The sequence below is a fragment of the Mycobacterium sp. pV006 genome, from assembly GCF_041287115.1.
GTDB lineage: Bacteria > Actinomycetota > Actinomycetes > Mycobacteriales > Mycobacteriaceae > Mycobacterium.
This window is the reverse complement of record NZ_JBGGKT010000003.1, coordinates 57,672-287,155: the sequence shown is the minus strand read 5'-3', so window position 1 is coordinate 287,155 and position 229,484 is coordinate 57,672. Positions and strand designations below refer to the sequence as shown.

The 229,484-nt window shown below is 68.8% G+C and carries 217 protein-coding genes, 1 tRNA gene and 4 pseudogenes (2 of these 222 cut by a window edge); 157 read left to right on the top strand and 65 right to left on the bottom strand.

The features are described 5' to 3' along the window. From ACAG25_RS07380 to ACAG25_RS07325, 12 genes are all read right to left on the bottom strand, one after another. Window positions 1–314: the 5' portion of a hypothetical protein gene (locus tag ACAG25_RS07380; protein WP_370487680.1), read on the bottom strand. 34 nt of this gene lie to the left of the window's left edge; the window shows 314 of its 348 coding nt (coding positions 1–314); it begins with the start codon at window positions 312–314; its stop codon lies off the left edge, out of view. Between the two features lie 430 nt (window positions 315–744). After that, window positions 745–1,122: an HNH endonuclease signature motif containing protein gene (locus tag ACAG25_RS07375; protein ID WP_370487679.1), complete on the bottom strand. Its 378-nt coding sequence runs from the start codon at window positions 1,120–1,122 to the stop codon at window positions 745–747. A 76-nt stretch (window positions 1,123–1,198) separates the two neighbouring features. Further along, entirely contained in the window at window positions 1,199–2,116 is a 918-nt protein-coding gene (locus tag ACAG25_RS07370; protein ID WP_370487678.1) for a phage major capsid protein, read from the bottom strand. Window positions 2,117–2,195: 79 nt separating this feature from the next. Next, window positions 2,196–2,756, bottom strand: a complete 561-nt coding sequence (locus ACAG25_RS07365) for a hypothetical protein (protein ID WP_370487676.1) — start codon at window positions 2,754–2,756, stop codon at window positions 2,196–2,198. After that, complete coding sequence (locus ACAG25_RS07360) at window positions 2,753–3,070, bottom strand: hypothetical protein (protein ID WP_370487675.1); 318 nt, start codon at window positions 3,068–3,070, stop codon at window positions 2,753–2,755. Before ACAG25_RS07360 ends, ACAG25_RS07365 begins: the two co-directional genes overlap by 4 nt. Further along, window positions 3,070–3,375, bottom strand: a complete 306-nt coding sequence (locus ACAG25_RS07355) for a WhiB family transcriptional regulator (RefSeq protein ID WP_370487674.1) — start codon at window positions 3,373–3,375, stop codon at window positions 3,070–3,072. The genes ACAG25_RS07360 and ACAG25_RS07355 overlap by 1 nt, the downstream gene beginning before the upstream one ends. Beyond that, window positions 3,375–3,839: a hypothetical protein gene (locus ACAG25_RS07350; RefSeq protein ID WP_370487673.1), complete on the bottom strand. Its 465-nt coding sequence runs from the start codon at window positions 3,837–3,839 to the stop codon at window positions 3,375–3,377. The genes ACAG25_RS07355 and ACAG25_RS07350 overlap by 1 nt, the downstream gene beginning before the upstream one ends. 166 nt (window positions 3,840–4,005) lie before the next feature. Further along, window positions 4,006–5,385, bottom strand: coding sequence for an AAA family ATPase (locus tag ACAG25_RS07345; protein ID WP_370487672.1), 1,380 nt, complete (start codon window positions 5,383–5,385; stop codon window positions 4,006–4,008). Continuing rightward, entirely contained in the window at window positions 5,382–5,684 is a 303-nt protein-coding gene (locus ACAG25_RS07340; RefSeq protein WP_370487671.1) for a hypothetical protein, read from the bottom strand. The genes ACAG25_RS07345 and ACAG25_RS07340 overlap by 4 nt, the downstream gene beginning before the upstream one ends. Before the next feature lie 69 nt (window positions 5,685–5,753). Continuing rightward, window positions 5,754–6,137 (bottom strand): hypothetical protein, encoded by a 384-nt coding sequence (locus ACAG25_RS07335; RefSeq protein WP_370487670.1) that lies wholly within the window; start codon window positions 6,135–6,137, stop codon window positions 5,754–5,756. A gap of 155 nt (window positions 6,138–6,292) precedes the next feature. Next, entirely contained in the window at window positions 6,293–6,490 is a 198-nt protein-coding gene (locus tag ACAG25_RS07330) for a hypothetical protein (protein WP_370487669.1), read from the bottom strand. A gap of 426 nt (window positions 6,491–6,916) precedes the next feature. Continuing rightward, window positions 6,917–8,344: a recombinase family protein gene (locus ACAG25_RS07325; protein ID WP_370487667.1), complete on the bottom strand. Its 1,428-nt coding sequence runs from the start codon at window positions 8,342–8,344 to the stop codon at window positions 6,917–6,919. A 35-nt stretch (window positions 8,345–8,379) separates the two neighbouring features. On the opposite strand from ACAG25_RS07325, the pseudogene ACAG25_RS07320 reads away from it, so the two are divergent. Further along, a pseudogene (locus tag ACAG25_RS07320) lies at window positions 8,380–8,634 on the top strand (replication-associated recombination protein A); the annotation flags it as partial. Between the two features lie 54 nt (window positions 8,635–8,688). Here the strand turns inward: ACAG25_RS07320 and ACAG25_RS07315 are convergent. Next, on the bottom strand, window positions 8,689–8,997 hold the full coding sequence (locus ACAG25_RS07315) for a GlsB/YeaQ/YmgE family stress response membrane protein (RefSeq protein WP_370487666.1): 309 nt from the start codon (window positions 8,995–8,997) through the stop codon (window positions 8,689–8,691). Window positions 8,998–9,088: 91 nt separating this feature from the next. Here ACAG25_RS07315 and ACAG25_RS07310 point away from each other — a divergent pair, with 91 nt between their 5' ends. From ACAG25_RS07310 to aroB, 11 genes and pseudogenes are all read left to right on the top strand, one after another. After that, window positions 9,089–9,490, top strand: coding sequence for a secondary thiamine-phosphate synthase enzyme YjbQ (locus ACAG25_RS07310; RefSeq protein ID WP_370487664.1), 402 nt, complete (start codon window positions 9,089–9,091; stop codon window positions 9,488–9,490). Between the two features lie 91 nt (window positions 9,491–9,581). Further along, entirely contained in the window at window positions 9,582–12,272 is a 2,691-nt protein-coding gene (alaS, locus tag ACAG25_RS07305) for an alanine--tRNA ligase (RefSeq protein WP_370487663.1), read from the top strand. A gap of 31 nt (window positions 12,273–12,303) precedes the next feature. Then, window positions 12,304–12,804, top strand: coding sequence for a Holliday junction resolvase RuvX (gene ruvX / locus ACAG25_RS07300; RefSeq protein WP_370487775.1), 501 nt, complete (start codon window positions 12,304–12,306; stop codon window positions 12,802–12,804). Continuing rightward, window positions 12,797–14,044 carry an endolytic transglycosylase MltG gene (gene mltG, locus ACAG25_RS07295; RefSeq protein ID WP_370487662.1) on the top strand — a complete coding sequence of 416 codons (1,248 nt, stop codon included), beginning with the start codon at window positions 12,797–12,799 and terminating at the stop codon, window positions 14,042–14,044. Before ruvX ends, mltG begins: the two co-directional genes overlap by 8 nt. After that, a complete protein-coding gene (locus ACAG25_RS07290) occupies window positions 14,041–14,841 on the top strand; it encodes a shikimate dehydrogenase (RefSeq protein ID WP_370487660.1) in 801 nt (266 codons plus the stop codon). The genes mltG and ACAG25_RS07290 overlap by 4 nt, the downstream gene beginning before the upstream one ends. Window positions 14,842–14,884: 43 nt before the next feature. Beyond that, window positions 14,885–15,325, top strand: coding sequence for a prepilin peptidase (locus tag ACAG25_RS07285; protein WP_370487658.1), 441 nt, complete (start codon window positions 14,885–14,887; stop codon window positions 15,323–15,325). Window positions 15,326–15,328: 3 nt separating this feature from the next. Continuing rightward, window positions 15,329–15,817, top strand: a complete 489-nt coding sequence (locus ACAG25_RS07280) for a DUF3237 domain-containing protein (RefSeq protein ID WP_370487657.1) — start codon at window positions 15,329–15,331, stop codon at window positions 15,815–15,817. A gap of 13 nt (window positions 15,818–15,830) precedes the next feature. After that, window positions 15,831–16,430: a TetR/AcrR family transcriptional regulator gene (locus ACAG25_RS07275; protein WP_370487656.1), complete on the top strand. Its 600-nt coding sequence runs from the start codon at window positions 15,831–15,833 to the stop codon at window positions 16,428–16,430. Between the two features lie 24 nt (window positions 16,431–16,454). Continuing rightward, window positions 16,455–17,669 carry a chorismate synthase gene (gene aroC, locus ACAG25_RS07270; RefSeq protein WP_370487654.1) on the top strand — a complete coding sequence of 405 codons (1,215 nt, stop codon included), beginning with the start codon at window positions 16,455–16,457 and terminating at the stop codon, window positions 17,667–17,669. Continuing rightward, window positions 17,669–18,175 (top strand): annotated as a pseudogene (locus ACAG25_RS07265) (shikimate kinase); the annotation flags it as partial. The gene aroC and the pseudogene ACAG25_RS07265, both read left to right, overlap by 1 nt. Before the next feature lie 146 nt (window positions 18,176–18,321). Next, window positions 18,322–19,401: a 3-dehydroquinate synthase gene (aroB, locus tag ACAG25_RS07260; RefSeq protein ID WP_370487653.1), complete on the top strand. Its 1,080-nt coding sequence runs from the start codon at window positions 18,322–18,324 to the stop codon at window positions 19,399–19,401. Here the strand turns inward: aroB and ACAG25_RS07255 are convergent. After that, window positions 19,398–19,919 (bottom strand): B-4DMT family transporter, encoded by a 522-nt coding sequence (locus tag ACAG25_RS07255; RefSeq protein WP_370487652.1) that lies wholly within the window; start codon window positions 19,917–19,919, stop codon window positions 19,398–19,400. The genes aroB and ACAG25_RS07255 overlap by 4 nt on opposite strands. A gap of 33 nt (window positions 19,920–19,952) precedes the next feature. Between ACAG25_RS07255 and ACAG25_RS07250 the strand changes: the two genes are divergently transcribed. The 3 genes from ACAG25_RS07250 to nusB are packed head-to-tail and all read left to right on the top strand — an operon-like array spanning window position 19,953 to window position 22,092. Beyond that, window positions 19,953–21,038 carry an aminopeptidase P family protein gene (locus tag ACAG25_RS07250; protein WP_370487650.1) on the top strand — a complete coding sequence of 362 codons (1,086 nt, stop codon included), beginning with the start codon at window positions 19,953–19,955 and terminating at the stop codon, window positions 21,036–21,038. 21 nt (window positions 21,039–21,059) lie between these two features. Continuing rightward, window positions 21,060–21,623, top strand: a complete 564-nt coding sequence (gene efp / locus ACAG25_RS07245; protein ID WP_370487648.1) for an elongation factor P — start codon at window positions 21,060–21,062, stop codon at window positions 21,621–21,623. Beyond that, on the top strand, window positions 21,616–22,092 hold the full coding sequence (gene nusB, locus ACAG25_RS07240; protein ID WP_370487647.1) for a transcription antitermination factor NusB: 477 nt from the start codon (window positions 21,616–21,618) through the stop codon (window positions 22,090–22,092). Before efp ends, nusB begins: the two co-directional genes overlap by 8 nt. Window position 22,093: 1 nt before the next feature. Here nusB and ACAG25_RS07235 read toward each other — a convergent pair whose 3' ends face one another. Both ACAG25_RS07235 and ACAG25_RS07230 read right to left on the bottom strand, forming a co-directional pair. Then, the gene (locus tag ACAG25_RS07235) at window positions 22,094–23,377 is read right to left on the bottom strand and encodes a DUF222 domain-containing protein (RefSeq protein WP_370487645.1); all 1,284 of its coding nucleotides are present in this window, start codon (window positions 23,375–23,377) and stop codon (window positions 22,094–22,096) included. A gap of 36 nt (window positions 23,378–23,413) precedes the next feature. After that, window positions 23,414–24,619, bottom strand: coding sequence for a serine hydrolase domain-containing protein (locus ACAG25_RS07230; RefSeq protein WP_370487644.1), 1,206 nt, complete (start codon window positions 24,617–24,619; stop codon window positions 23,414–23,416). Window positions 24,620–24,737: 118 nt separating this feature from the next. On the opposite strand from ACAG25_RS07230, the gene pyrR reads away from it, so the two are divergent. The 12 genes from pyrR to metK all read left to right on the top strand — a co-directional run bounded on the left by pyrR (window position 24,738) and on the right by metK (window position 37,645). Further along, window positions 24,738–25,319, top strand: a complete 582-nt coding sequence (pyrR, locus tag ACAG25_RS07225) for a bifunctional pyr operon transcriptional regulator/uracil phosphoribosyltransferase PyrR (protein ID WP_370487642.1) — start codon at window positions 24,738–24,740, stop codon at window positions 25,317–25,319. Further along, window positions 25,316–26,272, top strand: coding sequence for an aspartate carbamoyltransferase catalytic subunit (locus tag ACAG25_RS07220; RefSeq protein WP_370487641.1), 957 nt, complete (start codon window positions 25,316–25,318; stop codon window positions 26,270–26,272). The genes pyrR and ACAG25_RS07220 overlap by 4 nt, the downstream gene beginning before the upstream one ends. Beyond that, a complete protein-coding gene (locus ACAG25_RS07215; protein WP_370487640.1) occupies window positions 26,269–27,558 on the top strand; it encodes a dihydroorotase in 1,290 nt (429 codons plus the stop codon). Before ACAG25_RS07220 ends, ACAG25_RS07215 begins: the two co-directional genes overlap by 4 nt. Further along, window positions 27,555–28,058, top strand: a complete 504-nt coding sequence (locus ACAG25_RS07210; protein ID WP_370487639.1) for a transporter — start codon at window positions 27,555–27,557, stop codon at window positions 28,056–28,058. The genes ACAG25_RS07215 and ACAG25_RS07210 overlap by 4 nt, the downstream gene beginning before the upstream one ends. A gap of 2 nt (window positions 28,059–28,060) precedes the next feature. After that, the gene (gene carA, locus ACAG25_RS07205) at window positions 28,061–29,188 is read left to right on the top strand and encodes a glutamine-hydrolyzing carbamoyl-phosphate synthase small subunit (protein ID WP_370487774.1); all 1,128 of its coding nucleotides are present in this window, start codon (window positions 28,061–28,063) and stop codon (window positions 29,186–29,188) included. Further along, window positions 29,188–32,529, top strand: coding sequence for a carbamoyl-phosphate synthase large subunit (gene carB / locus ACAG25_RS07200; protein WP_370487638.1), 3,342 nt, complete (start codon window positions 29,188–29,190; stop codon window positions 32,527–32,529). Before carA ends, carB begins: the two co-directional genes overlap by 1 nt. A 3-nt stretch (window positions 32,530–32,532) precedes the next feature. Continuing rightward, on the top strand, window positions 32,533–33,354 hold the full coding sequence (gene pyrF / locus ACAG25_RS07195; RefSeq protein WP_370487636.1) for an orotidine-5'-phosphate decarboxylase: 822 nt from the start codon (window positions 32,533–32,535) through the stop codon (window positions 33,352–33,354). A 379-nt stretch (window positions 33,355–33,733) separates the two neighbouring features. Beyond that, window positions 33,734–34,048, top strand: coding sequence for an integration host factor, actinobacterial type (mihF, locus tag ACAG25_RS07190; protein WP_014815655.1), 315 nt, complete (start codon window positions 33,734–33,736; stop codon window positions 34,046–34,048). Window positions 34,049–34,055: 7 nt separating this feature from the next. Beyond that, window positions 34,056–34,673, top strand: coding sequence for a guanylate kinase (gene gmk / locus ACAG25_RS07185; RefSeq protein ID WP_370487634.1), 618 nt, complete (start codon window positions 34,056–34,058; stop codon window positions 34,671–34,673). Window positions 34,674–34,700: 27 nt separating this feature from the next. Next, window positions 34,701–35,018, top strand: a complete 318-nt coding sequence (gene rpoZ / locus ACAG25_RS07180) for a DNA-directed RNA polymerase subunit omega (protein ID WP_370487773.1) — start codon at window positions 34,701–34,703, stop codon at window positions 35,016–35,018. 44 nt (window positions 35,019–35,062) lie between these two features. Continuing rightward, entirely contained in the window at window positions 35,063–36,313 is a 1,251-nt protein-coding gene (gene coaBC / locus ACAG25_RS07175) for a bifunctional phosphopantothenoylcysteine decarboxylase/phosphopantothenate--cysteine ligase CoaBC (protein WP_370487633.1), read from the top strand. A 123-nt stretch (window positions 36,314–36,436) separates the two neighbouring features. Next, a complete protein-coding gene (metK, locus tag ACAG25_RS07170) occupies window positions 36,437–37,645 on the top strand; it encodes a methionine adenosyltransferase (protein WP_370487632.1) in 1,209 nt (402 codons plus the stop codon). Window positions 37,646–37,649: 4 nt separating this feature from the next. Here metK and ACAG25_RS07165 read toward each other — a convergent pair whose 3' ends face one another. Both ACAG25_RS07165 and ACAG25_RS07160 read right to left on the bottom strand, forming a co-directional pair. Continuing rightward, window positions 37,650–39,140, bottom strand: a complete 1,491-nt coding sequence (locus tag ACAG25_RS07165) for a flavin-containing monooxygenase (RefSeq protein WP_370487631.1) — start codon at window positions 39,138–39,140, stop codon at window positions 37,650–37,652. A gap of 12 nt (window positions 39,141–39,152) precedes the next feature. Next, window positions 39,153–40,070, bottom strand: a complete 918-nt coding sequence (locus ACAG25_RS07160; RefSeq protein ID WP_370487630.1) for an alpha/beta hydrolase — start codon at window positions 40,068–40,070, stop codon at window positions 39,153–39,155. A gap of 79 nt (window positions 40,071–40,149) precedes the next feature. On the opposite strand from ACAG25_RS07160, the gene ACAG25_RS07155 reads away from it, so the two are divergent. After that, window positions 40,150–40,980 carry a sugar phosphate isomerase/epimerase family protein gene (locus tag ACAG25_RS07155; protein WP_370487629.1) on the top strand — a complete coding sequence of 277 codons (831 nt, stop codon included), beginning with the start codon at window positions 40,150–40,152 and terminating at the stop codon, window positions 40,978–40,980. Window positions 40,981–40,989: 9 nt separating this feature from the next. Here ACAG25_RS07155 and ACAG25_RS07150 read toward each other — a convergent pair whose 3' ends face one another. Then, window positions 40,990–44,853: an AMP-binding protein gene (locus ACAG25_RS07150; protein WP_370487628.1), complete on the bottom strand. Its 3,864-nt coding sequence runs from the start codon at window positions 44,851–44,853 to the stop codon at window positions 40,990–40,992. A gap of 309 nt (window positions 44,854–45,162) precedes the next feature. On the opposite strand from ACAG25_RS07150, the gene ACAG25_RS07145 reads away from it, so the two are divergent. The 6 genes from ACAG25_RS07145 to ACAG25_RS07120 are packed head-to-tail and all read left to right on the top strand — an operon-like array spanning window position 45,163 to window position 51,828. Further along, window positions 45,163–45,948: a glycosyltransferase family 2 protein gene (locus tag ACAG25_RS07145; protein ID WP_370487772.1), complete on the top strand. Its 786-nt coding sequence runs from the start codon at window positions 45,163–45,165 to the stop codon at window positions 45,946–45,948. 4 nt (window positions 45,949–45,952) lie between these two features. Further along, on the top strand, window positions 45,953–46,915 hold the full coding sequence (locus ACAG25_RS07140; RefSeq protein WP_370487627.1) for a glycosyltransferase: 963 nt from the start codon (window positions 45,953–45,955) through the stop codon (window positions 46,913–46,915). Further along, the gene (locus tag ACAG25_RS07135) at window positions 46,912–47,553 is read left to right on the top strand and encodes a hypothetical protein (protein ID WP_370487626.1); all 642 of its coding nucleotides are present in this window, start codon (window positions 46,912–46,914) and stop codon (window positions 47,551–47,553) included. The genes ACAG25_RS07140 and ACAG25_RS07135 overlap by 4 nt, the downstream gene beginning before the upstream one ends. Further along, window positions 47,550–48,374: a glycoside hydrolase family 16 protein gene (locus ACAG25_RS07130; protein WP_370487625.1), complete on the top strand. Its 825-nt coding sequence runs from the start codon at window positions 47,550–47,552 to the stop codon at window positions 48,372–48,374. The genes ACAG25_RS07135 and ACAG25_RS07130 overlap by 4 nt, the downstream gene beginning before the upstream one ends. Before the next feature lie 23 nt (window positions 48,375–48,397). Continuing rightward, window positions 48,398–49,633 carry a glycosyltransferase family 2 protein gene (locus ACAG25_RS07125; protein ID WP_370487771.1) on the top strand — a complete coding sequence of 412 codons (1,236 nt, stop codon included), beginning with the start codon at window positions 48,398–48,400 and terminating at the stop codon, window positions 49,631–49,633. Beyond that, window positions 49,582–51,828 carry a hypothetical protein gene (locus ACAG25_RS07120; protein WP_370487624.1) on the top strand — a complete coding sequence of 749 codons (2,247 nt, stop codon included), beginning with the start codon at window positions 49,582–49,584 and terminating at the stop codon, window positions 51,826–51,828. Before ACAG25_RS07125 ends, ACAG25_RS07120 begins: the two co-directional genes overlap by 52 nt. Before the next feature lie 3 nt (window positions 51,829–51,831). Here ACAG25_RS07120 and ACAG25_RS07115 read toward each other — a convergent pair whose 3' ends face one another. Then, window positions 51,832–53,085: a hypothetical protein gene (locus ACAG25_RS07115; protein WP_370487623.1), complete on the bottom strand. Its 1,254-nt coding sequence runs from the start codon at window positions 53,083–53,085 to the stop codon at window positions 51,832–51,834. A 63-nt stretch (window positions 53,086–53,148) separates the two neighbouring features. Between ACAG25_RS07115 and ACAG25_RS07110 the strand changes: the two genes are divergently transcribed. The 9 genes from ACAG25_RS07110 to ACAG25_RS07070 all read left to right on the top strand — a co-directional run bounded on the left by ACAG25_RS07110 (window position 53,149) and on the right by ACAG25_RS07070 (window position 62,545). Continuing rightward, the gene (locus tag ACAG25_RS07110) at window positions 53,149–53,883 is read left to right on the top strand and encodes a lysoplasmalogenase (protein WP_370487622.1); all 735 of its coding nucleotides are present in this window, start codon (window positions 53,149–53,151) and stop codon (window positions 53,881–53,883) included. After that, window positions 53,880–55,880, top strand: coding sequence for a primosomal protein N' (locus ACAG25_RS07105; RefSeq protein WP_370487621.1), 2,001 nt, complete (start codon window positions 53,880–53,882; stop codon window positions 55,878–55,880). Before ACAG25_RS07110 ends, ACAG25_RS07105 begins: the two co-directional genes overlap by 4 nt. Window positions 55,881–55,885: 5 nt before the next feature. Beyond that, window positions 55,886–57,703, top strand: coding sequence for a DUF2207 domain-containing protein (locus tag ACAG25_RS07100; RefSeq protein ID WP_370487620.1), 1,818 nt, complete (start codon window positions 55,886–55,888; stop codon window positions 57,701–57,703). Further along, window positions 57,697–58,254 carry a LemA family protein gene (locus tag ACAG25_RS07095; RefSeq protein WP_370487618.1) on the top strand — a complete coding sequence of 186 codons (558 nt, stop codon included), beginning with the start codon at window positions 57,697–57,699 and terminating at the stop codon, window positions 58,252–58,254. The genes ACAG25_RS07100 and ACAG25_RS07095 overlap by 7 nt, the downstream gene beginning before the upstream one ends. Before the next feature lie 4 nt (window positions 58,255–58,258). Further along, complete coding sequence (gene fmt / locus ACAG25_RS07090; RefSeq protein ID WP_370487617.1) at window positions 58,259–59,194, top strand: methionyl-tRNA formyltransferase; 936 nt, start codon at window positions 58,259–58,261, stop codon at window positions 59,192–59,194. Then, window positions 59,191–60,576 (top strand): RsmB/NOP family class I SAM-dependent RNA methyltransferase, encoded by a 1,386-nt coding sequence (locus tag ACAG25_RS07085; RefSeq protein WP_370487770.1) that lies wholly within the window; start codon window positions 59,191–59,193, stop codon window positions 60,574–60,576. Before fmt ends, ACAG25_RS07085 begins: the two co-directional genes overlap by 4 nt. 10 nt (window positions 60,577–60,586) lie before the next feature. Then, on the top strand, window positions 60,587–61,282 hold the full coding sequence (gene rpe, locus ACAG25_RS07080) for a ribulose-phosphate 3-epimerase (RefSeq protein ID WP_370487616.1): 696 nt from the start codon (window positions 60,587–60,589) through the stop codon (window positions 61,280–61,282). After that, window positions 61,279–62,295: a bifunctional diaminohydroxyphosphoribosylaminopyrimidine deaminase/5-amino-6-(5-phosphoribosylamino)uracil reductase RibD gene (ribD, locus tag ACAG25_RS07075; protein WP_370487615.1), complete on the top strand. Its 1,017-nt coding sequence runs from the start codon at window positions 61,279–61,281 to the stop codon at window positions 62,293–62,295. The genes rpe and ribD overlap by 4 nt, the downstream gene beginning before the upstream one ends. Before the next feature lie 88 nt (window positions 62,296–62,383). Next, window positions 62,384–62,545, top strand: a complete 162-nt coding sequence (locus tag ACAG25_RS07070; RefSeq protein ID WP_370487614.1) for a hypothetical protein — start codon at window positions 62,384–62,386, stop codon at window positions 62,543–62,545. Here the strand turns inward: ACAG25_RS07070 and ACAG25_RS07065 are convergent. Both ACAG25_RS07065 and ACAG25_RS07060 read right to left on the bottom strand, forming a co-directional pair. Beyond that, window positions 62,512–64,080 (bottom strand): MFS transporter, encoded by a 1,569-nt coding sequence (locus tag ACAG25_RS07065; protein ID WP_370487613.1) that lies wholly within the window; start codon window positions 64,078–64,080, stop codon window positions 62,512–62,514. The genes ACAG25_RS07070 and ACAG25_RS07065 overlap by 34 nt on opposite strands. Beyond that, window positions 64,080–64,784 (bottom strand): LppX_LprAFG lipoprotein, encoded by a 705-nt coding sequence (locus tag ACAG25_RS07060; protein WP_370487611.1) that lies wholly within the window; start codon window positions 64,782–64,784, stop codon window positions 64,080–64,082. Before ACAG25_RS07060 ends, ACAG25_RS07065 begins: the two co-directional genes overlap by 1 nt. Before the next feature lie 69 nt (window positions 64,785–64,853). On the opposite strand from ACAG25_RS07060, the gene ACAG25_RS07055 reads away from it, so the two are divergent. The 14 genes from ACAG25_RS07055 (at window position 64,854) to secG (ending at window position 77,814) form a co-directional block, all read left to right on the top strand. Then, on the top strand, window positions 64,854–65,465 hold the full coding sequence (locus ACAG25_RS07055) for a riboflavin synthase (RefSeq protein WP_370487610.1): 612 nt from the start codon (window positions 64,854–64,856) through the stop codon (window positions 65,463–65,465). A gap of 170 nt (window positions 65,466–65,635) precedes the next feature. Continuing rightward, window positions 65,636–66,370, top strand: a complete 735-nt coding sequence (locus ACAG25_RS07050) for an FkbM family methyltransferase (protein WP_370487609.1) — start codon at window positions 65,636–65,638, stop codon at window positions 66,368–66,370. 106 nt (window positions 66,371–66,476) lie between these two features. Next, entirely contained in the window at window positions 66,477–67,748 is a 1,272-nt protein-coding gene (locus tag ACAG25_RS07045; RefSeq protein WP_370487608.1) for a bifunctional 3,4-dihydroxy-2-butanone-4-phosphate synthase/GTP cyclohydrolase II, read from the top strand. Beyond that, window positions 67,745–68,227, top strand: coding sequence for a 6,7-dimethyl-8-ribityllumazine synthase (ribH, locus tag ACAG25_RS07040; protein ID WP_370487606.1), 483 nt, complete (start codon window positions 67,745–67,747; stop codon window positions 68,225–68,227). The genes ACAG25_RS07045 and ribH overlap by 4 nt, the downstream gene beginning before the upstream one ends. After that, window positions 68,224–68,682: a PH domain-containing protein gene (locus ACAG25_RS07035; RefSeq protein ID WP_370487605.1), complete on the top strand. Its 459-nt coding sequence runs from the start codon at window positions 68,224–68,226 to the stop codon at window positions 68,680–68,682. Before ribH ends, ACAG25_RS07035 begins: the two co-directional genes overlap by 4 nt. 23 nt (window positions 68,683–68,705) lie before the next feature. Then, the gene (gene uvrC, locus ACAG25_RS07030) at window positions 68,706–70,697 is read left to right on the top strand and encodes an excinuclease ABC subunit UvrC (RefSeq protein ID WP_370487604.1); all 1,992 of its coding nucleotides are present in this window, start codon (window positions 68,706–68,708) and stop codon (window positions 70,695–70,697) included. Further along, on the top strand, window positions 70,694–71,635 hold the full coding sequence (gene rapZ / locus ACAG25_RS07025) for an RNase adapter RapZ (protein ID WP_370487603.1): 942 nt from the start codon (window positions 70,694–70,696) through the stop codon (window positions 71,633–71,635). The genes uvrC and rapZ overlap by 4 nt, the downstream gene beginning before the upstream one ends. Beyond that, window positions 71,632–72,660, top strand: a complete 1,029-nt coding sequence (gene yvcK / locus ACAG25_RS07020) for a uridine diphosphate-N-acetylglucosamine-binding protein YvcK (RefSeq protein WP_370487602.1) — start codon at window positions 71,632–71,634, stop codon at window positions 72,658–72,660. The genes rapZ and yvcK overlap by 4 nt, the downstream gene beginning before the upstream one ends. Continuing rightward, window positions 72,657–73,634 carry a DNA-binding protein WhiA gene (gene whiA, locus ACAG25_RS07015; RefSeq protein WP_370487769.1) on the top strand — a complete coding sequence of 326 codons (978 nt, stop codon included), beginning with the start codon at window positions 72,657–72,659 and terminating at the stop codon, window positions 73,632–73,634. The genes yvcK and whiA overlap by 4 nt, the downstream gene beginning before the upstream one ends. A 36-nt stretch (window positions 73,635–73,670) precedes the next feature. Then, on the top strand, window positions 73,671–74,384 hold the full coding sequence (locus ACAG25_RS07010; protein ID WP_370487601.1) for an ABC transporter substrate-binding protein: 714 nt from the start codon (window positions 73,671–73,673) through the stop codon (window positions 74,382–74,384). A gap of 121 nt (window positions 74,385–74,505) precedes the next feature. Further along, window positions 74,506–75,528, top strand: coding sequence for a type I glyceraldehyde-3-phosphate dehydrogenase (gene gap / locus ACAG25_RS07005; RefSeq protein WP_370487600.1), 1,023 nt, complete (start codon window positions 74,506–74,508; stop codon window positions 75,526–75,528). Between the two features lie 6 nt (window positions 75,529–75,534). Continuing rightward, a complete protein-coding gene (gene pgk / locus ACAG25_RS07000; RefSeq protein ID WP_370487599.1) occupies window positions 75,535–76,749 on the top strand; it encodes a phosphoglycerate kinase in 1,215 nt (404 codons plus the stop codon). A 14-nt stretch (window positions 76,750–76,763) separates the two neighbouring features. Next, window positions 76,764–77,549, top strand: coding sequence for a triose-phosphate isomerase (gene tpiA, locus ACAG25_RS06995; RefSeq protein ID WP_370487598.1), 786 nt, complete (start codon window positions 76,764–76,766; stop codon window positions 77,547–77,549). Between the two features lie 31 nt (window positions 77,550–77,580). Next, on the top strand, window positions 77,581–77,814 hold the full coding sequence (gene secG / locus ACAG25_RS06990) for a preprotein translocase subunit SecG (RefSeq protein ID WP_370487597.1): 234 nt from the start codon (window positions 77,581–77,583) through the stop codon (window positions 77,812–77,814). Between the two features lie 14 nt (window positions 77,815–77,828). Here the strand turns inward: secG and ACAG25_RS06985 are convergent, their stop codons facing one another. Beyond that, entirely contained in the window at window positions 77,829–78,197 is a 369-nt protein-coding gene (locus ACAG25_RS06985) for a hypothetical protein (RefSeq protein ID WP_370487596.1), read from the bottom strand. Window positions 78,198–78,308: 111 nt separating this feature from the next. Here ACAG25_RS06985 and ppc point away from each other — a divergent pair, with 111 nt between their 5' ends. Beyond that, window positions 78,309–81,104: a phosphoenolpyruvate carboxylase gene (ppc, locus tag ACAG25_RS06980; RefSeq protein ID WP_370487595.1), complete on the top strand. Its 2,796-nt coding sequence runs from the start codon at window positions 78,309–78,311 to the stop codon at window positions 81,102–81,104. A 6-nt stretch (window positions 81,105–81,110) separates the two neighbouring features. Here ppc and ACAG25_RS06975 read toward each other — a convergent pair whose 3' ends face one another. Beyond that, entirely contained in the window at window positions 81,111–81,482 is a 372-nt protein-coding gene (locus tag ACAG25_RS06975) for an ATPase (RefSeq protein WP_370487594.1), read from the bottom strand. Between the two features lie 55 nt (window positions 81,483–81,537). On the opposite strand from ACAG25_RS06975, the gene ACAG25_RS06970 reads away from it, so the two are divergent. Genes ACAG25_RS06970 through ACAG25_RS06960 form a run of 3 tightly spaced genes read left to right on the top strand, consistent with a single transcriptional unit; the run spans window position 81,538 to window position 84,333 of the window. Beyond that, the gene (locus tag ACAG25_RS06970) at window positions 81,538–82,284 is read left to right on the top strand and encodes a (Fe-S)-binding protein (RefSeq protein WP_370487593.1); all 747 of its coding nucleotides are present in this window, start codon (window positions 81,538–81,540) and stop codon (window positions 82,282–82,284) included. After that, the gene (locus ACAG25_RS06965) at window positions 82,281–83,720 is read left to right on the top strand and encodes a LutB/LldF family L-lactate oxidation iron-sulfur protein (RefSeq protein ID WP_370487592.1); all 1,440 of its coding nucleotides are present in this window, start codon (window positions 82,281–82,283) and stop codon (window positions 83,718–83,720) included. Before ACAG25_RS06970 ends, ACAG25_RS06965 begins: the two co-directional genes overlap by 4 nt. After that, the gene (locus ACAG25_RS06960) at window positions 83,713–84,333 is read left to right on the top strand and encodes a lactate utilization protein C (protein ID WP_370487591.1); all 621 of its coding nucleotides are present in this window, start codon (window positions 83,713–83,715) and stop codon (window positions 84,331–84,333) included. Before ACAG25_RS06965 ends, ACAG25_RS06960 begins: the two co-directional genes overlap by 8 nt. Here ACAG25_RS06960 and pgl read toward each other — a convergent pair. Genes pgl through tkt form a run of 5 tightly spaced genes read right to left on the bottom strand, consistent with a single transcriptional unit; the run spans window position 84,330 to window position 90,735 of the window. Continuing rightward, the gene (gene pgl / locus ACAG25_RS06955; RefSeq protein ID WP_370487590.1) at window positions 84,330–85,067 is read right to left on the bottom strand and encodes a 6-phosphogluconolactonase; all 738 of its coding nucleotides are present in this window, start codon (window positions 85,065–85,067) and stop codon (window positions 84,330–84,332) included. The two genes, ACAG25_RS06960 and pgl, sit on opposite strands and share 4 nt — an antisense overlap. After that, on the bottom strand, window positions 85,064–85,975 hold the full coding sequence (opcA, locus tag ACAG25_RS06950; RefSeq protein WP_370487588.1) for a glucose-6-phosphate dehydrogenase assembly protein OpcA: 912 nt from the start codon (window positions 85,973–85,975) through the stop codon (window positions 85,064–85,066). The genes pgl and opcA overlap by 4 nt, the downstream gene beginning before the upstream one ends. After that, on the bottom strand, window positions 85,972–87,501 hold the full coding sequence (gene zwf / locus ACAG25_RS06945; RefSeq protein ID WP_370487587.1) for a glucose-6-phosphate dehydrogenase: 1,530 nt from the start codon (window positions 87,499–87,501) through the stop codon (window positions 85,972–85,974). Before zwf ends, opcA begins: the two co-directional genes overlap by 4 nt. Window positions 87,502–87,509: 8 nt before the next feature. Beyond that, the gene (tal, locus tag ACAG25_RS06940; protein WP_370487586.1) at window positions 87,510–88,628 is read right to left on the bottom strand and encodes a transaldolase; all 1,119 of its coding nucleotides are present in this window, start codon (window positions 88,626–88,628) and stop codon (window positions 87,510–87,512) included. A 16-nt stretch (window positions 88,629–88,644) separates the two neighbouring features. Then, complete coding sequence (gene tkt / locus ACAG25_RS06935) at window positions 88,645–90,735, bottom strand: transketolase (protein ID WP_370487585.1); 2,091 nt, start codon at window positions 90,733–90,735, stop codon at window positions 88,645–88,647. 253 nt (window positions 90,736–90,988) lie between these two features. Between tkt and ACAG25_RS06930 the strand changes: the two genes are divergently transcribed. Beyond that, a complete protein-coding gene (locus ACAG25_RS06930; protein WP_370487768.1) occupies window positions 90,989–91,882 on the top strand; it encodes a heme o synthase in 894 nt (297 codons plus the stop codon). 3 nt (window positions 91,883–91,885) lie between these two features. Further along, window positions 91,886–92,830: pseudogene (locus ACAG25_RS06925) on the top strand (DUF1214 domain-containing protein). Here ACAG25_RS06925 and ACAG25_RS06920 read toward each other — a convergent pair. Beyond that, a complete protein-coding gene (locus tag ACAG25_RS06920) occupies window positions 92,827–93,801 on the bottom strand; it encodes a quinone oxidoreductase (RefSeq protein WP_370487584.1) in 975 nt (324 codons plus the stop codon). The pseudogene ACAG25_RS06925 and the gene ACAG25_RS06920 sit on opposite strands and share 4 nt — an antisense overlap. 46 nt (window positions 93,802–93,847) lie before the next feature. On the opposite strand from ACAG25_RS06920, the gene ACAG25_RS06915 reads away from it, so the two are divergent. Then, window positions 93,848–94,786 (top strand): RimK family alpha-L-glutamate ligase, encoded by a 939-nt coding sequence (locus ACAG25_RS06915; RefSeq protein ID WP_370487583.1) that lies wholly within the window; start codon window positions 93,848–93,850, stop codon window positions 94,784–94,786. Here ACAG25_RS06915 and ACAG25_RS06910 read toward each other — a convergent pair. The 4 genes from ACAG25_RS06910 to mptB all read right to left on the bottom strand — a co-directional run bounded on the left by ACAG25_RS06910 (window position 94,736) and on the right by mptB (window position 99,133). After that, window positions 94,736–95,656: a heme A synthase gene (locus ACAG25_RS06910; protein WP_370487767.1), complete on the bottom strand. Its 921-nt coding sequence runs from the start codon at window positions 95,654–95,656 to the stop codon at window positions 94,736–94,738. The genes ACAG25_RS06915 and ACAG25_RS06910 overlap by 51 nt on opposite strands. Window positions 95,657–95,748: 92 nt before the next feature. Then, window positions 95,749–96,525 (bottom strand): ABC transporter permease, encoded by a 777-nt coding sequence (locus ACAG25_RS06905; RefSeq protein WP_370487581.1) that lies wholly within the window; start codon window positions 96,523–96,525, stop codon window positions 95,749–95,751. Further along, window positions 96,522–97,424, bottom strand: a complete 903-nt coding sequence (locus tag ACAG25_RS06900) for an ABC transporter ATP-binding protein (protein WP_370487765.1) — start codon at window positions 97,422–97,424, stop codon at window positions 96,522–96,524. Before ACAG25_RS06900 ends, ACAG25_RS06905 begins: the two co-directional genes overlap by 4 nt. A 23-nt stretch (window positions 97,425–97,447) precedes the next feature. Next, window positions 97,448–99,133 carry a polyprenol phosphomannose-dependent alpha 1,6 mannosyltransferase MptB gene (mptB, locus tag ACAG25_RS06895; RefSeq protein ID WP_370487580.1) on the bottom strand — a complete coding sequence of 562 codons (1,686 nt, stop codon included), beginning with the start codon at window positions 99,131–99,133 and terminating at the stop codon, window positions 97,448–97,450. Window positions 99,134–99,155: 22 nt separating this feature from the next. Here mptB and ACAG25_RS06890 point away from each other — a divergent pair, with 22 nt between their 5' ends. The 12 genes from ACAG25_RS06890 to ACAG25_RS06835 all read left to right on the top strand — a co-directional run bounded on the left by ACAG25_RS06890 (window position 99,156) and on the right by ACAG25_RS06835 (window position 110,880). After that, window positions 99,156–99,974 carry a helix-turn-helix transcriptional regulator gene (locus ACAG25_RS06890; protein WP_370487764.1) on the top strand — a complete coding sequence of 273 codons (819 nt, stop codon included), beginning with the start codon at window positions 99,156–99,158 and terminating at the stop codon, window positions 99,972–99,974. Between the two features lie 79 nt (window positions 99,975–100,053). After that, a complete protein-coding gene (sufB, locus tag ACAG25_RS06885; protein WP_370487579.1) occupies window positions 100,054–101,505 on the top strand; it encodes a Fe-S cluster assembly protein SufB in 1,452 nt (483 codons plus the stop codon). Next, a complete protein-coding gene (sufD, locus tag ACAG25_RS06880; RefSeq protein ID WP_370487578.1) occupies window positions 101,505–102,698 on the top strand; it encodes a Fe-S cluster assembly protein SufD in 1,194 nt (397 codons plus the stop codon). The genes sufB and sufD overlap by 1 nt, the downstream gene beginning before the upstream one ends. A gap of 1 nt (window position 102,699) precedes the next feature. Beyond that, a complete protein-coding gene (gene sufC / locus ACAG25_RS06875) occupies window positions 102,700–103,470 on the top strand; it encodes a Fe-S cluster assembly ATPase SufC (RefSeq protein ID WP_370487577.1) in 771 nt (256 codons plus the stop codon). A gap of 2 nt (window positions 103,471–103,472) precedes the next feature. Further along, the gene (locus tag ACAG25_RS06870; protein WP_370487576.1) at window positions 103,473–104,732 is read left to right on the top strand and encodes a cysteine desulfurase; all 1,260 of its coding nucleotides are present in this window, start codon (window positions 103,473–103,475) and stop codon (window positions 104,730–104,732) included. Next, window positions 104,729–105,202, top strand: coding sequence for a Fe-S cluster assembly sulfur transfer protein SufU (sufU, locus tag ACAG25_RS06865; RefSeq protein WP_370487763.1), 474 nt, complete (start codon window positions 104,729–104,731; stop codon window positions 105,200–105,202). Before ACAG25_RS06870 ends, sufU begins: the two co-directional genes overlap by 4 nt. Continuing rightward, window positions 105,195–105,542 (top strand): metal-sulfur cluster assembly factor, encoded by a 348-nt coding sequence (locus ACAG25_RS06860; RefSeq protein ID WP_370487575.1) that lies wholly within the window; start codon window positions 105,195–105,197, stop codon window positions 105,540–105,542. The genes sufU and ACAG25_RS06860 overlap by 8 nt, the downstream gene beginning before the upstream one ends. A 507-nt stretch (window positions 105,543–106,049) precedes the next feature. Beyond that, window positions 106,050–107,618, top strand: a complete 1,569-nt coding sequence (locus ACAG25_RS06855) for a family 16 glycosylhydrolase (protein ID WP_370487574.1) — start codon at window positions 106,050–106,052, stop codon at window positions 107,616–107,618. A 70-nt stretch (window positions 107,619–107,688) separates the two neighbouring features. Further along, window positions 107,689–108,051: a thioredoxin gene (gene trxA / locus ACAG25_RS06850; RefSeq protein WP_370487573.1), complete on the top strand. Its 363-nt coding sequence runs from the start codon at window positions 107,689–107,691 to the stop codon at window positions 108,049–108,051. Continuing rightward, window positions 108,048–108,893 carry an enoyl-CoA hydratase gene (locus tag ACAG25_RS06845; protein ID WP_370487762.1) on the top strand — a complete coding sequence of 282 codons (846 nt, stop codon included), beginning with the start codon at window positions 108,048–108,050 and terminating at the stop codon, window positions 108,891–108,893. The genes trxA and ACAG25_RS06845 overlap by 4 nt, the downstream gene beginning before the upstream one ends. 100 nt (window positions 108,894–108,993) lie before the next feature. After that, window positions 108,994–110,622, top strand: a complete 1,629-nt coding sequence (locus tag ACAG25_RS06840) for an ABC-F family ATP-binding cassette domain-containing protein (protein WP_370487572.1) — start codon at window positions 108,994–108,996, stop codon at window positions 110,620–110,622. Between the two features lie 63 nt (window positions 110,623–110,685). Continuing rightward, entirely contained in the window at window positions 110,686–110,880 is a 195-nt protein-coding gene (locus ACAG25_RS06835) for a helix-turn-helix domain-containing protein (protein WP_370487571.1), read from the top strand. Here the strand turns inward: ACAG25_RS06835 and ACAG25_RS06830 are convergent, their stop codons facing one another. Beyond that, the gene (locus ACAG25_RS06830) at window positions 110,881–111,444 is read right to left on the bottom strand and encodes a TetR/AcrR family transcriptional regulator (protein ID WP_370487570.1); all 564 of its coding nucleotides are present in this window, start codon (window positions 111,442–111,444) and stop codon (window positions 110,881–110,883) included. 11 nt (window positions 111,445–111,455) lie between these two features. Further along, window positions 111,456–114,281, bottom strand: a complete 2,826-nt coding sequence (locus ACAG25_RS06825; protein ID WP_370487569.1) for an aconitate hydratase — start codon at window positions 114,279–114,281, stop codon at window positions 111,456–111,458. 190 nt (window positions 114,282–114,471) lie between these two features. Here ACAG25_RS06825 and ACAG25_RS06820 point away from each other — a divergent pair, with 190 nt between their 5' ends. From ACAG25_RS06820 to ACAG25_RS06780, 9 genes are all read left to right on the top strand, one after another. Beyond that, window positions 114,472–115,008, top strand: coding sequence for a DUF6676 family protein (locus ACAG25_RS06820; protein WP_370487568.1), 537 nt, complete (start codon window positions 114,472–114,474; stop codon window positions 115,006–115,008). A gap of 218 nt (window positions 115,009–115,226) precedes the next feature. Then, on the top strand, window positions 115,227–116,651 hold the full coding sequence (gene ripA, locus ACAG25_RS06815) for an NlpC/P60 family peptidoglycan endopeptidase RipA (RefSeq protein ID WP_370487567.1): 1,425 nt from the start codon (window positions 115,227–115,229) through the stop codon (window positions 116,649–116,651). A 46-nt stretch (window positions 116,652–116,697) separates the two neighbouring features. Further along, complete coding sequence (gene ripB, locus ACAG25_RS06810) at window positions 116,698–117,342, top strand: NlpC/P60 family peptidoglycan endopeptidase RipB (protein WP_370487761.1); 645 nt, start codon at window positions 116,698–116,700, stop codon at window positions 117,340–117,342. Between the two features lie 171 nt (window positions 117,343–117,513). Then, a complete protein-coding gene (locus ACAG25_RS06805; protein WP_370487566.1) occupies window positions 117,514–118,668 on the top strand; it encodes an AAA family ATPase in 1,155 nt (384 codons plus the stop codon). A 65-nt stretch (window positions 118,669–118,733) separates the two neighbouring features. Then, window positions 118,734–119,657, top strand: coding sequence for a DUF58 domain-containing protein (locus ACAG25_RS06800; protein ID WP_370487565.1), 924 nt, complete (start codon window positions 118,734–118,736; stop codon window positions 119,655–119,657). A gap of 21 nt (window positions 119,658–119,678) precedes the next feature. Beyond that, window positions 119,679–120,686 (top strand): VWA domain-containing protein, encoded by a 1,008-nt coding sequence (locus tag ACAG25_RS06795; RefSeq protein ID WP_370487564.1) that lies wholly within the window; start codon window positions 119,679–119,681, stop codon window positions 120,684–120,686. Between the two features lie 43 nt (window positions 120,687–120,729). Next, on the top strand, window positions 120,730–121,497 hold the full coding sequence (gene fabG1, locus ACAG25_RS06790) for a 3-oxoacyl-ACP reductase FabG1 (protein WP_370487563.1): 768 nt from the start codon (window positions 120,730–120,732) through the stop codon (window positions 121,495–121,497). Between the two features lie 24 nt (window positions 121,498–121,521). Then, window positions 121,522–122,328, top strand: a complete 807-nt coding sequence (gene inhA, locus ACAG25_RS06785; RefSeq protein WP_370487562.1) for an NADH-dependent enoyl-ACP reductase InhA — start codon at window positions 121,522–121,524, stop codon at window positions 122,326–122,328. A gap of 9 nt (window positions 122,329–122,337) precedes the next feature. After that, window positions 122,338–123,375, top strand: a complete 1,038-nt coding sequence (locus tag ACAG25_RS06780; protein ID WP_370487561.1) for a ferrochelatase — start codon at window positions 122,338–122,340, stop codon at window positions 123,373–123,375. Between the two features lie 4 nt (window positions 123,376–123,379). Here ACAG25_RS06780 and ACAG25_RS06775 read toward each other — a convergent pair whose 3' ends face one another. Next, entirely contained in the window at window positions 123,380–124,237 is an 858-nt protein-coding gene (locus ACAG25_RS06775; RefSeq protein WP_370487560.1) for a hypothetical protein, read from the bottom strand. 59 nt (window positions 124,238–124,296) lie between these two features. On the opposite strand from ACAG25_RS06775, the gene ACAG25_RS06770 reads away from it, so the two are divergent. The 3 genes from ACAG25_RS06770 to ACAG25_RS06760 are packed head-to-tail and all read left to right on the top strand — an operon-like array spanning window position 124,297 to window position 126,316. Continuing rightward, on the top strand, window positions 124,297–124,731 hold the full coding sequence (locus tag ACAG25_RS06770; RefSeq protein ID WP_370487559.1) for an NfeD family protein: 435 nt from the start codon (window positions 124,297–124,299) through the stop codon (window positions 124,729–124,731). A 15-nt stretch (window positions 124,732–124,746) separates the two neighbouring features. Next, window positions 124,747–125,943, top strand: a complete 1,197-nt coding sequence (locus tag ACAG25_RS06765; protein WP_370487558.1) for an SPFH domain-containing protein — start codon at window positions 124,747–124,749, stop codon at window positions 125,941–125,943. Between the two features lie 4 nt (window positions 125,944–125,947). Next, a complete protein-coding gene (locus ACAG25_RS06760; protein ID WP_370487557.1) occupies window positions 125,948–126,316 on the top strand; it encodes a DoxX family protein in 369 nt (122 codons plus the stop codon). On the opposite strand, the gene ACAG25_RS06755 is transcribed toward ACAG25_RS06760, so the two are convergent. Continuing rightward, window positions 126,313–127,059 (bottom strand): TVP38/TMEM64 family protein, encoded by a 747-nt coding sequence (locus tag ACAG25_RS06755; protein WP_370487556.1) that lies wholly within the window; start codon window positions 127,057–127,059, stop codon window positions 126,313–126,315. The two genes, ACAG25_RS06760 and ACAG25_RS06755, sit on opposite strands and share 4 nt — an antisense overlap. Before the next feature lie 104 nt (window positions 127,060–127,163). Here ACAG25_RS06755 and mutA point away from each other — a divergent pair, with 104 nt between their 5' ends. The 4 genes from mutA (at window position 127,164) to ACAG25_RS06735 (ending at window position 133,651) form a co-directional block, all read left to right on the top strand. Next, window positions 127,164–129,047, top strand: coding sequence for a methylmalonyl-CoA mutase small subunit (mutA, locus tag ACAG25_RS06750; protein ID WP_370487555.1), 1,884 nt, complete (start codon window positions 127,164–127,166; stop codon window positions 129,045–129,047). A 1-nt stretch (window position 129,048) separates the two neighbouring features. Further along, on the top strand, window positions 129,049–131,304 hold the full coding sequence (gene scpA, locus ACAG25_RS06745) for a methylmalonyl-CoA mutase (protein WP_370487554.1): 2,256 nt from the start codon (window positions 129,049–129,051) through the stop codon (window positions 131,302–131,304). Then, window positions 131,305–132,300 carry a methylmalonyl Co-A mutase-associated GTPase MeaB gene (gene meaB, locus ACAG25_RS06740; RefSeq protein WP_370487553.1) on the top strand — a complete coding sequence of 332 codons (996 nt, stop codon included), beginning with the start codon at window positions 131,305–131,307 and terminating at the stop codon, window positions 132,298–132,300. It abuts the gene before it with no gap. 82 nt (window positions 132,301–132,382) lie between these two features. Next, complete coding sequence (locus tag ACAG25_RS06735) at window positions 132,383–133,651, top strand: serine hydrolase domain-containing protein (RefSeq protein WP_370487760.1); 1,269 nt, start codon at window positions 132,383–132,385, stop codon at window positions 133,649–133,651. Window positions 133,652–133,663: 12 nt separating this feature from the next. Here ACAG25_RS06735 and ACAG25_RS06730 read toward each other — a convergent pair whose 3' ends face one another. Together ACAG25_RS06730 and ACAG25_RS06725 are read right to left on the bottom strand one after the other, a co-directional pair. Further along, entirely contained in the window at window positions 133,664–134,398 is a 735-nt protein-coding gene (locus tag ACAG25_RS06730; protein ID WP_370487552.1) for a hypothetical protein, read from the bottom strand. 54 nt (window positions 134,399–134,452) lie between these two features. Further along, window positions 134,453–134,824, bottom strand: a complete 372-nt coding sequence (locus ACAG25_RS06725) for an XRE family transcriptional regulator (protein WP_370487551.1) — start codon at window positions 134,822–134,824, stop codon at window positions 134,453–134,455. Window positions 134,825–134,959: 135 nt separating this feature from the next. On the opposite strand from ACAG25_RS06725, the gene ACAG25_RS06720 reads away from it, so the two are divergent. Next, window positions 134,960–135,562 carry a hypothetical protein gene (locus ACAG25_RS06720; RefSeq protein WP_370487550.1) on the top strand — a complete coding sequence of 201 codons (603 nt, stop codon included), beginning with the start codon at window positions 134,960–134,962 and terminating at the stop codon, window positions 135,560–135,562. Window positions 135,563–135,787: 225 nt separating this feature from the next. Then, window positions 135,788–138,949 carry an isoleucine--tRNA ligase gene (gene ileS / locus ACAG25_RS06715; RefSeq protein ID WP_370487549.1) on the top strand — a complete coding sequence of 1,054 codons (3,162 nt, stop codon included), beginning with the start codon at window positions 135,788–135,790 and terminating at the stop codon, window positions 138,947–138,949. 6 nt (window positions 138,950–138,955) lie between these two features. Here ileS and usfY read toward each other — a convergent pair whose 3' ends face one another. Next, window positions 138,956–139,267 (bottom strand): protein UsfY, encoded by a 312-nt coding sequence (gene usfY, locus ACAG25_RS06710; protein ID WP_370487548.1) that lies wholly within the window; start codon window positions 139,265–139,267, stop codon window positions 138,956–138,958. A gap of 56 nt (window positions 139,268–139,323) precedes the next feature. Then, the gene (locus ACAG25_RS06705; protein ID WP_370487547.1) at window positions 139,324–139,542 is read right to left on the bottom strand and encodes an RNA-binding S4 domain-containing protein; all 219 of its coding nucleotides are present in this window, start codon (window positions 139,540–139,542) and stop codon (window positions 139,324–139,326) included. 32 nt (window positions 139,543–139,574) lie between these two features. On the opposite strand from ACAG25_RS06705, the gene ACAG25_RS06700 reads away from it, so the two are divergent. Continuing rightward, the gene (locus ACAG25_RS06700; RefSeq protein ID WP_370487546.1) at window positions 139,575–140,939 is read left to right on the top strand and encodes a DNA polymerase IV; all 1,365 of its coding nucleotides are present in this window, start codon (window positions 139,575–139,577) and stop codon (window positions 140,937–140,939) included. A gap of 8 nt (window positions 140,940–140,947) precedes the next feature. Here ACAG25_RS06700 and ACAG25_RS06695 read toward each other — a convergent pair whose 3' ends face one another. Continuing rightward, the gene (locus ACAG25_RS06695) at window positions 140,948–141,877 is read right to left on the bottom strand and encodes an asparaginase (protein ID WP_370487545.1); all 930 of its coding nucleotides are present in this window, start codon (window positions 141,875–141,877) and stop codon (window positions 140,948–140,950) included. 42 nt (window positions 141,878–141,919) lie between these two features. Between ACAG25_RS06695 and lspA the strand changes: the two genes are divergently transcribed. The 16 genes from lspA (at window position 141,920) to ACAG25_RS06615 (ending at window position 159,588) form a co-directional block, all read left to right on the top strand. Further along, on the top strand, window positions 141,920–142,498 hold the full coding sequence (gene lspA / locus ACAG25_RS06690) for a signal peptidase II (protein WP_370487544.1): 579 nt from the start codon (window positions 141,920–141,922) through the stop codon (window positions 142,496–142,498). Further along, the gene (locus ACAG25_RS06685) at window positions 142,495–143,424 is read left to right on the top strand and encodes an RluA family pseudouridine synthase (RefSeq protein WP_370487543.1); all 930 of its coding nucleotides are present in this window, start codon (window positions 142,495–142,497) and stop codon (window positions 143,422–143,424) included. Before lspA ends, ACAG25_RS06685 begins: the two co-directional genes overlap by 4 nt. Beyond that, on the top strand, window positions 143,421–144,317 hold the full coding sequence (gene rarD / locus ACAG25_RS06680) for an EamA family transporter RarD (protein WP_370487542.1): 897 nt from the start codon (window positions 143,421–143,423) through the stop codon (window positions 144,315–144,317). The genes ACAG25_RS06685 and rarD overlap by 4 nt, the downstream gene beginning before the upstream one ends. Before the next feature lie 59 nt (window positions 144,318–144,376). Continuing rightward, window positions 144,377–147,952, top strand: a complete 3,576-nt coding sequence (dnaE, locus tag ACAG25_RS06675) for a DNA polymerase III subunit alpha (RefSeq protein ID WP_370487541.1) — start codon at window positions 144,377–144,379, stop codon at window positions 147,950–147,952. Then, entirely contained in the window at window positions 147,949–149,148 is a 1,200-nt protein-coding gene (locus tag ACAG25_RS06670) for an MFS transporter (RefSeq protein ID WP_370487540.1), read from the top strand. Before dnaE ends, ACAG25_RS06670 begins: the two co-directional genes overlap by 4 nt. A 68-nt stretch (window positions 149,149–149,216) precedes the next feature. Further along, window positions 149,217–149,747, top strand: coding sequence for a hypothetical protein (locus ACAG25_RS06665; RefSeq protein ID WP_370487539.1), 531 nt, complete (start codon window positions 149,217–149,219; stop codon window positions 149,745–149,747). Further along, window positions 149,744–150,655 carry an ABC transporter substrate-binding protein gene (locus ACAG25_RS06660; RefSeq protein ID WP_370487538.1) on the top strand — a complete coding sequence of 304 codons (912 nt, stop codon included), beginning with the start codon at window positions 149,744–149,746 and terminating at the stop codon, window positions 150,653–150,655. The genes ACAG25_RS06665 and ACAG25_RS06660 overlap by 4 nt, the downstream gene beginning before the upstream one ends. Next, window positions 150,652–151,719: an ABC transporter substrate-binding protein gene (locus ACAG25_RS06655; protein WP_370487537.1), complete on the top strand. Its 1,068-nt coding sequence runs from the start codon at window positions 150,652–150,654 to the stop codon at window positions 151,717–151,719. Before ACAG25_RS06660 ends, ACAG25_RS06655 begins: the two co-directional genes overlap by 4 nt. Next, window positions 151,716–152,609, top strand: a complete 894-nt coding sequence (locus ACAG25_RS06650; protein WP_370487536.1) for an ABC transporter permease — start codon at window positions 151,716–151,718, stop codon at window positions 152,607–152,609. The genes ACAG25_RS06655 and ACAG25_RS06650 overlap by 4 nt, the downstream gene beginning before the upstream one ends. Next, window positions 152,606–153,424, top strand: coding sequence for an ABC transporter ATP-binding protein (locus ACAG25_RS06645; protein ID WP_370487535.1), 819 nt, complete (start codon window positions 152,606–152,608; stop codon window positions 153,422–153,424). The genes ACAG25_RS06650 and ACAG25_RS06645 overlap by 4 nt, the downstream gene beginning before the upstream one ends. Further along, window positions 153,421–154,308, top strand: a complete 888-nt coding sequence (locus ACAG25_RS06640; RefSeq protein WP_370487534.1) for a carbon-nitrogen hydrolase family protein — start codon at window positions 153,421–153,423, stop codon at window positions 154,306–154,308. Before ACAG25_RS06645 ends, ACAG25_RS06640 begins: the two co-directional genes overlap by 4 nt. Further along, window positions 154,305–155,828, top strand: coding sequence for an amidohydrolase family protein (locus ACAG25_RS06635; RefSeq protein ID WP_370487533.1), 1,524 nt, complete (start codon window positions 154,305–154,307; stop codon window positions 155,826–155,828). Before ACAG25_RS06640 ends, ACAG25_RS06635 begins: the two co-directional genes overlap by 4 nt. Further along, window positions 155,825–157,207: a dihydropyrimidinase gene (hydA, locus tag ACAG25_RS06630; protein ID WP_370487532.1), complete on the top strand. Its 1,383-nt coding sequence runs from the start codon at window positions 155,825–155,827 to the stop codon at window positions 157,205–157,207. Before ACAG25_RS06635 ends, hydA begins: the two co-directional genes overlap by 4 nt. Continuing rightward, window positions 157,204–157,911, top strand: coding sequence for a GntR family transcriptional regulator (locus ACAG25_RS06625; RefSeq protein ID WP_370487531.1), 708 nt, complete (start codon window positions 157,204–157,206; stop codon window positions 157,909–157,911). The genes hydA and ACAG25_RS06625 overlap by 4 nt, the downstream gene beginning before the upstream one ends. Before the next feature lie 29 nt (window positions 157,912–157,940). Beyond that, window positions 157,941–158,351, top strand: a complete 411-nt coding sequence (locus ACAG25_RS06620) for a gamma-glutamylcyclotransferase (RefSeq protein ID WP_370487759.1) — start codon at window positions 157,941–157,943, stop codon at window positions 158,349–158,351. Beyond that, window positions 158,332–159,588 (top strand): Zn-dependent hydrolase, encoded by a 1,257-nt coding sequence (locus ACAG25_RS06615; RefSeq protein WP_370487530.1) that lies wholly within the window; start codon window positions 158,332–158,334, stop codon window positions 159,586–159,588. The genes ACAG25_RS06620 and ACAG25_RS06615 overlap by 20 nt, the downstream gene beginning before the upstream one ends. A gap of 9 nt (window positions 159,589–159,597) precedes the next feature. On the opposite strand, the gene ACAG25_RS06610 is transcribed toward ACAG25_RS06615, so the two are convergent. Beyond that, window positions 159,598–159,825 carry a hypothetical protein gene (locus ACAG25_RS06610; protein ID WP_370487529.1) on the bottom strand — a complete coding sequence of 76 codons (228 nt, stop codon included), beginning with the start codon at window positions 159,823–159,825 and terminating at the stop codon, window positions 159,598–159,600. Between the two features lie 115 nt (window positions 159,826–159,940). On the opposite strand from ACAG25_RS06610, the gene ilvA reads away from it, so the two are divergent. After that, on the top strand, window positions 159,941–161,230 hold the full coding sequence (gene ilvA, locus ACAG25_RS06605; protein WP_370487528.1) for a threonine ammonia-lyase IlvA: 1,290 nt from the start codon (window positions 159,941–159,943) through the stop codon (window positions 161,228–161,230). Between the two features lie 4 nt (window positions 161,231–161,234). On the opposite strand, the gene treZ is transcribed toward ilvA, so the two are convergent. The 4 genes from treZ to ACAG25_RS06585 are packed head-to-tail and all read right to left on the bottom strand — an operon-like array spanning window position 161,235 to window position 169,609. Continuing rightward, the gene (gene treZ / locus ACAG25_RS06600; RefSeq protein WP_370487527.1) at window positions 161,235–162,968 is read right to left on the bottom strand and encodes a malto-oligosyltrehalose trehalohydrolase; all 1,734 of its coding nucleotides are present in this window, start codon (window positions 162,966–162,968) and stop codon (window positions 161,235–161,237) included. After that, on the bottom strand, window positions 162,961–165,261 hold the full coding sequence (treY, locus tag ACAG25_RS06595) for a malto-oligosyltrehalose synthase (protein ID WP_370487526.1): 2,301 nt from the start codon (window positions 165,259–165,261) through the stop codon (window positions 162,961–162,963). Before treY ends, treZ begins: the two co-directional genes overlap by 8 nt. 2 nt (window positions 165,262–165,263) lie before the next feature. Continuing rightward, complete coding sequence (glgX, locus tag ACAG25_RS06590; RefSeq protein ID WP_370487525.1) at window positions 165,264–167,414, bottom strand: glycogen debranching protein GlgX; 2,151 nt, start codon at window positions 167,412–167,414, stop codon at window positions 165,264–165,266. Continuing rightward, window positions 167,414–169,609, bottom strand: coding sequence for an acyltransferase family protein (locus ACAG25_RS06585; RefSeq protein WP_370487524.1), 2,196 nt, complete (start codon window positions 169,607–169,609; stop codon window positions 167,414–167,416). Before ACAG25_RS06585 ends, glgX begins: the two co-directional genes overlap by 1 nt. A gap of 23 nt (window positions 169,610–169,632) precedes the next feature. Here ACAG25_RS06585 and ACAG25_RS06580 point away from each other — a divergent pair, with 23 nt between their 5' ends. Genes ACAG25_RS06580 through ACAG25_RS06565 form a run of 4 tightly spaced genes read left to right on the top strand, consistent with a single transcriptional unit; the run spans window position 169,633 to window position 173,332 of the window. After that, a complete protein-coding gene (locus ACAG25_RS06580) occupies window positions 169,633–170,934 on the top strand; it encodes an adenosylmethionine--8-amino-7-oxononanoate transaminase (RefSeq protein WP_370487523.1) in 1,302 nt (433 codons plus the stop codon). Window positions 170,935–170,988: 54 nt separating this feature from the next. Continuing rightward, window positions 170,989–172,131 (top strand): 8-amino-7-oxononanoate synthase, encoded by a 1,143-nt coding sequence (locus ACAG25_RS06575; protein WP_370487522.1) that lies wholly within the window; start codon window positions 170,989–170,991, stop codon window positions 172,129–172,131. Next, window positions 172,128–172,808 (top strand): dethiobiotin synthase, encoded by a 681-nt coding sequence (bioD, locus tag ACAG25_RS06570; RefSeq protein ID WP_370487521.1) that lies wholly within the window; start codon window positions 172,128–172,130, stop codon window positions 172,806–172,808. Before ACAG25_RS06575 ends, bioD begins: the two co-directional genes overlap by 4 nt. Continuing rightward, window positions 172,808–173,332, top strand: a complete 525-nt coding sequence (locus tag ACAG25_RS06565; RefSeq protein ID WP_370487520.1) for a 2'-5' RNA ligase family protein — start codon at window positions 172,808–172,810, stop codon at window positions 173,330–173,332. Before bioD ends, ACAG25_RS06565 begins: the two co-directional genes overlap by 1 nt. A gap of 3 nt (window positions 173,333–173,335) precedes the next feature. On the opposite strand, the gene ACAG25_RS06560 is transcribed toward ACAG25_RS06565, so the two are convergent. After that, the gene (locus ACAG25_RS06560; RefSeq protein ID WP_370487519.1) at window positions 173,336–173,908 is read right to left on the bottom strand and encodes a TetR/AcrR family transcriptional regulator C-terminal domain-containing protein; all 573 of its coding nucleotides are present in this window, start codon (window positions 173,906–173,908) and stop codon (window positions 173,336–173,338) included. A gap of 146 nt (window positions 173,909–174,054) precedes the next feature. On the opposite strand from ACAG25_RS06560, the gene bioB reads away from it, so the two are divergent. Genes bioB through ACAG25_RS06545 form a run of 3 tightly spaced genes read left to right on the top strand, consistent with a single transcriptional unit; the run spans window position 174,055 to window position 175,909 of the window. Further along, window positions 174,055–175,050 (top strand): biotin synthase BioB, encoded by a 996-nt coding sequence (gene bioB / locus ACAG25_RS06555; protein WP_370487518.1) that lies wholly within the window; start codon window positions 174,055–174,057, stop codon window positions 175,048–175,050. Then, entirely contained in the window at window positions 175,050–175,277 is a 228-nt protein-coding gene (locus ACAG25_RS06550; protein WP_370487517.1) for a hypothetical protein, read from the top strand. The genes bioB and ACAG25_RS06550 overlap by 1 nt, the downstream gene beginning before the upstream one ends. Continuing rightward, window positions 175,274–175,909 carry a DUF2567 domain-containing protein gene (locus tag ACAG25_RS06545; RefSeq protein ID WP_370487516.1) on the top strand — a complete coding sequence of 212 codons (636 nt, stop codon included), beginning with the start codon at window positions 175,274–175,276 and terminating at the stop codon, window positions 175,907–175,909. Before ACAG25_RS06550 ends, ACAG25_RS06545 begins: the two co-directional genes overlap by 4 nt. On the opposite strand, the gene ACAG25_RS06540 is transcribed toward ACAG25_RS06545, so the two are convergent. Together ACAG25_RS06540 and ACAG25_RS06535 are read right to left on the bottom strand one after the other, a co-directional pair. Beyond that, window positions 175,860–177,212 carry a lipase family protein gene (locus tag ACAG25_RS06540; protein WP_370487515.1) on the bottom strand — a complete coding sequence of 451 codons (1,353 nt, stop codon included), beginning with the start codon at window positions 177,210–177,212 and terminating at the stop codon, window positions 175,860–175,862. The genes ACAG25_RS06545 and ACAG25_RS06540 overlap by 50 nt on opposite strands. A gap of 43 nt (window positions 177,213–177,255) precedes the next feature. Then, a complete protein-coding gene (locus ACAG25_RS06535; RefSeq protein ID WP_370487514.1) occupies window positions 177,256–177,960 on the bottom strand; it encodes an NUDIX domain-containing protein in 705 nt (234 codons plus the stop codon). A gap of 47 nt (window positions 177,961–178,007) precedes the next feature. Here ACAG25_RS06535 and nadA point away from each other — a divergent pair, with 47 nt between their 5' ends. The 4 genes from nadA to ACAG25_RS06515 are packed head-to-tail and all read left to right on the top strand — an operon-like array spanning window position 178,008 to window position 181,896. Further along, on the top strand, window positions 178,008–179,039 hold the full coding sequence (gene nadA / locus ACAG25_RS06530) for a quinolinate synthase NadA (protein WP_370487513.1): 1,032 nt from the start codon (window positions 178,008–178,010) through the stop codon (window positions 179,037–179,039). Next, a complete protein-coding gene (locus ACAG25_RS06525) occupies window positions 179,036–180,589 on the top strand; it encodes an L-aspartate oxidase (protein WP_370487512.1) in 1,554 nt (517 codons plus the stop codon). Before nadA ends, ACAG25_RS06525 begins: the two co-directional genes overlap by 4 nt. Then, window positions 180,589–181,446 (top strand): carboxylating nicotinate-nucleotide diphosphorylase, encoded by an 858-nt coding sequence (nadC, locus tag ACAG25_RS06520; RefSeq protein ID WP_370487510.1) that lies wholly within the window; start codon window positions 180,589–180,591, stop codon window positions 181,444–181,446. Before ACAG25_RS06525 ends, nadC begins: the two co-directional genes overlap by 1 nt. A 3-nt stretch (window positions 181,447–181,449) precedes the next feature. Next, window positions 181,450–181,896 (top strand): hypothetical protein, encoded by a 447-nt coding sequence (locus tag ACAG25_RS06515; protein WP_370487509.1) that lies wholly within the window; start codon window positions 181,450–181,452, stop codon window positions 181,894–181,896. Window positions 181,897–181,899: 3 nt separating this feature from the next. Here the strand turns inward: ACAG25_RS06515 and ACAG25_RS06510 are convergent, their stop codons facing one another. After that, the gene (locus ACAG25_RS06510) at window positions 181,900–182,319 is read right to left on the bottom strand and encodes a nitroreductase family deazaflavin-dependent oxidoreductase (RefSeq protein WP_370487508.1); all 420 of its coding nucleotides are present in this window, start codon (window positions 182,317–182,319) and stop codon (window positions 181,900–181,902) included. A 36-nt stretch (window positions 182,320–182,355) separates the two neighbouring features. Here ACAG25_RS06510 and hisD point away from each other — a divergent pair, with 36 nt between their 5' ends. The 8 genes from hisD to hisI are packed head-to-tail and all read left to right on the top strand — an operon-like array spanning window position 182,356 to window position 188,758. Further along, on the top strand, window positions 182,356–183,699 hold the full coding sequence (gene hisD / locus ACAG25_RS06505; protein ID WP_370487507.1) for a histidinol dehydrogenase: 1,344 nt from the start codon (window positions 182,356–182,358) through the stop codon (window positions 183,697–183,699). Beyond that, on the top strand, window positions 183,696–184,793 hold the full coding sequence (locus ACAG25_RS06500; protein ID WP_370487506.1) for a histidinol-phosphate transaminase: 1,098 nt from the start codon (window positions 183,696–183,698) through the stop codon (window positions 184,791–184,793). Before hisD ends, ACAG25_RS06500 begins: the two co-directional genes overlap by 4 nt. 26 nt (window positions 184,794–184,819) lie before the next feature. Beyond that, window positions 184,820–185,428 carry an imidazoleglycerol-phosphate dehydratase HisB gene (gene hisB, locus ACAG25_RS06495; protein WP_370487758.1) on the top strand — a complete coding sequence of 203 codons (609 nt, stop codon included), beginning with the start codon at window positions 184,820–184,822 and terminating at the stop codon, window positions 185,426–185,428. Further along, window positions 185,425–186,045 carry an imidazole glycerol phosphate synthase subunit HisH gene (gene hisH / locus ACAG25_RS06490; RefSeq protein ID WP_370487505.1) on the top strand — a complete coding sequence of 207 codons (621 nt, stop codon included), beginning with the start codon at window positions 185,425–185,427 and terminating at the stop codon, window positions 186,043–186,045. Before hisB ends, hisH begins: the two co-directional genes overlap by 4 nt. Window positions 186,046–186,077: 32 nt before the next feature. Then, on the top strand, window positions 186,078–186,806 hold the full coding sequence (gene priA, locus ACAG25_RS06485) for a bifunctional 1-(5-phosphoribosyl)-5-((5-phosphoribosylamino)methylideneamino)imidazole-4-carboxamide isomerase/phosphoribosylanthranilate isomerase PriA (RefSeq protein ID WP_370487757.1): 729 nt from the start codon (window positions 186,078–186,080) through the stop codon (window positions 186,804–186,806). A gap of 10 nt (window positions 186,807–186,816) precedes the next feature. Beyond that, window positions 186,817–187,632: an inositol monophosphatase gene (locus tag ACAG25_RS06480; RefSeq protein ID WP_370487504.1), complete on the top strand. Its 816-nt coding sequence runs from the start codon at window positions 186,817–186,819 to the stop codon at window positions 187,630–187,632. Further along, window positions 187,629–188,414, top strand: coding sequence for an imidazole glycerol phosphate synthase subunit HisF (gene hisF, locus ACAG25_RS06475; RefSeq protein ID WP_370487503.1), 786 nt, complete (start codon window positions 187,629–187,631; stop codon window positions 188,412–188,414). The genes ACAG25_RS06480 and hisF overlap by 4 nt, the downstream gene beginning before the upstream one ends. Further along, the gene (gene hisI, locus ACAG25_RS06470; protein ID WP_370487502.1) at window positions 188,411–188,758 is read left to right on the top strand and encodes a phosphoribosyl-AMP cyclohydrolase; all 348 of its coding nucleotides are present in this window, start codon (window positions 188,411–188,413) and stop codon (window positions 188,756–188,758) included. The genes hisF and hisI overlap by 4 nt, the downstream gene beginning before the upstream one ends. 7 nt (window positions 188,759–188,765) lie before the next feature. On the opposite strand, the gene ACAG25_RS06465 is transcribed toward hisI, so the two are convergent. Further along, window positions 188,766–189,230 (bottom strand): peroxiredoxin, encoded by a 465-nt coding sequence (locus ACAG25_RS06465; protein WP_370487501.1) that lies wholly within the window; start codon window positions 189,228–189,230, stop codon window positions 188,766–188,768. 32 nt (window positions 189,231–189,262) lie between these two features. Between ACAG25_RS06465 and ACAG25_RS06460 the strand changes: the two genes are divergently transcribed. From ACAG25_RS06460 to ACAG25_RS06410, 11 genes and pseudogenes are all read left to right on the top strand, one after another. Further along, on the top strand, window positions 189,263–190,789 hold the full coding sequence (locus tag ACAG25_RS06460) for an anthranilate synthase component I (RefSeq protein WP_370487500.1): 1,527 nt from the start codon (window positions 189,263–189,265) through the stop codon (window positions 190,787–190,789). After that, window positions 190,786–191,382, top strand: coding sequence for a TIGR02234 family membrane protein (locus ACAG25_RS06455; RefSeq protein WP_370487499.1), 597 nt, complete (start codon window positions 190,786–190,788; stop codon window positions 191,380–191,382). The genes ACAG25_RS06460 and ACAG25_RS06455 overlap by 4 nt, the downstream gene beginning before the upstream one ends. 65 nt (window positions 191,383–191,447) lie before the next feature. Continuing rightward, the gene (trpC, locus tag ACAG25_RS06450) at window positions 191,448–192,266 is read left to right on the top strand and encodes an indole-3-glycerol phosphate synthase TrpC (protein WP_370487498.1); all 819 of its coding nucleotides are present in this window, start codon (window positions 191,448–191,450) and stop codon (window positions 192,264–192,266) included. Further along, the gene (gene trpB, locus ACAG25_RS06445; protein ID WP_370487497.1) at window positions 192,267–193,529 is read left to right on the top strand and encodes a tryptophan synthase subunit beta; all 1,263 of its coding nucleotides are present in this window, start codon (window positions 192,267–192,269) and stop codon (window positions 193,527–193,529) included. Beyond that, window positions 193,526–194,314: a tryptophan synthase subunit alpha gene (trpA, locus tag ACAG25_RS06440; RefSeq protein ID WP_370487496.1), complete on the top strand. Its 789-nt coding sequence runs from the start codon at window positions 193,526–193,528 to the stop codon at window positions 194,312–194,314. The genes trpB and trpA overlap by 4 nt, the downstream gene beginning before the upstream one ends. Next, window positions 194,311–196,773 carry a prolipoprotein diacylglyceryl transferase gene (gene lgt / locus ACAG25_RS06435; protein WP_370487495.1) on the top strand — a complete coding sequence of 821 codons (2,463 nt, stop codon included), beginning with the start codon at window positions 194,311–194,313 and terminating at the stop codon, window positions 196,771–196,773. Before trpA ends, lgt begins: the two co-directional genes overlap by 4 nt. A 74-nt stretch (window positions 196,774–196,847) precedes the next feature. Next, on the top strand, window positions 196,848–197,210 hold the full coding sequence (locus tag ACAG25_RS06430; protein WP_370487494.1) for an NINE protein: 363 nt from the start codon (window positions 196,848–196,850) through the stop codon (window positions 197,208–197,210). Beyond that, window positions 197,200–197,613 carry a DUF2752 domain-containing protein gene (locus tag ACAG25_RS06425; RefSeq protein ID WP_370487756.1) on the top strand — a complete coding sequence of 138 codons (414 nt, stop codon included), beginning with the start codon at window positions 197,200–197,202 and terminating at the stop codon, window positions 197,611–197,613. The genes ACAG25_RS06430 and ACAG25_RS06425 overlap by 11 nt, the downstream gene beginning before the upstream one ends. A 66-nt stretch (window positions 197,614–197,679) precedes the next feature. Continuing rightward, window positions 197,680–197,986 (top strand): annotated as a pseudogene (locus ACAG25_RS06420) (hypothetical protein); the annotation flags it as partial. 129 nt (window positions 197,987–198,115) lie between these two features. After that, window positions 198,116–199,534 (top strand): pyruvate kinase, encoded by a 1,419-nt coding sequence (gene pyk, locus ACAG25_RS06415; RefSeq protein ID WP_370487493.1) that lies wholly within the window; start codon window positions 198,116–198,118, stop codon window positions 199,532–199,534. Between the two features lie 23 nt (window positions 199,535–199,557). Continuing rightward, the gene (locus ACAG25_RS06410; protein ID WP_370487492.1) at window positions 199,558–200,445 is read left to right on the top strand and encodes an acyl-CoA thioesterase domain-containing protein; all 888 of its coding nucleotides are present in this window, start codon (window positions 199,558–199,560) and stop codon (window positions 200,443–200,445) included. Here ACAG25_RS06410 and ACAG25_RS06405 read toward each other — a convergent pair. Beyond that, complete coding sequence (locus ACAG25_RS06405) at window positions 200,423–200,914, bottom strand: DUF4190 domain-containing protein (RefSeq protein ID WP_370487491.1); 492 nt, start codon at window positions 200,912–200,914, stop codon at window positions 200,423–200,425. The two genes, ACAG25_RS06410 and ACAG25_RS06405, sit on opposite strands and share 23 nt — an antisense overlap. 10 nt (window positions 200,915–200,924) lie before the next feature. Then, complete coding sequence (locus ACAG25_RS06400) at window positions 200,925–201,518, bottom strand: HdeD family acid-resistance protein (protein WP_370487490.1); 594 nt, start codon at window positions 201,516–201,518, stop codon at window positions 200,925–200,927. A 199-nt stretch (window positions 201,519–201,717) separates the two neighbouring features. On the opposite strand from ACAG25_RS06400, the gene ACAG25_RS06395 reads away from it, so the two are divergent. From ACAG25_RS06395 to ACAG25_RS06365, 7 genes are read left to right on the top strand one after another with little or no spacing between them, the layout of a single operon-like run. Beyond that, complete coding sequence (locus ACAG25_RS06395; protein ID WP_370487489.1) at window positions 201,718–202,632, top strand: ABC transporter substrate-binding protein; 915 nt, start codon at window positions 201,718–201,720, stop codon at window positions 202,630–202,632. Next, window positions 202,629–203,561 carry an amino acid ABC transporter permease gene (locus tag ACAG25_RS06390; RefSeq protein ID WP_370487754.1) on the top strand — a complete coding sequence of 311 codons (933 nt, stop codon included), beginning with the start codon at window positions 202,629–202,631 and terminating at the stop codon, window positions 203,559–203,561. Before ACAG25_RS06395 ends, ACAG25_RS06390 begins: the two co-directional genes overlap by 4 nt. A 23-nt stretch (window positions 203,562–203,584) precedes the next feature. Beyond that, window positions 203,585–204,337 carry an amino acid ABC transporter ATP-binding protein gene (locus ACAG25_RS06385; protein WP_370487753.1) on the top strand — a complete coding sequence of 251 codons (753 nt, stop codon included), beginning with the start codon at window positions 203,585–203,587 and terminating at the stop codon, window positions 204,335–204,337. Then, window positions 204,334–205,467 carry a MacS family sensor histidine kinase gene (gene macS, locus ACAG25_RS06380; RefSeq protein WP_370487488.1) on the top strand — a complete coding sequence of 378 codons (1,134 nt, stop codon included), beginning with the start codon at window positions 204,334–204,336 and terminating at the stop codon, window positions 205,465–205,467. The genes ACAG25_RS06385 and macS overlap by 4 nt, the downstream gene beginning before the upstream one ends. Next, window positions 205,464–206,114 carry a response regulator gene (locus ACAG25_RS06375; RefSeq protein WP_370487487.1) on the top strand — a complete coding sequence of 217 codons (651 nt, stop codon included), beginning with the start codon at window positions 205,464–205,466 and terminating at the stop codon, window positions 206,112–206,114. Before macS ends, ACAG25_RS06375 begins: the two co-directional genes overlap by 4 nt. Before the next feature lie 43 nt (window positions 206,115–206,157). Beyond that, window positions 206,158–207,978, top strand: a complete 1,821-nt coding sequence (locus ACAG25_RS06370; protein WP_370487486.1) for a DUF2339 domain-containing protein — start codon at window positions 206,158–206,160, stop codon at window positions 207,976–207,978. A 32-nt stretch (window positions 207,979–208,010) separates the two neighbouring features. Beyond that, entirely contained in the window at window positions 208,011–208,514 is a 504-nt protein-coding gene (locus ACAG25_RS06365; protein ID WP_370487485.1) for a Dps family protein, read from the top strand. On the opposite strand, the gene ACAG25_RS06360 is transcribed toward ACAG25_RS06365, so the two are convergent. After that, the gene (locus tag ACAG25_RS06360) at window positions 208,489–209,763 is read right to left on the bottom strand and encodes an adenylate/guanylate cyclase domain-containing protein (protein ID WP_370487484.1); all 1,275 of its coding nucleotides are present in this window, start codon (window positions 209,761–209,763) and stop codon (window positions 208,489–208,491) included. The two genes, ACAG25_RS06365 and ACAG25_RS06360, sit on opposite strands and share 26 nt — an antisense overlap. A 323-nt stretch (window positions 209,764–210,086) precedes the next feature. Here ACAG25_RS06360 and ACAG25_RS06355 point away from each other — a divergent pair, with 323 nt between their 5' ends. Both ACAG25_RS06355 and ACAG25_RS06350 read left to right on the top strand, forming a co-directional pair. Next, entirely contained in the window at window positions 210,087–210,827 is a 741-nt protein-coding gene (locus tag ACAG25_RS06355) for a peptidoglycan-binding protein (protein ID WP_370487483.1), read from the top strand. A 44-nt stretch (window positions 210,828–210,871) separates the two neighbouring features. Next, window positions 210,872–213,421, top strand: coding sequence for a hypothetical protein (locus ACAG25_RS06350; protein ID WP_370487482.1), 2,550 nt, complete (start codon window positions 210,872–210,874; stop codon window positions 213,419–213,421). A 41-nt stretch (window positions 213,422–213,462) separates the two neighbouring features. Here the strand turns inward: ACAG25_RS06350 and ACAG25_RS06345 are convergent. After that, a tRNA-Leu gene (locus tag ACAG25_RS06345) sits at window positions 213,463–213,539 on the bottom strand. Between the two features lie 70 nt (window positions 213,540–213,609). On the opposite strand from ACAG25_RS06345, the gene ACAG25_RS06340 reads away from it, so the two are divergent. Together ACAG25_RS06340 and ACAG25_RS06335 are read left to right on the top strand one after the other, a co-directional pair. Next, entirely contained in the window at window positions 213,610–214,239 is a 630-nt protein-coding gene (locus ACAG25_RS06340; protein WP_370487481.1) for an ANTAR domain-containing response regulator, read from the top strand. Window positions 214,240–214,365: 126 nt separating this feature from the next. Next, window positions 214,366–215,700, top strand: coding sequence for an ABC transporter substrate-binding protein (locus tag ACAG25_RS06335; protein WP_370487480.1), 1,335 nt, complete (start codon window positions 214,366–214,368; stop codon window positions 215,698–215,700). Between the two features lie 65 nt (window positions 215,701–215,765). Here ACAG25_RS06335 and ACAG25_RS06330 read toward each other — a convergent pair whose 3' ends face one another. The 7 genes from ACAG25_RS06330 to ACAG25_RS06300 all read right to left on the bottom strand — a co-directional run bounded on the left by ACAG25_RS06330 (window position 215,766) and on the right by ACAG25_RS06300 (window position 221,985). Continuing rightward, entirely contained in the window at window positions 215,766–216,572 is an 807-nt protein-coding gene (locus ACAG25_RS06330; RefSeq protein WP_370487479.1) for an ABC transporter ATP-binding protein, read from the bottom strand. After that, the gene (locus ACAG25_RS06325) at window positions 216,569–217,522 is read right to left on the bottom strand and encodes an ABC transporter ATP-binding protein (RefSeq protein ID WP_370487478.1); all 954 of its coding nucleotides are present in this window, start codon (window positions 217,520–217,522) and stop codon (window positions 216,569–216,571) included. Before ACAG25_RS06325 ends, ACAG25_RS06330 begins: the two co-directional genes overlap by 4 nt. Further along, window positions 217,515–218,504 carry a branched-chain amino acid ABC transporter permease gene (locus ACAG25_RS06320; RefSeq protein WP_370487477.1) on the bottom strand — a complete coding sequence of 330 codons (990 nt, stop codon included), beginning with the start codon at window positions 218,502–218,504 and terminating at the stop codon, window positions 217,515–217,517. Before ACAG25_RS06320 ends, ACAG25_RS06325 begins: the two co-directional genes overlap by 8 nt. A gap of 9 nt (window positions 218,505–218,513) precedes the next feature. Next, window positions 218,514–219,734: a branched-chain amino acid ABC transporter permease gene (locus tag ACAG25_RS06315; RefSeq protein WP_370487752.1), complete on the bottom strand. Its 1,221-nt coding sequence runs from the start codon at window positions 219,732–219,734 to the stop codon at window positions 218,514–218,516. 385 nt (window positions 219,735–220,119) lie between these two features. Further along, window positions 220,120–220,350, bottom strand: coding sequence for a DUF167 domain-containing protein (locus ACAG25_RS06310; RefSeq protein ID WP_370487476.1), 231 nt, complete (start codon window positions 220,348–220,350; stop codon window positions 220,120–220,122). 4 nt (window positions 220,351–220,354) lie between these two features. Further along, the gene (locus ACAG25_RS06305; RefSeq protein WP_370487475.1) at window positions 220,355–221,554 is read right to left on the bottom strand and encodes a lipid-transfer protein; all 1,200 of its coding nucleotides are present in this window, start codon (window positions 221,552–221,554) and stop codon (window positions 220,355–220,357) included. Beyond that, window positions 221,551–221,985, bottom strand: coding sequence for a Zn-ribbon domain-containing OB-fold protein (locus tag ACAG25_RS06300; protein ID WP_370487474.1), 435 nt, complete (start codon window positions 221,983–221,985; stop codon window positions 221,551–221,553). Before ACAG25_RS06300 ends, ACAG25_RS06305 begins: the two co-directional genes overlap by 4 nt. A gap of 96 nt (window positions 221,986–222,081) precedes the next feature. On the opposite strand from ACAG25_RS06300, the gene ACAG25_RS06295 reads away from it, so the two are divergent. The 3 genes from ACAG25_RS06295 to ACAG25_RS06285 all read left to right on the top strand — a co-directional run bounded on the left by ACAG25_RS06295 (window position 222,082) and on the right by ACAG25_RS06285 (window position 226,880). Beyond that, window positions 222,082–223,314: an MFS transporter gene (locus tag ACAG25_RS06295; protein WP_370487473.1), complete on the top strand. Its 1,233-nt coding sequence runs from the start codon at window positions 222,082–222,084 to the stop codon at window positions 223,312–223,314. 84 nt (window positions 223,315–223,398) lie between these two features. After that, the gene (polA, locus tag ACAG25_RS06290) at window positions 223,399–226,071 is read left to right on the top strand and encodes a DNA polymerase I (protein ID WP_370487751.1); all 2,673 of its coding nucleotides are present in this window, start codon (window positions 223,399–223,401) and stop codon (window positions 226,069–226,071) included. Then, a complete protein-coding gene (locus ACAG25_RS06285) occupies window positions 226,068–226,880 on the top strand; it encodes an acyl-CoA thioesterase (RefSeq protein ID WP_370487750.1) in 813 nt (270 codons plus the stop codon). The genes polA and ACAG25_RS06285 overlap by 4 nt, the downstream gene beginning before the upstream one ends. A gap of 7 nt (window positions 226,881–226,887) precedes the next feature. Here the strand turns inward: ACAG25_RS06285 and ACAG25_RS06280 are convergent, their stop codons facing one another. Continuing rightward, complete coding sequence (locus ACAG25_RS06280; RefSeq protein ID WP_370487472.1) at window positions 226,888–228,048, bottom strand: PrsW family intramembrane metalloprotease; 1,161 nt, start codon at window positions 228,046–228,048, stop codon at window positions 226,888–226,890. A gap of 155 nt (window positions 228,049–228,203) precedes the next feature. On the opposite strand from ACAG25_RS06280, the gene rpsA reads away from it, so the two are divergent. Continuing rightward, on the top strand, window positions 228,204–229,484 hold the 5' portion of the coding sequence (rpsA, locus tag ACAG25_RS06275) for a 30S ribosomal protein S1 (protein ID WP_370487471.1). It continues 165 nt past the right edge of the window; 1,281 of the gene's 1,446 nt are visible here — the first part of the coding sequence; it begins with the start codon at window positions 228,204–228,206; the stop codon falls past the right edge of the window.

Genomic DNA, 229,484 nt, shown 5'->3' with positions numbered 1-229,484 from the left:
TGGGCGACCGCTTTAACGTGACGCTGGGACTTGGCCCGCCCATCACCGGGATGGACCTTGGCGACCAGCTCGACCACTGACCGCTGAGTGTGGCGCAGCTCGGTGGCGATCTTCAGCTTGGTGGTCGCGGTTTCCTCGGCGGCGAACATCTCCTTGAGCACCTCGGCGCGGTCGGCCATGTCGCACGCCTGCGCGATGACGTGTAGCTCCTGCTCGGACCACTCCAGCTGGTACCCGCCCTGCTGGGAGGCGTGGGCCAGCGCCTTGTCCAGGTCGATGCGCAACCGGCGACCAGCGGTCAACTTCGGAGTCATACCGGCGATTCTAGGCGTGCAGGTGCGCGAAAACCGTTGCTGGACAATGCGATACCTAACACTGACAAAGGTTGCCACACAACGGTATTCGGACACAGGGCCAGAAACGCCCACCGACCAGCGGAAACACGCACCCCATCGAGACCCCATGCGCGACAACAGATTACGACAGGCCAAAAATAGGGTTTGACCTGCGGTTTTGGTCGTACTACTCGGGTTGCTTCCGACCCCGTAAGCGGTCCGGCCTCGGATGGGGGTAGCGGGGGTTCCCCCCTGGGCAAGTTTCCGCAGGTCAGAGACCTGCTGACACGATCATCGTGTTAGCTGATTGGGTTCTGTCGGCACCATGCTCTGTGGGCGGAATCGCTTGTGCCGCAATAGCTTTCGATCTGTTCTATCGCGTTGCGTAACAACGGTTTTCGGTTGCGAGTCAGGGTAGGACGCCGGGGTGAGGTTCTGGCTGCCGTCGCCAGTTCCAGGCTCGGGCTGCGGAGTCGCGGGCGGAGACGTAGGCGTGACACCGCGAGCAGACCCCTACGAGCTGCGGTTGCCCGTTGATGAACTCGGCGTCGGTTCCACCCTCGGCGTCAGGGGTGACGTGGTGGACCTCGGTGGAGGTCACTGTGCAGATGCCGGGGATGTTCAGCCAGCACGTCGGGTAGCGGTTCAGGACGCGGCGGCGCAGTTTCTCGGGGAGTCGTCGTGCGCCGTTGCGGGGTCGGGTGCGGCGGTCGCCGGTCCAGGCCATCGGGTCTCCCTCGGTGTGGTGGTGCCCGCTGGCCGCGCTATGGCGGGTGGGCCGTGTCACGCGGCCAGCGGCACCCTGTCCCTGGAGGCGGAGTAGCCACCTCAAGGGCGACACCTCCAGGGCCAGGAACTGTGGGCTAGCTGCCTTCCATGCCGACGCGGACGACGGCTGCCTCGTGGGGGAAGGCGAATCCGACGCGCAGCACGGCGCGGATCGCGGTCCTGTAGCTGGAGAAGAACGGAGACGGGTCGGCCACGACCTCGGGGTCGTTTCTCAGCACCACGAACACGCGGTCTCTCGGGATGAGCCAGGCGGTGCCCTGCGCGCAGGCCGGTGCTGAGTGGATGCGCACGCCGAGCGCGGAGCGTCCGGTGACGGCGGTGGCGTCGACTCCGAGCAGCGGCTGGTTGCTGTCGGTGCTGACCTTCGCGGTACTGAGTGCCAACACGTCGACCGGGTTGGCGACGAGGGAGAAGTTGGGCAGCCCGTCGACGGGGTGGATCGTGGGCGCGCCCGCATTCTCGGCCAGCGAAACAGCCTCGGCGATGACATCGAGTGAGCCGTCGAAGTTCAGCGTGGTCTCGGTTACCCCGGTCAGGGACTCCAGCCCGTTGGGTCCGTTGGTCACGGTGTCGCCGAGCCATGCGGCGTCGAGCTTGGTCCGCAGATCGCGGACAAGCCCCTGCCCGACAACATCGAGCGCGGACGGATCGGAGTCGGCGACCAGCTCGTTACTGACCACGGTCAGACCCTTGAGACCGGACGGGGTGACGACGACCTCATCGACATCGGGGTCGGAGACCGGGATCTCCGCGCCCTCGGGCACCCACGCGGTATCGGGGTCGGAGACGACGACCGGGAAGCGCATCGAGTGGCTGTCGGTCTGCACGACCGTGGAGGTAACCATTGCGACCGAGCTGGTGATGAGCGGCTGCACGACAAGAGCCGCGATCTGCTCGGCGCTGAGGATGGCCGCGCCTGTGGAGCTGTTGAGTGCCATCGGAGTTGCCTTACGTGTGAGGGTGTCTCGGGGATGCTCACGGTGAGCGGTCACGCTCTAGCCGTTGGTGCCTCACGAAGGCGAACAGTGCTGCGGGTGGCTGCGACGCGCAGCCGGTCCCACTGTGGCGAGTCTAGCTGCCCTTGATTGCGTCTGCCCACGACGCTTTACCGGCACTGCCTCCACCGTTGGTGGAACCCTGCTGGAGGTTCGGCGCTGGCGTTCTCGGTTGGCGGGCGAACCCGTAGTCGGCGACGACCGCCGCGAGCGTGCTCACGATCTTCTCGGCGTCGGGAATGCCGTTGTCGTCCAGCAGCTTGTCCATGTCGGCGGCGACCAGCTCGGCGACCCTCGGGGCGTATCCGCTGCCAGCCACCACCGAGGACACGATGGCCTGTCGGGTGCGGGTCAGGGTGTCGGCCAGTTCGTCGCGCTGGCGTTCGGCGTCACGCAGCCGCAGCCGGTACCGCTTCTCCCGGTTGGTGCGGCTGCCGTCGTCGGCGTCGTCGTCCTGCTCGGCGTCGTCCCGGTCATCCTCGTGCTGGTCGTCAGTGTCGGCGTGGTGCTGGTCGCCCGGTTCGCTGTCGGGAGAAGGGGCGGCGATGGCGCCGGTAGCGGAAGGTGTTGCCGGCGGCGTGCCTGTCGACGGGTCCGCTTGTCCTGCAACATTGTTCGTATTGTTCTTCACTGTCATTCTGTGAGTCCTTCCAGGGTGGCGGGTATCTGCGGCCACGTGCGGCGTCGCACGCCGTCTGTGAGCCACTGCACGCGGGTGTGCAGGGTGGCGGGCACGGTGTAGCCGAGGTGGGCGAGCAACGCGCGCTCGGTCGGCGTCGCTGGCCGCTCGGTGACCACGTTGCTGCGGAAGTGGCGACTACGGAAGTCCGCTTCCTGTCTGCTGTCCTCGGCGTTCTGCACGGCGGGCGGCAGGCTGTCGAACACGAGAACGCCGCGCGCTGGGCAGGGGCGGTGAGCACCGATACCCGACAGATCAACATTGTCAGTCATTATCCTGCCTCACTTGGGCTTTCGTCATCTCCATCATCCGCGCGCACGGTGGCGTGCAGCTTCCCGGCGACCACGCCGACGAGACCCGGTTGCGTGGCAGCCCACACGCGGCATGCCTCCAACGCTGGGCAGCGGCGGCAGATCGAGATGCACTGCTCCACCCGCACCCGGTTGCCGGTCTCGGCCTCGATGAAGTGGCCGCGCTTGGTGGCGCACAGGGCACCGTGCAGGCGGGGTGTGTCCCGTAGCAGCTCGGCCAGCAGTCCGACCGTGCCAGCCTCGGCGACGGTTGGGCGGGCACCCATCAGCGACACCTGTACTGGTCGCGCAGCCGGTCGAACACGCCGCCCACGTCCACGGCCACAGCCGCTATCGACTGCCCGGTGAGCGAGCACGCCCCGTGCGCGAGGTCGCGCGCCGACACCTGCGAGCCGCTGCACAGCTCGTAGATGGTCGGAAGCTCGTCGCGCTGCATCGCCTCGGCGAGCGCGACGACCTCCAGGGTGGCGGTCACCATGTAGTCGGACGCGCCCGTGTCGGTGGCGATCCGCAGCACCTCGGCGCGCAACTCGTCGGCGGCGACACCCTCGGCCAGGACGGCGGCGAGCAGGGACACCCCGGCGATGACGAGCCAGCCGGGGTTACAGCGGCTCTCGGCGATGACGGCGCAGCACTGCAACGGGTCACCGTGGGCGGCGTGCTGCGCGGCGGTGATGGCGTCGGCCCATGCCTGCGGTGGCGGTGTCGTGGTCCAGGTTGGTGCGGTCATCGGGTCTCCTCGGTGTCCATCGTGCCGACCAAGCGCGATACCTGTTCTCGCTCATCTGCGCACCAAACTTGCTCGGCAACTGCCGTGGAATTGGTTGGCGTGCCCGAGGTTTCACAGCCGGGGAAACAGGGGTGCAGGCTCGGGCAGCCTGGACAGCGGTAGCCGCTCACGGGTGGTCCTCCGCGCCGGTCGTGAACAGTGTCGTATCTGTCGGAAGTGTCGTATTCGCTGGTGAGCGGGTAATTCCGTTCGTCGTGTTTCCGACATTTCCGACAGGTGGTGTCGGATTCGGTTGCCCGTAATCTGCATCCTGATCTGCACTTTCGACAGTTCCGACACTTCCGACAGGTGCATACGTACCCCGGCTCACCTTGCTGATGTACTGGTCGTCGGCGAGCCGCTGGAGCACCTTCCCGGCACTGTTGTTGTCGATGCCGAGGTGCTCGGCGAGGTCGGTCGGGGTGGTGGTGGACCGGGAGTTCACGTACCGCAAGGCGTCCATCGACCGGGTGCCCAACCGTGACTGTTGGTCTCGCTCGGCGCGCGTGGCAACTGTGGCGGCAGCGTCGAAGATGTCCATGCCGTCAAGCGACCAGATACCGTCGTCGGTCTTTACGGCGTACTCGTTCTCGGCGATGTCGCGGCCCGTCACCGCCAGCACACCCTCGGCACTCTTGCGCTTGCGTGACAGCACGAGGACGTAATCAGCCGACCCGGCGATTCCCTGTGTGCCCGAGAGGGTGTCGAGCCAGTCGTCAGCCTTCATCTTGCGGGTGTGGTGGACGACCAGCAGCGCGGCACCCGGCACCGCGTCGATGACGGCTTTCAGTGAGCCGCCGAGCTGATAGTCAGCGATATACGGGTCATCGCTTGCACGCCGCTGCTGGCGGGCCTTCCCGAGGGTGTCGAGGATGACCAGCGGCGAGGTCTCGTCGCCGCTGTGCCGTTCTAGCCACTCGGTGATCGTGGGGATGACGGTGTGCGGCTTCACCTTCGTCAGGATGTGCAGCCGCTCCGGTAGCGGCTGGCCGTGGTTCAGGCGGCGCATACGCGCCTGGAGGCGGCGCGGGCCGTCCTCCAGGGCCAGCAGCAGAACGTGCCGCCCTTGCACGTTGATACCGCCGAGCACGGTGCCGCCCTGGGCGCAGCCCAACGCGATCTCACCGGCAAGCCAACTCTTGCCCGCCTTCGGTGGACCGGCCAGAATCCCGAAACCTTCCACGACGAGGTGCGGCACATGTTCGACCAGGGGGGCGAACGTCATCGCGTCGAGCTGGGCTGCCGACAGCAGCTCGGTGAGCAGCGAGTCGGATTGCTGACCGTTCGCGGTCGTGCGTTCCGATCCGGTACCCGCTGGCCGCTCGTCATCGTCCTGGGCGACAGCATCGGGCGGTTCGACAGGTGGCGGCACCTCGGCGTACGGGTCGCTGCCGTTGGTGCCGCACAGCGTGCCGTGCCCAAGCTCCAGCGCTGCGACCAGAGGACGCGGCGAGTTGTCGTACACCTCGCGCCCGTCGTCCAGGACACCGAGCAGCTTGCGGCTCACGCGGCACGCTCCGAGCAGACTCCGCGCAGACGTTGCGCCAGCACACGATCAGCGCCGCCACGCCGCCACAACCGGCGCTGCACATCGACGGGCACGGCGGGACTCAGCCCGTTGTCGAGTAGATGCAGCGCGGCTGCCGACCAGCCGTCAAGCTGATGATCGGTCACCTGCTGCACGCCGTCGCGGCACTGGCACAGCCAAGGGTCTCGGCACCCGCACGCCAGCGGCTCGCTGCGGTGGGCGGCGTCGCGGCGGCGCTCAAGCTGCGCCGGAACGTCGTCGCCGGGTCGGCTTATCATCGTGGTGTTCCCTTCAGCTCGGAACTTTGGAGCGCCAGCGCCGACCTACCCGGCGCTGGCGTTTCGCTTTCAGTCGGTGGACGCGGCGTCGATGCGCTCGTGCAGCGCGGCCAGCAGCTCGGCGGGACGGTCGGACAGCGACACCACGTAAGCCAGCAGTTCGACGGACTCCAGCAGCATCACCGCGACAGGCACCCCGGCAGAGCGCAGAATCTCGGTCATGCGGTCGGGGTCGCCGCTGGCACGCGCCTCGGTGGAGTCGAGCACCGCGTGAGCGCCTACGGTCTGCTGCGCTCGGAACATAGCTCGGCGTGCCTCCACTAGTTCGGGGTCGTCGGGACTGCGCACACCTCGGGCGAGTCCGGCGACGCGGGCGCGGTGATGGGCAACGTCCTTGGCGATGTTGCGTTCCTGCTTGCGGCGTTCACGCCGATTAGCTGCTGTCGGGGTCATGCCAACGATGCTAAGCAGCGTCGATGACTAGATACGTTGCCCAGTAACCACTTCCATGACAGTGATTGACAATGCCGGTACACGCGGTCGATGGCATGTATTCGCTGTCACCGACCGCGACAGATAATGCCGCTGGTCAACGTCGGTCCACCTGGTCAAAGGTGAGGTTTCAGTGAGAGTTTCGCGCGTCGGGCGTCCCAGATCAGCTCCTGACCCCGGTCCTCGTGGATGTCCAGCTCCTCGATCTCGCGGATGTCCGGCTCCTCGATCTCGTGGATGTAGGCGAACATCTGGACGTAGTCGAACATCGACCAGATGTAGAGCAGGGCGGCGAGCAAGCGGAAGAAGGCCATCTACAGCAGCCGGGAGAAGGTGATCCTGGAACTTGCGGGAGAAGGTGATCCTGGAAGTTCCTCGGCGTGTCGACCAGCGCGGCGTGTCGCTGTCTGTAAGGGAACCGTTGCCGCACAGTCGATTACCGGCAGGAGTTTGTCACTCGATGACTATGGGTGAGCTGGTGAGCTGCGTATACCGGCGCGTGCAGCGTTGCTAGAGTGCGCCCGCTGATTGCCGGGTTGATGTACCGAAACCCGTTGGTGGACAAACGCCTAACAGTTTCGGCGAGGTAGTCGGGCGCGGTGTGTACCTTCGCTGCCGTGACGACGACGAGCGCCGAGCGCAGCGACAGAATCGCTGCCGCCGTGCGCGCTGTCGTGGACCAAGCGCCACCGCTCACGACCGAGACCGTGCAGCGGCTCGGGCAGCTCATGCAGGTGCCGCTAGCGCTTCCAGGTGATGCGGACCCCGTCAGGGCTGAAACCCTTCACGCCGCGTCCTAGCGGCACGATCTCGACATCGGCGAGATAGTCAACGATGGCGCGGCGCTGCCCGAGCGTGAGGGACTGCCACAGCGCCGGGATGTCGACGGCGTCCTCGGGAATGATGTCCAGCGGGCTTCGGCCACCGATGCTCGCTAGCTTCTCGGTGATCGTCTCCGCGCGCGCCTTCAACCGCTTCGAACCCGCCGCAAGCTGAGTGCGGTCAATCTCGCCGTCGCCGTACGACTCGGCCAACTGCTCCAAGCGCTGCCGAATCACGTCCTGCTCCGCGCGCAGCGATGCCGCCTCGGCGGTGTCGTCGCAACGCTTGGCGCTGTCGACCAACCTTGGCCGCGACAGCCGCTCAACCATCACAGCCTCCACGTAGTCGTCCAGCTGGTCGGCCCGACGCGAGACGTGGCCGCTCGTGACCGACGAATCACGGTTCGTGCAGCGGTAGGCGGGCGGTCGTTGCCTCCCACCCGGTCGGCCCACTGACAGCTTGCGTTCACCGCACACGCCGCAGATGTAGACGCCGGAACCGAGATGCTTGGGCGTGGCACCGCCTCCAGGGTTGGTGCGCCGGTTGGGGTCGGCCAGCACGGCGCGGGCGGCCTCCCACGACTCACGGGGAACCAGCGCGGGCCACGCTGCCTCCCCGACGATCTCTCCGAGATGAACCGACAAGCCAGCAATGCGGGGCGACTTCACCAAGTCCCGCAACGACTGCGAGCGCCAGCGCTTCCCCGTCGATGTCGGCACGCCGCGCTCATTCAGGTCACGGACGATGGACCGCAGCGAGATACCAGACCTGACCGCCTCCACCATCTTGACGACCTCTGCAGCCTCCACGGGATCGGGCACCATGCCGTGCTTGTCGTAGCCGTACGGTCGCTGCCCGCCGTGGTACTTACCGTCCTTGGCCTGCTGCACGCGCGCCGCCTTGATCCGCTCGGAACGGTGCTCAGACTCGTAGCGGGCGCCAGCGCCGAGCTGGCGGGCACCGTAGCGACCCGCAGGGGTCGCAAGATCGAAAGCTCCAGCGGTGACGGTGTGGGTAAGAACGCCGCGCCGCTCCGACAAGTCGATGTAGCGCTCCAGCTCCTGCGGCGAGTGGTGTAGCCGGTCGTTGTGCCACGCCAAGATGACGCCGACCGCGCCAGACTCCACGGCGGCAAGCATCGCCTCATAGCCTGGTCGCCGCTTCCCGCTGTAAGCCGAGATGTCGTTGTCCACGAACACGCGCGCCACCGACAGGCCGAGACGGTCGGCCAGTTGGCGGCAGTCACCTTCCTGCCGTTCGACGGCCAGACCTGCGCCCGTTCGGTCCCGGCTCACGCGGCAGTAGATCGCGGCGGGCGGGGGAGTGGCGGCGGGGTCGTTGCTCATGCTCGCAGTATGCCACCGATGGATGCTGTAAACGCAGAGTCGCTAAGGCCGGTCTGGTCCCCGCGCACCTGCGCGACGGCCACTACGCGGGGGCGGCGAAACTCGGCAACGCCGTCGGCTACCGCTACGCCCACGACGAGCCGGGAGGTGTTGCCGCCCAGCAGTACCCGCCCGACGAACTCGTCGGCGTCGACTACTACCGGCCCACCGGTCGCGGCGCCGAACGCGAGATCACCACCCGCGTGGAGAAGCTGCGAGCCATCATCCGCCGCGCCCGCGGAAGAGAGTGATCCCGGCTGGTCGGGGGCCCAGCCGGGATCACGCGAACAACAGGATCTGTCGGGTCAGCGCATCAGTCCCGAACGACGACGGCCTGCCACGCCGGTCCCGCGCCGGCCCATGAGCGCGGCGACCAGGGCCACGCCCGCCGCGGCCACGACGACCTGGACGAGGAGTTCGAGCCAGTCGATCCCGCCGGTGGCGGTGGGGATACCGATGGCGTTGGCCAGCGCGGTACCGACCAGCGCGCCGACGATACCGACCAGAATGGTCAACAGGATTCCGATGGGTTGTCTACCCGGCAGGACGAGGCGGCCGAGGGCGCCGACCACGATGCCGATCAGGATTGCGGTGATGATGCCGGTGACGGTCATGTCTCCTCCAAGCGTTCGGTGGCCGCAGGCATACCCTGGGCGAACACGCAATAAACGCCTGCGTCAATGACACGCTCGTAGGCTCGACACCGTGCACACCGAAGTTCTCGACCTCGACACGTCCCGTCGGCGAATTGTCGACCTCACCGCCGCCGTCCGGGATTTCTGTGCCTCGCGGGGCGACGGACTGTGCAACGTGTTCGTCCCGCACGCCACCGCCGGGGTCGCCGTCATCGAGACCGGGGCCGGATCCGACGACGATCTGGTCGACACCCTGGAACGACTGCTGCCGCGTGACGACCGCTACCGCCATGCGCACGGCTCGCCCGGGCACGGCGCCGACCACGTCCTTCCCGGCCTGGTCTCACCCTCGGTGACGGTCCCGGTCGGGCAGGGAGCGCCCCTTCTGGGCACGTGGCAGAGCATCGTTCTGGTGGACCTGAACCGAGACAATCCCCAACGTCAGGTCCGGCTGAGCTTCGTGTCGGGCTGAGCACGCCGACCGGTACTGTGGTGCGGTCGAGTATTCGCAGGTGGCGCCGAACAGGCGCAGCCGCACCCAGAAACGGTGAGGACAGCAGGACGTGCAGACACACGAGATCAGGAAGCGCTTCCTTGATCACTTCGTGAACGCGGGACATACCGAGGTGCCCAGCGCCTCGGTGATCCTCGACGATCCGAACCTGTTGTTCGTCAACGCCGGCATGGTGCAGTTCGTGCCCTACTTCCTCGGGCAGCGCACCCCGCCGTGGGACCGGGCCACCAGCGTCCAGAAGTGCATCCGCACCCCCGACATCGACGAGGTCGGGATCACCACCCGCCACAACACGTTCTTCCAGATGGCCGGCAACTTCAGCTTCGGCGACTACTTCAAGAAGGGCGCCATCGAGCTGGCCTGGACGCTGCTGACCAACCCGGTGTCCGAGGGCGGTTACGGGTTCGATCCCGAAAGGCTCTGGGCCACCGTTTATCTCGACGATGACGAAGCCATCGAGTTGTGGCAGGAAGTGGCCGGCCTGCCGCTCGAGCGCATCCAGCGCCGCGGGATGGCCGACAACTACTGGTCCATGGGCATCCCCGGACCGTGCGGGCCGTGCTCGGAGATCTACTACGACCGCGGACCCGAATACGGCGTCGAGGGCGGACCGGAAGCCAACGAGGACCGCTACATCGAGATCTGGAATCTCGTGTTCATGCAGAACGAGCGCGGGGAGGGCACCAGCAAGGACGACTTCGAGATCCTCGGCCCGCTGCCGCGCAAGAACATCGACACCGGCATGGGTGTCGAGCGCATCGCGTGTCTGCTCCAGGGCGTCGACAACGTCTACGAGACCGACCTGGTCCGTCCCGTCATCGACCTGGTCGCCGCGATCGCCCCCCGCGGATACGGGCAGGGCAACCACACAGACGACGTGCGCTACCGCATCATCGCCGACCACAGCCGCACTGCGGCGATCATCATCGGCGACGGTGTCAGCCCCGGCAACGAGGGTCGCGGCTACGTGCTGCGTCGGCTGCTGCGCCGCATCATCCGGGCGGCCAAGCTGCTCGGCGTCGAGCAGCCGATCATGGCCGACCTGATGACCACGGTGCGCGACGCGATGGGGCCGTCCTACCCGGAACTCGTGGCCGACTTCGAGCGCATCCAGCGCATCGCGGTGGCCGAGGAGAGCGCGTTCAACCGCACCTTGGCCTCGGGCTCACGGCTGTTCGACGAGGCCGCCCGCGCCACCCGCGCCACCGGCGCGAAGGTGATCTCCGGTGACGACGCGTTCACCCTCCACGACACCTACGGCTTCCCGCTCGAATTGACCCTGGAGATGGCCGCCGAAGCCGGCCTGTCGGTCGACGAAGCCGGTTTCCGCACCCTGATGGCCGAGCAGCGGCAGCGCGCCAAGGCCGACGCCGCCGCGCGCAAGCAGGCCCACACCGACCTGTCCGCCTACCGCGAACTCGTCGACGCCGGCCCCACCGAGTTCACCGGCTTCGACGAATTGTCCAGCGAAGCAAGGATTCTCGGTATTTTCGTGGACGGCAAGAGGGTGCCGGTGGTGTCCCACGACGGCCTGGCCGCCGACCGGGTGGAGCTGATCCTCGACCGCACCCCGTTCTACGCAGAATCGGGCGGACAGATCGCCGACGAGGGAGAAATCACCGGAACCGGCTCCTCGCAGACGGCCAAGGCCGCCGTCGGCGACGTCCAGAAGATCGCCAAGACGCTGTGGGCGCACCGCGTCACCGTGGAGTCCGGCGAATTCGTCGAGGGCGACACCGTGATCGCCGCCGTCGATCCGCGCTGGCGGCACGGCGCGACCCAGGGGCACTCGGGCACCCACATGGTGCACGCGGCCCTGCGTCAGGTCCTCGGACCCAACGCGGTGCAGGCGGGTTCGTTGAACCGGCCCGGGTACCTGCGTTTCGACTTCAACTGGCAGGGCGCGCTGACCGAGGACCAGCGCACGGCCATCGAAGAGGTGACCAACGAAGCCGTCGAGGCCGACTACGAGGTGCACAGCTTCACGACCGAACTCGAGCGCGCCAAGGCGATGGGCGCCATGGCGCTGTTCGGCGAGAACTACCCCGACGAGGTGCGGGTGGTCGAGATCGGCGGCCCGTTCTCTCTCGAGCTGTGCGGCGGCACCCACGTGCGCAGCTCGGCGCAGATCGGCCCGGTGACGATCCTCGGGGAGTCCTCGGTGGGTTCGGGCGTGCGCCGCGTCGAGGCGTACGTCGGGCTGGAATCGTTCCGGCACCTGGCCAAGGAGCGGGCCTTGATGGCCGGGCTGGCGTCGTCGCTGAAGGTGCCCTCCGAGGAGGTGCCCGCCCGGGTGGCCACGCTGGTGGAGAAGTTGCGGGCCGCGGAGAAGGAACTCGACCGGCTGCGGCTGGCCAACGCGCGCGCCGCAGCGGCCAACGCCGCCGCCGGCGCCGAGCAGATCGGCAAGGTCCGCCTGGTGGCGCAGCGGATGGCCGGCGGGATGTCGGCGAACGACCTGCGCTCGCTGGTCGGCGACATCCGCGGCAAGCTGGGCAGCGACCCCGGCGTGGTCGCGCTGCTCTCCGAGGGAGACGACGACACCGTCCCGTTCGTGGTGGCGGTGAACCCGGCGGCGCAAGACCTCGGTCTGCGCGCCAACGAGTTGGTCAAGGTGCTGGGAGCGGCGGTCAACGGCCGCGGCGGGGGCAAGGCAGACCTGGCACAGGGGTCCGGTAAGGGGGCGGCGGGTATCGACGCTGCATTGGCGGCGGTACGCGCGGAGATAGGCCGGAGCTGACCCGGTGGCCGCCACCGACTGGACCCGCCGCATGCCCGACCGGCCCGGCGGCGACGAATCGTCGCCGGACCCCGGACGCGGCCGCCGGCTGGGCGTGGATGTCGGCACCGTCCGCATCGGAGTCGCGGTCAGCGATCCGGACGCCGTGCTGGCCACCCCGGTGACGACCGTGCCGCGCGAACGGCGCTCCGACAAGCATCTGCGACGGTTGGCGGCGTTGGTCGGTGAATACGAGGCGGTCGAGGTCGTGGTCGGGCTGCCCCGCACGCTCGCCGACCGAGCCGGATCGTCGGCCAAGGACGCGATCGAGACGGCGGATGCACTGGCCGAGCGCATTGCGCCGGTGCCGGTGCGGATGGCCGACGAACGGTTCACCACCAGCAGCGCGCAGCGCTCGTTGCGCGAGGCGGGCGTGCGGGCGCGCGGACAGCGATCGGTGATCGACCAGGCCGCGGCGGTGGGAATCTTGCAACACTGGCTGGACCAGCGGCGGACGGCGTTGTCCGCGCACCGAGGGGTCGGGGATGTCTGACGATTGGCACAGTGACCGTGCGGAGCCGCTGGCGGTCGGACCGCCCCGGCATCGGATGACCCGCCGGGAGCGCATCCGCGAACAGCGCTATCGCCGCCGCCGCAAAGTGGCCGCCGTCGTCGCGGTCAGCGGTCTGGTGGTGGTGGTCGTCGTCGCGGTCTTCCTCGGGTCGCAGCTCTGGCACTCGGTGTTCGGCGGTTCCAGCGGCGACTACGCCGGTGACGGCGTCGCCGACGTGGTGATCCAGGTGCACGACGGGGACTCCACGACCGCCATCGGCCAGACCCTGCAGGACAACAACGTCGTCCGCACCACCAAGGCCTTCGTCGAGGCCGCCAACGGCAACGACGCGATCTCGGCCATCCAGCCCGGTTTCTACAAGGTCCGCACCGAGATCCCGGCGGCCGACGCCGTGGCGCGACTGGCCGACCCGGCCAACCGGGTCGGGAAGTTGGTGATCCCCGAAGGTCGCCAGCTCGACGACCTCGAAGACGTCAAGACCGGCGCCGTGACCGACGGCATCTTCACGCTGATCTCCAAGGCCTCGTGCGTGGACCTCGACGGGGACCAGACCTGTGTGTCGGCCGAGGCGCTGCGCGAGGCGGCCGGGTCGGCGACCCCGGCCGCGCTCGGCGTACCGAAATGGGCCAACACCGCGGTCGAGGCGTTCGGCGCCGATCACCGCCGGTTGGAAGGGCTCATCGCGCCAGGCTCCTGGAACATCGACCCGTCGGCGGAACCCCAGGAGCTGCTGTCGACCCTGATCGCGCGCAGTGCCGCCCAGTACGAGAGCAACGGGCTCCTCGAGTCGGCCGCGACGGCGAGGATCTCGCCCTACGAGGTGCTGGTGGTCGCGTCCCTGGTGCAACGGGAAGCCATGGTCGAGGACTTCCCGAAGGTCAGCCGGGTCATCTACAACCGGCTCGCCGAGAACCGCACCCTCGAGTTCGACTCGACCGTGAACTACCCGCTGGATCGCATCGAGGTCGCCACCACCGACGCCGACCGCGCCCAGATGACCCCGTGGAACACCTATGTCCGCCCCGGTCTGCCGGCCACGCCGATCTGCTCGCCGAGCCTCGCGGCGCTCAAGGCCGCCGAATACCCGGAACCGGGCGACTGGCTGTACTTCGTCACCATCGACATGCAGGGCACCACGTTGTTCACGCGCGAGTACGAACAGCACCTGGCCAACATCCAACTGGCCATCGCAAACGGCGTCCTCGACTCTGCACGATGACCACGGCCCCGCGCCGGGCGGGCGTGCTGGGTTCGCCGATCGCGCATTCTCGGTCACCGCAACTGCATCTCGCGGCCTACCGCGCCCTCGGCCTGACCGACTGGACCTATGACCGCATCGAGTGCACCGGTGAGCACCTGCCGGCGGTGGTCTCGGCGTTCGGGCCCGAGTGGGTCGGGGTGTCGGTGACCATGCCCGGCAAGATCGCCGCGTTGCGTTTCGCCGACGAGGCGACCCCCCGCGCCCAGCTGATCGGTTCGGCCAACACGCTGGTGCGGACGAACTCGGGATGGCGCGCGGACAACACCGACGTCGACGGAGTGGTTGGCGCGTTGACCGGCCACCGGCCCAGTCGCACGCTCGTGATCGGTTCGGGCGGAACCGCGCCGGCGGCGGTGGTGGGCCTGATCGATTTGGGGGCGCGGCACGTCACCGTGGCGGCCCGCAACGCCGACAAGGCCGCGCCGCTGCTCGACCTCGCTGCGCGTTGCGGTGCCGAGGCCGAATACCGCCCGCTCGACGGCGGCCTGGCCGTCGACGAAGTCGAGGTGATGGTCAACACCGTGCCCGCGGACGCCGTGGCCCCGTACGCTCCGGTGCTGGCCGGTGTGCCGGTGTTGCTCGACGCGATCTACGACCCGTGGCCCACTCCTCTGGCCGCCGCGGTCGCGGCGGCCGGCGGCCAGGTGATCAGCGGTCTGCAGATGCTGCTGAACCAGGCCTTCACCCAGGTCGAGCAGTTCACCGGCAGACCCGCGCCCAAAGAGGTCATGCGCGCCGCACTCGACGCCGGCTGAATCGGTGTCGGGGAGGCGACCGGCACGGCCTTAGCCTGAATCGGTGGGGGAGGTCGCCGCCGTCGTCGTCGCGGTGTGGTTGATCGCCTTGAGTGCGTTCGACTTTCGTGTTCGTCGGTTGCCGAACTGGCTGACGTTGCCGGGGGCCGCGGCGATCCTGACCGCCGCGGCGATCTGCGGTCACGGGTCTGCCGCTGTTCTCGGCGCCGCCGCCCTGTTCGGTCTCTACGCGGCAGTGCACCTGGTGGTCCCGCGTGCGATGGGGGCGGGGGACGTGAAACTGGCCGCCGGTCTCGGCGCGCTCACCGGAGCGTTCGGTCTCGACGTCTGGCTGCTCGCAGCGCTGGGTGCGCCGGTGTTGACCGTGGCGGTGGGCGGGTGCTCGCTGGTGCGCGGAACCGGTTCGGTGGTGCCGCACGGACCGTCGATGTGCGCGTCCACCGCGGCGGTCATTTACTTACATACCGCAGGTATGTATTTTTGATCCATGACGCACGTCATCGACATCGCGCAGCCACCGGTCGACTCGGTGCCGGTCACCCACCTGTGCGACATCAGCGTCGAGTTGCAGCCGGCGCAGGTGATCAGCACGGCGGCGGGATTGCGGCTGACGTTCGTCATCACCGCCGGCGAGGTGACCGGTCCAGCGCTGCGCGGAGAGTTGCTTCCGGGCGGCGGCGACTGGTTGCAGGTCGGCAGCGACGGCGTCGGTCACGTCGACGTGCGCGCCACGATCCGCACCCACGACGGTGCCCTGATCCATTTCACGAGCGGCGGCGTCATCCGCATCCCGCCCGATGGCTTCCAGCGCCTGCGCGTGGGGCGCCCGCTCCCGTTCACCGAGACCTACGTGCGCACCACCCCGGCGTTCGAGACCGCCGACGACCGCTACCGCGGGCTGGCCCAGGTGGTCGCCGTCGGCTACAACGTGCTGTCGCCCGACCACGTCGACTACCGCGTCTATCAGCTGCTGTGAGTCGGCAACCGCTGTGAGTCGGCGCAGCCAGGCCCAGCGCACCGAGGCGACGGTGGGCGCACTGCTCGACGCGGCGCGGCAATCGTTCGCCGAGCAGGGCTTCGACGCGACCTCCCTGGCGGCTGTCGCCACGCGGGCGAAGGTCACGAAAGGTGCGGTCTACCACCACTTCGACAGCAAGGCCCATCTCTTCGAGGCCGTGTTCGGCCGCGAGATCGACCGCCTCGCTGCGGCCCTGCGCACCGCCTACGGCGGCGAGGACGATCCCTGGGACGCGTTCGGTGCGGCGTGCCGCAGCTTCCTGGAGGCCTGCCTCGACCCGGCGGTGCGGCGCATCGTGCTGGTCGAGGCGTTCAGCGCGATCGGCTGGGAGACGACCCGACGGATGGAACAACCGCTCATGGAGTTGATGTGCGCCGGTATCGCCGCGGCTGTACGGGCGGGCCGGATCGAGCCACGCCCCGCGGAGCCGTTCGCGCACTTCCTCTTCGGCGCGTTGTGCGAGACCGCGCTGACCGTGGCCAAGGCAGATGATCGCGCCGCGGCACACCGCCGTGCGGTGGCCGAGGTCGATCGGGTGCTCGGTGCGGTGACGGTGTGGTCGAAGCAGTGAATCCGACATGCGAAAATGGGACACGTGTTGCGATGGACTACTGCTGGTGAATCCCATGGCCGTGCGCTGGTGGCGGTACTCGAAGGGATGGTCGCCGGTGTCCAGGTGACCTCGGACGACATCGCCGCGCAGCTGGCGCGGCGTCGACTCGGCTACGGTCGCGGCGCACGGATGAAGTTCGAGCAGGATCAGATCACGATGCTGGCCGGTATGCGCCACGGGCTCACCCTCGGCGGACCCATCGCGATCGAGATCGGTAACACCGAGTGGCCCAAGTGGGAGACGGTGATGGCGCCGGACCCCGTCGATCCCGACGCGCTGGCCGACAGCGCCGCCCGCAACGCACCGCTGACCCGCCCACGGCCCGGGCACGCCGACTACGCGGGCATGCTCAAGTACGGATTCGACGACGCGCGGCCGGTGCTGGAGCGCGCCAGCGCCCGCGAAACCGCGGCCCGCGTGGCTGCGGGCACCGTCGCGCGCGCGTTCCTGCAGCAGGCGCTCGGTGTCGAGATCGTCTCCCATGTCATCTCCATCGGCGCGTCGCAGCCCTACGACGGACCCGTGCCGCACGCCGCCGACCTGGCCGCGATCGACGCCAGCCCGGTGCGGGCGTTCGACGAGGCCGCCGAGCAGTCCATGATCGAGCAGATCGAGGCCGCCAAACGCGACGGTGACACCCTCGGCGGGGTCGTGGAAGTGGTGGCCCACCACCTGCCCGTCGGGCTCGGGTCGTTCACCAGCGGCGAGAACCGCCTCGACAGCCAGCTGGCCGCGGCGGTCATGGGCATCCAGGCGATCAAGGGCGTCGAGATCGGCGACGGCTTCGAGACCGCGCGGCGGCGCGGCAGCGTCGCGCACGACGAGATGTTCCCGGGCGCCGACGGCGTCACCCGCTCCACCAACCGCGCCGGCGGCCTGGAGGGCGGGATGACCAACGGCCTGCCGGTGCGCGTGCGAGCGGCGATGAAGCCGATCTCGACGGTGCCGCGCGCGCTGGCCACCGTGGACATGACCACCGGTGAGGAGGCGGTGGCCATCCACCAGCGCTCCGACGTGTGCGCGGTACCCGCGGCCGGTGTCGTGGTCGAGACCATGGTCGCGTTGGTGCTCGCCCGCGCGGCGCTGCAGAAGTTCGGTGGCGACTCGCTGACCGAGACACGGACCAACATCGACGGCTACCTGCGCGCGATCGCGCAGCGGGAGCCGCACGACGGCGCGGCAAGGGCCTCGGGCTGATGGCCCCCAAGGCGGTGTTGATCGGGCTGCCCGGGTCGGGTAAGTCCACGATCGGGCGCCGGCTTGCGAAGGCACTCGACGTGCCGATGCTCGACACTGACGCGGAGATCGAGAAGCGCACCGGTCGCGTCATCGCCGAGATCTTCGCCACCGACGGTGAAGCCGAGTTCCGGCGCATCGAGGAAGAGGTCATCCGCGACGCCCTGGACAACCACGACGGTGTGCTGTCCCTGGGCGGCGGTGCGGTGACCACGGAAGGCGTTCGTGAGGCGCTGACCGGGCACACGGTGATCTACCTCGAGATCAGTGCCGCCGAAGGGGTGCGACGCACCGGGGGATCGACCGTCCGGCCGCTGCTGGCCGGCCCGGACCGCAGCGAAAAGTTCAAAAAGCTGATGGCCCAACGTGTTCCGCTGTACCGCAAGGTCGCCACGATGCGCGTCAACACCAATCACCGCAACCCCGGCGCGGTCGTGCGTTACATCACCGCGCGGCTGGAGAACCCCGAAGGCACCCGATCGCGACGCCGCCGCCCGTCCTGGCGACGGGCGCCGCTGTCGCTGACGGCGTCGCCGTCCACCGAAGCTCCGCCGAGCCCGGCCGCGATGGCGGCCAAGAAGGCCGGCGGCCCCTGCGCGCGAAAGGACACCCCGTGACCGAACCGGTGACAGTGGAGGTGGCGACCGACCCGCCCTACCCGGTGATCATCGGCACCGGCCTGCTCGGCGAGCTCGGGCGGGTTCTGCAGGGCCGGCACAAGGTGGCCATCCTGCACCAACCGGTGCTCGCCCAGACCGCCGAGGCCATCCGGGCGCACCTGGCAGGCGCGGGCAGCGACGCGCACCGCATCGAGATCCCCGATGCCGAGGCCGGCAAGGAACTGCCGGTGGTCGGTTTCATCTGGGAGGTGCTGGGCCGCATCGGCGTCGGGCGCAAGGACGCGATCGTGAGTTTGGGCGGGGGAGCGGCCACCGACGTCGCCGGGTTCGCCGCGGCGACCTGGCTGCGCGGTATCGATATCGTGCACGTCCCCACCACGCTGCTCGGCATGGTCGACGCCGCGGTCGGCGGTAAGACCGGCATCAACACCGACGCGGGCAAGAACCTTGTCGGTGCGTTCCATCAGCCGACGGCGGTGCTGATCGACCTCGCCACCCTGGAGACGTTGCCGCGCAACGAGATCATCGCGGGTATGGCCGAGATCGTGAAGGCCGGTTTCATCGCCGACCCGGTCATCCTCGACATGATCGAGGCCGATCCCGAGGCGGCGCTGGACCCGAAGGGCGATGTGCTGCCCGAGTTGATCCGGCGCGCGGTCGCGGTGAAGGCCGAGGTCGTCGCCGCCGACGAGAAGGAATCCGCGCTGCGCGAGATCCTCAACTACGGGCACACTCTTGCGCACGCCATCGAACGCCGGGAGCGCTACCAGTGGCGGCACGGCGCCGCGGTGTCGGTCGGGCTGGTCTTCGCCGCCGAACTGGGCCGGCTGGCGGGACGGCTCGACGACGAGACCACCGAGCGGCACCGCCGCATCCTGGAGGCGCTGGGACTGCCGGTGACCTACGACGCCGATGCGCTGCCGCAGTTGATGGAATCGATGATGGGCGACAAGAAGACCCGCGCCGGGGTCCTGCGGTTCGTCGTGCTCGACGGGTTGGCCAAACCCGGTCGGCTGGAAGGGCCGGATCCGTCGCTGTTGGCCGCGGCGTATGCCGAAGTGGCGCGCGCCTAACGGTTTTCGACCGGCTGATTCTCGTCGTCGCGGACCGCGGCGAACACATCGGTGTCGGCGCGGTCGTCGTCGCCCTCGCGGCGCCGCGGCTCGTCGGGTCGCTTGCGGTCGACGAGCCAGCGGCCCACCGCCACCCCGATGATGGCGCTGAGGAACACCAGCAGCGCGGTGAACGCCGCGAACGTGGTGATCTCGTTGATCAGGCCCTCGACGTAGAGGTTCTGGTAGAAGAGCCCGATCAGCCACGCCACGAACCCGCTCACCACGCCGGCGAACAGCCCGGCCAGCAGCCACGTCATGGCGTAGTCGTCGCGACGGTCCGGATCGGGGTTGCGATTGGCGTCACCGCGGCCGTCGATGTAGCCCCACACCAGCGCGATCACCGCGAACACGGACACCAGGATGACGCTGATCAGTCCGGCCTTGGTTTCCCACGCGTTGATCATCGCTCCCTGGAGTAACCGGACGATCACCATCAGGGCGGCGAACACCAGTCCGCGCAGCAACCACTTGCTCATGAGGGATCACCTTAGCGAGTAGCGTCGGCCATCGTGACCACTTCCGCGCGTCGTGACCGTCTGCGTCGTCTCCTCGTCGAGTCCGGCCTGGCCGCCGTGCTGGTGTCGGACCTGGTCAACGTCCGATACCTGTCTGGCTTCACCGGTTCGAACGCGGCGTTGCTGGTGTTCGCTGACCGGGAGACCCCGGTGCTGGCCACCGACGGGCGCTACCGCACCCAGGCGGCCGCGCAGGCACCGGACGCCGAGGTCGTCATCGAGCGGGCATGTGCACCGCACCTGGCCGCACGCGCCGCCGCCGACGGTGTCCGCCGGCTCGGGTTCGAGAGCCACGTGGTCACCGTCGACGGATTCAGTCGACTCACCGACGCCGCCGGCGACGGATGCGAACTGGTGCGGGCCGCGGGGCTGGTCGAACAACTCCGCGAGGTCAAGGACGCCGACGAGGTCGCACGGCTGCGACGTGCGTGCGAGGCCGCCGACGCGGCGTTGGGCGAGCTGATCGAAGGTGGCGGTCTGCGCGCCGGGCGCACCGAGAAGCAGGTGCGCAACCAGTTGGAGGCGCTCATGCTCGATCACGGCGCCGACGGCGCGTCGTTCGAGACGATCGTCGCCGCCGGCGCCAACTCCGCGATCCCACATCACCGGCCCACCGACGCGGTGCTCGCCGAGGGCGACTTCGTCAAGATCGACTTCGGTGCGCTGGTCGCCGGGTACCACTCCGACATGACGCGGACGTTCGTGCTCGCGCCGATCGCCGACTGGCAGCGCGAGATCTACGACCTGGTCGCCGAAGCCCAACGGGCCGGCCGGAAGGCTCTGGCGCCCGGGGTCGCACTCAAGGAGGTCGACGCGGCGTCCCGGCAGGTGATCGCCGATGCGGGCTACGCCGACAATTTCGCGCACGGACTGGGTCACGGTGTCGGCCTGCAGATCCACGAAGCGCCGGGGATCAATTCCGCGGCCGCCGGTACACTGCTTGCTGGCTCCGCGGTGACCGTCGAGCCTGGTGTCTACCTTCCCGGCCGTGGTGGTGTCCGCATCGAGGACACGCTGGTGGTCGCCGAAGATGCCCCCGAACTGCTGACCGGGTTTTCGAAAGACCTGGTGATCCTCTAGAAGCTAGGAGTACAACCGACCGTGGCAACGACCGCCGACTTCAAGAATGGGCTCGTCCTCGTGATCGATGGCCAGCTGTGGCAGATCATCGAATTCCAGCACGTCAAGCCCGGCAAAGGCCCGGCCTTCGTGCGCACGAAGCTGAAGAATGTGGTGTCCGGCAAGACCGTCGACAAGACCTACAACGCCGGTGTGAAGGTCGAGACCGCGACCGTGGACCGCCGCGACGCGACCTATCTGTACCGCGACGGCTCCGACTTCGTGTTCATGGATTCCGAGGACTACGAGCAGCATCCCCTGCCGGAGTCGCTGGTCGGCCGTGCCGCCGGGTTCCTGCTCGAGAGCATGCCCGTGCAGATCGCGTTCCACAACGGGACCCCGCTGTACCTCGAACTGCCCGTGACCGTCGAACTCGAGGTCACCCACACCGAGCCGGGCCTGCAGGGCGACCGCTCCAGCGCGGGCACCAAGCCGGCCACCGTGGAGACCGGCGCCGAGATCCAGGTGCCGCTGTTCATCAACACCGGGGACAAGCTCAAGGTGGATTCGCGAGACGGCAGCTACCTGGGAAGGGTCAATGCCTGACCGACGCAGTCACCGGGGACGTCACGCGGCCCGCAAACGGGCTGTCGACCTCCTCTTCGAAGCCGAGGCGCGGGGGATCACCCCGGCGGCCGTCGCCGAGGCGCGGACCGAACTCGCCGACAAGGGCGAGGTGTCGAGCCTCAACCCGTACACGGTGACCGTCGCGCACGGCGTCACCGAGCATTCGGCGCACGTCGACGACCTGATCTCGGCACACCTGCAGGGTTGGACGCTGGATCGGCTACCGGCCGTGGACCGCGCGATTCTGCGCGTCGCGGTGTGGGAGCTGCTGCACGCCGAGGACGTGCCCGAACCCGTCGCCGTCGACGAGGCAGTCGAGCTGGCCAAGGAGCTGTCCACCGACGATTCACCCGGCTTCGTCAACGGCGTCCTGGGGCAGGTGATGCTGGTGACTCCGCAGATCCGGGCGGCCGCCGCCGCGGTACAGGGTGGCCGCGAGGCCGAGTAGCTCAGGCGGCGTCGAAGGTCACGAGATCGACGCTGAGGCGGCCTTCGAGGAGGCTGAGTTTGCGGCGTATCGGTGGCCCGGGTAGCGGTGGGGCGATCGATCGGTACACCGCGCCGGTGGGGGTGTGGAACTCGGCGGTGTGTTCGCCGTCGATGGTTTCGGCGCTGACGTGCCAGCCGGGGGCGTCTTTGGCGTAGTTGCAGGCCTCGCACTCGCCCAAACCGTTGGCCGCACTGGTCGGTCCGCCGTCGCGGTGCGGCGTGGCGTGGTCGTGGTGGCGGATCGGAGCGTTGCAGTACGGGGTACGGCACGTGCGGTCGCGCAGGTCGAGAAACCGCGCCAGTCCTTTCGGGAAGATTCGGGCCTTGGATTCCATCGCGACCAGCTGCCCGGAATCGGGATGGCGATACAGCCGGCGCAGCGTGGTGTTCGTGTCGGCGTCCAGCGCAGCATCTCCGACCAGGGCGCGGCAGAACCCGGCCGGCACCGGCCCGTACCCGTCGAGCCAGCACAGTTCGTCGTCGTCACCGGCCAGCGTGGTGTCGGCCATGACCAGGTTCAACGCCACCGGCACCGGCGTCTCGGCGGGTCGGCCGATGACCCGCTCATAGACGGTCTCGGCCATCACCCGCCCACGCGGGCGCTCGTCGAAGGTCATGTCGGCGGCGCGCTTACAGGCCGCGAAGATGGCCACGCTCTGGGACATCGGCAACCGCACGGTCACCTGGGCCATGGTGTCGGACACCGGCCGCACCCACACCCCCGCATCCTGGACCGCCCGGCGCCCACGCTCGACGACCGCGGCGGCGTCCAGGCGCGCGGTGATCCGCTTGGCCTCGGCGGCCACCCGCGCATCACCCCACCCGATCAGCCGGGACGGATCAGCGCAGAGCTCGACGTCCAGCTCGCGTCGGTGCTCGACGCTCAGACACGCCGACTCCCGCACGATCAACGTCGCCCGCCACTCGCTCAGCACGCCGGACTCCAACGCCGTCAACGTGTGGGGCATCTCGTGCACCAACGCTCGCGCGAACCCCAGATGCCGGCCTCCCTGCACCGGCGCCTCGCGGCGCGCCAGCGCCACTTCCGAGGCCAATCCCTTACCCCGCCGCGCCTTCGGGATCCCGTCGGCTTCCTCACGGGCGGCACGCTTGGCCGCCCACAACGCCGTGGCCCGCGCCTGCGCGGCAGCCGCGCGGGCCTTGAGCGCTTCGCAGCGTTCGACGATCGATCGCAATTCGGCCTCGCCGGCCGCATCGGAGATATCGAACAAAGTTTCGAACATGCCACCGACGGTACTCGGCGGCTCCGACAAGCGCCGTCAGGCCTCCAACGCCTGGTAGGTGGCCCGGACGAACTTCGGTTGCGCGGTCTGCAGCTTCGCCAGCGAGGTGTTCCCGGCGATCGCGGCGGCCGCGTCCACCGACAGATTGGGCATGTTCTGGATCAGATAGATCAGGATCACGTCCGCCGACGGGTCGGCCTGCCACCAGGTGCCATAGGCGCCCGGCCACGAGAAGGTGCCCACACCACCCGGTCCGAACAGCGTGCGGGACTTCGCCGGATCGGTGACCACCGACAAGTTCAACCCGAAGCCGCGCCCGATCCAGAACGGGGCGCCGAGGAAGTCGTGCCTCTTCTGTTCGTCGGTCAGACGGTCACGGCGCATCGCGGCCACCGACTCCTCCGACAACACCCGCACGCCGTCGAGCGTGCCGCCGGCCAGCAGCATCCGCGCGAACTTCAGATAATCGTCGGCTGTCGACCACAGCCCCGCGCCGCCGGTGCAGAACGGCGGGTCGGTGATCGGCGCCGGGCCCATCACGTCGTCACGCAACCCCTCAGTGGGGTCGAGCGCATACATGGTGGCGGCGCGGCCACGCGCGGCCGCGCGGACGTGAAAACCGGTGTCGGACATGCCCAGTGGCTCGAAGATGCGCTCGGCGAGAACCTGACTCAGCGGCTTGCCCTCGATGCGTGACAGTGCAATGCCCAGCACATCGGTGGCGTGGCTGTAGGTCAGGCGCTCCCCGGGTTGGTGGGCCAGCGGCAGCGCCGACAGCTCCGCCAGCCAGCGGTCCTGGTCCTGTCGCGTCGGCAGCTTGCGGTAACCGTCCGCGAGAGGGCCGAGCACCGAGAACATGTAGGCCAGCCCACTGCGGTGGGTCATCAGGTCTTCGACGGTGATCTGCCGCTGCGCGGGCACGGTGCGGTCCAGAGGTCCGCGCGGCTCGGTCAGCACCCGCATGTCGGCCAGCTCGGGCAGCCAGGTGGCCACCCGGTCGGTGAGTGTGAGCTTGCCCTCCTCGATCAGCGACATCGCCGCAGCCACGGTGACGGGTTTGGTCATCGACGCGATGCGGAAGATGGTGTCGCGCGCCATGGGCAGCCCGGCATGCACATCGCGATGACCAAGCTCGTTGACCTGCAGTACTTCTCCGCCCTGCCACACCAGCGTGACGGCTCCCGCGAGCAGTCCGGCGTCGATGGCCTCGCTGATGGAAGCCTTGTTGCGGTCGAGGTTCACCGGGCCGAGGCTACCCGGCAGCTACGGTGTCGCCGGCCGGCGGTGCTAAGCTCGCCGCAGTTTCCGACATCCTTTAACGATCCGTCCCGTGAGGCGGAGAAGGAGGTCCGGCTCACTCGTGGGCGCACCCGACCAGACCGGTCCCGACCGGGAGCTGATGTCTTCGGCAGACGTCAGCCGCACCATCGCCCGTATCGCCCATCAGATCATCGAGAAGACCGCTCTGGACGGTCCCGATGCGCCCCGCGTCGTCCTGCTCGGGATCCCCACCCGCGGCGTCACCCTGGCCGCGCGGCTGGCCCGAAACATCGCCGAGTTCAGCGGAGTCGACGCGGCCCACGGTGCCCTCGACATCACGCTGTACCGCGACGACCTGATGAGCAAGCCGCCCCGCGCGTTGGCGGCCACCTCGATTCCCGACGGCGGCATCGACGGTGCGCTGGTGATCCTCGTCGACGACGTCCTCTACTCCGGCCGCTCGGTCCGCTCCGCACTCGACGCGCTGCGCGACCTCGGTCGCCCCAAGGCCGTCCAGCTCGCCGTGCTGGTCGACCGGGGTCATCGTGAACTGCCCATCCGTGCGGACTACGTCGGCAAGAACGTGCCGACCTCCCGCGCCGAGAACGTCAAGGTCCGTCTCACCGAGAACGACGGCCACGACGGAGTCCACATCGCACCGTACGGGGGGCCGCCCAGGTGAAGCACCTGCTGACCGCGTCCGCACTGAGCCGCGACGACGCCACCGCGATCCTCGACAACGCCGACCACTTCCGGGAGGCGCTGCTGGGCCGCGAGGTGAAGAAGCTGCCGACCCTGCGGGGCCGCACCATCATCACGATGTTCTACGAGAACTCCACTCGCACCCGGGTCTCCTTCGAGGTGGCCGGCAAGTGGATGAGCGCGGACGTGATCAATGTCAGCGCGTCGGGATCGTCGGTGGCCAAAGGGGAGTCGCTGCGTGACACCGCGATGACGTTGCGCGCCGCCGGCGCAGACGCGCTGATCGTGCGACATCCCGCGTCGGGCGCAGCGCAGCAGCTGGCCGAGTGGACCGCATCGGAGGACGGCCCGTCGGCCGGCCCGTCGATCATCAACGCCGGCGACGGCACCCACGAGCACCCCACCCAGGCGCTGCTCGACGCGCTGACCATCCGGCAGCGGCTCGGCAGCATCGACGGCAAGCGTGTGGTGATCGTCGGCGACGTCCTGCACAGCAGGGTCGCCCGGTCCAACGTGGCGCTGTTGCACACCCTCGGCGCCGAGGTGGTCCTGGTGGCTCCGCCCACGCTTCTCCCCGTCGGGGTCACCGAGTGGCCGGTCACGGTGTCCCACGACCTGGACGCCGAATTGCCGCTCGCCGACGCCGTTCTGATGCTGCGGGTGCAGGCCGAACGGATGAACGGCGGCTTCTTCCCATCGGCGCGCGAGTACTCGGTGCGGTACGGGTTGAGCGAACAGCGTCAGGCCCAACTCGCCGACCACACGGTGGTGCTGCACCCCGGGCCCATGCTGCGCGGTATGGAGATCGCCTATTCGGTGGCGGATTCGCCGCAATCGGCGGTGCTGCAACAGGTTTCCAACGGTGTGCACATCCGGATGGCAGTGCTGTTCCATCTGCTCGTCGGATCCGAGCAAGGAGCGATCAGCGTATGACCGTCCTCATCACCAACGTGCGCCGCTACGGCGAAGGCGACCCGGTCGACGTGCTGGTCCGTGACGGGCAGATCGCCGAGATCGGCAACGGGCTGCCGGTGCCCGACGACGCCGATGTCCTCGACGGTGCCGGCCAGGTCCTGCTGCCGGGATTCGTCGACCTGCACACCCATCTGCGCGAGCCGGGCCGCGAGTACGCCGAGGACATCGAAACCGGTTCGGCCGCTGCGGCTCTGGGCGGATACACCGCGGTGTTCGCGATGGCCAACACCGATCCGGTGGCAGACAGCGTCGTGGTCACCGACCACGTGTGGCGCCGCGGCCAGCAGGTCGGTCTGGTCGACGTGCACCCGGTCGGCGCGGTCACCGTGGGCTTGCAGGGCCGCCAGCTCACCGAGATGGGGCTGATGGCCGCCGGCGAGGCCGGCGTGCGGATGTTCTCCGACGACGGCGTCTGTGTCGACGACCCGCTGGTCATGCGCCGCGCACTGGAATACGCCCACGGCCTCGGCGTGCTCATCGCCCAGCACGCAGAGGAACCCCGGCTCACCGTCGGCGCAGTCGCCCACGAGGGCCCCCACGCTGCCCGTCTGGGCCTGGCCGGCTGGCCACGTGCCGCCGAGGAATCGATCGTCGCCCGCGACGCGCTGCTGGCCCGCGATGCCGGCGCCCGCGTGCACATCTGCCACGCCTCGACGGCGGGCACCGTGGAGTTGCTGAAATGGGCCAAGGGTCAAGGGATCTCGATCACCGCCGAGGTGACCCCGCACCATCTGCTGCTCGACGACAGCCGGTTGAGCACCTACGACGGACGTAACCGCGTCAACCCTCCGCTGCGCGAGGCCTCCGACGCCGAGACGCTGCGGCAGGCACTGGCCGACGGGGTCATCGATTGCGTGGCCACCGACCACGCCCCGCACGCCGCCCACGAGAAGATGTGCGAGTTCGCCAACGCGCGTCCCGGCATGCTCGGACTGCAGACCGCGCTGTCGGTGGTGGTGCAGACGATGGTCGAGACCGGTCTGCTCACCTGGCGCGACGTCGCGCGGGTGATGAGCGAGAACCCGGCCCGCATCGTCGGTCTGCCCGACCAGGGACGCCCGCTCGACATCGGTGAGCCCGCCAACCTCACGCTCGTCGACCCGACAGCGCGGTGGACGGTGCAGGGCCCGGCGCTGGCCAGCCGGTCGGACAACACGCCGTACGAGGACATGGAACTCCCGGCGGTGGTGACCGCGACCCTGCTGCGCGGCAGGATCACCGCCCGCGACGGGAAGATCGCGTGAACACCCCGACCCTGGTCGCCACGCTGATCATGGCTGCCGTCGTGGTCGTGGTCATCGGCGTGGTGATCCAGTCGATGATCCGCGGCTGGCGCCGCCGCGCGGAACGTCAGGCCCAGATCCTCGGTGCGCTGCCGCCGCTACCGGACACCGTCGGTCCGGCGCTGGTGGCCCCCACCAAGGGGCTCTATGTCGGCAGCACCCTGGTGCCGAACTGGAACGACCGCATCGTCGTCGGTGATCTGGGATTCCGCGCCAAGGCCGTACTGACGCGCTACCCGGAGGGAATCATGTTGCAGCGCACCGGAGCCGGCCCGATCTGGATCCCCGACGACGCCATCGTCGAGATCCGCGCCGAGAAGAACCTGGTGGGCAAGGCGCTCACCCACGAAGGAATCCTGGCCATCCGCTGGCGGTTGTCGTCGGGCGCCGAGATCGACACCGGATTTCGTGCCGACGACCGCGGCGACTACGCCAACTGGCTGCCAGAGGAGGCCGCATGACCATGGACAAAGCCGTACTGGTGCTCGAGGACGGCCGGGTCTTCACCGGCGCCCCGTTCGGGGAGGTCGGGGAGACGCTCGGCGAAGCGGTGTTCTCCACCGGCATGTCCGGGTACCAGGAGACGCTGACCGATCCGAGCTATCACCGTCAGATCGTGGTGGCGACCGCACCCCAGATCGGAAACACCGGCTGGAACCAGGAGGACAGCGAAAGTCGCGGCGACAAGATCTGGGTCGCCGGCTACGTCGTGCGCGACCCGTCGCCGCGGGCATCGAACTGGCGGGCCACCGGCACCCTCGACGACGAACTGCAGCGGCAGGGCGTGGTCGGCGTGGCCGGCGTCGACACGCGCGCGGTTGTGCGGCACCTGCGCAGCCGCGGCTCGATGAAGGCCGGCATCTTCAGCGGCCCGGCCGCCGACGCGCCGGTCGACGAACTCGTCGCCCGCGTGCGCGCGCAGGAATCGATGCTGGGCGCCGACCTGGCCGGTGAGGTCACCACCGACAAGGAGTACGTCGTCGAAGCCGAAGGGCCGCAACGCTTCACGGTGGTCGCCCTGGACCTGGGCATCAAGACCAACACGCCGCGCAACTTCGCCCGGCGCGGCGTCCGGACGGTGGTGCTGCCGGCCTCGGCGACCTTCGACCAGGTCACCGACCTGCGCCCCGACGGGGTCTTCCTGTCCAACGGTCCCGGAGACCCGGCGACCGCAGACCACGTCGTCGCCGTCACCCGCGAGGTGCTCGGTGCCCGGATCCCGTTGTTCGGCATCTGTTTCGGCAACCAGATCCTGGGCCGCGCGCTGGGCCGTTCGACGTACAAGATGACCTTCGGCCACCGCGGCATCAACATCCCGGTGATCGACCACTCCACCGGGCAGGTGGCCATCACCGCGCAGAACCACGGCTTCGCCCTCGAGGGAGAAGCGGGGGAGCAGTTCGACACCGACTTCGGCCGCGCCGAGGTCAGCCACACCTGCGCCAACGACGGGGTGGTCGAGGGGGTCCGGCTGATCGACGGGCGGGCGTTCTCGGTGCAGTACCACCCCGAGGCCGCGGCCGGTCCCCGCGACGCGGGATACCTGTTCGACCAGTTCATCGATCTCATGTCCGAGGCAGGGGAGAAGTAATGCCGCGCCGCACCGACCTCAACCACATCCTGGTGATCGGCTCGGGTCCGATCCTGATCGGACAGGCCGCCGAGTTCGACTACTCGGGCACCCAGGCCTGCCGCGTGCTGCGCGCCGAGGGGCTGCAGGTCACGCTGATCAACTCGAACCCGGCGACGATCATGACCGACCCCGAGTTCGCCGACCACACCTATGTCGAACCGATCACGCCGGGCTTCGTCGAGAAGGTGATCGCCCAGCAGGCTGAACGCGGTAACAAGATCGACGCGCTGCTGGCCACCCTCGGCGGTCAGACGGCGCTGAACACCGCGGTCGCGCTGTCGGAGAACGGCGTCCTCGACAAGTACGACGTCGAGCTCATCGGTGCCGACTTCGACGCCATCCAGCGCGGCGAGGACCGCCAGAAGTTCAAGGACATCGTCGCGAAGGTCGGTGGCGAATCCGCGCGCAGCCGTGTGTGTTTCACCATGGACGAGGTCCGGGAGACGGTCGCCGACCTCGGGTTGCCGGTGGTCGTGCGGCCCAGCTTCACCATGGGCGGCCTTGGTTCGGGCATGGCGTACTCGGCCGAGGACGTCGAGCGCATGGCCGGCGACGGCCTGGCCGCGTCCCCGTCGGCCAACGTGCTCATCGAGGAGTCGATCTTCGGCTGGAAAGAGTACGAACTCGAGTTGATGCGCGACGGCCACGACAACGTCGTGGTGGTGTGCTCGATCGAGAACTTCGACCCGATGGGCGTGCACACCGGTGACTCGGTGACCGTGGCGCCGGCGATGACGCTGACCGACCGCGAATACCAGCAGATGCGCACACTCGGCATCGAGATCCTGCGCGAGGTCGGCGTGGACACCGGCGGCTGCAACATCCAGTTCGCGGTCAACCCCCGCGACGGCCGCCTGATCGTCATCGAGATGAATCCGCGGGTGTCGCGGTCGAGCGCGCTGGCGTCGAAGGCCACCGGTTTCCCGATCGCCAAGATCGCGGCCAAGCTGGCCATCGGCTACACGCTCGACGAGATCGTCAACGACATCACCAAGGAGACCCCCGCCTGCTTCGAACCCACCCTGGACTACGTCGTGGTCAAGGCGCCGCGGTTCGCGTTCGAGAAGTTCCCCGGCGCCGACGGCACCCTGACCACCACCATGAAGTCGGTCGGCGAGGCGATGTCGTTGGGCCGCAACTTCGTCGAGGCGCTGGGCAAGGTGATGCGCTCGCTGGAGACCGGCCGCGCCGGGTTCTGGACCGGCCCGGATGACGAGGCCGACGTCGAGCACGTGTTGGAACGGCTGGGCACGCCCACCGACGGACGGCTCTACGACATCGAATACGCGCTGCGCCTGGGCGCCGACGTCGAACGGGTCGCGGAAGCCTCCGGTGTCGACCCGTGGTTCGTCGAGCAGATCGCCGGTCTGGTGGAGCTGCGCGCGGAGCTGGTCGACGCGCCGGTGCTCGGAGCGGAGCTGCTGCGCCGGGCCAAGAACAGCGGTCTGTCCGACCGCCAGATCGCCGCGCTGCGCCCGGAACTGGCCGGTGAGGTCGGGGTGCGGGCGCTGCGTCAGCGGCTCGGGATCCACCCGGTGTTCAAGACCGTCGACACCTGCGCCGCGGAGTTCGAGGCCAAGACGCCGTACCACTACAGCAGCTACGAACTCGACCCCGCCGCCGAAAGTGAGGTGGCGCCGCAGTCGGAGCGACCCAAGGTGCTGATCCTCGGATCCGGTCCCAACCGCATCGGTCAGGGCATCGAATTCGACTACAGCTGTGTGCATGCCGCGACGACGCTGTCAGAGGCCGGGTTCGAGACCGTGATGGTCAACTGCAACCCCGAGACGGTGTCGACCGACTACGACACCGCCGACCGGCTGTACTTCGAACCGTTGACGTTCGAGGACGTGCTCGAGGTGTACTACGCCGAACAGGCCTCCGGTGCGGGCGGTCCCGGGGTGGTCGGCGTCATCGTGCAGCTCGGCGGGCAGACGCCGCTGGGATTGGCCGAACGCCTGGAGAAGGCCGGCGTGCCGATCGTCGGCACCCCGCCGGAGGCCATCGACCTGGCCGAGGACCGTGGTCACTTCGGTGAGGTGCTCACCGCCGCCGGTCTCCCGGCCCCCAAGTACGGCATGGCGACCAGCTTCGAGCAGGCGCGCCGCATCGCCGCGGACATCGGCTACCCGGTGCTGGTGCGGCCGTCGTACGTGCTGGGTGGGCGCGGCATGGAGATCGTCTACGACGACGAGACCCTGCACGGTTACATCACCCGCGCGACCCAGCTCTCGCCGGAACATCCCGTCCTGGTCGACCGCTTCCTCGAGGACGCCATCGAGATCGACGTCGACGCGTTGTGCGACGGCACCGAGGTCTACATCGGCGGGGTGATGGAGCACATCGAGGAGGCCGGCATCCACTCCGGTGACTCCGCGTGCGCCCTGCCGCCGGTGACGTTGGGCCGCAGCGACATCGAGGCCGTGCGCCGGGCCACCGAGGCCATCGCGTTCGGCATCGGCGTGGTGGGGCTGCTCAACGTGCAGTACGCGCTCAAGGACGACGTGCTCTACGTCCTGGAGGCCAACCCGCGGGCCAGTCGTACTGTCCCGTTCGTCTCCAAGGCCACCGCGGTGCCGCTGGCCAAGGCGTGCGCCCGGATCATGCTCGGCGCCAGCATCGCGCAGCTGCGTGAGGAGGGTGTGCTGGCCCGGGAGGGCGACGGTGCGACCACCGCGCGCAACGCGCCCGTCGCGGTCAAGGAGGCCGTGCTGCCGTTCCATCGGTTCCGCAAGTCCGACGGCACGCAGATCGATTCGCTGCTGGGACCGGAGATGAAGTCCACCGGCGAGGTGATGGGTATCGCCCACGATTTCGGCAGTGCGTTCGCCAAGAGTCAGACCGCCGCGTACGGCTCGCTGCCCACCCGCGGCACGGCATTCGTCTCGGTGGCCAACCGCGACAAACGATCGCTGGTGTTCCCGGTCAAACGCCTGGCCGACCTCGGGTTCAAGGTGCTGGCCACCGAGGGCACCGCAGAGATGTTGAGGCGCAACGGGATTCCGTGTGAGGAGGTGCGCAAGCACTACGAGAGTCCCAGCGGAGCCGACGACCGGTCCCGCTCGGCCGTGGACGCGATCCGCGCCGGGGAGGTCGACATCGTGATCAACACGCCGTACGGCAACTCGGGTCCCCGAGTCGACGGCTACGAGATCCGGTCGGCGGCGGTGGCGACGAGCATCCCGTGTGTGACGACGGTGCAGGGCGCGTCGGCGGCGGTGCAGGGCATCGAATCGAGTATTCGCGGCGACATCGGCGTGATGTCACTGCAGGATCTGCACAACTCGCTGGGGTCCTGACCGGTGAGCGGCTTCGGGGTACGGCTGTCGGCTGCGATGGCGCAGCGCGGTCCGCTGTGCCTGGGCATCGACCCGCATCCGGAGCTGCTGCACGCCTGGGGCCTCGACGCCGACGCCGACGGTCTGGCCCGGTTCAGCGACATCTGCGTCGCCGCGTTCTCCGGCGCCGCGGTGGTCAAGCCGCAGGTCGCGTTCTTCGAGGCCTACGGCTCGGCCGGGTACGCGGTGCTCGAACGCACCATCGGCGAGTTGGGCGCAGTCGGCGTCCTGGTGCTCGCCGACGCCAAACGCGGTGACATCGGGTCGACGATGGCCGCCTACGCGACGGCCTGGGCCGGTGACTCGCCGTTGGCCGCCGACGCGGTGACGGCGTCGCCCTATCTCGGGTTCGGGTCGCTACGACCGCTGCTCGACATCGCCCGGGACCACGACCGGGGGGTGTTCGTGCTCGCGGCGACGTCGAATCCGGAGGGTGCGTCCATCCAGCTCGCGCAGGCCGGCCCGCGCAGCGTCGCGCAGAGCGTCGTGGACGCGGCCGCCGCCGAGAACGCCGGTCCCGGGCCGGGAGCAGTCGGTGTCGTCGTCGGCGCCACGCTGGCCGATCCGCCGGACGTGAGCGCCCTCAACGGCCCCGTGCTGGTGCCCGGGGTGGGAGCCCAGGGCGGCCGTCCCGACGCGCTCAGAGGGCTCGGAGGGGCGCGGCCGGGCCAGCTGTTGCCCGCGGTGTCGCGCGAGGTGCTGCGCTGCGGACCGGACGTGGGCGATCTGCGGGCCGCCGCGGAACGGATGCGCGACGCGGTCGCCCATCTCAACGACCCCTCATGATCAAAGCCGGTGCGGGGCCCGCGACACGCCCGAACTGCGATGATCAGCGAAATTTTCGTCGGAAAACCCATCGGCGGCCCGCTCCGGCACCGCCGGACGCGCCGGCGAACCCGTGAGGTCGCGCCTGACCGGCCGATACCGCCCCTACGCAGGTCGTTTGGGTGCGCGGCCGTTTTCGGCAACGGCGTAGCGTCACGCGCGCAGGCGTCGGCGCCGAGCGGTGACGCGCCCTACACGCTGGGCTTTTGACGGAAAAACCCGGGGGTGGGGTTCGCTTTCGTCAGGATGCGTGGGTACGGTCGTCCACGCTGGCTGGTTCTGACGAATCCCAACGACCGGCCGAGACAAAACAGATGATGGTGAGAGACGGAGGAACCCCGTGGCCCTTCCCCAGTTGACCGACGAGCAGCGCGCGGCAGCGTTGGAGAAGGCTGCTGCCGCACGTCGAGCCCGAGCCGAGTTGAAGGACCGGCTCAAGCGCGGCGGCACCAATCTCAAGCAGGTGCTCAAAGACGCCGAGACCGACGAGGTCTTGGGCAAGATGAAAGTTTCCGCGCTCCTGGAAGCCCTGCCGAAGGTCGGCAAGGTCAAGGCGCAGGAGATCATGACCGAACTCGAGATCGCCCCGACCCGCCGTCTGCGCGGCCTGGGCGACCGTCAGCGCAAGGCTCTGCTGGAAAAGTTCGACCAGTAACGAGTCGGTGAGTCGAGGCAGTGGGCCGGGCGACGCCGCGCGCGCCGAAGCGCCGGTAGTGGTGTTGTCCGGCCCGTCTGCTGTCGGTAAGTCCACCGTCGTCCGGTGCCTGCGTGAGCGGGTCCCGGACCTGTACTTCAGCGTGTCGGTGACCACCCGGGCACCGCGTCCCGGCGAGGTCGACGGCGTGGACTACTCGTTTGTCACGGCAGCAGAGTTCCAGCAGCTCATCGACACCGGCGCCCTGCTGGAGTGGGCCGACATCCACGGTGGACTGCACCGTTCCGGAACCCCGGCCGCGCCGGTGGCGGCGGCGACCGCCGCGGGCCGTCCGGTGCTCATCGAAGTCGATCTCGCCGGTGCGCGGGCCGTCAAGAAGGCGCTGCCGGAGGCCACCACGGTGTTCCTGGCGCCGCCCAGCTGGGAGGTGCTGGAGAGCCGGCTGACCGGCCGCGGCACCGAGACCCCGGAGGTGATGGCGCGCCGACTGCAGACGGCCCGGGACGAACTCGCCGCTCAGGGCGACTTCGACCAGGTCGTCGTCAACGCTCAATTGGAGTCCGCATGCGCGGAATTGGTATCCTTGCTGGTGGCCCACCCGCAGGTGCCGCGCGATCAGTCCTGATCGCCCTCGTCCTCAAAGCCTCGTCCGATTTCGCCAGGAGAATTTTCAGTGAGCAGCCCGCAAGCCGTCCAGGACCTCGATCCGGTCGCCAGCGCCTACGACACCCCGCTGGGTATCACCAACCCGCCCATCGACGAGCTGCTGGACCGCGCGTCGAGCAAGTACGCGCTGGTCATCTACGCCGCCAAGCGTGCGCGTCAGATCAACGACTACTACAACCAGCTCGGCGACGGCATCCTCGAGTACGTCGGTCCGCTGGTCGAGCCCGGTCTGCAGGAGAAGCCCCTGTCGATCGCGCTGCGTGAGATCCACGCGGACCTGCTCGAGCACACCGAGGGCGAGTAGAGAACGGCCCGGCGGGTGACCCCTCGGGCCGAGAGCGGATGCAGATGACCGAGCGCAAACGGATCATCGTCGGCGTGGCCGGTGGCATCGCCGCATACAAGGCGGCCACCGTGGTCCGCCAACTCACCGAAGCCGGTCACTCGGTCCGGGTGGTACCGACCGAGTCCGCGCTGCGTTTCGTCGGGGCGGCCACCTTCGAGGCGCTCTCCGGCAACCCCGTCCACACGGGCGTCTTCGAAGACGTCCACGAAGTTCCCCACGTGCGCATCGGCCAGAACGCCGATCTGATCGTCGTGGCCCCGGCGACCGCCGACCTGTTGGCGCGGGCGGCCTCCGGACGCGCCGACGACCTGCTCACCGCGACCCTGCTGACGGTGCGATGTCCGGTTCTCTACGCGCCGGCGATGCACACCGAGATGTGGCAGCATCCCGCGACCGTCGAGAACGTCGCGACGCTGCGCCGCCGCGGCGCGGTAGTCATGGAGCCCGCCTCCGGACGGTTGACGGGAGCGGACACCGGCCCGGGGCGGCTGCCGGAGGCCGAGGAGATCAGCACGCTGTCGCAGCTGCTGCTGAGCCGCGGCGACGCGCTGCCCTACGACCTTGCCGGCGTCAAGGTGCTGGTGACCGCCGGCGGCACCCGCGAGCCCATCGACCCGGTTCGCTTCATCGGCAACCGCAGCTCGGGCAAGCAGGGCTATGCCGTGGCGCGCGTGATGGCCCAGCGCGGCGCCGAGGTCACCCTGATCGCCGGTAACACCGCCGGGCTGATCGACCCCGCAGGCGTCGAGGTCATCCGGATAGGATCGGCCGCTCAGCTCGCCGACGCGGTGTCCAAGCACGCGCCGGCGGCCAACGTCCTGGTGATGGCCGCGGCAGTCGCCGACTTCCGTCCGGCGCACCAGGCCACCAGCAAGATCAAGAAGGACGCCACCGGTGCGGGTGACCCCACCATCGAGCTGATCCGCAACGACGACGTGCTCGCCGGTGCGGTCCGCTCCCGCAGCGACGGCCAGCTGCCCAACATGAGAGCCATCGTCGGATTCGCCGCCGAAACCGGCGACGCCAACGGCGACGTGCTGTTCCATGCCCGCGCCAAACTGAAGCGCAAAGGGTGCGACCTCCTGGTGGTCAACGCCGTGGGGGAGAACCGCGCGTTCGAGGTCGATCACAACGACGGATGGTTGTTGTCGGCGGACGGAAATGAGTCCGCCCTGGAGCACGGTTCGAAGACCGTGATCGCCAGCCGTATTGTGGACGCAATCGCGGCCTTCCTGCGCACCGGCGCCGGGTAGGTCCGAGCAAGTCAGCATGCGCGTAAGGGTTGCGCGCTGCGGCGGGACACGCTTGGGTGCAAAAGGCGCCCGCACAGCGGAGTCACCAACTACCTCAGGTGTGCTGAGTGAAAGGGATCGGACGTGAGTGAAGCTCGGTTGTTTACCAGTGAGTCGGTGACCGAGGGGCATCCCGACAAGATCTGCGACGCCATCAGCGACTCGGTACTCGACGCACTGCTCGCCGACGACCCGAAGTCCCGCGTCGCCGTGGAGACACTGGTGACCACCGGCCAGGTGCACGTGGTCGGTGAGGTGACCACCGCGGCCAAGGCCGCGTTCGCCGACATCACCAACACCGTGCGGGAGCGCATCCTCGACATCGGCTACGACCATTCCGACAAGGGCTTCGACGGGGCGACCTGCGGTGTCAACATCGGCATCGGCGCACAGTCCCCGGACATCGCCCAGGGCGTCGACACCGCCCACGAGACCCGCGTCGAGGGCGCGGCCGATCCGCTCGACTCGCAGGGTGCGGGCGACCAGGGCCTGATGTTCGGGTACGCGATCGCCGACACCCCGGAGCTGATGCCGTTGCCGATCGCGCTGGCGCACCGTCTCTCGCGCAAGCTCACCGAGGTCCGGAAGAACGGCACACTGGACTACCTGCGCCCGGACGGCAAGACCCAGGTCACCGTGCAGTACGACGGCACCACCCCGGTCCGTCTGGACACCGTCGTGCTGTCCACCCAGCACGCCGACGGCATCGACCTCGACAGCCAGCTCGCACCGGAGATCAAGCAGCACGTGATCGACACGGTGCTGGCCGAACTCGGGCACGAGACCCTCGACACCTCCAGCCCGCGGATCCTGGTGAACCCGACCGGCAAGTTCGTGCTCGGCGGACCGATGGGCGACGCCGGCCTGACCGGCCGCAAGATCATCGTCGACACCTACGGTGGCTGGGCGCGTCACGGCGGTGGCGCCTTCTCCGGCAAGGACCCGTCCAAGGTCGACCGGTCGGCCGCGTACGCCATGCGCTGGGTCGCCAAGAACGTGGTGGCCGCCGGGCTGGCGGAGCGGGTCGAGGTGCAGGTCGCCTACGCGATCGGCAAGGCGGCTCCGGTGGGCCTGTTCGTCGAGACGTTCGGCTCGGAGACCGTCGACCCGGTCAAGATCGAGAAGGCCATCGGCGAGGTGTTCGACCTGCGTCCCGGCGCGATCGTTCGCGACCTGGACCTGCTGCGCCCGATCTACGCGCCCACCGCGGCGTACGGCCACTTCGGCCGGACCGACATCGAGTTGCCGTGGGAGCAGCTCAACAAGGTCGACGACCTGAAGAACGCCGTCTGACAGTTCACCCCGCGGCGAACTCGTAGTCGTCGATCGGGAAGCGGCGGCTTCGCCAGTACGCCTCGAGCGTGCTGGCGGGCCGCAGCGGAACGTCGCCGTTGGCGTCGAAGTAGTAGCTGTTGGCGTGCCGGCAGCTGTCCTGCCAGAAGATCTGGCGGTGCCGTTTGCGCATCATCTCGGCGAAGAAGCGGTCGTTGGCTTCCTGCCGGACCTCGATGCGGGTGGCGCGACGCTGCTCTGCCGCGCGCAGACACCGCACGATGTGATGGGTCTGCGCCTCGATGAGCGCGAAGTACGACGAGCCGACATATCCGTAGGGACCGAACACGGTGAAGAAGTTCGGGAACCCCGGGATGCTCACGCCCTCGTAGGCCTGCAGCCGGTGCTCGGTCCAGAACTGAGCCAGGGACCGGCCGTCCCGACCGTGGATCGGGAAGGTCATGCTGTCGGTGTCCATCACCTGGAAACCGGTGGCCAGGATCAGCACGTCGAGTTCGTGTCGCGCACCGTCGGCCGTCGCGACACCCGTCTCGGTGATCGCTTCGATCGTGTCGGTGACCAGTTCGACGTTGTCGCGGTTGAACGTCGACAGGTACGTGTTGTGGAAACCCGGGCGTTTGCACCCCACGGCGTAGCGCGGTGTCAGCTTGTCGCGCGTCGCGGGGTCCTTCACCTCTCGGCGCAGGTAGGCCCGGCCTGCGTCGGCCATGCGTTTGGCCATCGGGTTGAGCGTGAAGTACTGCGCCGGCAGCGGGAACGTCAGCTCCACGTACAGCTGGCTGAGCAGCCGCTGGACGGTGCGGCCCAGCGGCAACCGCATCAGCGTGCGGGCGGTGCTGCGCAGTGGCACATCGAATTTCGGGAAGCACCAGATGGGGGTGCGCTGAAACACGGTGAGGCGCTCGACGATCGGTGCGATCTCGGGGATCACCTGCACCGCTGAGGCGCCCGTGCCGATGATCCCGACCCGCTTGCCGCGCAGATCCAGGTCGTGGTCCCAGCGGGCGGTGTGCACGGTGGGCCCGGAGAACGAGTCGACGCCTGCGATGTCGGGCAACTTCGGCACAGTCAGCACGCCGCCGGCATTGATCAGGAACCGTGCGGTGATGCTGTCACGGCGACCGTCGGATTCGGTGGTGATGCGCCAGAGTTGTTGGTTCTCTTCGTAATCGGCGCGCAGGACGGTGGTCGACAAGCGGATCTTGGGGCGCAGGCCGTATTTGTCGACGCAGTGCGCCGCATAGGCGGCCAGCTCTCGTCCCGGAGCGTAGGTGCGCGACCACTCGGTGCTCTGCTCGAACGAGAACTGGTAGGAGAACGACGGGATGTCCACGGCGATACCGGGATAGGTGTTCCAGTACCAGGTTCCGCCGACGTCGTCGCCGGCTTCGAGCACCAGGTAGTCGCCGAGCCCGGATCGATCGAGCGCGATGGCCGCGCCGATACCGGAGAATCCGGCACCGACGATCACGGTGTCATGGTCTGGACTGCTCATCGTCATTCCTCGTCAGCTCAGGGCGTTCCGCAGCGCGGCCAGGCCGCGGGCGGTGGCCTCGGTGGCGGCGGGGACCACCTCGGTGTAGGCCAGGTAGCCGTGCACGAGTGATTCGGCGTGGTCCAGTTGCACCGGCACCCCGGCTTCGGTCAACAGCTCGCTGTAGCGAATACCGTCGTCCCGCAACGGATCGTGGCCGGCCACGGCGATGTAGGCGGGCGCCAGCCCGGTCAGGTTGCCGCGCGCCGGGATCAGGGTCGCCGGGGCCGGCGAGACGGGGTCGTCCCCGAGATACCACCGGGTGAACCCGGTGCAGGCGTCCCGCGTCAGTATCGGTGCGTCGGCGTTCTCGGTGAACGACGGCAACGACGTGTCGAACGTCGTCGACGGATACCACAGCAGCTGCATCCGCAAGGTGACCCCGGCGTCGCGGGCCAACTGGGCCACCACCGCAGCGAGGTTGCCGCCCGCGGAATCGCCTGCCACGGCGAGGCGTTGCGGGTCACCGCCCACGTCCGCGGCGTGCTCGAGCGCCCACCGGGTCGCCGCCCAGCAGTCCTCGACCGCGGCCGGATACGGATGTTCGGGGGCCAGCCGGTAGTCCACCGACACCACCACCGCGGATGCGCCGACGGCGTGCACCCGTGCGGTAGCGTCGTAGGTGTCGAGGTCGCCCACCGACCAGCCGCCCCCGTGGAAGAACATCACCACCGGCAGGACGGACGCGGCCGGCGGCCGGTAGATCCGGATGGGAATCGATCCCGCCGGCGAGTCGACCACCCGATCCTCGGCGGAGACCTCGGGATGCAGTTCCCGGCGCGGAAGCTCGCGGAACCGTTGGCGTGCCGAGTCCGCGCCGCCCTCGGTGGTCAGCTGGAACGGGACGGCCTCGAGCACCTTCTGCAGGACGGGATCCAACTTCGCGGTCATGTCGCCACCGTACGCACGCGGGCGCAGGCGGGTCGAGGTAAACGCCCACAACGGACCGGATTGCCCGACAATTGTGTGCATGCGACGCCGACCGATCACCCTGGCACCGCTGACGCTGCTGGAGCTCGGGCCACCGGAGTTCGTGACGTGCGCTGCCGAAGCCGGTTACGACGGCGTCGGCCTCAGACTGATCCGCGCCACCGAAGAGGAGCCGCTGCGCCCGACGATCGGTCGGACGCCGCTGATCCGCGAGACACGCAGGCGCCTCGACGACACCGGCCTGTTCGTCCTCGACATCGAGGTGCTGCGGTTGCGGCCGGACACCCGGGTCCGAGACGAGTTCGGACCGGTATTGGAGACCGGTGCCTACCTGGGCGCCGAGCAGGTGTTGGTGACGGGCAACGACCCCGACCATGCCCGGCTGGCCGACAATCTCGCCCAACTGGGTTCGTTCGCCGCGGAATTCGGGTTGACACCGAATCTCGAACCGATGCCCTGGACCGATGTCGTCGACCTCGACGCGGGCGCGGCCATCATGTCGCGGTGCGGAGGTGATTCGGTCGGCCTGCTGGTCGACGCGCTGCACTACGACCGGGCGGCGACGACACCGGCCTCGCTGGCTGCGCTGCCGCCGCACTGGTTCCGTTACGTGCAGATCTGTGACGGGTCGATGCCGCGGCCGACGACGCTCGACGAACTGCGCTTCCAGGGCCGCAACGCCCGACTGTTCCCGGGCGAGGGCGGTATCGACCTGGCGGCGATGCTGCAGGCCCTGCCCCGGGTACCGGTGAGCATCGAGGCCCCCGTCCAGTGGCCGGCTCCCGCGGGTGTGCGGGCACGCGCGGCGCTGCGGGCCGCCCGACGCGTCATGGCGTTCGTCGACGACGAGCGGTTCGCGTTGTCCGCCTGAGCTTTGCGCTCAGCACCGGGCGCGAGCGGTTTCCAACAGTTCGACGACCCGGCCCACATGCGGCTCCCGCACGATCGAATCGTGATCGCAACGGACGCGCTCGATCTGCACCTCACCGGTCAGCACCTGCGACCACGCCCGCACGTCGTCGATGTTGAACTCGCTGAGCACCAGCAAGGTGCGACCCGGGTACGGACGGGGCTGGTGCAGGCGGCCGATCCGCACCCCCACCTCGCGCATCGCGTCGACCTTCTGCTCCGCGGTGGTGCCCAGGATCCCTGCTATCGGTAGATACAACCGATTGCGCCACAACGTCATCCGGTCGGCCGGTGCCTGGGCCAAGAGGGTGGAGGCCGCATCGGGAACGGTCGCGCGGGCCGCACGCACCGAGCGCGGCGGCAGGAACGGGTCGAGCATGGTCACCAGCGCCACGTCGTGTCCCCGCTCCCGCAGACGATGAGCCACATCGATCGCGATGAATGCGCCCAGCGAATGTCCGACCAGGGTGTAGGGTCCGGCCGGCTGCAGCGCGAGCAGGTCTTTGACGAAGCGTCGGCCGGCGCGCGCCACGGTCCAGTCGGGGACGGCCCTGTTCTCCAGGCCGTTGGCCTGGAACGCGACGACCGCGGTGTTTCCGGCGAGGTGGTCGGCCAGCGGCACGAACGACAGCGCCGACGCCCCCGCGCCGGCGAAACAGAACACCGTGTCCGAGGTCGTCGCGCCGGGTGCGCGGAGCACGACGGTGGTCGGGGCCGGCCGGCGGGCCGTGGAACGTCCGCTGCGTCGCGACCCGACCAGGTCGGCGAACTGCGCGACCGTCGGCGCAGACGCCAGATCCGACGGCGCCAGCGTGATGCCATGGAGGCCGGCAGCCTCGGTCAGCAGTTGCGCGACGTTGAGGGAATCACCGCCCAGCGCGTAGAAGTTCTCATCGCGCCCGACCTGTTCCAGGCGAAGGATCCGCGCCCAGACCGCCGCGATCTGCTCCTCGAGTCCCGGCAACGGTGCTTCGATCGGCCCCCGCACGGGAACCGGCAACGCGCTGCGGTCGACCTTGCCGCGCTCGTTGCGGGGGAGCGCCTCGAGCATCACGACGTGGGTGGGGACCATCCACGCCGGCAACCGGGTGTGCAACTCGGCGCGGACCACCGCCACCGCGGGGGTCTTGACCCCCGGCGCCGGGGCGACGTAGGCGATCAGCGTCGGGCTGTCGGGGTCGCGGCCGGCGACCACCAGAGCCTCGCGGATTCCGGCGCAGGCCAGCAGGGCGGCTTCGACGTCGGCCGGTTCGACCAGATAACCGCGGATCTTCACCGCGGCGTCCATGCGTCCCAAGACCACCAACACGCCGTCCTCGGTGATGCGGGCGCGGTCGTTGGTGACGAAAGTCGTCGTGCCGTCGGCGTTGTCGACGAACACGGTGGCAGCGGACTCGGGCTTGAGGTAACCGGCGGCCAGGTATCGCGAGGTGACGGTGAGCCGGCCCTGGTCGTCCACGGCGAGCCTCTTGTGGGGCACGGCCACGCCCGCCGGTATCACGCCCGGCGGTATGTCGTCGGCCGGACCGATGTCGTGGTGGGCCATGCCCAGGGTCTCCGACGATCCGGCCCAGTTCGTCAGCACCGCTGTCGGCGCGAGGATACGTGCGGCGCGGAAGACACTGCCGTACACCGGTTCCCCGGTGGTCACGATGCGCTCCACCGATTCCAGCCGGCGGCCGGCCGCGGCCTCGGACAGCGACTGCAGCAGTGACGGTGTGCACATGACGATGTCGGTGCGTTCGAGGCGGTCGAGGATCACCTCGGGGGTGTGCCTGCGCGGTTCGACCGCGATCAACTCGGCACCGGAAAGCAGTGCCCCGATCGCGACATTGAGCCCGGCCGCGAAGCTGACCGGCATGCACAGCGCCACGCGGCGGCCCGCGGTGATCCCGAACCGGTCCCGGTGCAGAATCCAGTCGCTGAGCCAGGTTCCGTGCGTGTGCAGCACGGCTTTCGGCTCCCCGGACGATCCGGAGGTGAACTGGATGCTGGTCACCGTGCGCAGGGTCGGAAGCGGTGGCAGTGCGGCTTTCGCGTCCACGGTCGGGCACTGCGTGGCCGACCACACGGTCGCCCGGTCGAACAGCCCCCCGACCGGAGGTGTCGTATCGCTGCCGACGACGACGGTGTCGACCGGATAACCCTGTTGCTCCAGGGTTTCGACGATCAACGACATGCGGTCCTGCGGCAGTTCGGTGTCCAGCGGCACCAGCGGCGCCCCGGCGGCGAAGGCACCGAAGATGACGGCCGCGGTGTCGGGGGTGAGGTCGCCGATCAGGACCACCGCGAACCCGGGTCGGGGGCGCGCCGCGAATGCCCGCGCCCAGTCTTCGGCGGCGACCCGCAACGCGTGGTAGGTGATCGATCCGGCGTCGGTGTGCAACGCGGGCAGGGCGCGGCGCTGCTCGGCGATCTCGACCCACCGCTGCGTGACCGAGTCGTAGCCGATCGGACTGTCGGTGGGAATCGACTGGGGCGCAGTGGATGTGCGCGGTGAGGTGCTCGGTTCGGGCCGGCCGGTGTCGAGGGACTGCCCCTGCGGTGTCACCGCGACCCTGCGCAACAGCACGATCGCCGGGCCGCAGACGATCAGCGTGGTGATCAGCTCGGCGGCCAGGTAGGTGTAGGCGACCGCGTTGATTCCCCACAGCGGCGTCGTGACGATCACTCCGCCGACCACGATGACCCCGAGGAGAAGCTGCGCAGCGACGGCCAGTCGAAGCCGGCGTTGCAGTCGTGCCAGCGCGGTGTAGATCGTCATCAGAGCCACCGACGGCAACGTCAGTGCCATGATCCGGATCAGCACCGTGCCCTGCTCGGCGTAGTCCGGACCGAGGATCCCGAGGATCAGCGGCGCGGCGAGCTGCAGCGCCGCGCATCCTCCCAGCGCGGCCGCACTGCACAGCAGCACGAAGCGCTTCGTACACGCGCGCAGATCCGCCCCGGGCGCCGACGCGGTCGCGATGAACGGCGCCGCGGTCGCACCGATCAGCACCCCGACGGTGTTGACCACCAGCCAGCACATGGAGAAGTACGCGTTCATCTCGGTGCCCAGCTGCGCGACGACGATCAGCGGCAGCAGCAACGGCACGGTCACCGCGACGGCGTTGATGGCGTAGGAGCCGGCGAAGAATTCGACGAGCTGGCGCCGGCCCGGCAGGCTCGAGGCGCCGTTGTGGCGGGCCGACTCCCGACGGATGACGGCGACGGCGATCACTGCGGTGATCACCGCTGCGGGCACCACCCACGACCACACGATGGCCGCGCCGGTGGCCAGCGGGATCAAGGCGGCCACCGCGATCAGCTTGGCCGTGGACTGCGTGATGTTCTTGACCGCGATCGTGCGGGCCCGGCCCAGTCCGATGAGGACCTGATCCTGCAGCGCATAGATCGCCAGCACGACCACGAACAGCGGGAACACCACCGCTTCGAAGAGACTCGGAAACAGCTGCGCGCGTGGACCTGCCATCACGAACACCACACCGAACAACAGTGCGGCGCACACCACGAACACGGTCCCGCGCCGCACCAGACGCTGGGTCTGGCTGCCGGCCAACGGCAGAAACCGTTCGTAGAGGCTGCCGAGACTGAAGTTCGCCAGAATCGCGATCAGGCTCGCCGACGAGATGATCGCCGACGCCCGGCCGACCTCGGCGGTCGAGTAGCCTCGGGCCGCCACCGTCCAGAACACGAACCCGAGGATTCCGGTGGCTGCGCTGGACGTCATGACGGCGACGATGTCGATACCCAGGCCGCCACCGCCACGTTCACGGCGGGTGCTGGGCACCGCCGGGGTCACGCGCGGGGCACCGGGGACTCCCGTGGTCGGCATGAATCGGTTCCTTGCGAAAAGTGCTGGGGCGTCGAGCCACCAACGAAATGGGCTGGCCGGAGCGGCCGCAGGGTGACGATACTAAAAAGGCCGAAGTTTGCTTAGGCTACCCATACTGTGACGCTCGCCATAGTGGCAAGGGTGGCCGACCATCCGGCGCGTCAATTAACTACGGTTCGATCTTGACCGGTTGAACGCTGTCTCGGCAATCGACCCACCCTCGTGCGCTCCACAGCCGACACGACCAGACATCAACTGCCGCAGGGAGTTTGAGACGTGACAGAGATTGCACCGCGCCCCCAGGTGCATATCAAGGCAAATGTCGGCGACTTTCTGTACGACATCGCCGACGCGCCGACGGAGGCGAACCGGCCCACAGTGTCGGTGGTGCTGCCCGTCCGCAATGAGGCCCGCAACCTGCCCTACGTCGCCGAGCGGATGCCCCCCGTCGACGAGATCATCGTCATCGACGGGGGATCGCAGGACGACACCGCAGAGGTGGCCCGGACGTTGTGGCCGCAGGCCGTCGTCATCGAACAGACCCGCAGCGGCAAGGGAAACGCGCTCGCATGCGGATTCGGCGCGGCCACCGGCGACATCATCGTGATGATCGACGGCGACGGCTCCACCGATCCTGCCGAGATCCCGCTGTTCGTCGCGGCTTTGACCGAGGGTGCCGACCTGGCCAAGGGCAGCAGGTTCTCCGGCGGCGGCGGTAGCGACGACATCACCTACATCCGGCGGGTGGGCAACAAGGGGCTCAACTGGCTGGTCAACCAGATCTTCGGCACCGACTTCAGCGATCTCTGCTACGGCTACAACGCGTTCTGGCGCCGCAACCTCGACTGCCTGGACCTGCCTCCGGTGGACGCCGAGACCCCGCAGTGGGGCGACGGGTTCGAGATCGAGACCGTGATCAACGTCCGTGCCGCCCGTAGCGGCTGGCTGATCCGCGAGGTCGGCAGCTTCGAAGGTCGGCGAATCCACGGGCGCAGCAACCTCAATGCCGTCACCGACGGAATGCGCGTCCTGCGCACGATCCGCCGGGAACGCCGCGAACACCGCGCCGCGCGCGCAGTCGTCGCCACGGGCTGAGGACATGGTCGCTCAACCCGCACCGCCGGCCCGGTCGGCGGACATCGAAGTCTGTGTCAGTGTCGTCATCTGTTGCTACACCATGCGTCGACGGCAGGTTCTGGGCGCCGCCGTGGACGCGGTGCTCGCAGAACTGCACCCCGGCGACGAACTGATCGTCGTCGTCGACGGTGACGACGATCAGCTTGCCGATACCCTGGCCGCCGACTACCACGATCGAATCACACTCAAACACAACGAATTCGATCGTGGCCTCTCAGGTGCACGCAACACCGGTCTGCGGGCCGCCGGCGGCGACGTCGTGGTCTTCGTCGACGACGACGCAGTCCTGCGGCCCGGGGGACTGGACGCCGTGCGCGCCGCATTCGCCGAGCAGACAGTGGTCGCGCTCGGCGGTGCGGTGCACCCCGAGTGGTGCGGGGGTACCAGACCCGAGTGGTTCCCTCCGGAGTTCGGCTGGGTGGTGGGATGCGACTACCGGGGGCTTCCCCCCGCGGGCGCCGCCATCCGCAACCCGATCGGGGCGGCAATGGCGGTGCGCCGCAACGAGCTCGACCAGATCGGCGGATTCTGCGCGGCCCTCGGGCGGGTGGGGACGATCCCGGTCGGCTGCGAGGAGACGATGATGGGCATCGAACTCGTGCGCCGGGATCCGGACGCGCAGATCGTCAGGAACACCCGGTTCGCGGTGTCGCACCAGGTGCCGCGGGACCGGATGACCCTGACCTACTTCGTCCGCCGATGTTTCCACGAAGGCCGCAGCAAGGCGGTGTTGTCGTCGCTGTGCGGTCAGGAATCCGCGCTCGGCAGTGAATGGTCCTACACCACCAGGACATTGCCCACAGGAGTGTGGCAGGCGCGCACGCAACCCCGCCGGATGGCGGCGTTGATGCTGGGATTCGCGGTGACCACCGTCGGCTACCTCGTCGGCCGGGTCGGGATGCGTGGGCAGGAAGGACGACGATGACGAGAGTGCGCGCCTGGCTGGGGGATCCGCGGATCACCGGATGGGTGTCGTTGACGCCGCTGATCTACATCGCGACGGAGTGGATCGTCTCGGCCTCTTGGCGTGGTCACTACGGGTACCGCGACGACCCGGTGGGGCCGCTGGGTGTCGCGTTCTGCGGCCCCCAGGGCAACTGGCCGTGCAGCGACCTCTACCGTGCGATGAACGTGGCGCTGGTGGTGACCGGCCTGGCAATCGCGTTCGTCGCGGCGAGCATGCTGGTCCAACGCGTGATCGACCGGGGGCCGGCGGTGACGCTGGGCCTGGGTGGTGTCGCGCTGACCGCTGCGGGCCTGGTCACCCAGCACTTCAGCTACAGCTGGAACACCACGTTCCTGGCGATCTTCATGACTTTCGGTGCGCTCGGGGCAGTGTTTTTGGCTGCCAGCCCCACAGCGCGCCTGTCCGGCGAGCGGCGGCTGGTCGCGGGGCTGGCCGCAACCGTCGGGATCGTCGGCTACTTCCTCTACATCGGTGGGCACCAGATCTTCGGGCAGGGGGGAGCGCAACGCATGGCGGTCTACGGTGTGCTGGTCGCGGTGATCGCCGTGGGCACCGCCGGTATCAGAACGGCGCCGACCGCCGCGGTGACACGATGAGCGCACCGGGCAGGAACCGTCGATGGCGGGCGGCCGCAGTTGCCGCTCTCCTGGTGGTGTGCGGCTGCGGCCTCCCGCCATCGATCGGTCACGCCGAATCATCGGACCCGAGAACGCTGTTCTTCGACGACTTCGACGGCCCCGCCGGTGCGCCGCCCTCGGCGCAGTGGCGTTACGACGTCGGCAGCGGTGGCTGGGGCAACAACGAGATGCAGACCTACACCGACAGTCCCGCCAACGTGAGCCTCGACGGGAACGGCCATCTTGCCATCACCGCGCGCGGAGAGTCCTACGACCGCATCACCTCGGCGCGCGTGAACACCAAAGGCACCTTCGACTTCACCTTCGGGCGCGCCGAAGCGCGGATCGCGTTACCTGCCGGGCGCGGGCTGCACCCCGCCTTCTGGCTGATCGGCTCCAACGCAGACCAGGTCGGCTGGCCCGAATCCGGCGAGATCGACGTCATCGAAACCCTCAACGAGGCGTGGGACTACCACACCGGGGTGCACGCCCCGCGCGACGGTTTCCCACGCGGACAGGAGATCTCGGCCTCCGGTCCGGCGCCGTTCCCGCTGGCCGGGGTGTTCCACACCTATTGGGTCGAACGCACTCCCGGTCGCATCGTCACCGGCATCGACGACCGGACCCTGTACAGCGTGACGCCGGCCGATCTGGCGGAGGGCGCCCGGTGGGTGTTCGACGCACCGTTCTTCTTGCTGTTGAACCTCGCCGTCGGCGGACAGTGGCCCGGGCCGCCCGACTTCACGACACCCAATCCGTCCACGATGCTCGTGGACTGGGTCCGGGTGGTGGCACCGTGACGTTGCGCGTGATCGACCCCGCGATGCCTGCGCAGGGCCGACCCGTTTGGGCCAAGGCGCGCTGGATCGGTCTGATCGAACTCGACGAGTGGACCCCCGCGCCCGACGGCGACGTGCAGTTCGCCGCACGGCACAGTGACGGCTACCGCACCGCTCGGGTGCTGGTCCGGTCCGGGCTGCGCCCGATCGCGTTCGTGGAGGGTCCCATCGTCGACGGCGTGGCACGCATCGCGGTACCGACCGCCGTCCCCGCGCCCGAACCGGAGCCCGCGGACCTGCCGCCGGTCTCGGTGGTCGTGTGTACCCGGGAACGGCCCGATCAGCTCGCCGACGCCCTGCAATCCCTTCTGGCGCTGAACTATCCGCAGTTCGAGGTGGTGGTGGTCGACAACGCCCCGCGCACCGACGCGACCGCGCGCGTGATCGAACAGGCCGCCGATGACCGGGTGCGGCGCGTGGAGGAACCCGTCCCCGGGTTGTCGACGGCCCGCAACACCGGCCTGCGCGCTGCCCGCCACGATCTGGTCGCCTACACCGACGACGACGTCTATGTCGACCGGCACTGGCTGCGCGCCCTCGCGCGCGGCTTCGCCCGCTCGCCGCGGGTGTCGTGCGTGTCGGGACTGGTGCCCAGCGGTGAATTGCGCACCGCGGCACAGGGTTACTTCGACCAGCGGGTCTCCTGGTCGGGACCGCTGCAGCCGCAGTTGTTCACGCTGGACGACCCGCCCGCAGAAGAGCCGCTGTTCCCGTTCCGGGTGGGCCGGTTCGGCACCGGAGCGAACTTCGCGGTACGGCGCGACCGAGTGCTCGAACTCGGCGGATTCGACGAAGCCCTCGGCGCCGGCACGGCCGCGCAGGGCGGCGAGGACCTCGACCTGTTCTTCCGCGTGCTCACCGGCGGCGACGCGCTGGCCACCGAACCCGCGGCGATCGTCTGGCACCGACACCGCAGCGACAACGACGCGCTGCTGGCCCAGGCGCGAGGCTACGGCCTCGGTCTCGGCGCCTGGCTGACCAAGGTGGGTCTCGACCGGTCCCACCGTCGGCTGCTGGCCACCGTCATCCGGCGCCAGTTCCGCTCCTCGGTGCGGGCCGGGGCCGACTACGGCGCGATCATCACGCCACCGCTGGACTTCCGCGCGGATGTGCCGTCGTCCGTCGGACGCATCGAGGTGCTCGCCGTGTTCGGGGGGCCCCGCGCGCTGTGGCAGGGTCGTCGCCGCAACCGGGACACATCGACCTTGGCGCGATCGTGACGACGGTGCTGGAGTCGGCCCCCGAGACCGCGCCGGCGATCGCTCCGGGCGGCCGGATCAGCGCGCGCGTACCGGTGATCCGGGTGCGGCAGGCCGATCTCGCCGCCGTCGGCGCGCTGGCCGGGGCCGTCGCGCTGACGGATCTTCCGGCGACCGTCCGCGCCGTGGCGCTGACGCTGTTCATCCTGCTCGGACCCGGTGCGGCGGTGGTGACCTGGGTGGCCGTGCCGCGACGGGCGCTGCCCGCGGCGGTACCCACCCTCGGGATGGCGATCGTCACGCTGGTGGCCCTGACCGCGATGTGGTCGTATCGCTGGACGCCTCCGGAAATTCTCTGGACCCAGGTGGTGGCGGTCGGTGCGAGCAGCGCGCTCTGGTACTACCGGACCGGGACCACGCCGCTGGCGGCGACACGAAACTGGCAGTGGCGCCACGTCTTCCGGGACGAACGCACCCCGGTGGTCCGGCGGAGGCTGTCGTTGGTGCTCAGCGCATCGGCCGTCACGCTCTGGGCGGTCGCGGTGCCCGGTCTGCCCGGCGTGGACACCAGCTACTACGGTCTGCTGCTCTCGGGTACCGGTCCGATGCTGGCGGTCTGCATCGTCCTGTGCGCCGCAGCATTGCTCGTCGCGGTCCGCAATCGGCAGTTGCTCCCGGCGGCTGTGGCCGTGGGTGCGGCGATCGTGGTCTCCCGCGTCACGACGTTCGTCGCCACCGAGGTTCCGCTCTACGACTGGACGTACAAGCATCTCGCGGTCGTCGACTACATCCAGGTGAACGGCCGGCTCGCACCGGACGGCACCGACATCTACGCACAGTGGTCGGCGTTCTTCGTCGTCTGGGCCTGGTTCTGCGACGTCACCGGATTCGAGGCGATGTCGGTCGCGCACGTCTTCGCCCCCGTCATCCACGTGGTGCTCGCTCTGGTCGTGTACAGCGCGGCCCGCGTGATCGGCCAGTCCCGGCGCACCGCGGTGACCGCCGCCTTCGTCATCGAGATTGTGAACTGGGTTGGGCAGGACTACTTCTCACCACAGGCGTGGTCACTGTTGCTCGCGTTCGGCACCTTGACGCTGCTGGTCGCGTCACGCCGGCGACCCGCATGCGGCGTGTTGAGCATCGTGGTGTTCGCCGCGATGGTGCCCACCCACCAGCTGACCCCGTTCTGGGTGGTGGCGGTGGCGTGTGTGTTGTGTCTGTTCAAGAGGGCCCGCCCACGCTGGGCCGCCGCCGCGATGGTGGCGATCGTGCTGGGGTACCTGCTGCTCAACCTGGAGGCGGTGCTGCCCTACGGCCTGCTCTCCGGTGGCAGCCCGATCAGCAACGCCGCCAGCAATGTCCTGACCTCCGGTCTGCCGGCGAAGGACTTCACCTCCGCGGTGGTGCGTTCGGTGTCGATCCTGGTGCTGCTCACCGCATGTGCGTGTGCGCTCTGGCGCTGGCGTCGGCGGCGACCCGTGTTCGTGCTCGCCGTGCTGGCGTTCGGTGCGTTCGGTCTGTTGTTCGGGCAGAGCTACGGCGGCGAGGCGATCTTCCGGGTGTACCTCTACTCGTTGCTGGGATGTGCGTTGCTGATCGCGCCGGCGCTGGTGGCCGCCATGGACGGGCGGCCGCGGCTGTCCGGTCGCCGCCGGCGGCTGTGCAACGCCGTCACCGCGACCGTCGGGCTTGTCGCCGCGGCATTGGCCGGGCTGCACGGATACGTGGCGCTGTGGCCGCTGGTGTACGAAACCCGCACCCAGGTCGAGCTGATGGACCGGATCACCGACGGCGCGGATGTGCGCACACGCCTGGTGATGCTGCGGCTGGGCGGGATGCCGACCCGACTGAACGCCAGTTATGCCGAAGTCACACTGCACAACCACTACTTCGACCAGACCATCGGCTACGACCTGTGGGACGGCCGGGACCCACGACTGCCGGAACTGAAGGCCGCGTTCCCCACGGCCTCGGACATCAAGACGCTCGACGACTACGCGCAGTACGACGCGTTCCGCGCCTACGTGCTGTTCAGTCCGCAATCCAATCGGGCGGTGCGCTACTACGGCGACTTCCGGCCCGAGGCGATCGACGTGATCCAGCAGGCGCTCCGGGAATCCGACAACTGGACGGTGTTCTACGAGGACGGCGAGACCCTGGTGTTCCGGACCGCCCATGACTGGGATGTGCCGCCGCAGTTGACCGCAGAGCGGTGAGTGTCAGCGGCGGCCACTCAGCAGTGCCCGCACCCGGTGGGGCACCGTCGCCATCGCCGCACCGATGCGGTCGGGATCGAACAGCGTGTCGTGGAACTCGGCGGTCAGCCACGCGGTCCCCAGCACCGACGACGTCGTGACGGTGACGCCGCAGGGCCCGGCCGGGTCGCTGGCCACCAGGATCCGGGCCGCATCGGGGTCGGTGAACGACCAGTCGCACCGGGGCACCTCACCCACACTCGAGTGCAGGAGATGCATGCGTGGACGCGTCGGTGCCGTCCACTGCGGCCGGACACCGGCGCGCATCGCTGCGCGCGCCTTGACGGTGCCCGCGACCAGGTTGGCCACCGGCCGGGCCATGCGCGCGGCATCCGAGAGTGCGTCGTGCAGTCGACGGGGGTCGGGGCCGGGCCCGATCGGGAAGTCCAGACCGGCCGAGAAGGAGCTCAGCACCCCGCGGCCCGGCGGCAGGTAACGTCGCGCGTCCACCGGCAGCGTCACCAGGGGCTCGACCCCGAAGCCCTCGTCGGCGAACGCGGCGTGCAGCGCGCAGGTGTAGAGCGCAAACAGGCTCACCCCGGGTAGATGCGAATTGCGCTGCTGCCGAAACCCTTCCACGTCGGCGGCGGGAATCCGGAGCACCTTCGTCGCGGTCGAGGGCGAGACGACCACCGGACTCGGCACGCCGGTGCCGGCGGGCGCTCCGGTGTTGCGTCGGTGCTGGCGCCACAGGGGCAGAAGACGTTGGGGTGTGCACACGATCCCGCGAACCGCGGCGGTCAGCAGCGGCGGGGCCGAATGCCGGTAGGGCCGCCACACTGCGTCGTCGGCCGGGTCGAGGACGCCCAGCAGCACCCCGACCAGCAGATCCAGCAGCGGGATCTCGCCGAGGCCGTGACTGAAGTCGACGGCCAGGTAGTCGTCGGCGGCCAGCACCCGCAGCGGGGATTCCGGGAGAGTGCGCAGCCGGGCGACCAGTTCGACCGGATCCGACCGCGGTGCGCGGGACGCGATGTGCACGGCGTCGGCGACCGACTCGGGCTCGTACCGCCAGCGCGTGTCGGTCGTGGAGGGCACCAACCCGACGCGCGTCACGGGACCGACGCGCGCCATCGCGAGCAGCCGCTCGGTGAGCAGTTCGGCAGACGGTACCGCGACCGGCCCGAGCACGACGGCCGAGCGGCGGTAGCTGTGTTGGACGTCGAGGGCAGCCACCCGAACCGTGTCCGGTCGCCGGCCGTGTGGTCTGCGGGCCATCGCCGTCGAACCTATCACCGGCGGTGTCCCCGTGACGTCGGATGCGTTTAGTAGGTTCGGCGCATGACGACCAGCCGTGACGTTCCCGCCGGCGACACCCGCATCCGGTTGCTGTGGTGTGCGGCCGCGGTGGTGGCCGCGTGTTACGGCCTGTTCCTGATCATCGTCACCGCGCGTGTGGGCATCGGCGCCGAGCTGACCGGACAATTCGCCGGGCAACCCGCGCTGAAGGCGTCCGCGGCGGTGTTGCTCGCCGGCGCCGCCGCGCTGCACCCGGTGGTGCGGGAGCGGCGCTGGCTGGTCGCCGCTCTGCTGTTCTCGGCGACCGGCGACTACCTGTTGGCGTTGCACTGGTGGGAGCCGTCCTTCGTGCTCGGCCTGGGCGCCTTCCTGGTGGCGCACCTGTGCTTCCTGGCGGCGCTGGTTCCGCTGGCGGTGCGGTCGCGCGCTCGACTGGTTGCGGCGGCGGCGGTCGTGTGCGCGTGCGTTGCATTGCTCGTGTGGTTCTGGCCGCGCCTGGCCGAGCAGGGGATGACCGTCCCGGTCACCCTGTACATCCTGGTGCTCGGGGCGATGGTGTGCGCGGCGCTGCTCGCCGATCTGCCGACTCCGTGGACCGCCGCCGGCGCAGTGTGTTTCGCGGTGTCCGACGCGATGATCGGCATCAACGTCTTCGTGCTGGGAACGGAGACCCTCGCCGTCCCGATCTGGTGGGTGTATGCGAGCTCGCTGCTGCTCATCACCGCCGGTTTCCTGTTCGGCCGGACCGCCGTCGCCCCGGCCGGACCCGCGGTGTGACGACGACCAGACGGCCCGCCGTCCACGAACCGATCGCACGGGTGCTGCCCATGCTCACGGTGCCGCACCTCGACCGAGAGTTCGACTACCTGGTCACCGACGACCAGTCCGATGACGCGCAGCCCGGAGTGCGGGTCAAGGTGCGGTTCAACGGTCGGCTGGTCGACGGTTTCCTCCTCGAAAGACGTTCCGAGACCGACCATGTCGGAAAACTCGGCTATGTGGAGAAGGTGGTCTCACCGGAGGCCGTGCTGACCCACGACGTGTGGCGGCTCGTCGATGCCGTGGCCGCCCGCTACGCGGGCACCCGGGCCGACGTGTTGCGGCTGGCGATCCCCCCGCGGCACGCGACGGTGGAGAAGCAGCCCCCGCAACGGTTGGAGGCGCACGCGCCGGCGCAGGTGGAGACGACGCAGTGGTCGGCCTACAGCGGCGGGGCCCAGTTCATCGCGGCCCTCGGCGACGCGCGCGCTGCTCGCGCGGTGTGGCAGGCACTGCCCGGCGAGAGCTGGGTCGACCGCCTCGCCGAGGCCGCGGCGGTCACTGTGGGGACCGGACGACGCGTGCTGGCCGTGGTGCCCGACCAGCGTGACGTCGACGCGTTGCACGCCGCGGTGACCGCGCGGGTGGATCCCACCCGCGCGGTCGCGCTGTCGGCCGGACTGGGACCGTCCCAGCGCTACCGCCGCTGGCTGGCCGTGCTGCGCGGCGACGCCCGCGTGGTGATCGGTACGCGCAGCGCGGTTTTCGCGCCGGTGGCCGACCTCGGTCTGGTGCTGCTCTGGGACGACGGTGACGACTCACTGGCTGAACCCCGCGCGCCCTACCCGCACGCCCGAGAGGTCGCCATGTTGCGGGCTCATCAGGCGCGCTGCGCGGTGCTGCTGGGCGGCTATGCGCGCACCGCCGAAGCGCAGGCACTGGTCCGCAGCGGCTGGGCGCACAACTTGACCGCGACCCGGCAGACGGTGCGGTCGCGCGCTCCCCGGGTGGTGGCACTGGAGGACTCTGCCTACGCCCAGGAGCGCGACCCCGCGGCCCGCACCGCCCGGCTGCCCACCGTGGCGCTCGACGCGGCCCGGTCGGCCCTGAAAGCCGGTGCGCCCGTGCTGGTTCAGGTGCCTCGGCGCGGCTATGTCCCGGCGCTGGCGTGCGGGAAGTGCCGGACCGTCGCCCGGTGCCGGCACTGCACCGGTCCGCTGTCGTTGCCCGGCCGCGACGCCGCCGGCGCGGTGTGCCGGTGGTGCGGCCGCGAGGACGTGTCACTGCGCTGCGCGCGCTGCGGCAGCGACGCGGTGCGTGCGGTGGTCGTCGGGGCCCGCCGCACGGCAGAAGAGCTCGGCCGCGCCTTTCCCGGCACACCGGTGGTCACCTCCGGCGGCGAGCACGTCGTCCCCGCCGTGGCGCAGCATCCGTCGCTCGTGGTGGCCACTCCCGGTGTCGAGCCGGTGGCCGAGGGCGGGTACGGCGCGGCGCTGCTGCTGGACTGCTGGGCGCTGCTCGGCCGTCAGGACCTGCGCGCCGCCGAAGACACGCTGCGGCGTTGGATGGCCGCGGTGGCGCTGGTGCGCGCGCGAGTCGACGGCGGCGTCGCGGTGGTCGTCGCCGAGTCGGCGATACCCACGGTGCAGGCACTGATCCGGTGGGATCCGGTGGGCCACGCGGAATCCGAGCTGGACGCGCGCGCAGAGGTCGGCCTGCCGCCGGCGGTGCACATGGCGGCCATCGACGGGTCCGCCGAGGCGGTGCACGCGCTGCTGGACCACACCGAGCTGCCCGACCGGGCCGAGCCGCTGGGGCCCGTCGAACTGCCCTTCACGGCCCGCCGGCCGGCAGGATCGGCGCCGGACGAACCTGTCAGCAGGATGCTGGTGCGGGCCCCCCGCGAGGGCGGTCTGGCGCTGGCGGCGGCACTGCGCCGAGCCGCCGCGGTGTCGAGCGCACGTCACGACACCGAGCCGGTTCGCGTCCAGATCGATCCGCTGCACATAGGCTGATCCGCATGTCGATCGGACGGCTGGTCAAGGCGCTGATCGCAGTGTTGCTCGTCGCCGTCGGCGTGCTGTGGCCGCTGGCCTTCCGCGGCGACCCCGGGAGCGCGACCCCGGTCGCCGACCCCGTCGTGTTCACCGACTACGACGTCGACATCCTCGTCGACGACGTGGGCGACATGACGGCGGTGGAGACCATCACCGGCCAGTTCCCCAGCGACCGGCACGGCATCTTCCGCTACTGGGACGTGACCAACCCGAACTCGCCGCGCATCCGGCAGGCGCCCGAGGTCACCTCGGTGCTGATGGATGGCCGGCCGATCCCGTACCAGATGCTCTCCGAAGGCGGGGGACGGTTCGTGGTCGCCAAGATCGGCGACCCGGACCAGTACTTGAGCCCGGGCGCCCACGTCTTCGAGATCCGGTATTCCCTCAGCGGTGTCCTCGATCCCGCCGAGGTGGGCGCCGACCGCGAATTCGCCGCCGGCACCCGAGGACCGACGGGACCGGACACCTCGGTCTTCTACTGGAACGTCATCGCGCCCGCGTGGAACAACGAGATCCGGCGCGCCGACATCACCGTCACACTGCCGCGCGCGGTCCGGGCCGCGCAGTGCTCGGTCGGTGCCGGCGTCGGCGAACCCTGTGTGGACCTCACGACGCGCGGCAACCGGGTCACCCTCTCGGCGGTCGACCTGCCGCCGCGCACCCCGGTCACCGTGCGCGCGACCGTCGACCTGACGCCCCCGCCGCGGGCCGAACTGCCCTGGGCCCAGCACTGGGACCGCGTCCTGGGGCAGTCGCCGGACGGGCTGTGGCGCACCGCCGGGCTGACGCTGCTCGCGGCGCTGGTGGCGCTGCTGTGGTTTCGCACCGTGCTCGAACGTTCGCCGGGTTTCCCGCTGCAGTACGCGCCGCCGGCAGGTCTGGGCCCGGTGCAGACCGAGTACATCCGCACCGAATCGGTTCCCGCGACCGGTCTCACGGCCACGCTGTTCCACCTCGCCGAACGCGGACTGGTGGAGTTGCGGCAGGTCAACGCGGGCCACTGGAACATCACGGGCATCGCCGAACCCGCACGTTGGCGTGACGTCGACCCGGTCGGCGCCGCCGTCGCGGCGGCTCTCAAAGTCGACCGGCGCGGCAAGGAGTTCCAGGCCAAGAAGACCGCATCGGCAGGCAAGAAGCTGTCCACGGGCAAATCGGACATGGCCTCCGCGGTGCGCACCTGGGCGGTGTCGTCGGGGTACATGATCCCTCGCCGCAGAGAACTCTGGCTGCGCGTCGCCAATGCCGTGGCGTTCGTGCTCATGGTCTGCGCGTTCTTCCGCTGGGGCTTCTCCGCGACGATCTCGGCGCTGCCGTTCGCCGCGTTTTTCCTGTTCTCGGCGCCGTCCTGGAAGGACGGCGTCGGCACCCGCCGCACCGCGAGCGGCCGCGAACTCTGGTCGCGCGCAGGCGGTTTCCACCGGGTGCTGACCACCGACTCGGCGGAGGCCCGGTTCGACTTCGGTGCCCGCAAGGACCTCTACACCGCCTATGTCCCGTTCGCGGTGGCCGCAGGCGCCGCCTCGGTGTGGGCGGCGAAGTACCGGGCCGAAACCGGCACGGCGCCACCCCAACCCGAGTGGTACGGCGCAGGATCGGGGCACGGGGGCGGGGACGACGGCGGTGGCGACGGCCCGGACTTCGACAGTTTCGACTCGGCGTTGTCCGCGTCGATCGGCGCCTACACCGCGTCGCAGACCTCGTCCTCGTCGGGCGGCTCGAGCGGCTCCAGCGGCGGCGGAGGCGGCGGTGGCGGCGGGGGAGGAGGCGGATCGTGGTGACCTTCGTGCTGATCGTCGCGCTGGTGATCGCGGTGTCGGTGCTGACCGTTTTCGTCGCCGGCCACAACAAGATCCGGTCGGCAGACGTCCGGGTCAGCGAAGCGCTGTCGGGCATCGACGTCGAACTGAGCCGGCGCGCCGCGCTGATCCCCGCGCTGGTGCACACCGTGACGAGTTTCGCCGCGCACGAGAAGGCGGTGCTCGATCGCGTGACCGACGCCCACGCCGCCCTGACCGCGGCGACCGGCAGCGGCTCGGTGACACGGCGCAGCACCGCCGAGCGTCAACTCGACGACGCGCTGGGCCCGGTCCTGGCGCTGGCACAGAGCCATCCGCAGTTGAACTCGTCGGCCAACTTCCTGGATCTGCAACGCAACCTCGCCGACACCGAGGACAAGCTGGCGTTCGCGCGCCAGTACTACAACGACGCGGTGGCCGGCCTCAATCGCCTCCTCACCACGATCCCGTGGATGTTCGTCGCGCCGCTGACCGGGGTGGGCGAGAAGGAGTACTACCAGGCACCTCGCCGGCAAGAGGGCCTCCTAGACTGACGCGGTGCGTCTCGTCTTCGCCGGCACGCCGGAACCGGCCCTGCCGTCCCTGCGCCGGCTGATCGACTCTCCCCGCCACGAGGTCCTCGCCGTGCTCACCCGTCCCGATGCTCCGGTCGGGCGCCGCGGCCGGATGACCCCGTCGCCGGTGGCGCAACTGGCAACCGAGTACGGCATCCCGGTCCTGCGACCGCGCCGACCCAACTCGGCGGAGTTCGTGGCCGAGCTGACCGAGATCGGTCCGGACTGCTGCCCGGTCGTCGCGTTCGGGGCACTGTTGCGCGACGAACTGCTGGCGGTACCCCGACACGGTTGGGTGAACCTGCATTTCTCGGTCCTTCCGGCGTGGCGCGGCGCTGCGCCCGTGCAGGCCGCGCTGGCCGCCGGCGACACGGTGACCGGGGCCACGACGTTCCAGATCGAACGCGATCTGGACTCGGGACCGGTGTACGGCGTGGTCACCGAGACCATCCGCCCCACCGACACCGCCGGTGATCTGCTCGACCGGTTGTCGGTCTCCGGCGCCGAACTGCTCGAGGCCACCCTCGACGGGGTCGAGGCCGGCACGCTGACCGCGGTGCCCCAACCCGCCGAGGGAGTCAGCGTCGCCCCCAAGATCAGCGTCGAGGACGCGCGGATCCGGTGGGATCTCCCCGCCCACGTCATCGAACGGCGCATCCGGTCGGTGACCCCCAACCCGGGGGCGTGGACGATGATCGGCGATCTGCGCGTCAAGGTCGGCCCCGTCGCGATGCTGTCCGGGGACACTGCCGACGGCCTTGCGCCCGGCCAGATTTCGGTCGGGAAGAAGTCGGTTCGGGTGGGCACCGGTTCGGTTGCCGTGGAGCTGTCGACCGTGCAACCGCCGGGCAAGAAGGAGATGAAGGCCGCCGACTGGGCGCGCGGTGCCCGGCTCGAGGACATCGGGTGGGCGCAGTGACGGGGCCGGGCCGGCGCCGCCCGCCCAAGCGCAGGCCGCTCGATCCGGCGCGCCGCGCAGCGTTCGACGTGCTGCGCGCGGTCACCGACAACGATGCCTACGCCAACCTCGCTCTGCCCGCCATCCTGCGCGAACGCGGGATCAGCGGCCGGGACGCAGCTTTCGCCACCGAACTGGCGTACGGCGCGTGCCGCAGCCGCGGCCTGCTCGACGCGGTGATCGCCGCGGCGGCCGGTCGGCCGGTGGAGCGCATCGACCCCGTGCTGCTCGATCTGCTGCGCCTGGGCGCCTACCAGCTGCTGCGCACGCGCGTCGAGGATCACGCCGCGGTGTCCACCACCGTGGAGCAGGCCGGCATCGAGTTCGACACGGCCAGAGCCGGATTCGTCAACGGGGTGCTGCGCACCATCGCCCGTCGCGACGAGGCGTCGTGGGTCGAGGAACTCGCGCCCGCGCGGGCCGCCGACCCCATCGGGCATCTCGCGTTCGTGCATGCGCATCCCCGCTGGATCGCCCAGGCGTTCGCCGACGCGCTCGGCGCGCGCGCCGACGAACTCGCCGCATTGCTGGCCAGTGACGACGCCCGCCCGATCGTGCACCTGGCGGCACGTCCGGGGGACCTCACGGCGCAGGAACTGGCCGAGCAGTCCGGCGGCACCGTCGGCGCCTACTCGCCGTATGCGGTCTACCTCGACGAAGGCGATCCCGGGCAGGTCGCGGCCCTGCGCGACGGCCGGGTGCTGGTGCAGGACGAAGGGAGCCAGCTGGTCGCGCAGGCGCTGGCGCTGGCACCGGTCGAGGGCCCCGACACCGGACGCTGGCTCGACTTGTGCTCCGGCCCCGGCGGCAAGACCGCGCTGCTGGCCGCGCTGGGCCGCGCCGCCGGCGCCACCGTCGACGCGGTGGAGCCTGCGCCGCGGCGCGCCGATCTCGTGGAGGAGAACACCGCCGGGTTGCCGGTCACCGTGCACCGCGTCGACGGCCGCGAATCCGGCCTGGCGCCCGGCTTCGACCGGGTGCTGGTCGACGCGCCCTGCACCGGGCTGGGGGCGCTGCGCCGCCGCCCCGAAGCGCGCTGGCGGCGGCAACCACGCGACGTCGCACCGCTGGCCAAGCTGCAGCGCGAACTCCTCGCCGCGGCCATCGACCTGACCCGCCCCGGCGGGGTGGTGCTCTACGCGACGTGTTCACCCCACCTGGCCGAGACCGCCGGCGTGGTCGCCGACGCGCTGCGCCGGCACCCGGTCACCGCGCTGGACACCCGCCCGCTGTTCGCCCCGGCCGACGACATCGGCGATTCGACGTCGGTGCAGCTGTGGCCGCACCGGCACGGCACCGACGCGATGTTCGCCGCGGCGTTGAGGGTGCACGCGCAGCGTTAGGCTCTGGGACATGGCTGCATCACACGCTTCGTCCGCGCCGTTGATCGCCCCGTCGATCCTGTCGGCGGACTTCGCCCGGCTAGCCGACGAGGTGGCCGCGGTCGAGGGCGCCGACTGGCTCCATGTCGACGTGATGGACAACCACTTCGTGCCCAATCTGACCCTCGGTCTGCCGGTCGTGGAGTCGCTGCTACAGGTCACCGACATCCCGATGGACTGCCACCTGATGATCGAGCGGCCCGACAAATGGGCCCCGCCGTACGCCGAGGCGGGGGCGCACAACGTCACCTTCCACGCCGAAGCCACCGACAACCCGATCGCCGTGGCCCGCGACATCCGCGCGGCCGGCGCGAAAGCCGGCCTGGCGATCAAGCCCGGCACCCCGATCGAGCCCTACCTGGAGATCCTGCGCGACTTCGACACGTTGCTGGTGATGTCGGTCGAACCGGGTTTCGGCGGCCAGAAGTTCATCGCCGAGGTGCTGCCCAAGGTCGGCACCGCGCGCCGCCTCGTCGATGCCGGTGAGCTGACGATTCTCATCGAGATCGACGGCGGCATCAACGCCGACACCATCGAGGCGGCCGCCGAAGCCGGGGTGGACTGCTTCGTCGCCGGTTCGGCCGTCTACAGCGCCGACGACCCGGCCGCCGCGGTGCGCTCGCTGCGCCAACAGGCCGCAGCGGCAGCCCCGCACCTGTCGCTGTGAACCTCGACGCGGCGATGGCCGCCGCGATCGAGCAGGGTGAGCGGGTCAAGGGCCGGACCTATCCGAATCCCCCTGTGGGAGCGGTCATCCTGGACCGCGACGGGCAGATCGCCGGTGTCGGTGCGACCGCACCGACCGGGGGGCCGCACGCCGAGGTGGTGGCGCTGCGCAGCGCCGGGGAGCGCGCGGCCGGCGGGACCGCGGTGGTCACGCTGGAACCGTGCAACCACACCGGTCGCACACCGCCCTGCGTCGAGGCACTCCTGGCCGCCGGCGTCTCCGCAGTCGCGTTCGCGGTCACCGATCCCAACCCGGTCGCCGCGGGAGGCGCCGCCCGTCTGGCCGCCGCCGGCGTGCGCGTCACCGCCGGGGTGTCGGCCGACACCGTGACGCGGGAATCCCTGCGGGAATGGCTGCACAAGCAGCGCACCGGATCTCCGCATGTGACTTGGAAATTCGCGATGAGCGTCGACGGTCGCAGCGCCGCGGCCGACGGCACCAGCCAGTGGATCACCGGCGAAGCTGCGCGCGCCGACGTCCACCGGCGCCGCGCGGCGGCGGACGCCATCGTGGTGGGAACGGGCACGGTGCTGACCGACGACCCGACGTTGACCGCACGGCTACCCGACGGCGGGCTCGCCGACCACCAGCCGCTGCGGGTGGTGGTGGGACATCGTGAAATACCCTCCGACGCAAGGGTTCTCAACGGCGACGCGCAGACCACGGTGCTCCGCACCCGCGACCCGCACGAGGTGCTGCGGGCACTGTCCGACCGCACCGACGTGCTGCTGGAGGGTGGGCCGACACTCGCGGGCGCGTTCGTACGCGCCGGTCTGGTCGACCGGATGCTCGCCTATGTCGCACCGATCCTGCTGGGCGGCCCGATCACCGCCGTCGACGACGTGGGGGTGTCGAGTATCACAGGCGCACATCGGTGGCAGTTCGACGCGATGGCGCAGGTGGGGCCCGACGTGATGCTCAGCCTCACACCCCGGCAGCGGCACAGCGACTAGACTCGGGCCCGGCGCCGAGTTCGTCTCGGCGGGAATATCGCGCTTTCACTGACGAGTTGCGCATGAGAGCACGAGAAAGGGACCCACCATGACTGCTGTGCAGAATTGGCTTCCCATCGACCTGGTCACACCCGCCATCGTCCGGAACGTCATCCGCGACGTGCTGCGTGACCTGCAGAAGATGACCCAGCGGGAGGCCGCACCGGCACCCGGATTTCAGGTGATGGCGCCCGGCGTCGAGCGCTGCTGAGGCCGCTGCGCCGGCTCCGGCTCGTCGGCGTGCTCGTCGCGCGCACTGATCAGCAACCCGAGCACCGCGCCCACCACGCACACGATCGCGGTGATCGAGAAGATCTCCGCGTACTGCAGGACGTAGGCCTCGCGCACCCGGTTGGCCTCGGCGGCCAGCCGCTCGGCCAGGCTGTTGCCGCCGGTACTGGGCGGCAGGGCGGCCAGATGCTGGTTGAACCGGTAGAGCCCCCACGCACTGAGCGCGGCGATGCCGATCAACATGCCGATCATCCGCGAGACCACCACCGCGGCCGAGGCGATGCCGTGCTGCGCCGACGGCACCACCCGCAGCGTCGCCGAGGTCAGCGGGCCGATCACCAGGCCCAGGCCGAAGCCGGCGATCGCGAGGTCGGTGTCCAGCGTCGGCAGGCTGATCACCCCGAGATCGTGGCGTGCGGCCAGCAGGTCGACCGGCCATTTCGAGATGAGCAGGTAGCCGCCCGCGGCGATCAGCAGTCCGGCGAACGCGATGATGCGGTCGCCGACGCGGGTGGCCAGCCAGCCGCCGATCAGCGCGCCGATCGGCAGCGCGATCAGGAATCGCAGCAGCAGGAACGCGGCCTCGTTCTGGTCCTGGCCGAGCACGCCCTGTCCGAACAGCTCGACGTTGACCAGCGTGACCATCAGCGCCGCGCCGGCCGCCAGCGACGCGCCCAGCGCGGCCAGGAACGGGCGGAAGCGCACACCCGCCGGGTCCAGCAGTCGTGTCCGGGCGAACTTCTCCCAGACGAAGAACGCGACCGTCGCCACCGCCGCGGCGATCAGCACCGGTGGACCCCAGCTGGGCAACACCTGCTTGCCGTCGGGCGCCGGGTTGTACAGGCCGATCACGGCCAGCCCGAGCGCCACGGCCAGCAGGAGCCCGCCGACCACGTCCACCTTCTGCCGATCCTCGCTCTCCAGCCGGTTCGGCAGGCTGAAGTGGATCATCACCATCGCGATGGCGGCCAGCGGCACGTTGACCCAGAACACCGACTGCCAGTGGCCGAACAGCCACACCAGCGTGATGCCGTACACCGGACCGAGCACACTGCCGAGCTCCTGGGCGGCCCCGACCCCGCCGAGGACCGCGGCACGGTTACGTGCCGCCCACAGATCCGCGGCCAGCGCCAGCGTCACCGGAAGCAACGCCCCGCTGGCCGTGCCCTGGATGATGCGGCCCAGAACCAGGATGGTCAGGTCCGTCGACAGCGCGGTCACCACCGAACCCACCGCGAACCCGGCGAGGCTGACCTGGATGAGCATCTTGCGGCCGAAGCGGTCGGACGCGCGGCCCAGCAGCGGCATCGCGGCGATGTAACCCAACAGGTAGCCGGTGATGATCGGGGTGACGCGCTGGATCTGATTGATGCCGATACCGACGTCGCGCATGATGTCGGTCATGATCGTCACCACGACATAGGTGTCCAGCGCCCCGAGGACCACCGCGAGGCTGCCCGCGCTGATCGCGACGCGCCGGTTGGTCGACGCGAGGAGCGGAGGCGAAACGCTCATCAGGCCGCGGGCTTGTCGATCGTCACGGGCTGGCCCCACTTGGTGAGCGTCATGGTCACGCTGTTGCCGGGGCTGGGCTCCAGGCGCGCCTGCATCAGTTCGTGCTCGCCCTCCTCGGCGACCCACGCGGTGCCCGGCACCGGGCCGGTCGCGGCGATCTGCGGCGCGATCTTGTTGACCGCGTCGGCGCTGACGTTGCCGGTGATCCGGACGGTGCCGACACCGTCGATGGTCTCCCGGCCGTCGGACTGGGCGTCGGAGAAGTTGGCCAGCACGTTGGCCAGGCCCGCATCGGGGTCCAGGATCGCGGCGACGTCGTAGACGTCGGCGGCCGGACCGAAGTTCGACAGACTGCCGCCCGAGGTCAGCGCCGCGTAGAGATCACCGTCGGACACCACGAAATCCACGCCCTCGAGGCGCTGGCCCATGAACACGATGTCGGCGGTGCCCTTGGCGGCGACGCTGGGAGCCTGCGTCAGATCCCCCTCGAGGGACTCGACGGGCAGGTCGGCGAGTTGCCCCTGGACCGACAGGGACAGATGCGCGCTGGTCTGGCCCCTGGTGGTCTGGCTCGACTCGCTCAGCAGCGTCGCGGCATCGGGCAGGTCCGCGCCCGACTCCTCGGAAGAGGAACTCGAGCAGCCTGCGACAACGAGAAGGGCGGCGGTCAGGGCGGCGAAGAGCGCCAACAGGCGGGTCTGCATTCCTGCATCGTAGAGGGTGCGTGCTGATGGTCGTGCTCGCCGAACACGCGCGGCCTCTAGGCTGGGCCCGTGTTCACCGGAATCGTCGAAGAGTTGGGCGAGGTCGTCGGCAAGGAGGCGCTCGGCGATTCCGCGCGCCTGGTGATCCGGGGGCCGGTGGTGACTTCCGATGCCGGCCACGGTGATTCGATCGCGGTCAACGGCGTCTGCCTGACCGTCGTCGACGTCCTGGCCGACGGCGCGTTCACCGCCGATGTGATGAACGAGACACTGAGCCGCTCCAGCCTGCGCGGCATCGACGTCGGCGCGCGCGTCAACCTCGAACGCGCAGCGGCGCTCAACAGCCGCCTCGGCGGGCACATCGTGCAGGGCCACGTCGACGACACCGGTCACATCATCAGCCGCACCCCCTCAGAGCACTGGACCGTGGTGCGCATCGCGTTGCCGACGGCCCTTGCGCGGTATGTGGTGCAGAAAGGGTCGATCACCGTCGACGGCGTGTCGCTGACCGTTTCGGGCCTGGGCCACGACTGGTTCGAGGTGTCGCTGATCCCGACCACCCTGGAGATGACGACCCTGGGTCACGCCGAGGTCGGCGCGGACGTCAACCTCGAGGTCGATGTGATCGCCAAATACGTCGAGCGGCTGCTCGGGGCGCAGCAGGACCGTCCGGGCCACTGACGCCTCCGGGTCGCGCAGGGTAGCCATTGCGCGGTCCCAAGAGCTCTGTTAGACAGCGGAAACGAAGTCAGGGGGTCTGCAGCAGGAGGTTCGCCATCGGTACCGCGCGTGAGCACGTCGGCCACACGTTGGCGCTCAGCCGCAGCATCGGCGCCCCCTCGGCAGTGAAGTTGACGGCGCGGCGCCTGCTCGGACGGCGCCGGCCGGTGACCGTGGCGTGCGGACCGCACCGTCTGTGGGTGCGGCCCACCGACAGTGACTCCTACGTCCTGGCCCAGATCTTCAGCGCCGGCGAGTACTCGGCGCCGCCGTTCTGGATGACCCGCCTCAACGCGGTCGCCGCCGAACTCCGGGCCGCCGGACGGGTGCCGTTGATCGTCGACGCGGGCGCCAACGTCGGGTACTCGGCGCTGTTCCTGGCCGAGAACTTCCCCGACGCGACGGTGATCGCCGTGGAACCCGACCGCGACTGTGTCGAACTTCTCACACGCAACTGCGAAGTGAATCCGCGCATCCGCCCGGTGCACGCTGCGCTGTGGAGCCACGACCGCGGCGTCGACCTCCTCGATTGCGGACACGGGTCCTGGGCCAACCGGGTGGCCGACGGCGGCATCACCCCGTCGATGACTCTCGAGCAGCTCATCGCGGAGGTTCCCGACGCTGCGCCGTTGATCGTCAAGCTGGACATCGAAGGCGCCGAAACCGAGGTGTGCGCAGCCTCTCCGGAGGCCATCGCGTCGTTCACCTGCATCATGATCGAGCCGCACGACTGGATGCTGCCGGGTGCGGGCGGCCTGTCTCCGCTGTATCAGGCGGTGGCCGGCAAACGGATGGACACCCTCATCTGCGACGAGACCATGATGCTGTTCGATTGCACCGCGTTGGCCGCGGTGGCGTCCCACTGAGCGCTGCCGGGCAATAACCGGGCCGCCGGCGTGGTTCATACTGACAGCAGCACTCCACAACGGAATGCACCGAGGTTCCGCGCGGAACCGGTCGAAGGTGGTGAGGATGACCAGGCTGGATTCGGTCGAACGTGCGGTGGCCGACATCGCCGCAGGTAAGGCCGTGGTCGTCATCGACGACGAGGATCGGGAGAACGAGGGCGACCTGATCTTCGCCGCCGAGAAAGCCACTCCCGAGCTCGTCGCGTTCATGGTCCGCTACACGTCGGGATACCTGTGCGTGCCGCTCGACGGCGAGATCTGCGACCGGCTCGGCCTGTTGCCGATGTACGCGGTCAACCAGGACAAGCACGGCACCGCCTACACCGTTACGGTCGACGCGAAAATCGGTGTCGGGACCGGGATCTCGGCATCGGACCGGGCCACCACGATGCGGCTGCTCGCGGACCCGAACGCGGTGGCCGACGACTTCACCAAACCCGGCCACGTGGTGCCGTTGCGCGCCAAGGACGGCGGTGTGCTGCGCCGCCCCGGCCACACCGAGGCCGCCGTGGACCTGGCCCGGATGGCCGGGCTGCAACCGGCCGGAGCCATCTGCGAGATCGTCAGCCAGAAGGACGAGGGCGCGATGGCCCAGACCGACGAGCTGCGGATCTTCGCCGACGAACACGACCTGGCGCTGATCTCCATCGCCGATCTCATCGAGTGGCGGCGCAAGCACGAGAAGCACATCGAACGCGTCGCCGAGGCGCGGATCCCGACCCGGCACGGTGACTTCCGCGCGGTCGGCTACACCAGCATCTACGACGAGGTGGAACACGTCGCCCTGGTCAAGGGCGACATCGCCGGACCGGACAGCGACGGCCACGACGTGCTGGTGCGGGTGCACTCCGAATGCCTGACCGGTGACGTGTTCGGATCGCGGCGCTGCGACTGCGGGCCCCAGCTCGATGCTGCGCTGGCGATGGTGGCCCGGGAGGGACGCGGGGTGGTGCTCTACATGCGCGGTCACGAAGGGCGCGGCATCGGTCTGATGCACAAGCTGCAGGCCTACCAGCTGCAGGACGCCGGTGACGACACCGTTGACGCCAACCTCAAGCTCGGTCTGCCCGCCGACGCCCGCGACTACGGCATCGGCGCGCAGATCCTCAACGATCTCGGGGTGCGTTCCATGCGGCTGCTGACCAACAACCCCGCCAAACGCGTCGGGCTGGACGGCTACGGGCTGCACATCATCGAACGTGTACCGCTGCCGGTGCGTGCCAACGCCGAGAACATCCGCTACCTGATGACCAAGCGCGACCGCATGGGGCACGACCTGACCGGCCTCGACGACTTCGACGAAGCGGTTCCCGGCGAGTTCGGGGGAGCGGTATGAGCCCGGCCGCCGGAGTCCCGGACCTGCCGGACCTCGACGCTTCCGACGTCAAACTCGGCATCGTCGCCAGCACCTGGCACGAGACCATCTGCGACGCGCTGCTCGACGGTGCGCGCCGGGCCGCCGCGGACGCCGGCGTGACCGAGCCGACGGTGGTGCGCGTGTTGGGCGCCATCGAGATCCCGGTCGTGGCACAGGCATTGGCGGCCGGCCACGACGCCGTGGTGGCGCTCGGTGTGGTCATCCGCGGTGAGACCCCGCACTTCGACTACGTCTGCGACGCGGTCACCCAGGGGCTGACCCGGGTGTCGCTGGACGCCTCGACCCCCGTGGCCAACGGTGTGCTGACCACCGACACCGAGGCCCAGGCGCTGGCCCGCGCGGGGCTGCCCGACTCGACCGAGGACAAGGGCGCCCAGGCCGCCGCGGCCGCCCTGTCCACCGCACTCACGTTGCGGAACCTGCGGGCGGGCACGTGACCGATCAGCAGTGGGACACCGAGGTCAAGCCGGTTCTCACGCCGCGGTTCGCCTACGGCGCGGCCGTGATCATCGCGGCCGCGCACATCATCGTCGGGGCGCTGCTGAAGAAGTCGTCGACAGGGGTGATCTTCACCACCGCCGACCAGATCGCGATCGGCGCGCTGGGCGTGGTCATCGCGATCTTCGTGTGCCTGTTCGGGCGGCCGCGGTTGCGCATCGGCCCGCGCGGGGTCGCGGTACGAAATCTGTTCGGCTACCGCGTCGTTCCGTGGGACGAGGTGCGCGACATCTCGTTCCATCCCGGGGCGCGGTGGGCGCGGCTGGACCTGCCCGACGACGAGTACATCCCGGTGATGGCGATCCAGGCCGTCGACAAGGCACGCGCGGTCGACGCGATGGACCGGGTACGCGCGCTGGTGCAGCGCTACCGGGTCACGGGGGACCGCCCATGACGGCGCCGCAGTAACCTGGGTCCGTGCCCGATCCATCGACGTACCGACCGGCCCCAGGGTCGATCCCCGTCGAACCGGGCGTCTACCGCTTCCTCGACCCGCACGGCCGGGTCATCTACGTCGGCAAGGCCAAGAGCCTGCGCAGCCGACTGAACTCCTACTTCGCCGACATCTCGGGGCTGGCGCCGCGGACCCGCCAGATGGTGACCACCGCCGCGGCGGTCGAGTGGACCGTCGTCACCACCGAAGTCGAGGCGCTGCAACTCGAATACAACTGGATCAAGGAGTTCGATCCGCGGTTCAACATCCGCTACCGCGACGACAAGTCCTACCCCGTGTTGGCGGTCACGCTCAACGAGGAGTATCCGCGACTGAAGGTCTACCGGGGACCGCGGCGCAAAGGGGTGCGCTACTTCGGCCCCTACTCCCACGCCTGGGCCATCCGCGAGACGCTGGACCTGTTGACCCGGGTGTTCCCGGCGCGCACCTGCTCCAACGGAGTGTTCAAGCGGCACAGCCAGATCGGGCGGCCGTGCCTGCTCGGCTACATCGACAAGTGCTCGGCACCGTGTGTGGGGCGCGTCTCGGCCGAGGAACACCGCCAGATCGTGCTGGATTTCTGCGATTTCCTCGCCGGCAAGACCGATCGGCTGATCCGCGAGATGGAACAGCAGATGAACGCCGCGGCCGCCGAGCTGGACTTCGAGCGCGCGGCCCGGTTGCGCGACAACATCGGCGCGATGCGCCGCGCGCTGGAGAAACAGGCCGTGGTGTTCGGCGACGGCACCGACGCCGACGTGGTGGCCTTCGCCGACGACGATCTCGAGGCCGCCGTGCAGGTGTTCCACGTGCGCGGCGGCCGGGTCCGCGGGCAGCGCGGCTGGATCATCGAAAAGTCCGGCGAACCAGGCGAATCGACGCAGGAATATCTCGTCGAGCAGTTCCTCACGCAGTTCTACGGTGATCAGGCCGCGCTCGGCGGGGCCAGCGACGGCGGCGGCGACGAAACCACCAACCCGGTGCCCAGGCAGGTGCTGGTGCCGGTGCTGCCCGACACCGCCGGCGAGCTGGAGACCTGGCTGTGCCAACTGCGCGGGTCGCGGGTGTCGCTGCGGGTGGCCCAGCGCGGGGACAAACGCGCGCTGGCCGAGACCGTCAAACGCAACGCCGAGCAGGCGCTGGCCCGGCACAAGCTGAAACGGGCGGGTGACTTCACCGCCAGAAGTGCTGCGCTGCAGAGCATTCAGGAGGCGCTCGGGTTGCAGGACGCCCCGCTGCGCATCGAGTGCGTCGACATCAGCCACGTGCAGGGCACCGACGTGGTGGCCTCGCTGGTGGTCTTCGAGGACGGATTGCCGCGCAAGTCCGACTACCGGCACTACGCGATCCGGGAAGCCGCGGGCGACGGTCGGTCCGACGACGTGGCCTCCATCGCCGAGGTGACGCGCCGGCGCTTCTACCGGCACCTGCGTGATCAGGCCGAGGGCGGCCGCGCCGACGAGGAGCGACCCAAGCGGTTCGCCTACCCACCGAACCTGTTCGTCGTCGACGGCGGGGCCCCACAGGTCAACGCGGCTGCGGCGGTGCTCGAGGACCTCGGCGTCACCGACGTCGCGGTGATCGGTCTGGCCAAGCGCCTCGAAGAGGTGTGGGTGCCTGCCGAGCCCGACCCCGTCATCCTGCCGCGCAACAGCGACGGCCTCTATCTGCTGCAGCGCATCCGCGACGAGGCGCACCGCTTCGCGGTCAGCTACCACCGCAGCAAGCGCTCCAAACGCATGACGGCCTCGGCGCTGGACTCGGTGCGCGGGCTCGGTGAGCATCGGCGCAAAGCGCTGGTCACGCACTTCGGCTCGCTGGCCAAACTCAGGGCGGCCAGCATCGAGGAGATCACCACCGTGCCCGGAATCGGGGAGGCGACCGCCCGGGCGGTCCTGGAGGCATTGGGCAGCTCATCGGATTCCGACGCGCCCGTACCGGCGATCGGCAATGATCAGAGCAGGGTATCGGGATGACAGAGCAGGGCATGCACAAAGACTTGCGCGGGGGGACCGGCACTGCCGGCAGCGAGAAGGATGTCGAGACAGGTGACAGCGGTATCGACGTGGTGTTGGTCACCGGGTTGTCGGGGGCCGGTCGCGGCACCGCGGCCAAGGTGCTCGAAGACCTCGGCTGGTACGTCGCCGACAACCTGCCGCCGGAACTGATCACCCGGATGGTGGAGTTCGGTCTGGCCGCCGGGTCACGCATCACGCAGCTCGCGGTCGTGATGGACGTGCGGTCGCGGGGCTTCACCGGCGACCTCGACTTCGTCCGCAGCGAACTGGCGACCCGCAACATCGCTCCGCGGGTGTTGTTCCTGGAGGCGTCCGACGACATCCTGGTACGCCGCTACGAGCAGAACCGCCGCAGTCATCCGCTGCAGGGCAACCAGACGCTCGCCGAGGGCATCGCCGCCGAGCGCGCCCTGCTGGCGCCGGTGCGCGCGTCGGCGGACCTGGTGATCGACACCTCCGGGCTGTCGGTGCACGGGCTGCGGGAGAGCATCGAGCTGGCGTTCGCCGGACCGGCCGCCGCCCACACCAGCGTCACCGTCGAGTCGTTCGGCTACAAATACGGCCTGCCCATGGACGCCGACACGGTGATGGACGTCCGGTTCCTGCCCAACCCGCACTGGGTCGACAGCCTGCGCCGGCACTCCGGGCAGCACCCCGATGTACGCGACTACGTCCTCGGTCAACCCGGCGCCGTCGAATTCCTCGACTCCTACCATCAGCTGTTGGATGTCGTGATCGACGGGTACCGGCGGGAGGGCAAGCGCTACATGACTGTCGCGATCGGATGCACCGGTGGGAAACACCGCAGCGTCGCGATGGCCGAGGCGCTCGCCGAGCGACTGGCCGACACCGACCTGACGGTGCGGGTGCTGCACCGGGATCTGGGCCGCGAATGAGTGTGCGCATCGTCGCCCTCGGCGGTGGCCACGGTCTCTATGCGACCTTGTCGGCCGCCCGGCGACTGACCCCGCACGTCACCGCGGTGGTCACCGTCGCCGACGACGGTGGTTCGTCGGGCCGGCTGCGCAGCGAGCTCGACGTGGTGCCACCCGGTGATCTGCGAATGGCGTTGGCGGCGTTGGCTTCCGACAGCCCGCACGGCCGGTTGTGGGCGACGATCATCCAGCACCGGTTCGGTGGCAGCGGTGCGCTGGCCGGGCACCCGATCGGGAACCTGATGCTCGCCGGTCTCAGCGAGGTGCTGGCCGATCCGGTTGCCGCGCTCGACGAACTGGGACGCATCCTGGGCGTCAAGGGTCGGGTGCTGCCGATGTGCCCGGTGGGACTGGGTATCGAGGCCGACGTGGTCGGGTTGGAATCCGACCCGCGGGTCAGCCGCGCGATCCGCGGCCAGGTCGCGATCGCCACCACCGTCGGAAAGGTGCGCCGGGTGCGGCTGCTGCCGGGCGACCCACCGGCGACGCGGCAGGCCGTCGATGCGATCCTCCACGCCGATCTGGTGGTGCTGGGTCCGGGCTCCTGGTTCACCAGCGTCATCCCGCACGTGCTGGTGCCCGAACTGGCCGCGGCGCTGAAGGAGACCACGGCGCGACGGGCGCTGGTGCTCAATCTCGTGGCCGAGCCGGGGGAGACGGCCGGGTTCTCCGTGGAGCGGCACATCCACGTCCTGTCCCAGCACGCCCCCGACGACTTCACGATCGGCGATATCATCGTCGACTCGGCGCGGGTCCCCGGTGAACGTGAGCGCGAACAGTTGCGCCGCACCGCCACGATTCTGGGCGCTCACGTCGAGTTTGCTGACGTGTCACGACCTGGTACACCTTTACATGACCCGGCGAAGTTGGCCGCGGCATTGGAGGGGGTGCTCCAAAAAGGTGCGGAACCCGCCGGCACGGTTGCCGAGCCGACCGTGTCCACCCGGACAGCGAACGGACCGAGAGGTGACGACCCGTGGCGATGACAGCCGAGGTCAAAGACGAACTCAGCCGCTTGGTGGTCAATTCGGTCAGCGCCCGCCGCGCCGAGGTGGCCTCGCTGCTGCGCTTCGCGGGCGGGTTGCACATCGTGTCGGGTCGCGTGGTGGTGGAGGCGGAGGTCGACCTGGGCATCATCGCCCGGCGCCTGCGCAAGGACATCTACGACCTGTACGGGTACAACGCCGTGGTGCACGTGCTCTCGGCCAGCGGCATCCGCAAGAACACCCGGTACGTGGTGCGCGTCGCCAAGGACGGTGAGGCGCTGGCGCGCCAGACCGGACTGCTGGACCTGCGCGGCCGCCCGGTGCGGGGCCTGCCGGCCCAGGTGGTCGGCGGCAGCGTGGCCGACGCCGAAGCCGCCTGGCGCGGAGCATTTTTGGCGCATGGATCGTTGACCGAGCCCGGTCGTTCCTCGGCGCTGGAGGTCAGCTGCCCCGGACCGGAGGCCGCGCTGGCGCTCGTCGGCGCCGCGCGACGACTCGGGGTCAGCGCGAAGGCCCGCGAGGTGCGCGGCAGCGACCGGGTGGTGGTGCGCGACGGAGAGGCGATCGGCGCGCTGCTCACCCGGATGGGCGCCCAGGACACCCGGCTGACGTGGGAGGAGCGGCGCATGCGCCGCGAGGTCCGCGCCACCGCCAACCGGCTGGCCAACTTCGACGACGCGAACCTGCGTCGGTCCGCGCGTGCTGCTGTCGCCGCGGCCGCCCGGGTGGAACGTGCGCTGGAGATCCTCGGCGACAGCGTCCCCGATCACCTGGCCGCCGCAGGTCACCTGCGGGTCGCGCACCGTCAGGCCTCGCTGGAGGAACTCGGCCGGCTCGCCGACCCACCGATGACCAAAGACGCTGTGGCAGGCCGGATCCGACGACTGCTGTCGATGGCCGACCGCAAGGCCAAACAGGACGGCATCCCCGACACCGAGTCGGCGGTCACCCCGGACCTGCTCGAAGACGCCTGAGATCCGGCGCGACGGAAAACCGCCTACGTTGGTGACATGACGACGTTGCGTGTCGGGGTGGCGCCGCCCTATCCGCCGTTCAACGCGATGCCCGGCGGTGGCGGGCTCGACATCGACGTGATGACGGCGCTGGCCGGTGTGCTGGGCGACGCGGTCGAGTTCGTGTCCTACGACGGCGCGGAATTCGACGGGATCTTCGACCGGCTCGCCGCGGGGGACGTCGACTGCGTGATCTCCGGTGTCAGCGTCACGCCCGACCGGCAACGCCGCGCCGCGTTCCTGCCGCCCTACCTGATCTGCGGGCAGGCGCTGGCCGTCGACACCGTCCGCCTGCCCGAGGTGCGCTCGGTCGACGACCTGGCCGGCCGGACCGTCGCCGCGCAGCGCGGCAGTACCAGCGAGACCCTCGCCCGCAGCCTGGTCGCCGACGGCAAGGCCGCGCACCTGAGGCTTTACGACCACGGGGCGGTGGCCACCGCGGTCGCCGACCTGGTCGCCGGCGGCTGCGACGCGCTGATCAAGCTGGGCCCCGCGCTGACCGAACTCGTGCGCGACGTCCCCGACGTCGACGTCGTCGCGCAGGGTCTGTCGGTGGAGCACATCGCGATCGCCGTGAACACGTCCGACCAGCAGCTTCTCGCACGTCTGCAGGTCGCGCAGGCCGAACTCGAAGAGGACGGAACGCTGCAGCGCATCCGCCGCACCTGGCTGGGCAACCCGTACGTCGATCAGAGTGTGGGGATGCTCTGACCTCGACGCGGGGCGACCGCACACGGCGCCGGCGGCACCACTAGGCTGGCTTCCCGAGTAGTCGTCGGCGCAGTTCGATGAGCACGAAGCACTTCAACGACAGAGCACAGAGGAGAGACACGTGACGATCCGGGTAGGCGTAAACGGTTTCGGCCGTATCGGACGCAACTTCTTCCGCGCGCTGGACGCGCAGAAGGCCGAAGGCAAGAACACCGACATCGAGATCGTGGCCGTCAACGACCTCACCGACAACGCCACGCTGGCCCACCTGCTGAAGTTCGACTCGATCCTGGGCCGGCTGCCCTACGAGGTGAGCCTCGAGGGCGAGGACACCATCGTCGTCGGCGACCGCAAGATCAAGGCGCTCGCGGTCAAGGAGGGCCCGTCGGCGCTGCCGTGGGGTGACCTCGGTGTCGACGTGGTCGTCGAGTCCACCGGCATCTTCACCAAGCGGGAGAAGGCCCAGGGCCACCTCGACGCCGGCGCCAAGAAGGTCATCATCTCCGCGCCCGCCAGCGACGAGGACATCACCATCGTGCTGGGCGTCAACGACGACAAGTACGACGGCAGCCAGAACATCATCTCCAACGCGTCGTGCACCACGAACTGCCTCGGCCCGCTGGCCAAGGTGCTCAACGACGAGTTCGGCATCGTCAAGGGCCTGATGACCACCATCCACGCCTACACCCAGGACCAGAACCTGCAGGACGGCCCGCACAGCGACCTGCGTCGCGCCCGCGCCGCCGCGCTGAACATCGTCCCGACCTCCACCGGTGCCGCCAAGGCCATCGGGCTGGTGCTGCCCGAGCTGAAGGGCAAGCTCGACGGCTACGCGCTGCGCGTGCCGATCCCCACCGGCTCGGTCACCGACCTGACCGCCGAGCTGTCCAAGTCGGCCACCGTCGACGAGATCAACGCCGCGATGAAGGCCGCCGCCGAGGGACCGCTGAAGGGCATCCTGAAGTACTACGACGCCCCGATCGTGTCGGCCGACATCGTCACCGACCCGCACAGCTCGCTGTACGACGCGGGCCTGACCAAGGTCATCGACAACCAGGCCAAGGTCGTGTCCTGGTACGACAACGAGTGGGGCTACAGCAACCGCCTCGCCGACCTGATCGCGCTGGTCGGGAAGTCGCTGTAGCCGACGATGGCCATCAAGTCGCTCTCTGACCTACTGGCCGAGGGAGTCTCGGGTCGGGGCGTGTTGGTGCGCTCCGACTTGAACGTCCCCCTCGACGACGACCGTCGCATCAGCGACCCGGGCCGCATCATCGCGTCGGTACCCACGCTCAAGGCGCTGTCCGACGCCGGGGCCAAGGTCGTCGTCACCGCGCACCTGGGCCGTCCCAAGGGCGAGCCCGACCCCAAGTACTCGCTGGCCCCGGTGGCCGCGGCGCTGGGGGAGCGGCTCGGCCGGCACGTGCAGCTCGCCGGCGATGTCGTGGGCAGCGACGCGCTGGCGCGGTCGGAAGGCCTCACCGACGGTGACGTGCTGCTGCTGGAGAACGTGCGTTTCGACGCCCGTGAGACCAGCAAGGACGACGCCGAGCGGCTCGCCTTCGCCAAGGCACTGGTCGAACTCGTCGGTGACGACGGGGCGTTCGTCTCGGACGGCTTCGGGGTGGTGCACCGCAAGCAGGCGTCGGTGTACGACGTGGCCACCCTGCTGCCGCCCTACGCGGGCACGCTGGTGGACACCGAGGTCAAGGTGCTCGCGCAGCTGACCAGCTCCACCGAGCGGCCCTACGCCGTGGTGCTGGGCGGCTCCAAGGTCTCGGACAAGCTGGCGGTCATCGAGAACCTCGCCACCAAGGCCGACAGCCTGATCATCGGCGGCGGCATGTGCTTCACCTTCCTTGCCGCACAAGGGTGTTCGGTCGGCAGCTCGCTGCTCGAGGAGAGCATGGTCGACACCTGCCGCAAACTCCTCGACACCTACGGCGACGTGCTGCACCTGCCGGTGGACATCGTGGTGGCGGAGAAGTTCGCCGCCGACTCGCCGCCGGAAACCGTTGCCGCCGACAAGATCCCGGACGACAAGATGGGCCTGGACATCGGGCCGGAGTCGGTCCGCCGGTTCACCGCGCTGCTGTCGAACGCCAAGACGGTGTTCTGGAACGGCCCGATGGGCGTGTTCGAGTTCCCGGCGTTCGCCGACGGGACCAGAGGTGTGGCGGAGGCCATCATCGGCGCCACCGGCCGCGGCGCGTTCAGCGTCGTCGGCGGCGGGGACTCCGCGGCCGCGGTGCGTCAACTCGGGTTGGCCGAGGACGGTTTCTCGCATATCTCCACCGGCGGCGGCGCTTCGCTGGAGTATCTGGAAGGCAAGACGCTGCCCGGTATTGACGTCCTCGAGAACTGAAAGGTACCCCCGCGATGACCCGAAAGCCGCTGATCGCCGGCAACTGGAAGATGAACCTCAACCACTTCGAGGCGATCGCGCTGGTGCAGAAGATCGCATTCTCGTTGCCGGACAAGTACTTCGACAAAGTCGACGTGACCGTCATCCCGCCGTTCACCGACCTGCGCAGCGTGCAGACCCTCGTCGACGGCGACAAGCTGCGGCTGACCTACGGGGCTCAGGACGTCTCGCAGCACGACTCCGGCGCCTACACCGGTGAGATCAGCGGCGCGTTCCTGGCCAAGCTCGGCTGCACCTTCGCCATTGTCGGGCACTCCGAGCGGCGCACCTACCACGGTGAGGACGACGCGCTGGTGGCCGCGAAAGCCAAGGCCGCGCTCAAACACGGGTTGACGCCCATCGTGTGCATCGGTGAGCAGCTGGAGGTCCGCGAGGCCGGCAAGCACGTCGAGTTCAACACCGAATCGCTGCGAGGCTCGCTGGCCGGCCTGACGGCCGAGCAGATCGGCCAGGTCGTCATCGCCTACGAACCCGTTTGGGCGATCGGCACCGGCCGCGTCGCCAGCGCGTCCGACGCCCAGGAGGTGTGCGGCGCCATCCGCGCCGAACTGGGCAGCCTGGCCGGCCCCGATGTGGCGGCGGGCGTGCGTGTTCTCTACGGCGGTTCGGTCAACGCCAAGAACGTCGGGGAGATCGTCGGGCAGACCGACGTCGACGGCGCACTGGTCGGCGGAGCGTCGCTGGACGGCGAGCAGTTCGCCACCCTGTCGGCCATCGCCGCCGGCGGCCCGCTGCCCTGAGCGTCCACCCCCGGCGTGTAATCTGGCGGCCATGCAATTGGCCCTGCAGATAACCCTGGTCGTGACCAGTGTTCTGGTCGTCCTCCTGGTCCTGCTGCATCGCGCCAAGGGTGGCGGTCTGTCCAGCCTGTTCGGCGGCGGCGTGCAGTCCAGCCTGTCGGGCTCGACCGTGGTCGAGAAGAACCTCGACCGCCTCACGCTGTTCGTCACCGGCATCTGGCTGGTGTCGATCGTCGGCATGGCCCTGCTGATCAAGTACAACTAGGGCCGGTTCCACACCTAGCCGGGAGCCAGCACCATAGGTGGAGGTCCACCGGGAATCCCGGCAGGGGGCGGCGGTGCCACCGGAAGTCCTACGATCGGGCGCTGCGGTACGGGCCTGATCCCCGGCGCTGTGGCGGCCCCCTGAGCCGGCGGCGCATAGCAGTTCGGTGATCCGTCGGGTTGCGTGTCGTCGGCGTCGGCGGTCGGTACTCCTCCTGACTCGACGCAACACAGGTCCGCGTTGCGGACCGTCTTACTCATACAGTCGTCGTAAGCCCCGATGTCCCACACTCCGTCATCGGGTGCGGCGATCGCAGCTGCCGGGGCCAGCAACCCCAGCGCGGCGCTGACGACGACCGCACGTGCGAGTGTCGCGGTGTCCATTTCATGCTCCTCACACGAGGTGATGTCGATCACCTCATGGTCCGCCTCCGTGCGCGTCGACACCAGACCCCGAGTCGTGCGTGCCAGCCGCGGCGCACCGATAATCGACTGATGGCCGAACCCGCCGACGACTCCCTGGAACCCATCGGAGCGGTGCACCGCACCCAGGTGGGCCGCGAGGCCACCGAACCGATGCGCGACGACATCCGCCTGCTCGGCGGGATCCTCGGCGACACCGTCCGCGAGCAGAACGGCGACCGGGTCTTCGATCTGGTCGAGCGTGCCCGCGTGGAGTCCTTCCGGGTACGGCGCTCCGAAATCGACCGCGCCGAACTGGCCGAGCTGTTCGACGGCATCAGCGCACGCGAAGCCATCCCCGTGATCCGCGCGTTCACCCATTTCGCGCTGTTGGCCAACGTCGCCGAGGACATCCACCGCGAGCGCCGCCGCGCCGTCCATGAAGCCGCCGGCGAACCGCCACCCAACAGCACCCTGGCCGCGACCTACGCGAAGCTCGACGCCGTCGACCTCGACGCCGACACCGTCACCGAGGCATTGCGCGGCGCTCTGGTCTCCCCGGTCATCACCGCCCACCCCACCGAGACCCGGCGCCGGACCGTCTTCGACACCCAGCACCGCATCACCGAGCTGATGCGACTGCGGCTGCACGGTCATCAGACCACCGACGACGGAGGCGACATCGTCCGGGAGTTACGTCGCCACATCCTGACGCTGTGGCAGACCGCCCTGGTCCGGCTGTCCCGGCTGAAGATCTCCGACGAGATCGAGACCGGCCTGCGGTACTACCCGGCGGCGTTCTTCGAGGTCATCCCGCGGGTCAACGCCGAGGTCCGGGCGCAGTTGCAGCGCCGCTGGCCCGATGCCGGATTGCTCGGCGACCCCGTGCTGCGCCCGGGGTCGTGGATCGGCGGTGATCGCGACGGCAACCCGAACGTCACCGCCGAGGTGGTCCGGCTGGCCACCGGCAGCGCCGCCTACACCGCCTTCGACCACTACTTCAACGAGCTGACCGCCCTCGAGCAGGAACTGTCGATGTCCAAGCGGCTGGTGCAGCCCAGCGACGCGCTGCTCGAGCTCGCCGACGCCTGCCATGAACCCGCCCGCGCCGACGAACCGTACCGGCGAGCGCTGCGCGTCATCCATGCGCGTCTCACCGCGACCGCACGCGAGATCCTCGACCGTCAACCCGAGCACGAACTCGACCTCGGGCTCAAGCCCTACCCGACACCCGGCGAGGCCCTGGCCGACCTGGACATCGTCGATGCGTCCCTGCGGTCACACGGCAGCTCCCTGCTCGCCGAGGACCGACTGGCCCACCTGCGGGAATCGGTGCGGGTGTTCGGGTTCCACCTCTGCGGACTCGATCTGCGGCAGAACTCCGACGTCCACGAGGAGGTCGTCGCCGAGCTGCTGGCGTGGGCCGGGGTGCACGCCGACTACACCTCGCTCGACGAGGCGCAACGGGTCGAGCTGCTCGTCACCGAACTCGGGACCCGACGACCGCTCACCGGCCCCGGCGCCCAACTGTCGGAGCTGGCCCGCAAGGAACTCGACATCGTCGCCGCGGCGGCCCGCGCCGTGCGGGTGTTCGGTCCGCAGGCCGTGCCCAACTACATCATCTCGATGTGCGAGTCGGTGTCGGACATGCTCGAAGCGGCGCTGCTGCTCAAGGAATCCGGTCTGCTCGACGCCTCGTCGGAGCAGCCCTACGCCCCGGTGGGCATCGTGCCGCTGTTCGAGACCATCGACGATCTGCAGCGCGGGTCCGCCATTCTCGAAGCGGCGCTGGAGCTTCCGCGCTACCGGGCCATCGTGGCGGCCCGCGCCGACAGCCAGGAAGTCATGCTCGGATACTCCGACTCCAACAAGGACGGCGGATACCTCGCGGCCAACTGGGCGCTCTACCGCGCCGAACTCGACCTGGTCGAGTCGGCGCGCAAGACCGGGATCCGGCTGCGGCTCTTCCACGGCCGCGGCGGCACCGTCGGGCGCGGCGGCGGACCCAGCTACGACGCGATCCTGGCCCAACCACCCGGCGCGGTGCAGGGATCCCTGCGGCTGACCGAGCAGGGTGAGGTGATCGCCGCGAAGTACGCCGAGCCCCGCATCGCCCACCGCAACCTCGAGACCCTGCTCGCCGCGACCCTGGAAGCCACGCTGCTCGACGTCGAAGGACTCGGTGACGAAGCCGAACCGGCCTACGCGGTGCTCGACGATCTGGCCGCGCGGGCGCAACGCGCCTACGCCGAACTGGTGCACGAGACACCAGGTTTCGTGGACTATTTCAAGGCGTCCACCCCGGTCAGCGAGATCGGCGCGCTCAACATCGGCAGCCGCCCCACCTCACGCAAGCCGACCACCTCCATCTCCGACCTGCGCGCGATCCCGTGGGTGCTGGCCTGGAGCCAGTGCCGGGTGATGCTGCCCGGCTGGTACGGCACCGGCACCGCGTTCGAGCAGTACATCGCCGACGGCGACGACCGCCTCGAGATGCTGCAGGATCTCTACCGGCGCTGGCCCTTCTTCGCGACGGTGCTGTCCAACATGGCCCAGGTGCTCGCCAAGTCCGACCTCGGGCTGGCGGCGCGCTACGCCGAACTCGTCGAGGACCGCGAACTGCGCAAGCGGGTGTTCGACAAGATCGTCGACGAGCACGCGCGCACCATCCGCATGCACAAACTGATCACCGGGCACGACGACCTGCTCGCCGACAACCCGGCGCTGGCGCGCTCGGTGTTCAACCGGTTCCCGTACCTGGAACCGCTGAACCACCTCCAGGTCGAGTTACTGCGCCGCTACCGCTCCGGCGACGACGACGAGCTCGTGCAACGCGGCATCCTGCTGACGATGAGCGGGCTGGCCACCGCGCTGCGAAATTCCGGTTGACGCTGACTACAGCCCCGCGCTCCGCCGCACCCGCCCGATCGCGCCGCGCACCACCTGCTCGGTGGCGGCCAGCGGCATGATGACCGACTCTCCGACCCCCACGATGCGCTCCACGCGCGTGACGATGCCCTCCATGCGGTCGAGGATCGCGATGAGGCGCGGCGCCAGCTCGTCGATGCGGCCGATGGTGCCGTTGAACCTCTCCATGGTGGCGTCGAGGTTGGCCGTCGACCGGTCCAGATCCTCCAGAGTGCCGCTGAGGCCCTCGAGGATCGTGTCGACCTGTTCGACGGTGACGTCGGCGTTCATGGCCGCCTGGGCCAGTTTCCGGATCCGCTCGGGGCCGGTACGTACGGGCCTGCCGTCTCTGTCTGCCATGTCCGCAAGTATGACGTGCCGCGGCGCCGTCGGTTACGGTGTTGGGGATGCGCGCATGATCGTCCGGGTGGCGGTGTTCGCGACCTGCTACAACGACCTGATGTGGCCCGATACCGTGAAAGCCGTTGTGCGGCTTCTCCGGCGCCTCGGCTGTGAGGTCGAGTTCCCGCCCGGGCAGACCTGCTGCGGGCAGATGTTCACCAACACCGGCTACGCCGACCAGGCCGTGCCCGCGCTGCGCACCTTCACCGCGGCCTTCGACGGCTACGACGCGGTCGTGGCCCCGTCGGCGTCGTGCGTCGGTTCGGTCCGGCATCAGCACCGCGGCATCGCGGCGCGCAGCGGCGACCGGGGCCTGCAGGACCGGGTCGAGGCGATCGTGCCGCACGTCTACGAGCTCTCCGAATTCCTCGTCGACGTCCTCGGCGTCACCGACGTCGGCGCCCGCTTCCCCCACACGGTCGCCTACCACCCGACCTGTCACTCCTTGCGCATGCTGCGGGTCGGCGACCGCCCGCGCCGGCTGCTGGAAGCGGTGCGCGACCTCGTCCTGGTCGATCTGCCGCAGGCCGAGCAGTGCTGCGGATTCGGTGGGACCTTCGCCCTGAAGAACGCCGACACCTCGGTCGCGATGGGCCGGGACAAGGTTCGAGCAGTCGGCGAGACCGGTGCGGAAGTCCTTGTGGCCGGCGATAACTCGTGCCTGGCGCATATCGGCGGGCTCCTGTCGCGGCAGGGTCGGGCGGTCCGGACCATGCACCTGGCCGAGGTGCTCGCGGGTGCCGACGGAGGCGGCCGGTGACCGATTTCCCCGCAGCGGCCAGGACCGAACTCCAAAACTCGGTGCTGCGACGCAACCTGGCCCACGCCACCACCACGATCCGCGCGAAACGTGCCGGCGTTGTCGCCGAACTGGACAACTGGGAACAGCTGCGGCTGGCCGCCGAAGCCATCAAGGACGCCGCACTGCACCGTCTCGACGAGCACCTCGAGACCTTCGAGGCCGCCGCGACCGCCGCCGGGGCCCGGGTGCATTGGGCGCGCGACGCGCAGGAGGCCAACCGGATCGTGGTGGGCCTGGTGCGCGCGGCCGGCGCCACCGAGGTGGTCAAGGTCAAGTCGATGGCCACCCAGGAGATCGAACTCAACGAGGCCCTGGCGGCGGCCGGGATCGACGCGTGGGAGACCGACCTGGCCGAATTGATCGTCCAACTCGCCGACGACAAGCCGAGCCACATCCTCGTCCCGGCCATCCACCGCAACCGCGCCGAGGTGCGCGAGATCTTCCTGCGCGAAATGGGCGCGGCCGGCCGTCCCGCACCCGCCGATCTGACCGACGACCCGCGACGCCTCGCGGAGGCCGCCCGCCTGCACCTGCGCGAGAAGTTCCTGCGGGCCCGGGTCGCGGTGTCCGGAGCGAACTTCGCCGTCGCCGAGACCGGCAGCCTGGTGGTCGTCGAGTCCGAAGGCAACGGCCGGATGTGCCTGACCCTGCCCGAGACCCTGATCTCGGTGGTCGGCATCGAGAAGGTGCTGCCGTCCTGGCGCGACCTCGAGGTGATGTTGCAGGTCCTGCCGCGCAGCAGCACCGGGGAACGGGAGAACCCGTACACCTCGGTGTGGACCGGTGTCTCGCCGGGCGACGGCCCGCAGGACGTGCACATCGTGCTGCTGGACAACGGCCGGACCGACGTCCTCGCCGACCCCGACGGGCGCAGCGCCCTGCGCTGCATCCGCTGCTCGGCATGCCTGAACGTCTGCCCGGTGTACGAACGCGTCGGCGGACACGCCTACGGTTCGGTCTATCCCGGACCGATCGGGGCCGTCCTGACCCCGCAATTACGTGGTACGGCCGGCGAACTCGACAGATCGCTGCCGTACGCCTCGACCCTGTGCGGGGCATGTTTCGACGTGTGCCCGGTACGCATCGACATCCCGTCGATGCTCGTGCACCTGCGCACCCGGGTGGTCGACGAACAGCAGGGCCCCACCGGCGAACAGCTGGCGATGAAGGCCGCGGCCTGGATACTTGGCGACCACCGCCGCCTCGAGGCCGCCGAGAAGGCCGCCGGCACCGCCGGAAAAATGTTGCGCAGCAAGATGTTCGGAGAAAGGCAGACCCTGCGTTCCCTGCCGTGGCCGGCCTCCGCCTGGTCGAGCACCCGCGACGCGCCGGTGCCTGCGGTCGAGTCGTTCCGCGCGTGGTGGGAGCGCACCGCCGGAGGCACCCGTGAGTGAGGCGCGCGCTCACATCCTCGGCAAGGTGCGCGCAGCGCTGTCGGACCGACCTGCCGCGCCGGAGGTGCCGTGGACCTACGGCCGCGACGTCGGCACCGGTGAGCTCGGCCTTATCGAACGGTTCATCGAGCGCGTGAGCGACTACCGCGCCACGGTCGACCGAGTCCGAGACCACCGCGTCGGCGCGGCGATCGCGGCGGCCCTGCAGGGCGCGACCAGCGTCGTCGCCGACGAGACGGTACGTACGAACTGGCCGGACAGCGCGCCCTGGGTGGTCGACGAGGAGCTGACCCCGCAACGACTCGACGAGATCGACGCCGTGGTCACCACCGCGACGGTCGCCGTCGCCAACACGGGCACCGTCGTCCTGACCCACGGTGCGGGGCAGGGGCGACGAGCCCTGAGCCTGGTGCCCGACCTGCATGTCTGTGTGGTACGGGCCGATCAGATCGTCGACGACATCCCGAAAGCCGTTGCCGCCCTGACGGCTTCAGGGTTGCACACCCGGCCGCTGACCTGGATCAGCGGGCCCAGCGCGACCAGCGACATCGAACTCGACCGGGTCGAGGGGGTACACGGCCCGCGCACCCTGCGGGTGATCCTCGCGGATTAGCCGGCGCCCAGTCTGCTCGCCGCCGCCGCGTCGAGCAGCCACACCGTCTCCTCGCTGCCCACCGCGCCGGCGGCGGGGATGTCGACGGGGTCGGCGCCCCCGATCGCGGCGGCCACGGCCTCGGCTTTGGCCTCGCCGGACACCACCAGCCACACCTGGCGGGACCGCCGGATCGCCGGCAGCGTCAGCGTCAGCCGTTGGGGCGGCGGCTTGGGGGAGTCCGGCACACCGACGACGGTGCGCACCGTCTCACGCACCGCGGGGGTGTCGGGGAACAGCGAGTTGACATGCCCTTCGCCGCCCATGCCGAGCAGATGCACATCGAAGACGGGCGTGGGTGCCGAGCCGCCGGCCTCGGCGAGTGCGTGCGCATAGGCCTGGGCAGCGGCGTCGAGCGCGTCGCCGAACTCACCGTCGTTGGCGGCCATCGGGTGGACGTGCGCGTCCGGGATGTCGACGTGGTCGAGCAGCGCTTCGCGCGCCTGCTTCTCGTTGCGCTCGCCGTCGTCGCGCGGCACGAACCGTTCGTCACCCCAGTAGACGTGCACCTTCGACCAGTCGATCTCGTCGGCGCGCTCACCGACCCGCTTCAGCAGGCCGATCCCGGTGCCACCGCCGGTCAGCACGATGTGCGCCACATCGCGTTCCTCGATGGCCGTCTTGATGGCCGCGAGCAGGCGGTCACCGGCGGCAGCCACCAAAGCTTCGGTGTCGGAGTACTTTTCGATGATCATCTGTACGTCACCCTGTCCAGTCCGGCCAACGCCTCGTGGTAGATCTCGTCGGCGTCGAGGCGGCGGAGTTCCTCGGCCAGACATTCCCTGATATCGCGGCGGGCCAGCGGCAGCAGCGCCACCGGCCGCGACGTCCGGCTCAACGTCGCGGTCACGCCGTCCTGGGGGCGGCTCAACGTCACGGTCTCGCTGGCCCGGTGCAGTTCGACCTTGAGCGTCCCGACGGTGCGGGTGACCGGGCCGTCGATGCGGCTGGCCAGCCAGCCGGCCAGGATGTCCAGCGCCGGCTCGGACGCCAGACCCGACACCACCGCGGAGTCGATGGGTTCGTGCGGAGGCTCGTCGATCGCGGAGGCGAGCAGCGCCCGCCAGTAGGTGATGCGACTCCAGGCGATGTCGGTGTCACCCGACGAGTACCCGGGCAGCCGGCCCCTGATCGCCGACAGCGAGTCACCGGCGCGGGTCGCGTCGGTGATGCGCCGGATCGCCAACCTGCCCACCGGGTCCTGCGCGGGCACGTCCGGCGCGTCGGTCGGCCACCACGCCACCACCGGGGTGTCGGGCAGCAGGAACGGCAGCACGACGCTGTCGGCGTGGTCGGCCAACTCGCCGTTCAGGCGCAGCACCACAACCTCGCCGGCGCCGGCGTCACGTCCCACCCGCAGCTGGGCATCCAACCGGGCCGCGGTCGCCGACCGGTCACCGGTCACGGTGACGATCACCCGGCAGGGGTGCTCCCGGCTGGCGAAGGTGGCCGCGTCGACGGCATCTTCGAGCGTTTCGTCGTCACCCACCACGACCACCAGCGTGAGCACCCGGCCCAGCGTCAGGGCGCCGCCCTCTTCGCGGAGGCCGGTGATCTTCTTGTTGATCTCGTTGGTGGTGGTGTCGGCCAGGTCGACGATCACGGCCGCCTCCATTCCCGGCCCAGCCGGCGCACCATCTCGTCCGCCGACGGCGGACCCCACGTGCCCGCCGGATACGGCTCGGGACGTCCGTGCGACGCCCAGTTCTCCAGCACCGGATCGAGGATCTCCCAGGACAATTCGACCTCGGCGTTGAGCGGGAACAACGACGGTTCCCCCAGCAGCACGTCGAGGATCAGCCGCTCGTAGGCCTCCGGGGAGTCCTCGGCGAACGCCGAACCGTAGGAGAAGTCCATGTTGACGTCGCGCACCTCCATGGCGCTGCCGGGCACCTTGGAACCGAACCGCAGCGTGATGCCCTCGTCGGGCTGGATGCGCAGCACCAGTGCGTTCTGCCCGAGTTCCTCGGTCATCGTCGCGTCGAACGGCAGATGCGGCGCCCGCTTGAACACCAGCGCCACCTCGGTGACCCTGCGGCCCAACCGTTTTCCCGTGCGCAGGAAGAACGGCACACCGGCCCACCGGCGGGTGTCGACCTCGAGTGTGAGGGCGGCGTAGGTCTCGGTGATCGAGTCGGGGGAGAAGCCCTCCTCGTCGAGCAGGCCCGGGACGTGCTGGCTGCCCTGCCAGCCCGCGGCGTACTGGCCGCGCGCGGTGGTCTGGTCCAGCGGCTGCATCGGCCGGGTGGCCGAGAGCACCTTGATCTTCTCGGTCTGCAGCTCGTGCGGGTTGAAGCTGACCGGTTCCTCCATCGCGGTCAGCGCCAGCAGCTGCAGCAGGTGGTTCTGGATGACGTCGCGGGCCGCGCCGATCCCGTCGTAATAGCCTGCGCGCCCGCCCAATCCGATGTCCTCGGCCATCGTGATCTGGACGTGGTCGACGTAGTGGGAGTTCCAGACCGGTTCGAACAGCTCGTTGGCGAACCGCAACGCCAGGATGTTCTGCACCGTCTCCTTGCCCAGGTAGTGGTCGATGCGGAACACCGACTCCTCCGGGAAGACGTTGTTGACCACGGCGTTGAGTTCCCGCGCGCTGTCCAGATCGTGGCCGAACGGCTTCTCGATGACCACGCGGCTCCATCTGCCGTCCTGTTGGCGGGCCAGCCCCGACTTCTCCAGCTGTTCGCACACCACCGGGAACGCCTTCGGCGGAATCGACAGATAGAACGCGTGGTTGCCTCCCGTGCCGCGCTCGGCGTCGAGCTTGTCCAGGGTTTCGCTCAGTCGGCCGAACGCATCGTCATCGTCGAAAGTGCCCTGGACGAACCGGAATCCCTCCGCCAGCCGGTCCCACACCTCCTGCCGGAACTCCGTGCGGGCATGCTCCTTGACGGCCTCGTGGACCACCTCACCGAAATCCTCGTCGGCCCAATCCCGGCGAGCGAAACCCACCAGCGCGAACGACGGTGGCAGCAGGCCGCGGTTGGCAAGGTCGTAGATGGCCGGCATGAGCTTCTTGCGGGCCAGGTCCCCGGTCACGCCGAAGATCACCACGCTGCACGGACCCGCGATGCGGGGCATACGCTTGTCGCGCTTGTCCCGCAACGGGTTGCGCGGCGGTCCACTCATCCGCCGGGCTACTTCTGGGCCGCGTCGAGTTGGCCTTGCGTCGCGTCCAGCAGTTCCTGCCAGGATTTCTCGAACTTGTCCACGCCCTCGTTCTCGAGCACGAGGAACACGTCGGTCAGGTCGATGCCGATGGCGGCGAGGCTGTCGAACACCTCCTGGGACTCCGCACCTCGGCCGGTCATGGTGTCCCCGGTGACCACACCGTGGTCGGCGACGGCTTCCAGCGTCTTCTCCGGCAGGGTGTTGACGGTGTTCGGCGCGACCAGTTCGGTGACGTAGAGGGTGTCGGAGTAGTCGGGGTTCTTCACGCCGGTCGACGCCCACAGCGGCCGCTGCACGCGGGCGCCGGAGGCCTTGAGCGCCTCGAACCGCTGCCCGCCGAGGAACACCTCTTCGTAGGCCGCGTACGCCAGCCGCGCGTTGGCCACCCCGGCCTTGCCGAGCAACGCCGAAGCCTCCGGCGTGCCGATCTTCTCCAGGCGGTTGTCGATCTCGGTGTCCACCCGGGACACGAAGAACGACGCCACCGAGTGGATGCGGGACAGATCGTGGCCCGCGTCCTTGGCCTTCTCCAGGCCGGCCAGGTAGGCGTCCATCACCGCGCGGTAGCGCTCGACGGAGAAGATCAGCGTCACGTTGACCGAGATGCCCTCGGCCAGCACGGCGGTGATGGCGGGCAGACCCGCCTCGGTGGCCGGGATCTTGATCAGCAGGTTGGGCCGGTCGACGATCTTCCACAACTCGATGGCCTGCAGGATGGTCTTGTCGGTGTCGTGCGCCAGCCGGGGGTCGACCTCTATGGACACGCGGCCGTCGACCCCGTCGGAGGCCTCCCACTGCTTGGCCAGCACGTCGCAGGCGTTGCGGACGTCGTCGGTGGTGACGGTGCGGATGGTGGCGTCGACGTCGGCGCCCCGCGCGGCCAGCTCCTTGACCTGCGCGTCGTAGGCGTGGCCCTTCGACAGTGCGGCCTGGAAGATCGACGGGTTCGTGGTCACGCCGACCACCGAGCGGGTGTCGATGAGCTCCTGCAGGTTGCCGGTCTGCAGTCGGTCGCGGGACAGGTCGTCCAGCCACACCGACACACCGGCGGCCGACAGCGCTGCCAGGTTCTGGTTCTGAGTCATGTCGCGTCCTCTTTCCCTAGTTCGAGATGACGCGTTCCGCGGCGGCCACCACGGCCTCGGGGGTGAAGCCGAACTCACGGAACAACGTCTTGTCATCGGCGGATTCGCCGTAATGCTCGATCGAGATGATCTCGCCGGTGTCACCGACGAGCTTGTGCCAGCTCTGCGCCACACCGGCCTCGATGGCGACCCGGGCACACACGTTGGGCGGCAGCACCGCGTCCCGATACTCCTTGGACTGGGACTCGAACCACTCCAGGCACGGCATCGACACCACCGCGGCGGTGATGCCCTTGTCGCTCAACGTCTTCTGCGCTTCGACCGCGATCTGGACCTCCGAGCCGGTCGCGATCAGCAGCACCTGCGCGGTGGTGGCGTCGCCCCCGCCGAGGACGTAGCCGCCGCGCGCCACACCGTCGGAGTCGGTGCCTTCGAGCACGGGGACGCCCTGGCGGGTCAGGATGAAACCGACCGGGCCGCTGCCGTTGCCGCGCGCGATGATGCTGCGCCACGCGTAGGCCGTCTCGTTCGGATCCGCCGGGCGGACCACCGACAGGTTCGGGATCGCGCGCAGCGCGGCCAGGTGCTCGATGGGCTGGTGGGTGGGCCCGTCCTCACCGAGACCGATGGAGTCGTGCGTCCAGATGTAGATGGTGTCGATGTCCATCAGCGACGCCAGCCGCACCGCGGGCCGCATGTAGTCGGAGAACTGCAGGAAGGTGCCGCCGAACGCCCGGGTCGGGCCGTGTAGCACGATGCCGGACAGGATCGCGGCCATCGCGTGCTCGCGGACACCGAAGTGCAGCACCCGCCCGTACCAGTCCGCGGTGAAGTCCTTGGTCGAGATCGACGGCGGGCCGAAGGACTTGACCCCCTTGATGGTGGTGTTGTTGCTGCCGGCCAGATCCGCCGAACCGCCCCACAGTTCGGGCAGCTTCGGCGCGACGTCGTTGAGCACCTGCCCGAACGCGGCGCGGGTGGCGACCGCCTTGGAACCGGGCTCCCAGTAGGTCAGGTCGGCGTCCCACCCGTCGGGCAGTTCCTCCGCGGTCAGCCGGTCGAGCAGCTTCTTGCGTTCGGGTTCGCGGGCCGCCCAGGCGTCGAAGTCCTGCTGCCAGGCGTCGTGGGCCTCTTTGCCGCGGGCCACCAGGCCGCGTGTGTGGGTGATGACGTCCTCGCTGACCTCGAAGGTCTTGTTCGGGTCGAACCCGAGGATCTCCTTGACCGCGGCCACCTCGTCCTCACCGAGAGCGGAGCCGTGGATGCCGCCGGTGTTCATCTTGTTCGGCGCCGGATACCCGATCACGGTGCGCAGCGCGATGAACGACGGCTTGTCGGTGACCTTCTTGGCCTCGGCGATGGCGGCCTCGATCCCGGTGACGTTCTCGCCGCCCTCGACCTCCTGCACATGCCAGCCGTAGGCCCGGTAACGCTCGGAGACGTCCTCCGACAGGGCGATGTTGGTGTCGTGCTCGATCGAGATCTGGTTCTGGTCGTAGAACACGATCAGGTTGCCCAGCTGCTGGGTGCCGGCCAGCGAACAGGCTTCGCCGGTCACGCCCTCCTGGATGTCGCCGTCGGAGGCGATCACGTAGATGTAGTGGTCGAACGGGCTGGTCCCCGGCGCGGCGTCGGGGTCGAACAGACCCCGCTCGTAGCGGGCGGCCATCGCCATGCCGACCGCCGAGGCCAGGCCCTGACCCAGCGGACCCGTGGTGATCTCGACTCCGGGGGTGTGGCGGAACTCGGGGTGACCGGGCGTCTTGGATTTGAACGTGCGCAACGCCTGGATGTCGGAGAGCTCGAGGCCGAACCCGCCGAGGTAGAGCTGGATGTAGAGCGTCAGGCTGGTGTGCCCGCAGGACAGGATGAAGCGGTCGCGGCCCAGCCAGTGCACGTCGCTGGGGTCGTGGCGCATCTGTCGCTGGAACAGCGTGTAGGCCAGCGGGGCCAAGCTCATGGCGGTACCGGGATGACCGTTGCCCACCTTCTGCACCGCGTCGGCGGCGAGCACCCGGACGGTGTCCACCGCCCGCGAATCCAGGTCGGTCCAGTCGTCCGGGTGGTGAGGCCGGGTGAGGGAAGCGATCTCTTCGATCGTGGTCACGAGGTGCACTCCTAGGCTTGGCGGGGGTTTTGTCCGCAGTCTCCACCCTAGTGTTTGTCGGGGTGACGACGCAGGCTGCGTCGGCCGGATTCCGGGATTCGACCCTGCAATTTCGGCCCGGGAGCCGAGCGGTCTACCATCCTCTGTAGTAGAAGCCCGTCAAGGAGCCGTCGTTGACCCGAGTTGTCGCTGAGGAGTGGTTTGCGTGAGGATTCGCGAAGGCCAACTCGTCCACGACGCCGCCGCGGGCCCGATCCGGTTCCGCGACCGGGTGCTCGGCTACATCGGCCTGACGAAGCCGCGGGTCATCGAACTGCTGCTGGTCACCACCATCCCGGCGATGCTGCTGGCCAACCGCGGCACCGTCGATCCGCTGCTGATCTTCAACACGCTGGTCGGTGGACTGCTGGCCGCGGCGGGTGCGAACACGCTGAACTGCGTCGCCGACGCCGACATCGACAAGAAGATGAAGCGCACCGAGCGGCGCGCACTGGCGCGGGCCACCGTGCCCCGCAGCCACGCGCTGATCTTCGGGCTGACGCTGTCGGTCACCTCGTTCTTCTGGCTCTGGTGGACCACCAACCTGCTCTCGGCGCATCTCGCCGGCGCCACCATCGCGTTCTACGTGCTGGTCTATACCCTGCTGCTGAAGCGCCGCACCTCACAGAACGTGGTGTGGGGCGGCGCCGCGGGCTGCATGCCGGTGATGATCGGGTGGTCCGCGGTCACCGGCACCATCGAGTGGCCTGCGCTGGTGATGTTCCTCATCATCTTCTTCTGGACGCCGCCGCACACCTGGGCGCTGGCCATGCGCTACAAGGAGGACTACGAGGCCGCCGGCGTGCCGATGCTGCCCGTGGTCGCCACCGAGCAGCAGGTCACCCGGCAGATCGTCGTGTACACGTGGCTGACCGTCGCGGCCACGCTTGCGCTGGCGTTGACCACCGGATGGCTGTACGCGTCGGTGGCGATCCTGGCCGGCACCTGGTTCCTGGTGATGGCCCACCAGCTCTACGCCGGGGTCAAGCGCGGCGAGGCGGTCAAACCGCTGCGGCTGTTCCTGCAGTCCAACAACTATCTCGCCGTGGTGTTCTGCGCCCTGGCCGTCGACTCGGCGCTGGCGCTGCCCACCCTGCTGCACGTCTGACCGATGGCCGTGCGGGTCTCGCCGGACAACTTCGTCCGTGCCGAATCCGATCTGTACTTCGGCAACGTGGTCCGCGACGGCGTGCTCGGCCGGTTCACCCATTACCGGGACTTCGGACCGCTCGACAACCAGCTCGTCGTACGGCAGAACCGGGACACGCTGTACTCGGTCGGGGTGTTCGACCTCGACGCCGGACCGCTCGCCGTCACGCTGCCCGACGTCGACGGCCGGTTCATGGCGCTGTAGGTGATCACCCAGGACCACTACGTGCCGGAGGTGATCTACACCTCGGGCCGGCACGCATTCGACCGGGACGGCATCGGTACCCGCTACGTCATGCTGGCCCTGCGCACGCTCGTCGATCCCCGTGACCCGGCCGATCTGGCCGCCGCGCACGCACTTCAGGACGCGGTGACCGTCGACCAGGCCGCCGTCGGGGCGTTCGAGGTGCCGGACTGGGACCCGGACACCCAGGCGGTGGTCCGCGACGCGCTGATCGCCCTGTTCGCGACCCTGCCCGACACCCGCGGCATGTTCGGGGCCGCCGGGGAGGTCGATCCGGTCCGCCGGCTCATCGGTGCGGCCGCGGCGTGGGGTGGCAACCCGGAGCGCGACGCGCTCTACCTCACCGTCGATCCCGCCGCCGCCGACGGCGTCACAGCCCACCGGCTGACGGTGCGCGAGGTCCCCGTCGACGCGTTCTGGTCGGTGACGGTCTACAACGCCGACGGCTACTTCACGCCCAATCCCGCCGACACCTACTGCGTCAACAGCGTCACCGGCGTCCGGGACGCCGACGGCGCGGTGACGATCCACTTCGGAGGCGACGCCGGGCGGCCCAACCACCTGCCGATCACGCCGGGCTGGAACTACCTGGTGCGCCTCTACCGTCCGCGCCCGGAGATCCTGGACGGGTCCTGGACGTTCCCGTCCGCCGAAATGGTCTAGGGCACCAACACCACCGAGCCGACGGTCTTGCGGCCCTGCAGGTCGCGGTGCGCCTGTTCGGCCTCACGCAGCGGGTAGCGGTGGCTGACCGTGACGTTGAGCGTGCCGTCGGCCACGGCGCTGAGGAATTCGCCTGCGCGCCACGAGAACTCGTCGGCCGTGCGGGTGTGATGGGCCAGGTTAGGCCGGGTCAGGTACACCGAGCCCGCGGTGTTGAGCCGCTGCGGATCCACCGGGGGCACCGGGCCGCTGGCCGCCCCGAACAGGGCCAGGGTGCCGCGGACGGCGAGGCTGGCCAGGCTCGCCTCGAAAGTCGAGGCGCCGACCCCGTCGTAGACGGCGGCCACACCGTGCCCGTCGGTCAGTTCCCGGATCCGGGCGCCGAACTCCTGCGGATCCTCCGGGTAGTCGAGCACCGCGACCGCCCCGGCCTGACGCGACATCTCGGCCTTGTCCGGCGTCGACACCGTGGTGATGACCTTGGCGGCCAGGCTGGTCGCCCACTGGGTCAGGATCAACCCGACACCACCGGCACCGGCGTGGACGAGCACCGAGTCGCCTTGCTGCACCGGATAGGTGGACTTGATCAGGTAGTGCGCGGTCATCCCTTTGAGCAGCGCCGAGGCCACCGCCTCGGGCGCCACCCCGTCGGGCACGTAGGCGACGAAATCCGCCGGCGCGACGCAGTATTCGGCATAGGCGCCGAGCGCCTTGTCGGTGACGACACGATCGCCGACGGTGAGCGCCGCGACGTCCGGGCCGACGGCCTCGATGGTGCCGCACACCTCGGTGCCCACCACGAACGGCAGCTCGCGCGGGTAGAGGCCGGACCGGAAATAGGTGTCGATGAAGTTCACCCCGATGGCCTCGGCCTTGATCAGCACCTGTCCCGGACCGGGGGACGGCTGCGGTTTCTCGACCCCGGTGAGCACTTCGGGTCCGCCGGTCTGAGCCACTTCGATCGCGTACATGTCCACCATCCTTACCCTGCCGCCGACGGCGGCTAGCATCCAGTCAGTGTCTCCGGCCCGCCCCGATCTCTACCACCCCCGCATCGTCCTCGCGGGTTGCCGGGCGCTGCCCGAAGGCGACGGCGACGACGCGGGCCTGATCGGAGCGCTGCGGGCGCGCGGTCTGCACGCCCGGTGGTTGCCGTGGGACGACCCCGCCACGCTGGCCGCCGACCTGGTGATCCTGCGTGCGACGTGGGACTACGCCGACCGCCTCGAGGAGTTCCTGCAGTGGACCGCCCGGGTGGCGAACCTGCTCAACCCGGCTGAGGTCGTCGCGTGGAACACCGACAAGCGCTACCTGGTCGACCTTGCCGCCGCCGGTGTGCCGACGGTGCCCGGCGCGTTCTTCGCACCCGGCGAGCAGGTGCACATCCCGGCCGGGGAGGTCGTCGTCAAACCGGCCGTCGGGGCCGGCTCCCGGGGCGCGTTGCGGTTCGACGATCCCGAGTCGGCTCGTGCCCACGCGGACGATCTGCACGCACAGGGACGTAGCGTCCTGGTCCAGCCCTTCGACCCGCGGGTGGCCGACGGCGAGACGGCCCTGGTGTTCCTGGGTGGAGAGCCCTCGCATGCGTTCACCAAGGGGCCGATGCTGCCCGCGCCGGGCGGTGCGCCCGGGCTCGACGAGTCCGGCACCTTCGCCACCGAGTCGCTGGGCCCCGCCGACCCGGATCCGCAGGCGTGGGACGTCGGTCACCGCGCGCTGGAGGCCGCCGCCGCCCACCTGGACATCGAGGTCGCCGACCTGCTGTATGCGCGGGTCGACCTGTTGGGTGCCGCCGAGCAATCCGTGCTGCTGGAGCTGGAGCTCGTCGAACCGTCGCTGGGCTGGCAGCTCCTGAACGGGCCTACCCGCGCGGCGCAGCAGCGGCGCTTCGCGCTCGCCGTCGAGTCAGCGCTGGAGAAGTTCGGGCTCGGCCCGCTCTCGCATCGACGCCCATAGCGCCGCGGTCGCCGCGGTACAGGCGGCCGCGCCGGCGACGTGGACGGCGACCAGCGCCGCCGGCACCCCCGCGAAGAACTGCACCGCGCCGAGAAGTCCCTGCGCGGCGACCAGTACCACCAGGACGTGAAGTCGCTTGCGTACCGCGGCGGGCACACCGACCGCCAGCAGCCCGAACCCGAGACCGACCAGCAGCGCCAGGTAGGCCACCAGCAGCGACGAGTGCATGTGCACCAGCGTGGTGATCTCGACCTGCAGGCGGGGGACCGGGCGGTCGATGCTCTTGTCACCGGCGTGCGGCCCCGCGCCGGTCACCATGGTCCCGGTCACCAGCACCGCGGCCAGCGTCACTCCGCTCAGCGCGGTCAGCTGACGCAGGGGTTTGGGCGCGACCGCTTCGACCACACCGCTGTCAGGCTGGCCGATCTTGACGAACAGCAGCACCGCGACCCACACCATGGCCATGGAGGCGAGCAGATGGATCGCCACCGTCCACCACAGCAGTCCGGTGAGCACGGTGATGCCGCCGATCACCGCCTGCACCACCGTAGACGCGGGCATCAGCCACGCGTAGATCAGCACCTCACGACGTCTGCGCGCGCGGGTCACCACGAGGACCGCCGCGGCCGCGGTCAACACCACCAGGAACGTGAGCAGCCGGTTGCCGAACTCCACGGCCTGGTGGATGCCCGCCACCTCGGGGTGGGGGACCGGGGTGAAGCTGCCCGGGAAGCATTGCGGCCAGGTCGGGCAACCCAACCCGGACGCGGTGACCCGCACGATGGCGCCCGTCACGGAGATCCCGCCCTGGGTGAGGATCACCGCCGCAGCGACGATGCGCTGGGCCCGCAGACTCGGCTCCGGGAGCACGTCGACGAGCCGCAGGAAGAAACGTCCGACGGACACGCAGTCGATGGTAGAGGTCGGCTAACTACCGCCCGTAGTAGGGGCGGGCCGGGGGCTCAGGTGAACCGGAACCAGCGCAGCGCGGCGACGGCGGCGACCGCGCCCCAGACCGCCAGGACCGCCAGGGCGAGCCAGGACACCGACAGCGCCATCGCGCCGGACAGCGCCTCGGTGAGCGCGCCGGACGGCGTCAGCCGCGCGACCCACTGCACCGCGCCCGGCACCGCCGCGCCCTCGACGACCAATGCGCCCAGGCCGGCGAAGACGAACCACGCCAGGTTCGCCACGGCCAACACGATCTCGGCGCGCAGCGTCCCGCCGAGCAGCAGTCCGAGTGCGGCGAACACCACGGTGCCCAGCGCGATCACCAGGGCGCCCAACGCCAGCCCGGCCAGCGGCGGCCGCCAGCCCAGACCGAAACCGATCGCACCGAACAGCACCGACTGCAGCGTCACCACGGCCACCACGGCCATCGACTTGCCGGCGATGATGCCCCACACCGGCAGCGCCGTGGCGCCGAGACGCTTGAGGGCGCCGTAGCGGCGGTCGAAGGCGACGGCGATGGCCTGCCCGGTGAACGCGGTCGATATCACGGCCAACGCCATGATCGCCGGGACGAAGGTGGCGGCCCGGTTGGGGCCGAAGTCACCCAGCGGCAACACGGTCAGGCCGATCAACAGCGTGATCGGGATGAACATCGTCAGCAGCAGCTGTTCGCCGTTGCGCAGCAGCAGGCGCAGCTCCAGGCCGAACTGCGCGCGGAGCATCGCCGCGACCGGAGCGGGGCGCGGATCCGGGGCGAAAGTACCCGGGGCGAACCGGTTGACGGTCATTTGCGCAGCTCCCGGCCGGTGAGTTCGAGGAAGACGTCTTCGAGGCTGCGCTGCTCGACGCGCATGTCGGTGGCCAGTACGTCGAGCCGCGCGCACCACGCGGTGACGGTCGCCAGGACCTGCGGGTCGATGTGACCCTCGACGAGGTACTCGCCGGGCGCGGCCTCGGTGGCCCGGTAGCCCTCCGGGAGCGCCGCCGTCAGCAGCGCCAGGTCGAGCATCCGCGGCGCCCGGAACCGCAGCTGGTTCTCGGCGCCGCTGCGCATCAGCTCGGCCGGCGTGCCCGTGGCGACCGTGCGGCCGTGGTCGATGATGACGATGCGGTCGGCCAGCTCTTCGGCCTCGGCCAGTTGGTGGGTGGTCAGCACCACCGTGACCCCGTCGCGTCGCAGCGCGTCGATCAGTTCCCACACCACCAGCCGTGCGTGGGCGTCCATGCCGGCGGTCGGCTCGTCGAGGAAGACCAGCTCCGGCCGTCCCACCACCGCACACGCCAGCGCGAGGCGCTGCTGCTGACCGCCCGACAGACGCCGGTAGGTGGTTCGCGCCGAGTCGCTCAACCCCAGCGTGTCCAGCAGCCACTGCGGGTCCAGCGGGTTGGCGGCGTAGGACGCCACGAGGTCCAGCATCTCGCCGGCCCGCGCGGCCGGATACGCGCCGCCGCCCTGCAGCATCACCCCGGTGCGGCTGCGGACCTGCGCGTTGTCGGCGATCGGATCCAGACCCAGGATCCGGATGGAACCCTCGTCGGGGCGGAGGAATCCCTCGCACATCTCCACGGTGGTGGTCTTGCCCGCGCCGTTGGGGCCGAGCAGAGCGAGAACCTCGGCGGTCTGCACGTCGAGGTCGAGCTCGCAGACCGCCGTAGTGGACCCGTACCGCTTGCTGACCTTGCGCATCAGCACGGGAGGAGAGTTCGCGCTCACGGTGACTCAGCGTAAGCGTCGGTCACCGAGGTCGGTGGCGGCGGTCGGGAGCCGCGTCCGGTCTCCGGTGACGCATCGTCGTCGGCGAGGGTGCCGGACGCGGCCTCGGGGACGGCGCGCCATGGCAGCCACCGATAGGTCAGGGCGATCAGCAACAGCACGATCACCGTGCTGGCCACGGTGGCCAGCACGATCTGGAACAGCGCGAATCGGTCACCGTTGGCGGTCGGACCGAAGATGCCGACCACCAGCGTCATCATGATCGCCGTCGACCGGAAACCGGGCCGGGTGGCCCAGGCCGCCAGCGGGATGATCGCCCACAGCAGATACCACGGTTGCACCACCGGGAACAGCAGCACCGTGGCGCCCAGCGCCACCCCCAGGCCGCCGACCGGATGCAGTCGGCCGCGCAGCACCGACACCAGCAACCAGGTGACGATCACCGCGATCAGGCTGACACCGATCGCGCGGGTCAGGCCCAGGACCGCGGTCGTGTGATCGCCCAGTCCGAGCAGGATCCCAACCTGTCCGGTACCGAGAGCAAGCAGGGTCGGCGGCGACATCCAACTACGCACGACATTGGCGGTGCCCAGCGTGAACAACCAGCCGAAACCCAGGCCGCTGGCCCACCCGATGATCGCCATCACCGCGACCGACACCGCCGCCAACGCGGTGCCCGACATCAGGAACGCCTTGACCGTGCCGCCCCACCGGCGGGCCAGCGCCATCGCGACGAAACCCAACGCCAGCAGTGAGGGCAGCTTGACCTGCGACGACATCGTGATCAGCACCGTGCCCGCGACCAGCATCGCCGTCGGGTACCACCTGGCGCGCGTGGCGTCCCCGATGGCTTCGATGCCGCGCAGCGCGAACTCGGTGCCGGCCAGCATCAGGCCCAGCATCAGCGCCTCGTTGTGGATCCCGGCCACCAGGTGCATGAACAGCAGCGGGTTGGTGGGTCCCAGCCACAGGGCGCTCACCTCGGCCACGCCGCACCGGCGGGCCAGGCGCGGTGTCGCCCAGACGATGAGGCCGACGCCGAGCAGCACCACCAACCGGTGGAACAGCACCGCCTCGACGACGTTCTCCCCGGTGATCGCCGAGATCCCCTTGCCGATCCACAGGAACAGCGGCCCGTACGGCGCCGGGGTCTCGCGCCACAGGCTCGGCACCGACAACGTGAAGATGTGATCCAGTCCCAGCCCGGGCGCGGGGCCGACCCGGTACGGGTCCGCGCCCTGCAGGGCGATCTCGCTCTGCGCCAGATAGGAGTAGACGTCCTTGCTGTACATCGGCGGCGCGATGAGCAGCGGCAGCGCCCACAGCAACAGCGTCCGGTCCAGCTGGCTCCGGGTCATCTTGCGGTTGCCCAGGGTGAACCGGCCCAACATCAGCCAGGCCAGCGCCATCATCACCGCTCCGGTGGTGGTCATGGTCAACGACACGGTCTGGATGCGGGAGGGCAGGTTGAGCAGCCGGACGCCGAAGGTCGGGTCCTGCACCACCGGGCGCGCCCCGGCGCCGAGCGCGCCGATGGCCATGAGTACCGTTCCGGTGGCGCCGAACAACCGGGTGCGGTGCATCGCGACCAGCTCAGCGGCGGTCAGGGGGCTGCCGACGGTCCGCTCGTCGCCGTGCCACCCGGCGATCGACGTACTGAGGGAATGTCGGCGGGCTGCCACCAGGGCAGCGTAGCGGGCGCGTATTCCCGATTCGTCGCGTCAGGGTTGTGAGAAGACCGACCCGGGGCTAAGGGTGCCCTTGCTGGACCCGATCCGGGAATTGCGTCACACTGGTGTAGTGAAATTCCGTCAGCAGGGTTCGACCGTACCGTCACCGGTACCGTCGCACGCTGTCGACGGGGATTCATACGGGCAGACGCGCAGCGCGATCGTCCGGCTGCTGTTGGAGTCCGGTCCCACCACCGCCCGCAGCATCGGCGCACGGCTGGGACTGTCACCGGCCGGCGTGCGTCGTCATCTCGACGCGCTGATCGAGGCCGGCGACGCGAAGGCGACCGCCGCCGCGGCGTGGCAGCAGGAAGGCCGCGGGCGGCCGGCCAAGCGTTACCAGCTCACCGCCGCGGGCCGGGCCAAACTCGACCACGCCTACGACGACCTCGCAGCGGCCGCCATGCGGCAGCTGCGCGAGCTGGGCGGCGACGAAGCGGTCCAAGCGTTCGCCCGGCAGCGGATCGACGCGATCCTCGCCGACATCCGGCCGGTCGACGGGCCCGCCGACAGTGAGGACATCGAGGCGGCCGCGGAGCGGATCGCCGAGGCGTTCACCAGCGCCGGGTACGCCACCTCCACGGCGCGGGTGCGGGGACCGGTGCCGGGAGTGCAGATCTGCCAGCACCACTGCCCGGTGTCGCATGTGGCCGAGGAGTTCCCCGAGCTGTGCGAGGCCGAGCAACAGGCCATGGCCGACGTGCTGGGCACCCACGTCCAGCGGTTGGCCACGATCGTCAACGGCGACTGCGCCTGCACCACCCACGTTCCGCTCAGCGCAGCGGGACGGTGACACCACCAGCGCTACCAAGCACGACCCTTCGGCGCACAGCCCGCGCCGAAGCCACCACGAGTAAGAGGAGTGTGTCGCAATGACACTCACACCGGAGGCTTCAGTTTCTGAGACCGCCGCCCCTTTGACTCAGGAAGAGACCATCGCTTCCCTGGGCAACTACGGCTACGGATGGGCTGATTCCGACGTTGCGGGGGCCAGCGCGCAGCGCGGGCTGTCCGAGGCCGTGGTCCGGGACATCTCGGCGAAGAAGAACGAGCCCGAGTGGATGCTCGACGTCCGGCTCAAGGCGCTGCGCACCTTCGACAAGAAGCCGATGCCGAAGTGGGGGTCGAACCTCGAGGGCATCGACTTCGACAACATCAAGTACTTCGTGCGCTCCACCGAGAAGCAGGCCACGTCCTGGGAGGAGCTGCCCGAGGACATCAAGAACACCTACGACCGCCTGGGCATCCCGGAGGCCGAGAAGCAGCGACTGGTCGCCGGTGTGGCCGCCCAGTACGAGTCCGAGGTGGTCTACCACCAGATCCGCGAGGACCTCGAGGCCCAGGGCGTGATCTTCCTCGACACCGACACCGGTCTGCGCGAGCACCCTGAGCTGTTCAAGAAGTATTTCGGCACCGTCATCCCGGCCGGTGACAACAAGTTCTCGGCGCTGAACACCGCGGTCTGGTCGGGCGGTTCGTTCATCTATGTCCCCAAGGGCGTTCATGTGGACATCCCGCTGCAGGCCTACTTCCGGATCAACACCGAGAACATGGGCCAGTTCGAGCGCACCCTGATCATCGTCGACGAAGACGCGTACGTGCACTACGTGGAAGGCTGCACCGCGCCGATCTACAAGAGCGACTCGCTGCACAGCGCCGTCGTCGAGATCATCGTCAAGCCGGGCGGGCGCTGCCGCTACACGACCATCCAGAACTGGTCGAACAACGTCTACAACCTGGTCACCAAGCGGGCCCGCGCCGAGGCCGGAGCCACCATGGAGTGGATCGACGGCAACATCGGCTCCAAGGTCACCATGAAGTACCCGGCCGTGTGGATGACCGGCGAGCACGCCAAGGGCGAGGTGCTCTCGGTCGCGTTCGCCGGCGAGGGCCAGCACCAGGACACCGGCGCGAAGATGCTGCACCTGGCGCCGCATACCTCGAGCAACATCGTGTCCAAGTCGGTGGCCCGCGGCGGTGGGCGGGCGTCCTACCGCGGCCTGATCCAGGTGAACAAGGGCGCGCACGGTTCCCGCTCCAGCGTGAAATGTGATGCGTTGCTGGTGGACACCGTGAGTCGCAGCGACACCTATCCGTACGTCGACATCCGTGAGGACGACGTCACGATGGGTCACGAGGCCACCGTGTCGAAGGTCAGCGAGGATCAGATGTTCTATCTGATGAGCCGCGGCCTGACCGAGGACGAGGCGATGGCGATGGTGGTGCGCGGCTTCGTCGAGCCCATCGCCAAGGAACTCCCGATGGAGTACGCGCTGGAGCTCAACCGGCTGATCGAGCTGCAGATGGAAGGCGCGGTGGGATAGTGACCACCGGTGCGAATCTCAGTGAAGCGGTGGAGGGTTCGGCTCTCTCCGCGGTGAACAAGGGCGAGTTGTTCTCGTCCTTCGACGTCAACGCCTTCGAGGTGCCGGGCGGGCGCGACGAGATCTGGCGGTTCACCCCGCTCAAGCGTCTCCGCGGACTGCACGACGGCTCGGCGCAGGCCACCGCGGCCGCGACGGTCACGGTCACCGAACAGCCCGGTGTCACCGTCGAAACCGTCGCGCGCAGCGACCAGCGGCTCGGCCAGGCCGGCGCCCCGACCGATCGTGTTGCCGCCCAGGCGTATTCATCGTTCGAGACGGCCACGATCGTCACCGTCGGCCGCGACACCGAGATCGCCGCGCCGATCGAGGTCGACATCACCGGTCCCGGCGAGGGCCAGGTCGCCTACGGGCACCTGCAGATCCGGGTCGAGGAGCTCTCCCGCGCCATCGTGGTCGTCGACCTGCGCGGCAGCGGAACCTACGCCGACAACGTCGAGATCATCGTCGGCGATTCCGCCGGCCTGGGCGTCATCTCGATCGCCGACTGGGCCGACGACATGGTCCACGTCAGCGCCCACCACGCCAAGCTCGGCAAGGACGCCGTCCTCGGACACGTCAACGTCCAGCTCGGCGGCGAGCTGGTGCGTACCACCGCGACGGTGCGTTACACCGGGCCCGGCGGCGACGCGAAGATGCTCGGCACCTACTTCGCCGACGCGGGACAGCACCTGGAATCCCGGCTGCTGGTCGACCATTCGCATCCCAACTGCAAGTCCGATGTGCTCTACAAGGGCGCGCTGCAGGGCGATCCGGAGTCCGGTAAGCCCGACGCGCACACCGTGTGGGTCGGCGACGTGCTGATCCGTGCGGAGGCCACCGGAACCGACACCTTCGAGGTCAACCGCAACCTGGTGCTCACCGACGGTGCGCGGGCGGACTCGGTGCCCAACCTCGAGATCGAGACCGGCGAGATCGTCGGTGCCGGACACGCAAGTGCCACCGGACGTTTCGACGACGAGCAGGTGTTCTACCTGCGGGCGCGTGGCATCCCCGAGGACCAGGCCCGCCGGCTGGTGGTGCGCGGATTCTTCAACGAGATCATCGCGAAGATCGCGGTGCCCGAGGTCCGCGAGCGTCTCACCGAAGCCATCGAACGAGAACTAGCGATCACAGAAGCGAGAACGAACTGACATGACCACGCTGGAAGTCAAAGACCTGCACGTCTCGGTCCACACGCCCGAAGGCGACGAGGTCCCGATCCTCAAAGGCGTCAACCTGACGGTCAAGTCGGGGGAGACGCATGCGGTGATGGGTCCCAACGGATCCGGGAAGTCGACGCTGTCCTACGCCGTCGCCGGTCACCCGAAGTACACCGTGACCTCCGGGTCGATCACCCTGGACGGCGAGGACGTGCTCGAGATGAGCATCGATGAAAGGGCCAGGGCGGGCCTCTTTCTGGCGATGCAGTACCCGGTGGAGGTGCCCGGGGTGTCGATGTCGAACTTCCTGCGCACCGCGGCGACCGCGGTCCGTGGCGAGGCGCCCAAGCTGCGGCACTGGGTCAAAGAGGTCAAGAGCGCGATGACCGACCTGGGCATCGACCCGTCGTTCGGCGAACGCAGCGTCAACGAGGGCTTCTCCGGCGGTGAGAAGAAACGCCACGAGATCCTGCAGTTGGGCCTGCTCAAGCCGAAGATCGCGATCCTCGACGAGACCGACTCGGGCCTGGACGTCGACGCGTTGCGTGTCGTCAGCGAGGGCGTGAACCGCTACGCCGAAACCGAGAACGCCGGCGTGCTGCTCATCACGCACTACACCCGCATCCTGCGTTACATCCGGCCGCAGTTCGTGCACGTGTTCGTCGACGGTCGCATCATCGAGTCCGGCGGCCCGGAACTGGCCGACGAGCTCGAGGAGAACGGTTACGAGCGCTTCACCCAGGCCGCCGCTGCCGGAGCCTGACCGTGACGGCCGCGAAGACACTCGACCTCACGGCGATCAGGGCTGACTTCCCGATCCTGGCGCGGGTGATGCGCGGCGGGCAGCGGCTGGCCTATCTCGATTCCGGAGCCACGTCGCAGAAGCCACTGGCGGTCCTCGACGCCGAGCGCGAGTTCCTGCTGACCTCCAACGGTGCGGTGCACCGCGGTGCCCACCAGCTGATGGAGGAATCGACCGACGCCTACGAGCAGGGTCGCGAGGACATCGCCGCGTTCGTCGGCGCCGACACCGACGAGTTGGTGTTCACCAAGAACGCCACCGAGGCGCTCAACCTGGTCGCCTACACGTTGGGCGACCGCCGGTTCGACCGGGCCGTCGGCCCGGGTGACGTCATCGTCGTCACCGAACTCGAGCACCACGCCAACCTGGTGCCGTGGCAGGAGTTGGCGCAGCGGACCGGCGCGACGCTGAAGTGGTACGGCGTGATCCCCGACGGCCCGGAGGCCGGTCGCATCGACCTGGACTCCCTCGAGCTCGACGAACGGGTCAAAGTCGTTGCGTTCAGCCATCATTCGAATGTCACCGGCGCGATCGCCCCGGTTGCCGAGTTGGTGACCCGGGCCAAGGCGGTGGGCGCGCTGACCGTCCTCGACGCCTGCCAGTCGGTGCCCCACCAGCCTGTCGACTTCCACGGTCTCGACGTCGACTACGCCGCCTTCTCCGGCCACAAGATGCTCGGTCCCACCGGAATCGGCGTGCTCTACGGGCGCCGCGAACTGCTCGGCGCGATGCCGCCGTTTCTGACCGGCGGATCGATGATCGAGACCGTCACGATGGAGGCGAGTACCTACGCCCCGGCGCCCCAGCGTTTCGAAGCGGGCACACCGATGACCTCACAGGTGGTCGGCCTGGCAGCCGCGGCACGCTATCTCGACAAGATCGGCATGGCCGCGGTGTGCGAGCACGAGCACGACCTCGTGCGTGCCGCGCTCGACGGGCTGGCCTCCGTCGATGGTGTGCGGGTGATCGGGCCCACCTCGCTGACCGATCGTGGATCACCGGTGTCCTTCGTCGTCGACGGAGTGCACGCCCATGATGTCGGGCAGGTGCTCGACGACGAGGGCGTGGCCGTGCGGGTCGGGCATCACTGCGCGTGGCCGCTGCACCGCCGGTTCGGCATCGCCGCGACCGCGCGCGCATCCTTTGCCGTGTACAACACCGCCGAGGAGGTCGACCGACTGGTCGCCGGCGTACGCCGGGCAGTGGAGTTCTTCGGGAACTGAAGATGCGACTGGAGCAGATCTACCAGGAAGTCATCCTGGACCACTACAAACGTCCCCACCACCGCGGTCTGCGCGATCCGTTCGATGCCGAGGTGTACCACGTCAATCCGACGTGTGGGGATGAAGTGACCCTGCGGGTGACGTTGACCCAGGACAAGGAGACCGTCGTCGATGTCTCCTACGACGGTCAGGGCTGCTCCATCAGCCAGGCGGCGACCTCGGTGCTGACCGACCAGGTCATCGGACAAAGTGTCGGGGACGCGCTCAAGACGGTGGCGGCGTTCTCGGAGATGGTGTCCAGTCGAGGCAGAATCGACGGTGACGAGGATGTGCTCGGTGACGGCGTGGCCTTCGCCGGGGTCGCCAAATATCCGGCCCGGGTGAAGTGCGCCCTCCTGGGATGGACCGCGTTCAAGGCTGCGGTCGCGCAGGCACACGGGGACGAAGCGAAGGAGAACGGCAATGAGTGACACGGCGATACCCGAAGACCAGCTGCTCGCCGAGATCGAGGAGGCGATGCACGACGTCGTCGACCCCGAACTCGGGATCAACGTCGTCGACCTCGGACTGGTCTACGGCGTCGGGGTGGAGAGCAGTGATACCGGCAAGGTGGCACTGATCGACATGACGTTGACGTCGGCGGCCTGTCCGCTGACCGACGTGATCGAGGATCAGTCGCGCACGGCGCTCGTCGGCGCGGGACTGGTCAGCGAGATCAAGATCAACTGGGTGTGGAACCCGCCGTGGGGCCCGGACAAGATCACCGATGACGGTCGGGAGCAGCTGCGCGCACTCGGGTTCACCGTCTGAGCCATACCTGAAGCACTGCCCACTCGCCTTCCCAGGCGGGTGGGCAGTTTTCGTTCGTGCCGTTGCCTGTCGCTGCGTTGGCAAGTCCCCAGAGGCGTCGGTGAGAAGGTGCCGCGCAGTGAAAGGGCCACGTGGGGTCGTTGCGGTGATCCGTCCGCCCCGGGAGCCGCGTTCCTGGCAAAGATCCCGCTCTGCGCTGATCTTGCAGCAAATTGGCGAACGCGCGCTATTTCATCGGCCGGCCAGGACGCCGAAAAGCTATGGGTCGCACCAATTTCGGCGATTTCCCGCACCGTCACACGTGTTTGACTATCGTTTGCTGTGCTCCTAGCGCAGCTGTCGGAAGGAGGCGGCCCCGGGTCGCGTCTTACTGGAGAGTTACTCGCATCGGGGGATTTTGCGGGCTGATCTTGGCCCGGCTGGAGCATTCGCTCACGGTGGTTGTCGCACCGTGGACCTCGTTGAGTTCTGCTACCTCTTTTGTCCCTTTGACGAAATGGAAGGTCGATGCACAAAGGCTCACAAACCGGGATCCAGGTCGGCAGCGGCAAACACTGGTTCGCAGGAGGTCTGGTGGCGGCCGGACTGGGCGCCGCGATGATGGCCGGCGCGGGTGTCGCCACCGCGGACACCGCGGGATCGGAGGCGTCCGGCAGTTCGGCCGGCGCCGCGAGTTCCACCGACGCCGGCAGCTCGGTGTCGGCGCCCCGGGACACGCAGTCGACGTCCAGGGACACACAGTCGACGCGAGAGCCGCGCGAGCGTCGCAACAGCCGCGCGGACCGGCCCGCCAGGGTCCGCACGGCGGCGACCGCCGCACCCGACGAGGAAGCGGTACGCGTCGCCGAAAAGGCCGCGGCCGAGGCGGATCTCGTCGAGAGCGTGGCACTCGATACTCCGGCGGTACGCGCAGCGGCCGCCGTGGCCGCCGACGACGATCGTGTGCCCGCGCCGGTCGCCGCGGTGGCGGCGCCGGTGGTGGCGGTAGCCACCCGCAAGGACCTGCCGGCCGAGCAGGTCGAGGCCCGCGAGTACCGGCACGCCGTCGCGGCACAGGCCGAAGCGACCGCCGAGATGGCAGCTGCCGCCGCGGCGCCCACGACCGTTCGGGTCACCGTGGGATCGATGCTCGTCGACTGGCTGTATTCCATCGGGATCAAGAACACGAAGTTCGGCCCCGACTTCCTCGCCATCCCGGTACCCAGGTTCGTCGCGACCTGGTGGCTGGGGGTCCGCGCCCGCATCTACCGAGACGTCGAGGTTCCGGCTCCGGAGGAACCCACCACCACGCCCGAGCAGCCGGCCCCGGACCGCAAGCTGCTCTGGGAGACCAACTTCTCGAGCATGGACGAAGCGACGAGGTACTGGGGCTTCCAGACCGGGCGGTGGGGCTGGCCGGCCGGCGAGAACCAGTACTACACCGACGGCGACAACGCCTACATCGACGCAGCGGGCAACCTCGTGATCGAGGCACGCCGGGAGAACACCCCCGACCGATTCGGTGCGCCGCACAACTACACCTCTGCACGCGTCGTGACCTTCGGCAAGCAGTCGATCGGGGTCGGGACCCGCGTGGTGGCGCGCATCCAGATGCCGGTCACCCAGGGTGTGCTGCCGGCGTTCTGGACCGGTGGTCTCGAGCCCGGCCACGAATACGACTGGCCACGTCAGGGTGAGATCGACATCGCCGAGGTGCCGGGCTTCGGTACCCCGCAGGCCCGCCGGGTGTGGACCGGCAACATCCACGGCCCCGCCGATCGGGACAACACCATCGACGTGAAGCTGCCGGGGTTCAGCCACGACCTCGGCGTGGACCTGTCGCAGGGCTTCCACGAGTACGGCATCGACTGGTACAGCGACCGGATCGTCTGGCACGTCGACGGTGTCGAGGTCGGCCGGGTCACCAAGGCCGAATACGAGGCCCTGGGCGGCGACTGGACACCGTTCTCCGGAGCGTGGGACCACTACCTGATCCTCAACGTCGCCGTCGGGAACCCGTGGACCGGTGATCCGGCCGCCGATACGCCGTTCCATGCGCAGATGAAGGTCGACTGGGTCAAGGCCTACGAGCTGTAGGGCGTGTAGGCGGGACATATCCGGGCCCGAACCTGGGAACATGGGTGGACACCGCAACGTTAGGATAACCATGGCTACCCGTGACATCACCGCCGAGGAATTCAACGACACCATCAACGGCAACGACATCGTGCTGGTCGACTTCTGGGCGTCGTGGTGCGGTCCGTGCAAGGCCTTCGCGCCGACCTTCGCGGCGTCGTCGGAGAAGCACCCCGACGTCGTCTACGCCAAGGTCGACACCGAAGCTGAACAGCAGCTCGCCGCCGCGGCCGACATCCGGTCCATCCCGACGCTGATGGCCTTCAAGAAGGGCAAACTCGTGTTCAACCAGGCCGGTGCGCTGCCGCCCGCCGCGCTGGAAGACTTGGTCCAGAAGGTCAAGGAGTTCGACATCGACGCCGCGATCGCCGCCCAGGAGGACGGTCAGGGCTGACCGCCCGTTACCGTGCACGCGTGAGCCCGTCCGATCCGTTCGTCCTCGTCGAGCGTCCGCGCCCGCACGTGGCCCTGGTGACGCTGAACCGTCCCGAGCGGATGAACTCCATGGCCTTCGACGTCATGGTCCCGCTGCGCGACGTGCTGGGTGAACTGACCTACGACAACGACGTGCGCGTCGTCGTGCTCACCGGTGCGGGCCGGGGGTTCTCGTCCGGGGCCGACCACAAGTCCGCGGGCGCGGTCCCGCACGTGGAAGGCCTGACCCGGCCCAGCTTGGGTCTGCGGTCGATGGAACTGCTCGACGACGTCATCCTGGGGCTGCGCCGGATGCACCAGCCGGTGATCGCCGCGGTCAACGGAGCCGCCATCGGCGGTGGGCTCTGTCTGGCGCTGGCCGCCGACATCCGTGTCGCGTCGACGCAGGCCTACTTCCGAGCGGCGGGCATCAACAACGGTCTGACCGCCTCGGAGCTGGGGCTGAGCTACCTGCTGCCGCGCGCGATCGGCTCGTCACGGGCGTTCGAGATCATGCTGACCGGACGCGACGTCGACGCCGACGAGGCCGAACGCATCGGGTTGGTGTCCCGCCAGGTGCCCCCAGACCGGCTGCTCGAGACCTGCTACGAGATGGCCGAACGGATCGCCGGCTTCTCCCGGCCCGGCGCCGAGCTGACCAAGCGGACGCTGTGGAGCGGCCTCGACGCGGGCTCGCTGGAGTCGCACATGCACGCCGAAGGCCTCGGCCAGCTCTACATCCGGCTGCTGACGAACAACTTCGAGGAAGCGGTGGCGGCCCGCAAAGAGGGCCGTGCGCCGCACTTCACCGACGACAAGTAGCCGGTAATCGATTGGCTTCCGGCCGGTCGATGCCATTAGCCTTGCCCACGTCCAACCGGGTGCGGGCCTACCTCACCCTCGTGAATTCAGGAGCAGCAGCGTGATCACCGCAACGGACCTCGAGGTCCGCGCCGGAGCGCGCACCCTGCTCTCGGTCGAGGGTTCTGCGCTGCGGGTCCAGCCCGGCGACCGGATCGGCCTGGTCGGGCGTAACGGGGCCGGTAAGACCACCACGATGCGCATCCTGGCCGGCGAGGGCGAACCCTACGCGGGCACGATCACCCGCACCGGCGAGGTCGGCTATCTGCCGCAGGATCCCCGCGAAGGCGACCTCGACATGCTGGCCCGCGATCGGGTGTTGTCGGCGCGGGGTCTCGATACCCTGCTCGCCGACCTGGAAAAGCAGCAGGCTCTGATGGCCGAGGTCGCTGACGACGCCGCCCGCGACAAAGCCGTGCGGCGCTACGGCCAGCTCGAGGAGCGGTTCGCCGCCCTCGGCGGATACGCCGCCGAGAGCGAGGCCGGCCGCATCTGCGCCAGCCTCGGTCTGCCCGACCGGGTGCTGACCCAGCCGCTGCGCACCCTCTCCGGTGGGCAGCGCCGCCGCGTCGAGCTGGCCCGCATCCTGTTCGCCGCGTCCGAGAGCGGCAGCGGATCGGCCACCACGCTGCTGCTCGACGAGCCCACCAACCACCTCGACGCCGACTCGATCGGCTGGCTGCGCACCTTCCTGCAGAACCACAGCGGCGGGCTGGTGGTCATCAGCCACGACGTCGAACTGCTGGCCGACGTCGTCAACCGGGTGTGGTTCCTCGATGCCGTGCGCGGCGAGGCCGACGTCTACAACATGGGGTGGCAGAAGTACCTCGATGCCCGCGCCACCGACGAGCAACGGCGGCGCCGGGAACGCGCCAACGCCGAACGCAAGGCCTCTGCGCTGCGGGCCCAGGCCGCCAAGATGGGCGCGAAGGCCACGAAAGCCGTTGCCGCGCAGAACATGCTGCGCCGCGCCGACCGGATGATGGCGGCGTTGGACGAGGAGCGGGTGGCCGACAAGGTCGCTCGGATCAAGTTCCCGACGCCGGCCCCGTGCGGCAAGACACCGTTGATCGCCAAGGGCCTGACCAAGACCTACGGTTCGCTGGAGGTGTTCAGCGGACTCGATCTGGCCATCGACCGAGGCTCGCGCGTGGTCGTCCTGGGACTCAACGGTGCAGGCAAGACGACGCTGCTGCGCATCCTGGCCGGCGTCGAGACCCCGGATGCCGGCGGCCTGGAGCCCGGTCACGGCCTCAAGCTGGGCTACTTCGCCCAGGAGCACGACACCCTCGACAACCTCGCCACGGTGTGGGAGAACATCCGCCACGCCGCACCGGACACGGGGGAGCAGGACCTGCGCGGACTGCTGGGCGCCTTCATGTTCAGCGGTGCGCAGCTCGATCAGCCGGCAGGCACGCTGTCCGGTGGCGAGAAGACCCGCCTCGCGTTGGCCGGGCTGGTGGCCTCCACGGCCAACGTCCTGCTGCTCGACGAGCCCACCAACAACCTCGACCCGGCGTCGCGGGAACAGGTTCTCGACGCGCTGCGCAGCTATGAGGGCTCGGTGGTGCTGGTCACCCACGACCCGGGCGCAGCCGAGGCGCTCGATCCGCAGCGGGTACTGCTGCTACCCGACGGCACCGAGGACTTCTGGTCCGAGGAATACCGGGACCTGATCGAACTCGCCTGACCCACGTGTCAAGCCCCGCGGCTCGGGGTAACCGGTCCCGAGCACAACCGCGGGAGGTCGTTGATGATACGAGACAACAAAGACAGGGATCAGCTGATCCGCGAACTCCGCAGCGCGTACGAGAGCGGGGCCAGCATCCGGAGTCTTGTCGCGTCGACGGGTCACTCCTACGGTTCGATCCACAGCATGCTGCGCGAGGCCGGCGCGACCATGCGCAGCCGCGGCGGACCGAACCACCGGGGCCGCAAGACGGCCTGATCAGCGCTGCCGAACCGAATCCTCGACGAGGTCGAGGACCGCACCGAGCCGTTCGGGGTCGTCACCCGAGGCGACCCGGGCGACCAGGCCGTCGAGCACCAGCTCCAGATACGTCCGAAGCACGTCACCGGGAACGTCGTCCCGCAGGCGACCCGCCTGCTTCTGCTGACGTAGCCGTTCGGTCGTGGCGGCCGAGAGCTCCGATGCCCGCTCCGCCCAGCCCTGGCTGAACGCCGGATCGTTGCGCAGCTTGCGGGCGATCTCCAGCCGCGTTGCCAGCCAGTCGAATTGCTCCGGTGCGGCCAGCATGTCGCGCATCACCTGGATGAGGCCCTCACGCGCGGCCACGTCGGCCATCCGCTCGGCATCCTCACGCGCCAGCTCGAAGAACAACGTGTCCTTGTCGCGGAAGTGATGGAAGATCGCGCCGCGCGACAGCCCGATGGTCTCCTCGAGCCGCCGCACGGTCGCGTTCTCGTACCCATGTTCTGCGAAGCACCGGCGGGCGCCGTCGAGGATCTGGCGACGGCGCGCCGCCAGGTGATCGTCGGTCACCCGAGGCACGGATTTCCCGGCTACTGCGTCTTGAGCATGTTGCGCAGCACGTACTGCAGGATGCCGCCGTTGCGGTAGTAGTCGGCCTCGCCCGGGGTGTCGATGCGCACCACGGCGTCGAACTCGACGGCGTTGCCGTCTTCCTTCGAGGCCTTGACGTGCACCGTCTTCGGTGTCTTGCCGTTGTTGAGCTCCTCGATACCGGTGATGTCGAAGGTCTCGGTGCCGTCCAGGCCCAGACTCTCGGCGTTCTCACCCTCGGGGAACTGCAGCGGGATCACACCCATGCCGATCAGGTTCGACCGGTGGATGCGTTCGAAGGACTCGCAGATCACCGCGCGCACACCGAGCAGTCGCGTGCCCTTGGCCGCCCAGTCACGCGACGACCCGGAGCCGTACTCCTTGCCGCCCAGCACGACCAGCGGGATGTTCTGCTCGGCGTAGTTCTGCGCGGCGTCATAGATGAACGCCTGCTCGCCGCCCTTGGTGAAGTCGCGCGTGTATCCGCCCGACACATCGTCGAGCAGCAGGTTGCGCAGCCGGATGTTGGCGAACGTGCCGCGGATCATCACCTCGTGGTTGCCCCGGCGCGACCCGAAGGAGTTGTAGTCCGCGCGGTCGACGCCGTGCTCGTCGAGGTAGGTCGCCGCCGGGGTGCCCGGCTTGATGCTGCCGGCGGGGGAGATGTGGTCGGTGGTGACCGAATCGCCAAGCAGCGCAAGGACTCTCGCCCCGGAGATGTCGGTCACCGGCTCCGGCTCGGCGGGCATCCCGTCGAAGTACGGAGGCTTGCGCACATAGGTGGAGTCCTGATCCCACTCGAAGGTGTTGCCGCTCGGCGTGGGCAGGTTGCGCCACCGTTCGTCACCCTTGAAGACGTCGGCGTAGTTCTTGACGAACATCTCCTGGCTGATCGCATTGGCGATGGTGTCGCTGATGTCGGACTGCGACGGCCAGATGTCACGCAGGAACACGTCGTTGCCGTCGGAGTCTTGGCCCAGCGGGGTGTTGTCGAAGTCGAAGTCCATCGAGCCCGCCAACGCGTAGGCGATCACCAACGGCGGTGACGCCAGGTAGTTCATCTTCACGTCGGGGTTGATGCGGCCCTCGAAGTTGCGGTTTCCGGAGAGCACCGCGGTCACGGCCAGGTCGTTGTCGTTGACGGCCTTGCTGATCTCCTCGGGCAGCGGCCCGCTGTTGCCGATGCAGGTGGTGCAGCCGTACCCCACGAGGAAGAAGCCCAGCTTCTCCAGATACGGCCACAGCCCGGCCTTCTCGTAGTAGTCGGTGACCACCTGCGAACCCGGGGCCATGGTCGTCTTGACCCACGGCTTGGTGGTCAGGCCCTTCTCGACGGCGTTGCGGGCCAGCAGCGCCGCGCCCAGCATCACCTCGGGGTTCGAGGTGTTGGTGCAGGACGTGATGGCGGCGATGACGACCGCGCCGTGGTCGAGGATGAACTCGCCGTACTCCTCGGTCTTGACCTCCACCGGATTGCTGGGCCGGCCGTCGGGTTCGGCCGCGGCGGATTGCACGTGCGCCGGCGGCTTCCGGTTGTTGAGGAACGACGTGTTGCGCACCGGGTCGCTGGCCGGGAAGGTCTCGTCGATGGCCTCGTCGAGTTCGGTGTACTCACCGTTGAACTCGCCACTGGTGACGTAGTCGTTGATGTCCCGGCGGAACGCGGATTTGGCCTCGTTGAGGGCGATGCGGTCCTGCGGGCGCTTCGGGCCCGCGATCGAGGGCACCACCTCGGACAGGTTCAGCTCGATGTACTCGGAGTACTTGGGTTCGCGGGAGGGGTCGTGCCACATGCCCTGCGCCTTGGCGTAGGCCTCCACGAGCGCCAGCTGCTCCTCGCTGCGGCCGGTGAAGCGCAGGTAGCTGATGGTTTCCTCGTCGATCGGGAAAATCGCTGCGGTGGAACCGAACTCGGGGCTCATGTTGCCCAGGGTGGCGCGGTTGGCCAGCGGCACCTCGGCGACGCCTTCGCCGTAGAACTCGACGAACTTGCCGACCACGCCGTGCTGGCGCAGCATCTCGGTGACGGTGAGCACCACGTCGGTGGCGGTCACGCCGGGCTGGCGTTCGCCGGTGAGCTTGAAGCCGACCACGCGGGGGATCAGCATCGAGACGGGCTGGCCCAGCATGGCGGCCTCGGCCTCGATGCCGCCGACGCCCCAGCCCAGCACGCCCAGGCCGTTGACCATGGTGGTGTGGCTGTCGGTGCCCACGCAGGTGTCCGGGTAGGCGACGCCGTCGCGGTCCATCACGACGCTGGCCAGGTACTCGATGTTGACCTGGTGCACGATGCCGGTGCCGGGCGGCACCACCTTGAAGTCGTCGAATGCGCCCTGACCCCACCGCAGGAACTGATAGCGCTCACCGTTGCGCTGGTACTCGATCTCCACGTTGCGCTCGAACGCATCGGCGCGACCGAACAGATCGGCGATCACGGAGTGGTCGATGACCAGATCGGCCGGCGCCAGCGGGTTCACCTTCTCGGGATCGCCGCCCAGATCGGCGATGGCCTCGCGCATGGTGGCGAGGTCGACGATGCAGGGAACTCCGGTGAAGTCCTGCATCACGACGCGGGCCGGGGTGAACTGGATCTCGATGCTCGGGTCGGCCGACGGATCCCAGTTGGCGATCGCCTCGATGTGGTCCTTGGTGATGTTGGCGCCGTCCTCGGTGCGCAGCAGGTTCTCGGCGAGCACTTTGAGGCTGTAGGGCAGTTTGTCGGCGCCGGGAACGGCGTCGAGGCGGTAGATCTCGTAACGCTTGTCTCCGACTTCGAGCGTGTCTTGTGCTCCGAACGAGTTCACGGATGAATTCTTGCTGCTCACATCAACTCCCGGCTTGATCACTTCGCCGCGGCGGGCTGTGCCGCGGCGCACTACCCTAACAGTACGCTTGTCCTGTAAATAACCCCAGGGTGGGCCGAACATCTGTCGGATACCCGGGTCGCGTCCACCAAACCCGTCCGCAGCTCGTGTCGCTCCCGGGCTGTCCTCCCGGTCGCGTACCTTGCTTGTCGTGACCGGACCGCACTGGATTCCCCACCTGCCGGCCTACATCCCGCCGGAGGTCGACATCGAAGCCGTCAAGGCCGACGTCGCCGACGACGGAGTCAGCGTCCCGCCGGCCGCCGAGTCCGACGTGCCGGCCCTGCGCGAGGTCGTCGATGCCGCGCGCGCGGACGGCATCGACCTCAAGATCGTGGTCATCGACTTCAATCCGCCGATCGACACGCCGCTGCGCGACATCGCCACCGAGGTCGGCACCGCCTATCCGGGGTCGACGGTGCTGGCGCTGAGTCCCAGCTTCGTCGGGAGCTACAGTCCGACCTTCGATCGGATGACGTTGGAGGCGGGCCAGGACCTCGCCCGAACGGGTAACTCGGTGCAGTCCTCGAAGAATTTCCTCGGGGAGTTGACGACTTCGCATTTCCCGTGGACGCCATTCACCATTCTGCTCGTGCTAGCAGTCGCTTGCGCGGTCGTCGGGACGCGAATGCTGCAGCAGGCGGGCAAACGGCGCGCGGCCGCCGAAACTGCCCCTGAACAGGCCTGAACTTCTCGCCGAACCTGTCTCGCGAATCACAACATCACCATTTGATAACGCCATTCGCAATTACATTGTTGTAATTTGTTACAAAAGTTTCTTCAGCGTCAGATGTGACGTACGGTGCAAACGGTGCCGCTTGTTGCAGTTGTTCTATTTGTGACTCCTGTGACAGCGCCCGGCAAGTGCCGACACGTTCGCGTGGAGCCTGAGGAGACTGGAATCGGATGAGACGCATCCCTGGCGGCGCCTCCGCTTCGCGGCTGTGCGCGGCGGCGTTGGTGTTCGGCCTGGTGGTCACGACCCCGCATCTCGCACACGCCCAACCCAAGAGCGACGACGTCGCCCAGCTCGTCATCGAGGTGGCCGACGTCAACCAGAAGCTGCAGAACCTCGGCGCGGAAATCCAGACGCAGCAGGAGGCCGTCAACAAGGCGATCCTCGACGTGGCCAACGCCCGGGACGCGGCCGCCGCCGCGCAAGCCGAGGTCGACGCCAGCGCTCGACGGGTCAAGGAGGCCGACGCGGCGATCGCTGCGGCGCAGCGCCGCTTCGACACCTTCGCCGCCGCGATGTACACCCGCGGTCCGTCGAGTTCGTACCTGACCGCTGCCGACCCGTCGGACATCCTCAACACCGCCGCCGCGGGTCAGACCCTGTCGATCAGTTCGCAGAAGGTCATGTCCGATCTGCTGGCGGCGCGTACCGAGCAGGTGAACAAGGAGTCGGCGGCGCGGCTGGCCAAGCAGCAGGCCGACGAGGCCGTCCAGGCGGCCGAGAGCAGCCAGCAGGCCGCCGTCGACGCGCTCACCGGAGCCCAGCAGGTTTTCCAGGCGCAGCAGGCCGAACTCGACCGGCTGTCGGCCGAGCGCGCGGAGGCCCAGGCCAAGCTGCGGGCAGCCCAGTCTCTGGCCGCACCCTCGCAGGCACCGGCGGCCGCCGCGCCGACAGCAGCCGACACCTCGGCCGGTCGTGCCCCCGCCGGCACCCCGGCGCCGGGCGGGGCCAATCCCGACTGGGACATCGACCCGGCCACCGGCAACCGCGACACGGCCTGGGACATGACGCTGCCGCAGATCCCGAGCGCGTTCGTCAGCGGTGACCCGATCCAGATCATCAACGCGGTCATCAAGATCATCACGACCTCGCTCGAGATCACCCAGAACCTGGGACGCAAGTTTCTGCAGAGCCTCGGACTGCTGCCGACGCCGACCGGTGTCACCAACGGCGCGATCCCGCGGCTCTACGGCCGGCAGGCCACCGAGTTCGTCATCAAGCGCGGCATGGCACAGATGGGTGTGCCGTACTCGTGGGGCGGCGGCAACGCCGCAGGCCCCAGCCGGGGCATCGACCGCGGCGCGAACACCGTCGGTTTCGACTGCTCGGGCCTGATGCTCTACATGTTCGCCGGCGTCGGCATCAAGCTGGACCACTACTCGGGGTCGCAGTACAACGCCGGGCGCAAGGTGCCGTCGTCGGAGATGCGGCGCGGCGACATGTTGTTCTGGGGCCCCAACGGCAGCCAGCACGTCGCGATGTACCTCGGCGACGGCCAGATGCTCGAAGCCCCCTACACCGGTTCGGTGGTCAAGATCTCGCCGGTACGCACCAGCGGCATGACCCCGTTCGCCGTCCGAATGATCGAGTGGTGAATCTCTGTTGCGTCGTTTCCTCGTCTCCCTGATCGCCGCCGCCGCGATGCTTTTCGGCGCGGCCGCTCCGGCGGGCGCGCAGCCCGCGGCCGGTCAGTGGGATCCCACGTTGCCCAAGCTGATCAGCGCCGGAGCTCCCGGCGACCCCCTGGCCATCGCCAACGCCTCACTGGCCGCCACGGCGCAGGCCACCCAGGTCACGATGGACCTCGGTCGCAAGTTCCTGCAGACCATCGGCCTGGCCCCCAAGGACGCACCGGCGTCGGTCGCGCCCGGGTTCGTGCGCGGACCGGCTGCCATCGAGTACGTGATCCGGCGCGGCGGCAGCCAGATGGGCACCCCGTACTCGTGGGGCGGCGGGAAACCCACGGGCCCCAGCCGCGGCATCGACTCCGGCGCCAACATCGTCGGCTACGACTGCTCGGGTTTCACCCAGTTCTCCTACGCCGGTGTGGGCGTGCTGATCCCGAAGTACTCCGGCGACCAGTACAACACCGGCCGCAAGGTCCCGGTCTCGCAAGCCAAGCGCGGTGACCTTCTCTTCTGGGGTCCGGGCGGCAGCCAACACGTCGCGATCTACCTCGGCAACGGCAAGATGCTGGAGTCCTCGGGCAGCGCGGGCAAGGTCACCGTGAGCCCGGTGCGCACCGCCGGCCTGCAGCCGCACGTCGCGCGCATCATCGAATCCTGAGTGCCTGCTGAGCCCATGCTGAGCATGGCCGGTGAAAGCCGGCGTGCGGGGCGGCACGCCGCCGGGCGGCGTCGACGGATGCGTACCCGCCTGGAATAGTTGACGACGAGCGCGGCCCCTCGGCCGGCGCCGGACGAACCGACATGTACTGCACATGTGGAAGGAACATTGATGACCTCACCGAGTGGGCCGCCGCAGGGCGCTGGCGGATATCCCGGACAGGCCGCTTCGCAGGGCCCCTCCGCCGGTGCGCACGCCGCGGCGCCGGCCTCATCGGCGCAGGCGCAGTCCAATGGTCTGCAGAACGAGGTGCACACCCTCGAGCGGGCCATCTTCGAGGTCAAGCGCATCATCGTCGGCCAGGACCAGCTCGTCGAGCGGATGCTCGTAGGTCTGCTGGCCAAGGGCCACGTGCTGCTCGAAGGTGTCCCCGGTGTGGCCAAGACGCTGGCCGTGGAGACGTTCGCCAAGGTCGTCGGCGGCACCTTCGCCCGCATCCAGTTCACGCCCGACCTGGTGCCCACCGACATCGTCGGCACCCGGATCTACCGGCAGGGCAAGGAGGAGTTCGACATCGAACTCGGACCGGTGGTGGTGAACTTCCTGCTCGCCGACGAGATCAACCGCGCACCGGCCAAGGTGCAGTCGGCACTGCTGGAGGTCATGGCCGAGCGCAAGATCTCCATCGGCGGCAAGACCTTCCCGCTGCCCAGCCCGTTCCTGGTGATGGCCACCCAGAACCCGATCGAGCAGGAGGGCGTGTACCAGCTGCCCGAGGCGCAGCGCGACCGCTTCCTGTTCAAGCTCAACGTCGACTACCCGTCGCCGGAGGAAGAGCGCGAGATCATCTACCGGATGGGTGTGAAACCGCCGGAGCCCAAGGGCATCCTGACCACCGCCGACCTGCTGCGGTTGCAGGACGTCGCCGCCAACACGTTCGTCCACCACGCGCTGGTCGACTACGTGGTGCGCGTCGTCACCGCCACCCGCGAACCCGAGAAGTTCGGCATGCCCGACGCCAAGGCGTGGATCGCCTACGGCGCCTCGCCGCGCGCCTCGCTCGGCATCATCGCCGCCTCGCGTGCGCTGGCCCTGGTCCGCGGCCGGGACTACGTCATCCCGCAGGACGTCGTCGAGATCATCCCCGACGTGCTGCGGCACCGCCTCGTGCTGACCTACGACGCCCTGGCCGACGAGATCTCGGCGGAGACGGTCGTCAACCGCATCCTGCAGACCGTGGCGCTGCCGCAGGTCAACGCGATCCCGCAGCAGGGGCATGCGGTGCCGCCGGTGGTGCCGTCGGCGGCCGCTGCGGCGAGCCGCTGACCCGCCGGGGCCGTTAAGTGAGTTCACCTGCCGATTCCTCGGACAGCCCGCGTGCTCGCCGCGGCATGGACCTGCCGTCCCTGCAACGGGGTGAGATCCGCGACCCGGCGCTGACCGCCGCGCTGCGCAAACTCGAGTTGACGGTGCGCCGCAAGCTCGACGGTGTGCTGCACGGCGATCATCTCGGCCTGCTGCCCGGACCGGGATCGGAGCCGGGGGAGTCGCGCGTCTACCAGCCCGGCGACGACGTCCGTCGGATGGACTGGTCGGTCACCGCGCGCACCACCCAGCCCCACGTGCGCCAGATGATCGCCGACCGGGAACTGGAGACCTGGCTGGTGGTCGACGTGTCGGCCAGCCTCGATTTCGGTACGGCGGACTGCGAGAAACGCGACCTCGCCGTGGCGGCCGCCGCGGCGATCGCGTTTCTCAACAGCGGCGGCGGCAACCGGCTCGGCGCGATCATCTCCAACGGTGACCAGATGCGCCGCGTGCCTGCGCTGTCCGGACGCATGCACGAACAGGAGTTGTTGCGGGCCATCGCGACCACACCGCGTGCCCCCGTCGGGGTGCGCGGCGACCTCGCCGCGGCCATCGACGCGCTGCGCCGTCCGGAACGCCGCCGCGGGATGGCGGTGATCATCAGCGACTTCCTCGGACCGATCAACTGGATGCGGCCGTTGCGGGCCATCGCCGGGCGGCACGAGGTACTCGGCATCGAGATCCTCGATCCCCGCGACGTCGAACTGCCGCCGGTAGGCGACGTCGTCCTGCAGGACACCGAGACCGGACGCACGCGTGAGTTCACCATCGACGAACAACTGCGCGAGGATTTCGCGAAAGCCGCTGCCGCCCACCGAGCCGACGTGGCACGCACGCTGCGCCGCTGCGACGCCCCCCTGCTGACGCTGCGTACCGACCGCGACTGGATCGCCGACGTGGTGCGCTTCGTGGCGAGCCGCCGGCGCGGCGCCCTGGCTGCCCGATAGAGACGAAAAGACAAGTAGCACATGACTTTACCGTTGCTCGGACCGATGTCGCTGACCGGCTTCGAGCACCCCTGGTTCTTCCTGTTCTTCCTGGTGGTGCTCGGCCTGATCGTGCTCTACGTGGTGGTGCAGCTGTCGCGTCACAAGCGGATGCTGCGGTTTGCCAACATGGAGCTGCTCGAAAGCGTGGCGCCCCAGCGGCCCAACCGATTCCGCCATCTGCCGGCCACCCTGCTGATCCTGTCGCTGGTGTCGTTCACCGTCGCGATGGCCGGGCCGACGCACGACGTCCGCATTCCGCGTAACCGCGCGGTGGTGATGCTGGTCATCGACGTGTCGCAGTCGATGCGGGCCACCGACGTGGCGCCGAACCGACTCAACGCGGCCCAGGAGGCCGCCAAGCAGTTCGCCGACCAACTCACCCCCGGCATCAACCTGGGACTGATCTCCTACGCCGGTACCGCGACCGTGCTCGTCTCGCCTACCACCAACCGGGAGGCGACCAAGAACGCGATCGACAAACTGCAACTGGCCGACCGCACCGCCACCGGTGAGGGCATCTTCACCGCGCTGCAGGCCATCGCGACCGTCGGTGCGGTGATCGGCGGCGGCGACGAGCCCCCGCCGGCGCGGGTGGTGCTGATGTCCGACGGCAAGGAGACGGTGCCCTCCAACCCGGACAATCCGAAGGGCGCCTACACGGCCGCGCGGACCGCCAAGGACCAGGGTGTGCCGATCTCCACGGTGTCGTTCGGCACCCCCTACGGCTACGTCGAGATCAACGAGCAGCGTCAGCCCGTGCCCGTCGACGACGAGATGCTCAAGCGGATCGCCGACCTCTCCGGCGGCGAGGCGTTCACCGCGTCGAGCCTCGAACAACTCAAAGCCGTGTTCACCGACCTGCAGGAGCAGATCGGCTACGAGACGATCAAGGGTGACGCGAGTGTGGGCTGGCTCCGGCTGGGCGCCCTCGTCCTGGCGGGTGCCGCGCTGGCCGCCCTGCTGATCAACCGGCGACTTCCCAACTGAGGCGATTTCTTGAGGGCCCGGCGCACCGACTAAGTTGGCGATCATGACTTCCACGGAGAACTCCGCCGACACCGAAGGTGCCTCCGCCGGCGGACGTCCCGCCTTCGTCGCCCGCTCGGTGCTGGTCACCGGCGGCAACCGCGGGATCGGTCTGGCGATCGCGCAACGGTTGGCCGCAGACGGGCACAAGGTCGCCGTCACCCACCGCGGGTCCGGCGCCCCCGAGGGACTGTTCGGCGTCGAGTGCGACGTCACCGACAACGACGCCGTCGATCGCGCGTTCACCCAGGTCGAGGAACATCAGGGCCCGGTCGAGGTGCTGGTGTCCAACGCCGGCATCTCCGCCGACGCGTTCCTGATGCGGATGACCGAGGAGCGGTTCCAGAAGGTCATCGACGCGAACCTGACCGGTGCGTTCCGCGTCACACAACGCGCGTCACGGACCATGCAGCGCAAACGGTTCGGCCGGATCATCTACGTCGGCTCGGTGTCGGGCATGTGGGGGATCGGCAACCAGGCCAACTACGCCGCCTCGAAGGCCGGCCTGATCGGCATGGCCCGCTCGATCTCGCGGGAGTTGTCCAAGGCCAACGTCACCGCCAACGTGGTGGCGCCGGGCTACATCGACACCGAGATGACCCGCGCGCTCGACGAACGCATCCAGAAGGGTGCGCTGGACTTCATCCCGGCCAAGAGGGTCGGGACCGCCGAAGAGGTCGCCGGGGTGGTCAGTTTCCTGGCGTCGGAGGACGCGAGCTACATCGCCGGCGCGGTCATCCCGGTCGACGGCGGCATGGGCATGGGCCACTAGACAGACGAGCGAAGGACATTCACTGTGACACTTCTCCAAGGCAAGCGGATCCTCGTCACGGGGATCATCACAGACAGCTCTATCGCCTTCTACATCGCCAAGGTGGCCCAGGAGGCGGGCGCCGAGGTGATCTGCACGGGCTTCAACCGGCTGCGGCTCATCGAACGCATCCTCGACCGGCTCCCGTCGAAGCCGCCGCTGCTCGAACTCGACGTGCAGAACCAGGAGCACCTCGACACACTCGCCGATCGGATCACCGCCGAGATCGGCGAGGGCAACAAGCTCGACGGCGTGGTGCACTCGATCGGTTTCATGCCGCAGACGGGCATGGGGATCAACCCGTTCTTCGACGCACCCTACGAAGACGTCGCCAAGGGGATCCACATCTCGGCGTATTCGTATGCGTCCCTGGCCAAAGCGGTGCTTCCGGTCATGAACCCCGGCGGCGGCATCGTCGGCATGGACTTCGACCCGACGCGGGCGATGCCGGCCTACAACTGGATGACCGTCGCCAAGAGCGCGCTGGAGTCGGTGAACCGCTTCGTCGCCCGCGAGGCCGGCCCCCACGGCGTGCGCTCGAATCTGGTTGCGGCAGGCCCCATCCGGACCCTGGCCATGAGCGCGATCGTCGGCGGCGCGCTCGGCGAGGAGGCCGGGGCGCAGATGCAGCTGCTCGAAGAGGGCTGGGACCAGCGCGCCCCGCTGGGCTGGAACATGAAGGACCCCACCCCCGTGGCGAAGACGGTGTGTGCGCTGCTGTCGGACTGGCTGCCCGCCACCACCGGCACGGTGATCTACGCCGACGGCGGAGCCAGCACCCAGCTGCTGTGACGAGCTGACATGGCCTCCTCCGCGGCATCGTTCGACGCCCTCCTGCTCCTGTCCTTCGGCGGACCCGAAGGGCCTGATCAGGTGATGCCGTTCCTGGAGAACGTGACTCGTGGACGGGGGATCCCCCGGGAGCGCCTGGAGTCGGTTGCCGAGCATTACCTGCACTTCGACGGGGTGTCACCGATCAATGCGATCAACCGGGCGTTGATCACCGCGATCGAAGCCGAACTGGCGCGCCGCGGTCGGCAGCTGCCCGTCTACTTCGGCAACCGCAACTGGGACCCCTTCGTCGAGGACACCGTCAAACAGATGCGCGACAACGGTGTTCGGCGCGCCGCGGTGTTCGCGACGTCGGCCTGGGGCGGCTACTCGGGCTGCGCACAGTATCAAGAGGACATCGCACGCGGGCGAGCCGCGTGCGGGGCCGACGCGCCGGAGCTGACCAAGCTGCGCCAGTACTTCGACCACCCGTTGCTGGTCGCGCTGTTCGCCGACGCGATCAGGGAAGCGGCCGCGCAGTTACCGGACGGGATGCGTGACCGTGCTCGTCTGGTGTTCACCGCCCACTCGATTCCCCTGCGTGCCGCGCAGCGGTGTGGTCCCGACCTGTACGAGCGCCAGGTGGCACACGCCGCCGCCCTGGTGGCGCGCGCCGCCGGGTTCGACGACTACGACCAGGTGTGGCAGTCCCGTTCGGGGCCACCGCAGGTGCCGTGGCTGGAACCCGATGTCGGCGACCACCTCGACGCCCTGGCCGCAGCGGGAGTCGATGCGGTGATCGTGTGCCCGATCGGCTTTGTCGCCGACCACATCGAGGTGGTGTGGGACCTGGACAACGAGGTCGCCGAACAGGCCGCGGCCACGGGCATCGCCTACGCGCGGGCCCTGACGCCGAACGCCCATCCCAGGTTCGCCCAGCTGGTGATCGACCTCGTCGAGGAACTGGAGAGCGGCGCCGCACCGCTACGGGCCGGCGATCCCGTCGTGGTGCCCAGCTACGGCTGCACCGTCAACGGAGTGTTCTGCACACCCGCGTGCGAGGCCTGAGAAGCTAACCGCGCCAAGCCGAATACAGGATCGCCTCCACCGCCGCGGCGCGGGCCGAACGGACCACGGCGGTCAGCGGGCGCAGTGCATCGCCGGCCAGTTGCATCTCGGAGGAACTCTGCATGCCGCTGGGAATCAGACCGGCGCTGACCGTGACGATCGCGTCGACATGTGCGGCGTTTTCCAGTACCCGGACCGCCCGGGCCGGCGCATGCTCCGGGATGCGATGTAGGAGAACGGATTCGAGAACCTGCTCGACCATCGTGCGGGGATCGTCGATCTCGCTGCCCGACGCGCCGGCCCGCAGCGCCCCGAGCGCGTCGGCCGCGCTGCGCACCGCGTCGCGCAGACCGAACTCGGCCTCACCCAGATCGGAGTGTGCTGTAGGTGCCACGGCGTCCACCGAGTACACCGTCCACGACAGCGACGTCACCTCCACGTCGAACTCCGTGCCGGCATCCGCGTCCGCGTCCTCGGCGTATTCGAAGTCGGGCACCAGCCCCACCGAGCCGCCCGGATTGGCCACCAGCACGGCCTCGCCCGCGGTGATCGCGTCACGCCCGAACTGAGTTCCCGGCGGCAACCCCCGGACGTCCCCCGGAATCGGCAGCGCCACCGAGATCACGGGTTCGCGCGCGTCCCGACCGGCGGCTGTCCGCAAGGTCTGCAGCAGCGACACCGAACCCGAGTCGGCGAGGTCCGGCCATGTCAGGCCGGTCCGCTCAGCGGCAGCCGAATCGTAGGCGGTCACCGAATGTCTTGGTGCCCACTGCGATAACGCGTCCAGCACATCGTCGGGCGCAGCAGCGCCGGCCAACCAGGAGTTGGCCCACACCGCCAGCGAAACACTTGGGCACCACATGATGGTCGCAGTGTAGTTGTTGCCCGCCCGGCGAGCCGGTTACGCGTAGGCTGAGCCATATGCCCGTAGCGCTGATCTGGTTGATCGCCGCCCTCGCGCTCGCCGGTGCCGAAGCTCTCACCGGCGACCTGTTCCTGCTCATGCTCAGCGGTGGTGCGCTGGCGGCCGCGGGCACCAGTTGGCTACTGAACTGGCCCATCTGGGCCGACGGTCTGGTGTTCGCGCTCGTGTCGGTGCTGCTGTTGGTCGCGGTCCGGCCGGCATTGCGCCGACGGATGGCCTCGGGCGCCGGCCTGCCCGAACCCGTCAAAGCCCTGGAAGGCCGCAGCGCGCTGGTGCTGGACCGGGTCGCCGCCCACACCGGACAGGTCAAGCTCGACGGCGAGGTCTGGACGGCGCGCCCGCTCAACGAGAACGATGTCTTCGAACCGGGGGACCAGGTGACCGTCGTGCACATCGACGGAGCCACCGCCAAGGTCGCCAAGATCGCCTAGCAGAAGGAGCCCGTCGTGGATGGTGCTGTCGCAGGGTTGATCCTGCTGGCCGTGCTGGTGGTGTTCGCCGCGATCATCGTGGCCAAATCGGTCGCACTGATCCCCCAGGCGGAAGCGGCGGTGATCGAACGACTGGGCCGCTACAGCAAGACCGTGTCGGGACAGCTGACCCTGTTGCTGCCGTTCGTCGACAAGATCCGCGCCCGCGTCGACCTGCGGGAACGGGTGGTCTCCTTCCCGCCGCAGCCCGTGATCACCGAGGACAACCTGACGGTGCAGATCGACACCGTCGTGTACTTCCAGGTCACCAATCCCCAGGCCGCGGTCTACCAGATCAGCAACTACATCGTCGGTGTCGAGCAGCTGACCACCACCACCCTGCGCAATCTGGTCGGCGGCATGACACTGGAGCAGACGCTGACCTCCCGCGACCAGATCAACACCGCGCTGCGCGGCGTCCTCGACGAGGCCACCAACCGGTGGGGACTTCGGGTAGCCCGCGTGGAACTGCGCAGCATCGATCCGCCGCCGTCGATCCAGGATTCGATGGAGAAGCAGATGCGCGCCGACCGCGAGAAGCGCGCGATGATCCTGACCGCCGAAGGCAACCGGGAGTCCGCGATCAAGCAGGCCGAAGGTCAGAAGCAGGCGCAGATCCTCGCCGCGGAGGGCGCCAAGCAGGCCGCCATCCTCTCGGCAGAAGCCGAGCGGCAGTCCCGGATCCTGCGCGCCCAGGGCGAACGCGCCGCCCAGTACCTGCGCGCCCAGGGTGAGGCCAAGGCGATCGAGAAGACGTTCGCGGCGATCAAGGCGGGTCGGCCCACCCCCGAACTGCTGGCCTACCAATATCTGCAGACGCTGCCGGAGATGGCCAAGGGTGAGGCCAACAAGGTGTGGGTGATTCCCAGCGATTTCGGTACCGCGTTGCAGGGCTTCACCAAGATGCTCGGCGCGCCGGGCGAGGACGGGGTCTTCCGTTACACGCCGTCCCCGGTCGACGACGTACCCGCCGGCGACGACTCCGACGAGGTCGCCGACTGGTTCGACACCCAGACCGATCCGGCGATCGCCCAGGCGGTGGCGCGGGCCGAGGCCGAGGCCCGCACCTCGGTCGAGGGCCCGGGACTGTTGTCGTCGAACCCTCCACCGGTGCAGTTGAACCCCGCCGCCCAGGCCGCGCAACCGCCGGCCCCCGACAAGCCCGTGGAATGACGCCATGACCGAACTGACCTCGAATCGCACCTATGTGGCGCTGGCGGCGTTCCAGGCCGTCGACGCCGCGGCCTGCGTCGGACCGGTCGCCCCGATCGCCGAGGCGCTGCGCACCGTCGGTCTGCCGAAGCGCTTCTGGCCGCTGCTGCCGGTGGTGAAGGCCGTATCCGCGGTGGGGTTGTCGGCGGTGTCCCGCAGTCCGGCGTTGGCGCGGGTGACGACGTTCCTGCTGACCGTCTACTTCGTGCTCGCGGCGGGATCACATGTGCGGGCGAAGGACTGGAGTCCCGGTCTGATCGCGTCGTCGTCGTTCCTCGTCCTCTACGGGCTGCTGACCGTGAAGGGTCCCGCGGCCGCCAGGACGGCCCGTTAACCGAGTCGGCTGCACTGCGACTCGGCGCCGGCCGCATCGGCCGGGGTGAGCGAGGCGCGCCGGTGACTGCGCAGTTCGAGCGCGAGGCCGGCGATACCGATGCTTGCCGTGCACAGCGAGACCAGGACCAGCAACGGATTCACGCGCCCGGTCAGTGCGTCACCGAGGATCACCACGGCTGCGGTGCCCGGCAGCACTCCGATCAGGGTGGCCAGCGTGTAGGGGAGCAGCCGCACCGCCGAGGCGCCGGCTGCGTAGTTGAGCACCGAGAACGGTACCGCCGGGATCAACCGCATCGCCATCACGGCGGCCCACCCTCGTTGACGGAGCCGGGCGTCGAGGGCGTCCAGCCGGGGGTGACCGGTCAGTCGGCTCAACTGCCACCCCATCGCCCGCACCAGCACCACCGCGATGACGGCGCTGGCCGTGCTGGCCGCCACCGCGATCGGGATGCCCACCAACGGACCGAAGAGCAGTCCCGCGGCCAGCGTGAAGGCCGTGCGGGGGAACGGGAAGACCGTCATGGCGATGTGCGCGGCCAGGAAGGCCAACGGGAACCAGGCGCCGACCGAGGTCGCCCAGTCGCGCAGCTGCAACGCGTTGGGCAGCGGCACCCACACCGCAACTGCGACGAGAATCACAATGCCGGTCAACACCGCGGCGAGGCGGGCCCGGGACGCGGTACGGGCCGTGGCCACCAGCGCCGCGCCGAGCGTGCGCAACGTGTTGACGACGGCTTTCACGACTCCCCACCTTACGGGGCCGCGGCGACCGGCACGTGTTGGCGCGGTGACGTCGCAGGCGACCGGCGTACACTGCCGCGACACCCATCATTTAGCCTGATGGCGTGCAGAAACCCAGCGCCGGCGCTGCCGGGGGAGTACTCGTTTCCGAACTTGACCGCTGGCGTACCGCGGTTGCGGGCGTTCTCGCCAAATCCACGCGGCGAGATCCCGCCGATCTGCCCGCCGAACCCGAACGTCTGCTCGATTCGCAGACCTACGAGGGGTTCGCGATCCGCCCGCTCTACACCCGGGCCGACGAGCTGGCCGAACCCCCGCTGCCCGGACGGTGGCCGTTCACCCGCGGCGGTGACGGGCTGCGCGATGTCAAGACGGGATGGAAGGTCACCGAGGTCTTCCCGGTCGACGACGCCGCCGTCGACCAGGCCAACGGTGCGGTGCTGCTGGGCCTGACCGAAGGCATCAGCGCCCTGATGCTGCGCATCGGGGACCACGGGCCCGGACGTCCGGGCATCGACCCGGCCGATCTACCGCGCCTCCTCGACGGTGTCTTCGTCGACCTGGTGCCGGTCATCGCCGAGATCGCCGGCGACGGCGCGGTGCTGCGCGCCACCGCCGATGAACTGCTGGGACTGGTCCGGGATTTCGACGACGACCAGCGGGCCCGATTGTCGATCGACCTGGGCGCCGACCCGCTGACCGCTGCGCTGACGGGTCGTCGCGCGCCGGACGTCGGCGACGTCGCGGCGGTGGCGCAGACGGTGGCCGGCCACGCCGGGCACGTGCGGACCGTCACGGTCGACGGCACGACGCTGCACGACCTCGGCGCCAACGCGTCGTGGGAACTCGGTGCGGCGGTGGCCGCGGGCGTGGCTTATCTGCGGGTTCTCACCGAGGCCGGCCTGTCGACGGCCGATGCGCTGGCGCAGGTGAGCTTCCGGTTCTCGGTTGACGACGACCAGTTCATGAGCATCGCCAAACTGCGTGCCGCACGCCAACTCTGGGCCCGGGTCGCCGAGGTTGTCGGCGAGCCGGCGGCCGGGGCGGCCACGGTGCACGCGGAGACGTCGCTGCCGATGATGGCGCAGCGCGATCCGTGGGTGAACATGCTGCGCACCACGGTGGCGGCGTTCGCCGCGGGTGTGGGTGGCGCGGACACCCTGCTGGTGCACCCGTTCGACGTCGCCATCGACGGCGGATTCCCGGGTACCGCACGCAGTTTCGCGCGCCGCATCGCGCGCAACACCCAGTTGCTGTTGCTCGAGGAGTCGCATCTGGGGCAGGTGCTCGACCCGGCCGGTGGGTCCTGGTTCGTCGAGGATCTCACCCGCAGTGTCGCCGAACAGGCGTGGACGCACTTCCAGGAGATCGAAGCCGCGGGCGGGTTCGCCGCGGCCGGCGAGCTGATCAGTGCGCGCATCGCTGAGGTCGCCGACCGGCGCGGCACCGACATCGCCCACCGGCGCACCGCGGTGACCGGCGTCAACGAGTTCCCCGACCTCGCGGAAGTGCCGCTGCCGCAGGGTGATCCACTGCCCGACGTGCGTCGCTACGCGGCCGCGTTCGAAGCTCTGCGCGATCGTTCCGACGCTGCCCTCGCCGACAAGGGAGCGCGACCGAAGGCGCTGCTGCTGCCGCTCGGGCCGCTCGCCGAGCACAACATCCGCACCACGTTCGCCACCAACCTGTTGGCCGCCGGCGGAATCGAAGCCGTCAATCCCGGACCGCTGCAGGCCGATGGCATCGCCGACGCGGTCACCGCGGCCGGGGTCACCGAAGTCGCGGTGATCTGCGGAACCGACGCCCGTTACGGCGACGAGGCCGCCGCGGCGGTTGAGGCTGCGCGCGCGGCCGGGGTCAACCACGTCCTGCTCGCCGGTCCGGAGAAGGCCGTCGCCGAGGCCGCCACCAAACCCGACGGGTACCTGACCGCCAAGATCGACGCGGTCGCTGCGCTGTCGGACCTGCTGACCCGATTGGGGGCATGACATGACCGCAACCGAATCCAAGAAGATCGCCGGCTTCGCCGACGTCCCGCTGTACGGCGGCACCGAGACACCAGCGCCGAACCCGGGGGACACCGGCGAACTGTTCGAGGCGGCCGCGGCGGCGCACGGCTACACCGCCGAGCAGCTGACGTGGGAGACCCCCGAGGGCATCGACGTCAAGCCGGTCTACATCGCCGGTGACCGCAGCGAGGTCGCCGACGCCGGCTATCCGCTCGACAGCGTGCCGGGGCAGCCGCCGTTCGTCCGCGGCCCGTACCCCACGATGTACGTCAACCAGCCCTGGACCATCCGCCAGTACGCCGGCTTCTCCACCGCCGCCGAGTCCAACGCGTTCTACCGGCGCAACCTGGCCGCCGGTCAGAAGGGTCTGTCGGTGGCCTTCGACCTGGCCACCCACCGCGGCTACGACTCCGACCATCCCCGCGTGGCCGGAGACGTCGGCATGGCCGGTGTGGCCATCGACTCCATCCTCGACATGCGCCAGCTGTTCGACGGCATCGACCTGTCCGCGGTGTCGGTGTCGATGACGATGAACGGCGCGGTGCTGCCGATCCTCGCGCTGTACGTGGTGGCCGCCGAGGAGCAGGGCGTGCCTCCGGAGAAGCTGGCCGGGACCATCCAGAACGACATCCTCAAGGAGTTCATGGTCCGCAACACCTACATCTATCCGCCGAAGCCGTCCATGCGGATCATCTCCGACATCTTCGGCTACACCAGCGCCAAGATGCCGAAGTTCAACAGCATCTCGATCTCCGGCTACCACATCCAGGAGGCCGGTGCGACCGCCGACCTGGAGCTGGGCTACACGCTGGCCGACGGTGTGGAGTACATCAAGGCGGGGCTGGATGCCGGCCTGGACATCGACAAGTTCGCGCCGCGGCTGTCGTTCTTCTGGGGCATCGGCATGAACTTCTTCATGGAGGTCGCCAAGCTGCGCGCCGGTCGCCTGCTGTGGAGCGAGCTCGTCGCGGAGTTCGGCGCGAAGAACCCGAAATCGCTGTCGCTGCGCACACATTCGCAGACCTCGGGCTGGAGTCTGACCGCGCAGGATGCGTTCAACAACGTGGCCCGCACCTGCATCGAGGCGATGGCCGCCACCCAGGGCCACACGCAGTCGCTGCACACCAACGCCCTCGACGAGGCGCTGGCCCTGCCGACCGACTTCTCGGCGCGCATCGCCCGCAACACGCAGCTGCTGTTGCAGCAGGAGTCCGGTACCACCCGTCCGATCGACCCGTGGGGCGGCTCCTACTACGTGGAGTGGCTCACCCATCAGCTCGCCGAGAAGGCGCGCGGCCACATCCGCGAGATCGCCGAGCACGGCGGCATGGCGCAGGCGATCAGCGACGGGATCCCGAAGATGCGCATCGAGGAGGCCGCGGCGCGCACCCAGGCCCGCATCGACTCGGGTCAACAGCCGGTCATCGGCGTGAACAAGTACCAGGTCGACGAGGATCACGAGATCGAGGTCCTCAAGGTCGAGAACAGCCGCGTGCGCGCCGAGCAGCTCGCGAAGCTCGAACGGCTGCGCAGCGAACGCGACGAGGCCGCCACCCAGGCCGCGCTCGCCGAGCTGACCCGCGCCGCAGCGGCCACCGGGACCGCCGGGGAGGACGGCCTGGGCAACAACCTGCTGGCCCTGGCCATCGACGCAGCCCGCGCCAAGGCCACCGTCGGCGAGATCTCCGACGCCCTGGAGAAGGTGTACGGACGCCACCAGGCCGAGATCCGGACCATCGCGGGCGTGTACCGAGACGAGGTGGGTATGGCCAGCAACGTCAGCACCGCGACCGCCCTGGTGGAGAAGTTCGCCGAGGCCGACGGCCGCCGCCCCCGCATCCTGGTCGCCAAGATGGGCCAGGACGGGCACGACCGCGGGCAGAAGGTCATCGCCACGGCCTTCGCCGACATCGGCTTCGACGTCGACGTGGGCTCGCTGTTCTCCACCCCGGACGAGGTGGCCCGGCAGGCCGCCGACAACGACGTTCACGTCGTCGGGGTCTCGTCGCTGGCCGCCGGGCACCTCACCCTGGTGCCCGCGCTGCGCGACGCGCTGGCCGAGGCGGGACGGCCCGACATCATGATCGTCGTGGGCGGGGTGATCCCGCCGGGCGATTTCGACGAGCTCTACGCTGCCGGCGCCACGGCGATATTCCCGCCGGGCACGGTGATCGCCGATGCCGCGATCGGATTGCTCGAGAAGCTCGCCGCACGACTCGGCTACAGCTTGAGCTAGATGAGCCAGCCTGTCGGTGAGCTCGCGGCAGCGCTTCGCGGTGGTGACCGCTCGGCGCTGGCCCGCGCCATCACCCTCGTCGAGTCCACCCGTCCCGACCATCGGCAGAAGGCCCAGGAACTGCTCCTGGAGCTGGCCGACGCCGCGGGCAGCGCGCTGCACGTCGGCATCACCGGGGTGCCCGGTGTCGGCAAGTCCACCTCGATCGAGGCGCTCGGGATGCACGTCATCGAGCGCGGACACCGCGTCGCGGTGCTGGCGGTGGACCCGTCGTCGACCCGGACCGGCGGTTCGATCCTGGGCGACAAGACGCGGATGGCCCGGCTGGCGGTGCACCCCGACGCCTACATCCGGCCCTCGCCGACCTCGGGGACGCTCGGCGGTGTCGCCAAGGCCACCCGGGAGACGATCGTGCTCCTCGAGGCCGCCGGATACGACGTCATCCTCGTCGAGACCGTCGGCGTCGGACAGTCCGAAGTGACCGTCGCCAACATGGTCGACACCTTCGTGTTCCTGACCCTGGCGCGTACCGGCGACCAGTTGCAGGGCATCAAGAAGGGTGTCCTGGAGCTCGCGGACATCATCGTGGTGAACAAGGCCGACGGGGAGCACGCCACCGAGGCCAAGGCCGCCGCGCGCGAACTCGCCGGCGCCATCCGGTTGATCTACCCGCGCGAGACGCTGTGGCGTCCGCCGGTGCTGACGATGAGCGCGCTCGAAGGCACGGGACTGGCCGAGTTGTGGGAGACCGTCCTCAAACATCGCGACGTGCTGACCGAGGCCGGCGAGTTCGAGGCGCGCCGACGCGCACAGCATGTCGAATGGACCTGGTCGATGGTGCGCGACGCGGTGCTCGACCGGGTGGTGTCCAGCCCGGGGGTGCGCGCGATCCGCGGCGAGGTCGAGGCCGCCGTCCGCGCGGGCACCCTGACTCCGGCGCTCGGTGCTCAACAGATCCTCGACGCCGTGGAACGGCCCGGTCCGGCTGCCGACTAACGAAACGATAACTCCCGTTTTGTTAGCCGCGTCACAGGGTAGATTGAGTCCACTGTGACGGGTGTCAACTATTAGGGAGCGCATCGTGGCGATCTCTCAGCAACAGTGGGGCGGCAACCTCCCACGCGGCGTTCGCGGTGCCGCGGACCCGAACTTCGTGCACGCGGTGCGGACCTTCGCCCAGATGTTCCCGTGGAAGCGGCTCGGCGGCGGCGCCCTGTCGGTCTACCTCGACGGCGAGTGCGTCGTGGACGTCTGGGCCGGCTGGGCCGACCGGCGCGGGAAGCGGCGCTGGGTCGCCGACACCGCGCCGATGGTCTTCTCGGCCACCAAGGGCGTGGCCGCCACGGTCATCCACCGGCTCGCCGACCGCGGGCTGATCGACTACGACGCCCCGGTCGCGGAGTACTGGCGCGACTTCGGCGCCAACGGCAAATCCGCGATCACCGTGCGCGACGCGCTGCGCCACCGCGCCGGCCTGTCCCAGCTCAACGGCGCGGACAAGACCCACCTGATGGATCACCTCGTGATGGAGGAACGGCTGGCGGCCGCGCCGGCCAGTTGGCTGCTGGGCAAGCCGGCCTACCACGCCTTCACCTTCGGATGGCTGCTGTCGGGGCTGGCTCGGTCGGTGACGGGCAAGGGGATGCGCGAGCTCATCCGCACCGAGGTCGCGGCGCCACTGAACACCGACGGTCTGCACCTGGGCCGCCCGCCGGCCGATGCGCCGACGCAGGCCGCGAGGATCATCGGTCCGCAGACCCGGCTGCAGAACCCGATGTTCAACTTCGTCGCACCGCGCGTGGCGGCGCTGCCGATCTCGGCGGGTTTCGGCGCCATGTACTTCCCGGGCGTGAAGGCATTCGTCCAGGGCGACACCCCGTTGCTCGACGGTGAGATCCCCGCCGCCAACGGCGTGGCCACCGCCCGCAGTCTGGCCAAGATGTACGGCGCGATCGCCAACGGTGGGCGGATCGACGGCACGCAGTTCCTGTCCAAGGAAACCGCGGCGGCACTGGTGGGGCGGCGCAGCCTGCGTCTGGACCACGCCATGGTGGTGCCGCTGTCGTTCCATCTGGGCTATCACGGGCTGCCGGTCCCCGGCCTGATGCCCGGTTTCGGGCATGTGGGGCTCGGCGGCTCGCTGGGCTGGGCGGACCCGCAGACCGGGCTGGGCTTCGGGTTCGTGCACAACCGTCTGCTCACCCCGATGGTGCTCAGCGACCAGGCCGGTTTCGTGGCCACCGCGGCGCTGATCCGCCGGGGCGCGGTCGCGGCGCGGCGCAACGGCTATCGGGCGGTGCCGGAGTTCGGCGCCCCGTTCACCGATCTGGCCGCCGCCGCGGTCTGACCGCCGGCGGGATCAGGATTTCGCGCCGCTGAACCAGCGGGTCTTCAGCCGCCAGGAGTGCGCCGAGGTCAGCGCGAAGCCCGCGCCGCAGGCACACGCGAAGAACCAGACCAGGATGGTGCCGGTCATGGTCTGCAGCTGCGGGATGAACGCGGTGGTGATGCGCACCAGGCACGCCCCGATCCCCATCGCCGAGGCGAACAGGTAGACGTTGGCGATCGGGCGCGAGCGTGGGTCGTGGCGCAGGATCAGCAGTGCCCGAGCGCCGTAGCCGAGCAGGTAGATCAGCATGCCGCACAGCAGCAGCCAGTACAGGTTCAGCCAGAAGTCCGTGGGCACGTCGAAGAAGTCGGGCCGGTAGATCGCCGCACCGTTACCCGCCCAGAAGGCCGCCAACAACAGTGGGATGCACAGCGTGGCCGGCAACTCCACATGCGACCGGAACCGCTGCTGCAGTGCGTGGTCCTGCTCGAGCCGGCCGAGCGCGTTGTAGACCACCGCCGACGCGGCCACGATGTAGCAGTCGTGGCCGATGTAGTCCTCGAGGTTCCACTTGCCGGTGAGTGAGTACAGCCAGACGCCGATGGTCTCCGAGGCCAGCGGGGACATCAGCAGGACCGCGGCCCCCTGCAGCGCGATGTTGAGGGTCGCGGCGACCTCCCAGCGGCAGGACCAGGTCACACGACGAATCCACAGGCTCCACGCGATACACAGGAGCGTGATCGCGATCAGGGTTGCCAGAGCCATGGGGTGTCGCTTTCGGGGCCGTGCGTTGTCAGCGAATTGTACGGGCCGACGGTCCTACAGTGGCGGCGCGTCCAGGCGGGGCGTCAGTTCCGAGAGCTTCGGGCGGCGTCGGGTTTCGGTGCGCTCCGCGTTCTGCGGCAGTGTGGCCACCAGCTGAGCGGGGCCCGCAGCCTCGACGTAGTTCCACACTTCCTGGCGGCTCATCAGGCCGAACTGGATCTGCAGGTCGGGATAGCTCAAGCCGAACTGGTCGGCGACTCGGCGGAGTTCCTCGGCGTTGGGGTAGTCGGCTTCTTTGATCCGGCGGTAGTAGGTGCTGCTGGAGATTCCGAGGGCGTCGAAGATGTCCTTCGCGTCGATCTCCCCGTCGAGCAGATAGTCGAGCAGCGCCTTGAGCTGCCGGCCGTTCTCATCTGTCCTGGGCACCTGAACACCATAAACCCTGTTCGGGATATTGGGGAGCCCACCCGGCAAACAAACGTCAGACTCGTAATTGACACTGCCGTCACAGTTTTGGGAGGTCTCTCCCAAATCTGGGACATCCATTGTACGGTTAGCTGCATGGTCGCTCCCCACATCGCTGACGAGGTCAAACCACGGCCCGTCTTCGGAATTCCGGTAACGCTGGACGTTTTCGATCGCCCCGCCGGGGGTTCGTCGCAGCAGTTGCAGAAGTTCGCTTCTTCGCCTTCGAGCGAATTGTTCGTCGAACTCCACGCCGCAGCGGACTGGCTGGGGGTGCCGACCGAGGAGATCCTGCTCGCCGCGCTCGCGCGCACCTTCGGTCGGACGCGCGGGGACGGCGAGGTGGCCGTCGACGTCACCGGGGGTCACCGCTGGCTGAACCATCCGGTCGCGCTGCCGTGTGCCGCGTCGGTCCCGATGGGCCCCACGGAGTTGTTGCAGGGGGCGCACACCGCGTTGGCATCCGCACCCGGCCACCCGGTCCCCAAGTCCGAGGTGCTGCTCAACGTCGTCGACGGTGACCAGGTGCCGGCCTCCGGTGCAGGCCTCGAACTGCAGGTGCGCTGCGTGGACGATCAGCTCCACGCACTCTGGTGGTATGACGCCGCGCGGCTCGACGACTACTCGGTGGAGGAAATGGCCGAGCAGTTCGGGCTCGCGCTGATCGAGATCACGTCCGACGCCGCTGCGCCGCTCTAGAACGGCACGGGCTAGAATTCGGCCAACGACGCTGATCCGGCCATCACCGGGGAGTCTTCGGAAGAACGGCGTTCGCGCTCAGTAGAACCGGACGGGTAGGCCCGTGACAGCCGACAACGAGCGGCGCACATCGGTGCGCAAGCGGGGTGGTACCGCGGTGCTCACGCAAACGCGTCGGCGTCGTCCCCGTGCCTGGATCTCGAGGCACGAAAGAGACGTACCGACGTGAGCGCCTACCCCAAGCCGGCGAGTGGATCCCCGAGCTTCCCCGAGCTCGAACGCGAGGTCCTCGAGTACTGGGACCGCGACGACACCTTCCGCGCCACCATCGCCAACCGCGACGGTGCCGAAGAGTACGTGTTCTACGACGGGCCGCCGTTCGCCAACGGGTTGCCCCACTACGGGCACCTGCTGACGGGGTACGTCAAGGACATCGTCCCGCGCTACCGGACGATGCGCGGTTACAAGGTCGAGCGCCGGTTCGGCTGGGACACCCACGGGTTGCCCGCCGAACTGGAGGTGCAACGCCAACTCGGCATCACCGACAAAGCCCAGATCGAAGAGATGGGCATCGAGAAGTTCAACGACGCCTGCCGCGCCTCGGTGCTCAAGTACACCGACGAGTGGCAGGACTACGTCACCCGCCAGGCGCGCTGGGTCGACTTCGACAACGACTACAAGACCCTCGACATCGGCTTCATGGAGTCGGTCATCTGGGTGTTCAAGCAACTGTGGGACAAGGGTCTGGCCTACGAGGGCAACCGCGTGCTGCCGTACTGCTGGAACGACGAGACCCCGCTGTCCAGCCACGAACTGCGGATGGACGACGACGTCTACCAGAACCGGCAGGACCCGGCACTGACCGTCGGGTTCCGCATCGTCGCCGGCCCGGTCCCCGAACTCATCGGCGCCCACCTGTTGATCTGGACCACCACGCCGTGGACCCTGCCGTCCAACCAGGCGGTCGCCGTCGCGCCCGACGTCACCTACGTGGTCGTGGAGGCCGACGGCCGGCGCTTCGTCCTCGCCGAGGCGCGGGTCGGCGCCTATGCCCGCGAGTTGGGCGAAGAACCCACGATCGTGGCCACCTACGCCGGGCGCGACCTGCTCGGTGTGCAGTACGCGCCGCCGTTCCCGTACTTCGCGGACTCGCCCAACGCGTTCCGGGTGCTGCCCGCCGACTTCGTCAGCACCGACGACGGCACCGGTCTGGTGCACCTGTCGCCGGCCTACGGCGAGGACGACATGGCCACCGCCTCGGCCGGCGGTATCGAGGCCGTCACCCCGGTCGACGCCAAGGGCCGGTTCGACACGACGGTGCCCGACTACGCGGGCCAACACGTCTTCGACGCGAACCCGCAGATCATCCGTGACCTGAAGAACGGCACCGGCGCCGCGGCAGCCAACGGCGCGGTGCTGCTGCGGCACGACACCTACGAGCACTCCTATCCGCACTGCTGGCGGTGCCGCAACCCGCTGATCTACCGGGCGGTGTCCTCGTGGTTCATCAAGGTGACCCAGTTCCGTGACCGCATGGTGGAGCTCAACCAGCAGATCACCTGGTATCCGGAGCACGTCAAGGACGGTCAGTTCGGCAAGTGGCTGGCCGGTGCCCGCGACTGGTCGATCTCCCGAAACCGCTACTGGGGCACCCCGATTCCGGTCTGGAAGTCCGACGACCCGGCCTACCCGCGGATCGACGTCTACGGCAGCCTCGACGAACTCGAACGCGACTTCGGGGTGCGTCCGGACAACCTGCACCGTCCGTTCATCGACGAGCTGACCCGGCCCAACCCGGACGACCCGACGGGGAAGTCCACCATGCGCCGCATCGAAGACGTGCTCGACGTCTGGTTCGACTCCGGATCCATGCCCTACGGGCAGGTGCACTATCCGTTCGAGAACCAGGACTGGTTCGACTCGCATTTCCCGGGCGACTTCATCGTCGAGTACATCGGGCAGACCCGCGGCTGGTTCTACACGTTGCACATCCTGGCCACCGCGCTGTTCGACCGTCCCGCGTTCCGGACCTGCGTGTCGCACGGCATCGTGCTGGGCAACGACGGCCAGAAGATGAGCAAGTCGCTGCGCAACTATCCGGATGTCACCGAGGTGTTCGACCGCGACGGCTCCGACGCGATGCGGTGGTTCCTGATGGCCTCGCCGATCCTGCGGGGCGGCAACCTGATCGTCACCGAGCAGGGTATCCGCGAGGGCGTCCGTCAGGTGCTGCTGCCGCTGTGGAACGCGTACTCGTTCCTGGCGCTCTATGCGCCGAAGAAGGGCACCTGGCGCACCGATTCGCAGCACGTGCTGGACCGCTACATCCTGGCCAAGCTCGCGATCCTGCGCGACGAGCTGACGGCATCCCTGGACGTCTGCGACATCTCCCAGGCGTGTGACCAGTTGCGTCAGTTCACCGAGGCGCTGACGAACTGGTATGTGCGGCGGTCGCGTTCGCGATTCTGGGATGAGGACGCCGACGCCATCGACACGCTGCACACGGTGCTGGAGGTGACCAGCAGGCTTGCGGCTCCTCTGTTGCCGTTGATCACCGAGGTGATCTGGCGTGGCGTCACCGGCGAGCGGTCGGTGCATCTGACCGATTGGCCCGAAGCCGGTGAGGTGCCGGCGGACCCGCGGCTGGTGGCCGACATGGACCTGGTGCGCGACGTGGCGTCGACCGGGTCGTCGCTGCGCAAGGCCAAGAAACTGCGGGTGCGCCTGCCGTTGCCGAAACTGACTGTCGCGGTGGAGGATCCGCACCGACTCGAGCCCTACCGGGAGTTGATCGCCGACGAGTTGAACCTGAAGGCCGTCGAGCTCACCGACGACATCGCCGCCCACGGCCGCTTCGACCTCGCCGTGAACGCGAGGGTGGCCGGACCCCGGTTGGGCAAGGACGTGCAGGCCGCGATCAAGGCCGTCAAGGCGGGGGAGGCCGTCGTCAACGAGGACGGCACCTTGACCGCGGGACCGGCGGTGCTGCAGCCCGAGGAGTTCAGTTCCCGGCTGGTCGCGGCCGACCCGGAGTACACCGCAGCGCTGCCCGAGGGCGCCGGTCTGGTGGTGCTCGACGGCACGGTCACCCCGGAGTTGGAGGCCGAGGGCTGGGCCCGCGACATGATCCGGGAGTTCCAGGAGGCGCGCCGCCGGTTCGGTCTGGACATCGGTGACCGCATCGAGTTGGAGCTCACCGTGCCGGAACTGCCCGAGGGCTGGCGTCCGGAGTTGGCCGACCTCATTGCGGGCGAACTGCTTGCCACCCGCTTCCGGATCGGCGCCGAGCCGCTGGGCAGTACGCAGGACGGCGACGGCTGGTTCACGGGTCGCGTCGGCGACGACCACCCGTTCCGGCTGCGCCGGGTCGAGCAGGCGAACGGCTGACGGGGTCTAGCCGGCTCGCAGGTGCCGATCGGGGTCGGGGTGTTCGGCCCGCCACTGCCGCTCCACGCGCTTGACGCGCTGGTGTTCGAGGGTGACCAGCAGCGCTCCGGCCGTCACCAGTGCGCCGGCGATCAGACCGAGCACCAGCGACAGGTCGGCATTGCCGTACGCCGTGGCGGCGACCGTCCCGGCGATCAGGGCGGTCCCCACCCCGATGAGGATCAGGCCGGGCCACCACAGAGTGTCGATGAACGATTCGCCGGCGTGTTGGAAGGTCGTCCGTACGTGGTCCACCGGGTCCCGGTAAGCGCCCTTCATGGGTATCTCCCTCCTGCTTCAGAGATACCTCGACCGTACGCCTGCGGTGAGCTGGATCACAGTGTCCGATCGGTGACGCGCGCGCCGCGACCGTCGAGCTCGACGACGTCGCCGGGGCGCAGCTGCCGTCCCCGTCGCGACTCGGTCTCTCCGTTGACCGAGACGCGGCCGTCGGCGATCACCGACTTGGCGTCCGCGCCGCTGTCGATCAGGTTCGCCAGCTTCAGGAACTGGCCGAGCCGGATCGTGTCGTCGCGGATCGGCACGTCGTCCATGCCCGTCACCGTAGCGTCCTAGCATCGACACGATGGGCGCTCGATGGGTCCTGCACCTGGACATGGATGCGTTCTTCGCTTCGGTGGAGCAGTTGACCCGGCCCACGCTGCGGGGCCGTCCCGTCCTGGTCGGCGGGGTCGGAGGCCGGGGCGTGGTGGCCGGCGCCAGCTACGAGGCGCGGGTGTTCGGGGCGCGCTCGGCCATGCCGATGCACCAGGCGCGGCGGTTGGTGGGCGCGGGCGCGGTGGTGTTGCCCCCGCGCGGTGTCGTGTACGGGCTGGCCAGCCGACGTGTCTTCGACACCGTGCGCGCCCGTGTTCCGGTGCTCGAGCAGCTGTCCTTCGACGAAGCGTTCGGCGAACCCGCCGAGCTGTCCGGGGCCACCGAGGGCGACGTCGAGGAGTTCTGCGAGGAACTGCGCGCCCGGGTGCGCGCGGTGACCGGGCTGGTGGCCTCCGTCGGGGCGGGATCGGGGAAGCAACTGGCCAAGATCGCCTCCGGGCTGGCCAAACCCGACGGGGTGCGCGTCGTGGCCCGCGACGAGGAACAGCGTCTGCTGGCGGGCCTACCGGTCCGGCGACTGTGGGGGATCGGTCCGGTCGCCGAGGACAAGCTGCACCGGTTGGGTATCGAGACCATCGGTGCGTTCGCTGCGCTGAGCGAAGCCGAGGCGGCCAACATCCTCGGCGCGACGGTCGGACCGGCACTGCACCGGCTCGCGCACGGCATCGACGACCGACCCGTCGCCGAGAACGCGCCCGCCAAGCAGATCAGCGCCGAATCCACGTTCGCCGAGGACATGCGCACCCTCGACCAGTTGCGCGACGCGATCGTGCCGATCGGCGAGCACGCCCACCGACGGCTGCTGAAGGACGGACGGGGCGCGCGCACCGTCACCGTCAAGCTCAAGCGTTCGGACATGAGCACGCTGACCCGTTCGGCCACGTTGCCGTACGCCACCACAGACATGGCCACCCTGATCGGCACCGCGCGGCGCCTGCTGCTCGATCCGGTCGACATCGGTCCCATCCGGCTGCTCGGAGTGGGGTTCTCCGGTCTCAGCGACGTGCAGCAGGAACCGCTGTTCCCCGACCTGGAGGCGGTCACCGAGGAGGCCGCCGACACCGATGCCCCCGAGACGGTCAGCAGCCTCGCCGACGCGGCGCCGGCGTGGCGGCTCGGCGACGACGTCACCCACACCGAATTCGGCCACGGCTGGATCCAAGGGGCGGGACACGGCGTGATGACGGTGCGCTTCGAGACCCGCAGCACCGGGCCGGGACCGGCGCGCACCCTGGGCGTCGAGGACCCCGCGGTGTCCCGGGCCAACCCCGTCGACAGTCTGGACTGGCCCGACTACGTCGACGAGGTGGCGCGCTACCAGAGCGCGCCGTAGTCGCGGCGTCAGCCGAAGCGCTCGAAGACTGCGCGCGGATTCTCGCCGGCGGCCAGCGCGGCCATCAACAACACCCTGGCCTGCGGCGGCCGCAGGTGCGCAGCGACCACCGCGCCGGCATCGACGAGCGCCCGCCCGGGACCGTAGCCCGCACTGACCCGACCGCCCGGCACCCGCGTCGACACCGCGACCTCGACACCGTCGCCGCAGTGTCGGCGCACCGCGTCGATCAGCGCCGTCCCGGCGTTGCCCGAACCCATCGCCTCCACCACGATGCCGCGCGCACCGGCGGCCACGCACGAATCCATGGCCGCCGCGTCGGCGCCCGGGTAGGCCGCGACGATGTCGACCCGCGGCGCGGCGCCGGCTCGCAGCGTCCCGAGGAACGGCCGCGGCGCGGCCGGCCCGGTGGCCGCGAAGGTGTGCGACGCGACGGAACCGATCGTCCGGCCGGTGAAGCTCTGCAGGTCGTCGGTGGCCGCCTTGGTCAGTCCGAGCGGCGCGAACACCTCGCCGGCGAAGGCCACCACGACACCGAGGCCGCGCGCGGCGGGGTCACCGGCCACGGTCAGCGCGTCGCGCAGGTTGCGCGGACCGTCCGGGTCGGGGGCGTCGGCGCTGCGCTGGGCACCGGTCAGCACCACCGGGGTCGCCCCGTCGTAGGTCAGCGCCAACCACAGCGCGGTCTCCTCGAGGGTGTCGGTGCCGTGGGTGATGACGATGCCCTCGGCCGTGGCCGCGGCGTCGCGCACGGCGGCGCCGATCCGGTCCCAGTCGGCCGGGACGAGCGCCGAGCTGTCGAGGTGGAGCACGTCGCGGACCGTGACGTCGAGTCCGGCGGTCAGGTCGGCACCCGACCGAGTGGGACGTTTCACCCCGTCGGCGTCGGCGCTGGTAGCGATCGTGCCGCCGGTGGTGATCACGACGAGTCCGGCCATGGGTGGAATTGTCGCGCATTCCGGTTTTGCGATGATGGTCGCGTGACAGACGAAACCGCCGAGCCGGCTGCGGACGACCAGCGCGCGCAGCCCGCGCCGCGACGCCGGGTGCGTCTGCTGTTCGGGGTGGCAGCGGTGGTCCTCCTCGTGGACATCGTCACCAAGGTCCTGGCCGTCGAACTGCTCACCCCCGGACAGCCGGTGTCGATCATCGGCGACACCGTGACGTGGACGCTGGTGCGCAACTCGGGGGCCGCGTTCTCCCTGGCCACCGGCTACACCTGGGTGCTGACGCTGGTCGCCACCGGTGTGGTCATCGGCATCATCTGGATGGGCCGACGCCTGGTCTCGCCGTGGTGGGCGATCGGGCTGGGCATGATCCTCGGCGGCGCCATGGGCAACTTGGTCGACCGATTCTTCCGGTCGCCGGGGCCGCTGCAGGGCCATGTCGTCGACTTCCTGTCGATCGGGTGGTGGCCGGTGTTCAACGTCGCCGATCCTGCGGTCGTCGGCGGGGCCATCCTGTTGGTGGTGTTGTCGTTGTTCGGGTTCGACTTCGATTCCCCGGGCAGGCGCGAGCCCGACAGCGGTGAAGATCCCGGCGAGGCAGAAACGGCATGACCACGCGGTCGATGCCGGTGCCCGAGGGATTGGCCGGCATGCGGGTCGACGCGGGCCTGGCTCGCCTGCTCGGATTGTCGCGGACGGCCGCGGCGGCGCTGGCCGAGGACGGCGGCGTCGAACTCGACGGCACGGTCGCTGCGAAGTCGGACAAGCTGACCGCCGGGGCCTGGTTGGAGGTTCGGCTGCCGGAAGCGCCGGCACCGGTGGAGAACACGCCCGTCGAGATCGAGGGCATGGACATCCTGTACTCCGACGACGACATCGTCGCCGTCGACAAGCCGCCCGGCGTGGCAGCGCACGCCACGGTGGGCTGGCACGGGCCGACCGTGCTGGGCGGGCTGGCGGCCGCCGGCTTCCGGATCAGCACCTCAGGCATCCACGAGCGTCAGGGCATCGTGCACCGCCTCGACGTCGGCACCTCCGGAGTGATGGTGGTGGCGCTCTCGGAGCGCGCCTACACGGTCCTCAAGCGGGCCTTCAAGGCGCGCACGGTGGAGAAGCGGTATCACGCAATGGTGCAAGGTCATCCGGACCCGTCGAGCGGGACCATCGACGCGCCGATCGGTCGGCACCGCGGCCACGACTGGAAGTTCGCGGTCGTCGAGGGCGGCCGGCACAGCATCACCCACTACGACACGCTCGAAGCGCACCGCGCCGCGAGCCTGCTCGACATCGAACTCGAGACCGGACGCACCCACCAGATCCGGGTGCACTTCGCCGCGCTGCACCATCCGTGCTGCGGCGACCTGACCTACGGCGCCGACCCGACGCTGGCCAAGCGGCTCGGTCTCGAGCGGCAGTGGCTGCACGCGCGGTCGCTGGCGTTCGCGCATCCCGCCGACGGTCGGCGCGTCGAGATCATCAGCGAGTACCCGCGTGATCTGCAGCAGGCGCTCGACGCATTGCGCCACCCCGACCCGTGAGGTCCGGACTGCTCTTCGGGGTGGGCGCATACGGGATGTGGGGCATGTTCCCGGCGTTCTTCCCCCTGCTCAAACCCGCCGGTGCGGTCGAGGTGCTCGCCCACCGGATCATCTGGAGCTTCCTGCTGATGGTCGTCGTGGTGGCCGTCGTGCGCCGGATGGGCGACCTGCGCCGGATCACCCGACGGGAATGGCTGCTGCTGACCGCGGCCGCGGCGCTGATCTCGGTCAACTGGCTGATCTATGTGTACGCCGTCAACAACGGACATGTCGTCGACGCGGCGCTGGGCTATTTCATCAACCCGTTGGTGTCGATCGCGCTGGGCATGCTGATGTTCCGGGAGACGCTGAACCGGTGGCAGATCGGAGCGCTGGCGCTCGCGGTGGTGGCGGTGGTGGTCCTGACCGTCAGTCTCGGAGAACTGCCCCTGGTCGGGCTGGGGTTGGCGTTCTCGTTCGGTCTCTACGGCGCGGTGAAGAAGCTGGTGCCCACCGACCCGCGGGTCAGCGTCGGCGTGGAGGCGGGACTGGCCACGCCGGTGGCGCTCGTCTACGTGATCGTCGCGCAGGCCGCCGGGCACGCCACGTTCACAGCGCACGGAGGCGGGCACGTCGCGCTGATGATCTCGGCGGGCATCCTGACCGCGCTGCCGCTGCTGTGCTTTGCTGCCGCGGCGCAGCGACTGCCGTTGGTGACGCTGGGCCTGCTGTTCTACATGACCCCGGCGATGCAATTGACGTGGGGCGTGCTCGTCGGCGGCGAGCCGATGCCGCCGGCGCGCTGGGTCGGCTTCGCCCTGATCTGGGTGGCGCTTTTGCTGTTCACCGTGGACGCGGTGCGCCGCGCCCGCACCGGTCGGCGGGGTGCGAACGTCGTCGACGCCGTGGCCTGAAGACACGCCTCCCCGACACGCCGAGCGGTGTCGGTGGGCGGCCATAGACTCTGGTGCCTATGGCTGACCCGTCTGATCCTCGCGCGGGCGCTGCTGGCGGCGCCTCCTTTGTGCACCTGCACAATCACACCGAGTACTCGATGCTCGACGGCGCCGCGAAGGTCAAGCCGATGCTGGCCGAGGCGCAGCGCCTGGAGATGCCGGCCATCGGCATGACCGACCACGGAAACATGTTCGGCGCCAGCGAGTTCTACAACGCCGCCACCGCGGCCGGCATCAAGCCGATCATCGGCATCGAGGCCTACATCGCGCCGGCGTCGCGGTTCGAGACCAAGCGCGTGCAGTGGGGCGACCCGAGCCAGAAGAGCGACGACGTCTCCGGCAGCGGGTCCTACACGCACATGACGATGGTCGCCGAGAACGCGACCGGGCTGCGCAACCTGTTCAAGTTGTCGTCCCTGGCGTCGTTCGAGGGCCAGCTCGGCAAGTGGGCGCGCATGGACGCCGAGATCATCGCCGAGCACGCCGAGGGGATCATCGCCACCACGGGCTGCCCGTCGGGCGAGGTGCAGACCAGGCTGCGGCTGGGTCACGAGCGCGAGGCACTCGAGGCCGCGGCCAAGTGGCGCGAGATCTTCGGCCCGGAGAACTTCTTCCTCGAGCTGATGGACCACGGCCTCGACATCGAGCGCCGGGTCCGCGAGGGTCTGCTCGACATCGGCAACAAACTCGGCATCCCGCCGCTGGCCACCAACGACTGCCACTACGTCACCCGCGACGCCGCCCAGAACCACGAGGCGCTGCTGTGCATCCAGACCGGCAAGACGCTGTCGGATCCCACGCGCTTCAAGTTCGACGGTGACGGTTACTACCTGAAGTCGGCGGGCGAGATGCGTGCGCTGTGGGACGGCCAGGTTCCCGGGGCCTGCGACTCGACGCTGCTGATCGCCGAGCGTGTGCAGTCCTATGCCGACGTGTGGAAACCGCGTGACCGCATGCCGATCTTCCCGGTCCCCGAGGGGCACGACCAGGCCTCGTGGCTGCACCACGAGGTGATGGAGGGGTTGAGGCGGCGTTTCCCGGCCGGGGTCGGGCAGGACTACATCGACCGCGCCGAGTACGAGATCAAGGTCATCTGCGACAAGGGTTTCCCGTCCTACTTCCTCATCGTCGCCGACCTGATCAACTACGCGAAGTCGGTCGACATCCGGGTCGGGCCCGGTCGCGGTTCGGCCGCGGGTTCGCTGGTGGCCTACGCGCTGGGCATCACAAACATCGACCCCATCCCGCACGGCCTGCTGTTCGAGCGGTTCCTCAACCCCGAACGCCCGTCGGCGCCCGACATCGACATCGACTTCGACGACCGCCGCCGCGGCGAGATGCTGCGGTACGCGGCCAACAAGTGGGGCAGCGACCGCGTGGCGCAGGTCATCACGTTCGGCACCATCAAGACCAAGGCGGCGTTGAAGGATGCCGCCCGTGTGCATTACGGGCAGCCGGGCTTCGCGATCGCCGACCGGATCACCAAGGCGCTCCCGCCGCCGATCATGGCCAAGGACATCCCGGTCTCGGGGATCACCGACCCGACCCATGAGCGGTACAAGGAGGCCGCCGAGGTCCGGGCGCTGATCGACACCGACCCCGACGTGCGCACCATCTACGAGACCGCACGCGGTCTGGAGGGGCTGGTCCGTAACGCCGGCGTGCACGCGTGCGCGGTGATCATGAGCTCCGAACCGCTGATCGACGCGATCCCGCTGTGGCGGCGACCGCAGGACGGCGCGATCATCACCGGCTGGGACTACCCGTCGTGTGAGGACATCGGCCTGCTGAAGATGGACTTCCTCGGGCTGCGCAACCTGACGATCATCGGCGACTGCATCGAGAACATCAAGACCAACCGCGGTGTCGACGTCGACCTGGAGTCACTGGCGCTCGACGATCCGAAGGCCTACGAACTGCTCGGCCGCGGCGACACCCTCGGTGTGTTCCAGCTCGACGGCGGGCCGATGCGGGACCTGCTGCGCCGCATGCAGCCCACCGAGTTCAACGACATCGTCGCGGTGCTGGCGCTCTACCGTCCCGGACCCATGGGCATGAACGCCCACAACGATTACGCCGACCGCAAGAACGGTCGCCAGCCGATCAAGCCGATCCATCCCGAGCTCGAGGAACCGCTCAAGGACATCCTCGCCGAGACCTACGGCCTGATCGTCTACCAAGAGCAGATCATGTTCATCGCGCAGAAGGTCGCGTCCTACACCATGGGCAAGGCCGATGCGCTGCGAAAAGCCATGGGCAAGAAGAAGCTCGAAGTGCTTGAGGCCGAGTACCAGGGCTTCCGCGAGGGGATGACCGCGAACGGTTTCTCCGAGGGCGCGGTGAAAGCCCTGTGGGACACCATCCTTCCGTTCGCCGGATACGCGTTCAACAAGTCGCACGCGGCCGGCTACGGGCTGGTGTCGTACTGGACGGCCTACCTGAAGGCGAACTACCCCGCCGAGTACATGGCGGGTCTGCTGACCTCCGTCGGTGACGACAAGGACAAGGCCGCGGTGTATCTGGCCGACTGCCGCCGACTCGGCATCACGGTGCTGCCGCCCGATGTCAACGAGTCGGTGCAGAACTTCACCTCGGTGGGCGACGACATCCGGTTCGGGCTGGGCGCCATCCGCAACGTGGGCGCCAACGTCGTCACCTCGCTGGTGAACACCCGCGCCGAGAAGGGCAAGTACACCGATTTCTCGGACTATCTGAACAAGATCGACATCGCGGCCTGCAACAAGAAGGTCACCGAATCGTTGATCAAGGCCGGCGCGTTCGATTCACTGGGGCATCCGCGCAAGGGGTTGTTCCTGGTGCACGCCGACGCGGTCGACTCGGTCCTCGGTACCAAGAAGGCCGAAGCGATGGGGCAGTTCGACCTGTTCGGCGGCGGCGACAGTGACGGGGACACCGGTGATTCCGCGTTCACCATCCGCGTGCCCGACGAGGAGTGGGAGGACAAGCACAAGCTGGCGCTGGAGCGCGAGATGCTCGGCCTCTACGTGTCGGGCCATCCGCTCAACGGCATCGCCCACATGCTGGCCGCTCAGGTCGACACCCAGATCCCGGCCATCCTCGACGGCGACGTCGCCAACGACACCCAGGTCCGCGTCGGCGGCATCCTCGCCTCGGTCAACCGCCGCGTCAACAAGAACGGATTGCCATGGGCCTCGGCGCAATTGGAGGACCTCACCGGCGGCATCGAGGTGCTGTTCTTCCCGCAGACCTACTCGATGTTCGGAGCCGAGATCGCCGACGACGTCGTGGTTCTGATCGGCGCCAAGGTGGCCATCCGCGACGACAGGATCTCGCTGATCGCCAACGAGCTTGTGGTGCCCGACTTCTCGAGCGCCCAGACCAACCGCCCGGTGGCGGTGAGCCTGCCCACCCGGCAGTGCACCGTCGACAAGGTCAGTGCCCTCAAGCAGGTGCTGGCCCGGCATCCCGGTCCGGCGCAGGTGCACCTGCGCCTGATCAGCGGTGAGCGCATCACCACGCTGGAACTCGACCAGTCGCTGCGGGTCACGCCGTCGTCGGCGTTGATGGGTGACCTGAAGGAGTTGCTGGGCCCGGGCTGCCTCGGCGGATGACCGCGCGTCCGCCGACGCGACTGAGCGCATGGCGGTTCGTCACGACCTTCGGCGTGATCAGCCTGCTCGCCGACATCGTCTACGAGGGTGCGCGTTCGATCACCGGCCCGCTACTGGCGTCGCTGGGTGCCACAGCCGTCGTGGTGGGCGTGGTGACCGGTGTGGGGGAGGCCGCGGCGTTGGTGCTGCGTGTCGTCTCGGGTCCACTGGCCGACCGCACCGGCCGGTTCTGGGCGTGGGCCATCGCCGGCTACTTCCTGACCGTGGCCACCGTCCCGTTCCTCGGGGTGGCGGGCGCGCTGTGGGTCGCTGCGGCGCTGGTGATCGCCGAGCGCGTCGGCAAAGCCGTCCGCAGCCCGGCCAAGGACACGCTGCTGTCGCACGCGACCGCCGTCACCGGCCGCGGCCGCGGTTTCGCCGTCCACGAGGCGATGGACCAGATCGGGGCGTTCGCCGGACCGCTCGCGGTGGCGGCCATGCTGGTGGCGTTCGACGGTGACTACGGGCCGACGTTCGCGCTGCTGGCGATCCCCGGTCTGGGCGTGGTCGCACTGCTGTTCTGGCTGCGCTCGGTGGTCCCGCAGCCCGACCTCTACGAGGTGCAGACTCCGACGCGGCCGCGCGGGCCGGCGCGGACCTTCGTCCGGACGCTGCCCCGCTCGTTCTGGGTGTACTCGGGCTTCTCCGCGCTGACGATGACGGGTTTTGCGACGTTCGGGGTGTTGTCGTTCCATCAGGTCACATCCGGGTTGGCCCCGGTGGCGGCGATACCGCTGATCTACGCCGCGGCGATGGCCGCCGACGCCGTCGCTGCGCTGATCATCGGGTGGCGATACGACCGGGTCGGTCCCCGCGTGCTCGGCTGGCTCCCGGTGCTCGCCGCGCTGGTTCCCGTTCTGGCGTTCGGTGACCACATCGCGATGGTCGTTGCGGGCGCCCTGGTCTGGGGTGCGGCGGTGGGCATCCAGGAGTCGACGTTGCGTGCGGTGGTGGCCGATCTCGTCGAACCGGGCCGGCGCGCCACGGCCTACGGCATGTACGCCGCGGTGATCGGGGTGGCAGCCGCCGCGGGCGGAGCACTCACCGGATTCCTTTACTCGCAGTCGATTACGGCACTGATCGTCGTCGTCACCGCGATCCAGGTCCTGGCGCTGGGGTTGCTTCCCGTGGTGCGCCGCACCGCGGCACTGCGGTGAGGAACCGGTAACACGACAGGGCGTCTCGGGTAACACCTCCGAAACAGCAGATGCATCTAATGCTCTGCATGCGTTGTATACAGGACACAACGGGCGGGCTCACCGTCATGGAATGGGCGGGACCGGCGCCGGACGAGGCGTTCACCGACCTCGCGCGGGTGGTCAGCCGTCGTCTGCACATCGCGGCCGGCGACGGTCGCCCGTGCTGCGCCTCGGAACTCGAACTGGTGGCCGTCGCAGCCGGTGACGGCACCCTGCCGGGCGGCACCCGCGCGGCGCTGGAACCGCTGGCACCGGGCCGAGCGGTCGCCTCGACCGAGCTCGAGGCCGTGCTCGGCGGCTGGATCGCCATGCCCGGCTTGGACATTCGCGTGGTTGCCACCGCCGACCTGGGTGGCCCGGCGATCGCGATCTCCTATGACGACGCCGCGGCGATGTTGGCGGCCGACCGGGACGGCCGGCTCGTGGTGCGCACCGTCGCGGTCACCACGGGCCCACCGCGGCCCGCGCAGGGCTGGCGGGTCCTCGGTAGCGGGTTCGGCCAGGTGGCGGCCTCGAGCGCCCTGATCGAGGGACACCGCGCGGGGTGCGCGGCATGAGCGAGACCCTGATCCTGACCCACGGCTGCTCGCTGTCGAACCTCCCGCTGTTCGTCGCCGTCGGCGAAGGGCTGTTCGCCGACGAAGGGCTGCGGGTGGAGGCCCCCTACTTCGCCGACATCAGCTCCACCGCAGAGCTTCTCGCCACCGGCGTGGCCGACCTCGGCACCGCGGGCTTCACCCAGCCGCTGATCGATTCCTGGCGTCCGGACCCGCCGGTCCTAGTCGCCGGCAGCGGTCTGATGGGCGTCTTCGTGTTCACCCGCGAACCGATGCCCGACGCGTCCCGGCTGGCCGGCGCACCGGTCGGCACCTTCCGCACCGACCCCATGGAGGTTCTGCTGCACGACGTCCTGGCCGCCGCCGGGTTGGCCATGACCGATGTCGAGATCCGGTACTTCGACGTGCTCGACGACGCGATCGAGGCGTTCACGGCCGGAGATCTGGCCGCGCTGACGCTCGCCGAACCGTATGCCGGTCGGGTGCGCGCTGCGGGCGGGCACGTCCTCAGCGGCGGCACCGACGTCTGGGGGTACCCGTTCCCCGACACCACGCTGGTGGCCTCCCGCCGGTTCCTGCGGGAACGTCCCGAACAGGTGCGCGCGGCGATCCGGGCGATGCTGCGTGCCTACGACGTGATCGTCGCCGACCTGCCGGGCTCGCTGCGGCACGCGCAGAAGTATTTCCCCGGATACGGCCTCGAAGAACTCGTCGACGCCGTCGGACGCCAACCCTCGATGGTCGACATCCGCCACCTCATCGACGTCGTCTACGGGAGATGGGACACCGTGCGGTCACTGGCACTGGTTCCCGAGGACGCCGAATTCCCGTTACACGCCGTCGATCTCGATCTGCTCAACGCCGAGCTCGCCACCGTCCCCGCCGCCGTCAAGGAGAACACCCGATGAGAGACAGACTCGATGCGCCCGTCAGCCGCCGCATATTCTTCCGTAACACCGCCATCGCCGGGGCAGCGGTCGCGGTCCCGGCCTGGTTGCTCAGCGGGTGTTCCGGCGCCGGTACCGCCGGCACCGCTGCCCCCGACGCGGCGGGGATGACCACGTTGAAGGCCACCCACGGAACGGGGTTGTGCAACCTGGGCATCTTCCTGACCAAGGAGCGCAAGCTCAGCGAACCGGGCGGCGCCGCAATTGAATTCGTCGTGACACCGACCAACGCCGATATCGTCACACTGTTCGGCGCCGGCCAGGTCGACATGTCGCTGGTGCCCTACACCCAATTCCTCACGCTGTACGACGCGGGCGCCCCGGTGACCGTCGTGGCCGGTGGTGGTGTCGAGGGATGCTCGATCGTGGCCCGGGAGGGCATCAACTCCGCGGCGGACATGAAGGGCAAGACGTTGGGCACCTTCCAGGCCGACACCCTCGAGATGCTGCCGTACGACTACCTGCAGAAGGCGGGAATGTCGTTCGGGGACATCGAGGTCCGCTACTTCGGGACCTCGCCGGAACTCGCCCAGGCCTTCATCAGCGGCTCCATCGACAGCATGTGCCACATCGAGCCCTACGTCACCCAGGCGCTGAACTCGCGTTCCGGGTCGGTGCTGCTGTCCGACGGCAAGGACGTCTACGGTCCCGGCTACACCGATTGCGTGCTCGCGGTGCGCAATCCGCTGCTGCAGGAGAACCCCGGCGCCGTCAAGGCGGTGATCAAGGGGCTGTTCGAGGCGCAGCAACAGACCGAGGCCGACCGCGCCGCCGCCGTCGAGGTGGCCGTCGGGACCTACTTCAAGACCAGCCTCGAGGACGCCCTGGATGCCTCGACCAAACAGCCCAACGTCGTCGACCAACGCAACAAGACCCAGTTCATGCTCGAGCGCGCCGTCGGCATGAAAGACCTCGGTTACCTCAAGAAGCTGCCCGACGAGAAGTTCGCCGACTGGTCGCTGCTCGAAGAGGTCATCAACGAGAACCAGAGCCTGTACAACTCGCTGAAGGTGAAGACCGCATGACCGCCATCACCCACATCGACCTGCCCGCGCCGCAACGGGCCACGGCGGCGCCCCGGCGCAAACCCACGCGGTATCGCCGCCTCGGGGTGGCCGCAGCGTGGTGGGTGGGGTCGGTCGCCCTGTTCGCCGGGATCTGGGAGCTCGCGTGGCTGCTGGGGTGGGCACCGGAGTTGCTGCTCCCGCCACCGCACATCTTCCTGCAGGACTTCAGCAGTCAGGCGCAGTTCTTCGACACCGCGACCATCGGTGCCGAGCAGGCCACTCCGCTGGTGGCGGTGACGACCACGGTGCTCGCCACGGTCCTGCGCGTGCTGGCGGGCCTGGCGCTGGGTTTTCTCGCCAGCCTCGTCACCGGTGTCCTGATCAGCCAGTTCCTCCTGGTGCGCGGCCTGGTGTTGCCGACGGTCACGCTGCTCGCGCCGATCTCACCCATCGCGTGGTTGCCCGTGTCGATCTTCCTGTTCGGCATCGGCAACGGACCGGCGATCTTCATGGTCTTCATCGGCGTGTACTTCGTCATGACGCTGGCCACCATCGGCTTGATCAACGACGTACCGGCGACCTACGTCGACGTGGCCCGCACGATGGGCGCCTCGCGGCGCCAGATCCTGTTCCAGGTCATCCTGCCCTCGATCCTGCCCGGTCTGCTGCAGAGCCTGCGGCTGAACCTGTTCGCCGCGTGGATGGTGGTGCTGCTCGCCGAGGCCGTCGGCGTCGGCAGTGGGCTCGGCCAGGTGGTCATGTTGGCCCGGAACACCTTCAACTCGAGCCTGGTGTTCTTCTCGATGACCGTCATCGGGGTCGCCGGTTACCTGCTCGACGTCCTGTTCCGCCAGATGCAGACCCGGTTGCTGTGGTGGCAACCGGCCGGAAAGGGGGCCCTACGATGACGCAGCCGGCCACGGTGAGCAAGCAGGTCACCGGCGCGGTGCAGTGCCGCGCAGTCATTAAGGTGTTCGGCGACAACGGATCCGAGGTGGTCGCGGTCGATTCGGTCGATCTCGACGTGGCGGCCGGCGAGTTCGTCGTGATCCTCGGCCCCAGCGGTTGCGGAAAGAGCACGCTGCTGTCGATGATCGCCGGACTCGAGTCGATCACCTCCGGTGAGATCGTCGCCGACGGTGAGCCGGTGACCGGACCGGGTCCGGACCGGTGCATGATCTTCCAGCAGTCCTCGCTCTACCCGTGGATGTCGGTGGCCGACAACGTCGGTTTCGGTCTGAAGCTGCGCGGGATGCCCAAGGCGCAACGCCGGCAGACCGCGCGGGAGCTGCTGCAGACCATGGGGCTCGGCGACTTCGCCGACGCCCATCCCGACGGTCTGTCCGGCGGCATGCGGCAGCGCGCGGCGATCGCCCGCGCGCTGGCGATGCAGCCCCGGGTGCTGCTGATGGACGAACCGTTCGCCGCGCTCGACGTGCAGACCCGCGCCAAGCTGCAGAACTACATCGGCCAGGTCCGCGAGGAGAGCGGCGCCTCGGTACTGTTCGTCACCCACAGCATCGACGAAGCCGTCGCGCTGGCCGACCGGATCGTGGTCTTCACCGCCCGCCCCGGACGCATCAAGGCGATGGTCGAGGTCGACATGCCGCGGCCCCGCGACCCCCGGTCCCCGGAGTACCACTCGCTGCACGACCAGCTCGTCGACCTGCTGGCCGACGAGGTCGACCGCGCATTCGCACAACAGGAACGGGCGCGCACGTGAGCACACTCGTCGTGGCCGCCGCGCAGCTGCCGGCCTGCACCGACGACCGCGAGAAGAACCTCGCCGTCGTCGAGGCGGCGCTGGCCGACGCGGCCGCCGCGGGCGCGCAGCTCGTGGTGCTCCCGGAGCTGGCGGCCACCCCGTACTTCTGCGGTGAGCCGGTCGGCGCCTACCAGGACTGGGCAGAGCCGGTCCCCGGGCCGCAGAGCCACCGGATCGCCGCGCTGGCAGCAGATCTCGGCGTCGCCGTGGTCCTGCCCCTGTTCGAACGCGACGCCACCGCGCAGACGTTCCACAACGCCGCGGTGGTGCTCGACGGAGGCGAGGTCGTGCCGAGCATCGACCGCACCGGCGCTGCGCACCCCGTCGCGCGCAAACTGCACCTGCCGGTCGGTGACCATCCCGCACCCGGCTTCGACGAGCCCGCCCACTTCACGGCCGGCCGATGGCTCGGAGTGCACACCGTCCGCGGTGCCCGCATCGGGGTCCCGATCTGCTACGACCGGCGGTTCCCCGAGTGCTGGCGCGAACTGCGGGCCCTGCAGGCCGATCTGGTGACGGTCCCGGTCGCCGGCAGCGGCGGCGACAGCGTCGACTTCTTCCTCGCCGAACTGCGCACCCACGCCCGCGAGAACGGCGTCTTCGCCCTGGCCGCCAACAAGATCGGCGTCGAATGGGTCGGCGGTCACCCGATCGACAACTACGGCGAATCGTGCATCGTGGGGCCCGACGGGGAGATCATCGCGCACCGGCCCGGCCCCGACGGACCCGGCCTGGTGATCGCCGAACTCGACCTCGGCAGCCTCACCGAGACCCGCAGGGCCCTGCGCTATTTCGACCACCGCCGCACCGACCTGTTCCCCAACGCCGAGGAGATCCGATGACCACCCTGTTCCGCAACGCCCTCGTCGTCACCATGGACGACACCCACCGCAGCAACCCCATCCGGTCGGATGTGCTCGTCGTCGACGACCGGATCACCGCGGTAGGTCCCGATCTGGCTGTCCCCGAGGGGGCGCAGGTCATCGACTGCACGCACCGGCTGCTGATGCCCGGCCTCGTCAATGCCCACGTGCACTCGTGGGAAGCGCTGTTCAAAGGCCGCTACGACAACCTGCCGCTCGAGCTGTGGATGCTGCTGTCCTATCCGATCCTCGGCCTGGAACCGATGTCGGAGCGGCTGATCTACCTGCGCACCCTGCTGGTGGGCATGGAGTCGCTGCGCAACGGCGCCACCTGTCTGCTCGACGACGTGATCGAATCACCCACCCAGAGCCTGGCCGCGCTGGAAGCCGTCTTCGGTGGCTATGAGGACATCGGGATCCGGGCCAACTGCTCGGGCAACATCGTCAACCGGCACTACATCGACACGATCCCGTACGTCGACGAGATGGTGCCGCCCGACCTGCTCGCCGAGGCCCGCGCGATCACACCGCGGACCACCGAGGACTACCTGCAGTTCAGCAAGGAAGCGTTGACGCGCTTCCACGGCCGGGCAGGGCGCCTGCGCTACGTGATCGCCCCCAGCGGTCCGCAGCGGTGCACCGACGAGCTGTTCGTAGCGGCCGACGAGCTGTCCCGCGCGCACGACACGACCTTCCACGTGCACGTGCTGGAGACCAAGATGCAGGCCGTGACCGGCCGCGAATTCTACGGGTCGACGCTGGTCGAGTACCTGGATTCGCTCGGCGTGCTGACCGACCGCGCGACGCTGGCCCACGGAATCTGGTTGACCGACAGCGACATCGAACGCCTCGGTGCGGTCGGCGCCTCGGTGGCCCACAACCCGGTCTCGAATCTGAAGCTGGGCTCCGGCATCGCGCCGTGGCGCACCCTGCTCGACGCGGGAGTCAACATCGGCCTGGGCTCGGACGGCCTGTCCAGCAACGACTCGGCGCGCATGTTCGACGTGGTGAAGTTCGCGGCACTGCTGCACAAGGTGACCCAGCCCGACTTCGACATGTGGCCCACCGCCGACGAGGTGCTGTGGGCGGCCACCCGCGGCGGCGCCCGGTCGGCCCGGCTTGCCGACGAGGTCGGCGCGATCGCGCCCGGTCGCAAGGCCGACCTGGTGCTGTTGGACCTCAACGCACTGAACTTCACCCCGGCCAACGACATCGCCCAGCACCTGGTCTACGTGGAGAACGGTGACTCGATCACCGAGGTGTGGGTCGACGGCGAGGTGGTGGTGCGCGACGGACGCTGCCTGCACATCGACGAGGAGGCGGTCCTGGCCGAGGTGCGGGAACTCGGCGGCGAGTACCTGGCGCGCTATGCCGCGATCGAACAGCGCAATCACGCGCTGATGCCGCACTTCCGCGCGATCTATCAACGGTGCTGCCGAGAGGACATGGGCATCAACAGGTTCAGTGACGACGACCGGGCATGGGTGGGGACGCTGTGAGCCTGCTGATCAAAGGCGCGCGGGTGGTCACCGCCGCCGACGACTACATCGCCGACGTGTACGTCGCCGACGACAAGGTGACCACGATCGGTGCGGCGCTGGATCTGCCGGCCGACCAGGTGATCGACGCCAGCGGCTGTTATCTGCTGCCGGGCGGGGTGGATCCGCACACCCATCTGGCGTTTCGCATGGCCGACACGACCACCGCCGACGACTATGCGTCCGGCACGATCGCCGCGGCGATCGGCGGGACCACGACCGTGGTCAATTTCGCTCAGCAACGCCGGGGACAGCACCTGCGTGCCGCCATCGACGACGGACTGGCCGCCGCGGAGGGCAAGGCCGTCATCGATTACGCCCAGCACATCGTGATCACCGACCTGGCCGGCGAATCACTGGGGGAGATCGACGAACTGGTCTCCGAAGGTGTCACCAGTATCAAGATGTTCATGGCCTATCCGGGCGAGTTGATGGTCGACGACGCCACGCTGTTCCAGGTCATCGAACGCGCGGGCCAAGTCGGGGCGCTGTGTTGCATCCATGCCGAGAACGGTCCGGTGATCGATGTGCTGGTGCGGCGTGCGTTGGCCCAGGGCCGCACCAACCCGTCGTGGCACGGACGGACCCGTCCGGAACTGGCCGAGGCCGAGGCCACCCACCGGGCCATCGCGCTGGCCGAGATGGCCGATGCGCCCGTGTATTTCGTCCACCTCTCGTGTGCCGAGGCGCTGGCGGAGGTGACCGCTGCGCGTGACCGCGGCCGGCCGGTGTTCGCCGAGACGTGTCCGCACTACCTGTTCCTGGACTCCAGTGTCTACGACGATGAGAGCTTCGACACCGCCAAGTACGTGCTCACCCCTCCGCTGCGCCCCGCGCACCACCACGAGCATCTGTGGCGCGGTCTGCGCACCGACGACCTGCAGGTGGTGTCGACCGACCACTGCCCGTTCTGCCTGAACGGGCAGAAGACCATCGGCGCGCACGACTTCTCGCAGATTCCCAACGGCGGCCCGGGCATCGAGCACCGCTTGCAGCTGCTGTATTCCGGAGGTGTGGTGGCCGGCCATCTTTCGTTGCGCCGGATGGTCGACGTGTTCTCGACCACTCCGGCGCGGCTGTTCGGCCTCTTCCCGCGCAAGGGCACCATCGCGGTCGGCTCCGACGCCGATCTGGTGATCTTCGACCCGAACGGTGCGACGACCATCAGCGCCGAGACCCATCACATGAAGGTCGACTACAGCATGTACGAGGGCTGGCAGCTCACCGGTGCGGTGCGCACCGTCATCGCGGCCGGACGGCCCGTGGTCGTCGACGGGTTGTTCGTCGGCAAGCACGGCTCCGGGCGGTATCTGCGGCGCGATGCGAGCGGGCAACAGTGAACGGGCCCGAGCGTCTTCAGGGGGTGGCCTCGCTGTCGGTGCAGACCCGGCGCAAGACCTACGAACACGTGTACCGGGCGCTGCGGCACGCGCTGATCACCGGGCAGATCCCGCACGGCACCCATCTGGTGGAGACCGAGCTGGCCGCGCAGCTCGGGGTCAGCCGGACGCCGGTGCGGGATGCGTTGCGCCGCTTGGAGAGCGACGGTTTTGCCGAGCGCGGCAGCGCGGGCGGTCTGTGGTCACGCGGGATCGGCGCCGACGAGATCGAGGATCTGTTCCTGGTCCGCACGGAGCTGGAGAAGCTGGCCGCCCGGTTGGCCTGCGAGCGCGCCAAACCCGAGCAGTGGGCCGAACCCCGCGGGCTGCTGGTCACGATGGCCGAGGTGATCGACACGCACGGGGTCGGATCCGAGGAGTTCTCCGAGATCCATCTGGCGTTCCACAGCTCGATCTACCGCATCGCGTTCGGCGACCGCTTCGCCGGTCTGCTCGACGGCTACCTGCTGCAGTGTCTGGACGTGGCCGGCGAACTGAGTTACCGCGACCCGCAGCGCACTCTTCCCGCGGTCGAACAACACCAACTGCTGCTCACCGAATTGTGCAGTGGGGACGTCACGCGGGCCGTCGCTGCCGCCGAGTCCCACGTGCGCCGCGGCGCCGACGACGCGCAGCGCGCCCACACCGACACCGCGCTGTCCTGAATCCGACGAAAGGTCTTTTCGTGCAACACATGTTCCTCAACGGCACCGCCATGTCCGGGCAGAAGGACCACGGCTGCATCGCCGGTCTGGCCACCCCACTCGGCGCGGCCGCGACCGCGCCCGACTTCCGGTTCTTCGCGGTGCGCGACGAGTTCCCGGGCCTGTTCCCGGTGTCCAGTGGCGGCCTGTCTATCACCGGCGAGCTCTACGAGATGACCGACGAGCTCCTCTTCGACATCCTGTTGCCGCAGGAACCCAAAGAGCTCGAACTCGGGTCGATCCGGCTCGTCTGCGGGAGCACCGTGCGGGCGATGATCCTGCAACCGGGCCGCATCGCGACCGGCGACAAGGTGGTCGACATCGCCGACTTCGGCGGCTGGCGGGCCTATCAGGCGCATCTCGACGCCAACGCGCGGATCCATGACGTCCTCGGCCTGTGATCTGAAGGTCGCCGGTGACCTCGTCACCGCGCGGCTGGCCGAATTGGCGACGATCGGCGCCGACTCCGCCGGTGGGGTGACCCGGCTGGCCTACACGCCCGAGGATGTCCGCGCCCGCGACACCGTCGCGCAGTGGATGGCCGCAGCCGGCCTCGAAGTCTGGACCGACGCAGCCACCAACCTGTTCGGTCGGCTCCCGGGCAGCGACCCGGAAGCCGGAGCGCTGCTCAGCGGAAGCCACCTCGACAGCGTGGTCCGCGCCGGAGCGCTGGACGGACCGGCCGGGGTCGTCGCGGCGCTGGCCGCCGCACAGACTCTGCGCGAAGCCGGCCACACCCTGCGTCACGACCTGGTCGTGGTGGCGTTCAGCAACGAGGAGGGGACGCGCGGCACACCGGGGATGGTGGGCTCCAAGGCAATCGCCGGGCTGCTCACCCCCGAGGATCTGGCCCGACCGGGCGACGGGGCGGTCACGCTGGCCGAGCGGATCCGCGGCGCCGGCGGCGATCCCGCCCTGATCGGCGAGGCCGCCTGGCCGCGCGACCGTGTCGCCGCGTTCATCGAGATGCACATCGAGCAGGGCCCGGTACTGGAGGCCGAGGGCACACGCATCGGAGTGGTCAGCGGGATCACCGGGCAGGTCGGCGTCACGGTGACCGTCACCGGCGCGGCCAACCATGCGGGTTCCACGCCGATGGAGCACCGCCGCGACGCCGCGGTGGCCGCGGCGGAGGTCGTCCTGGCGGTACGTGGTCTGGCTACCGAGGGACGGGTGCGCGTGGCGACCACGGGCATCCTCGGAGTCGCCCCCGGCGTGCGCAACGTGATCGCGGGGGAGGCCGTGCTGGGCGTCGACATCCGGGACGGCGACAGCAGCCGCATCGTCGACGCGCTCAGGCACCTCGAGAGGCAGATCGCCGAGATCGCGGGTCGGACGGACACGGTGATCGAGATGTCAGCGACTCCGGTGCAACCGCCGGTCGACACGGATCCGAACCTGGTTGGTCACATCGTCGCGGCCGCCGAAGCCTTGGGGGCGCCGTGGCGCGAGCTGCCGAGTGGGGCAGGACACGACGCACAGATCATGGCGGTCCTCGCGCCCATGGCGATGGTGTTCGTTCCGAGTCGGGGCGGGGTCAGTCACTCCCCGGACGAGGCGACCGACCCCGAGGATCTGATGTTGGGCGCCGACGTGCTGCTGCGCGCCCTCGTCGCCGCCGACGCCGACCTGCCCTGAGCCGGGCGGTCAGTGACGGGACGAACTGACCGTTCCGCCGATCCAGATGACGCTGGCCACCGCGGCGGCGGTCAGCACCGCGGGCCCGGGCGCAGCGACGATCACAGCCACCAGCGCGAAGGTCAGGAACCCCACGAGGAGGGCGACCACCTTGTAGACCGGCCAGGGCACACCGGCGACCGAGACGGTGGCCGCGCGGGGCGCGGTCACGTCGCGTGCGTGTTCGGCGGTGGTCATGACCTCAACGATAGCCCTCAAGATTGATTTCGGCCACCCGAAACACTGGATTGGGATCGCCCTGTCCCAGCATGCGAATTTCCGGTGAGGTGCAGGCAGATGGCACCATTGACCGGTGTCCACCCCGCTGAGTCAGCAGTATCGTCTCGATCCGGCCGCACCCCTGTGTGCCGCCGACATCGAGGGAGCTGCGCAGCGAATTTCGGGGGTGGTGTCGAAGACCCCGTTGCAGTTCAGCGACCGGCTGTCCGACATCACGGGCGCCCAGGTCTACCTGAAACGGGAGGACCTGCAAGCCGTGCGGTCCTACAAGTTGCGCGGTGCCTACAACCTGCTGATGCAGTTGACCGCCGACGAGACCGCCGCCGGCGTCGTGTGCTCCTCGGCCGGCAACCATGCCCAGGGTTTCGCGCTGGCCTGTCGATCGATGGGGATCCGCGGCCGGGTCTACGTGCCGGCCAAGACGCCCAAACAGAAGCGCAACCGGATCCGCTATCACGGCGGCGACTTCATCGACCTGATCGTCGGCGGCAAAACCTATGACATGGCCGCCCAGGCCGCCATCGACGACGTGGCCCGCACCGGAGCCACCCTGGTCCCGCCGTACGACGACCTGCGCACGATGGCCGGCCAGGGCACCATCGCCGTGGAGATCCTCGACCAGCTCGGCGAAGAGCCCGACCTGGTGATCGTGCCGGTCGGCGGCGGCGGCTGTATCAGCGGCATGACCACCTACCTGGCCGAACGGACCGCGGCGACGTCGGTGCTCGGCGTCGAGCCGGCTGGTGCGGCCTCGGTCGTCGCCGCACTGGCCAGCGGGACGCCGGTGACCCTCGAGCACGTCGATCAGTTCGTCGACGGCGCGGCGGTGGCACGCGTCGGCGCCCTGCCGTTCGACGTGCTCTCCGCCGCGGGTGACATGGTGTCGATGACGACCGTCGACGAGGGCGCGGTCTGCACTGCGATGCTGGACCTGTATCAGAACGAGGGCATCATCGCCGAGCCCGCCGGCGCACTGTCGGTGGCGGCCCTGCTGGATGCCGACCTCGACCCCGGTTCCACAGTGGTCTGCCTGATCTCCGGCGGCAACAACGACGTCTCGCGGTACGGCGAGGTGCTGGAGCGATCGCTGGTGCACCTGGGACTGAAGCACTATTTTCTGGTCGACTTCCCGCAGGAGCCCGGGGCGCTGCGCCGCTTCCTCGACGACGTGCTGGGGCCCAACGACGACATCACGCTGTTCGAGTACGTCAAGCGCAACAACCGGGAGACCGGGGAGGCGCTGGTGGGCATCGAGTTGGCCTCGGCGGCCGATCTCGAGGGCCTGCTGGAGCGGATGCAGGGATCAGAGTGTCACATCGAGCTGCTGGAGCCCGGCTCGCCGACCTACCGCTACCTGACCTGACCCGTCAGGTGCCCACCCGCAGCACTGCCGCGGAATGCGCACCCATCCGGGACGCGGCACCGGCAGCGGCCACCTCGCCCCACGACAGCACCACCTCGCCCGACACCGGAACCTCGACGGTGTCCGTGCCGAGATTGCAGACGATGTCGAAGCCGCCGCGGTGCATGACGAACCACCGCGCGTCCTCGTCGAAGTCGATGCGCAGATTGTCCAGCCACGGATCAGCCAGGTCGGGTTCGTTGCGGCGCAGCGCGATCACAGCCCGGTAGAACGCATACAGCTCGGCGTGCTCGCCTCGGCCGACCTCGTCCCAGTCGAGCTTCGACCGTTCGAACGTAGCGGGGTCCTGCGGGTCGGGGATCTCGTCGGCGTCCCAGCCGTGGTCGGCGAACTCGCGTTTGCGGCCTTCGGCGGTCGCGCGGGCCAACTCCGGTTCGGGGTGCGAGCTGAAGAACTGGAACGGCGACGACGAAGCCCACTCCTCGCCCATGAACAACATCGCCGTATAGGGCGAACCGAGTGCCAGCGTCGCCTTGATGGCCAGCTGACCCATGGACAGGTTCTGCGAGGGGCGGTCCCCGATGGCCCGGTTGCCGACCTGATCGTGGGTGAGTGTGTAGGCCAACAGGCGGGTGGCCGGAATCCGCGACGTGTCCAGCGGCCGCCCGTGCCGGCGTTTTCGGAACGACGAGTAGGTGCCGGCGTGGAAATAGCCGTGGCGCAACGTTTCCGAGAGTGCCTGTAGCGAGCCGAAGTCGCCGTAATAGCCCTGCCGCTCACCGGAGACGGCGGTGTGGATGGCGTGGTGGATGTCGTCGTCCCATTGCGCCGTCATGCCCAGACCGCCCTCGTCGCGAGGGGTGATCAGCCGGGGATCGTTCATGTCGCTCTCGGCGATCAGCGACAGGGGACGTCCGAGTTCGGCGGCCAGCGCGTCGGTTTCGGCGGAGAGTTCCTCGAGGATGTGGTACGCCGTCGTGTCGACCAGCGCGTGCACGGCGTCCAGGCGCAGGCCGTCGGCGCGGAAGTCGCGCATCCAGCGCAGCGCGCAGTCCAGGATGTAGCGGCGCACCTCGTCCGCACCGGCGTCGGCGATGTTGATCGACTCGCCCCACGGGTTGGAGCCGCTCGACAGGTACGGGGCGAACTTCGGCAGGTAGTTGCCCGACGGACCGAGATGGTTGAAGACCGCGTCGATCAGCACGCCCAGGCCGCGGCGGTGGCAGGCGTCGATGAACCGGATGAGTCCGTCCGGGCCGCCGTAGGGTTCGTGCACCGCGTACCACAGCACCCCGTCGTAACCCCACCCGTGGGTGCCGCCGAACGCATTGACGGGCATGATCTCCACGAAGTCGACACCGAGGTCCACCAGGTGGTCCAGCTTCTCGATCGCCGAATCGAATGTTCCTGCCGGCGTGAAGGTTCCGATGTGCAGCTCGTAGATCACCGCACCTTCGATCGACCGGCCCTGCCAGTCATGGTCGCTCCACGCGTCGGCGGCGAGCTGCCACAGTTGGGACCGCTCGTGCACACCGTCGGGCTGGCGGGGGGAGCGGGGGTCGGGAAGGACCTTCGGGTCGTCGTCGAGCACGAAGCCGTAACGGGCCTGCGGCCCGGCGTCCACCACCGCGCGCCACCATCCGTCGTCGGAGCGCTGCATCGGATGCAGCACCCCGTCGACGTCCAGACGCACCTGCTGCGGTCGCGGTGCCCAGACCGCGAACTCCCGCTCAGCCATCGCCGCGCACCAGCAGGGCCACGGGCAGGTCGGCGAACAGGCCGGCGACACCGACGGTGCCGCTGTATTTCGCACCGCTGAGCCGGTCGATCCAATTGCCCTGCGGCAGAGTCAAGGTGGTCTCGCCCCATCCGCTGTCGGCCAGCCTGACGGTCCAGCGGCTCACCGCGACCAGCACGTCGGTGCCGCGCAGGAACGCGACCACATGCTCACTGCGGTCGCCGTCGGCGACCACCGGCCGATACCCGCCGGAAAGGAACGTCTCCGGTCGCTCCCGCCGCAATTGCAGCGCCGCGCGCACGACCCGCAGCTTCGGGTGCGTCATCTGCGCCAGCGCGGTCCGTCGGGCGGCGTAGTCGACGGGGCGCCGGTTGTCGGGGTCGACGAGGCTGTCCTCCCAGAGCTCGGTGCCCTGGTAGACGTCGGGGATGCCCGGGGCCGTGAGGTTGATCAGCTTCTGTCCCAACGCATCTGACTGTGCGTGCGGTGACAGCCGCGACACCAGTGCGGTCATCTCGGTTGCGGTCGGGCCGTCGAGAATCTTGTCGAGCCAGCGGTGTACGGCTGACTCGAAGGAGTCGTCGGGGTCGTTCCAGGAGGTGCGCAGGGCCGCCTCCCTCATGGCCTTTTCGGCGTAGGCGTGCAGTCGTGCGCGCAACTCGTCGGTGACTGCGCCGTCGGAAGGCCAGACGCCGAAGATGTTCTGCCACAGGAACAGACCCGTCTGAGCATCGGGGGAGGGATTGACCTTCTCCCAGCCGCGGACCATCTCCGCCCACAGGCTGGGCACCTGGGAGAGCACCCCGATCCGGGCGCGCACGTCCTCGCCGCGCTTGGTGTCGTGGGTGCTCAGTGCGGTCATCGCCTGCGGCCACAGGCGTGCGCGGACCCCGGCCCGGCGATGGAACTCGGCGGCGCTCACCCCGAACCGGTCCGGCTCGCCGCCGACCTCGTTGAGCGACACCAGCCGGGGATCGCGGTAGAACAGGCAGTCCTCCATGGACTTCGCGGTCGCCGCGCCGCACAGCTGTTGCAGCCGCACCTCGACCTCGGCGTCAGCCGCCAGAGCCGCAGCCACCAGGGTCAGCGGCTCGTCGAGTTCGGGACGGTGGGCGGCGGTCTCGGCGAGTGCCGCAGGCAGAACCGATGCGGTGGCGCGGTAGTCCGACCGGTACACCCCGACGTGGCTGAGCAGGGCAGCCACCGAGTCGGCGAGTTGCGGGTGGTCACGCCCGGTGGTCGCGACGATGGTCCGGCACAGGCGGGCCAGTTCGCTGGCCAGCGTCGCGGTGACGGCCTGGACCTTCAGCGTGCGGGCGTGATCGGCGAAGCCGTGATGGTCAATGCCTACGGATCCGACCAGCTCGGTCAACGCGTCGGCCCCCGTGGGGTCGACGAAGACTCCGCCGGCTTCGCGCAGGGCGTCGTATCCGGTGGTGCCGTGCACCGGAAGGCTCGGGTCCAGCGCTTCGTCGACGGCGAGGATCTTCTCGATCACCAACCAGGACTGCGGACCGATCACCTCGCGCAGCCACGTCAGGTAGCCGGTGGGGTCGGACAACCCGTCGGGATGGTCGATGCGGATCCCGTCGACCACCTTCTCGGTGAACCACCGTCTGACCTCGGCGTGGGTGGCCTCGAACACGGCGCGGTCCTCCTGGCGCAGACCCGCCAGCGAGGTGATCGAGAAGAAGCGCCGGTATCCGCACACACCGTGGCGCCAGCCGATCAGCTTGTAGTTCTGGCGGGCATGCACCTGGGCGCCGGTGGCGCCGTCCTCGGCGGTGCCCGGCGCGATGGGATACACCAGGTCACCGAGGCGCAGCACGTCGCCGTCCACCACGAGGTCGTCGACGTCGTCGTCGGATCCCAAGACCGGCAACACGATCCGGCCGGACGGGTCCAGATCCCAGTCGATGTCGAAGTACGTCGCGTATCGGGACTGCCGGCCGTGGGTGAGCACATCCCACCACCACGGGTTCTGGCGAGGGACGTCCACGCCGACGTGGTTGGGGACGATGTCGACGACCAGGCCGAGGCCGGCTGCGCGAGCAGCGGCGGCCAGACGGTGCAGACCGTCGGGGCCGCCGAGTTCGGCCGACACCGTGGTCGGGTCGGTGACGTCGTATCCGTGCGTGGAGCCCTCGGCGGCGGTCAGGATCGGTGACAGGTACAGATGGGAGACGCCGAGATCGGCGAAGTAGTCCACGAGCTTCTCGGCGTCGGCGAAGGTGAACGCCTCACCGCTGGCCGCACCGCGCATCTGCAGCCGGTAGGTCGACAGGACAGCCATCGTCACGCCGTCTTACGCAGCACGAGCAGGGAGCGGGGGCTCAGGGAGATGGTCTGTCCGGCAGCAACCTGCAGATCCGTTTCGCCGGTCGGGTGGGTGGTGTCCAGCACGCCTGCCCAACCGTTGGCGTACACCCCGTCGGGGGTGACGAAGTCCTGCGCCTCGGCGTGTGCGTTGAAGCACAGCAGAAACGAATCGTCGACGACGCGCTCGCCCCGCTCACCCGGCGCGAAGATGGCCTCTCCGTTGAGGAACACCGCCACGCAGGTGTCGAGACCGGAATCCCAGTCCTCGAGTTCCATCTCCTTGCCCGAGCGGGTCAGCCACGCGATGTCGCGGACCTCGTCGCCGCTGCGGATCGGCTTGCCCTCGAAGAATCGGCGCCGCCGGAAGACCGGGTGGCTCTTGCGGAAGTCGACCACCTTGCGGGTGAACTCCAGCAGGTCGGCGTTCGTCTCGCACAAGGACCAGTCCATCCACGACAGCTGCGAATCCTGGCAGTAGACGTTGTTGTTGCCCGCCTGGGTGCGGCCGATCTCGTCGCCGTGCGAGATCATCGGCGTGCCCTGCGACAGCATCAGCGTCGCCATGATGTTGCGCATCTGCTTGCGCCGCAACGCATTGATGTCGGGGTCGTCGGTGGGTCCCTCCACGCCGCAGTTCCACGACCGGTTGTGGCTTTCCCCGTCGCGGTTGTCCTCGCCGTTGGCGTGGTTGTGCTTCTCGTTGTAGGACACCAGGTCGGCCAACGTGAAGCCGTCGTGACACGTCACGAAGTTGATGCTGGCGCTCGGCCGGCGGCCGGTCGCCTCGTAGAGGTCCGACGACCCGGTCAGCCGGGAGGCGAACTCGCCCAGGGTTGCGGGCTCGCCCCGCCAGTAGTCACGCACAGTGTCGCGATACTTCCCATTCCACTCGGTCCACAAACCTGGGAAGTTGCCCACCTGGTATCCGCCTTCGCCGATGTCCCACGGCTCGGCGATCAGCTTGACCTGGCTGACCACCGGGTCCTGCTGAACCAGGTCGAAGAACGCGCTGAGCCGGTCGACGTCGTAGAACTCACGAGCCAGGGTGGCGGCCAGATCGAACCGGAAACCGTCGACGTGCATGTCGAGCACCCAGTAGCGCAGCGAGTCCATGATCAGCTGCAGTGTGTGCGGGTGGCGGGCGTTGAGGCTGTTGCCGGTGCCGGTGAAGTCCTTGTAGTAGCGGCGGTCGCCGTCGAGGAGGCGGTAGTAGGCGGCGTTGTCGATGCCGCGGAAGTTGACGGTCGGGCCCAGATGGTTGCCCTCGGCGGTGTGGTTGTAGACCACGTCGAGGATCACCTCGATCCCGGCCTCGTGGAACGCGCGCACCATCGCCTTGAACTCCGCGACCGCGCCGGCGGCGTTACCGGTGGCGGCGTACTCGTTGTGCGGGGCGAAGAACCCGAACGTGTTGTAGCCCCAGTAATTTCGCAGGCCCAGGTCCAGCAGCCGATGGTCGTGCATGAACTGGTGCACCGGCATCAATTCGATGGCGGTGACGTTCAGCGACTTGAGGTGATCGATGATCGCAGGATGGGCCAGGCCCGCATACGTGCCGCGCAGCTCCTCGGGGATGCCGGGATGGGACTGCGTCATGCCCTTCACGTGCGCCTCGTAGATCACCGTCTCGTGGTACGGGGTGCGGGGCGGACGGTCGGAGCCCCACTGGAAGAACGGGTTGATCACGACGCTGACCATGGTGTGGCCCAGCGAGTCGACACGCGGCGGAACGCCGCCGCTGGCCAGGTCGTCGGCATTCAGGTCATAGGAGTACAGCGCCTGACCGAAGGTGAAATCCCCGTCGAAGGCCTTGCCGTACGGGTCGAGAAGCAACTTGCTGGGATCGCAGCGGTGCCCGCCCGCCGGGTCCCAGGGGCCGTGCACGCGGAAGCCGTAGCGCTGGCCGGGCGTGACCGTGGGCAGATAGCAGTGCCAGACGTAACCGTCGACCTCATCGAGTTCGATGCGCCGCTCAGTGCCGTCGCGGGCGATCAGGCACAGCTCGACGCGCTCGGCGACCTCGGAGAACAACGAGAAGTTGGTGCCCGCACCGTCGTAGGTCGCACCGAGCGGGTACGGCTCGCCGGGCCACACCATCGGGAACGACGCCGGCTCGGGCGAGGACATCAGTCCTTCCACCAACCGGTGGCCTCGCCGACCTGACGTCCCAGTTCACCGGTCATCGTGCGCATGTAGGTCGACGAGATGTGGTGAGCATCGTGGTAGACCAGCACGTTCCCCTCCACAGCCCGGCAGTAGTCGGCGCGGCACACCGCGTCGCTCATGTCCAGGGGGATCAGCAACGGGAATCGCGCGGTGTAGTCCAGGGTCGGGTTCGAATCCGACAGTACTTCGGACCGTTCGATTCCGCAGGAGATGGCGTCGCCACCGCCGGCCAGGCAGTCCCTCGGCAGGAACGGATCGCCGTCGCGGACCATCCAGGGGGTGTCGCGCATCGCCAGGATCGGTATTCCGTTGTCGTTCAGGGCTTCCCAGATGCCGAGGTAGGTCGACGGCATGACGTCGCCGGGTTTGATGTTCCACGGTCGCGTCGAGGTGGTGAACACGAAGTCCGGCCGGTCGGCGATGAGCCGGGGCAGGACCTTGTCGTTCCATTCGCGGCAGCTCGGGTAGGGATTGTTGTTGCCCATCACCCGGGGCGTCTCCGCGGTGGTCAACGGGCAGCCCATCTTCAGGTAGGTGACGACCTTGAAGTGGTGCATGCGTCCGAGGATGTCCAGGGCGGTGATCCAGTGCTCGGCGTGCGATCCGCCGGCCAGGGCGATGGTCCGCGTCGCGGCCCGGTCGCCGTAGGTGCAGTTGATGACGTCGGAGTCGCCGAAGTCGCTGATGCACCCGTCGAACGTGCTCTGCGGAATGTCGTCCTCGGCTTCGAGCACCGTAGGGCGCATCGGCAATTCGGGGACCTTGACCTGATCGACGAGCGCGCGCGCACCCGGGTAGTCGCGCAGTGACAGGCCCGACAGTTCCTTGCCGTTGGCGCGCAGCACCGTCACGTGCTCACGCCAGGTGAACGACGTCGCCGTCAGCGCCACGCCCAGCAGCGCGACCGTCGAACCCAACACGATGGTGGGGCGGCGCAGCCTCCGCCGCAACGGCACGGTGGGCACGCGTGTCTTGGCGGTCGCCGACGAACGGGATCGCAGCGGGTCCTCGACGTAGCGGGTGGTCAGCCAGGCCAGGACGCCGGAGACCGCCAGCACACCGGCGCCCTCGAAGAACCCGACCCGGGAACTGCCCGTGTAGACGAGGTAGAAGATCAGCAGCGGCCAGTGCCACAGGTACAGCGAGTACGCCATCGCGCCCAGCGCGACGAACGGTTTGGTCGCCAGCAGTCGGTTGGGCGCGGGAATCCGCCCGCCGGTGAACGGGTCGGCGTGGCGGTTGGCGGCCGACAGGATGAACAGCAGGGTCGCACCCACAGGTACCAGCGCCCAGGGCCCCGGGAATTCCTGGACGCCGTCGATCAACGCGCCGCAGGACAGGATCGCCGCGAGGGCGACGGTCGCGGCGAGTGTGCGCAGCCACATCGGGGCGCGGACGTAGGGGACGACCGCACCGACGAGCGCGCCGAGGAGCAGCTCCCATGCGCGGGCGAAGCTGTTGTAGTACGCCGTGGCCTGGTCGGCGTTGTGCGCGATCGTGGCGTAGACGAACGACGCGACCGTCAGGGCGGTGAGCAGCACCACGAACACGACCCGCATGTACTTGCCCAGCGGGCGGCGGAACGCGAACGCCGAGAGCAGGATCAGCGCCAGGAACGCTATGTAGAACTGCCCCTGCACCGACATCGACCAGATGTGTTGCAGCGGACTGACCGACTCGCCGGCGCGCAGATAGTCCGACGCCGTCCGCGCCAGCTCCCAGTTCTGGTAGTAGCCCAGACTGGCCAGGCTCTGGTCGGCAAAGGTCTCCCAGCGTGTCTCGGGCTGGATCAGGATAGTCAGCACCGCCGATGCGGCCAGCACGACCACCAGCGCCGGCAGCAACCGCCGAACCAGTCGGGTGACCTCGGGAAGCGGCCGCAGCGACGCGTCCGGCATCAACGCGTTGCGCAGCAGGCGACCGCCGAAGAAGAAGCCCGACAGCACCAGGAACACGTCGACGCCGCCGGAGACCCGACCGAACCACACGTGGAACACCGCGACCAGCGCGATGGCCACACCGCGCAACCCGTCCAGATCGTGCCGGTAGAACCCGCTGTTGCGGGTGCCCATGCCAGGTGCCGGGGGTTTCACGGCAGTCCGGACTGAGCCCGGGGTGGCGCGCGACGCCGGCCGGGCAGGGCTGAGGGTCATCATGATCGGGGGCTAATCTACCGAAGGTGAGTGCGTTGACGCCCATCGAGATCAGCGCCATCGACGCCGCTCACATCTGGCACCCGTACAGTCCGATCGGTTCCGACGCCGTGGCGCCCCTGGTGGCGCTGGCTGCTCACGGGCCCTACCTCACCGTGTTCCACCAGGGCCGCGAGATCGACGTGCTCGATGCGATGGCGTCCTGGTGGACAGCGGTGCACGGCCACGGACACCCCGTCCTGGACGCCGCCATCACCCGGCAGCTCGGCCGGATGAACCACGTCATGTTCGGGGGTCTGACCCACGAGCCGGCGGCACGGCTGGCGCAGCTTCTCGTCGAGGTCACCCCCGCAGGGCTGGAGACGGTCTTCTTCAGCGACTCCGGTTCGGTCTCGGTCGAGGTGGCCGTCAAGATGGCCCTGCAGTACTGGCGCAGCAGCGGCCACGCCGCCAAGAGCCGCCTGATGACCTGGCGCGGCGGCTACCACGGCGACACGTTCACCCCGATGAGTGTCTGCGATCCCGACGGCGGAATGCACCAGCTGTGGCGAGGGGCGCACTCGCTGTTGGCCGACCAGATCTTCGCCCCGGCGGTGCCCACCGATTACGACCCCGGATACGTCGAGGCGTTCGCCGACCAGATGGCACAGCACGCCGACGAACTGGCCGCGGTGATCGTCGAACCGGTCGTGCAGGGCGCCGGCGGGATGCGCTTCCACGATCCCCGCTACCTGCGCGATCTGCGCCGCCTCTGCGATGAACACGGCGTCCTGCTGATCTTCGACGAGATCGCCACCGGCTTCGGCCGCACCGGCGAGTTGTTCGCCGCCGACCACGCCGGCGTCAGTCCCGACATCATGTGCGTCGGCAAGGCGCTCACCGGCGGCTACCTGACCCTGGCCGCGACGCTGTGTACCCGTGAAGTGGCCGCGACCATCAGTGACAACGAGCCCGGCGCCTTGATGCACGGGCCGACGTTCATGGCCAACGCGCTGGCGTGTGCGGTGTCGGTGGCCGCGGTGGAACTGTTGATCGCGGGGGACTGGCGCACCCGGGTGCGCGCGATCGAGGCCGGTCTGACCGACGGGCTGGCTCCCGCTCGCGACCTCGCCAACGTCGTCGACGTGCGGGTGCTCGGCGCCATCGGTGTCATCGAGGTCGACAGACCCGTCGACCTGCGCGTGGCGACCCCGGTCGCCGTCGAGAACGGTGTCTGGCTGCGTCCGTTCCGCAACCTCATCTACGTCATGCCGCCCTACATCTGCACACCCGAGCAGATCAGCGACATCACCTCGGCGATGATCGCCGTCACCCGTGCACTAGCCTGAACGGTGTTCAAGATCTCGGCTCGGCCGAGGCGATCCGACGTCCGAGGAGCCCGCATGACCCGCGTGGACACCGATCCGCTGGCGTGGCTCGCCGAGGTGGCGGCGCAGCGCCGGGACGCGGGGCTGCGCCGGACGCTGCGTGCCCGCCCGCCCGTCGGCGCCGAAGTCGACCTGGCCTCCAACGACTACCTGGGCTTGTCCCAGCACCCCGCGGTCATCGACGGCGGCGTGGCCGCGTTGCGCACCTGGGGCGCCGGAGCGACCGGATCGCGGCTGGTCACCGGCAACACCGAGCTGCATGAGACCTTCGAGCGCGCGCTGGCCGACTTCGTCGGCGCCGAGTCGGCGCTGGTCTTCTCGTCCGGGTACACCGCGAACCTCGGGGCCGTCGTCGCGCTGTCCGGCCCGGGGTCGCTGGTGGTGTCCGACGCGCTGACCCATGCCTCTCTCGTCGATGCGTGCCGGCTGTCCCGGGCGCGGGTGGTGGTCAGTCCGCACAACGACGTATCGGCGGTCGACACCGCACTGGCCGCACGTGACGAAGACCGGGCCGTTGTGGTCACCGACTCGGTGTTCTCCGCCGACGGCACGCTGGCACCGATCCGCGAGCTGCACGACGTGTGCCGCCGGCACGGCGCGCTGCTGCTCGTCGACGAGGCGCACGGCCTCGGGGTGCGCGGCGAGGGCGGCCGCGGGCTGCTGCACGAGGTGGGCCTGGCCGGAGCCCCCGACGTCGTGATGACCACCACGCTGTCCAAAGCGCTGGGCAGTCAGGGCGGCGTCGTGCTCGGCCCCGCCGCGGTCCGCGCGCATCTGATCGATGCCGCCCGCCCGTTCATCTTCGACACCGGCCTGGCCCCGGCCGCCGTCGGTGCCGCGCACTCCGCGCTGCAGCTGATCATCGCCGAGCCGTGGCGCGCCCAACGCGTCCTCGACCGCGCCGCCGAACTCGCAGCGATGTGCGGTGTCGACGACGTTCCCTCCTCCGCGGTGGTCTCGGTCATCCTCGGCGATCCGGACGTCGCCGTTGCCGCGGCCGCGGCGTGCCTGGACCGCGGGATCCGCGTGGGTTGCTTCCGGCCGCCCACCGTGCCGGCCGGCACGTCCCGGTTGCGCTTGACCGCACGCGCGTCGCTGACCGACGACGAGATGGCCGCCGCGCGGCAGGCCTTCGGCGAGGTGCTCTCACCCGCGTGAGCGTGCTCGTCGTCACCGGAACCGACACCGGCGTGGGAAAGACCATCGCCACCGCGGCGCTGGCATGCCATGCGCGGCTGGCCGGGATCGACGTCGCGGTGTGCAAGCCGGTGCAGACCGGCACCGCCGACGGCGACGACGACCTCGCCGAGATCGGTCGGCTCTCCGGCGTGGCCGACCTCCGCGGACTGGCGCGTTTCCCGGAGCCGTTGGCCCCGCGGGCCGCCGCACACCGCGTCAGCGCGTCCCTCCCGACCCGCGAGGACCTGGTGGAGCTGGCCACTGCGGCAGACCGACCGGGACGCCTCACCTTGGTCGAGGGCGCCGGCGGGCTCCTCGTGGAGATCGGTTCGGCCGAGGCGACTCTGCGCGACGTCGCGGTGGACCTCGGTGCACCGGTCCTCGTCGTCGTCCGGCCCGGACTGGGCACGCTCAACCACACCGCGCTGACCTTGGAGGCGCTGCGCACCGCAGGGCTGCAGTGCGCCGGCTTGGTGATCGGCGCCTGGCCCGAGGCGGCGGGGGTGGCCGAACTCGACAACCGTGACGCCCTCGCAAGGCAGGCGCCGATACGTGCCGTGCTGCCCGCCGGTGCCGGCGGCGTGACCGTCGACGAATTCGCCGCGATCAGCCGATCCGCCTTCGACACCGCGTGGGTGCGGGCGCTGGTGGACTGATGGTCCATTCCGTCGAGTTGCTGTTCGACGACGAGACCGAGTCCGCGGTCCGTCAGCTCTGGCAGGACCTCGCCCAAACCGGCATCCGCAGCCTGGCCGGGCACACCTCACCGACCAACCGCCCCCACGTGACGCTCACCGTCGCAGAGCTCCTCGACGGGGCCGTCGACGACGCACTCGCACCGCTGACCGACCGACTACCGCTGCCGTGCGTGATCGGTGCCCCGATGCTGTTCGGTTCGGGACGCACGCGCACGTTGGTGCGTCTGATGGTGCCGTCGTCCCCACTGCTGGACCTGCATGCCGAGGTCGACCGGGTGACGCGTCCGCACATGCCCGCCGGTCCACTGCCGCACGCCGATCCCGGCCGCTGGACACCGCATGTCACCCTGGCGCGGCACGTCCCGCTCGACCTGCTCGGCACGGCGGTCGGACACCCGGGAATCGCCCGCGACCTCGTCGGCACCGCGGTCGCGTTGCGGCACTGGGACGGCAACGCCAAAGTGGTGCACCCGATCGGTTGACGATCAGGCGTCGGCGCGACTGTGCACGGCGATTCCGTCGATCAGCAATCGAAGCCCGAATTCAAAACGGGCCGTGGCGTTCTCGGTCCACACCGTGTGAGCGACCTCGGCACCGGCGGCGTCCCACTGCAATCGGGACTGTTCGTCGACGGTGAAACCCAGCACGTAGTACACGACGGTGCGGGCGGCCAGCTCTGCGTGGGCGGGAGCCACCTCGGCCTCCACGACCGCGTCGCCGAGAAGCGTCAGCACCCCGTCCATCGACGAAGACTGGCCCGCCGCGAAACTCGCCGACACCAGTTCCGCGCCGTCGGTATGGGACAACAGAGCGTCGCGGAGCCGATGACAGATGGCGGGGATGCGCTCGGTCCAACTCCCGCGGACGTCGTCGAAGACCGGTAGCAGATGATCGGCCACCGCCCCCAGCAGCTCTTGCTTGTTGGCGAAGTGCCAGTACAAGGCGCCGGGGGAGACCTCGAGCTCCCGCGCCAACCGCCGCATGGTCAGATCGGCCAGGCCGTAACTGTCCAGCAGGGCGGTCGCTGCTTCGACCACGTCGCGTTTGTGGAGCTGCACCCCCGTACCCTAACCTGAACGGTGTTCAACTGTCGGTTCGACCGACGCGTTCAACTGTCGGCTCAGCCGACGTGTTCAACTGTCGGTTCGACCGACGTGTTCAACTGTCGGCCCAGCCGACGTGACCAGACATGGGAAGGCATTCGGTGAGCGACATTCTGGCGGTGGCCCGCGAGCAGGTACTGGAGCGCGGCGAAGGGCTGAACCAGGAGCAGACCCTGCAGGTGCTGCAGCTGTCCGACGACCACCTGGACGACCTGCTCGCTCTGGCCCACGACGTGCGCATGCGGTGGTGCGGCCCGGACGTCGAGGTCGAGGGCATCATCAGCCTCAAGACCGGCGGCTGCCCCGAGGACTGCCACTTCTGTTCGCAGTCCGGTCTTTTCGCGTCCCCGGTGCGCAGTGCCTGGCTGGACATCCCGAGCCTGGTGGAAGCGGCCAAGCAGACCGCCAAGACCGGTGCCACCGAATTCTGCATCGTCGCCGCGGTACGCGGACCCGACGAGCGCCTCCTCGCACAGGTCGCGGCCGGTATCGAAGCCATCCGCAACGAGGTCGACATCCAGATCGCCTGCTCGCTGGGCATGCTCACCCAGGAGCAGGTCGACCAACTCGCCGCGATGGGTGTGCACCGCTACAACCACAACCTCGAGACCGCCCGCTCCTTCTTCACCAACGTCGTGACCACGCACTCGTGGGAAGAACGTTGGGGCACACTGCAGATGGTCCGCGAAGCGGGCATGGAGGTGTGCTGCGGCGGCATCCTCGGCATGGGCGAGACACTCGAGCAGCGCGCCGAGTTCGCCGCCAACCTGGCCGAACTCGACCCGCACGAGGTGCCGCTGAACTTCCTCAATCCGCGACCGGGCACACCCTTCGGTGACCTCGAGGTGCTGCCGGCCAGTGAGGCACTCAAAGCCGTCGCCGCGTTCCGGCTGGCGCTGCCCCGCACCATGCTGCGCTTCGCGGGCGGGCGCGAGATCACCCTCGGCGACCTCGGCGCCAAGAAGGGCATCCTCGGCGGCATCAACGCCGTCATCGTCGGCAACTACCTGACCACGTTGGGCCGGCCCGCCGAGGCCGACCTCGAGCTGCTCGACGACCTCCAGATGCCCATCAAGGCGCTCAACGCCACACTGTGATGGTCGCCGATCTCCCGGCGCCCGTCGGCGCGGGAACCTACAACGTCTACACCGGTGGTCCGGCCGGCAGTTCGGTCCCGACCGCCGCGCAGCTCGGGCTGGAACCACCGCGCTTCTGCGCCGCCTGCGGGCGCCGGATGATCGTGCAGGTGCGCCCGGACGGTTGGTGGGTCAAATGCTCCCGACACGGCCTCGTCGACTCCCACGATCTGGACCTCTACCGATGACCGGCGCCGAACCGACGATCCCCCTCCGTAGGGCCGTGGTGCGGGTGGTGGCGGCGTTCGTCGTCGCCGGAGCCGCTGTCGGCGTGGGATGGGCGCTGTTGGCTCCGCCCATCCGCGGGATCGTGGCGCTGACACGCGGCGGCGACCGGGTCAAGGCGGCTCTGGGCGCCGAGGCCGATCACTGGTTCACCGCGGCGGCCCTGTTCGTCGGCATGATGTCGGTCCTGGCTGTCGTGGCGGCGGTCGCGGCCTGGCAGTGGCGCGCCCACCGTGGCCCGGTGATGCTGGGCGGCCTGGCCGTGGGCGCCGTGGCGGCCACGCTGGCGGCGGCCGCCACGGCCACCGCAGTGGCCGGATTCCGTTACGGCGCCGTCGATGTGGCCGGGGCTCCGGTCAGCGAGGACGACCGGATTCACTACATCACCGAGGCGCCGGCGGTGTTCTTCGGTCACACCCCGCTGGAAATCGCCTTGACGTTGCTGCTGCCGGCCGCGGTCGTCGCGGTCGTGTACGTGCTCGCCGCCGTCGCCACGCCGCGTGACGATCTCGGCGCCTGGCCGCCGGTGGAGTATCCCGTCGTGCTCACCGATCGAATTGCGACAGGGGCTGACGTTCCACCCTCCGTCCCGTGAGTACCTTCGCGGTGATCTTGGTCAACGTCAGCATCCCCCGGTAAGTCGACGGGTTCAGCAGCGTCGGCCACTTGGTGCGCGTGATGTTGGTCCCGAGCGGTCGGCCGGCGAACCGGTCGCGCAGCCAGCGCAGGGTCATCGGCGCCGACATCGGGTGCAACAACAGGTGCTCGCTGAACATGTCGCGGTGGTAGGTCACGCTCGCGCCGCCGCGGGTGTAGGTCTCGATCAGGACGTCGATGTCGTCGACGGACACGATCCGGTCGTGCACGGCCTGCACGATGAGCACCGGCGTCTTCGGAGCGCTGGTCCCCAGCTTGATCGAATCGAAGACGTTCTGCACCTCTGGGGTCAGCAGGATCTCCTCGAGCGGCCGGTCGACCATCGTGGCCATGTCGCGGCCGACCAGCGTCAGCATCGCGTGCAACGTGGTCATCTTCTCGATGCGGGCCAGCAGCGCCTTGCCCTCGACGGTGGCGTGCTCGTCGATGATGCGGTGCAGGTCGGGATAGACGTGGGTCAGAGCAGCGACGACGAGGGCCGGCAGGCCGGAGTAGACACTGCCGTTGAGCCGCTTGAACGCGTGCCCGAGATCGCCGACCGGTGACCCGAGAACCGCACCGACGAGGTTGAGTTCCGGCGCGTAGTCGTCCTGAACCTCGGCGGCCCAGGCCGAGGCCAGTCCGCCCCCGGAATACCCCCACAGGCCGATGGGGGAGTCCGCGGCCAGGCCGAAGGAGTGGTGGTTGATCGCCGCGCGCACACCGTCGAGCACGTGGTAGCCCGGCTCGTAGGGCGCCCCCCAGATACCGGTCGAGCCCTCGTGATCGGGCACCGACACCGCCCAGCCCTCGGCCAGCGCCGCAGCAACCAGGAGGAACTCGAACTGCGCCATCGATCCGATGGCTTTCGCGCCGCGCCGCAGCGCATAGGACGGGAAACAACGTCCCGCCACGGCGTCGATGGCGCACTGGTACGACACGATCGGCAGCGGACGGTCGGTCGCCCGCTCGGCCGGGATCAGCACGGTGGTGACGGCGGCCTGCGGATCCCCGTTGAGGTCGTTGGTCCGGTACAGCAGTTGCGTGGCGACGAGCTTCTGCGGGATCAGGCCCATGAACGCCAGCTCGACCTCACGGGAGCGCAGAACCGTGCCGGGCCGTGCGTGCTCGAAACCGTCGGGTGGTTGATAGAACGGGTCCTCGCTGGGCAGCAGAGGCCGGGTTCCGCGACGCAGCGGCTCGTGGGGTGTCTGACCGATCCATTCCGCACCGGTCGACGGGGCCGCACTGCCGAAGTCCATCCCGGCATTCTTACTTAAGAAGGCATTAAGAATCCAGTCCGCCTCACACCGGCGGGCGCAGGGCCGCGAACTCATCGGTGACCCGGTAGCGCGACTCGGTGAAACGATACAGCGCGGCGGGCCGCCCGCCGCTGCGTCCGGACCGGGCCGTGGTGCCGGTGCGGGTGATCACCCCGCGACGTTCCAGCACACGTTGCAGGTTCGTCGCGTCGACCTGGTAACCCAGCGCCGCGCCGTAGATGTCGCGCAGCGTCGATAGTGCGAATTCCGCAGGGGCCAAAGCGAATCCGATGTTGGTGTAGGACAGTTTGGCGATCAGGCGCTGGTGGGCGTGGGCCACCATCGGGCCGTGGTCGAACGCCATCGGCGGCAGTTCGCTGACCGGATGCCAGTGGGTGTCCGACGGCAACTCCGGCGTGGCGGGGGAGGGCACCAGTCCCAGGAACGTCGACGCGATGGTGCGCGGGCCGGGCACCCGCGACGGTTCGGAGAACACCGCGAGTTGTTCCAGGTGCGCGAGTTCGCGCAGGTCGACCTTCTCGGCCAGTTGCCTGCGCACCGAGCTGGTCAGGTCCTCGTCGGCGCTCAGCGAGCCGCCCGGCAGCGACCACCGTCCGCGTTCGGGGTCGAGTGCGCGCCGCCACAACAGCACGTGAAGTGCGGGTTTCCCGTCGGATGCCGACACATCGAGGGGTCGAACCTGGAACACCACGGCCAACACTTCGTGCGCGGTGCTAGTATGAGCCATGTTTTCGATTGTAAGTCGAAAACCTCGAACTGGGAAAGGAGGCGGCGATGACGGTGATCGCTGACGATCTTGCGAATCGGATCGTGGACGGACCCGACGGCTTCAGCGGCGTCGAGGCCGACCAGGCGTGGGCCGACGAGGTGCGCCGCCTCGTCGAGCTGCGCGGCGCGACGCTGCTGGCGCACAACTATCAGCTGCCCGCCATCCAGGACGTCGCCGACCATGTCGGCGACTCCCTGGCGCTGTCGCGCATCGCCGCGGAGGCCCCCGAGGACACCATCGTGTTCGCCGGCGTGCACTTCATGGCGGAGACGGCCAAGATCCTCTCCCCGGACAAGACGGTCCTGATCCCCGATCAGCGGGCCGGCTGCTCGCTGGCCGACTCCATCACCGCCGAGGAGTTGCGTGCCTGGAAGGCCGACCATCCCGGCGCCGTCGTGGTGTCCTACGTGAACACCACCGCGGCGGTGAAGGCCGAGACCGACATCTGCTGCACATCCTCGAACGCCGTCGAGGTCGTCGCGTCGATCCCCGAAGACCGTGACGTGCTGTTCTGCCCCGATCAATTCCTCGGCGCGCATGTCCGGCGGATGACGGGTCGCAAGAACCTGCACATCTGGGCCGGCGAATGCCACGTGCACGCCGGGATCAACGGCGACGAGCTCGCCGAGCAGGCCCGCAGCCATCCCGATGCCGAACTGTTCGTCCATCCCGAATGTGGTTGCGCCACATCGGCGCTCTACCTCGCCGGCGAGGGATCCTTCCCGGAGGAGCGGGTCAAGATCCTCTCGACGGGCGGCATGCTCGACGCCGCACGAGAGACCGGTGCGCGCCAGGTGCTGGTGGCCACCGAGGTCGGCATGCTGCACCAATTGCGTCGTGCGGCACCCGATGTGGACTTCCGCGCGGTCAACGACCGCGCTTCGTGCCGGTACATGAAGATGATCACCCCGGCGGCGATGCTGCGCTGCCTCATCGAGGGCGCCGACGAAGTCCATGTCGATCCCGAGACCGCCCGTGCAGCGCGCGCCAGCGTCACTCGCATGATCGAGATCGGGCAGCCCGGCGGCGGGGAATGACCCCAGCCTGCGGCGGCGCCGAGATCTGGCGCCAGCGCGCGGACGTCGTGGTCGTCGGCACCGGCGTCGCCGGGCTCACCGCGGCTCTGACTGCACATCGCACCGGCCGGAAAGTGGTGGTGCTCAACAAGTCCGGGCACACCGCGACGTCCTACGCCCAGGGCGGTATCGCGGTCGTCCTGCCGGGTGAAGACGATTCGGTGGACGCGCACGTCACCGACACCGTCGCTGCCGGTGCCGGTCTGTGCGATCCCGCGGCGGTGCGATCCATCGTCGCCGACGGGCACCGCGCAGTGCGCGAACTCGTGGAAGCCGGCGCCGTTTTCGACGAATCCGCCGAGGGGCAGTGGGCGCTGACCCGCGAGGGCGGTCACTCGCGGCGGCGCATCATCCACGCCGGCGGCGACGCCACCGGCGCCGAGGTCCAGCGCGCGCTGGACCATGCCGCCGCGATGCTGGACATCCGCCCCAACCATCTCGCCCTGGACATCCTCGTCTCTGACGGCGCGGTGGCCGGCGTGCTGGTGTCGGGTCCCGATGGCCTCGGGGTCATCCATGCCCCGGCGGTCGTCCTGGCCACCGGGGGACTGGGCCACCTCTACCAGTCGACCACCAACCCGTCCGCGTCCACGGGCGACGGCGTGGCGCTGGCGCTGTGGGCCGGCGTGCCGGTCTCCGACATCGAGTTCGTCCAGTTCCATCCCACGATGCTCTACACGGCCGACAGCGGCGGTCGGCGCCCGCTGATCACCGAGGCGCTGCGTGGGGAAGGTGCACGGCTGGTCGACCGGCGGGGTGCCGCGGTGACCGCCGGGGTGCACCCGATGGGCGACCTCGCGCCGCGCGACGTCGTCGCGGCGGCCATCGAGGCGCGGCTGAGCGTCTCCGGCGACCCGTGCGTGTTTCTCGATGCGCGCGACGTTGCCGACCTGCCGACGCGGTTCCCCACCGTGACCGCAGCCTGCCGGGCCGCCGGCATCGATCCCACCCGCCAACCCATCCCGGTGGTACCGGGCGCCCACTACAGCTGCGGTGGCGTCGTCACCGATGTCGAGGGGCGCACCGCGCTTCCGGGTTTGTTCGCCGCCGGGGAGGTCGCCCGCACCGGGATGCACGGCGCGAACCGGCTGGCCTCCAACAGCCTGCTCGAAGGGCTGGTCGTCGGTGGCCGGGCCGGTCACGCGGCCGCCCGCCACGCCGTAGCCGCCGGGCCCGTCCGCCTGCAGACGCCCACGACACCGGTGCGCCCCGTGCTGCCGCGCGCACAGATCCAAGCGCTGATGAGCCGGCACGTGTCGGTCATGCGCACCGGCAACGATCTCGCCGACGTGATCGGGCAGCTCCACAGCGCCCCCGAGCGGCCGCTGAGGAGCCGACACGACATCGAGGATGCGGCACTGACCGCCGTCGCGTCCGTCGTCGCGGTCGCCGCGGCGGCGCGCACCGAGACCCGCGGATGCCATCATCGAGCAGATTTTCCGGACACCGACCCGGCGCAGGCGCTCAGCTCCGAGCATCTGGCGGCCGGCCTGACTCCCGTGGGGTGCTGATGGAATTCGGCGAAGCCGAGCGCATCGAGGCGCGCGACCTGATCGCGCGAGCTCTGCAAGAGGATCTGCGCTACGGACCCGATGTGACCACCCTGGCCACCGTTCCCGCCGACGCCACCACCACCGCCTCGGTGATCGCCCGCGAACCCGGGGTCCTCGCCGGTTCGGAGCTCGCCTTTCTTGTCCTCGACGCGGTCCTCGGCGCCGAGGGCTACCGCGTCGCACACCGTGTGGCCGACGGAACCGAACTCGCCGCACGCGATGCCGTGCTGACCGTCGAGGCCTCTACCCGGGGGTTGCTGACCGCTGAACGCACCCTGCTGAACCTCGTATGCCATCTGTCGGGTGTCGCCACCGCCACCGCCGCGTGGGTGGCAGCTGTGGCGGGCACGTCGGCGCAGATCCGGGACACCCGCAAGACCCTGCCCGGGCTGCGGACCCTGCAGAAGTACGCGGTGCGCGTGGGGGGTGGCGTCAACCACCGCATGGGACTCGGCGACGCCGCGCTGATCAAGGACAACCACGTGGCCGCCGCCGGTTCCGTCGTCGCGGCGTTGCGCGAAGTGCGTTCTGCCGCACCTGATCTGCCGTGTGAGGTCGAGGTCGACTCGCTCGAACAACTCGACGAGGTACTCGCCGAGGGCGTGGAGTTGGTCCTGCTCGACAACTTCCCGGTCTGGCAGACCCAGATCGCCGCGCAACGCCGCGCCGCGACCAGTCCACACACCAAACTCGAGTCCTCGGGCGGGCTGGCGCTGGAGAACGCCGCGGACTACGCCCGAACCGGCGTCGACTACCTCGCCGTCGGTGCGCTCACCCACTCGGTACGGGTGCTCGACCTGGGGCTGGACCTGTAGTCGATGAAGGCGTCCCTGACCATCGCGGTCCTCGCGCTGGTGGTCGCGGTGTTCGCCCTGGTGCGGACATTCGACACCACTGCCTCCTACAGCGAGGAACAACGCGCCGCCGCGCTGGCCGCAGCCTGTTCGGCCTATGAGACCGTCCGCACCGCCGTGGCGGCCAACACCAACACCGAGCCGCCCGGCGGTTCCGGCGACATCTCCGGCGCGCTGGCAGCCGCGGCGAACGCGCGCGTCGCGCTGCTCGACGGCGGCCAGTACCTCCTGGCCCGGTTGGACCCCGCCACGCCGAGCGACGTGGCCGACGACATGCGGCGGTTCGCCAACCAGCTGATGGACATCGGCGCCGCGGCCACCGCCGGGGTGCCGAACACCGACGCCGACCAGGCGAAGCGACTCGCCGACGCCGAGGCCGCCAGCGCCGCGATCAGCAGCCGCTGCCGCTGATCGTCAGGCGATGTCGGCGACGAAGACGCCCGACCGCTTCGCAACCACCTGCGCCATCTTCGGCAACGACGGGTCCTGTGTGCCGGCAGGCAGGACCCGGGGCCGGACGAGATGCAGCGTGGTGCGTCCGATCTGGATGTCGGCCTCCCCGGCGGCGAGTACGTTCTTCACCCAGTTCGTCTTGCCGTGCGCCAGCCCGATCGCGACCAGCGAGCCCTTCCGGTACGGCGTGACGATCGTCTCGTATTCCTTGCCCGACGTCCGGCCCCGGTGACGGATCACCCCGAGCCCCGGCAGCCGCTTCGAGAACGGCCGCACCAGCGGGTTGAGGTACTTGATCTGCAGCCTTTCGAACCACGGCGGGAAGATCATCGGCACACCGGGCGCGTGGTTGGGATGGTTCCTGCCGGATCTACCGGACATGACGCCTCCGATACGGATTTGTGCAGCTCTGGGACAATGGTCAGCGTGAATGTATCGCCAGGACTTCTGCGGCGCATCGACCTGCGTGGCACGACGCTGTCCGCGGCCCGTCTGCGCACGGCACTGCCGCGCGGCGGGGTCGACGTCGACGCCGTCCTGCCCAAAGTCCGGCCCATCGTCGAGGCGGTCATCGACCGGGGAGCCGACGCGGCGCTCGAGTACGGCGCGTCCTTCGACGGCGTGCGCCCCGACGGTGTCCGCGTACCCGCCGACGAGCTCGCCGCCGCGCTGCAGAACCTCGACACTGACGTCCGTGCCGCCCTCGAGGTCGCCATCGAGCGGGCCCGCGCCGTGCATGCCGACCAGCGACGTACTGACACCACCACCACCCTGGCGCCCGGCGCCACCGTCACCGAGCGGTGGGTGCCCGTGGAGCGGGTCGGGCTGTATGTGCCCGGCGGCAACGCTGTCTACCCGTCCAGCGTCGTGATGAACGTGGTGCCGGCCCAGACCGCCGGGGTCGACTCGCTGGTCATCGCCAGCCCGCCGCAAGCCGAGTTCGCGGGGCTGCCTCATCCGACCATCCTCGCAGCGGCCGCGCTGCTCGGCGTCGACGAGGTCTGGGCGGTCGGCGGGGCGCAGGCGGTCGCGCTGCTGGCCTACGGCGGCACCGACACCGACTCCTACGAGCTGGTACCGGTGGACATGATCACCGGGCCGGGCAACATCTACGTCACCGCGGCCAAGCGAATCTGCCGTTCGCAGGTCGGCATCGACGCCGAGGCCGGACCCACCGAGATCGCGATCCTCGCCGACCACACCGCCGATCCTGTGCACGTCGCCGCCGATCTGATCAGCCAGGCCGAACACGACGAGATGGCCGCCAGCGTGCTGGTCACCGACAGCGCCGAGCTGGCCGACGCCACCGACCGCGAACTGGACGCGCAGCTGCAGACCACCGTGCACCGCGAGCGGGTGACCGCGGCGCTGCGCGGGCAGCAGTCGGCCATCGTGCTGGTCGACGACATCGATGCCGGCATCCGTACCGTCAACGCCTACGCCGCCGAACACCTGGAGATCCAGACCGTCGACGCCGCCGGTGTCGCCGACCGGATCCGTTCCGCCGGTGCGATATTCGTCGGTCCGTACTCACCGGTGAGTCTGGGTGATTACTGCGCCGGGTCCAACCACGTGCTGCCCACCGCGGGCTGCGCGCGGCACTCCAGCGGCCTGTCGGTACAGACATTCCTGCGGGGTATCCACGTCGTCGACTACACCGAGGCGGCGTTGAAAGACGTGTCCGGACACGTCATCACGCTGGCGAAGGCCGAGAACCTGCCCAGTCACGGCGAGGCGGTCCGGCGGAGGTTCGAGCGATGACCTCGGTGACCCTCGACGATCTGCCGTTGCGCGAGGACCTGCGGGGCAAGTCGCCCTACGGGGCGCCGCAGTTGGCGGTCCCCGTGCGGCTGAACACCAACGAGAACCCGCACCCGCCGACCGAGGCGCTGATCGAGGACGTCGCCGCCTCGGTGCGCGACGCCGCGGCAGAACTGCACCGCTACCCCGATCGGGACGCGGTGGCGCTGCGCACGGACCTGGCCGCGTATCTGACAAAGCAGACCGGCTACCCGGTTGGCGTCGAAAACGTCTGGGCGGCAAATGGATCCAATGAGATCCTGCAGCAGTTGCTGCAGGCGTTCGGCGGTCCGGGGCGCAGCGCGATCGGTTTCGTGCCGTCGTACTCGATGCATCCGATCATCGCCGACGGAACCCAGACCACCTGGTTGGTGGCCAATCGCGCCGAGGACTTCAGCCTCGACACCCGGGTCGCGGCGCAGGCCATCAAGGAGCACACGCCCGACGTGGTGTTCGTGGCCAGCCCGAACAACCCGTCCGGGCAGAGCGTCCCGCCGCAGGATCTGCGTGAGCTGCTCGAGGCTCAGGCCGGCGGCATCATGATCGTCGACGAGGCCTACGGCGAGTTCTCCTCGCAACCCAGTGCCATCGGGCTGATCGAGGACTATCCGACCAAACTCGTGGTGTCCCGGACCATGAGCAAGGCGTTCGCCTTCGCCGGTGGACGGCTGGGCTACCTCGTGGCCACACCGGCGATGATCGACGCGATGCCGTTGGTGCGCCTGCCCTACCACCTGTCCTCGCTCACCCAGGCCGCCGCCCGCGCCGCGCTGCGCCACGCCGACGACACCTTGGGCAGCGTCGCGACGCTGATCTCCGAGCGCGAACGGGTATCCCGGGAATTGCAGGCCCTGGGGTTCAGCGTTGTACCCAGCGACGCGAACTTCCTGATGTTCGGGAAGTTCGCCGACGCCCACGCGACATGGCAGCGTTATCTCGACGAAGGCGTCCTCATCCGCGACGTGGGTATCCCCGGCTACCTGCGAACCACGATCGGCCTGGCCGACGAGAACGACGCGCTGCTGGCTGCCAGCGCACGAATAGGAGCATCGTGACCACTTCCACCGGCGAGCCCGAACGCATCGCCCGCCGCGCCTCGATCACCCGCACCACCAAGGAGTCCGACATCGCCGTCGAGTTGAACCTCGACGGCACCGGGCAGGTCAGCGTGGACACCGGTGTGCCGTTCTTCGACCACATGCTCACCTCGCTGGGCAGTCACGCCAGCTTCGACCTGACGATCAAGGCGACCGGTGACATCGAGATCGAGGGCCACCACACCATCGAGGACACCGCGATCGTGCTCGGCCAGGCACTGGGCCAGGCCCTCGGCGACAAGCGCGGTATCCGTCGCTTCGGTGACGCGTTCATCCCGATGGACGAATGCCTCGCCCACGCCGCGGTCGACGTGTCCGGTCGGCCCTACTTCGTGCACACCGGCGAACCCGACTACATGATCGAATTCACCATTGCCGGGTCGTCGGCGCCGTACCACACCGTCGTCAACCGGCACGTGTTCGAGTCCCTGGCGTTCAACGCCCGCATCGCGTTGCATGTGCGCACCCTCTACGGTCGCGATCCGCACCACATCACCGAGGCGCAGTACAAGGCGGTGGCCCGGGCGCTGCGCACCGCGGTCGAGTACGACGCGCGGGTCAGCGGTGTGCCGTCGACCAAAGGCACCCTGTGAGCGCCAAACTCGTGGTGCTCGACTACGGGTCGGGAAACCTGCGCTCGGCCCAGCGTGCGCTCGAGCGCGTCGGCGCGCACGTCGAGGTGACACCCGACCCGACCGCCGCGATGGACGCCGACGGTCTGGTCGTGCCCGGCGTCGGGGCATTCGAAGCATGCATGGCCGGCCTGCGCTCGATCGGCGGGGAGAAGATCATCGCCGACCGTCTTGCGGCCGGGCGACCGGTTCTCGGGGTGTGCGTGGGCATGCAGATCCTGTTCAGTCGCGGGGTGGAATTCGGGGTCGAGACCACCGGATGCGGGCAGTGGCCCGGCTCGGTGGTCCGGCTGGACGCCCCGGTGATCCCGCACATGGGCTGGAACGTCGTCGACGCGCCGGCCGCCAGCGTGCTGTTCGCGGGGATGAGCGCGGACACCCGGTTCTACTTCGTGCACTCGTATGCGGCCCAACAGTGGGAGGGCAACCCGGATGCCCGGCTGACGTGGGCGACCCATCACGTGCCGTTCCTGGCCGCGGTCGAGGACGGACCGCTGTCGGCCACCCAGTTCCATCCGGAGAAGAGCGGGGACGCCGGCGCCGAATTGCTGTCGAACTGGGTAAGGGCGCTAAGTTGACCAGCGTGAATTCTGTGAAGCCGTCGTCGAAGCTGATCCTGCTGCCCGCTGTGGATGTGGTGGAGGGTCGCGCGGTGCGGCTGGTGCAGGGGCAGGCGGGATCGGAGACCACCTACGGGTCGGCGCTCGATGCAGCGATGACCTGGCAGCGTGACGGGGCGGAGTGGATCCATCTGGTCGACCTCGACGCCGCGTTCGGCCGCGGCTCCAACCGGGAGCTGCTCGCCGAGGTGGTCGGCAAGCTCGACGTCGCGGTGGAACTGTCGGGCGGCATCCGAGACGACGAGTCGCTGGCGGCGGCGTTGGCGACCGGGTGCGCGCGGGTCAACCTGGGCACCGCGGCGTTGGAGAACCCGCAGTGGTGCGCCAAGGTGGTCGCCGAGCACGGCGAGAAGGTCGCCGTCGGCCTGGACGTCAAGATCGTCGACGGGCAGCATCGGCTGCGCGGACGTGGCTGGGAGACCGACGGCGGTGACCTGTGGGACGTGCTGGAACGCCTTGACCGCGAAGGGTGTTCGCGTTTCGTCGTCACCGACGTCACCAAGGACGGCACCCTCAACGGTCCCAACCTCGAACTGCTGGCGCAGGTCTGCGAGCGCACCGACGCACCGGTCATCGCCTCGGGCGGGGTGTCCAGCCTCGACGACCTGCGCGCGATCGCGACGCTGACCGATCGGGGTGTCGAGGGCGCGATCGTCGGAAAGGCGCTCTACGCCGAGCGGTTCACGTTGCCGCAGGCGCTGGACGCCGTCAGTCGGTGAGGGTGCCGAGATGCTCGATACCGACCAGCTGAATGATCTGCTGGCCACCGCGGCCGGCATTCTCGACTCGGCTTCACCGCAGTTCGTCAACGGCCACCGCGCGGACTCCGCGGTGGAGAAGAAGGGCAACGACTTCGCCACCGACGTCGATTTGGCACTGGAGAAGCGCATCACCGCCGAATTGACCCGGCTCACCGGAATCGGGGTGCACGGCGAGGAATTCGGCGGCGAGGACCTGGACGCCGAACAGGTCTGGGTGCTCGACCCCATCGACGGGACGTTCAACTACGCCGCGGGGCTGCCGACCGCGGCCATGCTGCTGGCGCTGCTGATCGACGGTGAGCCCGTTCTCGGATTGACCTGGTTGCCGTTCACCTCGCAGCGCTACACCGCGATCGTGGGCGGACCGGTGCGCTGCAACGACGAGGTGCTCGCCGCGCTGGCACCCGGCACGCTCGCCGATTCGGTGGTCGCGACCGGCACGTACAACATCGATTCGAAGGGGCGCTACCCGGGCCGATTCCGCGCGGCGATGCTGGCCAACCTGAGCCGCGAATGCTCCCGCATGCGCATGCACGGCTCCACCGGCATCGACTTCGCCTATGTGTCCGCCGGAATCCTGGGCGGCGCAATCAGTTTCGGCCACCACGTGTGGGATCACGCCGCCGGTGTGGCGCTGGTACGCGCCGCCGGTGGCGTCGTCACCGATCTGGCAGGGGAGCCCTGGACGGTGAATTCACCATCGGCTGTCGTGGCCGCACCTGGGGTCCATGAGCGCATGCTCGAGCTGATCGCCGCCGCGGGCGACCCGGAGGGCTACCGGTGACCCCGTCCAGCGATGTGGCCACCCGCGTCATCCCGTGCCTGGACGTCGACGCCGGCCGCGTGGTCAAGGGAGTCAACTTCGCCAACCTGCGCGACGCCGGCGACCCGGTGGAACTGGCCGCCGCCTACGACGCCGAAGGTGCCGACGAATTGACCTTCCTGGACGTGACCGCGTCCTCGTCAGGTCGCTCGACGATGCTGGAGGTGGTGCGCCGCACCGCCGATCAGGTGTTCATCCCGCTGACCGTCGGTGGCGGGGTGCGCTCCATCGCCGACGTCGACGTGCTGCTGCGCGCCGGCGCCGACAAGGTGTCGGTCAACACCGCGGCCATCGCCCGGCCGGAACTGCTGTCGGAGTTGTCCCGCCAGTTCGGTTCGCAGTGCATCGTGCTGTCGGTCGACGCCCGCACCGTGCCCGACGGATCGACCCCGACCACGTCGGGCTGGGAGGTGACCACCCACGGCGGGCGCCGCGGAACCGGCATCGACGCCGTCGAGTGGGCCACGCGGGGTGCCGAATTGGGCGTGGGGGAGATCCTGCTCAACTCGATGGACTGCGACGGCACCAAGGCCGGTTTCGATCTGGAGATGCTGCGTGCGGTACGCGGCGCGGTGTCCGTGCCGGTGATCGCCAGCGGGGGCGCCGGTGCGGTCGAGCACTTCGCGCCTGCCGTGCACGCCGGCGCCGACGCGGTGCTGGCGGCCAGCGTCTTCCACTTCCGAGAGCTCACCATCGGGCAGGTCAAGGCGGCGATGGCCGCCGAAGGGATCACGGTGCGGTGACCCTCGATCCTACGATCGCCGCGCGCCTCAAGCGCAACGACGACGGCCTGTTCACCGCCGTCGTGCAGGAACGCGCCACCGGTCAGGTGCTGATGGTGGCGTGGATGGACGACGCCGCGCTGGAGCGGACCTTGCAGACGCGGGAAGCCACCTACTTCTCCCGCTCGCGCGGTGAGCAGTGGGTCAAGGGCGCGACGTCCGGCCACACGCAGCACGTCCACTCGGTGCGCCTGGACTGTGACGGCGACGCGGTGCTGCTGGAGGTCGACCAGGTCGGCGGGGCCTGCCACACCGGCGACCACACCTGCTTCGACGCCGACCTGCTGCTGGGGCCGGACGACTGAGACTGCGCTACACGCCGCTGCGCCGGCGCAGCACCTCGAGTGCTTTGTCGGCGTGGGCGTTCATGTTCAGCTCGCTGGAGATGACCTCGAGCACCGTGCGGTCGGTGTCGATCACGAAGGTGGTGCGCTTGACCGGCATCAACTTGCCCAACAGCCCGCGCTTGACGCCGAACTGGGCGGCCACCGCACCGTCGCTGTCGGACAGCAGCGGATAGCCGAAACCCTGCTGGTCGGCGAACGCGGCCTGTTTGGCGACCGGGTCGGCGCTGATGCCGACGGTGACCGCGCCGACGGCGGCAAACTCCGCGGCCAGGTCCCGGAAGTGGCACGCCTCGCGGGTGCAGCCGGGCGTCATGGCTGCGGGATAGAAGAACAGCACCATCGGGCCGTCGGCGAGCAGATCGCCCAAGCGCCGGGGCGTACCGGTCTGGTCGGGAAGTTCGAATTCGGCCACCCGATCACCACGATTCATGTTCTTCACGGTACTTCTGGGACAATCGCCGCGTGCAGACGACCGCTGACCTGACGGTGACCACGTCGCGTGAGGACTTCCGGACGTTGGCCGCCGAGCACCGCGTCGTGCCGGTCACGCGCAAGGTGCTCGCCGACAGCGAGACACCGTTGTCGGCGTACCGCAAGCTGGCCGCCAACCGTCCGGGGACCTTCCTGCTGGAGTCGGCGGAGAACGGCCGGTCCTGGTCACGCTGGTCGTTCATCGGCGCCGGCGCGCCGTCGGCGCTGACGGTGCGCGACGGGCAGGCCGGATGGCTGGGGACCATCCCGAAGGACGCGCCGTCGGGCGGCGATCCGCTCGACGCGGTACGGGCCACCCTCGCGCTGTTGGAGACCGCGTCGCTGCCCGACCTGCCGCCGCTGTCGTCGGGTCTGGTCGGCTTCTTCGCCTACGACTTCGTGCGGCGCCTCGAACGGTTACCGGAATTGACCGACGACGATCTCGGGCTGCCCGACATGCTTCTGCTGCTGGCCACCGACATCGCCGCGGTCGACCATCACGAGGGCACCATCACGCTGATAGCGAATGCGGTCAACTGGAACGGCACCAACGAGCGCGTCGACGCGGCCTACGACGACGCCGTCGCCCGGCTGGACGTGATGACCGCGGCGCTGGCCGAACCGCTGCCGTCCACGGTGGCGACCTTCCGCAGACCCGCGCCGGTGCACCGCGCCCAGCGCACCGTGGAGGAGTACACCGCGATCGTCGACAAGCTCGTCGGCGACATCGAAGCCGGTGAGGCTTTCCAGGTGGTGCCGTCGCAGCGGTTCGAGATGGACACCGACGCCGATCCACTCGATGTGTACCGGATGCTGCGGGTGTCCAATCCCAGCCCCTACATGTACCTGTTCAACGTCCCCGATGAGGCTGGGGGACTGGACTTTTCGGTCGTCGGATCCAGCCCGGAAGCGTTGGTGACGGTCAAGGACGGGCGCGCCACCACCCATCCGATCGCGGGGACGCGGTGGCGTGGCGACACCGAGGAGGAAGACCTCCTGCTGGAGAAGGAACTGCTGGCCGACGAGAAGGAGCGCGCCGAGCACCTCATGCTCGTCGACCTCGGGCGCAACGACCTGGGCCGGGTGTGCCGCCCCGGCACCGTGCGGGTCGAGGACTACAGCCACATCGAGCGCTACAGCCACGTCATGCACCTGGTGTCCACGGTGACGGGGCTGCTCGCCGACGACAAGACCGCGCTCGACGCGGTCACCGCCTGCTTCCCCGCCGGGACGCTCTCCGGGGCGCCGAAGGTGCGGGCGATGGAACTGATCGAAGAGGTGGAGAAGACGCGACGCGGCCTCTACGGCGGCGTGCTGGGATATCTGGACTTCGCCGGCAACGCCGATTTCGCGATCGCGATCCGCACCGCACTGATGCGCGACGGCACCGCCTACGTCCAGGCCGGTGGCGGCGTGGTCGCCGACTCCAACGGCCCCTACGAGTACACCGAGGCCTCCAATAAGGCACGCGCGGTGCTGAGCGCGATCGCTGCGGCCGAAACGCTGAGCGAACCGTGATCAGATCCGCCCAGATGCTGCTGCTGGTCGCCGCTGCCGACCTGTGGGCGGCGTCCCGGTTCACCTGGGTGGAGATCAGTTCCTTCGACGGTCTCGGCCACCCCAAGACGACCGAGCTCAACGGGGCGACGTGGTCGACCGCGCTGATCCCGCTGGCGCTGCTGTTGGTCGCCGCTGCGGCTGCGGCCCTGGCGGTGCGGGGATGGCCGTTGCGGATCCTGTCGGTGTTGGTCGCCGCCGCCAGCGCGGGCATGGGTTATCTGGCCGTGAGCCTGTGGGTGGTCCCGGACGTGGCGCCGCGGGCGACCCGTCTGGCCGAGGTGCCCGTCGTCGAGCTGCTCGACACCGAACGCTTCCACACGGGCGCCGCGGTGACGCTGGTGGCGGCGGTGCTGTCCCTGGTGGGGGCGGTGCTGCTGATGCGGTCGGCGGCCAAGGGCCGGGCCGATACCGCACGGTTCTCCCGGGGTGCCGCGCCCGCCGAGGAGCCCTCGGAGGCGCTGTCGGAACGCGCGATCTGGGATGCCCTGGACGAGGGAGACGATCCCACCCGTGACGAACCGGGCCCCGAGTCGAGGGGCGGTGCTCGATGACGGCCCGATGGCGGCTACCCTTCAAGAAGAGTCAAACGGCTGGCAGGGGAAGGGAAGCGACGCCTATGGGTTCGGCGACCGTGCTCGACTCCATTCTCGAAGGAGTCCGTGCCGACGTTGCCGCTCGCGAGGCCGCGGTGAGTCTGGCGGAGATCAAAGAGCGGGCGCAGAAGGCACCGGCACCCCTGGATGTCCTGGGAGCGCTGCGCGCCCCCGGCATCGCCGTGATCGCCGAGGTGAAACGCGCCAGCCCGTCGCGCGGTGAACTGGCCCCGATCGGCGACCCGGCAGACCTCGCGAAGGCCTACCAGGACGGCGGTGCCCGCGTCATCAGCGTGCTGACCGAAGGGCGCCGCTTCAACGGTTCGCTCGACGACCTCGACGCGGTGCGTGCCGCGGTGTCGATCCCGGTGCTGCGCAAGGACTTCATCGTCCGCCCGTATCAGATTCACGAGGCTCGGGCACACGGCGCCGACATGCTCCTGCTGATCGTCGCCGCCCTCGAGCAACCGGCACTGGAATCCCTGCTCGAACGTACCGAGTCGCTCGGTATGACCGCGCTGGTCGAGGTGCACACCGAGGAAGAGGCCGACCGGGCACTGCAGGCCGGCGCGAAGGTGATCGGGGTCAACGCGCGCAACCTCAAGACGCTCGAGGTGGACCGCAACACGTTCGCCCGTATCGCTCCCGGACTTCCGAGCAACGTGATCCGGGTGGCCGAATCCGGCGTGCGGGGCACGGCCGATCTGCTGGCGTACGCCGGTGCGGGCGCCGACGCGGTCCTCGTCGGTGAGGGGTTGGTCACCAGCGGTGATCCCCGCAATGCTGTTGCGGACCTCGTCACCGCCGGTACCCATCCGTCGTGCCCGAAGCCAGCGCGTTAAGTGGGTGCGGTGACCGGTCCTGACCTGCCGCTCGCCAGCGCGGCGGTGGCCGAACCGACCGCACACGATCCTGACGAGCGCGGCCACTTCGGTGCCTACGGCGGTCGTCTGGTCCCCGAGGCGCTGATGGCGGTCATCGAGGAGGTCACCGCCGCCTACGAGAAGGCTCGCGGCGACCAGACGTTCCTCGACGAACTCGACCGGCTGCAGCGCCACTACACCGGACGTCCCTCCCCGCTGTACGAGGCCGAGCGGCTGACCGAGCACGTCGGCGGCGCACGGATCTTCCTCAAGCGCGAGGACCTCAACCACACCGGTTCCCACAAGATCAACAACGTGCTGGGTCAGGCGTTGTTGGCGCGCCAGATGGGCAAGACCCGCGTCATCGCCGAGACCGGCGCCGGCCAGCACGGGGTGGCCACGGCGACCGCGTGCGCGTTGCTGGGACTGGAATGCGTCATCTACATGGGTGCCGTCGACACCGCGCGGCAGGCGCTCAACGTCGCCCGGATGCGGCTTCTCGGTGCGACCGTGGTCGCCGTCGAGTCGGGGTCGAAGACCCTCAAGGACGCCATCAACGACACCTTCCGCGACTGGGTCACCAACGCCGACAACACCTACTACTGCTTCGGCACGGCGGCCGGGCCGCATCCCTTCCCCATGATGGTGCGCGACTTCCAACGGGTGATCGGGATGGAAGCCCGCGCGCAGATGCTCGACCAGGCCGGGCGGTTGCCCGACGCAGTCGTGGCGTGCGTCGGCGGGGGATCGAACGCGATCGGCATCTTCCACGCGTTTCTCGACGACCCGGGCGTCGCCCTCGTCGGCTACGAGGCGGCCGGCGACGGCGTCGAGACGGGGCGACATGCCGCGACCTTCACCGGTGGCTCGCCCGGCGCGTTCCAGGGCTCCTTCTCGTATCTGCTCCAGGACGAGGACGGTCAGACCATCGAGTCGCATTCCATCTCGGCGGGGCTGGACTACCCGGGTGTCGGCCCCGAACATGCGCTGCTCAAAGACACCGGACGCGCCCGGTACGAACCGATCACCGACACCGAGGCGATGGACGCGCTGTCGCTGCTGAGCCGAACCGAGGGGATCATCCCAGCCATCGAGTCCGCCCACGCGGTCGCCGGTGCGCTGAAGTTGGCGGCTGAGCTCGGGCCCGGCGGGATCATTCTGGTCAACGTGTCGGGCCGGGGGGACAAGGACGTCGAGACCGCCGCGAAGTGGTTCGGACTGCTGGACGGTGATCCGTCGTGAGTCGCTTGGCGCCCCTGTTCGAGACGTGCCGATCCGAGGGCCGTTCGGCGTTGATCGGTTACCTGCCCATGGGTTATCCGGACGTGCCGACGTCCATCTCGGCGATGACCGCACTGGTCGAATCCGGCTGCGACGTCATCGAGGTCGGAATTGCCTACTCGGATCCCGGTATGGACGGGCCGACGATTGCGGCGGCGACCGAGGCGGCTCTGCGTGGGGGCGTGCGCGTCCGCGACGCTTTGACAGCCGTGGAGGCGATCAGCAACGCCGGGGGTCGCGCGGTGGTGATGAGTTACTGGAACCCCGTGCTGCGCAAAGGGGTCGACACGTTCGCTCGCGACCTCGCGTCGGCGGGCGGGTTCGGGATGATCACCCCGGACCTCATCCCGGAGGAGGCCGACGACTGGATGGCCGCCTCGGAGGCACACGACCTCGATCGGATCTTCCTGGTTGCCCCGTCGTCGACGCCGCAACGGTTGGCCACCACGGTGCAGGCGTCGCGCGGGTTCGTCTACGCCGCGTCGACGATGGGTGTCACCGGCGTACGTGACGCGGTGTCCAATGCCGCACCGGAGCTCGTGCGGCGCGTCAAGGAGGTCTCCGACATCCCTGTCGGTGTGGGTCTGGGTGTGCGCTCGCGGGAGCAGGCCGCCGAGATCGGTTCGTATGCCGACGGCGTGATCGTCGGCTCGGCACTGGTGACTGCGCTCACCGACGGGATCCCGGCGATGCGGTCGCTGACTGAGGAGTTGGCGGACGGAGTGCGGCAGAGGATCACTGCGTGACCGCCACGCTGCTGGCCTCTTTCCCGAGCCCGCCCCAGGGGGTCTGGTTTCTCGGACCGTTCCCCGTCCGGGCCTACGCGTTGTTCATCATCGCGGGCATCATCGCGGCACTGGTCATCGGTGACCGTCGGTGGGTGGCGCGCGGAGGCGAGCCCGGCGTCATCTACGACATCGCACTGTGGGCGGTGACGTTCGGGCTGGTCGGCGGCCGGCTCTACCACGTCCTGACCGACTGGAACACCTACTTCGGCCCCGACGGCGCGGGATTCGCTGCGGCGCTGCGGATCTGGGACGGCGGCCTGGGCATCTGGGGTGCAGTTGCCCTGGGCGGGGTCGGCGCATGGATTGCGTGTCGACGCCAGGGCATACCGCTTCCCGCGTTCGGCGATGCGATTGCACCCGGCATCATCCTGGCGCAGGCGATCGGTCGTCTCGGCAACTATTTCAACCAGGAGCTCTACGGTCGCGAGACGACGCTGCCGTGGGGGCTGGAGATCTACGAGCGACGCAACGCCAGCGGCGCCGTCGACTACCTCAACGGTGTTTCCACCGGTGAGCTGCTGGCGGTCGTGCATCCGACGTTCCTCTACGAATTACTGTGGAATCTGCTGGTTTTCGTGGCGTTGCTGGTGATCGACCGCCGCTTCAACATCGGTCATGGGCGGCTGTTCGCGCTCTATGTCGCCGGCTACTGCGTCGGCCGGTTCTGGATCGAGCTGCTGCGCAGCGACTTCGCCACCGAGTTCGCCGGTGTGCGGGTGAATTCGTTCACCGCGACGTTCGTGTTCATCGGTGCGGTCGTCTACATCATGGCTGCGCCACGTGGCCGCGAGGATCCCGCGACGTTGCGCGGCAAGGCCGACGACGAGGCAGAACCTCGGGTCGAGGAACTGGTCAAGGATCTCGCTGTCGGGGCCTCGACGACCGGTGTCGTCGCCGCCGCGACCGTCGCCGCCGAGGATGACCAGCGCACCGCAGCCGACGATGCTGACGCTGATGCCGGAGACGAGGTCCACGAGCAAGTTGTGGACGCCGAAACCGACGGCGGCGAGGCAACAGCGATCGAAGGTTCCGACGTGGCCGAGGCGCTCGCCGAATCCGACGAGGCTGATGTCGACGCCCGAAGCCTCGGCGGGGTGGGTGCGCTCGAGGAGGCTGAACTCGACGAGGCTTTGGCCGATGCCGACGAGGTCCACGACTATGTTGCGGCGGAAGCCGATGCCGAGGAGCCGGCCGACGACGCCGACGAGGCTGGTGCTGACGTCGGAAGCGTTGGCGGTGTGGGTGCGGTCGAGGAGGCTGAAGTCGGTGAGGCGGTGGCTGATGCCGACGAGGTCCACGAGCAGGTTGTAGAAGCCGACGGGACCGACGCAGCCGACACTGACGACGCGGACGCTGACGTCGCGGTCGGTGACGGCGAATCCGCTGACGCAGAAGAGCCTGCCGAAGACACCGATGAGACGTCCGACGTCGACGAAGAAGCCGCGGCCGAAGGTCAGGATGCCGCGGAGGCCCTCACCGAGACCGACGAGGCTGACGAGACTGGTGCTGACGTCGGTGGTGTGGGTGCGGTCGAGGAGGCTGAAGTCGGTGAGGCGGTGGCTGATGCCGGCGAGGCCCACGAGCAGGTTGCAGAAGCCGAAGCCGACGGGACCGACGCAGCCGACACTGACGACGCGGATGATGACGGCGAATCCGCTGATGCAGAAGAGCCTGCCGAAGACCCCGGTGAGACATCCAATGTCGACGAGGAAGCAGCCGTTGAAGGTCACGATGCGGCCGAGGCCCTGACCGAGACCGACGAGGATGGTGCTGACGTCGGAAGCGTTGGTGGTGTGGGTGCGGTCGAGGAGGCTGAAGTCGGTGAGGCGGTGGCTGATGCCGACGAGGTCCACGAGCAGGTTGTAGAAGCCGAAGCCGACGGAACCGACGCAGCCGACACTGACGACGCGGACGATGACGGCGAATCCGCTGACGCAGAGGAGCCGGCTGCAGATGCCGGTGAGACCTCCGACGTCGACGAGAAAGCGGCGGTTGAAGGTCAGGACGCTGCGGAGGCCCTCACCGAGCCCGCTGAGACCGAGGCCGGCGACGCTGATGGTGATGGCGTTGATGTGGATGCGGTGGAGGAGGTCGAATCTACCGACGGGGAGGAGCCTGCCGAAGTAACCGGTGGGAGCTCCGACGTCGACGAAGAAGCAACGGCCGAGGGGCAGGATGCCGCGGAGGCCCTCACCGAAACCGACGCCGTAGAAGCCGGCGCTGAGGGCGAGCAGCCGGCTGCAGACGCCGGTGAGACCTCCGACGTCGACGAGGAAGCCGCGGTCGAGGGTCAGGATGCTGCGGAGGCCGTCACCGAGACCGACGAGACCAGGTCTGCCGAGCCCGTGATCAGTCTCATGCCTGAGGAACGCGGTGGTCGCGTGCGGCAGTGGTTGCGTCGCCGCCGCAACCGATAGCAGACCTGGCTACCCGAGTCGGGACCGGCGCTCAGTACTCCTCGACCGGTCGGCGCTCTGGCATGCTGGTGTCCATGAGCGAGCCTCCCTTCGGCGGCAACGATGGCCCCAACCCGTATTCGCCGCAGCAGCCGACGGGTTACCCGCCGTTCTACGGCGATCCCACCGCGCCGTACGGCCGCCACCCGATCACGGGTGAACCGTTCTCCGACAAGTCCAAAGTGGTCGCCGGCTTGCTGCAGTTGCTCGGACTTCTGGGACTGGTCGGGATCGGACGCATCTACCTCGGGAACACCGGCTTGGGTATCGCCCAGCTGGTCGTCGGCCTGATCACGTGCGGCGTCGGTGCCGTCATCTGGGGCATCATCGACGCCGTGCTGATCCTGACCGACCGGGTTCGGGACCCACAGGGCCGTCCCCTGCGTGATGGAACCTGATCGGCAGCGCGTCACGTCCACGAGGGTTCTCGTGGGTGCAGGCGTGGGTATCGCAGCGATCGGCGCCCTGGCCTACGTGGGACTCGGCGACCCGCACAGCCCCGATTTCGTCTTCCCTGCCTGTCCGTTCAAGGCGCTCACCGGCTGGGACTGTCCCGCGTGCGGGGGACTGCGGATGACCCATGACGTCCTCCACGGCGACTTCGCCGCCGCATTCGTCGACAACGCGTTCTTCTTGATCGGCCTGCCTCTGCTGGCCGTGTGGCTGCTGATGCAGCGCGTGAAAGGAAAAGCCCTTCTGAGTTCGACGGCCGTGGCCGTCATCCTCGGTGCCGCGGTGACCTGGACGGTGGTGCGTAACATGCCCGGATTCCCGTTGGTCCCCACCGTTCTCGGCGGGTAGCGCTCCCACCGAACTGTTAGTCTGGCTCCACGGTCGCTGCAGTCCCTGCCCCACCAGCAGGACTGCATGCTCTTCTCGGCAAATCCGGAACCCCAGGGTCTCTACGACCCGAAGAACGAAACCGACTCAGGTGGCGTCGCCATGGTCGTCGACGTCAAGGCCGCCGATCACATGCCATCGTCGCCAACGGACTGACGGCGCTCGAGCATCCCGAGAACCGCGTCTATGCCCGTCGCTGTCCAGCCGCACTTTGGTCTACAAGGGCATGTTGACCACAACGCAGCTGCCGCAGTACTTTTCCGACCTGCGCGACGCGCGGTGTGCGAGTGCCGTCGCGATCGTCCACAGCCGCTTCTCGACGAATACCAACCCGCCTCTCGGCAGCGCGGCGCACGCCGTCGACGCGTACCTGATGAGTGCGTCCGACCTGCCGTCGCCCGTCAGGCCTGGTGCCCTGCCGCTGACCGCCGTCTGAAACGGTTCACGACTATGCTCGACTGTCGTGACTAGACGCGGAAAAATCGTCTGTACGCTCGGCCCAGCGACGGCCTCCGATGAGGCGGTCAGAAAGCTGGTGGAGTCCGGAATGGACGTCGCCAGGCTGAACTTCAGCCACGGCGACTACGCCGATCACGAGGCCAACTACAAGCGGGTCCGGGCGGCATCAGATGCCACCGGCCATGCTGTGGGCATCCTCGCCGACCTCCAGGGGCCGAAGATCCGCTTGGGCCGATTCGTCGACGGTTCGACCTACTGGAACACCGGCGAGACGGTGCGGATCACCGTCGAGGACTGCGAAGGCACCCACGACCGGGTGTCGACCACCTACAAGCGTCTGGTCGACGACGCCTCGGTCGGTGACCGGGTGCTGGTCGACGACGGGAACATCGGCCTGGTGGTCGAACGCATCGACCGCAACGACGTCGTGTGTGTCGTCACCGAGGGCGGCAAGGTCAGCAACAACAAGGGCATGTCCCTTCCGGGCATGAATGTCTCGGCGCCGGCCTTGTCGGAGAAGGACATCGACGACCTCGAGTTCGCGGTCCGTCTCGGTGTCGACCTGGTGGCGCTGTCCTTCGTGCGGTCGCCCTCCGACGTCGAACTCGTCCACGAGGTGATGGACCGGGTGGGCCGTCGGGTCCCGGTGATCGCGAAGCTGGAGAAGCCCGAGGCCATCGACAACCTGGAAGCCATCGTCCTGGCTTTCGACGCGATCATGGTCGCCCGCGGCGATCTCGGAGTCGAATTGCCGCTGGAGGAAGTGCCGCTGGTGCAGAAGCGCGCCATCCAGATGGCAAGGGAGAACGCCAGACCCGTCATCGTCGCGACCCAGATGTTGGAGTCGATGATCGAGAACTCGCGCCCGACACGCGCCGAAGCCTCCGACGTCGCCAACGCGGTGCTCGACGGTGCCGACGCGGTGATGCTGTCGGGGGAGACCTCGGTGGGCAAGTATCCGTTCGAGACCGTCAAGACCATGGCGCGCATCATCTCGGCGGTCGAGGAGAACTCGGTGGCCGCGCCTCCGCTGACCCACCTTCCGCGTACCAAGCGGGGCGTGATCTCCTATGCCGCCCGCGACATCGGTGAGCGACTCGATGCCAAGGCGCTGGTGGCGTTCACGCAGTCCGGGGACACGGTGCGACGGCTGGCTCGACTCCACACGCCCCTGCCGTTGCTGGCGTTCACGGCGCTGCCGGAGATCCGCAGCCAGTTGGCGCTCACCTGGGGAACGGAGACGTTCATCGTGCCGCACATCGACACGACCGACGGCATGATCCGGCAGGTCGACCAGTCGATGCTGGAGATGGGCCGGTACAAGAAGGGCGACCTGGTGGTCATCGTCGCGGGTGCGCCACCCGGCACAGTAGGCTCCACGAATCTGATCCACGTCCACCGCATCGGCGAGGACGACGTCTAGGAAACCGGCTCGGGAGGTCGCGCGTGTCGTCGCAGAAGGATTTCGACGAACTGCTCGCCATCCTCGATCTGACCCAACGCGACGAGAACACCTACCTCGGGGCGCATCCGAGCCGTAACCCGGTGCGCACCTTCGGCGGTCAGATGATGGCCCAGGCGTTCGTCGCAGCCGGCCGCAGCCTGAAGCATCTCGTGCCGCCCAGCGCGCTGTCGGTGCACTTCATCGCCGGTGGCGACCCGAGCCAGGATCTCGAGTTCCACGTGGTGCGTCTACGCGACGAGCGCCGGTTCGCCAACCGGCGGGTCGACGTCATGCAGAACGGCCACCTGCTCACCAGTGCGATGGTGTCATTCCTGTCCGGTGGGAAAGGCCTCGAGCACGGCGTCGAGGCACCGGCGGTGGCCGAACCGGCCCAGGTGCCCCCGATCGACGACCTGCTCGCCGGCTATGAAGACGTGGTTCCGCACTTCGCCAACGCGCTGCGACCGATCGAGTGGCGTTACACCAACGATCCGGCGTGGATCATGCGGGACAAGGGCGGCAGCCTCGACCACAACCGGGTGTGGATGAAAACTCATGCCGCTCTTCCCGACGATCCCATCGTGCATGCGGCGGCGATGGTCTACTCCTCGGACACGACGGTGCTCGACTCGATCATCACCACCCACGGCCTGTCCTGGGGGCACGACCGGATCTTCGCGGTGACCACCAATCACTCGGTGTGGTTCCACCGACCGGTGCGATTCGACGAGTGGGTGCTCTATTCGACGACGTCGCCGGTGGCTGCCGATTCACGCGGTCTGGGCACCGGGCATTTCTTCGACGAGGACGGCCGACTGCTGGCGACCGTGGTGCAGGAAGGGATCGTCAAGCACTTCCCGTCGCGGACTACGGCGTCGGCGTCGACGTGATCGACAACCGGTCTTCCACGCGCTGAGTGAACTCGTCGGCGCAGCGCTGCGCGGCCTCGGTGTCGGACCCTGCCCGGCTCAGGCAGTCGACGTAATCGGTGCCACCCACCTGATCGAACAGGCCGATGTAGATGGGGATGAAGACCAACGCCGCGACGACCGAGACGAAACCCAGGGCGATGCCGGCGACCGCGATACCTCCGTTGGTGGCCTCGCCCCGCTTGACGCGCCCCCGCGCCACGAACCCGATGATCACCGCGCACACGCCGAGGATGACGCCGCCGGCGACCGTCCAGCACAGCACCAGTCCTACGATCGCCAGCACCAGTGCCGCAATCCCCAGCCCGTTCTTCGGAGCCATCGGCATCGGCGGCGGATACCCGCCGTAGGGCATCGGTGGCGGCGGCGGATAACCCCCGGGCACCGAACCGTACGGCGGCGGTGGCGGCGGTGGCGGGGGCTCACTCATGGATGCGAGATTACTCCGCGGCCGCCGGGGTGGCCTCGTGCGTGCGATCGGCCAACTTCTTGCTCTCCTTGCGGACGCCGAACGCCGAAACCACCTCGAAAACCCCCAGCACGATCAGCCAGATGCCGACCACCAGAGTCAGGGTTGCCAGGGACTCGAACGGCGCCGCCATCATCACCACACCGGCGATCAGGCTGATGACACCGATGAAGATCTCCCAGGCCCGGCCGGGCAGGGACGGATCGCTGATCGCCGATACCGCGGTCGCGACGCCGCGGAAGATGAAACCGATCCCGATCCAGATGGCCAACAGCAGGATTGATTCCTGCAGGCTGCGGAAGCACAGCACCGCCAGAATCAGTGCGGCAGCACCGCTGAGGAACAACAGCACCCGCCCGCCCGCGGAGACGTGCAGGCTGAACGCGAAGATCACCTGGGTGACGCCGGTGACCAGCAGGTAGGCGCCGAAGAAGATCGCCGCGACGACGATGGTGATGCCCGGCCATACCAGGACCATGACGCCGAGCAGCACCGCGAGAAGTCCGGAGAACAGGGCGGTCTTCCACAGATGCTGCAGCATTTTGGGGCGGACAGTGGTATCCATGTCGCGCAGTGTGGCACATACCGCCTGGCAGTCAACTCTTTTCGGCGGTACGGCTGTGATGTCTTCATGCGGTCGTTAATGTTCCGTTACCGGCGCTGCACACCGGGACCGCGATAGTTAACGTGCATGACGCGAGACGGCCCGTAAGGTGTCCGGCCGGGCAGTGCTGATCGGCGAGCGGAAAGTGGAGGCAGCTGTGTTGGGTGCAAGACGAGACCGCCGAACCTCGACGTGGCGCTGGGCGGTGGCGACCTTCGCGGCCGGCGCACTGGTGTTGTCCGGGTGTTCGAGCAACACGGAGTCCAGTGGCCCCGCCACCCAGACCACCGCCGCGGCGGCCGAGAAGGTCGAGGAGATCGCGGCCACCGTTCCCGAAGAGATCAGATCCACCGGCACGCTCGTGGTGGGGGTGAACATTCCGTACCCGCCCAACGAGTTCAAGGATCCCGACGGGGAGTTGGTCGGTTTCGACGTCGACCTGATGAATGCCGTGGCCGCCACGCTCGGACTGACCGCCGACTTCCGCGAGTCGGACTTCGACAAGATCATCCCGTCGATCCAGGGTGGCACCTACAACGTGGGCATGTCGTCGTTCACCGACACCCGGCAGCGTGAAGAGGTCGTCGACTTCGTCACCTACTTCTCCGCGGGGTCGCTGTGGGCGCAGCAGGTCGGAGCCGGAATCGACCCGGAGAACGCATGCGGTAAAAGGGTTGCGGTGCAGTCGAATACGGTACAGGCGACCGAAGAGTTGCCTGCCCGCAACAAGAAGTGCACCGACGAGGGCCAGCCCGCCATCGAGATCGTGCCATTCGACGGACAAGACGCCGCGACCAACGCGGTGGTGCTCGGGCAGGCCGACGCCATGTCGGCGGACTCGCCGGTGACGCAGTACGCGATCAAGCAGAGCAACGGCAAACTCGAGCCGGCCGGCGAGCTGTTCGACTCGGCGCCCTACGGGTGGCCGGTGGCGAAGGGCTCGCCGCTGGCGCAGTCACTGTTGAAAGCTCTCGAGCATCTGATCGAGACCGGTGCCTATGAACAGATCGCCTCGAACTGGGGCCTGGAGGAAGGGCTGATCGACCGGCCGGTGATCAACGGGGCGATCAACTGAACGAGCGAGCCGACGCGACGAGTGAGGCCGGGAAGGGGCCCGCGCCGATCGACGCCGTACCCCTGCGTCATCCGTGGCGTTGGGTGGCGGCGGGGGTGCTCATCGTCCTGCTCGGGCTGTTCCTCTACGGGGCGGCCACCAACGACGCCTACCGCTGGTCGACGTTCTGGCGGTACCTGTTCGACGATCGCATCCCGAGTGCCATCTGGTACACGCTGCAGCTGACCGTGTTCTCGATGGTGCTCGCGGTGGTCCTGGGGGTCACCCTGGCCGTGATGCGGTTGTCGCCGAATCCGGTGTTCCGGTCGGTGGCCTGGGTGTACCTGTGGATCTTCCGCGGCACTCCGGTCTACGTGCAGCTGGTGTTCTGGGGACTGTTCCCGACGATCTACCAGAACATCCAGCTCGGTGTGCCGTTTGGGCCGACGTTCTTCCATCTGGACCTGCAGAGCCTGTCGATTCCGTTCCTGCTCGCGATCATCGGGCTGGGCCTCAACGAGGCCGCCTACATGGCGGAGATCATCCGCGCCGGAATCAGTTCGGTGCCCGAGGGGCAGATCGAGGCGTCCACGGCGCTGGGCATGTCGTGGGGGCTGGCGATGCGCCGGACGGTGTTGCCCCAGGCGATGCGGGTGATCATCCCGCCGACCGGCAACGAGGTCATCAGCATGCTCAAGACCACGTCGTTGGTGACCGCGGTGCCGTTTACCCTCGAGCTCTACATGGTGACCCGCAACATCGGCTCGGTGCTGTTCGAGCCGGTGCCGCTGCTGATGGTCGCCGCGGTCTGGTACCTGGTGATCACCAGCGTTCTGATGATCGGCCAGTTCTACCTGGAGCGGCACTTCTCTCGGGGCGCATCCCGCAAGCTGACCGACAAGCAGCTCGCGGCACTGGCCAAAGCACAAGCCGGTACGGGGGCCATGTGAGTACCGCGGCGCAGGCCCGGCCGATGGTGCGCGCCGAGATGGTGTGCAAGGACTTCGGCGCGCTTCGGGTGCTCAAAGGTGTCAGCCTCGAGGTGCAGCGGGGGCAGGTGCTGGTGCTGGTCGGACCGTCCGGCTCGGGCAAGTCGACCTTCCTGCGGTGCATCAACCACCTCGAGACGGTCAGCGCCGGCCGGCTCTACGTCGACGGCGAATTGGTCGGCTACAAGGAGCGCGGCGGCCGGCTCCACGAGATGAGACCGCGGGAGGTCGCTCGTCAGCGCCGCGACGTCGGCATGGTCTTCCAGCACTTCAACCTTTTCCCGCACCGGACGGCGCTGGGCAACGTGATCGAGGCGCCCATCCAGGTCAAACGTGTGAAGCGGGCCGAGGCCGAACAGCGCGGCAGGGAACTGCTCGAACAGGTCGGCCTTGCCGACAAGGCCGACGCCTACCCGCTGCAACTGTCCGGTGGGCAGCAGCAACGAGTGGCGATAGCGCGGGCGCTGGCGATGGATCCGAAGTTGATGCTGTTCGACGAGCCCACCTCCGCGCTGGATCCCGAGTTGGTCGGGGAGGTACTGACCGTGATGAAACGGCTTGCCTCCGAAGGTATGACGATGATCGTCGTCACCCACGAGATGGGTTTCGCCCGTGAGGTGGCCGACGAGTTGGTGTTCATGGATGGCGGGGTGGTCGTCGAACGTGGGAAACCCCGCGATGTGATGGCCGACCCGCAGCACGAACGCACGAAAGCGTTTCTCTCGAAGGTGATGTGAAGTCCGACCCGACCGCACCGTTGTGGCGGGCAGCCCAGGTCTTCCGGCTGCTCAGCTGCATCTATGCGCTCGGTTTCCAGGTGACCGTGAACCCTGATCTGCGGTATCCCGTGGCAGGTTGGGTGCTGTTCGGCGTGCTGATCGCGTGGAGCATCGCGTGTGCGGCGGCCTACGTGCAGGGGTTCGGGCGCCGTCGTGCGTGGGTGCTGACCGAGGTCGCGGTGGTGCTGGCCCTGATGCTCAGCACCGAGTGGATCGCGACGGATCAGTGGGTGCTGGACAACCAGTCGCTGCCAACCACGTTGTGGGCCACCAACGCGACCATCTCCGCGGCCATCCTGATCGGGCCGGTGGCCGGGATGGGCACCGGTCTGCTGGTGATGGCTGCCGGCGCTGCCTTGAAGGGTTACGTCCACGTCGACCTCGGCGGCAACGCCACCATCGTCGTCGAGCTCGCAGTGGGACTGGTCGTGGGTCTGGCCGCCCAGACCGCACGGCGGGCGCACACGGAGTTCGAACGTGCGGCGCGGCTGTCGGCGGCGCTGGAGGAACGGGAGCGGTTGTCCCGCGAGGTGCACGACGGGGCGATCCAGGTGCTCGCGCTGGTGGCCCGTCGAGGCCGCGAAATCGGCGGGGAGACAGCACAGTTGGGTGAGTTGGCGGGGGAGCAGGAGCGTGCGCTGCGCCGCTTGGTCAGCGCTGCCGACCATCGGCGTTCCGTCGACACCACCGCGGTCGATCTCGGGGCGCGGTTGCGCCGGTACGCCGGCGACCGGGTCTCGGTGGCGGTGCCGGGTGAGCCGGTGCTGCTCGAGACGACCGTCGCCGACGAACTGCTCGCTGCGGTGGCCAACGTGCTGGACAACGTCGCCGCGCACGCCGGACCCGAGGCGCGCGCCTACGTGCTCCTCGAAGACCTCGGGGACGAGGTGACGATCAGCGTGCGCGACGACGGGGTCGGGATAGCCGACGGTCGACTGGCCCAAGCGCAGCGGGAAGGTCGTCTCGGGATCTCCAAATCGATTGTCGGGCGCCTCGATTCGTTGGGCGGCCGCGCAGAGCTCACCACCGCCGCGGGTGCGGGGGTGGAGTGGGAGCTGACCGTGCCGCGGCGAGGGAGGGTGTCATGAGCACGCAGTCCGTGACCGTCATGGTCGTCGACGACCATCCGATCTGGCGCGACGCGGTGGCCCGCGACCTGGTCGACGCCGGATTCGACGTCGTGGCCACCGCCGACGGCGTGGCGGCCGCCAAACGCCGCGCCGCCGTGGTCAAGCCCGATGTCGTGCTGATGGACATGCGGCTGCAGGACGGCGACGGTGCACAGGCGACCACCGAGGTGCTGGCCGTCTCCCCGGACACCCACATCCTGGTGCTGTCTGCCTCCGACGAACGCGACGACGTCCTCGAGGCGGTCAAGGCCGGAGCCATCGGGTATCTGGTCAAGAGCGCGTCGCGCGAGGAACTGGCGGATGCCGTCCGTGCGACCGCGCGTGGAAGAGCTGTGTTCACTCCGGGTTTGGCCGGCCTGGTGCTCGGTGAGTACCGCCGCATTGCACAGGACACCACCGACCCGACCGCGCCGACCTTGACGCCACGCGAAACCGAGATCCTGCGCTTCGTCGCCAAGGGCATGACCGCCAAGCAGATCGCGGCGCGGCTGTCGCTCAGCCATCGCACCGTGGAAAACCACGTCCAGGCGACGTTTCGCAAGTTGCAGGTCGGCAACCGGGTGGAGCTTGCGCGCTACGCGATCGAGCACGGCCTGGACGAGTAGTTGTACTCATCCGTCCGCGCGGACACGCGACGACGATGGGTCCATGACCGAACCGCACAGCATTGTCATATCTCGGCTGTCCGCCGATTTCGCTGCGATGTCGCGGCACCTCGCGCAGGCCTCGGCCGACCTCCGCCACCTGGATGCGATCCTGACCCGACAGACGGGCCCTGTGCCACCACCTGTTCCGGCGCCGCCTGCTGCCCCAGCACCTCGTCCCGTCGCCCCGTACTGGCACTATCCGCAGCCCGCCCCGCCCGCCCCGCCCGCCGCGCCCCGACCGATCCCGCCACCGGCCCCCGTGGCGGCGCAGTCACCGCCCACCGCGGAGGCCTCGCAGGGGTGGATCGGCAAGTTCCTCGCCGTCGCCGGCGTCGGCATCACGCTGATGGGTGTCGTTCTGCTGCTCGTGCTGGCCGCCCAGGCGGGCATCCTGCGTCCTGAGTTCCGGGTTGCTGCCGGCGCCGTGCTGGCCGCAGGGCTGGTGGTGGCCGGACGTCGGCTCTACCGCCGACCCGGGGGACGCGTCGGCGCGATCGCCCTGGTCGCCACCGGCGTGGCCGCGGCCTACATCGACCTGGTCGCGGTCACCACCATCTACGACTGGATCGCCGCCCCGGCCGGCCTGGTCGTCGCGTCGCTGATCGCAGCGGGCGGTCTGGTTCTGGCGCGACGGTGGGAGTCCGAGCAGCTCGGCTTGCTCGTCATCGTTCCGCTGCTGGCCCTGGCGCCCGTTGTGACGGGTGGCATCACGCTGCTGCTGATCGGGTTCATGCTGACGTTGGCGGCGGTGTCGGTTCCGGTGCAGATCGGCCGGGACTGGATCTGGCTGCACAGTGCTCGCACGGCGGCGGTGGTGCTGCCCCTACTGACCGCTCTGGTGGTGCGTTACTTCGACTCCCGCGACGACCTGGCGTTGGCTGTCGCGTGCGCGCTGGGTGCGGTCCTGGCGATCATCACCGCTCTGGTGTTGCTGCCGGGCACCGCGAACCGGGCGGGGATGGCGGTGCTGACCGCGGTGGGCGTCACGCCGCTGCTGTGTGTGGGCCTGACCGTCGACAAGGTGATCGCGGCCTTGATGCTCGGCGCCCTGGCCTCAGCCCTGCTCGCGGTCGTCCTGCTCGCAGACCGGTTGCCGGGCGTCCAGGGGGCGGCGCGAACGGTGTTCGCGGTGTCGTCGGCGGTGGCGGCACTGTTCGCCCTGCTCACCGCGTTCAACGGCGAGGTCGCCGGCCCGCTGCTCGCGGCACTGGCGCTGGTGCTCCTGACGGCCGCACGCGGGGACCATGCGGCACGCTGGATCGGCCTCGGCTTCGCCACCGTCGGCGCCGCCGCCTACGTGGTCACGGCCGATGCCGCGGCGTTGCTGGAGCCCACTCGCATCGATGCTGCGACAGGCGTGTCGATCCTGGTGTCGAGCATCCTGCTCGCCGCGGTCGCGGTCGCTTGGTCCTGGTTCGCCGAGACTCGGCACGCGCTGCTGTGGGGTGCGACGGGGGCGGTGGTCGTCTATACCGTCACCCAGTTCAGCGTGACGGCCGCGATGTTGTTCTCACCGAATGACCGAGGGTTCTACGCAGGCCATATGGTTGCGACGATCTGCTGGATCGCGATGGCTGCCGCGGTCTTCGCGTACGCCTTGCGACTGCCGCGCGCGGAGCGGTCGACGGCGATCAGCGGCGGACTGGGTCTGGTCGGCGCGGCGATCGCGAAGCTCTTCCTGTTCGACATGAGCGCGCTCGACGGGATCTTCCGGGTCGTGGTCTTCATCGTCGTAGGCCTTGTGCTGCTGGCCATGGGAGCCGGCTACGCACGTTTGCTGGAGCGGCAGGACGACCTTGCTGTGACGAAAAATACATGCTAAACTGGACTAGATCCAGAAAAGGAGGCGTTCTGATGGCTATGACCAAGACACTGAACAATCGCAAGACCGAGGCTGAGGTGGCAGGTTTCCAGGCGTCGCCAGAATTCCACGCGGCGATGCAGCGCGTACTGGTCGACCTGATCGAACTGTCCAATCAGGGCAAGCAGGCGCACTGGAACGTCGTGGGAACCAACTTCCGCGACCTGCACCTGCAGCTCGACGAGCTCGTCGACTTCACCCGGGAGGGCAGCGACACCGTGGCCGAGCGGATGCGCTCGCTGTGGGGCATTCCCGACGGCCGCACCGACACCGTCGCCGCGACGACCTCGCTACCGGAATTCCCGGCCTACGAGCACAGCTCGGCAGACGTCGTCGACATGATCGCCACGCGCATCTATGCCGCCGTGGAGACCATGCGTGACGTGCACGAAGGCATCGACAGGGAGGACCCGGTGACCGCCGACATCCTCCATGCCCTGATCGACGGTCTCGAGAAGCAGGCGTGGCTGATCAAGTCGGAGAACCGGAAGGTGTAACCACCTCCGCGCGTCGGCCCACCAGGTACCACGTGTGCATCGGCCCTTTGCCTTTCACATCGACCAGCCCGCGATCCTCGAACACGAAGGCGTGCCGAAGTCGCAGGTACACATTTTCGGGTACCTGAATCCGGCCTTCGATGTCGGTGCTCTCCATACGTGAAGCCACGTTGACGGCGTCGCCCCAGACGTCGTAGAAGAACTTCTTCGCACCGACGACCCCAGCGACCACCGGTCCCGCTGCCATTCCGATGCGCAGCGGGACCGCGTGGCCTTTGGCGTCTCTGAGGCCGGCGACCATGTCGGCGATGTCGAGCGCCAACGCCGCCAGGGCTTCGAGGTGGTCGTCTCGGGGGACAGGGACGCCACTGACCACCATGTAGGCGTCGCCGGTCGTCTTGATCTTCTCCAGTCCGTGCCGGTCGACCAGGGCGTCGAGGTCGGTGTAGAGCCGGTCGAGGAAACGGACCAGTTCCGCCGGCGGCGTCTGCGCGGCCCGTTCGGTGTATCCCGCGATGTCGGCGAACAGGATCGACGCGTCGTCGTACTTGTCGGCGATGACGGTCCGCTGCGGTTCCTTGAGTCGCTCGGCGATGGTGTCGGGCAGGATGTTGGCCAGAAGTCGTTCGGAGCGTTCGTATTCGGCTTCCATGGCCTGTTCGGCGCGTTCGATCTCCCGCAGGGTGTACCAGAGCGTGGCCACGAGCATCACCGCTGACGCCGCCACCGAGCTGAGAAAGCCCACGGTCAACATCCACGGCGGGCCCAAGCCGCGGTCGTGCGGCACCGTCAACTCCAACCCAATGCAGATGGCAACGCCCGCAGCGGCGATCACCGTAGCCAGCGCGATGCGTTCGATCCCCAGGATCAACACCGCCAGCGCCGCGGCGACCACGAAGTAGAACTGCAACCCCGAACCGGTTCCGATCGTGAAACAGAAGAACCCCACCGACACGTAGGCGAACCCGACGAAGGTCAGCGGCGCCACCAACTCTCCGAGGTGGCACAGCCGCGGGATGGCCAGAAACATTGCGGCGCATGCGATATTGACCACGCCCAGCCCCGCCATCGCACCACCCAGCGTCAGCTGGAAGACGCCGAACAACGCCGAGACCGCGGCGGCGATCCAGCCGGCGATCGTCAACACGCGCAACCGGTCGGCGGCCCTGTCGGAGCGGTGCCGTTCCGGCGACGCGACCCGGCCCCGCACCGCCAACTCGGGCACGCACACCGGTCGCACTTGGAGCACGACGGAAGGCTATCGCCGAATCAGGTACCGCCATGGGGGAACGGCGCGCATCCAGTACGCCGACGGGGCAGTCGCCGAGCCGGACGCGGTTTCAGCAAATAGTTTCTGATAAGTAAGCCGCCCTTGGCAAGGTACCCCACGTGGGAAAAGGACGGTGCTGTGAACGCAGCGGTTAATAAGGCGATCGATGTTTACGCAGGACAAGTCAGTCCGGGGGACAAAAACTGTGACGCTTGTGTTAGCTGGCTCACATCCCTGGGTACGCCTCTGTCCATCAGTAGCGGCCGTTACAGCAACAGTCGCCAGGGCCAGGGAGAACGAAAATGAGCGACGAAGGACTCACCCTAGAGGAAATGGAGGCGGAATTTGTCACGGTGCTGCCGGACAAAGAGGTCGTCTCCATTCTCGACTTGAACGTCGATGTCGATGTCTTCATCGACGCGGCGTCGCCCATCGACCTCGCTGCCGCTGCACAGCTCAACGTTGCGGCGCCGATCGATGCTTCGGCCGCAGCCAATGTGTTGGCCTATGACTCCGGGGCTCAGGCGGAGAACTTCCAGACCGGATCGGTGGACCAGATTCTGGTCGCGAACGCTTATGCCACATCGGATCAAGCCAGTGACATCATCCAATCCGACGAGACCGACGGTGACCCAACGCCGGCCGACGAAGAAATTGCCACGCCGGAGTTGGGTCTGTTCGAGGGGCCGCTGCTCAACGTGGATGTCAACGTCGACCTCGATGCCGACCTCGCGGCGCCGATCGCCGGTGCGGTGGCAGCTAACGCCAATGTCGCCGCGCCCATCAGCGCCAGCGTCGCGGCGAACGTGATCACGATCGAATCCGACGCGATCGCATACACCGACCAGGAGATGTCGATCACGCAGGAGTTGCGCGGCGACACGGTCGCCAACGCGGTACAAGACTCCAGCATCGACCAGGGCACCAGTCAGCCCGATGCAGACACCACGTCGGACACCACGGCCGATTCGGGCGGTGAATCGACTGCCGGTACAGCTTCCGACAGCACCGGTTCGGACGCCGGCAGCGCAACGGCGGGCTGACCGAATCTACAGTCGCGCAAGGTGGTTGGACGAGGAGCGCTCAGGTGACTGTGACCACCGAGGGGGTAGGCCAGGCGCACGCCATTCCGCACCGCGCGGAAGGCGTCGAGCTGATCGGAGAGATGGCGGGATCGGGTTATCGGGTTCCGCCATCTCTGGCTCGGCGCGCCGACGGGCAAACCCTACAGCTGACCCCGCTGCTGTATGCGACGTTGGCGGAGATCGACGGGCGCCGGTCGCCCGCTGAGGTGGCGTCGGCGGTATCCGCCTCGACGGGTCGCCCGGTGAGCGAACACAACGTCCTGCAGTTCCTCGAAAAATTGCGTCCGCTGGGACTTCTGGTTCAGACCGACGGCACACAGCCGACGGTGAAGAAGCGGAATCCGTTGCTGGGACTTCGATTCCGGTATGTCGTGACCGACCCGGAGCGGACACGTCGAATCACCGATCCGTTCCGGCACCTGTTCCACCCGTGGGTGGTCGCCGTGGTGCTGGCCGCATTCGCCGTTGTGTGCTGGTGGGTGTTCTTCCGGAAGGGTCTGGCATCGGCGGCTTACGACGCCTTCGAGCGGCCGGGGCTTCTGATCCTGGTATTCGTCGTCACCATCGTCTCTGCCGGCTTCCACGAGTTCGGACACGCTGCGGCGGCCCGGTACGGCGGTGCCACACCGGGTGTCATGGGGGTCGGTCTCTACCTGGTGTGGCCTGCGTTCTATACCGACGTCACCGATTCGTACCGACTCGATCGTCGCGGCCGCCTGCGCACGGATCTGGGCGGCCTCTACTTCAACGCGATCGTCGCGGTCGCGATCACCGCGGTGTGGCTGGTGCTGCGCTATGACGCGCTGCTGCTCGTCGTGGCCACCCAGATCATCCAGATGTTGCGCCAGCTCGCACCTTTGGTGAGATTCGACGGCTACCACGTGCTCGCTGATCTGACCGGTGTCCCCGACCTGTTTGGCCGGATCAAGCCGATTTTGCTCGGTATGCTGCCATGGCGGTGGCGCGACCCCGAGCCGCGTCAGCTCAAGCTCTGGGCTCGACTCGTGGTGACGGCCTGGGTGGTCGTCGTCGTTCCGTTGCTCATCGGAATGCTGGCTCTGGCGGTCATAGCGCTGCCTCGACTCCTGGGCACGGCGTGGGCGAGCTTGAACAACCAGCAGGATGTTCTCGCCGCGTCCTGGGCGGACGGAGACTTGGTGCAGGCTGCTGCCCGGGTCCTGTCGATCGTCGCGATCGTGATCCCGGTTGCCGGCGTCATCTATCTGCTGGCTCGGTTCGCCCGGCAGATGATCTCGGCCGCGCGGAAAGTGAGCGCCCGCGGTCCCGTTCGGCGGGCGGTGGTTTCGGTTCTCGGAGTGGCCGTGTTGTGCGGCCTCGCCTACGCGTGGTGGCCGCATGACGGCAACTACCGTCCGATCGAAGCGGCTGAACGCGGCACCCTGAGCGACATCGTCTATGCGCTCGGGGTTTACGAGATGAACGATCGCACCCGCGTGAGCATCGGACGGACCGAGGCCGCCTCCGGGGCGGTCGCAACGCCGAGGACCTTGTCAGCCGGGCAGCAGGGAACGGTATGGGCGTTGTGGGACAGTCGGACCCGGCCCCCGACGGCCGACTCACCTCGGCTCGCGTTGGTGTTGGTTCCCCGAACTCCGTCCTTCGTGGCCAGTAACGGTGCGCCCGGTACCGCAGCCAGGCTCACCGCGGCGGATCAGGGCTGGGTCTTCCCGTTCGACAAACCCCTCGCCCCGGGGGAGGGGGACAACCAGGCTCTGGCGGTCAACACCACTGACGGCACCGTCGAGTGGGCGGTGGCCGTCGCTCTGGTCTGGCAGACCGACGAAGAGTATGCGCTGAACATCAACGAGGCCCACGCCTACGCGTCCTGTCAGTCGTGTGCCGCGGTGGCCGTCGCCTACCAGGTGGTATTCGTCCTCGACGAAATCGAGGACAACGACAACGTGGCCATACCGCAGAACCTTGCCGGCGCGCTCAACTACCGATGCGTCAACTGTCTGACCTACGCGGTCGCGCAGCAACTGTTCGTCACTCTGGACACCCCGTTGTCGGCGGAGGCGCAACGCGCAATTGAAGAAATCTGGGTAAAAGTAGGACGGTACGCAGCGAGCATCGAGTCGGGGGACGTCACCGATCTTGCCGAGATCGCCCGGACCTTCGACGGTTTCACCGCTCAGATAAAGGAAATCGTCGAGACCGAACAGCCCGGAACGTTCCCCACCACGACGGCCCCACCGTCCAGCACGGCCGTCCCGTCGCCGACTGCTGTGGCAACACCTGATCCGTCGACCACTGTGGTCCCGGAACCGACGCCCACCGACGCGGCGACGACTCAGCCACCGTCGATGGTGACCAGCTCTACCGCCACCTCAACCGCGGAGACAACAGCCATAGCGGAACCGACGACAGAACCGACCACGGTGGAACCCACGGTCGTCTCCGAGGAGCCAACAGCGACATCCACCGACAGCCCGCTGACCAGCGACTCCACGAGTGCCGACGAGGGCACTGCGTCGGATGGGTCGGATGGGTCGGCCACCTCTGACGACCAGACATCGGCGGGAACCGAGTAGACCTGGCAACGGCTAAAAGATGTGGTCGACCAGCTGTTTCGTGGTGCCCTCGGTGAGATTCGAACTCACACTGTACGGGTTTTGAATCCGTTTCCTCTGCCAGTTGGGATACGAGGGCGTGCGACGTACCACCATAAAGGATGCCCCCGCGGTCGCTCATCCCGGCTCTGCCCGCCACAATGAACCTCATGTCAGCGTCAACCGAATCGCCAGATGCCGTGCCGCCGCGTCGTGTGCTCGTCGCCGAGGACGAGGCCCTCATCCGGCTCGATCTGGCCGAGATGCTGCGCGAGGAGGGCTATGAGATCGTCGGCGAGGCCGGCGACGGTCAGGAGGCCGTCGATCTCGCCGAGTCGCTGCGTCCTGATCTGGTCATCATGGACGTCAAGATGCCCCGGCGCGACGGCATCGACGCCGCTTCCGAAATCGCGAGCAAGCGCATCGCGCCCATCGTCATCCTGACTGCGTTCAGCCAACGTGAACTCGTCGAGCGCGCCCGCGACGCCGGCGCGATGGCCTATCTGGTCAAGCCGTTCAGCATCTCCGACCTGATCCCCGCGATCGAGGTCGCGGTCAGTCGCTTCAGCGAGATGACCGAACTGGAGAAGGAAGTCGCGTCCCTGTCGGACCGGCTGGAAACCCGAAAGCTCGTCGAGCGCGCCAAGGGTCTGCTGCAGGTCAAGCAGGGGATGACCGAACCCGAGGCGTTCAAATGGATCCAACGCGCCGCGATGGATCGGCGGACCACGATGAAGCGTGTCGCCGAGGTCGTGGTGGAGACGCTCGACGACTCCGACGGCGCCGCTTCCGCAGGCTGACCCCGGGTCCCGCTCCAGATCACAGATTGGTTACGACGGCTCTCGAGAACATCAGCCGTAACGACCACGCACTAGCGTCAGTGCCGTCTGAACACTGATGGCCCGTGAAGTCTAGGAGCATTCTTGATGAAGAATCGAACCCTCGGTCACGTCGTCGCCGTGGCGGGTGTCGCCGCGCTCGCCCTGTCCGCCTGTTCCTCAGGGGACAGTGGCGACGCCTCCGGCGAAGCGGCGACCGACACCACGGCCGAGACCCAGGCCGAGGTCGTCTCCACCGACTGCAACCCGCCCCAGGCGACCGCAGGTGCGACGCCCGACACCAGCCCGCTCAAGATCGGGACGTTGCTTCCCGAGACCGGAACGCTGGCGTTCCTCGGGCCGCCCGAGGTTGCCGGCGTGCAGGTCGCAGTGACCGAGATCAACGAGGCCGGCGGGGTGCTCGATCAGCCGATCGAGCTGGTCACCGGTGACTCCGGAGACACCACCACCGACACCGCGAACACCACCGTGGACCGTCACCTCGCGGGCGGGGCCAACGTCATCATCGGTGCGGCGTCCTCGGCTGTGTCGCTGAAGGTGATCGACAAGATCGCCAGCGCGGGCGCGGTGATGTTCTCCCCGGCGAACACCTCCGACCAGTTCGTCTGCTACCAGGACAAGGGCATGTACTTCCGTACCGCGCCCACCGATGTGCTGCAGGCTCAGGCACTGGCGCAGTTGATCACCGGTGACGGCGCCCAGCGGGTCGCGGTGCTGGCCCTCAACGACCCGTACGGCACCGGCCTGGCCGCCAACACCGTCGAGGATCTGAAGGAAGCCGGTATCGCCGAGGACCAGATCACCAAGATCATCTACGACCCGAATGCGCAGTCGTTCAACGCCGAGGTCGATCGCATCAAGGAGTTCAACCCCGACGCGGTCGCGGTGCTCGGCTTCGAGGAGACCGCCAAGATCATCACCCGGATGCACGAGGTCGGCATCGGCCCGTCCGACGGCATGCTGGTCTACGGCACCGACGGCAACATGGGCAATGCGCTCGGCGAGGGTGTGGCGCCGGGCCTGCTCGCCGGGATGAAGGGCACCACGCCGCTGACCGACGTCGGCCCGGAGTTCGAGGGCCGGCTCAAAGCGGTCAACCCCGGTCTGGTCGACTTCAACTACGCCGGTGAGGCTTTCGACGCCGTGGTGATCTCGGCGCTGGCCGCCGAGCAGGCCAAGTCCACCGCGGGCGTCGACATCGCGGCCAACATCAACTCGGTCACCCGGGACGGGACCAAGTGCATGACGTTCGTCCAGTGCCGCGATCTCATCCGTGCCGGCGAGGACATCGACTACGACGGTGTGACCGGCCAGCTGGAGTTCGCTCCCGCCGGTGAACCGTCGGTCGGCTCGTACGGCAGCTTGGAGTTCGGGCCGGACAACAAGATCGTCACCAAGGACTTCATCGTCGTACAGAGCTGAGTCCACGAGCATGACATCCGGGCCGGGCAGCGTGGCTGCCCGGCCCGGATCATGTTGTCGGACGGCTACTTCTGTCGCTTCCCGGCGAGGGTGCCCAGGTAGAGTTCGATCACCTTGGGGTCGTTCATCAGGCTGCGCCCGGTGTCGGTGTAGGCGTTGGTGCCCTGGTCGAGGACATATCCGCGGTCACAGATCTGCAGACACCGCCGTGCGTTCTGTTCGACCATGATCACCGAGACGCCGGTGGCGTTGATCTTCTTGCAGCGGATGAAGACCTCGTCCTGGAACATCGGAGACAACCCTGCAGACGGCTCGTCGAGCAGCAGCACCGAGGGCTCCATCATCAATGCCCGCCCCATGGCGACCATCTGCCGCTCACCGCCGGACAGTGCCCCGGCCTTCACCTTTCGGCGTTCGGCGAGCAGCGGGAACAGCTCGGCGACGAGCTCGAACTGCTCGCGGAACTTCTTGGGGCGCAGATAAATCCCCATCTCGAGATTTTCCTCGATCGTCAGTCGCGGAAAGACGTTCTGGTTCTGCGGGACATAGCCGACGCCCTTTGTCACGAGCACATGGGCGGGTGCGGAAGTGATGTCGTCGCCGCGCAGGGTGACCGTCCCCTTGCGGATCGGAATCAGGCCGAACAGAGCTTTGAGCAACGTCGACTTTCCGGCTCCGTTGGGTCCGATGATGCCCACGATCTCGCCGTCGCGCAGATAGAAGTCGCAGCCGCGCAGGATGTCGACCTCGGGCAGATACCCCGCGACCAACGTGTCGGCGCGCAGGAGAGCGCCTTCGGCGAGACGCGCGTGTTCGGCCGGTGTCGCAGCCAGTTCGGCTGCCGACGGGCCGGATTCGGGGACGTCGCTCATCGACTCGGGCTTCCCGGGGTTTCGGAATCGGACAGGTCGCCGCCGGCTTCGATGGTGTCGACGACTGCCTGCTCGATCCGCTCTGCCAGTACCGCGGTCGCTCCGACGGGATCGCCGGCCGCGTCGAACTCCAGAGCCTGATCGTGGTGACTGCCCAGGTAAGCGTCGACGACAGCGGTGTTGTCGCCCAACGCTTCCGGCAGCGACTCGGCGATGATCGACCCCTGGGCCATGACGACCACCCAGTCGCTGACGTCGCGGATCACGTCCATGTCGTGTTCGACGAACACCACGGTCATGCCCTGTTCCCGCAGCGAACCGATGTGCACCAGCAGGCTCTCGGTCAGGGCTGGGTTGACCCCGGCCATCGGCTCGTCGAGCATCACGACCTTGGGCTCGGTCATCAAGGCCCGCGCCATCTCGAGCAGCTTGCGTTGACCGCCGGACAACGATCCGGCCATGTCGTCTGCCTTGGCGTCGAGTTTGAACCTGGCCAGCATCTCGCGCGCCCGCTCGGTGATCTCGGCCTCCTGCTTGCGCCACCGGAAACGCAACAGCGAGTTCAGCATTCGTTCGCCGGTCTGCTCGGTGGCGCCCAGTTTGACGTTGTCGAGGACCGACATCTTGGCCAGCGCCTTGGTCAGCTGAAAGGTGCGCACCACACCGCGTCGCGCGACCTGATGTGGATGCAACCGGGACATGTTGACCCCGTCGAGGGACCAGGAGCCCGCGTCGGCGCGCTCGAACCCGGTCAGGAGATTGAAGAAGGTCGTCTTGCCGGCGCCGTTCGGGCCGATCAGCCCGGTGATGGCGCCGCGCTGGATCTCGACGTGCCCGACGTCGACGGCTTTCAGGCCGCCGAAGGATCGGGAGATGTGGTCCACCACGATGATCGGGTCGGGCTTGGGGGATCCGGGCTGGGCGGCCACATCGGCGAACACGTCAACCATCGAGCGCGACCTCCCGTCTCCTGCCCATGATGCCCTGCGGGCGGAACACCATCAGCACGATGATCAGGATGCCGACCAGGACGAAACGCATGGCCCCGACCTGCGCGTCGGTCAGCGGCAGCAACGGGTCGGGTCCGGCGATGGCCTGCCGCAGCAGGGCGTCGGGGATGGCCAGCAGGAACCAGAACAGCATGGCGCCCACCACCGGGCCGAAGACGGTCGCCGCCCCGCCGAGCAGCAGCGCGCCGAACGCGTAGAACGTCTGCGAGGTCGAATAGAAATCCGGGTGGATCGATTTCGTCTGCAGCGCGTTGAAGATTCCGCCGATGCCGCCGATCATCCCACCCAGCACCAGGGCCTGCAGCTTGTAGACGAAGACGTTCTTACCGAGCGCACGCGCTGCGTCCTCGTCCTCCCGGACCGCTTTGAGGACCCGTCCCCACGGGCTGTGGATCAGCAGGTAGACGAAGCCGCACAGCAGCGCCACCAGCGTCCACCCCACCACCATCGCCCACAGGTCGTCCCCGACGAACTTCATGCCCAGCAGCGAGTACTGCTTACCCGAGTCGAACGGGCTGATCCGGGTGAACGGGTCGGCGAAGCCGTAGAGGCCGTTGGTGGAGCCGGTCACCGGGTCCGCGGCGGTGGACCGGAAGACCAACCGCAGCACCTCGGCGCTGGCGATGGTGGCGATGGCCAGGTAGTCGGCCCGTAGTCGTAGCGTCGGGATGCCGAGGATGACGGCCAGCAGCCCGGCCGCGCCGAGTCCGACCAGGATTCCGACCCACAGCGGCTGCTGGTAGGTCACGGTCATCACGCCCACGCCGTACCCGCCGAGTAGGGCGAAACCGATCTGACCGAAGTTCAGCAGTCCGGTGTAACCGAAATGGAGGTTCAGGCCGATCGCGAGGAGCGCATAGAAGATGGCCGACGGCCCGATCAGCTGCGCGAACGCGATCTGCAGAGCACTGAGGATGTCCATCGACCTACGTCACCCGATCCTTTCCCGGGAGCCGAGGATGCCCTGCGGGCGCACGATCAGGATGAAGATCAGGATCAACAGACCGCCGATGTACTTCAGGTCGGGGTTGACCACGATCGTCGACAACTGCACCAGCATGCCGACGATCAGGCAGCCGACCAGGGCGCCGTAGGCGGTGCCGAGCCCGCCCAGTGTGATGCCGGCGAACATCAACAGCAGCAGCTTGAACCCCATCTCCCACTGCACTCGACCGCCCAGTTCGGACACGGCCAGCAGGACGCCGCCGAGTGCGGCCAGGCCGCCGCCCAGACACCACACGTAGGTGATCACGCGCTCGACGTTGATGCCCGAGGACGCCGCCAGATCCTTGTTGTCGGCGACGGCCCGCATCGCCTTGCCGACCTTGGTCTTCTGCAGGAGCAGAGCCACCGCGATCAGCACGACGAGGCTCACCGCGATGGTGATGATGTTGATGTCGGTGATGGCCACAGGACCCCATCGGCGTTGCGCGGTCACGGTGTAACCGTCGAACGCCTGGGTGCGGTCGGAGAACAGCATCAGGATCAGGTAGCGCAACGCGATGGCCAGCCCGATCGAGACGACCAGCTGGGGGATCAGTCCCAGCCGCCGTCGTCGCAGCGGCCGCCAGATCGCGGCGTTGTTCAGCCAGCCGATCGCGACCCCGACGACGACCGCGACCACGGCGGCCGGCAGCAACGCCATCCCGAAGGTCACATTGAAGACCCAGGCCGTCACCGCGCCGAGGGTCACCAACTCGCCGTGGGCGAAGTTGGTCAACCCGGTGGTGCCGAAGATCAGATTCAGACCGACCGCCGCGACCGCGATGACCAGACCGAACCGCAGACCGTCGATCGCAAGCCGGATCAAGCGCTCGTAGAGCGGTGTCTCCATCGACGTCCGGACCTCACCGAAGGTGAAGACGACGGTGTTCGTGCGTCCGGCGACGACCTCGCGCTCGACCGCGCCTTGCACGCTGACGCCGTCGGGCAGGGTGTCGGGATCGACCTCGAACGTGTGCGGCCCGACGGGCACCTCGAAGGACCAGCGGCCGTTGTCGTCCGACGTCGTGGTCGCGACCTCGCCGCCGCCCGGGTCGAGGGCCCGCACCCGGACATCGGCGACGGGGTCCCCGGCGTTGACCAGTCGGCCGGACACCGTGGCGGTCTCCTGGACCGCGCTCGCGGTGGCGGCGCCGAACACGCCCGCCATCAGTGGGAGGATGAGCAGCGCCAGTATGCGCAAGACGATGCGCGTCCCGAAGGGGACCGTCCCCACTGATGAACCTCCCGTGTGGTGTGGTCGAACGTCGGGGCGTGTTGCCGCTTCCGGGACCTTATAGGGTGCGACCACCGCGGGTGCGCTTCTGGGTGTATCAGTTGTGTTTCGAGATCACGCCGCGTGATGGCGGAATTTGATCGAAGCCTGACACTGCTGAGGCTTCTGGCGCCCGGGCGCCGGTGTCAGTCTCGACTCATGGCGATGCTGATGGTCTTCTGCGGCATGCTCGTCGCTGCATCGATAGCGGCGTTGCTCGACCTGACTCCGGACACCCACCGCGAGTGCAGCCAGCACGGTCACTTCGAGTTCTGAGGGTTCACGTCCCTATGCGGAAGCGCTTGAGGCGGGACGTCGCCCCGGCGATCAACTCGACATCTCTGCGCGCGACACCGAAATGCGCGGCCAACACGCGGATGACGGCCTCGTTGGCCTTGCCGTCGACGGCACGCTCGCGCACGTAGACCGTCAGAGCCCCGTCCGGTCCCGTCTCGACGAGCGGCCCCTTTGTGCTGCCGGGCTTCACCCGGACCGAAATCGCTTCGGCCACATGCTCAGCGGGCGACGACGACCGACGAACCGTGACCGAACAGACCTTGGTTGGCGGTGATACCGACCTTGGCGTCCTCGACCTGACGTCCGGTCGCCTGGCCACGCAGCTGCCAGGTGAGTTCGCACACCTGCGCGATGGCCTGCGCGGGAATCGCCTCGCCGAAGCAGGCGAGCCCGCCGGACGGGTTGACCGGGATCTTCCCGCCGATCGCGGTCGCACCGCTGCGCAGCAGCTGCTCGGCCTCACCCTTGGCGCACAGCCCGAGGTGTTCGTACCAGTCGAGCTCCAGCGCGGTCGACAGGTCGTACACCTCGGCCAACGACAGATCCTCGGGTCCGATGCCGGCTTCGGCGTAGGCGGCGTCGAGGATCTGGTCCTTGAACACGCGTTCGGGCGCCGGGACCACCGCGGTGGAGTCGGTGGCGATGTCGGGCAACTCGGGGAGGTGCTGGGGGTACTGCGGCGTCTGCAGGCTGATCGCCCGCACCGACGGAACACCCTCGACGGAGCCGAGATGCTTCTCGGCGAACGACTTGCTCGCCACGATCAGCGCGGCAGCGCCGTCGGAGGTCGCGCAGATGTCGAGCAGCCGCAGGGGATCGGAGACCACCGGGCTGGCCAGCACGTCGTCGACCGAGGCGGCCTTGCGGTAGCGGGCGTTCGGGTTCTCCAGCCCATGACGCGCGTTCTTGACCTTGACCTGCGCGAAATCCTCGAGCGTCGCGCCATAGAGGTCCATGCGGCGACGCGCCAGCAGCGCGAAGTACACGGTGTTGGTCGCGCCGATCAGGTGGAAGCGCTGCCAGTCGGGATCGTTCTTGCGTTCGCCACCGACGGGCGCGAAAAAGCCCTTGGGCGTGGTGTCGGCGCCGATGACGAGTGCGACGTCGCAGAACCCGGCCAGGATCTGGGCGCGCGCGCTCTGCAGCGCCTGCGACCCACTCGCGCACGCGGCGTAGCTCGAGGTGACCGGGATACCGCTCCAGCCCAGCTTCTGCGCGAACGTCGCACCCGCGACGAATCCGGGGTAGCCGTTGCGAATCGTGTCGGCACCGGCCACGAGTTGGATCTGCTTCCAGTCCAACCCGGCCTCGGCGAGGGCGGCACGCGCGGCGACGACGCCGTACTCGGTGAAGTCACGCCCCCACTTGCCCCACGGGTGCATGCCCGCCCCGAGGATGTACACCGGCTCCGGGCTCATGCGGTCCTCCAGGCGTAGACGATTCGCTCGACCCCGTCGTCGTCGACATAGAGCGGCATGGTGGCCAGTTCCATCTCCATGCCCACCTTCAGATCGGCGGCCAACGTGCCCTCGACCACCTTGCCGAGCACGATCAGGCCCTCGTCGGCCAACTCGACCGCGGCAACGGCGAACGGCTCGAACGGATCCGGTGAGGGGTAGGGAGGCGGTGGCGCGTAACGGTTTTCGGTATAGCTCCACAACCGTCCGCGCCGAGACAGCGGCACCTGGGCGAGTTCGTCGCCGTCGCAGCCGGGGTTGGGGCAGTTGTTGGCGCGCGGCGGGAACACGTAGGTGCCGCACTGATGACACTTACCGCCGATCAGATACGGATCGCCCGACCCATCGGTGGCGAACCAGCCGTCGATTGCGGGCTGAGTGGAAGCTGACACGCGGTCAGAGTACCGAGTGCGGGCGACGGAACTGAAACGTGTTCCAGTTGGTGGGAGGTGCGGCCACTGCACAGCCGTACAGCAGAATGGACGCCGATGAGTTACTTCGGCGAACTGAAGACCAACTGGCAGCCGCTGGCATCGGCGACATCCGGCCTGAGTGCGGGTCTGAGCCTGAGCGCCTACACCAATGCCGCGATGGGTCCACAGTTCCTGGAGGCCTTCGGTTGGAGCCGCTCCGACTTCGTGCTGACCGGCGTGATCACACTGCTCACCTTCGTGTTCCTGCCGGTGTACGGCCGGATGACCGACTTGTTCGGGGTGCGTCGCATCGCGCTGGTGGGCGTGGTCGGACTGCCGGCCTGCTGGGTCGCCTATGCGTTGATGTCGGGTCCGATCTGGCAGTACTTCGCGATCAACGTCGTGCTCATCGCGGTCGGGGTGACCACCACACCGGCGATCTACAGCCGCATCGTCGCCACGTGTTTCGTCAAGGCCCGCGGGTTGGCGCTGGCCATCGCCATCTCCGGTCCGCCGCTGCTGGGCGCGGTGCTGGCCCCACTTCTGAACACGGTCAACGGCGCCTACGGCTGGCGCGCGGGTTGTCTGACCGTGGCCGCGGTCATCGCGATCCTGGGCGTGCTGGCCCTGGCGCTGGTCCCCGCCGCCGACGCCGACACCAGACGCCAAGCGCGCCAACGCAACAACCGCAGCGACTACCGGCACATCGCGAAGAACCCGGTCTTCTGGATCCTGCTGGGCGGTGTGCTGCTGTGCAACCTCTACCACACGGTCACCACCAGCCAACTCGGCGTGATGCTGGCCGATTCGGCGCCGGGGGAGACGGTGGCCGTGCTGATCTCGGTGTTCGCGACCGCCGTCATCGTCGGCCGCTTCGCCTGCGGGATCGCGCTGGATCGCTTCCCGCCCCACCTCGTCGCAGCCGTCGCGATGGGGCTGCCCGGGTTGGGGTGCCTGCTGATCGCCTCGCCGTGGAACACCGTGACCGCTCTGGTGGTCGCGGTGTGTTGTCTCGGTGCGGCCTGGGGCGCCGAGGGGGACGTGATCGCCTACCTGGTGGCGCGCCGCTTCAGCTTGACGATGTACAGCACCGTGCTCAGTATCCTGTCGGCCGCCATCGGGGTCTCCTCCGCGCTGGGTGCCCTGATCCTGAGCTGGACTCTGCAGGCCAGCCCCAGCTTCAACGGGTTCCTGACGTTCGCCGGAGTAGCCGCGTTCATCGGCGGCGCACTGTTCCTGCTGCTGGTCCGATGGCCGGTGCCGGAAGCGGAAGTGGTCGACGGTTCGCATGTCGGCACCGGTGCCTAGAGTGAACGCGTGAGCCCAGCCAAGACCGCATCGACTGCCAAGGGCAAGCCCGCAACCGCACCTGCGGACGACAAACCGACCTTGATGCTGCTGGACGGGAACTCGCTGGCCTTCCGCGCTTTCTATGCGTTGCCGGCCGAGAACTTCAAGACCCAGGGCGGACTGACCACCAACGCGGTGTACGGGTTCACCGCCATGCTGATCAACCTGTTGCGCGACGAGCAGCCCACCCACATCGCCGCGGCGTTCGACGTGTCGCGGCAGACGTTCCGGCTGGAGAAGTACCCCGAGTACAAGGCAGGCCGCTCCGCCACACCCGACGAATTCCGGGGCCAGATCGACATCACCAAAGAGGTCCTCGGCGCTCTGGGGATCACCGTGCTGGCCGAACCCGGCTACGAGGCCGACGACGTCATCGCCACGCTCGCGACACAGGCCCGGCAGGAGGGTTACCGGGTCCTGGTGGTCACCGGTGACCGTGATTCCTTGCAGTTGGTCAGCGACGAGGTCACCGTGTTGTACCCGCGTAAGGGTGTCAGCGAGTTGACCCGGTTCACCCCTGAGGCCGTGGTGGAGAAGTACGGGCTCACCCCGGCCCAGTACCCGGACTTCGCGGCCCTGCGCGGCGACCCGAGCGACAACCTGCCCGGCATCCCGGGGGTGGGCGAGAAGACCGCGACCAAGTGGATCGCCGAATACGGATCGTTGGAGGCGCTGGTCGACAACGTCGACAAGGTCAAGGGCAAGGTCGGCGACGCGTTGCGGGCCAACCTGTCCAGCGTGATCCTCAACCGGGAACTCACCGACCTGGTCAAAGACGTCCCGCTGGCGCAGACGCCCGACACGCTGCGGATGCAGCCGTGGAACCGCGACCAGATCCATCGGCTGTTCGACGACCTCGAGTTCCGCGTCCTGCGCGACCGCCTGTTCGACACGCTGGCCTCCGCCGATCCCGAGGTGGACGAGGGCTTCGAGGTCCGGGGCGAGGCGTTGCAGCCCGGTACCCTCGCCGCCTGGCTGGCCGAGCACAGCACCGGACAACGGTTCGGCCTCGCGGTGGTCGGCAACCATCTGGCGTTCGACAGCGACGCGACCGCCCTGGCGATCGTCGCCGCCGACGGCGACGGCCGTTATCTCGACACCGCGACCCTGGATCCCGATGACGAGGCGGCGCTGGCGTCCTGGCTGGCCGACGACGGCGTGCCCAAGGCGCTGCACGAAGCCAAACTCGCGATGCACGACCTCCAGGGCAGGGGCTGGACGCTGGCCGGGGTCACCTCCGACACCGCGCTGGCCGCCTACATCGTGCGTCCCGGCCAGCGCAGCTTCACCCTCGACGACCTGTCGCTGCGCTACCTCAAACGCGAACTGCGCGCCGACAACCCTGAGCAGCAACAGCTTTCGCTGCTCGACGACAGCCTCAACGAGTCCGACGGCGTCGACAACCAGGCGGTGCAGACGCTGTTGCTGCGGGCCAACGCGGTGATGGACCTCGCCGATGCCCTCGACGAGGAGTTGGCGCGCATCGACTCCTCGACTCTGCTCGGGAACATGGAACTGCCGGTGCAGCGAGTGCTCGCCGAGTTGGAGACCGCCGGCATCGCCGTCGACCTACCCAGGCTGACCGAACTGCAGAGCGAATTCGCCGACCAGATTCGCGACGCCGCCGAAGCCGCCTACTCGGTGATCGGCAAGCAGATCAATCTGGGTTCCCCCAAGCAGCTGCAGGTGGTGCTGTTCGACGAGCTGCAGATGCCCAAGACCAAACGCACCAAGACCGGATACACCACCGACGCCGATGCGCTGCAGGGTCTCTTCGAGAAGACCGGGCATCCGTTCCTGCAGCATCTGCTGGCGCATCGGGATGCGACGCGGTTGAAGGTCACCGTCGATGGCCTCCTGGCCTCCACCGCGAGCGACGGCCGCATTCACACCACGTTCAACCAGACCATCGCGGCGACCGGTCGATTGTCCTCGACCGAGCCGAACCTGCAGAACATCCCGATCCGCACCGAGGCCGGCCGACGCATCCGCGACGCGTTCGTCGTCGGCGACGGTTACGCGGAACTGATGACCGCCGACTACAGCCAGATCGAGATGCGCATCATGGCGCATCTGTCCGGCGACGAGGGCCTCATCGAAGCGTTCAACACCGGTGAGGATCTGCATTCGTTCGTCGCGTCGCGGGCGTTCTCGGTGCCCATCGACGAGGTCACCGCCGAACTGCGCCGCCGGGTCAAGGCCATGTCCTACGGACTGGCCTACGGGCTGAGCGCCTATGGGTTGTCCCAGCAACTCAAGATCTCCACCGAAGAGGCGAAGGAACAGATGGAGCAGTACTTCGCCCGCTTCGGAGGTGTCCGCGACTACCTGCACGCCGTGGTCGATCAGGCGCGCAAGGACGGCTACACCTCGACCGTCTTCGGCCGTCGCCGCTATCTGCCCGAGCTCGACAGCAGCAATCGCAATGTGCGCGAGGCCGCCGAACGCGCGGCGTTGAACGCGCCGATCCAGGGCAGCGCCGCCGACATCATCAAGGTCGCGATGATCAACGTCGACCGTGCCATCAAGGACGCCGGACTGAAGTCCCGGATGCTGCTGCAGGTGCACGACGAGCTGCTGTTCGAGGTCGCAGAAGGGGAACGCGACACACTCGACGCGCTGGTCCGCGACCAGATGGGCAGCGCCTACCAACTCGCGGTGCCGTTGGAGGTCAGCGTCGGTTACGGCCGCAGCTGGGACGCGGCGGCGCACTGATGACAACCCACCCGTTCGACGACGCACTGGAGCTGGAGGCCACCGAGGGGCGCGGGGTGCTGCGCGGCCGCACCACCCCGGAGTGGGCCAACATGGTCGGACCGTTCGGCGGAGTGACCGCCGCACTGCTGCTCCGCGCCGTCGAGTTGCATCCGGATCGGATGGGCGAACCGGTCTCGCTGACCGCGAACTTCGTCGCTCCCGTCGCCGACGGCGCCTTCGACATCGCCGCCCGCGCCGTGCGCACCAACCGTTCCAATCAGCACTGGCTGGTCGAGCTGTCGCAGAACGGTGAGATCAAGACCAACGCCTCGGCCGTGTTCGCAACCCGCCGCGACACGTGGACCGACACCGAGGCCGTCCCGCCGGACGTCCCGCAGCCCGAGGACATTGCGTCGGCAGAGGCACCCGGCTTGGTGCAGTGGGTCTCCAATTTCGATATGCGTTTCGTGATCGGTGATGCCCCGAGGCGAGACGGCGACGCCGTGGCGTCCTCGGCAACGGCGCTGTGGGTGCGCGACCGCCGGGACCGGCGCCTCGACTTCGCCGCGTTGACCGCGCTCGGCGACATCTTCTACCCACGGGTGTTCGTGCGCCGCGGTAGCGCGTCCCCCGCCGGCACAGTCACGATGACCACCTACTTCCACGCCGAATCCACCGACCTGGACCGCGTCGGTGACGACTTCGTACTCGCCCATGCACGGGCCAACCGGTTCGGACGCGGCTATTTCGACCAGTCCGCGACGTTGTGGAGCCGCAGCGGCGAACTACTGGTCACGACACACCAGCTGGTGTACTTCCGCACCTGACTGTCGGCTACGGCGTCCGGAAGCCCGCCATCCACTGCAAGATCGGGGCCGCTGCGCGGGCGGCATGGACGGCGTAGGTCTCCTCGGCGAGCAGTGCGAAGACCCGCGGGTCGCCGAACCCGCGGTCGATGCGGTCGCGCACGAAGGCCAGTTCGACCACCTGATGGGCGAACCGGCGGACGGATTTGCCGGCCTGCTTCCCGCCGACCCTTGTGGCCTCGGCGATCGCGCGTTTGCGCGTCGGGATCGACCGCAGCCAGCTCGCCTCGTTGGGGGTGATGACGCCGGCCGCCACCATCCCGGGCAGCTTGGCCGAGACCGTCTTCTGCTCGTTGCGCCGGTTGTAGATCGCCAGGGTGACCACCAGCGCGAAGATCGGCATCATCCAGAACACGTACACGCTGAAGTAAGCGCTGACCCCCAGCAGCGACGAGGCGTTCCACATCGCGTGCAGCAGCACCGCGCCGATGTAACCGAGAAGCAGGCAACCCACCCGCGCTGCCGTGTGGCGCTGGTGCAGCGCGAACCACACCCCGATCGCGAACAGCGTGACGAACAGGGAATGCGCGAACGGCGCCATGATCAAGCGCAGCGCGGCGGTCACCAGCGAATCCGCGAGCGACTCGCCGTCGGCGATGTACATGATGTCCTCGAGCCACGCGAAACCTGCTCCGACCAGACCGGCGTAGACCAGGCAGTCGGTCAGGGAGTTCATCTCGTTTCGTCGGGCCCCGGTCATCATCAACAGCAGGAACAGGCCCTTGGCGGCCTCCTCGGTGACCGGGGCGCCGATGACCAGCGTCCAGACGCTGGTCCCGGCAGCCTCCGGATCCAGGGACGGGTTCAGCCACACCTCCAGGAACAGCTGCAGGACCAGCGCGATCACCACCGCCGCCGACGCACCCCAGATGAACGCGAACAGCAGCAGCCGGGGCGGTTCGGGTTCCCACCGGTCCAGCCACAGGTAGGCGGCCACGACCACGGTGATCGCCAGGCTGGACAGGACGAAGCCGACTGCGGTGCCGCCCGGATTGACCGCCGTCAGCACGATCACCAGCAGTCCGGTCAGTGTCGCCAGCCCGATCAGCACGCCCAGCGGCGCGCCGACCTTGCGGACGCGCTGGTGGGGGACGGGTGCGGAGACCGGATGTGCCGGGCGGATCGACATCCACGCAGCGTAAACGGTGGTCCCGGCCGCACCCCGGGTTTGTCCAGCGTGCGCCTGGTCGAGTAGCCTGACCGTGTACCTGTGTGCGCAACGGCAGGTACGACCAACAAGACAACCTGTCCCTACGATTGAACCTGTCCGGAGCAACCCACCACATGCCAAGTCCCTCCGTCACCTCGCCGCAAGTAGCCGTCAACGACATCGGCTCGGCTGAGGACTTTCTCGCCGCCATCGACAAGACCATCAAATACTTCAACGATGGCGACATCGTCGAAGGGACGATCGTCAAGGTTGACCGAGACGAAGTCCTGCTCGACATCGGTTACAAGACCGAAGGCGTCATCCCTTCCCGTGAGCTGTCCATCAAGCACGACGTCGACCCCAATGAGGTTGTGTCCGTCGGCGACGAGGTCGAAGCCCTGGTCCTCACCAAGGAGGACAAGGAAGGCCGCCTCATCCTGTCCAAGAAGCGTGCGCAGTACGAGCGCGCCTGGGGCACCATCGAAGAGCTCAAGGAGAAGGACGAGGCCGTCAAGGGCACCGTCATCGAGGTCGTCAAGGGCGGCCTGATCCTCGACATCGGCCTGCGCGGCTTCCTGCCCGCATCGTTGGTCGAGATGCGTCGCGTCCGCGATCTGCAGCCGTACATCGGCAAGGAGATCGAGGCCAAGATCATCGAGCTCGACAAGAACCGCAACAACGTGGTGCTGAGCCGCCGCGCCTGGCTGGAGCAGACCCAGTCCGAGGTGCGCAGCGAGTTCCTCAACCAGCTCACCAAGGGCGCCATCCGCAAGGGTGTCGTGTCCTCGATCGTCAACTTCGGCGCCTTCGTCGATCTCGGCGGTGTCGACGGCCTGGTGCACGTCTCCGAGCTGTCCTGGAAGCACATCGATCACCCGTCCGAGGTGGTGCAGGTGGGCGACGAGGTCACCGTCGAGGTGCTCGACGTCGACATGGACCGCGAGCGGGTTTCGTTGTCGCTCAAGGCGACTCAGGAAGACCCGTGGCGTCACTTCGCCCGCACGCACGCCATCGGCCAGATCGTGCCCGGCAAGGTCACCAAGCTGGTGCCGTTCGGTGCGTTCGTCCGTGTCGAGGAGGGCATCGAGGGCCTGGTGCACATCTCGGAGCTCTCCGAGCGCCACGTCGAGGTCCCGGACCAGGTGGTCCAGGTCGGCGACGACGCGATGGTCAAGGTCATCGACATCGACCTGGAGCGTCGCCGCATCTCGCTGAGCCTCAAGCAGGCCAACGAGGACTACGCCGAGGAGTTCGAGGCCTGGAAGTACGGCATGGCCGACAGCTACGACGAGCAGGGCAACTACATCTTCCCGGAGGGCTTCGACGCCGAGACCAACGAATGGCTCGAAGGCTTCGAGAAGCAGCGTGACGAGTGGGAGGCCCGCTACGCCGAGGCCGAGCGTCGTCACAAGATG

Excerpts from the sequence above, each read along its gene's own strand:
- ACAG25_RS07365 (WP_370487676.1), bottom strand. The coding sequence starts at position 2,756 with ATGACAGTGAAGAACAATACGAACAATGTTGCAGGACAAGCGGACCCG.
- ACAG25_RS07360 (WP_370487675.1), bottom strand. The coding sequence starts at position 3,070 with ATGACTGACAATGTTGATCTGTCGGGTATCGGTGCTCACCGCCCCTGC.
- ACAG25_RS07355 (WP_370487674.1), bottom strand. The coding sequence starts at position 3,375 with ATGGGTGCCCGCCCAACCGTCGCCGAGGCTGGCACGGTCGGACTGCTG.
- ACAG25_RS07350 (WP_370487673.1), bottom strand. The coding sequence starts at position 3,839 with ATGACCGCACCAACCTGGACCACGACACCGCCACCGCAGGCATGGGCC.
- ACAG25_RS07340 (WP_370487671.1), bottom strand. The coding sequence starts at position 5,684 with ATGATAAGCCGACCCGGCGACGACGTTCCGGCGCAGCTTGAGCGCCGC.
- ACAG25_RS07335 (WP_370487670.1), bottom strand. The coding sequence starts at position 6,137 with ATGACCCCGACAGCAGCTAATCGGCGTGAACGCCGCAAGCAGGAACGC.
- ACAG25_RS07330 (WP_370487669.1), bottom strand. The coding sequence starts at position 6,490 with ATGGCCTTCTTCCGCTTGCTCGCCGCCCTGCTCTACATCTGGTCGATG.
- ACAG25_RS07325 (WP_370487667.1), bottom strand. The coding sequence starts at position 8,344 with ATGAGCAACGACCCCGCCGCCACTCCCCCGCCCGCCGCGATCTACTGC.
- ACAG25_RS07315 (WP_370487666.1), bottom strand. The coding sequence starts at position 8,997 with ATGACCGTCACCGGCATCATCACCGCAATCCTGATCGGCATCGTGGTC.
- ruvX (WP_370487775.1), top strand. The coding sequence starts at position 12,304 with ATGCCCGACCGGCCCGGCGGCGACGAATCGTCGCCGGACCCCGGACGC.
- mltG (WP_370487662.1), top strand. The coding sequence starts at position 12,797 with ATGTCTGACGATTGGCACAGTGACCGTGCGGAGCCGCTGGCGGTCGGA.
- ACAG25_RS07290 (WP_370487660.1), top strand. The coding sequence starts at position 14,041 with ATGACCACGGCCCCGCGCCGGGCGGGCGTGCTGGGTTCGCCGATCGCG.
- ACAG25_RS07280 (WP_370487657.1), top strand. The coding sequence starts at position 15,329 with ATGACGCACGTCATCGACATCGCGCAGCCACCGGTCGACTCGGTGCCG.
- ACAG25_RS07255 (WP_370487652.1), bottom strand. The coding sequence starts at position 19,919 with ATGAGCAAGTGGTTGCTGCGCGGACTGGTGTTCGCCGCCCTGATGGTG.
- nusB (WP_370487647.1), top strand. The coding sequence starts at position 21,616 with ATGCCTGACCGACGCAGTCACCGGGGACGTCACGCGGCCCGCAAACGG.
- ACAG25_RS07235 (WP_370487645.1), bottom strand. The coding sequence starts at position 23,377 with ATGTTCGAAACTTTGTTCGATATCTCCGATGCGGCCGGCGAGGCCGAA.
- ACAG25_RS07215 (WP_370487640.1), top strand. The coding sequence starts at position 26,269 with ATGACCGTCCTCATCACCAACGTGCGCCGCTACGGCGAAGGCGACCCG.
- carA (WP_370487774.1), top strand. The coding sequence starts at position 28,061 with ATGGACAAAGCCGTACTGGTGCTCGAGGACGGCCGGGTCTTCACCGGC.
- carB (WP_370487638.1), top strand. The coding sequence starts at position 29,188 with ATGCCGCGCCGCACCGACCTCAACCACATCCTGGTGATCGGCTCGGGT.
- coaBC (WP_370487633.1), top strand. The coding sequence starts at position 35,063 with ATGACCGAGCGCAAACGGATCATCGTCGGCGTGGCCGGTGGCATCGCC.
- ACAG25_RS07165 (WP_370487631.1), bottom strand. The coding sequence starts at position 39,140 with ATGAGCAGTCCAGACCATGACACCGTGATCGTCGGTGCCGGATTCTCC.
- ACAG25_RS07160 (WP_370487630.1), bottom strand. The coding sequence starts at position 40,070 with ATGACCGCGAAGTTGGATCCCGTCCTGCAGAAGGTGCTCGAGGCCGTC.
- ACAG25_RS07155 (WP_370487629.1), top strand. The coding sequence starts at position 40,150 with ATGCGACGCCGACCGATCACCCTGGCACCGCTGACGCTGCTGGAGCTC.
- ACAG25_RS07150 (WP_370487628.1), bottom strand. The coding sequence starts at position 44,853 with ATGCCGACCACGGGAGTCCCCGGTGCCCCGCGCGTGACCCCGGCGGTG.
- ACAG25_RS07140 (WP_370487627.1), top strand. The coding sequence starts at position 45,953 with ATGGTCGCTCAACCCGCACCGCCGGCCCGGTCGGCGGACATCGAAGTC.
- ACAG25_RS07135 (WP_370487626.1), top strand. The coding sequence starts at position 46,912 with ATGACGAGAGTGCGCGCCTGGCTGGGGGATCCGCGGATCACCGGATGG.
- ACAG25_RS07130 (WP_370487625.1), top strand. The coding sequence starts at position 47,550 with ATGAGCGCACCGGGCAGGAACCGTCGATGGCGGGCGGCCGCAGTTGCC.
- ACAG25_RS07125 (WP_370487771.1), top strand. The coding sequence starts at position 48,398 with ATGCCTGCGCAGGGCCGACCCGTTTGGGCCAAGGCGCGCTGGATCGGT.
- ACAG25_RS07115 (WP_370487623.1), bottom strand. The coding sequence starts at position 53,085 with ATGGCCCGCAGACCACACGGCCGGCGACCGGACACGGTTCGGGTGGCT.
- ACAG25_RS07110 (WP_370487622.1), top strand. The coding sequence starts at position 53,149 with ATGACGACCAGCCGTGACGTTCCCGCCGGCGACACCCGCATCCGGTTG.
- ACAG25_RS07100 (WP_370487620.1), top strand. The coding sequence starts at position 55,886 with ATGTCGATCGGACGGCTGGTCAAGGCGCTGATCGCAGTGTTGCTCGTC.
- rpe (WP_370487616.1), top strand. The coding sequence starts at position 60,587 with ATGGCTGCATCACACGCTTCGTCCGCGCCGTTGATCGCCCCGTCGATC.
- ACAG25_RS07070 (WP_370487614.1), top strand. The coding sequence starts at position 62,384 with ATGACTGCTGTGCAGAATTGGCTTCCCATCGACCTGGTCACACCCGCC.
- ACAG25_RS07065 (WP_370487613.1), bottom strand. The coding sequence starts at position 64,080 with ATGAGCGTTTCGCCTCCGCTCCTCGCGTCGACCAACCGGCGCGTCGCG.
- ACAG25_RS07060 (WP_370487611.1), bottom strand. The coding sequence starts at position 64,784 with ATGCAGACCCGCCTGTTGGCGCTCTTCGCCGCCCTGACCGCCGCCCTT.
- ACAG25_RS07045 (WP_370487608.1), top strand. The coding sequence starts at position 66,477 with ATGACCAGGCTGGATTCGGTCGAACGTGCGGTGGCCGACATCGCCGCA.
- ribH (WP_370487606.1), top strand. The coding sequence starts at position 67,745 with ATGAGCCCGGCCGCCGGAGTCCCGGACCTGCCGGACCTCGACGCTTCC.
- rapZ (WP_370487603.1), top strand. The coding sequence starts at position 70,694 with ATGACAGAGCAGGGCATGCACAAAGACTTGCGCGGGGGGACCGGCACT.
- yvcK (WP_370487602.1), top strand. The coding sequence starts at position 71,632 with ATGAGTGTGCGCATCGTCGCCCTCGGCGGTGGCCACGGTCTCTATGCG.
- whiA (WP_370487769.1), top strand. The coding sequence starts at position 72,657 with ATGACAGCCGAGGTCAAAGACGAACTCAGCCGCTTGGTGGTCAATTCG.
- ACAG25_RS07010 (WP_370487601.1), top strand. The coding sequence starts at position 73,671 with ATGACGACGTTGCGTGTCGGGGTGGCGCCGCCCTATCCGCCGTTCAAC.
- pgk (WP_370487599.1), top strand. The coding sequence starts at position 75,535 with ATGGCCATCAAGTCGCTCTCTGACCTACTGGCCGAGGGAGTCTCGGGT.
- tpiA (WP_370487598.1), top strand. The coding sequence starts at position 76,764 with ATGACCCGAAAGCCGCTGATCGCCGGCAACTGGAAGATGAACCTCAAC.
- secG (WP_370487597.1), top strand. The coding sequence starts at position 77,581 with ATGCAATTGGCCCTGCAGATAACCCTGGTCGTGACCAGTGTTCTGGTC.
- ACAG25_RS06985 (WP_370487596.1), bottom strand. The coding sequence starts at position 78,197 with ATGGACACCGCGACACTCGCACGTGCGGTCGTCGTCAGCGCCGCGCTG.
- ppc (WP_370487595.1), top strand. The coding sequence starts at position 78,309 with ATGGCCGAACCCGCCGACGACTCCCTGGAACCCATCGGAGCGGTGCAC.
- ACAG25_RS06975 (WP_370487594.1), bottom strand. The coding sequence starts at position 81,482 with ATGGCAGACAGAGACGGCAGGCCCGTACGTACCGGCCCCGAGCGGATC.
- ACAG25_RS06970 (WP_370487593.1), top strand. The coding sequence starts at position 81,538 with ATGATCGTCCGGGTGGCGGTGTTCGCGACCTGCTACAACGACCTGATG.
- pgl (WP_370487590.1), bottom strand. The coding sequence starts at position 85,067 with ATGATCATCGAAAAGTACTCCGACACCGAAGCTTTGGTGGCTGCCGCC.
- zwf (WP_370487587.1), bottom strand. The coding sequence starts at position 87,501 with ATGAGTGGACCGCCGCGCAACCCGTTGCGGGACAAGCGCGACAAGCGT.
- tal (WP_370487586.1), bottom strand. The coding sequence starts at position 88,628 with ATGACTCAGAACCAGAACCTGGCAGCGCTGTCGGCCGCCGGTGTGTCG.
- ACAG25_RS06920 (WP_370487584.1), bottom strand. The coding sequence starts at position 93,801 with ATGTACGCGATCGAAGTGGCTCAGACCGGCGGACCCGAAGTGCTCACC.
- ACAG25_RS06905 (WP_370487581.1), bottom strand. The coding sequence starts at position 96,525 with ATGACCGTCAACCGGTTCGCCCCGGGTACTTTCGCCCCGGATCCGCGC.
- ACAG25_RS06900 (WP_370487765.1), bottom strand. The coding sequence starts at position 97,424 with ATGCGCAAGGTCAGCAAGCGGTACGGGTCCACTACGGCGGTCTGCGAG.
- sufB (WP_370487579.1), top strand. The coding sequence starts at position 100,054 with ATGACACTCACACCGGAGGCTTCAGTTTCTGAGACCGCCGCCCCTTTG.
- sufC (WP_370487577.1), top strand. The coding sequence starts at position 102,700 with ATGACCACGCTGGAAGTCAAAGACCTGCACGTCTCGGTCCACACGCCC.
- ACAG25_RS06860 (WP_370487575.1), top strand. The coding sequence starts at position 105,195 with ATGAGTGACACGGCGATACCCGAAGACCAGCTGCTCGCCGAGATCGAG.
- ACAG25_RS06855 (WP_370487574.1), top strand. The coding sequence starts at position 106,050 with ATGCACAAAGGCTCACAAACCGGGATCCAGGTCGGCAGCGGCAAACAC.
- trxA (WP_370487573.1), top strand. The coding sequence starts at position 107,689 with ATGGCTACCCGTGACATCACCGCCGAGGAATTCAACGACACCATCAAC.
- ACAG25_RS06835 (WP_370487571.1), top strand. The coding sequence starts at position 110,686 with ATGATACGAGACAACAAAGACAGGGATCAGCTGATCCGCGAACTCCGC.
- ripA (WP_370487567.1), top strand. The coding sequence starts at position 115,227 with ATGAGACGCATCCCTGGCGGCGCCTCCGCTTCGCGGCTGTGCGCGGCG.
- ripB (WP_370487761.1), top strand. The coding sequence starts at position 116,698 with ATGCTTTTCGGCGCGGCCGCTCCGGCGGGCGCGCAGCCCGCGGCCGGT.
- ACAG25_RS06805 (WP_370487566.1), top strand. The coding sequence starts at position 117,514 with ATGACCTCACCGAGTGGGCCGCCGCAGGGCGCTGGCGGATATCCCGGA.
- ACAG25_RS06800 (WP_370487565.1), top strand. The coding sequence starts at position 118,734 with ATGGACCTGCCGTCCCTGCAACGGGGTGAGATCCGCGACCCGGCGCTG.
- ACAG25_RS06795 (WP_370487564.1), top strand. The coding sequence starts at position 119,679 with ATGACTTTACCGTTGCTCGGACCGATGTCGCTGACCGGCTTCGAGCAC.
- fabG1 (WP_370487563.1), top strand. The coding sequence starts at position 120,730 with ATGACTTCCACGGAGAACTCCGCCGACACCGAAGGTGCCTCCGCCGGC.
- ACAG25_RS06780 (WP_370487561.1), top strand. The coding sequence starts at position 122,338 with ATGGCCTCCTCCGCGGCATCGTTCGACGCCCTCCTGCTCCTGTCCTTC.
- ACAG25_RS06775 (WP_370487560.1), bottom strand. The coding sequence starts at position 124,237 with ATGTGGTGCCCAAGTGTTTCGCTGGCGGTGTGGGCCAACTCCTGGTTG.
- ACAG25_RS06770 (WP_370487559.1), top strand. The coding sequence starts at position 124,297 with ATGCCCGTAGCGCTGATCTGGTTGATCGCCGCCCTCGCGCTCGCCGGT.
- ACAG25_RS06760 (WP_370487557.1), top strand. The coding sequence starts at position 125,948 with ATGACCGAACTGACCTCGAATCGCACCTATGTGGCGCTGGCGGCGTTC.
- scpA (WP_370487554.1), top strand. The coding sequence starts at position 129,049 with ATGACCGCAACCGAATCCAAGAAGATCGCCGGCTTCGCCGACGTCCCG.
- meaB (WP_370487553.1), top strand. The coding sequence starts at position 131,305 with ATGAGCCAGCCTGTCGGTGAGCTCGCGGCAGCGCTTCGCGGTGGTGAC.
- ACAG25_RS06730 (WP_370487552.1), bottom strand. The coding sequence starts at position 134,398 with ATGGCTCTGGCAACCCTGATCGCGATCACGCTCCTGTGTATCGCGTGG.
- ACAG25_RS06720 (WP_370487550.1), top strand. The coding sequence starts at position 134,960 with ATGGTCGCTCCCCACATCGCTGACGAGGTCAAACCACGGCCCGTCTTC.
- usfY (WP_370487548.1), bottom strand. The coding sequence starts at position 139,267 with ATGAAGGGCGCTTACCGGGACCCGGTGGACCACGTACGGACGACCTTC.
- ACAG25_RS06705 (WP_370487547.1), bottom strand. The coding sequence starts at position 139,542 with ATGGACGACGTGCCGATCCGCGACGACACGATCCGGCTCGGCCAGTTC.
- ACAG25_RS06700 (WP_370487546.1), top strand. The coding sequence starts at position 139,575 with ATGGGCGCTCGATGGGTCCTGCACCTGGACATGGATGCGTTCTTCGCT.
- ACAG25_RS06695 (WP_370487545.1), bottom strand. The coding sequence starts at position 141,877 with ATGGCCGGACTCGTCGTGATCACCACCGGCGGCACGATCGCTACCAGC.
- ACAG25_RS06685 (WP_370487543.1), top strand. The coding sequence starts at position 142,495 with ATGACCACGCGGTCGATGCCGGTGCCCGAGGGATTGGCCGGCATGCGG.
- dnaE (WP_370487541.1), top strand. The coding sequence starts at position 144,377 with ATGGCTGACCCGTCTGATCCTCGCGCGGGCGCTGCTGGCGGCGCCTCC.
- ACAG25_RS06670 (WP_370487540.1), top strand. The coding sequence starts at position 147,949 with ATGACCGCGCGTCCGCCGACGCGACTGAGCGCATGGCGGTTCGTCACG.
- ACAG25_RS06665 (WP_370487539.1), top strand. The coding sequence starts at position 149,217 with ATGCGTTGTATACAGGACACAACGGGCGGGCTCACCGTCATGGAATGG.
- ACAG25_RS06660 (WP_370487538.1), top strand. The coding sequence starts at position 149,744 with ATGAGCGAGACCCTGATCCTGACCCACGGCTGCTCGCTGTCGAACCTC.
- ACAG25_RS06655 (WP_370487537.1), top strand. The coding sequence starts at position 150,652 with ATGAGAGACAGACTCGATGCGCCCGTCAGCCGCCGCATATTCTTCCGT.
- ACAG25_RS06650 (WP_370487536.1), top strand. The coding sequence starts at position 151,716 with ATGACCGCCATCACCCACATCGACCTGCCCGCGCCGCAACGGGCCACG.
- ACAG25_RS06645 (WP_370487535.1), top strand. The coding sequence starts at position 152,606 with ATGACGCAGCCGGCCACGGTGAGCAAGCAGGTCACCGGCGCGGTGCAG.
- ACAG25_RS06635 (WP_370487533.1), top strand. The coding sequence starts at position 154,305 with ATGACCACCCTGTTCCGCAACGCCCTCGTCGTCACCATGGACGACACC.
- ACAG25_RS06620 (WP_370487759.1), top strand. The coding sequence starts at position 157,941 with ATGTTCCTCAACGGCACCGCCATGTCCGGGCAGAAGGACCACGGCTGC.
- ACAG25_RS06615 (WP_370487530.1), top strand. The coding sequence starts at position 158,332 with ATGACGTCCTCGGCCTGTGATCTGAAGGTCGCCGGTGACCTCGTCACC.
- ACAG25_RS06610 (WP_370487529.1), bottom strand. The coding sequence starts at position 159,825 with ATGACCACCGCCGAACACGCACGCGACGTGACCGCGCCCCGCGCGGCC.
- treZ (WP_370487527.1), bottom strand. The coding sequence starts at position 162,968 with ATGGCTGAGCGGGAGTTCGCGGTCTGGGCACCGCGACCGCAGCAGGTG.
- treY (WP_370487526.1), bottom strand. The coding sequence starts at position 165,261 with ATGGCTGTCCTGTCGACCTACCGGCTGCAGATGCGCGGTGCGGCCAGC.
- glgX (WP_370487525.1), bottom strand. The coding sequence starts at position 167,414 with ATGTCCTCGCCCGAGCCGGCGTCGTTCCCGATGGTGTGGCCCGGCGAG.
- ACAG25_RS06585 (WP_370487524.1), bottom strand. The coding sequence starts at position 169,609 with ATGATGACCCTCAGCCCTGCCCGGCCGGCGTCGCGCGCCACCCCGGGC.
- ACAG25_RS06575 (WP_370487522.1), top strand. The coding sequence starts at position 170,989 with ATGACCCGCGTGGACACCGATCCGCTGGCGTGGCTCGCCGAGGTGGCG.
- ACAG25_RS06565 (WP_370487520.1), top strand. The coding sequence starts at position 172,808 with ATGGTCCATTCCGTCGAGTTGCTGTTCGACGACGAGACCGAGTCCGCG.
- ACAG25_RS06550 (WP_370487517.1), top strand. The coding sequence starts at position 175,050 with ATGGTCGCCGATCTCCCGGCGCCCGTCGGCGCGGGAACCTACAACGTC.
- ACAG25_RS06545 (WP_370487516.1), top strand. The coding sequence starts at position 175,274 with ATGACCGGCGCCGAACCGACGATCCCCCTCCGTAGGGCCGTGGTGCGG.
- ACAG25_RS06540 (WP_370487515.1), bottom strand. The coding sequence starts at position 177,212 with ATGGACTTCGGCAGTGCGGCCCCGTCGACCGGTGCGGAATGGATCGGT.
- ACAG25_RS06535 (WP_370487514.1), bottom strand. The coding sequence starts at position 177,960 with ATGGCTCATACTAGCACCGCGCACGAAGTGTTGGCCGTGGTGTTCCAG.
- nadA (WP_370487513.1), top strand. The coding sequence starts at position 178,008 with ATGACGGTGATCGCTGACGATCTTGCGAATCGGATCGTGGACGGACCC.
- ACAG25_RS06525 (WP_370487512.1), top strand. The coding sequence starts at position 179,036 with ATGACCCCAGCCTGCGGCGGCGCCGAGATCTGGCGCCAGCGCGCGGAC.
- nadC (WP_370487510.1), top strand. The coding sequence starts at position 180,589 with ATGGAATTCGGCGAAGCCGAGCGCATCGAGGCGCGCGACCTGATCGCG.
- ACAG25_RS06515 (WP_370487509.1), top strand. The coding sequence starts at position 181,450 with ATGAAGGCGTCCCTGACCATCGCGGTCCTCGCGCTGGTGGTCGCGGTG.
- ACAG25_RS06510 (WP_370487508.1), bottom strand. The coding sequence starts at position 182,319 with ATGTCCGGTAGATCCGGCAGGAACCATCCCAACCACGCGCCCGGTGTG.
- hisD (WP_370487507.1), top strand. The coding sequence starts at position 182,356 with ATGGTCAGCGTGAATGTATCGCCAGGACTTCTGCGGCGCATCGACCTG.
- ACAG25_RS06500 (WP_370487506.1), top strand. The coding sequence starts at position 183,696 with ATGACCTCGGTGACCCTCGACGATCTGCCGTTGCGCGAGGACCTGCGG.
- ACAG25_RS06480 (WP_370487504.1), top strand. The coding sequence starts at position 186,817 with ATGCTCGATACCGACCAGCTGAATGATCTGCTGGCCACCGCGGCCGGC.
- ACAG25_RS06465 (WP_370487501.1), bottom strand. The coding sequence starts at position 189,230 with ATGAATCGTGGTGATCGGGTGGCCGAATTCGAACTTCCCGACCAGACC.
- trpC (WP_370487498.1), top strand. The coding sequence starts at position 191,448 with ATGGGTTCGGCGACCGTGCTCGACTCCATTCTCGAAGGAGTCCGTGCC.
- ACAG25_RS06430 (WP_370487494.1), top strand. The coding sequence starts at position 196,848 with ATGAGCGAGCCTCCCTTCGGCGGCAACGATGGCCCCAACCCGTATTCG.
- ACAG25_RS06425 (WP_370487756.1), top strand. The coding sequence starts at position 197,200 with ATGGAACCTGATCGGCAGCGCGTCACGTCCACGAGGGTTCTCGTGGGT.
- ACAG25_RS06405 (WP_370487491.1), bottom strand. The coding sequence starts at position 200,914 with ATGAGTGAGCCCCCGCCACCGCCGCCACCGCCGCCGTACGGTTCGGTG.
- ACAG25_RS06400 (WP_370487490.1), bottom strand. The coding sequence starts at position 201,518 with ATGGATACCACTGTCCGCCCCAAAATGCTGCAGCATCTGTGGAAGACC.
- ACAG25_RS06385 (WP_370487753.1), top strand. The coding sequence starts at position 203,585 with ATGGTGCGCGCCGAGATGGTGTGCAAGGACTTCGGCGCGCTTCGGGTG.
- ACAG25_RS06375 (WP_370487487.1), top strand. The coding sequence starts at position 205,464 with ATGAGCACGCAGTCCGTGACCGTCATGGTCGTCGACGACCATCCGATC.
- ACAG25_RS06370 (WP_370487486.1), top strand. The coding sequence starts at position 206,158 with ATGACCGAACCGCACAGCATTGTCATATCTCGGCTGTCCGCCGATTTC.
- ACAG25_RS06365 (WP_370487485.1), top strand. The coding sequence starts at position 208,011 with ATGGCTATGACCAAGACACTGAACAATCGCAAGACCGAGGCTGAGGTG.
- ACAG25_RS06355 (WP_370487483.1), top strand. The coding sequence starts at position 210,087 with ATGAGCGACGAAGGACTCACCCTAGAGGAAATGGAGGCGGAATTTGTC.
- ACAG25_RS06340 (WP_370487481.1), top strand. The coding sequence starts at position 213,610 with ATGTCAGCGTCAACCGAATCGCCAGATGCCGTGCCGCCGCGTCGTGTG.
- ACAG25_RS06335 (WP_370487480.1), top strand. The coding sequence starts at position 214,366 with ATGAAGAATCGAACCCTCGGTCACGTCGTCGCCGTGGCGGGTGTCGCC.
- ACAG25_RS06330 (WP_370487479.1), bottom strand. The coding sequence starts at position 216,572 with ATGAGCGACGTCCCCGAATCCGGCCCGTCGGCAGCCGAACTGGCTGCG.
- ACAG25_RS06325 (WP_370487478.1), bottom strand. The coding sequence starts at position 217,522 with ATGGTTGACGTGTTCGCCGATGTGGCCGCCCAGCCCGGATCCCCCAAG.
- ACAG25_RS06320 (WP_370487477.1), bottom strand. The coding sequence starts at position 218,504 with ATGGACATCCTCAGTGCTCTGCAGATCGCGTTCGCGCAGCTGATCGGG.
- ACAG25_RS06315 (WP_370487752.1), bottom strand. The coding sequence starts at position 219,734 with ATGGCGGGCGTGTTCGGCGCCGCCACCGCGAGCGCGGTCCAGGAGACC.
- ACAG25_RS06305 (WP_370487475.1), bottom strand. The coding sequence starts at position 221,554 with ATGAGCCCGGAGCCGGTGTACATCCTCGGGGCGGGCATGCACCCGTGG.
- ACAG25_RS06295 (WP_370487473.1), top strand. The coding sequence starts at position 222,082 with ATGAGTTACTTCGGCGAACTGAAGACCAACTGGCAGCCGCTGGCATCG.
- polA (WP_370487751.1), top strand. The coding sequence starts at position 223,399 with ATGCTGCTGGACGGGAACTCGCTGGCCTTCCGCGCTTTCTATGCGTTG.
- ACAG25_RS06280 (WP_370487472.1), bottom strand. The coding sequence starts at position 228,048 with ATGTCGATCCGCCCGGCACATCCGGTCTCCGCACCCGTCCCCCACCAG.